Annotated in this window: 199 protein-coding genes (1 of these 199 running past the window's edge); 103 read left to right on the top strand and 96 right to left on the bottom strand. The window is 57.8% G+C overall.

The genetic code is table 11. From position 1 onward, the window contains the following. The first annotated feature begins 145 nt into the window (after positions 1-145). Positions 146-277 (top strand): hypothetical protein, encoded by a 132-nt coding sequence (locus ACOYXJ_RS24450; protein WP_086936038.1) that lies wholly within the window; start codon positions 146-148, stop codon positions 275-277. 97 nt (positions 278-374) lie between these two features. Here ACOYXJ_RS24450 and ACOYXJ_RS24445 read toward each other — a convergent pair whose 3' ends face one another. The 4 genes from ACOYXJ_RS24445 to ACOYXJ_RS24430 all read right to left on the bottom strand — a co-directional run bounded on the left by ACOYXJ_RS24445 (position 375) and on the right by ACOYXJ_RS24430 (position 5,075). Continuing rightward, on the bottom strand, positions 375-770 hold the full coding sequence (locus ACOYXJ_RS24445) for a hypothetical protein (protein WP_095048993.1): 396 nt from the start codon (positions 768-770) through the stop codon (positions 375-377). Between the two features lie 215 nt (positions 771-985). Next, positions 986-3,454: a fimbria/pilus outer membrane usher protein gene (locus tag ACOYXJ_RS24440; protein WP_460373029.1), complete on the bottom strand. Its 2,469-nt coding sequence runs from the start codon at positions 3,452-3,454 to the stop codon at positions 986-988. 197 nt (positions 3,455-3,651) lie between these two features. After that, complete coding sequence (locus ACOYXJ_RS24435; RefSeq protein WP_460373027.1) at positions 3,652-4,401, bottom strand: fimbrial biogenesis chaperone; 750 nt, start codon at positions 4,399-4,401, stop codon at positions 3,652-3,654. Positions 4,402-4,469: 68 nt separating this feature from the next. Continuing rightward, a complete protein-coding gene (locus ACOYXJ_RS24430) occupies positions 4,470-5,075 on the bottom strand; it encodes a fimbrial protein (RefSeq protein WP_034154082.1) in 606 nt (201 codons plus the stop codon). A 321-nt stretch (positions 5,076-5,396) separates the two neighbouring features. Between ACOYXJ_RS24430 and ACOYXJ_RS24425 the strand changes: the two genes are divergently transcribed. The 6 genes from ACOYXJ_RS24425 (at position 5,397) to ACOYXJ_RS24400 (ending at position 14,156) form a co-directional block, all read left to right on the top strand. After that, a complete protein-coding gene (locus ACOYXJ_RS24425) occupies positions 5,397-6,617 on the top strand; it encodes an EAL domain-containing response regulator (protein ID WP_099759161.1) in 1,221 nt (406 codons plus the stop codon). Between the two features lie 174 nt (positions 6,618-6,791). Beyond that, positions 6,792-7,499, top strand: a complete 708-nt coding sequence (locus tag ACOYXJ_RS24420; RefSeq protein WP_460373025.1) for a response regulator — start codon at positions 6,792-6,794, stop codon at positions 7,497-7,499. A 7-nt stretch (positions 7,500-7,506) separates the two neighbouring features. Next, positions 7,507-11,139, top strand: a complete 3,633-nt coding sequence (locus tag ACOYXJ_RS24415) for a transporter substrate-binding domain-containing protein (protein WP_460371988.1) — start codon at positions 7,507-7,509, stop codon at positions 11,137-11,139. Positions 11,140-11,243: 104 nt separating this feature from the next. Continuing rightward, positions 11,244-11,621 (top strand): type 1 fimbrial protein, encoded by a 378-nt coding sequence (locus ACOYXJ_RS24410; RefSeq protein WP_150792840.1) that lies wholly within the window; start codon positions 11,244-11,246, stop codon positions 11,619-11,621. 329 nt (positions 11,622-11,950) lie between these two features. Beyond that, positions 11,951-12,412, top strand: coding sequence for a hypothetical protein (locus ACOYXJ_RS24405; protein WP_460371985.1), 462 nt, complete (start codon positions 11,951-11,953; stop codon positions 12,410-12,412). Positions 12,413-12,527: 115 nt separating this feature from the next. Then, a complete protein-coding gene (locus ACOYXJ_RS24400; protein WP_460371984.1) occupies positions 12,528-14,156 on the top strand; it encodes a methyl-accepting chemotaxis protein in 1,629 nt (542 codons plus the stop codon). Between the two features lie 74 nt (positions 14,157-14,230). On the opposite strand, the gene ACOYXJ_RS24395 is transcribed toward ACOYXJ_RS24400, so the two are convergent. Beyond that, a complete protein-coding gene (locus ACOYXJ_RS24395) occupies positions 14,231-14,770 on the bottom strand; it encodes a hypothetical protein (protein ID WP_460371982.1) in 540 nt (179 codons plus the stop codon). Between the two features lie 358 nt (positions 14,771-15,128). Between ACOYXJ_RS24395 and ACOYXJ_RS24390 the strand changes: the two genes are divergently transcribed. Then, on the top strand, positions 15,129-16,046 hold the full coding sequence (locus ACOYXJ_RS24390; RefSeq protein WP_460371980.1) for a fimbrial protein: 918 nt from the start codon (positions 15,129-15,131) through the stop codon (positions 16,044-16,046). On the opposite strand, the gene ACOYXJ_RS24385 is transcribed toward ACOYXJ_RS24390, so the two are convergent. The 5 genes from ACOYXJ_RS24385 to ACOYXJ_RS24365 all read right to left on the bottom strand — a co-directional run bounded on the left by ACOYXJ_RS24385 (position 16,041) and on the right by ACOYXJ_RS24365 (position 20,856). After that, the gene (locus ACOYXJ_RS24385; protein ID WP_016984513.1) at positions 16,041-16,403 is read right to left on the bottom strand and encodes a response regulator; all 363 of its coding nucleotides are present in this window, start codon (positions 16,401-16,403) and stop codon (positions 16,041-16,043) included. The genes ACOYXJ_RS24390 and ACOYXJ_RS24385 overlap by 6 nt on opposite strands. A 23-nt stretch (positions 16,404-16,426) precedes the next feature. After that, entirely contained in the window at positions 16,427-17,866 is a 1,440-nt protein-coding gene (locus tag ACOYXJ_RS24380) for an ATPase domain-containing protein (RefSeq protein WP_150792836.1), read from the bottom strand. Between the two features lie 207 nt (positions 17,867-18,073). Continuing rightward, positions 18,074-19,075, bottom strand: coding sequence for an NAD(P)H-quinone oxidoreductase (locus tag ACOYXJ_RS24375; protein WP_460371978.1), 1,002 nt, complete (start codon positions 19,073-19,075; stop codon positions 18,074-18,076). Continuing rightward, positions 19,076-19,408, bottom strand: coding sequence for a carboxymuconolactone decarboxylase family protein (locus ACOYXJ_RS24370; RefSeq protein ID WP_123375272.1), 333 nt, complete (start codon positions 19,406-19,408; stop codon positions 19,076-19,078). A gap of 11 nt (positions 19,409-19,419) precedes the next feature. Continuing rightward, positions 19,420-20,856, bottom strand: coding sequence for an NAD-dependent succinate-semialdehyde dehydrogenase (locus tag ACOYXJ_RS24365; protein WP_460371975.1), 1,437 nt, complete (start codon positions 20,854-20,856; stop codon positions 19,420-19,422). A 221-nt stretch (positions 20,857-21,077) separates the two neighbouring features. Here ACOYXJ_RS24365 and ACOYXJ_RS24360 point away from each other — a divergent pair, with 221 nt between their 5' ends. Next, entirely contained in the window at positions 21,078-22,004 is a 927-nt protein-coding gene (locus tag ACOYXJ_RS24360) for a LysR family transcriptional regulator (protein WP_460371973.1), read from the top strand. Positions 22,005-22,080: 76 nt separating this feature from the next. Here ACOYXJ_RS24360 and ACOYXJ_RS24355 read toward each other — a convergent pair whose 3' ends face one another. After that, on the bottom strand, positions 22,081-22,332 hold the full coding sequence (locus ACOYXJ_RS24355; protein WP_460371971.1) for a DUF2790 domain-containing protein: 252 nt from the start codon (positions 22,330-22,332) through the stop codon (positions 22,081-22,083). A 539-nt stretch (positions 22,333-22,871) separates the two neighbouring features. Here ACOYXJ_RS24355 and ACOYXJ_RS24350 point away from each other — a divergent pair. The 4 genes from ACOYXJ_RS24350 (at position 22,872) to ACOYXJ_RS24335 (ending at position 27,643) form a co-directional block, all read left to right on the top strand. Continuing rightward, positions 22,872-24,272, top strand: coding sequence for an amino acid permease (locus tag ACOYXJ_RS24350; RefSeq protein WP_150792831.1), 1,401 nt, complete (start codon positions 22,872-22,874; stop codon positions 24,270-24,272). A 51-nt stretch (positions 24,273-24,323) separates the two neighbouring features. Beyond that, positions 24,324-25,706: an NAD(P)/FAD-dependent oxidoreductase gene (locus tag ACOYXJ_RS24345; RefSeq protein ID WP_460371969.1), complete on the top strand. Its 1,383-nt coding sequence runs from the start codon at positions 24,324-24,326 to the stop codon at positions 25,704-25,706. A gap of 13 nt (positions 25,707-25,719) precedes the next feature. Then, positions 25,720-26,070 carry a cupin domain-containing protein gene (locus ACOYXJ_RS24340; protein WP_150792829.1) on the top strand — a complete coding sequence of 117 codons (351 nt, stop codon included), beginning with the start codon at positions 25,720-25,722 and terminating at the stop codon, positions 26,068-26,070. 61 nt (positions 26,071-26,131) lie between these two features. Further along, positions 26,132-27,643 carry a CoA-acylating methylmalonate-semialdehyde dehydrogenase gene (locus tag ACOYXJ_RS24335; protein ID WP_150792828.1) on the top strand — a complete coding sequence of 504 codons (1,512 nt, stop codon included), beginning with the start codon at positions 26,132-26,134 and terminating at the stop codon, positions 27,641-27,643. A gap of 57 nt (positions 27,644-27,700) precedes the next feature. Here ACOYXJ_RS24335 and ACOYXJ_RS24330 read toward each other — a convergent pair whose 3' ends face one another. The 6 genes from ACOYXJ_RS24330 to ACOYXJ_RS24305 form a co-directional block, all read right to left on the bottom strand. Next, entirely contained in the window at positions 27,701-29,149 is a 1,449-nt protein-coding gene (locus ACOYXJ_RS24330) for a PucR family transcriptional regulator (RefSeq protein ID WP_150792827.1), read from the bottom strand. Between the two features lie 361 nt (positions 29,150-29,510). Beyond that, positions 29,511-30,632: an SMP-30/gluconolactonase/LRE family protein gene (locus tag ACOYXJ_RS24325; protein WP_460371966.1), complete on the bottom strand. Its 1,122-nt coding sequence runs from the start codon at positions 30,630-30,632 to the stop codon at positions 29,511-29,513. Between the two features lie 123 nt (positions 30,633-30,755). After that, positions 30,756-31,784 (bottom strand): transketolase family protein, encoded by a 1,029-nt coding sequence (locus ACOYXJ_RS24320; RefSeq protein WP_460371964.1) that lies wholly within the window; start codon positions 31,782-31,784, stop codon positions 30,756-30,758. Beyond that, positions 31,781-32,629 (bottom strand): transketolase, encoded by an 849-nt coding sequence (locus ACOYXJ_RS24315; protein WP_460371962.1) that lies wholly within the window; start codon positions 32,627-32,629, stop codon positions 31,781-31,783. Before ACOYXJ_RS24315 ends, ACOYXJ_RS24320 begins: the two co-directional genes overlap by 4 nt. Before the next feature lie 17 nt (positions 32,630-32,646). Beyond that, complete coding sequence (locus ACOYXJ_RS24310; protein WP_460371960.1) at positions 32,647-33,945, bottom strand: MFS transporter; 1,299 nt, start codon at positions 33,943-33,945, stop codon at positions 32,647-32,649. Positions 33,946-34,045: 100 nt separating this feature from the next. Further along, the gene (locus ACOYXJ_RS24305; RefSeq protein WP_460371958.1) at positions 34,046-34,795 is read right to left on the bottom strand and encodes an SDR family NAD(P)-dependent oxidoreductase; all 750 of its coding nucleotides are present in this window, start codon (positions 34,793-34,795) and stop codon (positions 34,046-34,048) included. A gap of 199 nt (positions 34,796-34,994) precedes the next feature. Between ACOYXJ_RS24305 and ACOYXJ_RS24300 the strand changes: the two genes are divergently transcribed. After that, positions 34,995-35,909, top strand: coding sequence for a LysR substrate-binding domain-containing protein (locus ACOYXJ_RS24300; protein ID WP_460371956.1), 915 nt, complete (start codon positions 34,995-34,997; stop codon positions 35,907-35,909). Between the two features lie 38 nt (positions 35,910-35,947). Here the strand turns inward: ACOYXJ_RS24300 and ACOYXJ_RS24295 are convergent, their stop codons facing one another. Next, the gene (locus ACOYXJ_RS24295; RefSeq protein ID WP_460371955.1) at positions 35,948-36,550 is read right to left on the bottom strand and encodes an XRE family transcriptional regulator; all 603 of its coding nucleotides are present in this window, start codon (positions 36,548-36,550) and stop codon (positions 35,948-35,950) included. Between the two features lie 158 nt (positions 36,551-36,708). Here ACOYXJ_RS24295 and ACOYXJ_RS24290 point away from each other — a divergent pair, with 158 nt between their 5' ends. Then, on the top strand, positions 36,709-37,404 hold the full coding sequence (locus ACOYXJ_RS24290) for a B3/B4 domain-containing protein (RefSeq protein ID WP_460371953.1): 696 nt from the start codon (positions 36,709-36,711) through the stop codon (positions 37,402-37,404). Positions 37,405-37,505: 101 nt separating this feature from the next. On the opposite strand, the gene ACOYXJ_RS24285 is transcribed toward ACOYXJ_RS24290, so the two are convergent. Next, positions 37,506-38,639 carry an aminotransferase class V-fold PLP-dependent enzyme gene (locus tag ACOYXJ_RS24285; protein ID WP_460371951.1) on the bottom strand — a complete coding sequence of 378 codons (1,134 nt, stop codon included), beginning with the start codon at positions 38,637-38,639 and terminating at the stop codon, positions 37,506-37,508. A 127-nt stretch (positions 38,640-38,766) separates the two neighbouring features. Here ACOYXJ_RS24285 and ACOYXJ_RS24280 point away from each other — a divergent pair, with 127 nt between their 5' ends. Together ACOYXJ_RS24280 and ACOYXJ_RS24275 are read left to right on the top strand one after the other, a co-directional pair. Next, entirely contained in the window at positions 38,767-39,378 is a 612-nt protein-coding gene (locus tag ACOYXJ_RS24280) for a dTMP kinase (protein ID WP_460371949.1), read from the top strand. A gap of 142 nt (positions 39,379-39,520) precedes the next feature. After that, positions 39,521-40,579 carry an aromatic ring-hydroxylating dioxygenase subunit alpha gene (locus ACOYXJ_RS24275; protein WP_460380849.1) on the top strand — a complete coding sequence of 353 codons (1,059 nt, stop codon included), beginning with the start codon at positions 39,521-39,523 and terminating at the stop codon, positions 40,577-40,579. 42 nt (positions 40,580-40,621) lie between these two features. On the opposite strand, the gene ACOYXJ_RS24270 is transcribed toward ACOYXJ_RS24275, so the two are convergent. Beyond that, positions 40,622-41,920 (bottom strand): MFS transporter, encoded by a 1,299-nt coding sequence (locus ACOYXJ_RS24270; protein ID WP_460380847.1) that lies wholly within the window; start codon positions 41,918-41,920, stop codon positions 40,622-40,624. Positions 41,921-42,247: 327 nt separating this feature from the next. Between ACOYXJ_RS24270 and yddG the strand changes: the two genes are divergently transcribed. From yddG to ACOYXJ_RS24255, 3 genes are all read left to right on the top strand, one after another. Beyond that, on the top strand, positions 42,248-43,186 hold the full coding sequence (gene yddG, locus ACOYXJ_RS24265) for an aromatic amino acid DMT transporter YddG (protein ID WP_150792815.1): 939 nt from the start codon (positions 42,248-42,250) through the stop codon (positions 43,184-43,186). A 91-nt stretch (positions 43,187-43,277) separates the two neighbouring features. Beyond that, on the top strand, positions 43,278-44,210 hold the full coding sequence (locus tag ACOYXJ_RS24260) for a hypothetical protein (protein ID WP_460371944.1): 933 nt from the start codon (positions 43,278-43,280) through the stop codon (positions 44,208-44,210). 18 nt (positions 44,211-44,228) lie between these two features. Beyond that, positions 44,229-44,792 carry a hypothetical protein gene (locus tag ACOYXJ_RS24255; protein WP_095112144.1) on the top strand — a complete coding sequence of 188 codons (564 nt, stop codon included), beginning with the start codon at positions 44,229-44,231 and terminating at the stop codon, positions 44,790-44,792. Positions 44,793-44,800: 8 nt separating this feature from the next. Here ACOYXJ_RS24255 and ACOYXJ_RS24250 read toward each other — a convergent pair whose 3' ends face one another. The 4 genes from ACOYXJ_RS24250 to ACOYXJ_RS24235 form a co-directional block, all read right to left on the bottom strand. Continuing rightward, positions 44,801-45,952: an MFS transporter gene (locus tag ACOYXJ_RS24250; protein WP_460371942.1), complete on the bottom strand. Its 1,152-nt coding sequence runs from the start codon at positions 45,950-45,952 to the stop codon at positions 44,801-44,803. 143 nt (positions 45,953-46,095) lie between these two features. Further along, entirely contained in the window at positions 46,096-47,331 is a 1,236-nt protein-coding gene (locus tag ACOYXJ_RS24245) for an aromatic ring-hydroxylating oxygenase subunit alpha (protein WP_460371940.1), read from the bottom strand. Between the two features lie 109 nt (positions 47,332-47,440). Then, positions 47,441-48,787, bottom strand: a complete 1,347-nt coding sequence (locus tag ACOYXJ_RS24240; protein WP_460371938.1) for an MmgE/PrpD family protein — start codon at positions 48,785-48,787, stop codon at positions 47,441-47,443. 141 nt (positions 48,788-48,928) lie between these two features. Then, positions 48,929-49,888 (bottom strand): LysR family transcriptional regulator, encoded by a 960-nt coding sequence (locus ACOYXJ_RS24235; RefSeq protein ID WP_007913217.1) that lies wholly within the window; start codon positions 49,886-49,888, stop codon positions 48,929-48,931. Positions 49,889-50,255: 367 nt separating this feature from the next. On the opposite strand from ACOYXJ_RS24235, the gene ACOYXJ_RS24230 reads away from it, so the two are divergent. The 9 genes from ACOYXJ_RS24230 (at position 50,256) to ACOYXJ_RS24190 (ending at position 59,909) form a co-directional block, all read left to right on the top strand. Next, a complete protein-coding gene (locus ACOYXJ_RS24230) occupies positions 50,256-51,290 on the top strand; it encodes a quaternary amine ABC transporter ATP-binding protein (RefSeq protein ID WP_150792809.1) in 1,035 nt (344 codons plus the stop codon). Between the two features lie 50 nt (positions 51,291-51,340). Continuing rightward, a complete protein-coding gene (proW, locus tag ACOYXJ_RS24225) occupies positions 51,341-52,294 on the top strand; it encodes a glycine betaine/L-proline ABC transporter permease ProW (protein WP_150792808.1) in 954 nt (317 codons plus the stop codon). A 43-nt stretch (positions 52,295-52,337) separates the two neighbouring features. Then, the gene (gene proX / locus ACOYXJ_RS24220; protein ID WP_177413126.1) at positions 52,338-53,360 is read left to right on the top strand and encodes a glycine betaine/L-proline ABC transporter substrate-binding protein ProX; all 1,023 of its coding nucleotides are present in this window, start codon (positions 52,338-52,340) and stop codon (positions 53,358-53,360) included. An 87-nt stretch (positions 53,361-53,447) separates the two neighbouring features. After that, a complete protein-coding gene (locus ACOYXJ_RS24215; protein WP_460371935.1) occupies positions 53,448-54,506 on the top strand; it encodes a GlxA family transcriptional regulator in 1,059 nt (352 codons plus the stop codon). Between the two features lie 126 nt (positions 54,507-54,632). Then, positions 54,633-55,949: an NAD(P)/FAD-dependent oxidoreductase gene (locus tag ACOYXJ_RS24210; protein ID WP_460371933.1), complete on the top strand. Its 1,317-nt coding sequence runs from the start codon at positions 54,633-54,635 to the stop codon at positions 55,947-55,949. A gap of 120 nt (positions 55,950-56,069) precedes the next feature. Further along, on the top strand, positions 56,070-56,972 hold the full coding sequence (locus ACOYXJ_RS24205) for a dihydrodipicolinate synthase family protein (protein WP_460371931.1): 903 nt from the start codon (positions 56,070-56,072) through the stop codon (positions 56,970-56,972). Position 56,973: 1 nt separating this feature from the next. Then, entirely contained in the window at positions 56,974-58,464 is a 1,491-nt protein-coding gene (locus tag ACOYXJ_RS24200) for an aldehyde dehydrogenase (RefSeq protein ID WP_460371929.1), read from the top strand. Between the two features lie 203 nt (positions 58,465-58,667). Beyond that, on the top strand, positions 58,668-58,916 hold the full coding sequence (locus tag ACOYXJ_RS24195) for a hypothetical protein (RefSeq protein ID WP_460371927.1): 249 nt from the start codon (positions 58,668-58,670) through the stop codon (positions 58,914-58,916). Positions 58,917-58,979: 63 nt separating this feature from the next. After that, complete coding sequence (locus ACOYXJ_RS24190; RefSeq protein WP_460371925.1) at positions 58,980-59,909, top strand: ZIP family metal transporter; 930 nt, start codon at positions 58,980-58,982, stop codon at positions 59,907-59,909. Positions 59,910-59,938: 29 nt separating this feature from the next. Here ACOYXJ_RS24190 and ACOYXJ_RS24185 read toward each other — a convergent pair whose 3' ends face one another. From ACOYXJ_RS24185 to ACOYXJ_RS24165, 5 genes are all read right to left on the bottom strand, one after another. Further along, the gene (locus tag ACOYXJ_RS24185) at positions 59,939-60,898 is read right to left on the bottom strand and encodes an EamA family transporter (RefSeq protein WP_460371924.1); all 960 of its coding nucleotides are present in this window, start codon (positions 60,896-60,898) and stop codon (positions 59,939-59,941) included. Positions 60,899-61,149: 251 nt separating this feature from the next. Next, positions 61,150-62,262, bottom strand: a complete 1,113-nt coding sequence (locus tag ACOYXJ_RS24180) for an alkene reductase (protein ID WP_460371922.1) — start codon at positions 62,260-62,262, stop codon at positions 61,150-61,152. 170 nt (positions 62,263-62,432) lie between these two features. Further along, positions 62,433-64,667 carry a xanthine dehydrogenase family protein molybdopterin-binding subunit gene (locus ACOYXJ_RS24175; protein ID WP_460371920.1) on the bottom strand — a complete coding sequence of 745 codons (2,235 nt, stop codon included), beginning with the start codon at positions 64,665-64,667 and terminating at the stop codon, positions 62,433-62,435. Beyond that, positions 64,664-65,137: a (2Fe-2S)-binding protein gene (locus ACOYXJ_RS24170; protein ID WP_460371918.1), complete on the bottom strand. Its 474-nt coding sequence runs from the start codon at positions 65,135-65,137 to the stop codon at positions 64,664-64,666. Before ACOYXJ_RS24170 ends, ACOYXJ_RS24175 begins: the two co-directional genes overlap by 4 nt. Next, positions 65,134-66,414, bottom strand: a complete 1,281-nt coding sequence (locus tag ACOYXJ_RS24165; protein WP_460371916.1) for a c-type cytochrome — start codon at positions 66,412-66,414, stop codon at positions 65,134-65,136. The genes ACOYXJ_RS24170 and ACOYXJ_RS24165 overlap by 4 nt, the downstream gene beginning before the upstream one ends. 295 nt (positions 66,415-66,709) lie before the next feature. On the opposite strand from ACOYXJ_RS24165, the gene ACOYXJ_RS24160 reads away from it, so the two are divergent. Together ACOYXJ_RS24160 and ACOYXJ_RS24155 are read left to right on the top strand one after the other, a co-directional pair. Next, positions 66,710-67,909, top strand: coding sequence for an MFS transporter (locus tag ACOYXJ_RS24160; RefSeq protein ID WP_460371914.1), 1,200 nt, complete (start codon positions 66,710-66,712; stop codon positions 67,907-67,909). Between the two features lie 94 nt (positions 67,910-68,003). Next, positions 68,004-68,927 (top strand): LysR family transcriptional regulator, encoded by a 924-nt coding sequence (locus ACOYXJ_RS24155; protein ID WP_223026790.1) that lies wholly within the window; start codon positions 68,004-68,006, stop codon positions 68,925-68,927. A 10-nt stretch (positions 68,928-68,937) separates the two neighbouring features. Here the strand turns inward: ACOYXJ_RS24155 and ACOYXJ_RS24150 are convergent, their stop codons facing one another. The 4 genes from ACOYXJ_RS24150 to xylA all read right to left on the bottom strand — a co-directional run bounded on the left by ACOYXJ_RS24150 (position 68,938) and on the right by xylA (position 74,265). Beyond that, entirely contained in the window at positions 68,938-70,074 is a 1,137-nt protein-coding gene (locus tag ACOYXJ_RS24150) for a sugar ABC transporter permease (RefSeq protein ID WP_110718360.1), read from the bottom strand. Beyond that, positions 70,075-71,631 carry a D-xylose ABC transporter ATP-binding protein gene (gene xylG, locus ACOYXJ_RS24145; protein ID WP_460371911.1) on the bottom strand — a complete coding sequence of 519 codons (1,557 nt, stop codon included), beginning with the start codon at positions 71,629-71,631 and terminating at the stop codon, positions 70,075-70,077. 166 nt (positions 71,632-71,797) lie between these two features. Continuing rightward, complete coding sequence (xylF, locus tag ACOYXJ_RS24140; RefSeq protein ID WP_102899781.1) at positions 71,798-72,799, bottom strand: D-xylose ABC transporter substrate-binding protein; 1,002 nt, start codon at positions 72,797-72,799, stop codon at positions 71,798-71,800. 149 nt (positions 72,800-72,948) lie between these two features. Continuing rightward, positions 72,949-74,265, bottom strand: coding sequence for a xylose isomerase (gene xylA, locus ACOYXJ_RS24135; protein ID WP_460371909.1), 1,317 nt, complete (start codon positions 74,263-74,265; stop codon positions 72,949-72,951). Between the two features lie 175 nt (positions 74,266-74,440). Between xylA and ACOYXJ_RS24130 the strand changes: the two genes are divergently transcribed. The 5 genes from ACOYXJ_RS24130 (at position 74,441) to ACOYXJ_RS24110 (ending at position 81,388) form a co-directional block, all read left to right on the top strand. Next, complete coding sequence (locus tag ACOYXJ_RS24130; RefSeq protein WP_460371907.1) at positions 74,441-75,643, top strand: XylR family transcriptional regulator; 1,203 nt, start codon at positions 74,441-74,443, stop codon at positions 75,641-75,643. 195 nt (positions 75,644-75,838) lie between these two features. Beyond that, the gene (locus ACOYXJ_RS24125) at positions 75,839-77,047 is read left to right on the top strand and encodes a tyrosine-type recombinase/integrase (protein WP_460371905.1); all 1,209 of its coding nucleotides are present in this window, start codon (positions 75,839-75,841) and stop codon (positions 77,045-77,047) included. Between the two features lie 24 nt (positions 77,048-77,071). Then, positions 77,072-78,604, top strand: coding sequence for a tyrosine-type recombinase/integrase (locus ACOYXJ_RS24120; RefSeq protein WP_460371903.1), 1,533 nt, complete (start codon positions 77,072-77,074; stop codon positions 78,602-78,604). Continuing rightward, positions 78,597-80,882: a hypothetical protein gene (locus ACOYXJ_RS24115; RefSeq protein WP_460371901.1), complete on the top strand. Its 2,286-nt coding sequence runs from the start codon at positions 78,597-78,599 to the stop codon at positions 80,880-80,882. Before ACOYXJ_RS24120 ends, ACOYXJ_RS24115 begins: the two co-directional genes overlap by 8 nt. A gap of 125 nt (positions 80,883-81,007) precedes the next feature. Beyond that, the gene (locus tag ACOYXJ_RS24110; protein ID WP_460373023.1) at positions 81,008-81,388 is read left to right on the top strand and encodes a hypothetical protein; all 381 of its coding nucleotides are present in this window, start codon (positions 81,008-81,010) and stop codon (positions 81,386-81,388) included. Between the two features lie 100 nt (positions 81,389-81,488). Here the strand turns inward: ACOYXJ_RS24110 and ACOYXJ_RS24105 are convergent, their stop codons facing one another. Further along, positions 81,489-81,725, bottom strand: coding sequence for a helix-turn-helix domain-containing protein (locus tag ACOYXJ_RS24105; RefSeq protein WP_415760757.1), 237 nt, complete (start codon positions 81,723-81,725; stop codon positions 81,489-81,491). Positions 81,726-82,416: 691 nt separating this feature from the next. Beyond that, positions 82,417-82,611: a hypothetical protein gene (locus ACOYXJ_RS24100; RefSeq protein WP_460371899.1), complete on the bottom strand. Its 195-nt coding sequence runs from the start codon at positions 82,609-82,611 to the stop codon at positions 82,417-82,419. A gap of 479 nt (positions 82,612-83,090) precedes the next feature. Here ACOYXJ_RS24100 and ACOYXJ_RS24095 point away from each other — a divergent pair, with 479 nt between their 5' ends. Further along, a complete protein-coding gene (locus tag ACOYXJ_RS24095; protein WP_460371897.1) occupies positions 83,091-83,813 on the top strand; it encodes a class I SAM-dependent methyltransferase in 723 nt (240 codons plus the stop codon). A 357-nt stretch (positions 83,814-84,170) separates the two neighbouring features. On the opposite strand, the gene ACOYXJ_RS24090 is transcribed toward ACOYXJ_RS24095, so the two are convergent. The 4 genes from ACOYXJ_RS24090 to ACOYXJ_RS24075 form a co-directional block, all read right to left on the bottom strand. Then, positions 84,171-85,385, bottom strand: a complete 1,215-nt coding sequence (locus ACOYXJ_RS24090) for a hypothetical protein (protein ID WP_460371895.1) — start codon at positions 85,383-85,385, stop codon at positions 84,171-84,173. Continuing rightward, a complete protein-coding gene (locus ACOYXJ_RS24085; RefSeq protein WP_460371893.1) occupies positions 85,382-86,374 on the bottom strand; it encodes a S1 family serine peptidase in 993 nt (330 codons plus the stop codon). The genes ACOYXJ_RS24090 and ACOYXJ_RS24085 overlap by 4 nt, the downstream gene beginning before the upstream one ends. Further along, positions 86,371-88,044 carry a caspase family protein gene (locus tag ACOYXJ_RS24080; protein ID WP_460371891.1) on the bottom strand — a complete coding sequence of 558 codons (1,674 nt, stop codon included), beginning with the start codon at positions 88,042-88,044 and terminating at the stop codon, positions 86,371-86,373. The genes ACOYXJ_RS24085 and ACOYXJ_RS24080 overlap by 4 nt, the downstream gene beginning before the upstream one ends. Positions 88,045-88,943: 899 nt before the next feature. Continuing rightward, positions 88,944-89,333 carry a hypothetical protein gene (locus ACOYXJ_RS24075; protein ID WP_460371889.1) on the bottom strand — a complete coding sequence of 130 codons (390 nt, stop codon included), beginning with the start codon at positions 89,331-89,333 and terminating at the stop codon, positions 88,944-88,946. A gap of 253 nt (positions 89,334-89,586) precedes the next feature. Here ACOYXJ_RS24075 and ACOYXJ_RS24070 point away from each other — a divergent pair, with 253 nt between their 5' ends. The 7 genes from ACOYXJ_RS24070 to ACOYXJ_RS24040 all read left to right on the top strand — a co-directional run bounded on the left by ACOYXJ_RS24070 (position 89,587) and on the right by ACOYXJ_RS24040 (position 98,139). Further along, positions 89,587-90,375 carry an RNA polymerase sigma factor gene (locus ACOYXJ_RS24070; RefSeq protein WP_460371887.1) on the top strand — a complete coding sequence of 263 codons (789 nt, stop codon included), beginning with the start codon at positions 89,587-89,589 and terminating at the stop codon, positions 90,373-90,375. Next, the gene (locus ACOYXJ_RS24065) at positions 90,372-90,968 is read left to right on the top strand and encodes a hypothetical protein (protein WP_460371885.1); all 597 of its coding nucleotides are present in this window, start codon (positions 90,372-90,374) and stop codon (positions 90,966-90,968) included. Before ACOYXJ_RS24070 ends, ACOYXJ_RS24065 begins: the two co-directional genes overlap by 4 nt. Positions 90,969-90,970: 2 nt before the next feature. Next, positions 90,971-94,396 carry a UvrD-helicase domain-containing protein gene (locus ACOYXJ_RS24060; protein WP_460371883.1) on the top strand — a complete coding sequence of 1,142 codons (3,426 nt, stop codon included), beginning with the start codon at positions 90,971-90,973 and terminating at the stop codon, positions 94,394-94,396. Between the two features lie 91 nt (positions 94,397-94,487). Next, positions 94,488-95,414, top strand: a complete 927-nt coding sequence (locus tag ACOYXJ_RS24055; protein WP_460371881.1) for a multiubiquitin domain-containing protein — start codon at positions 94,488-94,490, stop codon at positions 95,412-95,414. Continuing rightward, positions 95,414-96,820: a ThiF family adenylyltransferase gene (locus ACOYXJ_RS24050; protein WP_460371879.1), complete on the top strand. Its 1,407-nt coding sequence runs from the start codon at positions 95,414-95,416 to the stop codon at positions 96,818-96,820. The genes ACOYXJ_RS24055 and ACOYXJ_RS24050 overlap by 1 nt, the downstream gene beginning before the upstream one ends. 4 nt (positions 96,821-96,824) lie before the next feature. Further along, positions 96,825-97,163, top strand: a complete 339-nt coding sequence (locus tag ACOYXJ_RS24045) for a DUF6527 family protein (RefSeq protein ID WP_460371877.1) — start codon at positions 96,825-96,827, stop codon at positions 97,161-97,163. Positions 97,164-97,209: 46 nt separating this feature from the next. Further along, positions 97,210-98,139 (top strand): hypothetical protein, encoded by a 930-nt coding sequence (locus tag ACOYXJ_RS24040; RefSeq protein ID WP_460371875.1) that lies wholly within the window; start codon positions 97,210-97,212, stop codon positions 98,137-98,139. 612 nt (positions 98,140-98,751) lie between these two features. Here ACOYXJ_RS24040 and ACOYXJ_RS24035 read toward each other — a convergent pair. The 3 genes from ACOYXJ_RS24035 to ACOYXJ_RS24025 form a co-directional block, all read right to left on the bottom strand. Then, a complete protein-coding gene (locus tag ACOYXJ_RS24035) occupies positions 98,752-100,878 on the bottom strand; it encodes a hypothetical protein (protein ID WP_460371873.1) in 2,127 nt (708 codons plus the stop codon). A 257-nt stretch (positions 100,879-101,135) separates the two neighbouring features. Next, on the bottom strand, positions 101,136-102,377 hold the full coding sequence (locus tag ACOYXJ_RS24030; RefSeq protein ID WP_460371871.1) for a hypothetical protein: 1,242 nt from the start codon (positions 102,375-102,377) through the stop codon (positions 101,136-101,138). Between the two features lie 248 nt (positions 102,378-102,625). Beyond that, positions 102,626-105,865, bottom strand: coding sequence for a DEAD/DEAH box helicase (locus ACOYXJ_RS24025; protein ID WP_460371869.1), 3,240 nt, complete (start codon positions 105,863-105,865; stop codon positions 102,626-102,628). Positions 105,866-106,346: 481 nt separating this feature from the next. Here ACOYXJ_RS24025 and ACOYXJ_RS24020 point away from each other — a divergent pair, with 481 nt between their 5' ends. Next, the gene (locus ACOYXJ_RS24020) at positions 106,347-106,580 is read left to right on the top strand and encodes a hypothetical protein (protein ID WP_460371867.1); all 234 of its coding nucleotides are present in this window, start codon (positions 106,347-106,349) and stop codon (positions 106,578-106,580) included. A gap of 716 nt (positions 106,581-107,296) precedes the next feature. Here ACOYXJ_RS24020 and ACOYXJ_RS24015 read toward each other — a convergent pair. The 6 genes from ACOYXJ_RS24015 to ACOYXJ_RS23990 form a co-directional block, all read right to left on the bottom strand. Next, a complete protein-coding gene (locus ACOYXJ_RS24015; RefSeq protein ID WP_460371865.1) occupies positions 107,297-107,812 on the bottom strand; it encodes a cupin domain-containing protein in 516 nt (171 codons plus the stop codon). A 127-nt stretch (positions 107,813-107,939) separates the two neighbouring features. Next, complete coding sequence (locus tag ACOYXJ_RS24010) at positions 107,940-108,413, bottom strand: putative quinol monooxygenase (protein ID WP_460380846.1); 474 nt, start codon at positions 108,411-108,413, stop codon at positions 107,940-107,942. 145 nt (positions 108,414-108,558) lie between these two features. Then, complete coding sequence (locus tag ACOYXJ_RS24005; RefSeq protein WP_460371862.1) at positions 108,559-109,275, bottom strand: SDR family oxidoreductase; 717 nt, start codon at positions 109,273-109,275, stop codon at positions 108,559-108,561. Positions 109,276-109,357: 82 nt separating this feature from the next. Further along, positions 109,358-109,843, bottom strand: coding sequence for an AAA family ATPase (locus tag ACOYXJ_RS24000; RefSeq protein ID WP_460371860.1), 486 nt, complete (start codon positions 109,841-109,843; stop codon positions 109,358-109,360). 180 nt (positions 109,844-110,023) lie between these two features. Next, positions 110,024-110,923, bottom strand: a complete 900-nt coding sequence (locus ACOYXJ_RS23995; RefSeq protein ID WP_150792736.1) for a DMT family transporter — start codon at positions 110,921-110,923, stop codon at positions 110,024-110,026. Between the two features lie 128 nt (positions 110,924-111,051). Further along, positions 111,052-112,131 (bottom strand): SDR family oxidoreductase, encoded by a 1,080-nt coding sequence (locus ACOYXJ_RS23990; protein ID WP_460371858.1) that lies wholly within the window; start codon positions 112,129-112,131, stop codon positions 111,052-111,054. A 74-nt stretch (positions 112,132-112,205) separates the two neighbouring features. Between ACOYXJ_RS23990 and ACOYXJ_RS23985 the strand changes: the two genes are divergently transcribed. Then, positions 112,206-112,598, top strand: a complete 393-nt coding sequence (locus ACOYXJ_RS23985; RefSeq protein WP_150751392.1) for a MerR family transcriptional regulator — start codon at positions 112,206-112,208, stop codon at positions 112,596-112,598. 381 nt (positions 112,599-112,979) lie between these two features. On the opposite strand, the gene ACOYXJ_RS23980 is transcribed toward ACOYXJ_RS23985, so the two are convergent. Beyond that, on the bottom strand, positions 112,980-113,450 hold the full coding sequence (locus tag ACOYXJ_RS23980; RefSeq protein WP_460371856.1) for a MarR family winged helix-turn-helix transcriptional regulator: 471 nt from the start codon (positions 113,448-113,450) through the stop codon (positions 112,980-112,982). Positions 113,451-113,734: 284 nt separating this feature from the next. Between ACOYXJ_RS23980 and ACOYXJ_RS23975 the strand changes: the two genes are divergently transcribed. Further along, complete coding sequence (locus ACOYXJ_RS23975; protein WP_460373021.1) at positions 113,735-114,688, top strand: PDR/VanB family oxidoreductase; 954 nt, start codon at positions 113,735-113,737, stop codon at positions 114,686-114,688. 36 nt (positions 114,689-114,724) lie between these two features. Further along, positions 114,725-115,798: a Rieske 2Fe-2S domain-containing protein gene (locus tag ACOYXJ_RS23970; RefSeq protein ID WP_460371854.1), complete on the top strand. Its 1,074-nt coding sequence runs from the start codon at positions 114,725-114,727 to the stop codon at positions 115,796-115,798. A 59-nt stretch (positions 115,799-115,857) separates the two neighbouring features. Here the strand turns inward: ACOYXJ_RS23970 and ACOYXJ_RS23965 are convergent, their stop codons facing one another. The 13 genes from ACOYXJ_RS23965 to ACOYXJ_RS23905 all read right to left on the bottom strand — a co-directional run bounded on the left by ACOYXJ_RS23965 (position 115,858) and on the right by ACOYXJ_RS23905 (position 131,510). Next, positions 115,858-117,489 (bottom strand): arylsulfatase, encoded by a 1,632-nt coding sequence (locus ACOYXJ_RS23965; protein WP_460371852.1) that lies wholly within the window; start codon positions 117,487-117,489, stop codon positions 115,858-115,860. Positions 117,490-117,527: 38 nt separating this feature from the next. Next, positions 117,528-118,322: a cyclase family protein gene (locus tag ACOYXJ_RS23960; protein ID WP_110718488.1), complete on the bottom strand. Its 795-nt coding sequence runs from the start codon at positions 118,320-118,322 to the stop codon at positions 117,528-117,530. Then, entirely contained in the window at positions 118,300-119,301 is a 1,002-nt protein-coding gene (locus tag ACOYXJ_RS23955) for an NAD-dependent epimerase/dehydratase family protein (RefSeq protein WP_460371850.1), read from the bottom strand. The genes ACOYXJ_RS23960 and ACOYXJ_RS23955 overlap by 23 nt, the downstream gene beginning before the upstream one ends. Positions 119,302-119,310: 9 nt before the next feature. Further along, positions 119,311-120,294: a fumarylacetoacetate hydrolase family protein gene (locus tag ACOYXJ_RS23950; RefSeq protein ID WP_460371849.1), complete on the bottom strand. Its 984-nt coding sequence runs from the start codon at positions 120,292-120,294 to the stop codon at positions 119,311-119,313. Continuing rightward, positions 120,291-120,872, bottom strand: a complete 582-nt coding sequence (locus tag ACOYXJ_RS23945; RefSeq protein WP_460371848.1) for a cupin domain-containing protein — start codon at positions 120,870-120,872, stop codon at positions 120,291-120,293. The genes ACOYXJ_RS23950 and ACOYXJ_RS23945 overlap by 4 nt, the downstream gene beginning before the upstream one ends. Before the next feature lie 13 nt (positions 120,873-120,885). Next, positions 120,886-122,133, bottom strand: a complete 1,248-nt coding sequence (locus tag ACOYXJ_RS23940; RefSeq protein WP_460371846.1) for an MFS transporter — start codon at positions 122,131-122,133, stop codon at positions 120,886-120,888. Then, a complete protein-coding gene (locus ACOYXJ_RS23935; RefSeq protein ID WP_460371844.1) occupies positions 122,123-124,597 on the bottom strand; it encodes an efflux RND transporter permease subunit in 2,475 nt (824 codons plus the stop codon). Before ACOYXJ_RS23935 ends, ACOYXJ_RS23940 begins: the two co-directional genes overlap by 11 nt. Before the next feature lie 4 nt (positions 124,598-124,601). Then, positions 124,602-125,705, bottom strand: coding sequence for a WD40/YVTN/BNR-like repeat-containing protein (locus ACOYXJ_RS23930; RefSeq protein ID WP_460371842.1), 1,104 nt, complete (start codon positions 125,703-125,705; stop codon positions 124,602-124,604). A 59-nt stretch (positions 125,706-125,764) separates the two neighbouring features. After that, positions 125,765-127,153, bottom strand: coding sequence for a DUF1329 domain-containing protein (locus ACOYXJ_RS23925; RefSeq protein ID WP_460371840.1), 1,389 nt, complete (start codon positions 127,151-127,153; stop codon positions 125,765-125,767). A 12-nt stretch (positions 127,154-127,165) separates the two neighbouring features. Continuing rightward, positions 127,166-128,863, bottom strand: coding sequence for a DUF1302 domain-containing protein (locus ACOYXJ_RS23920; protein ID WP_460371838.1), 1,698 nt, complete (start codon positions 128,861-128,863; stop codon positions 127,166-127,168). Positions 128,864-128,920: 57 nt separating this feature from the next. Beyond that, the gene (locus ACOYXJ_RS23915) at positions 128,921-130,057 is read right to left on the bottom strand and encodes an FAD-dependent oxidoreductase (RefSeq protein WP_007910244.1); all 1,137 of its coding nucleotides are present in this window, start codon (positions 130,055-130,057) and stop codon (positions 128,921-128,923) included. A gap of 134 nt (positions 130,058-130,191) precedes the next feature. Beyond that, a complete protein-coding gene (locus ACOYXJ_RS23910; protein WP_460371836.1) occupies positions 130,192-130,554 on the bottom strand; it encodes a Rieske (2Fe-2S) protein in 363 nt (120 codons plus the stop codon). Between the two features lie 14 nt (positions 130,555-130,568). Continuing rightward, on the bottom strand, positions 130,569-131,510 hold the full coding sequence (locus ACOYXJ_RS23905) for a VOC family protein (protein ID WP_460371834.1): 942 nt from the start codon (positions 131,508-131,510) through the stop codon (positions 130,569-130,571). Positions 131,511-131,767: 257 nt separating this feature from the next. Between ACOYXJ_RS23905 and ACOYXJ_RS23900 the strand changes: the two genes are divergently transcribed. The 4 genes from ACOYXJ_RS23900 to ACOYXJ_RS23885 all read left to right on the top strand — a co-directional run bounded on the left by ACOYXJ_RS23900 (position 131,768) and on the right by ACOYXJ_RS23885 (position 135,943). Beyond that, positions 131,768-132,730: a LysR family transcriptional regulator gene (locus tag ACOYXJ_RS23900; RefSeq protein WP_007910238.1), complete on the top strand. Its 963-nt coding sequence runs from the start codon at positions 131,768-131,770 to the stop codon at positions 132,728-132,730. A gap of 59 nt (positions 132,731-132,789) precedes the next feature. Further along, positions 132,790-133,947, top strand: a complete 1,158-nt coding sequence (locus ACOYXJ_RS23895) for an alpha/beta hydrolase family protein (RefSeq protein WP_460371832.1) — start codon at positions 132,790-132,792, stop codon at positions 133,945-133,947. Positions 133,948-134,135: 188 nt separating this feature from the next. Then, positions 134,136-135,485: a metal-dependent hydrolase family protein gene (locus ACOYXJ_RS23890; RefSeq protein ID WP_460371830.1), complete on the top strand. Its 1,350-nt coding sequence runs from the start codon at positions 134,136-134,138 to the stop codon at positions 135,483-135,485. A gap of 11 nt (positions 135,486-135,496) precedes the next feature. Continuing rightward, the gene (locus ACOYXJ_RS23885; RefSeq protein ID WP_460371828.1) at positions 135,497-135,943 is read left to right on the top strand and encodes a GlcG/HbpS family heme-binding protein; all 447 of its coding nucleotides are present in this window, start codon (positions 135,497-135,499) and stop codon (positions 135,941-135,943) included. On the opposite strand, the gene ACOYXJ_RS23880 is transcribed toward ACOYXJ_RS23885, so the two are convergent. The 7 genes from ACOYXJ_RS23880 to ACOYXJ_RS23850 form a co-directional block, all read right to left on the bottom strand. Beyond that, positions 135,928-136,863: a LysR family transcriptional regulator gene (locus ACOYXJ_RS23880; RefSeq protein WP_460373019.1), complete on the bottom strand. Its 936-nt coding sequence runs from the start codon at positions 136,861-136,863 to the stop codon at positions 135,928-135,930. The two genes, ACOYXJ_RS23885 and ACOYXJ_RS23880, sit on opposite strands and share 16 nt — an antisense overlap. Before the next feature lie 431 nt (positions 136,864-137,294). Beyond that, positions 137,295-137,723, bottom strand: a complete 429-nt coding sequence (locus tag ACOYXJ_RS23875; protein WP_150776153.1) for a hypothetical protein — start codon at positions 137,721-137,723, stop codon at positions 137,295-137,297. 149 nt (positions 137,724-137,872) lie between these two features. Then, positions 137,873-138,394, bottom strand: a complete 522-nt coding sequence (locus ACOYXJ_RS23870; protein ID WP_460371826.1) for a hypothetical protein — start codon at positions 138,392-138,394, stop codon at positions 137,873-137,875. A 552-nt stretch (positions 138,395-138,946) separates the two neighbouring features. After that, positions 138,947-139,261, bottom strand: coding sequence for a DUF6966 domain-containing protein (locus ACOYXJ_RS23865; RefSeq protein ID WP_150776685.1), 315 nt, complete (start codon positions 139,259-139,261; stop codon positions 138,947-138,949). A 240-nt stretch (positions 139,262-139,501) separates the two neighbouring features. Beyond that, complete coding sequence (locus ACOYXJ_RS23860; RefSeq protein ID WP_460371824.1) at positions 139,502-139,906, bottom strand: acyl-CoA thioesterase; 405 nt, start codon at positions 139,904-139,906, stop codon at positions 139,502-139,504. A gap of 129 nt (positions 139,907-140,035) precedes the next feature. Further along, positions 140,036-140,785: a hydroxypyruvate isomerase family protein gene (locus ACOYXJ_RS23855; protein ID WP_460371822.1), complete on the bottom strand. Its 750-nt coding sequence runs from the start codon at positions 140,783-140,785 to the stop codon at positions 140,036-140,038. A gap of 93 nt (positions 140,786-140,878) precedes the next feature. Continuing rightward, complete coding sequence (locus ACOYXJ_RS23850) at positions 140,879-142,444, bottom strand: carbohydrate porin (protein WP_460371820.1); 1,566 nt, start codon at positions 142,442-142,444, stop codon at positions 140,879-140,881. 166 nt (positions 142,445-142,610) lie between these two features. On the opposite strand from ACOYXJ_RS23850, the gene ACOYXJ_RS23845 reads away from it, so the two are divergent. The 6 genes from ACOYXJ_RS23845 (at position 142,611) to ACOYXJ_RS23820 (ending at position 149,448) form a co-directional block, all read left to right on the top strand. Next, entirely contained in the window at positions 142,611-143,885 is a 1,275-nt protein-coding gene (locus tag ACOYXJ_RS23845) for an ABC transporter substrate-binding protein (protein WP_460371818.1), read from the top strand. 21 nt (positions 143,886-143,906) lie between these two features. Beyond that, complete coding sequence (locus ACOYXJ_RS23840) at positions 143,907-144,869, top strand: carbohydrate ABC transporter permease (RefSeq protein ID WP_460371816.1); 963 nt, start codon at positions 143,907-143,909, stop codon at positions 144,867-144,869. Further along, on the top strand, positions 144,866-145,708 hold the full coding sequence (locus tag ACOYXJ_RS23835) for a carbohydrate ABC transporter permease (RefSeq protein WP_160040144.1): 843 nt from the start codon (positions 144,866-144,868) through the stop codon (positions 145,706-145,708). The genes ACOYXJ_RS23840 and ACOYXJ_RS23835 overlap by 4 nt, the downstream gene beginning before the upstream one ends. Positions 145,709-145,735: 27 nt before the next feature. Beyond that, positions 145,736-146,881, top strand: coding sequence for an ABC transporter ATP-binding protein (locus ACOYXJ_RS23830; RefSeq protein WP_460371814.1), 1,146 nt, complete (start codon positions 145,736-145,738; stop codon positions 146,879-146,881). After that, on the top strand, positions 146,878-148,380 hold the full coding sequence (locus tag ACOYXJ_RS23825) for a glycoside hydrolase family 32 protein (RefSeq protein WP_460371812.1): 1,503 nt from the start codon (positions 146,878-146,880) through the stop codon (positions 148,378-148,380). Before ACOYXJ_RS23830 ends, ACOYXJ_RS23825 begins: the two co-directional genes overlap by 4 nt. A 75-nt stretch (positions 148,381-148,455) precedes the next feature. Then, positions 148,456-149,448, top strand: coding sequence for a LacI family DNA-binding transcriptional regulator (locus ACOYXJ_RS23820; protein ID WP_460371810.1), 993 nt, complete (start codon positions 148,456-148,458; stop codon positions 149,446-149,448). A gap of 55 nt (positions 149,449-149,503) precedes the next feature. On the opposite strand, the gene ACOYXJ_RS23815 is transcribed toward ACOYXJ_RS23820, so the two are convergent. The 4 genes from ACOYXJ_RS23815 to ACOYXJ_RS23800 all read right to left on the bottom strand — a co-directional run bounded on the left by ACOYXJ_RS23815 (position 149,504) and on the right by ACOYXJ_RS23800 (position 154,423). Then, positions 149,504-151,912 (bottom strand): TonB-dependent receptor, encoded by a 2,409-nt coding sequence (locus tag ACOYXJ_RS23815; RefSeq protein WP_460371808.1) that lies wholly within the window; start codon positions 151,910-151,912, stop codon positions 149,504-149,506. 67 nt (positions 151,913-151,979) lie between these two features. After that, positions 151,980-152,927 carry a FecR domain-containing protein gene (locus ACOYXJ_RS23810; protein ID WP_460371806.1) on the bottom strand — a complete coding sequence of 316 codons (948 nt, stop codon included), beginning with the start codon at positions 152,925-152,927 and terminating at the stop codon, positions 151,980-151,982. Next, positions 152,927-153,436, bottom strand: a complete 510-nt coding sequence (locus ACOYXJ_RS23805) for a sigma-70 family RNA polymerase sigma factor (RefSeq protein WP_038361341.1) — start codon at positions 153,434-153,436, stop codon at positions 152,927-152,929. Before ACOYXJ_RS23805 ends, ACOYXJ_RS23810 begins: the two co-directional genes overlap by 1 nt. 87 nt (positions 153,437-153,523) lie before the next feature. After that, positions 153,524-154,423 (bottom strand): helix-turn-helix domain-containing protein, encoded by a 900-nt coding sequence (locus tag ACOYXJ_RS23800; RefSeq protein WP_460371804.1) that lies wholly within the window; start codon positions 154,421-154,423, stop codon positions 153,524-153,526. A 162-nt stretch (positions 154,424-154,585) separates the two neighbouring features. Here ACOYXJ_RS23800 and ACOYXJ_RS23795 point away from each other — a divergent pair, with 162 nt between their 5' ends. The 5 genes from ACOYXJ_RS23795 to ACOYXJ_RS23775 all read left to right on the top strand — a co-directional run bounded on the left by ACOYXJ_RS23795 (position 154,586) and on the right by ACOYXJ_RS23775 (position 160,973). Further along, positions 154,586-155,944: a glutamine synthetase family protein gene (locus tag ACOYXJ_RS23795; protein WP_150792703.1), complete on the top strand. Its 1,359-nt coding sequence runs from the start codon at positions 154,586-154,588 to the stop codon at positions 155,942-155,944. Between the two features lie 156 nt (positions 155,945-156,100). After that, positions 156,101-157,189: a polyamine ABC transporter substrate-binding protein gene (locus ACOYXJ_RS23790; RefSeq protein ID WP_460371802.1), complete on the top strand. Its 1,089-nt coding sequence runs from the start codon at positions 156,101-156,103 to the stop codon at positions 157,187-157,189. Then, complete coding sequence (locus ACOYXJ_RS23785; RefSeq protein ID WP_460371800.1) at positions 157,186-158,487, top strand: NAD(P)/FAD-dependent oxidoreductase; 1,302 nt, start codon at positions 157,186-157,188, stop codon at positions 158,485-158,487. Before ACOYXJ_RS23790 ends, ACOYXJ_RS23785 begins: the two co-directional genes overlap by 4 nt. Before the next feature lie 259 nt (positions 158,488-158,746). After that, positions 158,747-160,402, top strand: a complete 1,656-nt coding sequence (locus ACOYXJ_RS23780; protein WP_460371798.1) for a PqiB family protein — start codon at positions 158,747-158,749, stop codon at positions 160,400-160,402. A gap of 16 nt (positions 160,403-160,418) precedes the next feature. Next, entirely contained in the window at positions 160,419-160,973 is a 555-nt protein-coding gene (locus ACOYXJ_RS23775) for a PqiC family protein (RefSeq protein ID WP_150792699.1), read from the top strand. Between the two features lie 6 nt (positions 160,974-160,979). On the opposite strand, the gene ACOYXJ_RS23770 is transcribed toward ACOYXJ_RS23775, so the two are convergent. Further along, positions 160,980-161,825, bottom strand: coding sequence for a site-specific integrase (locus ACOYXJ_RS23770; protein ID WP_224793216.1), 846 nt, complete (start codon positions 161,823-161,825; stop codon positions 160,980-160,982). Positions 161,826-162,272: 447 nt separating this feature from the next. Between ACOYXJ_RS23770 and arnB the strand changes: the two genes are divergently transcribed. From arnB to ACOYXJ_RS23705, 13 genes are all read left to right on the top strand, one after another. After that, positions 162,273-163,421, top strand: coding sequence for a UDP-4-amino-4-deoxy-L-arabinose aminotransferase (gene arnB / locus ACOYXJ_RS23765; protein ID WP_460371795.1), 1,149 nt, complete (start codon positions 162,273-162,275; stop codon positions 163,419-163,421). Next, a complete protein-coding gene (gene arnC, locus ACOYXJ_RS23760; protein WP_460371793.1) occupies positions 163,418-164,434 on the top strand; it encodes an undecaprenyl-phosphate 4-deoxy-4-formamido-L-arabinose transferase in 1,017 nt (338 codons plus the stop codon). The genes arnB and arnC overlap by 4 nt, the downstream gene beginning before the upstream one ends. Further along, entirely contained in the window at positions 164,431-166,422 is a 1,992-nt protein-coding gene (gene arnA / locus ACOYXJ_RS23755) for a bifunctional UDP-4-amino-4-deoxy-L-arabinose formyltransferase/UDP-glucuronic acid oxidase ArnA (protein WP_460371791.1), read from the top strand. Before arnC ends, arnA begins: the two co-directional genes overlap by 4 nt. Then, positions 166,422-167,306 carry a 4-deoxy-4-formamido-L-arabinose-phosphoundecaprenol deformylase gene (gene arnD / locus ACOYXJ_RS23750; protein WP_150792695.1) on the top strand — a complete coding sequence of 295 codons (885 nt, stop codon included), beginning with the start codon at positions 166,422-166,424 and terminating at the stop codon, positions 167,304-167,306. Before arnA ends, arnD begins: the two co-directional genes overlap by 1 nt. After that, on the top strand, positions 167,303-168,955 hold the full coding sequence (gene arnT / locus ACOYXJ_RS23745; RefSeq protein WP_460371789.1) for a lipid IV(A) 4-amino-4-deoxy-L-arabinosyltransferase: 1,653 nt from the start codon (positions 167,303-167,305) through the stop codon (positions 168,953-168,955). The genes arnD and arnT overlap by 4 nt, the downstream gene beginning before the upstream one ends. Next, complete coding sequence (arnE, locus tag ACOYXJ_RS23740) at positions 168,952-169,296, top strand: 4-amino-4-deoxy-L-arabinose-phosphoundecaprenol flippase subunit ArnE (protein ID WP_150792693.1); 345 nt, start codon at positions 168,952-168,954, stop codon at positions 169,294-169,296. Before arnT ends, arnE begins: the two co-directional genes overlap by 4 nt. Further along, on the top strand, positions 169,293-169,697 hold the full coding sequence (arnF, locus tag ACOYXJ_RS23735) for a 4-amino-4-deoxy-L-arabinose-phosphoundecaprenol flippase subunit ArnF (RefSeq protein WP_460371787.1): 405 nt from the start codon (positions 169,293-169,295) through the stop codon (positions 169,695-169,697). Before arnE ends, arnF begins: the two co-directional genes overlap by 4 nt. Continuing rightward, a complete protein-coding gene (locus tag ACOYXJ_RS23730) occupies positions 169,694-171,073 on the top strand; it encodes a UDP-glucose dehydrogenase family protein (protein WP_460371785.1) in 1,380 nt (459 codons plus the stop codon). Before arnF ends, ACOYXJ_RS23730 begins: the two co-directional genes overlap by 4 nt. Positions 171,074-171,187: 114 nt before the next feature. After that, positions 171,188-171,700: a GNAT family N-acetyltransferase gene (locus tag ACOYXJ_RS23725; protein ID WP_460371783.1), complete on the top strand. Its 513-nt coding sequence runs from the start codon at positions 171,188-171,190 to the stop codon at positions 171,698-171,700. Between the two features lie 199 nt (positions 171,701-171,899). Further along, a complete protein-coding gene (locus ACOYXJ_RS23720) occupies positions 171,900-173,078 on the top strand; it encodes an MFS transporter (protein ID WP_460371781.1) in 1,179 nt (392 codons plus the stop codon). A gap of 157 nt (positions 173,079-173,235) precedes the next feature. Next, positions 173,236-173,922 (top strand): HPP family protein, encoded by a 687-nt coding sequence (locus ACOYXJ_RS23715; protein WP_460371779.1) that lies wholly within the window; start codon positions 173,236-173,238, stop codon positions 173,920-173,922. Positions 173,923-174,111: 189 nt separating this feature from the next. Beyond that, the gene (locus ACOYXJ_RS23710) at positions 174,112-175,218 is read left to right on the top strand and encodes an enoyl-CoA hydratase/isomerase family protein (protein WP_460371777.1); all 1,107 of its coding nucleotides are present in this window, start codon (positions 174,112-174,114) and stop codon (positions 175,216-175,218) included. A gap of 3 nt (positions 175,219-175,221) precedes the next feature. Further along, entirely contained in the window at positions 175,222-176,373 is a 1,152-nt protein-coding gene (locus tag ACOYXJ_RS23705) for an acyl-CoA dehydrogenase family protein (protein ID WP_123586293.1), read from the top strand. A gap of 365 nt (positions 176,374-176,738) precedes the next feature. Here the strand turns inward: ACOYXJ_RS23705 and ACOYXJ_RS23700 are convergent, their stop codons facing one another. The 5 genes from ACOYXJ_RS23700 to ACOYXJ_RS23680 form a co-directional block, all read right to left on the bottom strand. Further along, a complete protein-coding gene (locus ACOYXJ_RS23700) occupies positions 176,739-177,512 on the bottom strand; it encodes an enoyl-CoA hydratase (protein WP_007918876.1) in 774 nt (257 codons plus the stop codon). A 16-nt stretch (positions 177,513-177,528) separates the two neighbouring features. Beyond that, the gene (locus ACOYXJ_RS23695; RefSeq protein WP_460371774.1) at positions 177,529-178,656 is read right to left on the bottom strand and encodes an acyl-CoA dehydrogenase; all 1,128 of its coding nucleotides are present in this window, start codon (positions 178,654-178,656) and stop codon (positions 177,529-177,531) included. Between the two features lie 142 nt (positions 178,657-178,798). Then, positions 178,799-179,992 (bottom strand): acetyl-CoA C-acyltransferase, encoded by a 1,194-nt coding sequence (locus ACOYXJ_RS23690; RefSeq protein ID WP_460371772.1) that lies wholly within the window; start codon positions 179,990-179,992, stop codon positions 178,799-178,801. A 12-nt stretch (positions 179,993-180,004) separates the two neighbouring features. Then, positions 180,005-180,766 carry an SDR family NAD(P)-dependent oxidoreductase gene (locus ACOYXJ_RS23685; protein ID WP_460371770.1) on the bottom strand — a complete coding sequence of 254 codons (762 nt, stop codon included), beginning with the start codon at positions 180,764-180,766 and terminating at the stop codon, positions 180,005-180,007. A 16-nt stretch (positions 180,767-180,782) separates the two neighbouring features. Continuing rightward, positions 180,783-182,447 carry an AMP-binding protein gene (locus ACOYXJ_RS23680; RefSeq protein WP_460371768.1) on the bottom strand — a complete coding sequence of 555 codons (1,665 nt, stop codon included), beginning with the start codon at positions 182,445-182,447 and terminating at the stop codon, positions 180,783-180,785. A gap of 245 nt (positions 182,448-182,692) precedes the next feature. Here ACOYXJ_RS23680 and ACOYXJ_RS23675 point away from each other — a divergent pair, with 245 nt between their 5' ends. Further along, complete coding sequence (locus ACOYXJ_RS23675; RefSeq protein ID WP_460371766.1) at positions 182,693-185,890, top strand: dermonecrotic toxin domain-containing protein; 3,198 nt, start codon at positions 182,693-182,695, stop codon at positions 185,888-185,890. On the opposite strand, the gene ACOYXJ_RS23670 is transcribed toward ACOYXJ_RS23675, so the two are convergent. Next, on the bottom strand, positions 185,871-186,929 hold the full coding sequence (locus ACOYXJ_RS23670; RefSeq protein WP_460371764.1) for an AraC family transcriptional regulator: 1,059 nt from the start codon (positions 186,927-186,929) through the stop codon (positions 185,871-185,873). The genes ACOYXJ_RS23675 and ACOYXJ_RS23670 overlap by 20 nt on opposite strands. 289 nt (positions 186,930-187,218) lie before the next feature. On the opposite strand from ACOYXJ_RS23670, the gene efeU reads away from it, so the two are divergent. Genes efeU through efeO (ACOYXJ_RS23650) form a run of 4 tightly spaced genes read left to right on the top strand, consistent with a single transcriptional unit; the run spans position 187,219 to position 191,441 of the window. Then, positions 187,219-188,064 carry an iron uptake transporter permease EfeU gene (efeU, locus tag ACOYXJ_RS23665; RefSeq protein ID WP_460371762.1) on the top strand — a complete coding sequence of 282 codons (846 nt, stop codon included), beginning with the start codon at positions 187,219-187,221 and terminating at the stop codon, positions 188,062-188,064. A gap of 8 nt (positions 188,065-188,072) precedes the next feature. Next, complete coding sequence (gene efeO, locus ACOYXJ_RS23660) at positions 188,073-189,272, top strand: iron uptake system protein EfeO (protein ID WP_460371760.1); 1,200 nt, start codon at positions 188,073-188,075, stop codon at positions 189,270-189,272. An 18-nt stretch (positions 189,273-189,290) separates the two neighbouring features. Next, positions 189,291-190,589, top strand: a complete 1,299-nt coding sequence (gene efeB / locus ACOYXJ_RS23655; protein ID WP_460371758.1) for an iron uptake transporter deferrochelatase/peroxidase subunit — start codon at positions 189,291-189,293, stop codon at positions 190,587-190,589. 27 nt (positions 190,590-190,616) lie between these two features. Beyond that, positions 190,617-191,441, top strand: a complete 825-nt coding sequence (gene efeO / locus ACOYXJ_RS23650; RefSeq protein WP_460371756.1) for an iron uptake system protein EfeO — start codon at positions 190,617-190,619, stop codon at positions 191,439-191,441. A 122-nt stretch (positions 191,442-191,563) separates the two neighbouring features. On the opposite strand, the gene pssA is transcribed toward efeO (ACOYXJ_RS23650), so the two are convergent. Further along, positions 191,564-192,907, bottom strand: a complete 1,344-nt coding sequence (gene pssA, locus ACOYXJ_RS23645) for a CDP-diacylglycerol--serine O-phosphatidyltransferase (protein ID WP_150792675.1) — start codon at positions 192,905-192,907, stop codon at positions 191,564-191,566. A gap of 236 nt (positions 192,908-193,143) precedes the next feature. On the opposite strand from pssA, the gene ACOYXJ_RS23640 reads away from it, so the two are divergent. Both ACOYXJ_RS23640 and ACOYXJ_RS23635 read left to right on the top strand, forming a co-directional pair. After that, the gene (locus ACOYXJ_RS23640; protein WP_150792674.1) at positions 193,144-193,707 is read left to right on the top strand and encodes a TetR/AcrR family transcriptional regulator; all 564 of its coding nucleotides are present in this window, start codon (positions 193,144-193,146) and stop codon (positions 193,705-193,707) included. A 55-nt stretch (positions 193,708-193,762) separates the two neighbouring features. Then, complete coding sequence (locus tag ACOYXJ_RS23635) at positions 193,763-194,242, top strand: nuclear transport factor 2 family protein (protein WP_150751338.1); 480 nt, start codon at positions 193,763-193,765, stop codon at positions 194,240-194,242. Between the two features lie 122 nt (positions 194,243-194,364). On the opposite strand, the gene sfnG is transcribed toward ACOYXJ_RS23635, so the two are convergent. Further along, a complete protein-coding gene (sfnG, locus tag ACOYXJ_RS23630) occupies positions 194,365-195,447 on the bottom strand; it encodes a dimethylsulfone monooxygenase SfnG (protein WP_150792672.1) in 1,083 nt (360 codons plus the stop codon). A gap of 331 nt (positions 195,448-195,778) precedes the next feature. Here sfnG and ACOYXJ_RS23625 point away from each other — a divergent pair, with 331 nt between their 5' ends. Beyond that, positions 195,779-196,558: a TSUP family transporter gene (locus tag ACOYXJ_RS23625; protein WP_102899826.1), complete on the top strand. Its 780-nt coding sequence runs from the start codon at positions 195,779-195,781 to the stop codon at positions 196,556-196,558. On the opposite strand, the gene nudC is transcribed toward ACOYXJ_RS23625, so the two are convergent. From nudC to ACOYXJ_RS23605, 4 genes are all read right to left on the bottom strand, one after another. Then, positions 196,526-197,356 (bottom strand): NAD(+) diphosphatase, encoded by an 831-nt coding sequence (nudC, locus tag ACOYXJ_RS23620; protein ID WP_150776608.1) that lies wholly within the window; start codon positions 197,354-197,356, stop codon positions 196,526-196,528. The two genes, ACOYXJ_RS23625 and nudC, sit on opposite strands and share 33 nt — an antisense overlap. Positions 197,357-197,362: 6 nt before the next feature. Continuing rightward, positions 197,363-198,175 carry a crotonase/enoyl-CoA hydratase family protein gene (locus ACOYXJ_RS23615; RefSeq protein ID WP_460371754.1) on the bottom strand — a complete coding sequence of 271 codons (813 nt, stop codon included), beginning with the start codon at positions 198,173-198,175 and terminating at the stop codon, positions 197,363-197,365. A gap of 206 nt (positions 198,176-198,381) precedes the next feature. Continuing rightward, complete coding sequence (locus tag ACOYXJ_RS23610; protein WP_460371752.1) at positions 198,382-199,305, bottom strand: magnesium transporter CorA family protein; 924 nt, start codon at positions 199,303-199,305, stop codon at positions 198,382-198,384. Between the two features lie 7 nt (positions 199,306-199,312). Beyond that, complete coding sequence (locus ACOYXJ_RS23605) at positions 199,313-200,887, bottom strand: RimK family protein (protein WP_034153949.1); 1,575 nt, start codon at positions 200,885-200,887, stop codon at positions 199,313-199,315. A 92-nt stretch (positions 200,888-200,979) separates the two neighbouring features. Between ACOYXJ_RS23605 and ACOYXJ_RS23600 the strand changes: the two genes are divergently transcribed. Next, positions 200,980-202,080, top strand: a complete 1,101-nt coding sequence (locus ACOYXJ_RS23600; protein WP_460371750.1) for a peptidase C39 family protein — start codon at positions 200,980-200,982, stop codon at positions 202,078-202,080. 114 nt (positions 202,081-202,194) lie between these two features. Here the strand turns inward: ACOYXJ_RS23600 and ACOYXJ_RS23595 are convergent, their stop codons facing one another. Further along, complete coding sequence (locus ACOYXJ_RS23595; RefSeq protein ID WP_150792667.1) at positions 202,195-203,349, bottom strand: PQQ-dependent sugar dehydrogenase; 1,155 nt, start codon at positions 203,347-203,349, stop codon at positions 202,195-202,197. Between the two features lie 52 nt (positions 203,350-203,401). Beyond that, positions 203,402-203,722, bottom strand: coding sequence for a hypothetical protein (locus ACOYXJ_RS23590; protein WP_016984635.1), 321 nt, complete (start codon positions 203,720-203,722; stop codon positions 203,402-203,404). Between the two features lie 190 nt (positions 203,723-203,912). On the opposite strand from ACOYXJ_RS23590, the gene ku reads away from it, so the two are divergent. Further along, the gene (ku, locus tag ACOYXJ_RS23585; RefSeq protein WP_460371747.1) at positions 203,913-204,779 is read left to right on the top strand and encodes a non-homologous end joining protein Ku; all 867 of its coding nucleotides are present in this window, start codon (positions 203,913-203,915) and stop codon (positions 204,777-204,779) included. A 117-nt stretch (positions 204,780-204,896) separates the two neighbouring features. Here the strand turns inward: ku and lpxO are convergent, their stop codons facing one another. Continuing rightward, the gene (lpxO, locus tag ACOYXJ_RS23580; RefSeq protein ID WP_460371745.1) at positions 204,897-205,796 is read right to left on the bottom strand and encodes a lipid A hydroxylase LpxO; all 900 of its coding nucleotides are present in this window, start codon (positions 205,794-205,796) and stop codon (positions 204,897-204,899) included. 378 nt (positions 205,797-206,174) lie between these two features. Between lpxO and ACOYXJ_RS23575 the strand changes: the two genes are divergently transcribed. Both ACOYXJ_RS23575 and ACOYXJ_RS23570 read left to right on the top strand, forming a co-directional pair. After that, the gene (locus ACOYXJ_RS23575; protein WP_077572769.1) at positions 206,175-207,761 is read left to right on the top strand and encodes an ABC-F family ATPase; all 1,587 of its coding nucleotides are present in this window, start codon (positions 206,175-206,177) and stop codon (positions 207,759-207,761) included. A 258-nt stretch (positions 207,762-208,019) separates the two neighbouring features. Further along, positions 208,020-209,207 (top strand): MFS transporter, encoded by a 1,188-nt coding sequence (locus tag ACOYXJ_RS23570; RefSeq protein ID WP_460371743.1) that lies wholly within the window; start codon positions 208,020-208,022, stop codon positions 209,205-209,207. 120 nt (positions 209,208-209,327) lie between these two features. Here the strand turns inward: ACOYXJ_RS23570 and ACOYXJ_RS23565 are convergent, their stop codons facing one another. Together ACOYXJ_RS23565 and ACOYXJ_RS23560 are read right to left on the bottom strand one after the other, a co-directional pair. Then, on the bottom strand, positions 209,328-210,365 hold the full coding sequence (locus ACOYXJ_RS23565) for an alpha/beta hydrolase family protein (protein ID WP_460371741.1): 1,038 nt from the start codon (positions 210,363-210,365) through the stop codon (positions 209,328-209,330). Positions 210,366-210,601: 236 nt separating this feature from the next. Further along, on the bottom strand, positions 210,602-211,213 hold the full coding sequence (locus tag ACOYXJ_RS23560) for an FMN-dependent NADH-azoreductase (protein WP_034153941.1): 612 nt from the start codon (positions 211,211-211,213) through the stop codon (positions 210,602-210,604). Positions 211,214-211,340: 127 nt separating this feature from the next. Here ACOYXJ_RS23560 and ACOYXJ_RS23555 point away from each other — a divergent pair, with 127 nt between their 5' ends. Beyond that, entirely contained in the window at positions 211,341-212,249 is a 909-nt protein-coding gene (locus ACOYXJ_RS23555) for a LysR substrate-binding domain-containing protein (RefSeq protein WP_150792665.1), read from the top strand. Next, positions 212,246-212,605, top strand: a complete 360-nt coding sequence (locus ACOYXJ_RS23550) for an MmcQ/YjbR family DNA-binding protein (protein ID WP_095118795.1) — start codon at positions 212,246-212,248, stop codon at positions 212,603-212,605. The genes ACOYXJ_RS23555 and ACOYXJ_RS23550 overlap by 4 nt, the downstream gene beginning before the upstream one ends. A gap of 117 nt (positions 212,606-212,722) precedes the next feature. On the opposite strand, the gene ACOYXJ_RS23545 is transcribed toward ACOYXJ_RS23550, so the two are convergent. Together ACOYXJ_RS23545 and ACOYXJ_RS23540 are read right to left on the bottom strand one after the other, a co-directional pair. Continuing rightward, positions 212,723-213,154 (bottom strand): DUF1294 domain-containing protein, encoded by a 432-nt coding sequence (locus ACOYXJ_RS23545; RefSeq protein ID WP_460371738.1) that lies wholly within the window; start codon positions 213,152-213,154, stop codon positions 212,723-212,725. After that, positions 213,151-213,981: an undecaprenyl-diphosphate phosphatase gene (locus tag ACOYXJ_RS23540; RefSeq protein ID WP_460371736.1), complete on the bottom strand. Its 831-nt coding sequence runs from the start codon at positions 213,979-213,981 to the stop codon at positions 213,151-213,153. The genes ACOYXJ_RS23545 and ACOYXJ_RS23540 overlap by 4 nt, the downstream gene beginning before the upstream one ends. Before the next feature lie 304 nt (positions 213,982-214,285). Between ACOYXJ_RS23540 and ACOYXJ_RS23535 the strand changes: the two genes are divergently transcribed. The 9 genes from ACOYXJ_RS23535 to ACOYXJ_RS23495 all read left to right on the top strand — a co-directional run bounded on the left by ACOYXJ_RS23535 (position 214,286) and on the right by ACOYXJ_RS23495 (position 222,612). Continuing rightward, positions 214,286-215,920 (top strand): methyl-accepting chemotaxis protein, encoded by a 1,635-nt coding sequence (locus tag ACOYXJ_RS23535; RefSeq protein ID WP_460371734.1) that lies wholly within the window; start codon positions 214,286-214,288, stop codon positions 215,918-215,920. A gap of 254 nt (positions 215,921-216,174) precedes the next feature. Further along, the gene (gene pnuC, locus ACOYXJ_RS23530; protein WP_186615008.1) at positions 216,175-216,738 is read left to right on the top strand and encodes a nicotinamide riboside transporter PnuC; all 564 of its coding nucleotides are present in this window, start codon (positions 216,175-216,177) and stop codon (positions 216,736-216,738) included. Then, positions 216,735-217,259, top strand: a complete 525-nt coding sequence (locus ACOYXJ_RS23525) for an AAA family ATPase (RefSeq protein WP_460371732.1) — start codon at positions 216,735-216,737, stop codon at positions 217,257-217,259. Before pnuC ends, ACOYXJ_RS23525 begins: the two co-directional genes overlap by 4 nt. Positions 217,260-217,616: 357 nt before the next feature. Next, positions 217,617-218,069, top strand: a complete 453-nt coding sequence (locus tag ACOYXJ_RS23520; protein ID WP_095118789.1) for a hypothetical protein — start codon at positions 217,617-217,619, stop codon at positions 218,067-218,069. A 1-nt stretch (position 218,070) separates the two neighbouring features. Beyond that, entirely contained in the window at positions 218,071-218,646 is a 576-nt protein-coding gene (locus ACOYXJ_RS23515) for an adhesin (RefSeq protein ID WP_102900995.1), read from the top strand. A gap of 73 nt (positions 218,647-218,719) precedes the next feature. Continuing rightward, on the top strand, positions 218,720-219,724 hold the full coding sequence (locus tag ACOYXJ_RS23510) for a heme utilization protein (RefSeq protein ID WP_460371729.1): 1,005 nt from the start codon (positions 218,720-218,722) through the stop codon (positions 219,722-219,724). A gap of 63 nt (positions 219,725-219,787) precedes the next feature. Beyond that, positions 219,788-220,468 carry a C39 family peptidase gene (locus tag ACOYXJ_RS23505; RefSeq protein WP_102900992.1) on the top strand — a complete coding sequence of 227 codons (681 nt, stop codon included), beginning with the start codon at positions 219,788-219,790 and terminating at the stop codon, positions 220,466-220,468. A gap of 44 nt (positions 220,469-220,512) precedes the next feature. Then, positions 220,513-221,262, top strand: a complete 750-nt coding sequence (locus tag ACOYXJ_RS23500; protein ID WP_460371727.1) for a hypothetical protein — start codon at positions 220,513-220,515, stop codon at positions 221,260-221,262. A 45-nt stretch (positions 221,263-221,307) separates the two neighbouring features. After that, positions 221,308-222,612: a transporter gene (locus ACOYXJ_RS23495; RefSeq protein ID WP_150708582.1), complete on the top strand. Its 1,305-nt coding sequence runs from the start codon at positions 221,308-221,310 to the stop codon at positions 222,610-222,612. Positions 222,613-222,711: 99 nt separating this feature from the next. Here the strand turns inward: ACOYXJ_RS23495 and ACOYXJ_RS23490 are convergent, their stop codons facing one another. Then, complete coding sequence (locus tag ACOYXJ_RS23490) at positions 222,712-224,037, bottom strand: sigma-54 dependent transcriptional regulator (RefSeq protein WP_016983762.1); 1,326 nt, start codon at positions 224,035-224,037, stop codon at positions 222,712-222,714. A gap of 354 nt (positions 224,038-224,391) precedes the next feature. Between ACOYXJ_RS23490 and ACOYXJ_RS23485 the strand changes: the two genes are divergently transcribed. From ACOYXJ_RS23485 to nhaB, 4 genes are all read left to right on the top strand, one after another. Continuing rightward, on the top strand, positions 224,392-224,658 hold the full coding sequence (locus ACOYXJ_RS23485) for a hypothetical protein (RefSeq protein ID WP_095118783.1): 267 nt from the start codon (positions 224,392-224,394) through the stop codon (positions 224,656-224,658). A 276-nt stretch (positions 224,659-224,934) separates the two neighbouring features. Then, positions 224,935-226,236: an NHL repeat-containing protein gene (locus ACOYXJ_RS23480; protein WP_150792660.1), complete on the top strand. Its 1,302-nt coding sequence runs from the start codon at positions 224,935-224,937 to the stop codon at positions 226,234-226,236. Positions 226,237-226,380: 144 nt separating this feature from the next. Beyond that, positions 226,381-227,316 (top strand): hypothetical protein, encoded by a 936-nt coding sequence (locus ACOYXJ_RS23475; protein ID WP_460371724.1) that lies wholly within the window; start codon positions 226,381-226,383, stop codon positions 227,314-227,316. Between the two features lie 180 nt (positions 227,317-227,496). Beyond that, a complete protein-coding gene (gene nhaB / locus ACOYXJ_RS23470) occupies positions 227,497-228,999 on the top strand; it encodes a sodium/proton antiporter NhaB (RefSeq protein ID WP_150792658.1) in 1,503 nt (500 codons plus the stop codon). A 124-nt stretch (positions 229,000-229,123) separates the two neighbouring features. Here the strand turns inward: nhaB and ACOYXJ_RS23465 are convergent, their stop codons facing one another. Both ACOYXJ_RS23465 and zwf read right to left on the bottom strand, forming a co-directional pair. After that, the gene (locus ACOYXJ_RS23465; RefSeq protein ID WP_110718578.1) at positions 229,124-229,945 is read right to left on the bottom strand and encodes an HAD family hydrolase; all 822 of its coding nucleotides are present in this window, start codon (positions 229,943-229,945) and stop codon (positions 229,124-229,126) included. Then, positions 229,942-230,686: the final stretch of a glucose-6-phosphate dehydrogenase gene (gene zwf, locus ACOYXJ_RS23460; RefSeq protein ID WP_150792657.1), read on the bottom strand. 779 nt of this gene lie beyond the right edge of the window; the window shows 745 of its 1,524 coding nt (coding positions 780-1,524); the start codon falls outside the window, past its right edge — the gene reads right to left on this strand; the stop codon is at positions 229,942-229,944. Before zwf ends, ACOYXJ_RS23465 begins: the two co-directional genes overlap by 4 nt.

The following is a 230,686-nucleotide window of genomic DNA, read 5'->3' as shown; positions in this document are numbered from 1 at the left end:
GCTTTGCAACGAAGCTCGAATGGGGTGAGGTTGCGCTATCCAGAGACTTGAGAGCACTTGCTCGCCGAGAGGGAGAAGGTGCGAAGTTTTGGAACTGCCAGCCCTCGGCCGATGCCGAATGAGTAACCAGAACGAGGGCAAAGCAATGACTGAAGAAACAGCACAATTTCCAGAGGAAGAAGTACCGGATCAATCGACGCCGGCGCATTCCACAGAGGAAGAGCAAAAGCGCCTTAAAGATTTTAACAAGGAAGGCATCCCGCCCGGCAGCTGCTGATCGGTAGGCACTGGCTCGGGCCACGTACCTTCGGCGCGTCGCTTTGCGACGCGCCATGAGGCGTTGGCCCGTGCCTGTGCGGCCATCGGCGGGGATTTCAAGCGTGTGTGTCAACGCTGAGTGTCATTTGGATCAATGTTGCCTGCAGCGCGTGGAGGTTGCCAGCGCATACAGAAATCTGATTTTGAATCTCGATTGTTCTTTGAGCCTTCTCTTCTTCTGGCATATTCATTCTTTCGGTTTTAGCCAGCTCTGCTTTGCGAGTTGCAAGTTGTTGCTGTATCTCGGCAATTTGTTTTTTTATGAGCTCGACTGCACTAATAGGCTGTTTGACCGTATTAACTCCTTTTTCGCTGGAATCAGTCCTAATCTTGTCGTCGCTTGTGGTTTTCTTCGTAAGCGATAGATGATTTTGCGAATCTGATTTTATGTGTTGGTTGTTCTCTGGTTTTTTCTTATAGGTGGTTGCTCTAATTGCGCTGATTTTTGGCATGGTTAATTCTCTTGGCTTTCTCGCCTATAGGGCGGTGGGGCTATTGATCTCACACGGTTGCGCGTGAGTGCTCACTGCGCCTTTTATGGTAATGAGCCTTTTGCGTGTGGATATAGGAATTGTCTTGTTTTTGTGCGCCATGGCTAGACGCGCAGAAACGACAAGGCTCTGAATAAATCAGAGCCTTGATGTTGAAGATTGAAGAATTGAACGTGTTATTTCGATGTGTCTACGCTGGTAGAGCAAGAAAGCCGGTAATGCTCATAGTTCAAATCCTTCAGTCGTTCTGGAAGCTTGTAGGGGGCGGGGCAACTCTTGCCCTGCCACTTGATTGTGATGATGCCTTGATCTTTGGTAACAAGCGCTAACGCCTTGCCGGTGGGGTCGGAAAGCGCCAGTTGTTTACCTTCGGCGTCCATCAATACGGCTCCGAAGGGGAGGGGTTTGCCCTCGGCATCGTAGAGTTCGAACTGGATCCGTCTCCCTTTACTGCCTTCGAAGCGCGCGAGCACTACTGAACCTCGTCTCGGTACGAGTTGTTGAGTGGCGTTGTCCAGCTCTATGTCACCGCCGAGATTTCGTGTGTCCAGTGTCACCCAATTCACGCGATAGGGCTGTGCGTTTGGAAGGACGGCATAGCCGTTGAGGCCGGTTTTCACGCCGGAGTAGCTGCTGACTTCTACCCCAGACATGCCAGGCACTTCCACCATTGCGAATGTTTCGCCGACGGTCTGGCCCATGTTGATTCCCCCCGCGTGGGCCACGATCGATCCGGCCGCGCTCAGGTTCTGTGATTCATAACCGCTGCCTCGGCTGTAGCCCAATCCCAGATCACCCATCGCTGTACGGGTACTCAGGCTAAGCGAGCCGGAGCGATCACCTTGCACACTGCGGCCGGTCTGTACGGAATAGTAGGTGTCACTGTCTTCAGTCAGATAACCATTGATCCCGGCTTGTGTACTGGTGCCGGTATTCTGATGATTGCTGGAAATATAGGCGCGAGGCGCGCGAGGTGTCGATCCGAGCGGGAATGAGATCGAAACGCTCAATTGGGTGTCGTGAGTGGTGTCACCGCGTGCGCCGAACTCCTCGGTTTTACTCAAGCTGATGTTGTAGTTCAGGTCGCGCCAATTGTTGTTGTAACCGGCGGAGAAGCTGCGCGAGCCGCCGCGATCCCAATAGCGCTGATCACTGGCATTCAAGTACAGCGAGCCGTACTGGCGCGCTTCGCCCAGGGTCTGGTTGACCGTGAGGTCGGTACGGGTTTTGGCGTTACCTGCGCGCCGTGTAGCGCCGGTGCTGGTGTCCTGAACGTGGTCGGTCAGCGTGCGGTAACCCTCGGTCGAATAACGATAGGCGGCGAGGGTGAAGCTGGTATCGGTACCGGTGAAGGTCTTTGCATAGAGCGCGCGTACGCTGCTGCCCTGGGTCGTTTTGCCAAATGCCTTGCTGGACGATTGCGTCACGTCCAGCGACATCGCGCCAATCGAAGTGTTCTTCGCCGCACCGACGGAAAGCGCCTTGAAACCATTGCTGGCCTGAATGCCGGCAATGCCTGTCAGGTTGCTGGTCAAGCCGTAGGCGAAAGTGCCGCCGAGGAAGGCCGGCTTGTCATAGCCCTCGCTGTTGTTATTGAATTTGCCGCTCGACAGGCTGTACTTCAACTGTCCCTCACGCACCATCGTCGGCAGGGCGGAGAACGCCTGCCGGGTGACCTTGCGCCGACCATCCGCCTCTACAATGGTGATCTCCAGATCGCCATTGGAACCCGATGGATAGATATCACTGATCTCGAACGGCCCCGGCGGCACGTTGGTGGTGTAAAGAATGTAGTTATCCTGGCGGACCTCGATCTTCGCATTGGTTTCAGCCACGCCACGAATGATCGGCGCATAGCCGCGCTCGCTGTCTGCGCGCATGCCCTCATCAGAGGCCACCTTGACGCCTTGATAGCGCACGCTGTCGAACAGATCCGAATCGGAAAATATTTCACCCGCACTCAGTTGCCCCTTGATCGCCGTGAGGTCGCGCTGGATGAACGTGCGATTGCTGACAAACCGATTGGGCCGGCCGGTGGCACTGCTCAGATTGGACTCGTTGCGCAAACGCCAGGCACCGAAGTTGATGCCGTTGCGCAGACCCAGATTATTGGAGATCTGCGTCGAGTAATCGGTTTTACTGCGGGTGCTGCTCAACTGATAGTTGATGAACCCGGCGGTCACGCCATCGTCCCAAAGTTCTGGGTCAACATAGCCGCGCATGCCACGCGCCATCGCAACCTGCGGCACGCTGATATTGAGGCGCAGGCGGTTGGCGTCAAAACTGATACTGGCTTGCTCGATCATCGACGCAAGATCGTAGTGATCGGCAGGCCGTTGCTCATCAACCAGACCTTGCTCACGCAGTTTGCGCATGTCCACACCCAGCTGCTGTAACAATCCCAGGGTGATACGTGGCTCGACTTTGCCGTTGAGCGGGTTGGCCGCGAAATCAACGTCGCGACGACCGACCAGCGTGCCGTTGCTGTACACGTCAACGCGATATCGGCCTGGCAGAACGCTGTTGGCATTCAACAAGGGTTGCAGATCGACCGCCGATGAACCTTCCAGAAACAAGGTATTGAACGCTTCACCCGCTACCGCGGCCGGGGCTTCGGCACCCATGGCGAATCCACAAATGGCCATATTGATGGCAAAGCACAATGGATGCAGGCAGCCCAACGCCGTTTTGTTTTTATGGCGCGCAACGTGATGCTTTACACAACTTGAAGATGTGTGGTGTTGGGAGGAAAACATGCAATTTGCCTTATCAGTCCGTGTTGCTTCAACCGGAGTCCGGAACTCGTAAATAGCTTGTGAATTGGCGGGGCGGGGCGAGGAAGTTACTGGGCGGATGCATCTTTCACGCGCTCGGCATGACTTTCGATAGCGCTGAGTGGTGCATCGAATCGTTGTTGTGCGCCGTAATCATTAATGGCTGAAAAAGTCAGGCGTGGAGATCCAGGTGGCAACTCTTTCAAGTTGAATGAACGAACTTCGCCGGGAACGATCATCGTCGAATCAATCACCAACTCTGCTTTTTTTCCTGCAGCGACTTTCAGGTCGGCTAGCGATACGTGGTAATTGCTTTGATTTTTAACTTTCAGTACCGACTTGCCAGCTTGCGTGACCAGTTGCCATACCAGTTGCTCCGGCGCTTGCGCGGCGTCACCGGCGAGTCCGTCCGGACGGAAGAAAACCTTGATGCGCTGACGTACCGCCAGTTGCAGCGTATTGACATCGGCAGCACTGGCCTGAGGGATTTCCTGCACGTTCAGCCACACCACCGACTCTTTGTCCGCAGGCATGCCGCGGCCTTCATACAGAATCCTCAACAGTTGCTGTTGATTGGGTTCGAGTCGGGCCAGCGGTGGAGTCACCGCGAACGGCGGCGCGCTGCCAGCCGCGTCACCGGCATCCAGCCACGATTGCGCCAGGATGGTTTGCCCGCCGTTGCGCACGGTGACGTTTGCCTCTTTGTGCGCGCCATCGAAAATGATCCGGGTGGAACTCAAGGAGATGCTGGCGAATGCCGAGTGCGTCATCAACACCCCGGCAAGCCCCAGGCACAGCGGAAAATAGCGACTTAACATAGTTTTCACCGATTGATCTGGTGGGGAAGGACGAGGCACAGCGGCCCCGTCCAGGTATTGCGTGCTGCTTATTCGTATTCGAGAACGAACGGCAGAGTGGCGTTACCGGTACCTGCAGTAGCGGTGGTCTTGTCGCCGGTGGTGACGTAAGCGGCTGCGAACGACAGGGTGCCGTCGCCGCCAGTGGTGCCGTCGCCGGTCAGACTGGTCTGTACTTTGGCAGTGGCTTCAGAGCTCAGGTCGATCAACTGGCCGTTGCTGTCCAGCAGCGCGATACCTACGCCTTTGGCCGCATCAGTACCTTGCAGCTTGAGAACTTTCTTGCCATCAACCAGGCCCGAACCGCCGTTTACGGTTGGTTTGAACAGCATCGACACTTTGGTGCCGGCGTTGCAGTTCACTTTCAGGTTGAAATCGTTGGCAGCCACGCGACCAGCACCCGGGGCAGAATCGGTGCCCATGTCTTTGATCGATACGCTGCCCATGTCCACAGCGATCATCTTGTCGTTACCCGAAGCGCCATCTACCGAGCACGCGTCGTTGTTGATGACGCCGGTGAAACTGATTTGACCGCTGCCGCCCTTGACGGCTTTAGCGGCTTCTTCTTCAGCCAGTGCGCCAGTGGAGGCAGCCAGTACGGAAAGAGTGAGTACTGCGAAAGCGAACTTTTTCATGTTTATATCCGAAGTTATTGTGAAGTGCTGCATTGAAATGCCAGGCCATGTTAGGCCGGTGATAGCGATGGGTCTTTGAGATTTGTCTTAAAGCGTGGCAAGTGCGAACAAAGCGGCAATATCGGAAGTGCGTATTTATATTCTCAGTAAAGTACAGCCGACTAAATGAGACAATTCTCAAAGTCGCGCGAGCTCTATCTGATTAGTATTCGCGGACGCAGAAATTCTCAGTCAATGCAAAGTTTGTGAACGGTCTTTCTGCTTGAAAGATAATTCAGACGTTTTTGCTATTAATGGCTGATAGAAAGAGGTTCCCGGTTTGTGAACACGCTTCGTATATTGGTATTGGAAGATCACGCCTTCCAGCGCACGGCTGCGGTCAGCGCGCTTAATAGCCTGGGTTACAAAAATATCTTTCAGGCGGCTGATGGCAAAGATGCGCTGGCTGTGATCTCTCAGGCAGGGGGCGTGGACGTTGCGTTGTGTGACTTGAGCATGGCCGGGATGGATGGTTTGACCTTTTTGCGCCTGGCGAGAGAGGCCGGATTGATTCGCGCAGTGATCATCTGCAGTTCATTGCCTGAAGACTTGTTGCGCACGGTCGATCGAATTGTCACGTTGCAGGGCCTGGAATTGCTTGGCAGTGTCGCAAAGCCGTTGATGGTCGATGTACTGGCGCCATTGCTGGCGCGCTATCGGCCGCACAGCCAGGTCGATGCCAAACTGGCGGAAAGTCATCTCGATCAGCCTACGGAGAACGAAGTACTGGAAGCGATACGCCGGCAGGAATTTCGCGCGTACTTCCAGCCCAAGTTTCATCTGCGCAGTGGTGAGGTGGATGGCGCCGAGGTGCTGGTGCGCTGGCAAAGCCCCAGTCGCGGGTTGCTTTCACCGGGTATGTTTCTGCCAACGATCGAGCGTTGCGGGCTGCTCGACGAAATGTTTTTCAGCCTGCTCACGCAAGGACTGAGTCTGCAGCGTTTCGTGCAGTCCCACGGCAAGCCGTTCAAGCTCGCGTTCAATCTCGACGTGACGCAGATGGCCAACCCGAATCTCGTCGACCGGATCAAGGCGCTGTTGCGCATTCACGGCGCCTCGCCAGCCGGGCTCATATTCGAGCTGACGGAAACCGGTCTGCTGCAGATGCCCGAGATCAGCATGGAAAACATGGTGCGTCTGCGCATGCTCGGCTTCAGCCTGGCGATCGATGATTTCGGTGTCGGCTATTCTTCGCTGGAGCGACTGTGTCAGATGCCGTTCAACGAAATCAAACTCGACGCCGGTTTTGTGCAGAATTTCCAGCAGGCTCGCTACAGTGCAGTCATACACGGCGCCCTGGCCCTGGCGCGCGAGCTGGACATGCGAGTGGTCGCAGAAGGCATTGAAACCGCAGATCAGGTCCATCACCTGGCTCGACTCGGTTGCCAGTGGGGGCAGGGTTTCTTCTATGCTCGACCCATGAATTGGGCGCATCTGGTCGATTGGCGTTTTGAGGGGCAAAAATCGTCCTGGCGCCGGGCAATAGGCACGTCCGACCTTTGATCCGCACGCACGGTCTGACTTTTGGGACAAAGCCCTATTTCGTCACGTCTTCAAAACAATCATCATGTGCCGAGAAATCAATCAGATGCACCTGAATGCTTCGGTGATGCCCGGGATCTGCTGCGGTTGCCAAGTGCTGATGATCCTTCAACCCTCCTCATCATGGAGCTGCTCATGCATTGGTCAGTCGTGAATCCGTTACGCGTTGCCATCCTTGATGATCACTCGCTCATACGTCTGGCGATGAAATCGCGGCTGACGCGCGAAGCCGAGTTCAGTGTCGTGGGCGTGTACGCGAGCAGTGCGCAGTTGCTCGCTGGATTGCGCGAGGTCGAAATCGACCTGCTGATACTCGACTACAAGCTGCACGATGGCGAGTTGGACGGGCTTAATCTGATTCGTCTGCTGCGCAAGCAATATCCAGACATGCGCATCCTCGTCTCATCCTCCGAAGAGCGCCCGGCAGTAGTAAACATGGCGATCGGAGCGGGCGTCAGCGGATTCTTCGGCAAGTCCCAGCCAGTCGATGACCTGATCACGGGCATCCGCTGCGCAGCGTCCGGCCAGTTGTACCTGTCGCCGGCAATGGCCTTCGAACTTGATGTGCTGCCTGTATCGGTCGATGAGCCTGCTGGTGGCAATGATGACGGCGCGGTGCACAGCGACGATTTTCTGAGCAATCCTTTGTTGTCGCCGAAGGAGAAAGAAGTCTTGCGCTGCTGCCTCGAGGGCATGGGGGTGACGCAGATCGCTTTGAAGTTCTCGCGCAGTCGCAAAACCATCAGTGGGCAAAAACAGGCCGCTTTCAAAAAGCTTGGCATTCGTGGTGATGCAGAGCTGTTCAAGTTGCAGCACAGCCTGACAGCCGACAACCAGGGATAACTCGCTTATGTTTCATCTGTTGCGCGGTGTTTTGCTCGTCAGTGTGCTTTTCGTATTCGGTAGCGGGTCGTTGTGGGCAGCAGAGCCGCGCACTCTGCAGGTGTTCGGTCGATCGGACTGCAAGGAGGTGCAAGTCGATCTGGGCAATGAAGACTGGAGTTGGCTACGGCAGAAACGCAGCCTCGTATTGGGATCGGCGCTTCCGGATTTTCCGCCCTATGTGATGACCGCAAGCGGTACGCGTTATGAGGGGATTGCCGCCGACATTGCCTGCATTATCGGTCAGGCCCTGCATGTCGAAGTTACCGTCAAGGCATATCCCGACCGTCGCGACGCCATGGCGGCGCTTGAACGCGGCGACATCGATATGTTGGGCAGCTCCAACAGTTTCGAGTTGATCGACGGCCTCGTCACGCTCAGTAAACCTTATGTCGAAGACGTGCCGGCAATGTTCATGCGCGGCGATGATCGGCGACCGATGCCGGCCAATCTGGCCGGTTTGCGTATTGCGGTTGCCGACGATTACCTGCCATCCAGTCAGTTGCATGGGCTGTATCCCAACGCCGAATTCGTGCTTTTTCCGTCGAACGAGTTGGCACTGGCTGCGCTGGCGTTTGGCAAAGTCGATCTGTTTCTGGGCGACACGGTGTCCAGCAATTATCTGATCAACCTCAACTACTTCAACTATGTGCGCCTGCACTCTTTCGTCAAAACGCAAACCAGCGGTTTCAGCTTTGCCCTGCGCCGAGGTAATGATCAATTGTTGCGTCTGATCGACTCGGTCATCGAGTCGATGGGAGAGGGGAAGATTGCCGAAATCTCCAAGCGCTGGTCCGGTGGTGGCGGGGCACTGACACCCAAACGTATCGATCTGACACCCGGCGAAGCACGCTGGCTTGAGCAGCACCCGGTCGCGCGGTTCGTGATCAATGACGACCAGGCGCCCTTTGCGTTCTTTGATGGCGATGGCAATTTTGGCGGGATCGGCGCCGATCTGCTGGAGCTGATTCAGCGGCGCACTGGTTTGCAGATCGATGTAGAGCGCACCGACAGTTTTTCCAGCTTGAGCACGCGCCTGCTTGATGGCAGCGCCGATATCTCGTTGCTGACGCCAACCGTCTCCCGTGAAGTCGGTATGCGTTTCACCCACCCGTTCCTCGCCAGTCCCTTTGTGATCGTCACCGCCAAGGACGCAGGCGCGCCGTCAAGCCTGCAGGAGCTACGCGGCAAGCGTGTCGCCGTCCCCGAGAGTTCGGCGGAGCGTGAGCTGCTCAAGGATTATCCCGACATCGAGATTGTCGACAGTGAGACAGTGCTGGGCGCTCTGGCTGAAGTGAAGGACGGGCGAGCAGACGCGATGATTACCACGTTGCATAGTGCGCGTTACTACATCGCTCACATCTACAGCGACAGTTTGCGTATCTCCAACATCGTCGGCATGAACAAGGGTTTCCTCGCCTTCGCCGCCCGGCGTGCCGATACCGAACTGGTCAGCATTCTGAACAAGGCCCTGCTGAGCATTCCACCAGACGAGCTGGACGTGATTCTCAACCGTTGGCGCCCCATCGCTGCGTTCTCGGGCCTGTCATGGCGCGATTACAAGACGTTGATCTACCAGATCAGCGCTGGCGCATTCCTGATTATCCTCGGATCGCTGGCGTGGAATTTCTATATTCGCCGGCAGATCCGCGAACGCAGTCGGGCAGAGCGCTTGCTCGGCGATCAACTGAAGTTCATGGGGGCGCTGATCAACGGCACGCCGCATCCCATTTACGTTCGCGATCGGGAAGGTCGGCTTGTCACCTGCAATAACAATTACCTGCAGACGTTTGGCCTGTTGGAAAAGGACGTGATCGGCAAGACCGTGCTCGAAAGCGGCAAGCGCAATCGCCAGGAGGCGTTGCAATTTCACGATGACTATCTGCGCGTCATCGAGCGGGACGAACCTTACGAGGTGGATCGCACGCTGCATGTCGGTGATACGCGGCTGATCATTTATCACTGGATTCAGCCTTATCACGACACGACGGGCGAAGTCAGAGGCGTGATCTGCGGCTGGATCGACATCAGCGAACGCCGCGAACTGATCGAAGAGTTGCGTTCGGCGAAAGAGCTGGCCGATGAGTCGAGCCGCGCCAAAACCACATTCCTGGCGACCATGAGCCACGAAATCCGTACGCCGATGAGCGCCGTGATCGGCATGCTTGAACTCACACTCAAGCGCGCCGAGCAGGGCCACTTCGATCGACCGGCGATTGAAGTGGCCTACGACTCGGCCAAAGGCCTGCTGGAGCTGATCGGCGACATTCTTGATGTGGTTCGCATCGAGTCTGGGCATGTCAGTCTTTCGCCGAAACGTGCCAACCTGCGCGAACTGGTCGAATCCGTAGCGCGGGTCTTCGACGGCTTGGCCAGGCAGAAGAGTCTGGTATTGAAGCTCGATATCGACGCCACTGTCGGCTGTGACGTACTGGTTGATCCGATGCGCTTCCAGCAGGTGCTCTCGAACCTGGTGGGCAATGCCATCAAGTTTACCGATACCGGGCATGTCAGCGTCTCGATTCGCGGCCAACGCCTTGCTGACGAACGTTTGCAGGTCGACCTGAAAGTCGAGGACACCGGCATCGGCATTTCCAGTGCCGATCTGCAGAACCTGTTCCAGCCGTTTTCTCAAGCCAATCACGGCCCGTCGAACAGGGGCGGTACCGGTCTGGGATTGGCGATTTCACGTTCGCTGTGCGAGTTGATGGGCGGGCGACTGAATATAACCAGCACCTTGGGCAAGGGCACCTGCCTTGAAGTGTCGCTGTTCTTCAATATCCTCAGTCCGCTCGGCGGCAAGGTGCTGCCTGTTTCGGTTGTCCAGGACAAGCCAGTGCCGACGCTGCGGATTCTGGTAGTGGATGACCAGAGCGCCAACCGTCTGCTGCTGACGCAGCAGCTCAGCTTTCTTGGCCAGGCGGTGCGTGATGCTGCCGATGGAGCGCAGGCATTGGCGTTGTGGCGCTCGGAGCCGTTCGACATTGTGATCACGGACTGCAACATGCCGGTGATGAACGGCTATGAACTGGCCCGCACCATTCGCCAGGACGAACGCGACAGTGGTGGAGCGCCGTGTATCGTCATGGGCTTCACAGCCAACGCACAGCCGGAAGAAAAAGTGAAATGCCGAGAGGCGGGGATGGACGACTGTCTGTTCAAACCGATCAGCCTCAGCACCTTGTCGACCATGCTTGCCGGCTGGGAAAAGAATATCGAAACCGAGCCAGTTGAAAGCCCGCCTGCGGCGGGTATCAAGGAGCTGGGATCGATTCGCGAGCGTCTGACCGAGCTCACCGGAGGCGATCTCGACATGATGAAAGAACTGCTGCGCGAGGCGCTGTCGAGTTGCGAGAAGGATCTGGAGGAGCTGCATTCGCTGATACCCGAAAGCGATCCCGGTTTGTTGGCTGACCTGGCACATCGGATCAAGGGCGCAGCGCGCATCGTCGCCGAGCATCAGGTCATCGAGGCGTGTAACGACCTTGAGGCCGAGTGCGAAGCGCCGGTCATCGATCCACTGGATATCAATCGCAGCGCGTTGAAGCTTGAGCATGCACAGGCTGATCTGATCAAGAAAATCAAACGGGTCGAGCTGTAACCGTATTGGCGCAGGGCCCTGCTGACTGGCCTTGTATTGGAGGAGGACGTTAAAGATCATTTTGCAACGGGCGATACCTTGGTTAATAACCATGGAGTTTCGCGATGATCATTCGACGTCCTTTATTGATTGCCTGTCTTTGCCTGCTGGGTTTTGACACCGTCAGCGCGGCCCAGTCTGCACCGGTGAGCGGAGTGATTCGCTTCAGTGGACGGATTGTCGAGGCAAGTTGCGCGGCGAGTGGCACCCGCCATGCTTCTGTCGAGCTGCGTGATTGTCCGCAGGCGAGCACCGGTCAGATGTTCTCGGTGACCAGCGTCAGTGCGGCAGGGCGGAGTGAGCCGCCCCAGCAAGTGTTTGTGAAGATGATTGCCGATACCCACGAGCAGGAAAAATATTACGACCAGCGCCTGCTGCTCACGGACAACAAGGGCCACCCGATAATGACTGGCAATTACGTCGTGACGCTGACGCTGCCTTGATGGACTGAGAAAGAATGAGTTTGCGCCCCTTGTTTCAAGGTTACTGACAACAAGGGGCGTTAATAATGAGAATTGTCTGGTTCGTACACAACCGTCCCGCGCTTCTGGCATTGCGCCGCTCTCCACCGTTGCAAAATCCCTCCTTCCAATAACCTTGAACCAAGCCAAGCCAAGCCAAGCCAAGCCACGCCGCGCTAGCGCAGGCTTGTCGTCAAGGTGTGCTTTTCGTTCAGCGAATCCTGTGGTCATTTTGAGACAAGTCTCATATCGGACAGGTTGGCCCTTGGTTATTTTCTTGAAAGGAAGAATGGAGCTGCCAAAGGTGTCCGATGTTTCTTGAAAATAACCGAAGTCGATCCTTGCGAATACTGATCGCCGATAACGACGTGCGAAGAGGCCAGTCGATTGAACAGCAGTTCAACAAGCTGGGCTGTCTCAGCGTCGTGAACGTATGCACTTATCGTGACCTGAGAATACTGACGTATTACTGCCCCCAACGGCTCAGCCTGGTCGTCGTCAATGCCGAATTGCTCAACGAGATGGCGATGGATCCGCTCGATTTTTTTGGGGAAAACCCGCTGATTCGTCACCTGCTGATTTTCAACCCCAGTGATGATCATCAGTGGTCGAAGACCTTCTTCAACCCGCATCCGCAACGCTGGATGCGTCTGGTCTCGAAAATCAATCTGCCGCGATTGGCGGATTTTCTGATGCTGGCCGACCCGACGCTCAAGGAACTGGCGGAGCCGGCCTCATCCGATTCCACGCTTCCTTCAGGTGCAAACCGCTAGCTGTTGCGCCTTTCCGCGGTAATCCGCTTGTGCTTTGAGGTGCTATTTCCCAGCGCCTGCTGTGCTGCCCACTCGTTTGCCCCATTGTCTTGAACACACTCTAAGGTAAGGCATCATGCTGCTTCGTAAACTCAATCTCGCGCCGCGTTCGGCGCTGTGTTTTGGCTTGTTCTGTCTCATGATTATCGCGATCGGATTGATCGCCTTGCAGCAAGTCGACTTGCTCAACAAGGCAGAAACCTATGTCGAGACGACCATCGTGCCAAGCATCAAGCTGCTCGGCCAACTGGATCGCGAGTTCATCGAAATCAAGGGCAATAACGCCCGTTTGCGTAACCCTATCGAAACCCCTGAGCGCAAGGCTCAGGCCCTGGTGGACATTCAGCAATCGCGTCAGCTGATCAAAAATCATCAGCGTGCGCTCATTGATCTGCTGGCAACTGACGCTGGGCGTGAGGCCTTCGAGGCGTTCGCCAAAGCACAACAGGTCAATGATCAGGCGCAGGACCAATACCTTGAAACCGTGGCGAAAGGGCAGCTTGAAGCGGCCATTGCGCTGTCGAAGAATCAGATGCGTGCCGCCTCGGACGGCGTGCAGGTCGCGCTCAAGAAGCTGATTGCTCTCAACGAGATCGAAGCTTATGAAGCGGGCAAGCAGGCCGACAATGTCTACGAACACACGCTGTTGATCGTCAGTGTGTTCATTATCATTGCCATCGGTGCTTCCTTGGCCCTGGCAGTGTTGTACACGCGCAGCCTGACGGTGCCGATTGCAGGCTCGCTGAGGGTGGCGGAATGCATCGCCGCCAACGATTTGAGCGAAACCATCGCGCTGGATGGTTCCGATGAGGCGGCGCAGATGCTGTCGTCACTGGCGGCGATGCAAACCAGTTTGCGTGATGCGCTGATCATGATCCGTGACTCGTCCACGCAGTTGGCCGAAACCTCGGAAGCCATGCACGGCGTTACCGAAGATATTTCGCGTATCACTCAGCGTCAGAGTCATGAAATCGAAATGGCCGCCACCGCCGTGACTGAAATGAGTGCAGCGGTGGAACAGGTTGCGGACAACGCCGCATCGACCTCGCAACTGACGTCGGAATCAAGCGCCGCAGCCATTGCCGGCAAAACCCAGGTCAGCGAAACGGTCGCGGCAATCAATCTGATGGTTTCCAGCGTGCATAGCACCTCGGCAGAAGTGCAGGCGCTTTCTACGATGGCGAGCGATATCAGCAGCGTGCTGGACGTGATCCGAGAAGTCGCCGAACAAACCAATCTGCTCGCTTTGAACGCGGCCATCGAAGCAGCGCGGGCGGGGGAGGCGGGCCGTGGCTTTGCCGTGGTTGCAGATGAGGTGAGAGGGCTGGCGCAGCGTACTCAGAAATCTACCGAGGACATCGAGTCCATGGTCAGCTCCATTCAGTCGGGCACCAGCAGGGCAGTTACGTCCATGAGCCACACCCGCTCTCAGGCGGAGAGAACACTTGAGATGGCCAATATCGCCGGCGAAGTGCTGACCGACATCACTGGCTCTCTGAATCTTATCAATGAACGAAACCTGCTGATGGCGACCGCTGCCGAAGAGCAGGCTCAGGTTGCGCGTGAAGTGGATCGCAGCCTGATCAGCATTCGCGACTTGTCCTGTGAAACCGCAGAAGGTTCGAAACAGACGGCAGTTGCATCGGCGGAGCTTTCGCAATTGGCGGCCTCGCTGAATAAGTTGACCAAGGAATTCAAGCTTTAAAAAGTTAACGGGAAGCCCTGATTGCCAGGGCTTTTTCGGTCCGCGATCAATCGTATTGCGCAACGAGTGCAGGCTCATTTCTGTGTTGGCAATGCGGTTTGTGCCGTCAGCTGTTCAATGCAGTGGGCGAGTTGTTTTTCATAGCTTTCCAGCACGGCTTCAGCATCAGCTTCGCGCTCATCACGCAAGCGGAAGAAATCGTCGCGATTGAGCTGGTCCGCGACGAGCCGGATATTTTGCTCAATGATCGCGCACAGTGAGTCTTCGTCCTCTAACGCGGTGCTGGTTTGCGCCGCGCGTTGATTGTTTTCCAGTTCGGTCTTTGCCGCCTCGGCGGCCTTCGCTTGTTCCTTCGCAGTCACAAGGTCGGTTTCCAGGGCCTGCTTTTGTTCTGCCAGACGCTTGAGTTCTGCGCTCATTGACTGGATAGCATCGGCACGCTGCGTGAGCTGGACCTCCTGTTGTTGCACCACGGCCTTGAGTGGAAACAGATTGTTGAGCTCATGACCGGCGACGACAGTCATGGCGATCAGCGCCAGTGCCAGAATCGTCAGGCAGTAGATGGCGGCGTTGCTCTGGGGTCTTGCGCTATTGAGGGTATCGAGGGCTCTCACGGAATCATTTCTCCTATCAAGAGAAGTCAGTCTAATGGCAGAGTTTCGTTGTGCCTTTAAGACGAGTCTTAAATCGGTTGTTGGTTATTTGCGCTGGTAAAGGTGTTCAACTTGGCCTTTTATAGATATTCCGAATTTAGCTAGTTGGCTATAAGTCTATGAGAATTGTCTGGTTGTTGAATAAATAAACCTTTTGCTCAAGTGTTATTTATTCATTATCTTTTCGCTCCGTTTATGGTGATTTTGCTGCCGGTTAAATATTCGCGCCAACGTCGATTATTCAGTTGTTTGCATGCAACGCAGAGTCAGGGGGAGTGTTATGAAGTTATGCCATATATCAATTGTCGGGCTCTTGTACATGCTGTCGTCAAACGCAACGGCGGCGGTATGCGAATTTTATCCCGACAATTCCATGGGCAACCTCCGAGTTGTCCTTCCGGCCACGATCTCGGTGCCGCGGGACACGCCGACCGGCACGGTTATCTATGAAAGCCCAATCGTGACCCTGGGAGCCATTCCCAGTTCGTTCAGGTGCTCTGCGGTACACAATGAAGGTGTGCGCAATTCTGTGGGCACCACCCAGGCGGGCGCGCAGACTTTTCCCATTGGAAATACCGGCATCGGCTGGCAATGGGTTCGACCGCCATCGGGCAAAGCATGGAAAGGCTTTCCGGGTGACTCCGACGTCGCTGGCGGTTGGGGGTGGAATGGCACTGAGCACATCTTGCGGCTTGTAAAGACGGGTGAGATTTCCGGTAGTGCGACGATACCCTCAGGCCAATTGGGGAAATTTGTCGCTGCTGAAATCGAGCCTCTTGCATTGAATACAAGTGGCACGCGGGTGGTCTCACAGTCTTGCGAAACACCCGATGTAAAAGTTGATATGGGTAGCTATAACTTGAGCGATTTCCCGAAAAACGGTGCCTATGCCAAGGAGCAATACTTTTTTCTCAGTATGAAAAACTGTCCTGCCGGAATAAACAACTTCCGCTACTCCTTTTCGCCCACTGCGGGCAGCCCTGCGTGGGACGCTAATACTGGCATGGTAAATCTGAACAGTAGCTCCACTGCCAAAGGTTTGGCATTGCAGATGCGCTTCAGAGACGGGAAGCCACTCAAGCTGAATCAGAACTACATAACAAAAGCGCCTACATCGGAAGGCGGGAATGCATCTGTAGACTTGCAAGCGCGCTTCGTGCGCATCGAACCTTCCAATGCGCAAATGAAGGCGGGCGATGCCAATGCCGAAATTGCCTTTGTCGTTGAGTATCTATGAGGAGGCCAACAGCTTTTTCACCTCAGCCACAATCACCGCAATGTCGAAAGGCTTGGGCAGCACCACGTCAAACAGATCCGAGCGCTGCATGCCAATGTGCGCCTGCGCTCCACTCATGAGAATGATCGGCAGGTGTTTGACGGAAGGCTGGGCACGCACGGCTTCGGCGAATTCGAGGCCGTCCATGACCGGCATCATGAAGTCCGTGATGATCAGTGCTGGCCGTTCTCTCTCCAGCACTTCGAGGGCTTTCTTGCCATTGCTGGCCGTCACCGTCATGAAGCCTTCATCCTCCAGCGCAAAGCCAAGAATGTCAGCAATCAGATACTCGTCGTCGACTACCAGGATGGTGGTCATGTTATTTCAACCCGCTCGAAGACTTACGATATTGAACCAGGCAATGACTCAGATGAGACGGAAGGTTCATTTCTCAAAGCCTTTTCCAGGAACACATCTTGATCACGGATGACTACCTCGAACCGCGAAGGGTTATAGGAGCTATCACGTATCTTGAGAATGGAAAGCGTCCTGCGAAGTTCAGCGTGATTTTCAAAGAAACGCATGAGAATCAGGTTGTCGGCAATACTGGACAGGTCGGAATTCGGTGCGCTGACCTCGGAGCCGAACAGATCGCGCATTTCCCAGGAGGCGAAGACCGTAACGCCTCGGGATCGCAGCTCGTTCATCAGTGCACTGAAAAAGTCGGTGATGCGTTCCGGTGTGGTTGAAACCCGAGTCATGCCGCTGAGGCTGTCGATGAATAGGCGTTTGATACCTTTTTCATCGACCAGGCTCAGCAGGCGCGCACCGAGGGCGTCGAGCAAGCCCTCGGTGGTCGGCTGCCAGGCAATGCTCAGCGCACCGCTGTGTTCCATTTCTTCAATATCGATGCCCAGCGAATGGCCTTTGAGTCGCAGCCGTTGCGGGCTCTCATAGAAACCGAAATGCAGGCCCGGCGCTTCGGTCGTCGACTGCGCGAGAAACTTCAGACCCAGCGTGGTTTTGCCGATCCCGGAAGGCCCCATGACGAGCGTGACGCTGGAGCTGTGCAAGCCGCCACCGAGGATGTCGTCCAGCGAAACAATGCCGCTGGGAATGCGTGTCATGTCTGCGCTGTCGGGGGCCGAAGGGCGTTTGTACAGACTTTCCAGGCGCGGATAGACCACCAGGCCGTTTTCGGTGATCTCACACTCGTGAACACCGGTCAAGGCGCCGCTGCCGCGGGTCTTGCGCAGGTGAATGCGTCGCACCGATCGCGTGCCGAACAGCTCTTCGCCCATTTCGATGACGCCGTCGACCATCGTGTGTTCCGGGCTGCCGTCGTCCAGGCGCGAACTGGTGAGAAACAGCACGGTGCAACCGGCGAATGCCGCATGGCCTTGCAGTTCGGAGATGAATTTTTTCGTGTCGATCGGTGAGTCGGCCTTGGAGCGCGCGTTGAGCAAACCGTCGACGACCATGACCGTCGCTTTCTGCCGGCTGATTTCGCGCCGCAGCAATTTCACCACTTCATCGAGGCCTTCGTTTTCCAGCGTATCGAAAGCGCTGACAAACTGTATTTCGGCGCCCACTCGGGATGCGTCGAAAAAACTCATGGTCGACAGAAACTGAAACAGCCGGTCGTGGGACTCGGCCAGCAACGTGGCGACCAGAACGCGACCGCCATTGCGGGCATGATTGAAGCCGAGCTGATTGGCGAGGATGGTCTTGCCGGAACCGGGGCGGCCCTGAACGATGTACGAAGCACCCGCGACCAGACCACCCTGAAGCAGCGCGTCGAGCCCTTCGATTCCGCTTTGAAGGCGTTTTAGCTTTTCCACTTTGCGACCCTGATCTGAAAAAACAGGCTTGTTAAGCCGAATGGGTGAAATGCTAACGCCATTTCCATTTTTGGGCCATGCCGGTGGAGGGAAAGTAGCGTTGGAACATATCGTTTTGGCGTGTTCCATGCCCCCGTGACTTCTGCCAAGCCTTTCGAAAACGGTGCCCATCCAGGGCACCGTCATTAATCGAGAACTCAACCCGTTTCAAATCAAATCTTCTGGCTGCATCGTCAAAATGATTTTCCCGACGTTCCCGGAAGACTCCATCCGGCGATGCGCATCGGCCGCCCGCGCTAGCGCAAACGTGCTATCGACCACCGGCTCAAGGCTGCCGGCACCCTCGAAGCGATCAAGCCAGTGCTCGCGAAAGCGCTTGATCATGGCGTGCTTCTCCGGTTGCGTGCGCGACTTCATCACCGTGCCGATGATTTGCAGGTGGCGGTAAAGAATGTCCTCCAGCGCCACCGTGACGTTGCCGCCACCGCCGAGAATTCCCACCTGAACCAAGCGACCGCCGCGTGCAAGGGACGCGATGTTGCGGGCGAAGTAGGGCTCACCGATAAAATCGATGATCACATCGACGCCGCGACCCTGGGTTTTATCAGCGATCACCTCAGCGAAATCCTGGGTCTTGTAGTCGATCGCCACGTCTGCGCCCAAATGCTCGACACGCGCCAACTTGCTGCCTTCGGTGGTCGCATACACCGTGGCGCCGGTGGCGTAAGCCAACTGCACCGCAGCAGACCCGACGCCGCCGGCGGCCGCGTGAATCAACACCGAATCGCCAGCCTTGAGCCGAGCCAGGTGCATCATCGCTTCATGGGCCGTGACGAAGACCTCGGGAATGGCTGCCGCGTGTACATAGTCCAGCTTCGCGGGGATGTGCATGGCCATGCGGTAATCGATGCGTGCCAGCTCGGCGTAGGCACCGCCGCCGACCACGCCCATGACGCGATCTCCGACCTCGAACCCTGTCACCGCGTTACCTTTGCCGATCACTTCGCCGGCGATTTCCAGGCCGATGATCAGTGAGTCGCCGAAATTCGGATGGCCGTACCCACCGGTTCGATGCGTCAGATCCGCACGGTTCACCCCGGCGGCATAGACACGCACCAGCAGGTCGTCAGGCCGCACTTCAGGATTGGCGACTTCGACGAGTTCGAGGACGTCTGGCCCACCGAATTCTCTGATGTTGATGGCTTTCATTCAGTTGTTCTCCGTTTCGCTGAACGTGGCGTTGGCGATAGCAGACGCAGTGATGGCGCCAGGGAAGCCCACATAGAAAGCCAGGTGCGTGATCGCTGCCGCCAGTTCGTCGTGGGTCACACCGTTGCCAGCCGCCCGGCGCAAGTGAGCAGGCAACTCTTCCGAGTGACCAGCGGCAATCAATGCCGCCACGGTGATCAGGCTACGGTCGCGCGGGGACAGCGCGGGATCGCTCCAGATTTGCGGATAAAGCGTCGAGTCGACGAATTGCGACAGCTTTGGCGTGAACGCGCGCGCGGCTTCGCGAGGACTGCTGAAATTTAGCTTGGACATGGGCGAGTTCCTTAAACCTGGCTGATGAATTTGTGGGTCAGATAGTGCTCGATGCCTTCAATGCCACCTTCGGAGCCGTGACCGCTTTCTTTCATGCCGCCGAACGGGAGCTCGGTTGCGACGATGCGGTATTGGTTGATGCCGATCATCCCGGCCTCCAATCCGTCGGCGACATCAATGGCCGTGCGCGCGCTGGAGGTGAACGCGTAGGCCGAGAGTCCGTAGGGCAGGCGGTTGGCTTCTCGCAGTCCATCGGCCAGTTCATCGAACGGCATCAGTACGGCGATGGGGCCAAAGGGTTCTTCGTGCATGACGCGGGCGTTCATCGGCACATCTGCCAGAACCGTGGGTTGGAAGAAGTAGCCTTCGCCAGACAAGGCTTCACCACCGGCCAATACCCGAGCGCCTTTTTCAACGGCATCGGCGACCAGTTCTTCCATCTTTGCCAATTGCCTTGGGTTGGCCAAAGGTCCGACCTGAGTATCCGGATGCAGGCCGTCACCGATTCTCAGGGCTTGGGTCGCCGCGACAAAGTGATCGACAAAGGCTTGATAGGCACCACGCTGGATCAGAAAACGAGTGGATGAAATGCACACCTGCCCGGTGCCGCGAAAGCGGTTAGCGACGCCCTCAATGGCGGCTTTTTCAATGTCGGCATCTTCGAACACCAGCACCGGTCCGTGTCCACCCAGCTCAAGGGTGATGGGCTTCACGCCTTCGGCAGCGCGTGCAGACAGCAGGCGACCGATAGGCACCGAGCCGGTGAAGGTCACTTTGCGAATGATCGGCGAGGCGATCAGATGGCTGGACACTTGATCCGGTACGCCGAAGACCACTTGCAAAACCCCCTTGGGCAATCCTGCATCGTCGAGTGCACGCGCCAGGGCCAACGCTGTGGAGGGGCTTTCCTCACCCGGTTTGAGAATGACGCTGCAACCGGCGGCCAGTGCTGCCGAGAGTTTGCGTGCCGGGGTGATGGCCGGGAAATTCCACGGTGTGAATGCGGCCACTGGGCCGATGGCCTGGCGTTTGACCAGTTGCAGCACGCCTGGCCGGTTGGCCGGGACCACACGGCCATCGATACGCCGGGCGCTTTCGGCGAACCATTCAAAGTACTCCGCCGCACGGGTCACTTCATCCAGGCTTTCACCCAGCGGTTTGCCTTCCTCCAGGGTCATCTGCGCGGCGATCTGCGGCGCACGTTCGAGGATCAGGTCGGCGGCACGCTTGAGGATCTTGGCGCGTTGGTCAGGCACGGTCTGGCGCCATTGCTCGAAGCTCAGGCGAGTCACTTCCAAGGCGTGATCAAGATCGCCTGCGGTGGCAAGCGGGACGCGGCCGATTTCCCGGCCGGTCGCCGGGTTGACGACAGCAGCGGTATCGCGCCCTTCGGCACTGATCCATTCACCACCGATGAAAAGATAAAGCGGGTCGTAGGAGGTTTTCATGATGTGCCCTTCAGTTGGTTGTCAGAAATTCGTAAGAAACCCGGCGCCGGTTCAGGCAGCCTGTGCAACCAAGTCTATGGAAGGAGGGGGCATTGATTTAGACGGGCCAGAGGGAATCATTGTTGTCGCCAGAGGTAATATCGAGCCGCGGGCCGAACGTGTAGCATCCGGAAAAAGTGCGCGCTATCACGGGAGAGCGTCAGATCTACAGGAAGGTCGCGATGGATAAACTTTCGAACATGTCGGTGTACATAAAGGTTGTCGAGATGGGCAGTTTCACGGCCGTGGCCAATCATCTGGATTCCACCGTCGGTAACGTCTCGCGTGCTGTATCGGCGCTGGAAAACGTGCTCGACGCACGTCTGTTGCAACGCTCGACCCGACGCCTCTCGGTCACCGATGCGGGCCGACGCTTCTATGAGCGCTGCACGAAAATTCTCGCTGATCTGGAGAGTGCGGAAGCCGAAGCCAGCAATGCCGCGCTGGAACCACGAGGTACATTGCGGGTGCATTGCGTTCCTGGGCTGGCTCGACATCTGGTTACGGGGGCCGTGCTGGAGTACCGTCAGCAATTCCCGGAAGTGACCGTGGATTTATTGCTCTCGCAACGCATGCCAAACCTGTTGGAAGATCAACTGGACGTCTCGATTCTGATCGCCCGCGCGCTACCCGATTCGGCGTATGTCAGCCAGAAGATCGGTGTCAGCCATTGTGTGCTGGTGGCGTCGCCAGACTACCTGACTAGGCATGCGGCCCCGGAAACACCTGAAGATCTGCGCGATCACCAGTGTCTGTTGCTGGGCACCGTGGACTACGTGCGGGACGAGTGGCAGCTCAAGAGCAAGGCGGGGGACGCGACATTTGTCCCGACAGGGGCAAGTTTCAGCGTTAACGATATGGATGCGATGGCGCTGGCCATTCGAGAGGGCGCGGGGATTGGCTTGCTGGCCGGGTTCACGGCCATCGATGATTTGCGTTCCGGCAGGCTCGTGCGGGTTTTGCCTGACTACCATACCTATGAGCGCAACGTGTATGCCGTCTATACCTCTCGGCAGTTCGTCGATGCAAAAATCACCCGGTTTATTGAAACGCTGAAAGATCGGGTTGGCAGTCAGCTGGCAGCCACGGCCAAAGAACTTATCGATTGAAACGCTGCGGAGCAAAAAGGTATTTGCGCCTCGATGAGACCACTCTCCGAGGCGCAATGATCGGCGAACAGCTGACTTAACCCTGGCTGCAACGGCCCATGACGTTATAGGCCAGTACGTGGCGTTTGCCTTGCGAATCCTGGTAGGTCATGTGCGTCGGTACCACTGCGCAAACATCCGGCACCGGGTCTTCAGAGATGACCTTGGCGACGTCCAGGTGGGTGCCGTAGCGATATTGCTCGACCTGTTTAGTCGTTGCAGTCCCGTCCTGCGCTGCTCCCACAGAGCTGAAGCCCAAGAGTGCGACGATGATCATTGCCGTTTTCATGATGAGATTTCCTAAAGTAAGTGTGATGTTGCTGGCAGGACGAACTTTAGGCTTGAGGGTTTTGCGCAAACAGGCGTGAATCCGGGAAAGACTTTTATCAATTCCGAACACAATCGGGAGGTGTCTGACGTTAGGACGTGTTTATCTGTGAACGTCCGCTTTTCGGCCGAAAGCAGCAGCTCGCAGTGGATAGTTCGGCCAACTTGCTCCTTATTGACAGAGAAGACGCTCGTCTCGAGAGCCTGGCCGCGGAAATAGTGCCGAGTGCTCAATCCTCCAAAGCAGATAACTCAGCGTTAAATACGCCACTGCAAAATTCAATCTTCCCTCCGGCCCTTACATTTTTGCCATCCCGGCTTTTGATATCGACAGTTGCCCGTTCGATGAAATAAAGCAGTCCTCTTAGCTTAAAAATTGCTCCTCATACATTTGTATAGTCGAACGTTGAGTGGTGTGGAATATGACGATTTTCACCCTCGTCTAACGTGCATACCCTTTGAATAGGCAGTGTCGATTACTAAAACAAAAGGAGACGAGCAATGCCTATTCAGTCAGAACACGATCCGCGCTTGAAGCGTGCACTCAAGACGCGGCACATAAGCATGTTGGCGCTCGGTGGAGTCATTGGCGCAGGGTTATTTGTAGGCTCCAGCGCGGTAATCGCGTCAACGGGGCCGGGCGCTTTTATCACTTATGCCATCACCGGTCTGATCGTTGCCCTCGTGATGCGGATGCTCGGTGAAATGGCTGCTGCGCATCCATCGAAAGGCTCGTTCGTTGACTACGCTCGTATGGCTTTTGGCCGGTCGGCGGGCTACATGACGGGTTGGCTGTACTGGTATTTCTGGGTCATCGTCGTCGGCTTCGAGGCCGTTGTCGGCGGGCAGATCATCAATGGCTGGTTCCCTGACCTGCCGGTCTGGGTGATTGCCCTTGGTCTGATGGTTAGCATGACCTTGCTGAATCTGATGTCTGTGCACTCTTTCGGGGAAGCCGAATACTGGTTCGCCGGCATCAAGGTCGTGGCCATTGTGGTGTTCCTGGCAGTGGCGGGTGCCTATGTTTTCAATCTTTGGCCGGGCTCGACAGCTAGTTTCAGCAACCTTACGGATCATGGCGGTTTCCTCCCCCACGGCGTAGGGTCCTTGTTCACCGGGGTCGTGGTGGTCATCTTCTCGATGACCGGCGTGGAAGTGGCCACGCTCGCCGCGGCCGAGTCCGAAGACCCTTCGCGCAACATCCGCAAGGCCGTCAATACCGTGATGGTGCGAATCTTGGTGTTCTTCGTGCTGGCGACGTTCTTCATCGTCGTCGCACAGCCGTGGACCGACATCGTTCCAGGCAAATCCCCCTTCGTGACCACCCTTGAACACATCGGCATTCCAGGTGCGGGCGACATGCTCACCGTGGTGATTTTGGTGGCAGTTCTGTCGGTACTTAACGCCGGGCTGTACACCTCGTCACGCCTGCTGTTTGTGCTTGCTTCAAATGATGAGGCGCCGCGCTGGATCGCTGCCGTCAGCAAAAGGGGCGTGCCGGTACGTGGCGTGCTCGCCTCGACATTGGTGGGGTATGGCTGTGTGGTCATCGCAGCACTCTGGCCCGACACCGTCTTCCAGTTCCTCATCAACTCCTCCGGCACGGTGTTCCTGTTCGTCTACCTGGTTATCTGCCTGTCGCAAATCAAGCTTCGCCCCAAATGGGTGGCAGAGGGGACGCTGAAATTCGCCATGTGGGGCCATCCTTGGCTGCCGCTCTTGGTCACTGCCGCCATTATCGCCGTACTGGTCAGCATGGCTTTTGACCCGACGATGCGGATCAGCCTTGTGCAATGCCTGCTGGCGATTGCTGCGATAGCCGCCTCCTACGCTTTGTTGCGTATGTCTCGCGCACGTCGTAGCAACGCCACCGCCAAGGCCGGTCCGGCGAGCAATCTTTAACGCACACAGCTGTTTCAGATAGGCCCCATGTTCAGGGTAGGAAGCCAATAAATGTCAGCGAAATTTGATTTGACCCAGTTACCCAATCAGCCCCTCTGGTTCGAGGCCAGCGAGCATCGCGAGCGCTTGGAAAACGCAGAGCAGGCCGATGTCGTCATCATCGGCGCGGGGTACACCGGGCTGTGGACGGCGTATTACCTGCTCAAGAGTGATCCGTCCCTGCGCGTGGTGCTGTTGGAAAAACACCAGGTCGGCTTCGGCGCCTCCGGACGTAATGGCGGCTGGGCATCGGCGATTTTCCCGATTTCCCTCGACCGGGTGGCGCAGATGTACTCCCACCAGGCTGCGCTGAATCTGCAGTTCGCCATGAACGATACGGTCGATGAAATCGGTCGAGTGCTCAAGCTGGAAGGCGTCGAGGCGGACTATGCCAAGCAGGGCTTTCTCTCACTGGCCCGGAGTGCACCGCAGCTTGATCGGGTGCGGGCAACGGTCGACGCGTCGACGCGCTTTGGTCTGCCGGACCAGTGGCAGGCTCTGGATGCTGCGCAAGCCAGCGCCAGGCTCGGCGCCCAGGGTGTGTTGGGCGGTCTGTACACCGAACATTGCGCGCTGATTCACCCAGGCAAACTGGTGCGTGGTCTGGCGAAGCTGGTTGAGCGGATGGGGGCGAAGATCTATGAGGGCTCAGCCGTCACAGAGCATGCGCCAGGAATGGTGCACACAGCGAAGGGTTCGGTGAGGGCAGGATTTACCGTGCGCGCCACGGAAGCCTTCACCTCGCAACAACCCGGTTACTCGCGTTTCGTCATCCCGCTGTACTCACTGGTATTGGCTACAGAGCCCTTACCACGTGACCTGCTTGCCAGGTTAAACCTCGATCATCGCCAGGCTTTCAATGACATGCGCCACCTGCGCGTATACGCACAGGTGACGACAGAAGGGCGACTGGTGTTCGGTGGTCGCGGTGCTCCCTATCAATGGGGCTCACGGATCAGCGAGCAGGCTGATTTGGTGGACAACGTGCATAGCAAAATCCACGAGACGCTGATCGAGTTTTTCCCGGCGCTGGCGGACGCACGCATCACCCATCGTTGGGGTGGCGCACTCGGTGTTTCTCGTGACTGGTGTCCGACCGTGAGCATGGATCGCAAGAACCGCATTGCATGGGCCGGCAACTACGTTGGCGACGGCGTCGCCACCAGCAATCTGGCCGGGCGTGTCTTGCGCAATCTGATTCTGGAACAAGACGAAGACATTAACGCATTGCCTTTCGTCAATCATCGCTCGCCATCGTGGGAGCCTGAGCCACTGCGCTGGATCGGCATCAACGGTGGTCTCGCCGCCGCCTCACTGAGCGATTTCGAAGAACGCATCACCCACCGTCCATCCCGTACTGCGAAGTTGCTAGAAAAGCTGACCGGTGCGCATTAACAGGAGAAATGCTGTGACAACTTTCACGATTATCAAGGCTGCCGCCATCGAGTCGCTGCCGTTGAAACCGGCGGGCCAGCGTGCCGGAGCGGACAAAGGCGACCCACAGATAGCACTCCAGCAACTGGCACCCGAGGCAGTCGGAAACCTCGGTGTCTGGGAGTGCCAGCCAGGCGGTTGGCCGGTGGTCGATCGCCCTGACACCGAATTCACTTACATCATCTCTGGCCGCGCGGTGCTAACCGATGACGCTTCCGGTGAAGAGGTGCTGGTGACCAGCGGCGACCTGATCATCCTGCCACCTGGATGGACCGGGCGCTGGGATGTGATCGAGACGGTCAGGAAGGTCTACGCGATCTATTGATCTCCCGTTTCGCCGACGACACAAATCACTCTGCGCATTATCCAAGATTGAGAGAAAATCCATGACAAACACCATTACAAACTGGATCTCCGGCACGCTTACGCAAGCTACCAGCGGCCTGCAACAGCCGGTCTACAATCCCGCGACCGGTGTTGTAACCGGCACGGTGCAACTGGCCAGCCATGCCGACGTGGACTCCGCCGTCGCTAGCGCCCAGGCGGCGTTCCCGGCCTGGAGCAATCTGTCGCCTTTGCGTCGTTCACGAGTACTCAACAAATTCCTGGCGCTGCTCAACGAACACCGTGACGACCTGGCCCGGTTGATCACCGCCGAACACGGCAAGGTGTTTACCGACGCCCAAGGCGAAGTGATGCGCGGCATCGAGATCGTCGAGTTCGCCTGCGGCGCGCCACAATTGCTCAAGACCGACTTCACCGATCAGGTCAGTACCAATATCGACAACTGGACGCTGCGCCAACCGCTCGGCGTAGTGGCAGGTGTCACACCGTTCAACTTCCCGGTCATGGTGCCGATGTGGATGTTCCCGGTGGCATTGGCGACCGGTAACACCTTCGTGCTCAAGCCCAGTCCGATCGACCCGAGCCCGAGCCTGTTCATTGCCGAACTGCTCAAAAAAGCCGGCCTGCCGGACGGCGTCTTCAACGTTGTGCAAGGTGACAAGGAAGCGGTAAACGCGCTGCTCGAACACCCCGACGTGCAGGCGATTTCCTTCGTCGGTTCCACACCCATTGCCAACCACATCTATGAGGTCGGCGCCCGCCACGGCAAACGTGTTCAGGCTTTGGGCGGGGCCAAGAATCACTTGGTGGTGATGCCCGACGCGGATATCGACCAAGTCGTCGACGCGCTGATTGGCGCGGCCTACGGTTCAGCAGGCGAGCGCTGCATGGCAATCAGCGTTGCGGTGTTCGTGGGCGACGAAACAGCCGACAAGGTCATGCCCAAACTGATCGAACGCACCCGCACGCTGAAGGTGCTTGACGGTACCAATCTGGAAGCCGAGATGGGGCCGATCGTTACTCGCGCTGCCCACGAACGCATCACCGGCTATATCGAGCAGGGCATCAAGGAAGGCGCGACGCTATTGGTCGATGGCCGGGGTTTTAATGGTGAGGCTGCTGGCGAAGGCTGCGGCGACGGCTTCTGGATGGGCGGTACGTTGTTCGATGATGTCACCCCCTCCATGCGCATATACAAGGAGGAGATCTTTGGTCCGGTACTCGCGTGCATGCGGGTCAAGGATTTCGCTGAGGCGGTGCAACTGATCAACGACCACGAGTTCGGTAATGGTGTGAGCTGCTACACCCGTGACGGTCACATTGCCCGCGAGTTCGGCCGGCGGATCCAGGTGGGTATGGTCGGCATCAATGTGCCGATCCCGGTGCCTATGGCATGGCACGGTTTCGGCGGCTGGAAGAAGAGCCTGTTCGGCGATATGCATGCCTACGGAGAGGAGGGGGTACGCTTCTACACCCGCCAGAAGAGCATCATGCAACGCTGGCCACAGTCGATTGCCAAAGGCGCGGAGTTCGCAATGCCGACCAGCAACTGACGCATTGCGCTAGTTGAACGTCAACGGCCCCGCCCACGCAGCGGGGCCGTTTGCATTTCAGCGATTGTCCTCGAACAGTTCGGTGTTCTTGCCAGCCTGGATTGCAATCCAGAAGCGCGCGATGCCTTGGGTTGTGGTGGGTTTGATGCCGGTCAGTTGTTCCACCAGCTTGAGCCGGTAGACGAGCGTCTGGCGGTGCACCTCTAGGTCGATGGCGGTGGCTTTCCAGTTGCCGTCGTTTTCAAGAAAGGTGATGAGCGTCTTCAACAGCGCTGCACTCTGGATGCGGTCGTGCTCGATGAGCGGACCAAGGTAGCGACCCACCAGTGCCCGGGCTTCTTCCAGGGATTTGGGCGCCATGATCAGCCCGGTTTCGGCTTCACCATAACGCAATGTCGGTGCACCCAGCTCTTGTGCCTGAGTCAATGCCAGGCGCGCTTGACGGATGCTTTCACGAAAACCAGTGGCCATTGCAATGGCCCCGCTAATGCCGATTACAGTGTCTGTACCGAGACTCGCCCGCAGCGTATCAATAGCGTTCATATCGTCCCGGCAGAGCGCCAACAGCAGACCTTTATCCGCTAACAGCAATGGCGTCGAGTGGTGTAACGCAGGGGCATGGTGCAGTTCATCCGCAGACCAGGGACCATTGACGCCAGGTTGTATCGCGAGGCTTACCAGCGTGCCGTTAAGGCTTCGACGTTCCAGAAGTGGGCGAGCGAGGGTCAATTCGGTCTCGTTCTCCAGCAGGCTGCGCAGTAAGGCCGAGCCTTCCTCCCGTTGTTGATCGCGGTGGATCATCAGTCGCTCCAGCTCCACGCCCAGCAGGCCGACCAGCGACCGCATCAGAATGGAGTCACCCTGCGTGCGTTTGCCGGGGTGGGCCATCCTCAAGGCTGCGCGCGTGCGGCCACCGATCGGGATGCGCTCGACCTGTTCTGGCACCTGCGTTGTGGTCCATCCGGTGTCGAGAATGGTGTTGCCGCTTTGGACGTCCTCAATCGCCAGTGTCAGATTGAGTGAGTGGGCCAGGATAGACAGGCGGCCGGCCATGTCAGGCGCTTTGTGCAGCGCTTCGGCGTAAGTCTGGAACAGACGCTCACTGGCATTGAAGCGTTCGCGCTGGGCCTGGAGAACACTTTCAATCACGTAGTGGGAGAGTTTCACGAACTCGAGTTCGAAACTGGCTTGCAGCATGGGGAACAATAGACGGTCTGCGGCCTCCAGGATCTGTGGCGAGAGCTGTGGCGCATCCGCGCGGGGAGCGACAACCAATGCGCTGGCGTTGCTCTGCACCAGTTGCTCCAGCCACTTAACCTGATCCTGCGCGCCGCTGGGCATTCCCATTCCAGTGGTCATGACCAGATCGCCGGGTGAAATCCAGCGCCACGGGTCGGGCAGTTCAACGGCATGGGCCCAGGTGATGTGCCTGCCAGTGCCAGCCAGACCGGCGACGGGTACGAGTCTCAACAGTTCGATATTGATCAGATCCTGAACCGTGAGCATAGGCATACCAGTGTGTGTATTCGGATGCGGCATGTTACCGGTTGGCAACGGGTGGGGCCATGTATAGGGGGGAATTCCTCGAGACGAACCTGGCCCAGGAGGGCTGCGACTGGTTCTGATGATGCAGGGGTGAACATTTCTGGTCGCCAGCCCCCGATCACGACCACCCGTGTTACGACATTAAGCGCAAAGCGCCTGTTGATCTTGACCATGCAGAATCGACCGTTGGCGTTATAAGCCCAACGGCCTGACTTCTTGGATGAACTTAATTAACAAACGCAACCCGGTTGGCAGTTGCTACCGCCTCGAACAGTAAATTTGTTCCGATACTCACGAATCTATCGCGAGACGAACCTCGCTTTTACAACGCAAACGTAGTCCCACGGGTATTCACAAACAGCGAATAGATCGAGTGACTGCTGGCCATGAACAATCGATTCCCTTCGCGTCCCCCAAAGCACAAATTCGGGCAGCGCTCAGGCAGGGAAATGTGCCCGATGGCCTTGCCTTGCGGATTGAAAACGCGCACGCCGTCGAGTTTTTCCAGGTCGGCCTTGGGGTCACCATTGCCGCCCCAGCCGCACCACAGGTTGCCTGCTTCGTCGCATTTAATGCCGTCGATGGCGGCGTATTCCAGCCCTTCGATGTGCTTGCGGCGTTCGCCGAGTGTGCCATCGTCCTTCACCGCGATCGCCCAGATCAGGCGATTGGGCTTGGCGCGACCTTCAACGACGTACAGGGTCTTCTCATCGGGCGAAAAGCACAGGCCGTTGGGGCCGTTGAGATCATCGATGACCCGAGTGACTTTTTTGCTCTCGCCGTCGATGCGGTACACGGCGTGGGGTTGGCTCGGGGTGATTTTGTGACCTTCGTAGTTGTTGCTGGTCTGGAAGGGCGGGTCGGTGAACCAGATCGATCCGTCACTTTTGCAGACGATGTCGTTGGGCGAGTTGAAGGGCTTGCCGTCGAAACTGTCGGCCAAAACAGTGAGAGTGCCATTGGCTTCGGTGCGCGTGATGCGCCGGCCTTCGCTGGTGGTGGTGGAGCCTTCGCAAACAATCAAACGCCCTTGGCGATCCCGGCACATGCCGTTGGAGAAGTTGGAGTGTTCGCGGTAAACGGAGAAGGTATCGGTGATTTCGTCCCAGCGCATGATGCGATTATTGGGGATGTCGCTGACCAGCAAATAGCGGCCATCACCGACCCACACCGGCCCTTCAGCCCAGCGCATACCGGTGGCAAGTTTTTCAACACTGGCGTTGAAAATGCGCAGCTCAAGGAAGCTGTCGTCGAGGATGTGAATCAGCGGATCAGGGTAGCGCTGACTCAAGGGTTCGGCGGCCTCGGCGATCCGCATCAGTGCGGTGCTGCCGACGGTGGCGAGCGTGGCGGAAACAGCGAGCGATTTTTTCAGGAAGCTGCGGCGGGTATTGCCTTGCGCTCGGTCAGGGCTTTCAGGTCGAGCGGACAGGGATGAGTCCATGTAGCGATCTCCGTGGTTTTATTTTTTTTGTGGGAGACGTAGTAATACCTTGTGATAGGACATCGTACAAGTTGTTCGTTGTCCGCGAGTTGTAGGGCGCTTGTCCATAAGCGCCCTGATCGGTCAGCGGTCCAGCCAGAGCTTGATCTGCGCACAGACGGCCTGGGTAGAAATGCCGTAACGATCGTGCAATGTCGGCAGTGCCCCCGCGTCCAGAAACGCATCCGGCAATGCGATCTGCCTGAACGCTGGCGTGACTCCGTTACGCAACAGCACCCCGGCAACGGCCTCGCCGAGTCCGCCAATAATCGAGCTGTTTTCTGCGGTAACCACCAGACGACCGGATTTGCGTGCCTCGGCAAGAATGGTTTGTTCATCCAGCGGCTTTATCGTCGGTACGTGCAACACGGCGACATCCACGCCATCGGCTTGCAGTTCCTTGGCGGCTTCCAGTGCACGCATGGTCATCAGGCCGGTGGAGATGATTAGCACATCGTTACCGGTGCGCAGGGTTTTGGCTTTGCCGATCTCGAACTGATAGCCGTACTCGTCGAGCACCAGCGGTACGTTGCCGCGCAGCAAACGCATGTACACAGGCCCTTGATGCGCGGCGATCGCGGGTACGGCCTGTTCGATTTCCAGGGCATCGCAGGGGTCGACAATCATCAGGTTGGGCATGGCACGGAAGATGGCCAGGTCATCGGTGGCCTGGTGGCTGGGGCCGTATCCGGTGGTGAGACCGGGCAGGCCGCAGACGATTTTGACGTTGAGGTTTTCCTCGGCGATGGCCATGCAGATGAAGTCATAGGCACGCCGCGAAGCAAACACCGCATAGGTCGTGGCAAAGGGGACGAAGCCTTCACGGGCCATGCCCGCGGCTGCACTCATCAGCAGTTGTTCGGCCATGCCCATTTGATAGAACCGGTCCGGGTGGGCCTTGGCAAAGATGTGCAGGTCGGTGTATTTGGACAGGTCGGCGGACAGGCCGACGATGTCCTGGCGCTGATCGGCCAGCGCCGCCAGCGCATGACCGAAGGGTGCGGCTTTGGTGGCTTGGCCCTCCGAAGCAATGGACGCAATCATCGCCGATGTAGTCAGGCGTTTCTTGCCCGGTTCGGCAGTCGTCATGGGTGTTTTGACGGCGTTGTTCATTGGTTTTTTCCTTCTTCAAGATTGCGCAGCGCCAGGTCCCATTCGTGCTCTTCCACACGGATGAAGTGGGTTTTCTCGCGGGTTTCCAGGAAGGGCACGCCTTTGCCCATTTTGGTGTCGCAGATGATCACTCTTGGTTGGCTGCCAGAATGATTGCGCGCGGCATCGAATGCGCTGACCAGCGCCTCCAGATCATTGCCGTCGACGCGCTGGGTGAACCAGCCAAACGCCTGCCAGCGATCGACGATGGGTTCGAACGAAAGGATTTCACTGGAGTGACCGTCAGCTTGCTGGTTGTTGACGTCGACGATGGCGATCAGGTTGTCGAGCTGCCAGTGCGAAGCCGACATCACCGCTTCCCAGGTCGAGCCTTCGTTCAACTCGCCATCGGACAGCAGGTTGTAGACGAAGGAGGGCGAATCTTTGCGCTTGAGGCCCAGGCAGGCACCGACAGCGATGCCCAGCCCCTGACCCAACGAGCCGCCGGTGATTTCCATGCCCGGGGTGTAGGCGGCCATGCCCGACATCGGCAGGCGACTGTCGTCCGAGCCGTAGGTTTCCAGCTCTTCGAGCGGGATGATTTCGGCTTCGATCAGCGCTGCGTACAGCGCAATGGCGTAGTGACCGATGGAGAGGTAGAAGCGATCGCGCTGCTCCCATTCAGGATCTGCGGGGCGATGATTCATCGCATGAAAGTAAGACACCGCCAGCAGATCGGCAGCGCCGAGTGCCTGGCCGACGTAGCCCTGACCCTGGACCTGGCCCATGCGCAGCGCGTGGCGGCGAATGTTGTGCGCGCGCTCCGTCAGGCTCAGGGATGAAGCGTGTGAAAGATTAGTCGTCATGATGAAACTCCGTTAACTCAACGATTGACCAGGGCGGCGGGAATGCGCAGGACCAGACTGGCGCCGAGGAACAGCACGCCCGTAATCAGGTACATGCCGATGGCGCTGGAGCCGGTCAGGGTGGTGATCCAGCCGATCAGATAAGGCGAGCAGAACCCGGCGAGATTGGCGAAGCTGTTGACCGCGGCGATGCCAGCGGCGGCAGACACCCCGCCGAGCAGCGTGGTGGGCAGCATCCAGAACAGCGACGTCGCCGACAAAATGCCGGAAGCGGCCAGGCACAGATTGAGGATCGACAGCGTTGAGTTGCCGCCCATCATCGCCGCCAGGCTCAAGCCGATCGCACCGGCAATCATCGGCACGATGAGGTGCCAGCGGCGTTCGCGATGTTTGTCACCACTGCGGCCCACCAACAACATCGCGACGATGGCGCACAGGTAGGGCAGGCTGGTCATGAAACCGATGTGCAGCGGGTCGGAAACCCCTGCATTGCGCACCAGTGTGGGCAGCCAGAAGGTGATTGCGTACTGGCCCATGACCACGCAGAAGTAGATGGCCGCCAGCAGCCACAGACGGCGATCGCGAATGAATTCGCCAACCGAGGCGTGGGTGACTTTTTGCTGATCGTCTTCGGCCAGTTCGCGAGTGATCAGGGCTTTTTCTTCGTCATTCAGCCAGGTGGCCTGATGCACGCCGTCTTTCAGATAGCTCAGCACCAGCAGCCCGACGATGACGGTCGGTACCGCCTCCAGAACGAACATCCACTGCCAGCCGGCCCAACCGTGCACGCCGGCGAAGTGGTTCATGATCCAGCCGGAAAGCGGACCACCGACCATGCCTGACAGCGGAATGGCGATGAACCACAACACGGTCATGCGTGCCCGACGGTAGGACGGAAACCAGTAGGTGAGGTAGAGCAACAGGCCCGGCGCCAGACCGGCTTCGGCAATCCCCAGCAGAAAGCGCAACGCATAGAATTGCCACGCGGTTTCGACGAAGGCGAACAGCGCCGAAACGATGCCCCAGGTGATCATGATCCGCGCGATCCACACACGCGCACCGACCTTGTGCAGAATGATGTTGCTCGGCACTTCGCAGAGGAAATAGCCGATGAAGAACACGCCGGCGCCCAGTCCGTAGACCGTTTCGCTGAGGGCCAGATCGTTCATCATTTGCAGCTTGGCGAAGCCGACGTTGACCCGATCCAGATAGGCGCACAAATAGCACAGCATCAGAAAGGGCATCAGACGCCAGGCGGTTTTGCGATAGGCAGAGGAGCGCACGGTCGAAACCGCTTCGAGCGACAGGGTAGTCATGATGGTCTGATCTCTTGTTTTTATTGACCGCCAGACCATCAGGCCCGGCTGCATCATCGATCCAGAACCGCACGGGCCGCACAGGCCCGCCCAGAAGTACTCAGTGAATCAGCATGCCGCCGTTCACATCCAAAGTGATGCCAGTCAGATAAGAGGATAAGTCGCTGGCGAGAAACAGCGCAGCGTTGGCGACGTCCTGCGCCTCACCTAGGCGACCCAGCGGAATGCCTTCGATGATGGCGTGACGGCGCTCGTCCTGCATCAGGCCGCCGGTGATGTCGGTGTGAATCAGGCCCGGCGCGATGGAGTTGACGCGAATGTTGTCGGGGCCCAGCTCCCGCGCCATGGCTTTGCCCAGCCCCAGCACACCGGCCTTGGCCGCGCTGTAATGCGGGCCGCCGAAAATGCCGCCACCGCGTTGGGCAGACACGGAGGACATGCAGACGATGCTGCCGCAGGCTTGTTGACGCATGAGCGGAATCACCGCTTGGGACATGAGCAGGGTGCCGCGCAGGCTGACGTCCAGCACCTTGTCATAGTCCGAAGGACGAATGTCGAGGGTCTTGAGTGGCTGGGTGATGCCGGCGTTATTGACGAGGATATCAATGCGCCCGAAGTGCTCGATGATGGTGGCGACGGCTTGCTGAACCTGCGCCTCGTCGGCCACGTTAGCCGCCAGTCCCAGGTGACCTTCGCCCAACGACGCAGCGGCGTCGCGTGCTGCGGAGGCATCCAGATCGAGAATGACGACACGTGCGCCTTGTTGTGCGAACGTCGTCGCGGTAGCGCGACCGATGCCACGGGCAGATGCGGCACCGGTGATGATTGCGACTTTGCCTTGGAGAAGCATGGAGGTGTTCCTCTAATTGTTTTTATGGGTTCGGTCCGCAAAGAACCGATGACTCAGCTTGTCCTCCAGACCGGCCCTGAGCAATAACGCAAACTTCACTGAGTGCTGAAAAAAAATTCAGCACTCGCCAGCGCTGTCTGCCGATGCTTGAATAGCCACAAGCCCGGCCCAAGCCACTTGCAGCGGAAAAACAATCATCATGAGTTCATCTGGCGAAGCACCTGCGACCCTGCCACCCCTGAAAGCCATTCAGGCCTTTGAACAAACGGCACGCTTCGGCAACGTTGCCCGCGCCGCCGAGTTGCTGGATTTGACCCCGTCAGCGGTCAGTCACCAATTGGCCAAACTGGAGGCGATGATCGGGCGTCAGTTATTTCTCAGAACAGCCAGGGGCGTGACCTTGACGCCGGTGGGCGAGCAATACCTGACCGAAGTGTCCGGCATTCTGCACAGCCTCGCGGTGGCGACAGAGCGTGCCGCCAGCGATGTCAGCCTCGATTGCCTACGGTTGCACTCGTCGCCCAGCTTCGGGCTGCTCTGGCTGATGCCGCGGCTGGAACAGTTTCGCCAGAGTCATCCTGACATCCAGCTCAATCTGTCGTGTTCTTACGAATCACTGCATTTCAGTCGCGACAAGATCGATGTCGACATCCGTCACGGCATGCCCAATTGGCCAAGTTTCGAAGTCCGTACGGTGCGCAATGAAAAAATTGCCGTGCTGGCGTCGCCGAAATTGCTGCAGCAACGCCCGATCCGCACAGTCGCGGATTTGCTCGACTGCAATCTGATCCTGTCGGAAGCGACGCTGATCAAGTGGCCGCAACTGTTTGCTCAACATGGCCTGTCGCGTCCTGAAAAACCCTATTCACTCAGCTTTGACCGCTCCTACATGACATTGGAGGCGGCCAGTCACGGGCTTGGGTTCGCGTTGGAAAGCACGCTGCTTGCTCAGGATTATCTGGCGCGCGGCGCTTTAGTCGAAGTGACGCCAGGCTTGAGTGCGCCGATCACCGCGCACCACCTGGTGTTCCCGAGAGCGCATGCCGGCTTTCCTCGGGTCAGGAGATTTCTGGAGTGGATGCAGAGTGAGCTGGGGCACGACTTCAACTACTGACGGTTATGTCATGAAGACTGCACCCGAATGTCGGGTATCTACTGATGTATCTCGGTCACGGACATGGTGAACACCAATTTGGATCTGCCCGCGTTGGAGTAGGAGTGAGGCACATCGGTTTTCGCCACTGCCGAACTCCCGGCAGGAATGATCAGCTCTGTTTCCCCGATCATGCATTTCAACGTGCCTTTCTCTACATGGAACAGTTCAAGCGTGCCTTGAGGGTGCCCCGGTGAAGCGAACGATTCACCTGGATGCATTTCCCAGCGCCATAACTCGATCATGTTCGGGCCGGACGTTCCTGCAAGGAGTCGCGCGGTGCCTCCAAGGTCACCGGTCCAGAGCGTTGGGATATCCTGGCTGTCGATGATATGGGCAGAGGGTGCCTCGGTCACATTGACGATGTCGGCAACCGACAGGCCCAGCGCGGCGGCGATTTTGCAAAGAATGCCGATACTGGGATTCGCGGTGCATTTTTCTATTTCGACGACCATTCCTTTGCTCACGCCTGAGCGCCGAGAAAGCTCGTCCAGCGTGATTTTCTGTGCCTTGCGGGCTTGTTTGAGTGTCCGCGCAACGGCCAGGCTGACGGCTTGAGCATCAGCACCCGGGGTAGTCGACAAGCTGGCATTCATGGTCATTGATCAGGTTCATGAAAAAAAGTGCCGGAATTTTCGGCCCTTAACGATCGTGGCGTCAATCGACTCAGCCACTGAAGTGGATCATGGTGGTCATTATATTGACTAAATCGGTCATCGATAGATAGCATGAAACACCATTTGAATCCTCGAGGTTTTTTATGCAGTCCGTACTGCCGTTGATCGATCCAGCCGTTGCAGAACTGGCTCCGGAGTTCCGGGCCCTGAGCATTGTGGTGGAAGCTGCACCACTCACCCGTCCTGAAGTTGCCCGGGCCGCCCTGGATCATGCTTGCAAGGCTGTGCAGGCGGGTGGTCCAAGCTGGGGCGAAGCTCACCTTGCCGCCTGGGCTGACGCCTTCAGAAAGTTCGGGGCCAAGCCGCAGCGCACGCCTTGTTCAGCCGAAGCGTTGCGTAAAAGGGTCTTACGTGACGGGACCTTGCCGAGCCTCGATCCCATCGTCGATCTCTACAACGCCATCAGCATCGAGTACGCCATTCCGGTGGGTGGGGAAAACATAGAGGCTTATGCAGGCGCTCCGCATCTTGTCGTCGCCAAAGGCAGCGAGCCGTTTGACACGATGAAAGAGGGCGTTCCTGCTGTCGAGTATCCGGATGCCGGCGAAGTGGTCTGGCGTGATGACAAAGGCGTGACCTGCCGCCGCTGGAATTGGCGGCAAGGTGTCAGAACGCGCCTCGGTGCCGATGCGCAGAACATGTGGTTCATTCTGGAGAGTTTGCCAGCGATGCCGCTTGAAGCCTTGACTGAAGCAGGGGACAAGCTGATCGCTGGTTTGCAGCAAATGATGCCCGGCGTGCAGATTGAAAGCTCGCTGATTGGCCCTGGGGCCAACTAGCCGACAGACCACTGAAAAGAGCCTCGATGAAAGAAGGGCGCTCGCCGTGATGCCCTTCTCGAGTTCAAACGTTCGGAATCTGCTGCGGGCACCATTGGGTATCAGTCAACCATCACCTCATTTAGTGCCTGCTCAAGCAGGCTGACCGTGCGCTCGATATTCTGCAGCTTCTCCAGCCCGAACAGCCCGAGGCGAAAGGTCTGGAAGTCGGCCGGTTCGTCGCATTGCAGCGGCACGCCGGCAGCGATCTGCAGACCGTGCTGGGCAAATTTCTTGCCGTTCTTGATATTGGCATCATCGGTGTAGCTCACAACGACGCCCGGGGCCTGAAAGCCGACTGCGGCGACGCTTTTGATGCCTTTGCCGGTCAACAACGCCCGCACCCGATTACCCAGCGCCTGTTGTTCATCGCGAACCTTGTCGAACCCGTAAGCTTGCGTCTCTTTCATCACCTCGTTGAACCGCGCGAGGGAATCGCTGGGCATGGTCGCGTGATAGGCATGTCCGCCCTGTTCGTAGGCTTGCATGATCTGCAGCCACTTTTTCAGGTCGCAGGCGAAGCTGCTGCTTTGCGTTTGTTCGATGCGCGCAAGCGGCGCAGCACTGAACATCACCAGGGCGCAGCAAGGGGAGGCGCTCCAGCCTTTCTGTGGTGCGCTGATCAGCAGGTCGACGGCGCATTTCTGCATATCCACCCAAATGGTGCCGGAGGCGATGCAGTCCAGCACGAACAGACCACCCACCGCATGCACGGCGTCGCCGACTGCCCGCAGGTAGTCGTCGGGCAGGAGGATCCCGGATGAAGTTTCAACGTGGGGCGCGAAGACCACCTGCGGTTTCTGTGCGGCGATGGCGGCCAGTACTTCGTCCAGCGGCGGCGGGGCGTAGGCTGCTTGGTGACCTGCTTCGACCGGCCGGGCTTTCAGCACCGTGGTGGCCGCCGGGATGTTGCCCATGTCCAGAATCTGGCTCCAGCGGTAACTGAACCAGCCGTTGCGTATCACCAGGCACTGCTGGCCGGTGGCGAACTGTCGCGCTACCGCTTCCATGCCGAAAGTGCCGCTGCCCGGAACCACCGCCACCGCCTCGGCGTTGTAGACCTGTTTCAGGGCCGTGGAAATGTTCTTCATCACGCCTTGAAAAGACTGCGACATGTGATTGAGCGAGCGGTCGGTGTAGACCACGGAATACTCGACCAATCCCTCGGGATCGATGCTCGGATAGAGCTTGGACATGGTGACTCCTTTGGCAGAGGGGTAAACATCTTTGGCAAGCAAGTGTAGGCAAAGGGCAGGGAACAGCTCATTGATTTGCGCAAATGAGGTTAGAGTGCTCAGCAATGTCTCGATCGTTGCGTGAACCATGAAGCTGCCGCTGTTTATTTCTCTGGATGGGCCCAAGGGCACCGGCAAAACCACATTGCTGGAGGCCGTTACCGCTGCGCTGCGAGCAGACAAGCACAAAGTCATTCGGCTGTGCGAGAGAAAAAGCGATCCATACCGCGGCGAAACCATGGCCCTGGTCAACCAACTCGCCAGGCATCCCTCGCGGGATTTGGAGTGGGCGGTGTGTCAGCGCCTTGCGGATAGCCGTCGCTGGATTTCCCAAGAAGTGCTGCCCAAACAGCCATTGAACAGCATCATCCTGATCGATCGCTGGTATCCGTCGGATGCCGCATTTCGCCATAGCGTGCCGTTTGCCGAGATTCTGCAGTTGAACATCGAGCGAGGCGTGCGCGTGCCGGATCTGCATGTCGGCGTTGTCACCGCACCGGATATTTCATGGGCGCGGGCAACGGCCCGATCAAGAGGACTGGGCGGCACGGTGATTCAGAAACACGCAGAGCACGTCGTGTGTAGCGAGATGTTCGAGCAGGCGGTTGCCGATCATGGCTGGGTGCTGTGCCGTAACGAAGGAACTATCGAAGCCGCAACGACTCAGGTCGTTGCAGAGATCTATAAAGTGCTTGGCTGATTGTCGAATCAGCGCCGCCTGATCTAGTTTGAATGTCAGGTTTCTCTGACCTGAACTCACCGTACTGACGGATCACACGCCCCCCATGCTCACAAACCTCTGGTATGTCGTTCTCCCATCGTCACAGTTGACTGATGGACTGATGCCGGTTCAATTGCTCGGACAACCGTTCGTGGCGTTTCGCGATGACGCGGGTGTCGCTCATGTGCTTTCGGATATCTGCGTGCATCGCGGCGGCTCACTGTCAGCCGGCAGCAAGGTCGGTAACAGCGTGCAGTGCCCCTATCACGGCTGGCGGTTTGGCGGTGATGGCGTGTGCACGCTGATACCGGCGCAGCCCGACGTGCGGATTCCCGCCAAGGCCCGCGTCGATGCCTACCCGACGCTGGAGCGCTACGGTTGGATCTGGGCGTTTTTAGGTGATCTGCCGGAGTCTGAGCGTCCACCGTTGCCCGCGCTCGACTGGATCGACGATCCCGCCATCCGTGTGGTCTCGGGTCACTTTGACTGGCGGGCCAGTTGGGACCGGATTATCGAAAATGGCCTGGACTTCGCGCACGCACCGTTTGTCCATGGCTCAACCTTCGGCGACCCGGATCATCCCGAGATTGAATCATTCGAGGTCGACAGCGATGCGTGGAGCGGCAGCGCGCAAATGCTTATGCGCAGGCCGGCACGCAAAGGGTTGCTGAGACGCAAATCCTCCACCGAGTTTGTCAGTGTGGTGACTGTTCCGGGGTTTCATCTGTCGGGTCCGTGCACCACGCTTGAGCTTGAGTTGCCCAACGACTGGCGAATCTACATCGTCTCGGCGCATGTCCCGATTGACGCCAATCGCACGCGCACCTGGTGGATGATGGGCAGAACGTTCTTGCGCTCGCGACTGCTGGATCGCCGGTTTATTGCGAGCAACATCCGTATCTTTGAACAAGATCACGCTGTGCTGAAAAATGTGCGGCCGGAACGTGTGCCGGACTCTTTTCAGCAGGAGGTTTCGTTGAAATCCGATGCGCTGCAGATTGCTTTTCGCAAAGATGTGCAGGCACTGGAGTTGCGCGGCTGGCGCATCGATGAAGAGCGTCTTGCGCGAACCTTCACCGGACGCAAGGCCTGCGCAATACCCAGCCCCGAACGTCGTCAGATTCGCGCGTGGGCCATTGAGCCGATTCCGCTCGTGGACATCACCCACGAATCCCAATAGTGGCGCGAGCCAGCCTGCGCTTGGCGCAGACTGGCGCAACCCTTAGCGCGTCTCGCACTGCGGCGAAGGCTCGCCGCTCAATGCATCCACCATCGGCGGATGCTCCTGCACCGCCTGACGCAAGTCTTCGGTCACCCGCAGTTCCGCACCTGTCGGCGAGAACGTCGCTGCCGCTGCAAAAGGCGCGGGATTGGCCGGAACCGGGCGTTTGCCACGGCGCCACAGGAAGAAGGTGACCATGCACAGATTGACCAGCGCAAATACCCAGAACAAACCATTGGCACCGAACGAGTTCATCACCGGCGAGATCATCATCGGGCTGATCGCCGAGCCCAGCGAATTGATCAGCAGCAAGCCCTGAATCATCGGCACCAAGGCTTCGGCCGGGGCGCGGTCGGCGGCGTGGCTGACGGCAACCGGGTACAGCGCGAATACGCCGCCACCGAGCAGAAACAACATTACCGCGAGCATTGTCGCGGACAACGGCAGCAAGACGATCACCAGCGACAACACCGTGCACGCCACCGTCAGAATCGTCAGCACCTGCAAACGATCCTTGCGATCAGACCAGCGTCCCACCGGGTATTGCAGGAGCATCGCACCGAGGATCGTCCAGGCCATCATGCTGCCGACTTCACCGACATTCAGACCACTGCGCTGCAGATACAGCGGCAGCAAGGTGTAAATCGCCGCGATGGTCACACCTGAACCGAAACAGCCGACCAGCCCGGTCGGCGTCACGCCCAGCAGTTGCCGTGGTTTGAGCGGCTCGACCTGATCAAGCAGCGGCGACACGCGCGGCAGGATCACGATCGGCAACACCGACAACGAAGCGAGCATGCCGGCGACCATGAACGGTGCGCTGTCGCTGAGCCCGGTGATCTTGCCCAACGTTGCCTGCCCAAGCACACCGGCGCCGTACAAGACGATCATGTACAACGCGAGCAAGCGCCCGCGAATCTTCGCGTCGCCCGCCAGCAGCAGCCAGCTTTCGATCACCAGAAACACACCGACCGTGGCCCAGCCGTTGATCAGACGCAGGGCGAACCAGCCCCAGGTGTCATAGAACAATCCCTGCAGCAGAATGGTCACGGCGATCAGCGAGGCAAAACTGCCGTAGGCGCGGATATGGCCGATGCGCAGAATCAAGCGGTCATTGAACACGGCACCCAAAGTCAGGCCGATGAAGTAGGCCGATGAAACGATGCCGATCATCGTGGTCGAGGCACCGGCAGCGTCCAGTCGAAGGGTGGTCAGCGACGACATGAAACCGTTGCCCAGCGCAACAATGAACAGCCCGAGCAGGGGCGCCAGCGCCATGGCCAGCAAACGCGGAGACATAAAAACCTCTAAAGATCGAACAGCGCAACGTGCGCCGCTGCGCATGCGATTGCCAAGCCGAAGTGTGTTGGGGTGCAAGTGCCCGCCAGATGGGCAGGGCGGTTGGAGACGTTTCGGTCGCCAGATCCGGCGACTGCAAGAGCGCGCGGATTCTAAGGCTTGTGCGGAATTTTCCAATGGCTGTTTGCTGCGACAGTTGGACGCAGGTCAATCAAGGCTGAGTCATAACGACAGCTCATCCTTTGCAGGGCAAAAATGTTCCTTTATTGATCCTCTTGCGCTGGTTAGCCTGTGCGGTCGGTTTGCCATTTTGTGCCAGGAGTCATGATGCTGATCAAAGGTGAGCGGGCCGCCACGGCGTGTGGTTTGGTGGCGATCGTTTTGTGGAGTACCGCTGCCGGATTGATCAGGGGCGTCAGCGAGCATTTCGGCCCGTTGGGGGGCGCTGCGCTGATCTATTCGCTGGGCGCCATGCTCTTGCTGGTATTTCTCGGCCGCCCGCGGATTCGTTCGACATCCAGGCTCTATCTGCTGCTCGGCAGCGCATTGTTCGTTGCTTATGAGGTGTGCCTGTCGTTGGCATTGGGTTTCGCCAGTGATCGCCATCAAGCCATCGAACTGGGCGTGGTCAATTATCTGTGGCCGTGCCTGACCGTGGTGCTGGCGATTGTCATGAACGGGCAGAAAACCCGCTGGTTCATCATCCCAGGCTCCGCGCTGGCGATTTTCGGCATCTTGTGGGTAGTCAGTGGCGAGGGGTTATCGTTGCCGGGGATTGTGCGCAATGTTCAGTCCAACCCGTTGAGCTACAGCCTGGCATTGACCTGTGCGATCACCTTTGCGCTGTATTGCAATGTCACGCGTCGCTATGCAGGTGGGCAGAATCTGGTGGTGCTGTTTTTCGTATTGACGTCCGTCGTGCTGTGGGTGAAGTGGTACGTGAGCCAGGAACAGATTCCGCCATTCACTTGGGAAAATTCCCTGGAGCTGCTGGCAGCCGGAATCGCCATGGCCGGCGGTTACGCGCTGTGGAACATCGGCATTCTGCGCGGAAACCTGACCTTGCTGGCGACCGCGTCCTACTCCGCGCCGGTGCTGTCGTCGGCGTTCGCCGCGCTGTGGCTGGGCGTGAGTTTGCAGATGCAATTCTGGCAGGGCGCCGTGCTGGTGACGGTGGGGTCGCTACTGTGTTGGCAGGCGACCCGGCAGCACAAGGTTTCCCAAGCAACTCCGATGAAGGTCAGCGTGGGCGAAAACCCTCACTGAAAGAGGTCTTAGTGGCCTCCCTTACCGGATGCTAAATTAGCGTCGCAACGCAAGTCTCCCGCAATCACGCGGGTTTATGGAGAGCAACAGCATGGAAGCCACCCCGGTAGACCGTTCAGCCCCGAGCCGTTACTTGGCAGTGCTGGGCTTGTCACTGCTGTTCAACCCCTCAACCCCGGCCATGGCCTTTACCCCCGAGCTGCATTCGGCTTACGCGCTGAAAGCGGCGCAGGCGTTTCAGCGCTGCCCGGGAGTAAAGCTTCCTGCGCAGTTGGGCGAGGCCTTGGCTGATGGAACGGACGCAGAAGACTCAAGCCCGCTGACGATCCTTCAGCGCATCACCCACTGGCATTTCTACAACCGCAACGAAAAGCTTGAGCCATTCTGGTTCGTCGAGCGCAATCTGGACGCGATTTTCAACAAACGCATCAAGAGGCTGAACGAGCTGCTGGTGAAGCCTGACGCCGACCCGGTTGAAGTATACGAGCAGGCAGGAAGAGTCTTGCATTACATACAGGACATGAGCGTCCCCGGCCATGTAGTGCCGGCCTACCACGCCAAGTTGCCGGGCAATCATTCCGATCCATTTGATGAGTTCGAGAGCATTGAAGCGCTGCCAGTGTTCGACTTGTCTGACGCGCAGTGTCAGGCACTTCGTGATGAGGCGGATAAAGCCGATGCCAACCCTCGACGTTTTCTGGATGCCGCTGCCACAGCAACCTTGCAAGCGATAGAGCAGATAGACGCGGCCGGTAAACCTGTCGTCGACGGCGCATGGAAATCGTATTGGGTGTATCCCGCCCGAGATACCGATGAAGCCCGCAAAGGCTGGGGCCAATACGGTACCTGCGAATTTGCAAAGGGCAATGTCAATGCTGGGTGCAAGCGTGAAGAAGAGCTTGTGGCGTTGTTCGAACAACAGTCTCGGCAGGCTCAGAGAAACTCGGTGCTGATGCTTTTTTATGTGCAAAAGAAGCTGGCCGAAGCAGGCCAGAAAAACTCCAGTGCAATGGCTGATCAATAGTGGGGACTGAAATTTAGAATGCGCCGCTTAATAACTCATGGATGTGTTGTCGTCAGTGTTGCGATGCTGTGTTCAGGATGTACCTCCTATGCGACCGTGCCGACAATCAACGAACACGCTGGAACCGCAACCCAGGAAATCATCTCCAGCTTCAGCTACGAAATAGACTCTCCCTGGAAAAACAGTCGCCTTGGCAAAGACGCCTACGCGCAGACAAAAAGCATGTTTCCACATGCACAGGATCACAGCTCCAGCCCTGTAGCCTCGAGCCTCCCTGCACTGGAAATCAAAGTCTCGGAATTTTCATTGGGTGGCGCTTGCACACAAGAGTATTTGACGGGGTTGAGTTTTGGTTTGATTCCGAGCTGGTGCACAAGGCCAGACCTGTACAAGTTTGATTTCACCCTGAATAAAGATAACGGCTTTTGCAGGCAGAGAACTTACTCAGTAAGCGCCACAACGGTTTCACACCTCGTGATGATTCCGTTTGCGCTGTTTGAGCCCGAGAAACGACCACTGGCCATTTATCAGGCTTCGCTAAAAGATTTCCTTCAAGCCGATCAATGTTCCAAAGGCTTGTGAACAGCGCATCAGGCCTTGAGAAATCTCGCGGCGTAGCTGACAAACAACAACAGGAAAACCAAGCCACCCAAAGCGACCACCAGCGTACTGAGATGCGCAACCATGCCGATAAACGCCGGGCCCATGAGAATGCCGGCGTAGCCCATGGAAATGATCGCCGGAATCGCGGTGCGCTGCGGCATGCGCTGTTGTCGACCCGCCGCGGTAAACAGCACCGGGACAATGTTCGAGCAGCCGATGCCGACCAAGGCATAGCCCAGCAATGCCGCCTGCCAGCTCTCGAACACAAGCGACACCAGCATGCCAGCGGCGGCGCAGATCCCGCCTAGCGCCACCACGCGAACGCCACCCAGTCGGCTGACGATGGCATCTCCGGTCAGGCGCCCGAGCGTCATCGCCGCCGCGAAGCTGGCATAACCCAAGCCGACGTAGCTGGGTTCCATTGCGCGTTGCGAGGCGAGAAAAACCGCGCTCCAGTCAAGCATGGCGCCTTCCGTCAGGAAAACAATGAAACACAGGCTGCCCAACAGCAGCACGATCCCCCGTGGCAGCGCCAACAACGGGCCGTCTCTCTCCGTGCCATAGGGCAACAAACTTGGCGCAGCCTTGTACAGCGCGGCGAGGATAATCGCCACCAGGCAAAGCACGGACAGCAGTGGATTCAGCCCCAGGCTGAGCATCGCCGTCATGGCCCCGGCACCGGCGATACCGCCGACACTGTAGAGCCCGTGGAAACCGGACTGCAGGGTTTCGCCGCTGTTCTTTTCAACAATGATCGACTGGATATTGATCGCGCAATCGAGCATGCCCATGCTGGCGCCGAATCCCAGCACGGCAAGCGCCAGCCCCGGCAGCCATGTCAGATGGCTGAGCATCGGCAGCACCGAACACAACGCGAGAGTTGAGCAGATGATCACTGGTCGACAGCCAAACCGTGCAGTCAGGTAACCGGCAAACGGCATGGCGACGATCGAGCCGATACCAAATCCCAGCAACAACAGGCCCAGTCCGCCGTCGTCAAGTCCCGTGCGCGCTTTCACCAACGGCACGAGCGGCGCCCAGGCCGACATGACAATACCGGTGATCAAAAACACGATGCGTGTCGACACGCGTTCGCCGTAGTTTGCATAAGCTGCCAGGGATGACGTCGAAGCGTTCATTGATGCGGACATCCTTATCGGTGTCTCCCGGCTTTTTTTGGCGACGAACCGGAACAACAGCTTTTCGAGACGAAAGAGCCCCTGCCAGCATCCGTCGGGATGCTGGCAGGGAGCAGGGTTAACATGAGTGAACAGAGCGCAGATCAGCCAACAGACTTCAACGGGATAGGGCCTTTGAGCCGATCCATCATGGTCGCGCAATACCAGTCATCGAACTGACAAACGCCGGTCTCGGCGGTTTCCGAATAAGGCCCCGGCTCGTACGACGGCGAGGTCACGCCACGTTGGGTGCCCTCGACCAGCGTGCGGTCCTGATCGTTGGTGGCAATCCAGACTTTGGTCAGGCGCTCGATATCGTAATCAACGCCTTCCACTGCGCTGTCAGGTACCAGCCATTTGGTGGTGACCAAGGTTTCAGTGGCGCTGATCGGCAGCACGCGGAAGCTCAGCGCGTGGTCACCGAGGAAGTGATTCCAGGTGGAGGGATAGTGGAAGTACAGCAGCGCACCGATGTCCGTTTCAGCCGTCTTGTCCAGGCGACCGGCAACGGCCGGTTTGCCGTCCATGGTGTAGCTGACGGCACCGGATGACAGCGGAATACGGGTCATGCGGAACTGGCCGTTGATATCCATCACCAAACGGCTTGGCAATCCGGCGCTCTCACACTTGGACCAGTAAGCCGACAGCTCTGGATCATCTTCGCCACTGACGCCGCCCACCGAAAGGTTATCGACGAACGAATGCAGCAGCTCCGGATGGGAGCCGTCGCAGTGATAGCACTCGCGATTGTTTTCGAAGACCAGTTTCCAGTTGCCTTTCTCGATGATGCTCGACTCGAACGCCACTTTGCAGTTTTCAAGGTAGTGCGGCGCGATGAAAGGGCTGACGGCTTTGCGGAAACCCTCGAAATCAGGAGCCTTGGCGGCCACGCAGACGTAAATGTAGGTGTCGACGATCTCGCAGTGAACGCTTTTCAGACTGTATTGGGATTTGTCGAAATCCTGGCCCATGTTGCCGGCGAACAACAGGTTGCCATCCAGCTCGTACGTCCACTTGTGATACGGGCAAACCATCTTCGCCACTTTGCCGTGATCGGCCTCGCAGATTTTCGCGCCACGGTGACGGCAGGCGTTATGGAATGCCCGGACCTCGCCGTCTTTGCCGCGTACCACTGCGACGGGATAGTCACCGATCTGTAGAGTGAAATACTGCCCCGGCTTGGTGATTTCAAAGGTGTGGCCGGCAAAGATCCAGTCCTTGTGCCAGATCTGCTCAAGGTCCTGGCGGTAAACGCTTTCACTGCTGTAAAGAGCGCCGGGCAGCGAGTGCCAGGCTTTACGCTGTGCAATCAGGTCAAAAACGCTTTCTTTATTGTTCATTGTTATCCTCCCATAGGCGACATGGGTCTCAGCCTATATGGCCGAAGACAGACGTCACAAACGACATTTGCTGTGGGCAATTCATGCGTTGGCGTTATCGATGAGGGCCTCACTGGTGTGGCGGAACGGCGTGAAAAATCCCTTCCAGGGCAGTAATGGCACAGGGCGACTGCGCAATGTGTTGGATCGCGGCTTTCACCGCAGCGCTGCGCTCTACACCGAGACCGCTGGCGAACAGATCAAATTTCTGGCTCAGCTCTTCAGCGCTGAGGGGCGTTTCGGGGTCGCCCCGCGCGGCAGTGACCGGACTCACCAGCACCGCACCGTTCTTCAGGGTGATGGTCAGTCGGGAGAGGATTTCGTCGGGGAATCGGGCGGAAATATCGGCGGCTTCGACGATTTCGATACGGCGGCTCAACGCCAGAATATCTTCAGCAAAAATCGCCGCCCCGGTGACTTCTTCCGGACCGACCTTGCCCCGCACAATCAGTGCGGCCAACGGAAAGGCGAGGGCGTACTGCGCCTGGTCGGCGTCACTCGGCGTATGCCCCTGCAAACACATCGACTCGTAGAACGTTTCGACGCGAACGGTTTCAATCGAGTCGGCATCGAGCTGAGGGTTTTCCCGCTGCAGTTCGAGCATGGCGGTCAGCGCCGGTTGCGCCCAGCGGCAGACCGGCCAGGGTTTGAAGTACTGACTGTCGATCTCCCAGCGTGTACCAATGTCGCTCCAGTATTCGGTGACGGTGATGTCTTCAACGGTTTCTGCCGGTGCACCGGTGATGCCTTCCCGGGACATGAGCAGCGCATTCAATCCCGCAAATGCCCCTGCACCGTGGGCATCGCGCAGCATGGTCGGCGCTTGCACCACGCGCATCATCGGACAGCGTGCGCTGAAGTATTCGGCGATGCCCAAGGCGTGGCGAAAGGTCGGCTCATCGAAGCCCAGCAAGCGCGCTCCGGCACAGACCACACCCAGCGCGGAAAAACCGCCGGATGCGTGATAAGTCGGCGAGGTCGCCATCAAGGCAGAGCCGGCCCGCAGTGCCGTTTCATAACCGATGCACAAGGCGGTCAGCAGTTCATGGCCACTGATTGACTGGCCTTGATGATGCAGCGCATCGGCGAGGGCAAGCACCGCAGGAACAACCGTGGCACCGGCATGCCCCTTGGATTTGAAGTGGCCTTCGTGAGCGTCGAGGCTGTCAGCGCTGAAACCTCCGGCCCAAGCCGCACCGAGCACATTGACACGCTGCCCGGCAAAGAGCAGGCGACTGCTGTAAGCGCCCGCCGGGTAATGCTGTTCGGCAAAACGCCGCATCGCGATACTGGTGTCATTGCTGGCCGCGCCGGCCATGACGCCGACGATATCCAGCAGACTGTCCTGCACGATTGCACGGGTCTTGAACGGGGCATCGAGGAAATCAAAGTCGCGACAGAATTCGAAGAGTGACATTCAACAATCCCTTCCTGTGAGTTGAGCCGAACCGATCATGGCCGGCGCAGCTCAACAATGAGCCACGGGGAGGGTGCCGCTCTAGCAACATTTTCGGCGGGCTATTGATAACCAAATCAGCCGACGCCCGTGCGGACTGGATTAGCGGCGGGGAAACTTCGCCAGAATCCATTCGCGAAAACGCCGCAACTCGTCTTCGTTTTCGGAGCTTTCGCGACAGCTCAGGTAGTGCCAGCTGTTGCGCAATTGCACCTGCTGCTCGATCGGTCGCACCAGCAACCCTTGCTGCACCAACCCCGTGACCAAGTGATTCCAGCCCAGCGCAATGCCCTGATGCGTCAGGACCATGCTGATGAGCAGGTTGTAGTCGTTGGCATTGAAGATTTGCGGGCTGTTCGGCGGGCGGTCATCGATATCGATGGCCTGAAACGCCAGCCACACGCCCCAGTCGACATGCTCGGCGACTTGCGAACGACCGTAAGGGCTGAGGTTGAGCAGGGCCGAATCGCGCACGCCTTCGATCGTCGAAATTTCCGGGTGTTTCTCCAGATACTGCGGGGTGCACACCGGGTAAATCACGTCGTGACACAACGGGTAGCTTCTATAACCGTCGCGGATGCGCGAAATCTTAGTGATGAAGATGTCCGGCTGCACACCGGGTTCCATGGTCAGAAAGTTCTGCGTGGTGATCAGGTTGAGTTCGATATCCGGGCACTGCGCAAAGAACTCTTGCAGATGATTCGACAGCCACAGTGCGGAAAAGGCCGGCGAGCAACAGACGGTGAGGACCTTCTTGGTCGACTGGCTGCTGCGGATGCGTTCGGCGGCCTGGGCGATATTGACGAACGACAGCTGCGCGGCATCGAAGAACACCGCACCGGCGGCCGTCAGTTCCACCGCACGACCGACCCGGGTAAACAGTTGCGCGCCCAAATAGCTTTCCAGCTCACGGATCTGCCGGCTGATCGCGGCTTGAGAAACGCACAATGCCTCCGCCGCACGGGTGAAGCTTTCGTATTTGGCCGCGGCGACAAATGCCTTCACAGCCCTCAAGGACGGCATTTTCAACAGGATGGTGTCAGGGTCGACATGCTTGCTCATTCGTACACTCTCCTAACCATACAGCTCCCCAACGAAGCGCGAGGAGGGTAACGGAACCGTGCGGGGAGGGCTACGCGAGCGTCGCTGTGGGGATAGACCCGGTCGCTCATGGTGCTGACCCAGCACTTGGCAATGGCAATCGTCGCAACCGATAACCCGACGTTATCGAATTGTCCCTGTAAATGTAGTTGGATTAAGCGGGGTGATGCTAATAGATTTGAAACATCCCTTTTTCCTGGGACCTCAAAAATAATAAAAGGAAGCCCGTCGTGAAGACATTTATTCATTACCGCTGCCGCTTACAATTATTTTTGCTCGTTTGCCTGTCGCTTAATGCGAAAGATGCACGATGCGAAGGAGGCAAGGTATGACAAGTTCCGACGAGATCATCTGCGTAAAGAATGTTTTCAAAGTCTTCGGTACGCAGCCAGCACTTGCCATGAAAATGGTTAAAGAAGGCGCATCAAAAGCTGAAGTATTCAAAAAGACCGGTCAGGCGATTGGTGTTTTTGATGCCAACTTCTCTGTTCGCCGTGGTGAGATTTTCGTGATCATGGGTTTGTCCGGTTCGGGCAAATCGACCATGGTCCGATTGTTCAACCGGTTGATCGAACCAACCTCCGGGCAGATCTTTCTCAATGGCAAGGAAATCACTGGCTTAGGCGACAAGGACTTGTTGCAGGTTCGCCGCAAAGACATGGGCATGGTCTTCCAGTCGTTTGCATTAATGCCGCACATGAGCGTCATCGACAACGTCAGCTTTGGTCTGGAAATCAGCGGCGTCAGCGAAAAGGAACGCTATTGCCGCGCGATGGGCGCACTGGAGCAGGTCGGGCTTTCAGGGCAGGAACTCAGCTTTCCTCACCAACTCTCCGGCGGCATGCAACAACGTGTCGGTCTGGCCCGCGCGCTGGCCAACGATCCCGCCATTCTGCTGATGGACGAAGCGTTCTCGGCACTCGATCCGATGATTCGCAGCGAAATGCAGGGCGAGCTGATCAAGCTGCAGGCCGAGCAGGATCGCACGATCATTTTCATCTCCCACGATATAGAAGAAGCGGTTCGCATCGGTCACCGCATTGCGATCATGGAAGGCGGGCGCGTGGTGCAAATCGGCACGCCGCGTGAACTTCTGTGCAACCCGGTGAATAAATATGTTCGTGATTTCTTTAACGGCTTCGACACCAGTCGCATTCTGAAAGCGGGTGATATCGCGCAACAGGATTGCAATGTCGCTTATATACCGGGCGGGCAAACGCCGATTAAAGCGGAAGCGTCTCTTCGCGACATCTTTCATCTGGTTGCGGCCTCATCAACTCCCATGCCGGTGGTGGATGAAGTTGGGCTTTATAAAGGTTCGATTTCGCAAGGCCATCTTCTGAGCTGTCTGTGTAACAGCTGAACTGCGAATAATCAGAATTGATTTACCGCTTCTGAGGGCGAGGTAGCACCATGTCAGACTTCAACTTTCTAGATCCTTTCCAAAGTTTAAATATCCCCTTGGGCTCGTGGGTAGAGACCGCCCTTAAATATCTGGTGCATAACTTCAGGGAAGTGTTTCGCTCGATCCGCTGGCCGGTCGATCAAGTGCTCGACGGTGTGCAGTGGGGACTGCTGTCGGTTCCGCCGACGGTGTTCATCATCATCGCCGGACTGATCAGTTGGCAGATTGGCGGCAAGCGCATCGCCATTTTCAGCATCGCCACGCTCACCGGGCTTGGACTGATCGGTGTGTGGAGCGATGCGATGGTCACGCTGGCCCTGGTACTGACATCGCTGTTGTTCTGCGCAGTGATCGGCATACCGCTGGGCATCCTGTGTGCACGCAGTGATCGCACGGAAATGATCATCCGCCCGGTGCTGGATGCGATGCAAACACTGCCGGCGTTCGTCTACCTGGTACCGGTGGTGATGCTCTTTGGTATCGGCAACGTCCCCGGTGTGATCGTCACCATCATCTTTTCCGTCGCGCCGCTGGTGCGGCTGACCAACCTTGGTATTCGCCAAGTCCCTGCGGACAAGGTCGAAGCCGCCCGAGCGTTCGGTTGCACGGCTACGCAAATGCTGATGAAGGTGCAGTTGCCGTTGGCGGCGCCGACGATGATGGCCGGTCTCAACCAGACACTGATGTTGTCGCTGTCGATGGTGGTCGTCGCCTCGATGATCTCGGTGGGCGGTCTGGGGTTGATGGTGTTGAGCGGCATCGGCCGCCTCGACATGGGCCTGGCCAGCGTCGGCGGCGCCGGGCTGGTGCTGCTCGCGGTATTCCTTGACCGACTGACCCAGGCAATGGGTGAGCGCAGCAGCGACCTGGCCACCGGTCAGCGCTGGTATGAAAGCGGCCCGGTGGGGCTGGTCATGAAACTGAAGAAAAAGAAGAACGTTGCACGTCCAGTGACGAATTGAGTTGGCCTGCTCACCCCATTAAAAATTCCAAGCGTGGTGAAACATGAAACTGACAAATCTCAAGAAAAGCGTGGTTGCGAGCCTCGTGGCTTCAGTGTTTGGCACCTTGTTGTGCTCGGCGGTCTACGCGGCCGACGCCAACAAACCCGGTGCCGGTGTTTCGATTACGCCGATCTTCCCGACCATCGCCGAAGAGCGCTTTCGCGGTGAAGTAGTGATCGCAGGCCTCAAGGAGTTGGGCTACGACGTCAAACAGCCAAAAGAAGTCGACTACCCGGCGATGTTCCTCGCGCTGTCTTACGGCGATGCGGACTTCACCGTGCATGAATGGGAACACCTGCACCAAGCGTTTTATGAAAAGGCCGGCGGCGATGACGTGATGGTCAAAGTCGGGCAAATCATGAAGGGCGTGCTGCAGGGCTACATGATCGACAAGAAGACCGCCGAGGCTTATCAGATCAAGGATCTATCGGACCTGAAGAAACCCGAAATCGCCAAACTCTTCGACAGCAACGGTGACGGCAAGGCTGACCTGACCGGCTGCAACCCGGGTTGGGGCTGCGAGATCATGGTTGAACACCACATGAAAGCCTATGGCTTGGGCCCAACCGTGGTCGACAACCGCGGTTCGTACTTCGCGTTGATGGCAGACACCATTGCGCGCTTCCAGCAAGGCAAACCCGTGCTGTTTTTCACTTGGGTTCCGCAATGGATCGCCAGTGTTCTGGTGGAAGGGCGTGACGTGGTCTGGTTGCCGGTGCCGTTCACCTCGCTGCCAGATGGCCAGGAAAGCAAGGACACCTTCCATGATGGCAAGAACCTCGGCTTCCCGGTGGACACGATCAATGCCGTTATGAGCAAAGAGTTCGCCGAGAAGAACCCGGTGGCGCGCAAGTTTCTCTCTGAAGTCAGCATCCCGACCGCCGCTGAAAGTGCGCAAAACCTGCGCATGCAGAACGGTGAAAAGTCGCTGGCCGACATCAAGCGTCATGCCGCGGAATGGATCAAGGCCAACCAGCAAGCCTATGACGGTTGGTTGAGTGACGCCCGGGCGGCAGCGAAGTAATCGGTTCGACCACGGTTTGGCGGCGGGCCGTGCCAGTCGCCACACCCCAAAGTTGTCGTTTCAGTGAAGGTGAGCGGGTGACGCAAGATGGAAACGTTCCAGAGTCCGTTGAAACAACAGAACATCGGCTTTCGCCCATCCACCGTGATGTCGGGCCATGAACGTGAGGTGCGGGTGGCGTTTATCCTGCTCGATCATTTTTCGTTGACGACCCTTTCAACGGCGATGGATGCCTTGGCCACTGGAAACCTGATCAACGCTGAGACGATTTACACGGTATCGACCTACTCACTTCAGGGCGGGTTGGTTGAAAGTGATATCGGCGTGTCGCTGGCCTCGCAAAGGCTGGTGGCGGAAGGCTTCAATCATGATGCGGTGATTGTGGTCGGTGGCCAGCGCGTGCGGCTTGCCGCGCAGCCGTTGCTGCGCCGAGTGCTGAAGAAGTCTGCGAGCAAGGGGATCGTTGCCGGTTGCTGGAATGCCGCGTTTTATCTCGCCGATGCCGGTTTGCTCGAGACTGGGGACGTTGCGTGTCACAGCGACAGCTGCGGTCTGCTCCATGAATATTTTCCGCAGTTGAAGGTATCGACTCGCGAGTTTATTTGCGCACAGCGCCGGGCCACTTGCGCCAACGCTCATTCGGCGCTGGATATGACCCTGGCGATCATGCAGCAACTGGGTGCGCACAACGATGCGCCATTGGTTGATGAAATAAAAAGGGTTCACCAGTCTGGACACCTTCAACCGAAGACTGCCGACAGTCTCCGCTGTTCAGCCATTCCAAAGCCTTTGAACATCGCGCTCGACTTGATGGAACAAAACATTGAGGAGCCGTTGGAAATTGACGCAATCGCCAGTCAGGTCGGCGTGTCACGCCGGCAACTGGAAAGAAGGTTTGCCCGCTATCTGAATGCGGCACCAAATCGTTACTACCTGGAACTGCGTTTGACTCGGGCCCGACAATTGATTGTGCAAAGTGATCGTTCATTGACGGATGTGGCACTGGCCACCGGGTTTGTAAGCTATCCGCACTTCTATAAACGCTTCAAGGACCTGTTCGGCTTACCGCCCATGACCTTCAGGGATTATTACTACGCCAACGACTGTGCCAGTAGCGGACGTTACGCCGTGGCGGCCGGTTTTTAAAAAAAACAGTCAGTCGTCACTGTTTGCGCAAGTGCCAGTTTTGCAAGTTTCCGGATCAATGCCATTGCGTGCGTTTGCTTTGTGCCGCGTGCGTTTTGCAACTTCAACGATTAACGGTTTAACACTATGAAAGTCAGTTCATTACCCGCCGATGATGATAGTTGTGGCTGGTTTCATTTGAGCAAGCCACGCAGTCCGGAGCCGGCGCACCGTGGGCACCGTTCCGCCCGCTGGGTGATCATCGGTGCCGGCTTCACGGGACTGGCGTGCGCGCGACAACTGGCGTTGAATTTTCCCGACGCCGAAGTGGTGCTGATCGAAGCGCAGGAAGTCGGATTGGGGCCATCGGGGCGTAATGCCGGTTTTGCCATTGATCTTCCCCATGACATTGGCGCTGAGGATTACATCGGTGACATCGCGCTTGCCCGGACCAGTTTGAAACTCAATCTGGCCGGCCAATCGATACTTCGCGAGCTGGTTGATCAATACCGCATCGAATGCCAGATGAAAGCCTGCGGCAAATATCAGGCAGCGGTAGAGAACCGCGGTATCGCCGTACTCGATGCCTATCGCCGGGGCCTGGAAAAACTCGATCAGCCTTTTCAAATGATTGATGCCGATGAGTTGCCCGAACATTTGGGCACGCGGTTTTACCGCAAGGCGTTGTTCACCCCGGGCGCAGTGTTATTGCAACCGTCCGGACTGGTGAAAGGCCTCGCCGACAACTTGCCATCGAACGTCACGCTGTATGAGCGCACGCCGATTCTGGAAGTGGAGTACGGCGCGAAGACAATCCTCAAACACGCCCACGGCAGTATCACCGCCGACAAGCTGATTCTGGCGAACAACTCGTTCGGCATGCGTTTCGGTTTCCTGCAAGGGCGCATGTTGCCGATCTACACCTACGCGAGCATCACCCGGCCACTGACCGAAGAAGAACAGGCACGGCTGGGCGGCAAACCGTTCTGGGGCGCCATTCCGGCGGATCCGTTCGGCACCACGGTGCGGCGTACCCCGGACAACCGTCTGCTCATCCGCAACAGTTTCACCTTCAACCCGGATGGTCGCAGCAACAGCAAATACAACGAACGTTTCGTGCGCCGGCACAAGGCTTCATTCGATCAGCGTTTTCCGATGTTGCCGGACGTTACGTTCGACTACACCTGGGGCGGCGCCTTGGCCATGTCGCGCAACCACAACGGCTTCTTTGGCGAACTGGCGCCCAATGTTTACGGCGCGCTGGGCTGCAACGGTCTGGGTGTCACGCGTGGAACCGTCACCGGCAAGTTGCTTGCGGACTGGCTGGCGGGGCAGCGTGACCCGCTGATTGATTTCCTGTTGCAGGCGCCCGGGCCCAACAGCAACCCGCCAGAACCGTTCCTTTCGCTTGGGGTGAACATGAACCTCAAGTGGGGGCAGTACCGCGCTGGGAGAGAAAGTTGAGGGTCGCTGAAGCCTCGTCGTTCTGCTGCCGTCCTGAAGGCTTGCGCCGCCCATAACCACGATCAGCCCGGCATGCCGTCGGGCGCACGGATTGAACATTGAACCACTGGAGAAAACGCTATGAACTTTGACGGAATTTTTACCCCTGCCATTACCCCGTTGTCCGCTGATGGCCAGATCGACTATTCGGCGTTCTCCGACGTGCTCGAATACCTGATCGAGTCCAAGGTTCACGGCATCGTTATTGGCGGCTCCACCGGCGAGTATTACGCGCACACCGCCGAGGAGCGCGTGGCCGTCGCCGAGCGAGCCAAAGAGGTTATTCGCGGACGTTTGCCACTGGTGATCGGCACCGGCGGCATTCGTACTGAAGACTCGGTGTACTTCGCCGAAAAGGCCAAGTCACTCGAAGCAGATGCCATTCTGGTCGGTTCGCCACCGTATGCCTTGCCGACGCAAAAGGAAATTGCCGCCCATGTGCTCGCCGTGGACAAGGCCGCCGGGCTGCCGATCATGCTTTACAACTACCCGTCGCGGATGGGCGTGGCGATGGGCGACGAGTTTTTCGAAGCCATCGCTGGCTGCAAGAACATCGCCGCCATCAAGGAAAGTTCGGGCGAGATGAGTCGCCTGCACCGTCTGGCTCATGCCCATCCGTCAATTCAGCTGTCCTGTGGCTGGGATGATCAGGCGCTGGAGTTTTTCGCCTGGGGCGCGCGTAGCTGGGTATGCGCCGGCTCGAACTTCATCCCGCGTGAACACATCGCGCTTTACGAAGCCTGCGTGCTCGAAAAGAACTTCGATAAAGGCCGGCGGATCATGTCGGCGATGCTGCCACTGATGGATTTCCTCGAAAGCGGCAAGTTCGTGCAGTCGATCAAATACGGTAGCGAACTCAGTGGCCTGCGTGCCGGCGGTGTGCGGGCGCCACTGCAAGCGCTGGAGCCTTCCGAGAAGCAAGCGCTGGAAAGCGTGATCAAAACCCTGCAGAAAAACGTCGCGCGTATCGTCGAGGAGGCTTGAAATGGCAGACCTGCTGAGTAAAGAACAATACCTCGAGCTGGCTGCGAAACTCGAATTTCGCAACCAAGCGTTCATCAACGGCCAGTTTTGCGCCTCGCGCTCAGGCAAGACATTCACCACGACCAACCCGGCCACCGAACAGGTATTGACCGAGATTGCCGCGTGCAATGCCGAGGACGTCGATGCCGCCGTTGCAGCGGCCAAGGAAGCCTTTGACGACGCACGCTGGCATTCACTGGCGCCGTCCGCTCGCAAGTCCGTGTTGCTGCGCTTTGCCCAATTGCTGGAAGACAACGCCCATGAACTGGCGGTGCTGGAAAGCCTGGACAGTGGCAAGCCGATTCGTGAATGCCAGAACATCGACGTGCCGGAAACGATTCATACGTTGCGTTGGCATGCCGAGCTGATCGACAAGATCTACGACGCTACGGCGCCGGTCGGCTCTGGTGCGGTGACCATGGTCGTGCGCGAACCGATCGGGGTTGTCGGCCTGGTGTTGCCGTGGAACTTCCCGCTGCTGATGCTCGCCTGGAAAATCGGCCCATCGCTGGCCGCAGGCTGTTCGATCGTGGTCAAACCGGCCAAGGAAACTACGCTGAGCACGTTGCGCGTCGCTGAACTGGCGCATCAGGCGGGGATTCCCGCCGGCGTGTTCAACGTCGTGCCCGGGGGAGGGAAGGAGGCCGGTGAGCCGCTGGGTCGTCATCCGGATGTGGCCATGGTCAGCTTCACCGGTTCAACAGATACCGGGCGGCTGTTCCTGAAATATTCCAGCGAATCGAACCTGAAACGCATCGTGCTGGAATGTGGCGGCAAGAACCCGGCCGTGGTGATGAATGATGTCGAAGACATCGACCTCGTCGCTCAGCACGTGGTAAATGGCGCGTTCTGGAACATGGGTGAAAACTGCTCGGCCTCATCGCGGCTGATCGTGCACGCCGACGTCAAGGATGAACTGTTGCAGCGTGTGCAGGTGCATTTGGGTGACTGGAAAATGGGTGATCCACTGGATCCTGAGAACCGCCTCGGCTCGATGATCAGCAAGGCGCATTTCGACAAGGTGCGCTCCTACCTTGATGTGGCCCGCGACGAAAACCTCAGCGTGTTGGTGGGCGGAAACACCCGCGACGACATCTTCGTCGAGCCCACCATCGTTGACGGTGTGAGTCGCGATAGCCGTCTGTTCCAGGAAGAAATCTTTGGCCCGGTGCTAAGCGTCACCACCTTCCAGAGCGTTGACGAAGCCATTGAGTTGGCCAACGACACGGCCTACGGCCTGGCAGCATCGGCTTACACCGGCAACTTGCGCCATGCCCTGAAACTCTCGCGTGGCATCCGTGCCGGGATTGTCACGGTGAACTGCTTCGGAGAGGGCGACGCCTCTACGCCATTCGGCGGCTACAAGGAGTCGGGGTTCGGCGGGCGCGACAAGTCGATCTGGGCGCACGACCAATACACTGAAATCAAAACCATCTGGATTGATGCTTCCTGATAGTGCTTTGATGCAAGAAACCACATCGCCCCGACCACTGGATTGAGTGGCGGGGCGATTGCCGCATACCGTTACCCAATCCATGAAATGGATGGGTTGGTGGCCACGTCAGCAGAAAGCTTTCAGCCATCCGTTTTTCGTCAGACATTTTGAACCTAACTCGAAATCGGCCGCTCAACCGGGAAATATTCAGGGTGGGCGAAATGAACGCGTTCAAGAATCAACTGACATTCGCACAAGAAACCAAATTACTCGCCTTGGCGGCCTGGCGACGTGCACTGGAAAACCTTGAATTGCGAATGGACTGCCCAGACGCCTATCACGATGAACTGCTGCGCCAATCGGATGAAATGGATCGCTTGGGCATGCTCAGTTGGGACGAGTGGCGCGACCTGCGCAGAGAAGCAGACGTCGCGTACCTGCGCGCAGTCGCTGGAGACGATTACCATTGAGGTCATGTACGTTGGTTATCCGCATCCGCTGAAAAGATCGAATCAAGCAAAAAGGAGGTTTCCATGCCCGAGCCGTTGACCTCATCAGCCGCACCAGCACGCTCCTGGTTCGCTCGTTTCTCAGGGTCTGGATGGGGCGGGCGCGTCTTCTGGTCAATTCTGATCGGCGTGACAGTCTTCCTGCTGATCAGCGGGTATGGCGCCTTCGTCGGGGCCAACAAACAAAACCTGCACTTCGCCTTTCTCGGTGGCATGACCGGCTTCGCTGCCACGGCAATGGGCGCTGTCGTAGCGATCGCGTTGCGAGACATCGCCGCCCGAACCCAAGACATCATGCTCGGCTTCGCCGCCGGGATGATGCTCGCCGCCAGTTCGTTTTCGCTGATTCTGCCGGGCATAGAAGCGGCTCAGGCGCTTTGCGGTAATCAGTTGCTCGCAGCCTGCGTCGTCGTTGCAGGATTGGGACTGGGCGTTGCGCTGATGGTCGGCCTTGATCGTTTCGTGCCTCACGAACACGAGAAAAGCGGACGCCGGGGGCCGGACGCGCAGCGCATCAATCGTGTCTGGTTGTTCGTGCTGGCAATCACACTGCATAACCTGCCGGAAGGCATGGCCATTGGCGTGAGCTTCGCCAACGGCGATATGAAGGTGGGACTGCCGCTGACTACCGCCATCGCCATTCAAGATATTCCAGAAGGTCTGGCAGTCGCCCTGGCATTACGCGTGACAGGCATCTCCGCACTGCGCGCCGCGCTTATTGCAGTGGGTTCGGGGTTGATGGAACCGATTGGCGCGATTGTCGGACTGGGTATTTCCAGCAGCTTTGCCTTGGGATATCCCATTGCGCTCGGTCTGGCCGCCGGGGCGATGATTTTTGTGGTGTCCCATGAGGTCATTCCCGAAACCCATCGCAACGGTCATGAGACCCCGGCCACCTTGGGACTGATGCTCGGCTTTGGGGTGATGATGTTTCTCGACACTGCTTTGGGTTAATCACGAACCTGACCACTGGAGAGAAACCCTCACGCACTGGCTTTAACTTCAGCCTTGACCACTGATTTACGATAAGTCAGCAAAACGATGCCCATGACCACAATCACTCCCCCGAAGATCTGTCCTGTACTGAGCATCTGATCCAGCACGATCCAGCCCATCAGCAGCGTTGCCAATGGCTCGATGTTCATGACCGGCGCATTGCGCGGCATGTCGAGGCGAGGTACCGACATGAACAGGACGATAAAACCTGTGCCGTACAGCACCACCAAAGTGGCGAGGGCCAGCCATCCGGTCGAGGTGGCGGGCAGGTTCAATCCGCCGGGAAGGGCGCCCGTCAGCCCCGCCAGATTGACGCTGCTGAACACGGTGAAAATGGTCAGCAGACTGCGCACCGAGCCGCGTACCTGAGACAGTTTGTGGTCGGTGATCCACAGCGCGCAGGCGAACACGCTGGCGGCGCAGAATGCGAGCGCGACGCCGGTCAGCCATTGCGCACTGACGTCCGTCGTGGTCGAGAGACGCCCGGGGACATCCAGCACAAACACCAGGCCCAATAGAATCAAACCCATTAACGTCGCAGTGCGTGCGCTTGGTCGCGGGCCACCCAGCGCCCAGGTGAGCAATGCCAGCAGAATAGGGAATACGTTCGCCACCAGCAGGGCCAGCGCCACCGGCACCCGTGCGACAGCAGAGTAAAGGCACAGACTCTGAGCAGTGATCAGCAACCCCAGCAACAGTTGCCAGCGCCAGGCACCCGCCGGCAAGCGCAGGCTTTGTCTTTGCCACAGGACCAGGATGGCGAGCACCAGCAAAGTCCCGCCGGAACGCATCAAAATCGCCAGCAGCACTCCCGCACCATCATCAAAGGCGACTCGCGCCGCCACATGATTGCCGGCAAACGCACAGCCCATGCACAACAGAATGATCACCGCCAGATAACGGGGGTAGGGCGGCGGTACGGTTTGCGTAGCGGTAGGGCGAGGCATGGCAGATCTCAGGATTGTTAGCCGTTCGAACGACTTGGTTTTTATTTGGTTGTCGTACAACCAGATCGTTTTATCGCATTCAGCGACGTCGGGCAATAGACCTGAAAGCGCACAGCTACGCATATGTTCGGGGTTATGGTGAATTTTTACTTATTTGATTAAGCACAGAGATCGTATGACTTGATAGGGCAGGGGCGCATAGGCCCCTGCTTCCAGGGATTTACACATTCATGAGAGGCGGGTCGTCTGCCTCAGGCATGAAATGGATAATCGATGTACCCACGCTGATCCCCACCGAAAAAGCTGCTCGGATCCGGCGCGTTGAGCGCCAGGCCATCGTGCAGCCGACGCGGCAAGTCAGGGTTGGCCAGGAACGGCCGGCCAAACGCAATGATGTCGGCACGATCGGCAATCAGCGCCTGTTCGGCAGATTGCGCGTCATAGCCGCCCGCCAGGATCAGCACGCCGTTCCAGATTTTGCGCAACTGGGCAATGATCGCGTCCCAACGCGGGTCGAAGTTCTCGTCTTTGACTGTGCCGACCATCGCCGGCTCAACCAGGTGCAGGTAGGCCAGATTCCATTGGTTGAGCGCTTCGACGAGGTGGCCGAAGGTCGCCTCCGGAGTGTCGTCACCCATGCCCATGAAACGCCCCATCGGCGTCAGTCTTACGCCGACCCGCTCGGCACCGACTTCTTCAGCCACGGCCGCAACCACTTCCAGCAGAAACCGCGCGCGATTCTCCACGCTGCCGCCGTAGGCATCGTCACGCTGATTACTGTTGCTGTTAAGAAACTGATCGAGCAGGTAACCGTTACCGGCATGAATCTCTACACCGTCCATGCCCGCCTGCAGCGCGTTGCGCGCGGCCACGCGGTAGTCCTCGACGATGCCGGCGATTTCCGCGGTTTCCAGCGCACGTGGCACCGGCACATCACCCCAGACGCCGTTACCGTTTTCATCGACGATAAACGTCTTGCCAGGCACCGGCAGCGCGCTCGGCGCAACGGGCAGCCCGGCATCGGGTTGAAAGCTCGGATGGGACACCCGGCCGACGTGCCACAGTTGCATGAAGATCAACCCGCCGGCCTCATGCACCGCGGCGCTGACGTCACGCCACGCCTCAACTTGCTCAGGACTGTAGATGCCCGGCGTCCAGGCGTAACCCTGAGCCTGCCGGGAGATTTGTGTGGCCTCGGTGATGATCAGCGCGGCACTGGCCCGCTGGCGGTAGTACTCGGCGTTCATTGGCGTGGGCACATCGCCCGGTTGCCCGGCGCGTGAGCGCGTCAACGGCGCCATCGCCACGCGGTGGGCGAGGGTGTAAGGGCCGAGTGCGAGGGGTTGGAACAGACGACGAGTCATGGGTAGCTCCAGATTTCAATAAAGGAAATTCAAACGCGGCAGCGGGGCCGCGAACCAGTGCCGCTAACTTAACCGCGCTCAGCGGGGCTGATAATCGGTGACCGGCGCTACGCAGTTTTGCGCAGGGCGCAACGGCGCCCGTGCTCATCAGCGATGAACACGGGCGTGGTTCAGGCGGGTGGGTTTGAGCGCGTCAGCGGCAGGTTCAGCCAGCGCCGGCCCGTAGCGTTGGCGACGGCGTTGCCAAGGGCAGCGGCCATCGGCCCCTGGACGATTTCAGCGGCACCGAGGAACGGTTCTCCCGGCTGATCGAGCAAATGCACATCGACTTTTTTCGGTAGCTGCGTGAAACGCAAAATCGGATAACCGCTCCAGTCGTAACTGCGAACGCCCCCGGCGTCGTAGGCGACTTTTTCATACAGGGTCCAGCTCGCGGACTGCACGATGCCGCCCTCGACCTGATTGCGCAGGCCATCGGGGCTGACGATCTGGCCGACGTCCACTGCCGTCACCACGTGATCGATGCGAATCTCGCCGGTCTGCGGATGCACTCGAAGTTTCACCGCGATGGCGCAGTAACCCATGATGTTTTTGTAGCGGGCAAAGGCGAAACCGATACCGGCGCCGGGCTCGTTGCTTTTTTGCGGCCAACCGATCTCATCACGCACACGTTCTACCACCGCGCGAGCACGCGGGTCGCTGAGATGGGCTAGACGCAAGGCGACCGCGTCGATGCCGGCCCTGATCGCCAGCTCGTCGATACTCGCCTCGATGGCGAAGATATTGATGTGCGCACCCAGCGAACGCATGGCCGAGGTGCGAAAGGGCATTTCGGTGACGAAGGTCATGTTGATGCGCTTCGAATTCAACTCGTACAGCGGCACCGCGTTGCGATCACCATCGCCTTCGGGCTGGGCGATCGGCACGGATGGCGCCGAGGCGAAGGGCCGCGCGAGCAAGCGTGCCGGCAACAGGCGCCCGGCGTTGACGATGCGTTCGTTGTGCGGCGTGGTCCAGAGTTCGTAGGCCCAATCCTGCAGGCGGCCGTGGCTAAGGCCAGCGTCGACTTCGGTGACCATCGCCGAGCTATACGGCTCCCAAAGATTTTCCTGTTCGCGCATCCATTGCACGCGCACTGGCGTCCCGGGCACGCGCAGGGCAATCAATGCCGCATCGGCGGCGGCATCATCGGCGCCGTTATGTCCGTAGCACCCTGAGCCTTCGGTATGAATACAGCGCACCCGCTCAGGCGGCAGATCGAGCATTTCGGCAATGCCGGCACGCAGCGGGTAAACGCCTTGGGTGTGGGTCCAGACGGTGAGCGTGCCGTCCTTGAACCAGGCCACCGCGCAAGACGGGCCGATCGAGCCATGCATCAGATATTGCTTGGTGACCCGCGCCTGAAAACGCGTGTCGGCCGCGCCGCTCGGCGTGCCGTTGTGGCTGATCGGATAGCGCCGTGAGGGCAGGCGTTTGAGCAAGCCATGAATCTCGGCCGCCTCGGGGATCGCTTCGCCCTCGCTCCATTGCGCCACCTCGTTGGCACGGCGCATGGCTTTGATTGCTTGCCACTCATCACCGGCGACCACCGCCAGGTAGTTGCCGTCGCGGATCACCTTGACCACCCCAGCCAGCGTTTCGATGGACGCCGCGTCGAATGCTTGCAACGTGCAGCCCGGACGAGGCGGGCGGATCACCCGCGCATGCAGCATGCCCGGCAGGCGCATGTCCTGGACGAATGCTGCGCCACCGCTGACCTTCGCCGGGATGTCGAGGCGCGGCAACGAATGGCCGATGAGTTTGAAGTCAGCGGCGGCCATCGTCGGTGACTGCGCCTTGGCATATTGATGCACATCGACATGTTTGACCGCGTCGGCGTAACTCATCCGCTGAGCGGCCGGGCCTTCGATCACCCCGTCGCGGGTGCCGAGCAGCGCCGCATCGACCTGCCAACTACGCGCGGCGGCATCGACGAGCATTTCGCGCACCTGCGCGGCGGCGTTATACAACGCGGTACCGCTGTCGAAAATGCTGTGGCTGCCGGCGGTGTAGCCTTCGTTGGGCGTCAGCGCGGTGTCGGCGGTGAGCAGGTTGATGGAGGTCGCCGGCACCTGCAAACGCTCGGCGGCGATTTGCAGCAGCGCGGTTTTCACCCCGGTACCCAATTCGACCTTGCCGGTGTAGACGGTAATGCCGTCGGCGCCGATGCGGATCCAGGCGTCGAGAAACGGGTTGGTGCGCAGGCTTCCGGGGAGATCGGGCGCGAGGACCACGGTGCCGAGCGTATCGACTTCCGTATCCGCCAACACCCGTCGTGCCACCGGCATCAGGGTGAACGCCATCAGCAACGCACCGCCGCGCAGGAAGGCGCGTCGGCTCGGGTTCAATTCATTCGACTCGCTCATGTCAGGCTCCCGTTGTGCCCGGCCACCTGTTTGATCGCCTCGATGATCCGCAAATGCGTACCGCAGCGGCACAGATTACCGGCCATGTGCTCGCGAATGGTTGCCTCATCCGGGTGTCGATTACGCTCAAGCAACGCCTGCGCGCGCATCAGCATGCCGGCAATGCAGTAACCGCATTGCGCAGCCTGTTTCTCGATGAACGCAGCTTGCAGAGCGCCGGGTTGTTCCGCGCTGCCGAGGCTTTCCACGGTGCGGATTTTTTTGCCTTCGAGACCGGCGCAGGGCGTCAGGCAGGCGAACACCGGTCGATCATCGACGATCACTGTGCAGGCGCCGCACTGACCGAGACCGCAACCGTATTTGGCGCCGTTGAGGTTCAAGTGATTGCGCAGCGCATACAACAGCGGCATGTCCGGCTCCAGCTCAAGCGGTTGCGCGGCTCCGTTGACGTTGAGAGTGATCTGGCTCATTTCGTCTCCTGACGTAACGCTTCAATAGTGGAAGAGAGGTCGGCCCACGGCTGATCGGGGCGGGTTTGCTGACGCAGATACGCGGCCAGTGCGCCGAGTTGCGCGTTGTCGAGGCTGGCGGCGAACGCAGGCATCAGCGGGCCGGGCGATCCGGGTGTGGCGGGCAACCCTTCAAGCACGGTTTTGAGGAAGTTGCGCGAACTGGTCGCTTGCAGCGCCGAGGTGTTTTGCAGGCCCGGGCGACCATCAATGGTGCGCATCGGTGCCGCCGGGCCATGGCAGCCGGCGCAGGCGCTGCTGAAGAGCAGGGCGCCGGTCGAGTGGTCTGCCGATTCACTGGCAGGCGTCTTCGCCGTCGTCTCTGTCACCGAACGCGGGTTTTCCAGACTGAGCAGATACTCGGCAATCGCCTCGGCTTCACTGGCGGGCAAGCGCGCCAGACTCAAGCTGACCGGACGCATCGGCCCGGCGGGTGTGCCGTGGCCATCGACGATCTCGGCGCGCAGATAGCTCACCAGTTGCGCGCGACTCCACGGGTTGCTGCGTTGGCCCATACCGACCAGCATCGGCGCTTGCCAGCCGTCAACGCTGCCGCCCTGTAGATATTCCGAAGATTTTTCCGCGCCGATCAGGTTCAGCGGCGAATGGCAGCCGGCGCAATGGCCCGGACCGTCGACCAGATAGCGCCCGCGATTCCACGCCTCGCTGCGCCCCGCCATCGGCGTCAGTGGTTCACCGTGCAGGAACAGCAGGTTCCAGAACGACACCAACGGGCGAATGTTCATCGGGAAATTCATCTGGTTCTGCTCGGCCGGCGCGTGCACGGCGGGGCCGCTCATCAAGTAGGCGTAGGCGTCGGCGATGTCTGCTGCGCTCATGCGCCGGTAGTGCACGTAGGGGAACGCCGGATAAAGCAAGTGACCATCGCGAGCAACGCCCTGACGCATCGCCCGCTCGAAGGCCGGCAGCGACCATTGGCCGATGCCGGTTTCTACATCCGGGGTGATGTTGGTGCTGTACAGCGTGCCGAACGGCGTTACCAGCGGCAGCCCGCCGGCCAGATGTTCGCCACCGGGACGGGTATGGCACACCGCACAATCGCCGGCCTCCACCACCCGCGCCCCGCGTTGCAACTGCGCAGTCTCGAACAGCGTCGGGCGCTCGATCGGCGCAATTGCCGGGCGCCACATCAGCCAAACGGCGCCGATCAGGCCGAGCACGGCGACGACTGCCACGCTGATCCATAGCGTTCTGGACTTCAGAAATGAACTGTTCATGGGACGGAGAAAAACGCGGCAGGCAATCGCAGAATGGATGGGATACGGGTCATGACAACGCTCCTTGTAACAGCCAGGGAAGGGCGCCGCTGGGAACGACAGCGCCAGGGGCCAAAGCGTAGAGAAACCACCAGCGTCGGAGAATCAGCGGCGCACGCAACAGCGCGTTGCGCGAGAAGCAACACCTGCGCCGTTGCGCCGGACGCATCAGTGCATTGCCCGCCGCGTGGATTCTGTGGATCACCACAGGGCCGTAGCCTTGGCAGCACTTTCCTGAACTCAATGAGGTGTCATCATGCTTACGGGCAATCCGGCCGTTGCGGCGAATGCCGAACAGCCAACTTCACTTTCCGGCCTGATGGTCGCGTTCCTGGCATTCTGCTGTGGCGCGGTCGTGGCCAATCTTTATTACGCGCAGCCAATCGTCGAACTGATTGCACCGCAGATCGGTCTGTCCAGCGCCAATGCCAGCCTGATCGTTTCGCTCACGCAGTTTGGTTACGCGCTGGGCCTGTTGCTGTTGGTACCGCTGGCCGACCTGATGGAAAACCGCCGGCTGGTGGTCGGTTTCACCCTGGCGGCGAGCGTCACGCTGTTGTGCGCCGGGCTGACCCATTCACCGTCGATGTTCCTGGTGTTGTCTTTGCTCATCGGTCTGACGTCGGTGGCTGTGCAGATCCTTGTGCCGCTGGCGGCGCACCTGGCGCCCGAGGCCAGCCGTGGCCGCGTTGTCGGCAATATCATGAGCGGTCTGCTGCTGGGGATTCTGTTGTCGCGGCCACTGTCGAGCCTGTTGGTTGAAGTGTTCGGCTGGCGCGGAGTGTTTTACAGCGCATCAGCCCTGATGGCCGTCATCGCTCTGATTACCGCTGTGGCACTGCCGCGTCGACTGCCGATGCATAAGGCCTCTTACGCTGCGCTGATCGGTTCGGTGTTTGCCTTGGCCCGGCGCTATCCGCTGTTGCGTCAGCGCTCGCTGTATCAGGGTTTGCTGTTTGCCAGTTTCAGTCTGTTCTGGACCCTCGCGCCGATTGAACTGATGCGTCACCACGGCTTCACTCAGGCCCACGTGGCGATCTTCGCGCTGGTCGGTGCGGTGGGTGCCATTGCAGCGCCGATTGCCGGGCGTCTGGCGGATGCCGGGCATGGTCGTCGCGGCACGCTGGTCGCGTTGTTGCTGGCGCCGGTTTCGCTGTTGATCGCCGCACTCCCGGGCAGTGGCTATGTCTGGCTGGTGGTGTGCGCGGTGCTGCTGGATTTCGCCGTGCAATTGAACATGGTGCTCGGCCAGCGTGAGGTGTACGCCCTCGATCCCCACAGCCGTGCGCGTCTGAATGCCGTGTACATGACCAGCATTTTCGTCGGCGGCGCCGTGGGTTCGCTGGTCGCCAGTCCCCTGTACGAGCACTTCGGCTGGAACCTGTCCGCCGTCGCGGTGGCGCTGCTGCCAGCGCTGGCGCTCGGGCTGTTCCTGAGCCGCAAGGCCGATGTCTGAACATCCAGCAGGTGCGGGCGAGCACGGCGGCACAAGACGAAGGGCGAACAGTGATGCACAATCATCCGCGTTCCCTCTCGACCGGACCCCGCTTATGGACAAGTTGCTGGCACTGAAGATGTTTGTGGAAACCGTGCGCTGCGGGGGCTATTCCTCGGCAGCGCGCAAACTCGGGATATCCACGTCGTCAGTGACACGGCAAGTGGCCGGGCTGGAACACGAGCTGGGCGCGAGCCTGCTCAATCGCACCACGCGCAATACCAGCGTGACCGTTGCCGGCCAGACCTATTTCGAAAAAGCCGTGGCGATTCTCGACGCGATCGACGAAGCCGATGCCGTTGTCGCCGATCGTGGCGCCGAAGCGCAGGGCCGTCTGCGCATCAGCGTGCCGGTGGAGTTCGGCCGACGCCTGATCGCGCCGCACCTGAGCCGCTTGCTTGAGCGGCATCCGGGCCTGGAGATCAGTCTGTCGCTGAGCGATCAAGTCAGCGACCTGCTCAGCGAGCAGATCGATGTTTCCGTGCGGCTCGGATCGTCGGTGGTCAGTGAAGACATTGTCAGCAAACGCGTGGGGCAGTTTGAACGCTGGGTGGTAGCCAGTCCGGCGTATCTGGCGCGTAGCGCGGCGCTCTGTCATCCACGGGATTTGCTTGAGCATCAGTGCCTGCGTTTCGATTACGGCGGCACCCACCAGCACTGGACCTTTCAGAATGAAGACGCGCCCATTCAGCTCAATGTCCATGGGCGCCTGCAAAGCAATAACGCCGACATCCTGCGCGAAGCCGCCATCGGCGGCGGCGGGGTAACGCTGCTGGCTGACTGGCTGGTGCGCGACGACGTCGCAGCCGGCCGGTTGACCCGATTGCTTGAGCAGTACGAGGTCAATCCCGGCAGTGCCAGCACGTGCATCAACGCGTTGTATTTACCCAATCACCGTGGGTCGAGCCGGATCAATGTGTTTATCGATTTCCTGATGGAAATTCTCAGCCCGGCGCCCGCAACCACGCCCGCCGCGTGATGCCGGCAGCTCAACGGCGCCCGGTGCGCGTACTGACATCCACCCAAACCGCCAACACCAGAATGCTGCCCTTGACGATCATCTGCCAGTAACTGTCGACGTCGAGCATCGACATGCCGTTGTCCAGGCTGGTGATGACCAGCGCGCCGAGGAGGGCGCCGTACACCGTGCCGGAACCGCCGCGCATGGAGGTGCCGCCGATAAAGCACGCGGCGATGGCGTCGAGTTCACCCATGCTCCCGGCCGAAGGCGAACCGGCGGCCAGGCGCGCGGTATTGACCACGCCGGCGAGGGCGCACATCACGCCCATGATCCCGAAGATCCATAGCTTCACCGCCTGCACATTGATCCCGGACAGGCGTGTCGCTTCCATATTGCTGCCCACGGCATACACGCGGCGGCCGAACACGGTCTGACTGGTGACGTAGCTGAACACGCCCAGCAAAATCAGCAGCAACAGGACCGGCACGGGAATGCCGTCGTAGCTGTTGAGCGTCTGTACAAAACCGGCGAGCACGGCGCCGATCACCAACACGCGGATAACATCACGCACCAACGAATGCGCCGCAAGGCCGTGCAGGGCGCGATTACGCCGTTGTTTCCAGGTCAGGAATACCGTCAGCGCAAACAGCAGAACGCCAAGGCCGGTGCCAATCGCATGGGGCAAGTAACCCTGGCCAATGTAGACCAGCTCCGGCGACACCGGCGCGATGGTCGTGCCGCCGGTAATCCCCAGCAAAATCCCGCGGAACGCCAACATGCCGCCCAGACCGACGATGAACGAGGGTATGCGCAGATAAGCCGTCATGTAGCCGTTGGCGAGGCCGATCATCAGGCCGCACAGGGCGACCAGGCTCAGATTCGCCAGCAACGGAATGTGATAGACCACATCGAGAATCGCCGCGAGGCCACCGAGCAGACCGAGCAATGAGCCGACTGACAAATCGATCTCGCCGCTGATGATCACCAGCACCATGCCGCAGGCGAGAATGCCGGTAATCGACATCTGCCGTAGCAGATTGGAAAGGTTGCGCGGGGTCAGAAATCCGCCCTCGGTCTGCCAGCTGAAGAACAGCCAGATCAACACCACGGCAAACACCAGCGCGAGCATTTTGTAGCGAGTGAACAGTTGTTTGACCTGATTCATTTACGCAGATTTCCGATCATTATTGTTATGGCTGCCAGACTGGCTGAGGGCGGCGGCGAGCACCTGTTCCTGCGTCAATTCATGGTTGACGAAGTCGCCACGCAACTGACCTTCGCCGATCACTAGCACGCGGTCGGACACGCCGAGCACTTCGGCCAGTTCCGACGAGACCATGATGATCGACACGCCGGCGGCGGCCAGCGCGCCCATCAATTTATAGATTTCGTATTTGGCGCCGACGTCCACGCCTCGGGTCGGCTCATCGAGAATCAGCACTCGGGGTTTGGCCAGCAGCATCTTTGCCAGGACGGCTTTTTGTTGATTGCCACCCGACAGGCTGGTGATCGGCAGAAAAGGGCTGGCGGTCTTGAGGTGCAGGCGCGAAATTTCCTTATCGATGCTGCCCAGTTCGGCTTCGGCATCGATGCGGGTCAGTTTTGAGTAGTTGTCCAGCACGGCGAGGGTGATGTTCTGGCCGACGCCCAGATCGGGAATGATGCCTTGGCGCTTGCGGTCCTCGGGCACCAGGCACAGGCCGGCGCGGATGGACTTGAGCGGCGTGCGGGTGTCGATGGGCTGCCCGTCCAGCCAGACTTCGCCCTCATAGCGGCCGGGGTAAGCGCCGAACAGTGCGGTCACCAGTTCGGTGCGGCCAGCGCCGACCAGCCCAGCGATGCCGAGGATTTCCCCGCGTTTGAGCACGAAGGAAATGTCGTCGACCCGTTTGCGCTTGGGGTTGTCGACGTCGTAGCAGGTGATGTGCCGGGCCTCGAAAATCACCTCGCCAATATCGTGTGGCTCGCTGGGGTAGAGGTTGCTCATTTCCCGTCCGACCATCTGCGTGATGATCTGCGCAATGTCCATGTCGGCCATGGCGGTGGTGGCGATGTGTTTGCCGTCGCGGATCACCGAAATGGTGTCGCACACGGCGGCCACTTCATCGAGCTTGTGCGAGATGTAGACGCAGGCAACGCCTTTGGCTTTGAGGTCGCGGATGATATCGAGCAACACCTCGATTTCCGAACGGCTCAAGGCTGATGACGGCTCGTCGAGGATCAGCAGCCGGGCTTTTTTATTCAGAGCCTTGGCGATTTCCACCAGTTGCTGATAGCCGCCGCCGTACTGCGAAACCGGCAGCGAGACGTTCATGTCGGGGACTTTCAATTCACGCATCAGGGCTTCGGCGCGGTGGATCATCGCCGGGTAATTCATGCGTCCGCCGGGCAGCGTCAATTCATGGCCCATGAAAATGTTTTCGGCCACCGACAGATCGGGCACCAGCGTCAGCTCCTGGTGAATGATGACGATACCGGCGGCTTCCGTTTCACTGATCGATTGCGCCCTGAGCGGTTGCCCGTCCCAGAGGATTTCACCGTCCCAGGTGCCGTGGGGGTAAACCGCCGAAAGGATTTTCATCAGCGTGGATTTGCCGGCGCCATTCTCGCCGCACAGGCCAACGCACTCGCCGGGTCGGACCTTGATGTCGATGCCGTTGAGTGCTTTGACACCGCCGAAGGTTTTGACGATGCCGTTCATTTGCAGCAGATAGTCGGACATGGACAGGGCTCGTATATCAAAGACTCACACACCACTGAACCTGTGTGGCAGCGAGCCTGCTCGCGAAAGCGTCAGTTCAGACAATGCTTAGTTGACTGACACACCGCCTTCGCGAGCAAGCTCGCTCCCACAAGGGTTTTCGCATCACCGGAGATTTGTGATGTCATCACTTCCCGGCAATTTGCGCCTTGGTGTAGAAGCCGTCCTGTTCGAGCAGGTCTATGTTGTCCTTGGTCAACGGGGTTGGTGTGAGCAGGATGGTGTCGACTTTTTTGCTGCCGTTGTCGTACTGCGAACTGAAGGCGGGTTTTTCGTTGCGCGCCAGTTGCACCGAGAGCTTGGCCGCTTCGCTGGCGATCAGTTTCAGCGGTTTGTACACGGTCATGGTTTGCGTGCCGGCGATAACGCGTTTGACCGCTGCGAGGTCAGCATCCTGCCCGGAAATCGGCACTTTTCCGGCCAGTTGCTGCGCCGCCAGTGCCTGGATCGCGCCACCGGCCGTGGCGTCGTTGGAGGCGACGATGCCGTCGATTTTGTTGTCGTTGCGGGTCAGGGCGTTTTCAACAATGCTCAGCGCTTCGGTCGGGTTCCATTCCTTCACCCACTGTTGGCCGACAATCTTGATATCGCCCTTGTCGATGGCCGGTTGCAGCACTTTCATCTGGCCTTCACGCAGGATCTTGGCGTTGTTGTCGGTGGGCGCACCACCTAGCAAAAAGTAATTGCCCTTGGGCGCAGCCTTCAGTACGCCGCTGGCCTGCATCTCGCCGACCTTTTCGTTATCGAAGGAAATGTAGGCGTCGACATCGGCGTTGAGAATCAGCCGATCATAGGACACGACTTTGATCCCGGCTTTCTTCGCTTCGGCCACCGCGTTGGTCAGCACCGTGGCGTTGAACGGCACGATGACGATGACATCGACACCCCGGGAAATCAGGTTTTCGATCTGCGAAATCTGCTTCTGCTCGTTGGCATCGGCCGACTGTACGAAGACCTTGGCGTCCATTTTTTCAGCCGCCGCGACGAAGTAGTCACGGTCACGCGACCAGCGTTCCAGACGCAGGTCATCAATGGAGAAACCGATTTTCGGGTGGGCAGCGTCAGCCATCACCGGCAGTGACAGCAGCGCCAGGGCAGTGGCCAATAGCGTACGTTTTACGTTCTTCATAGTGGGGCGTCCTTTTATTGTTGTTGGAAAGACACGGCCTGACGATGAGTATCGGGCTGGTAAAACTGTAGAGAATCCGCAGACGCCGCAGGCACAGATTTGTCGTAGAAATGTCACCGCGTGGATACGCCCGCAGACTCCCTGTGTGATCAGCGGTAGATGAACCGATTGACGATGTTCTCGAGCCTTTCCTGGCGGCCGCTGACGGCTTGCGGGTTCAACTCGTTGGTGAACGCGTGCTCGGCCAGCGATTCAAGGTTGAAGTCACCGGCCATCACCGCCTGCCCGAACGGCTGCTGCCAACCGGCGTAGCGTTGATCCTTGAGCCGTTGCAGCTCGTCGTTCTGCACCATGGCCGCTGCGCGCTCCAGAGACAGGGCAAGAACGTCCATGGCACCGACGTGGCCATGGAACAGATCGATCTGATCAAGGCTTTGCCGGCGAACCTTGGAGTCGAAGTTGAAACCGCCGTTCTTGAACCCGCCAGCCTTGAGGATTTCATAGGTGGCCAGGGTCATTTCTTCGACGCTGTTGGGGAACTGATCGGTGTCCCAACCGTTTTGCGGATCACCCCGATTGGCGTCGATGCTGCCGAAAATCCCCAGCGAGACGGCCGTCGCGATCTCGTGATGGAAGCTGTGCCCGGCCAGGGTCGCGTGGTTGGCCTCGATGTTGACCTTGATTTCGTGCTCCAGTCCGAACTGCTGGAGAAAGCCGAATACGGTGGCGCTGTCGTAATCGTATTGGTGCTTGGTTGGCTCTTGGGGCTTGGGTTCGATCAACAAGTCGCCGGTGAAACCGATCTTGTGCTTGTGCTCGACCACCATGCGCATGAAGCGGCCCAGCTGTTCGCGTTCATGCTTCAAGTCCGTATTGAGCAGGGTTTCGTAGCCTTCGCGACCGCCCCATAACACGTAGTTGGCGCCTTTCAGGCGATGGGTCGCGTTCATGGCGCTGAACACCTGAGCAGCGGCGCAGGCGAATACTTCGGGGTCCGGATTGCTCGCGGCGCCGGCAGCGAAACGCGGATTGCTGAAGCAGTTGGCGGTGCCCCACAGCAGCTTGATCCCGCTTTGTTCCTGATGTCGCTCGAGGTGATCGACCATTTGCGCGAAGTGGTTGCGGTACTCCTTCAGTGACTGGCCTTCTGGGGCGACGTCCGTGTCATGGAAGCAGTAATAGTCGATACCCAGTTTGGAGAAGAATTCGAAGGCCGCTGCCGCCTTGCCGATGGCCAGTTCCATCGGGTCGCCCGCGTGTTGCCATGGGCGCTTGAACGTCCCCGCGCCGAACACATCGGAACCCGGCCAGACAAACGTGTGCCAGTAACAGGCAGCCATGCGCAGGTGTTCGCGCATGGGTTTGCCGAGGATGAGTTTGTCGGCGTCGTAGTGACGAAAGGAGAGGGGAGAATCGCTATCCGGGCCTTCGTAGCGAATCGCATCGACATCGGGGAAATACTGCATGGACCTTGTCCTTGTTGTTCTTGGCGGTGTCTCGATACTAGCAACGGCCCTGTACCCCCTGATTATGAAAAACATCAACACAGGGTGCGATTTTGCGTATTGAGCTTCTTCTGCCAGGCGCCTAGTCTGTGCCAATCGCCTCCGTGACCAGAGGCCCGGAACAAGCATAAAAACAATGAAAACCATACCGCCTGTTCACCGCATCGCCCTGTTGTTCAACGGCAGCAAGATCTACGACCGTGGCATCATCAGCGGCATCGGCAACTACCTGAGCAGCACCCGCGCCTCTTGGGACCTGTTTCTCGAGGAGGACTTTCTCTGTCGCTTGAAGGGCATCGAGCGCTGGCAAGGCGACGGGATCATCGCCGACTTCGACGATCCGCTGATTGGCGAGGCGTTAGCCGATATCCAGATGCCGGTGGTAGCGGTAGGGGGCTCGTACGAGGATAAACGCGCCTATCCAAAAGCGATTCCCTACGTCGCCACCGATAACAATGCGCTGATGACACTGGCCTATACGCATTTGATCGAGGCGGGACTGCAGCGCTTTGCCTGCTTCAGCCTACCGGAAGCGCAAGCCAATCGCTGGGCACAGGAGCGGGAAAAAGCCTTTCGCAAACTGATGAAACGCGACGGCTTGCACGCTGAAATCTATCGCGGCATGGGCACCAGCGCACCGCTGTGGGACAGCGCCGTCGAACAACTGATCGCCTGGCTGCAAAGCCTGCCCAAGCCCATCGGCATCATCGCCGTCAGCGACGCCCGGGCGCGGCAGTTGCTGCAGGCCTGCCTGACCGCCGGGATTGCCGTGCCGGAGCAGGTGGCATTGATCGGCATCGACAATGATCCGCTGACCCGCAGCCTGACCCGGGTGCCGCTGAGCTCAGTCATTCAGGGCACCGAAACCATGGGCCGTACCGCCGCGCAATTGCTCCACCAGATGCTGCACGGCATGCCATCGACCGGCACGCAGATCCTGATTCCTCCTGATGCGGTCAATGTGCAGGTGTCGAGTTTGCACCAGCCATTGGGCAATCCGTACGTCATGCAGGCGCTGCTGTTCATTCGCCAATATGCTTGCCAAGGCATTAAAACGGCGCAGGTGGCGGCTTATGTTGGTGTTTCGCGTTCGTCACTTGAAGCGCATTTTCGCAGCGAGCGTGGTTGCAGCGTGCATGACGAGATTCTGCGTTTCAAACTGGCAGCGGCCACCAGCGGATTGAAAAATACTGACTCGGTGATCGCCGACGTTGCGCGCAGTTGCGGGTTTAAATCTGCGCAGTATCTGCACACGGTGTTTCGCCGGGAGTTGGGTTGTACGCCTCGGGAGTATCAGATGGGAACGGGGAATGCGTTAAACGGTGCAGGTGGTTGTTGAGATCTATAAGGTGGTGACTGGTTGTCGAAATGGCGGCAGGCGTTGTTGCAAGGGCGCGTAGCGTAATACATGATTTAACATAATATACATTACACGTATGACGAGCATGTTCGTGAGTGTTGCGTTACACAGGAAATTACCTAGGCTCAACTGCAACGCGTCCTACCATAAGGAGCAGCTTCAGCTGTTGCGCTTATGCCCATTGTTCGTTTGAAAGACAATTCCGTGCCATCCGGGCTAATTGGTTGGTTGCTGACCGATGACCGTGGACGACCGCGCTATTGGTCGACGGTCTGGTCTTCACTGGACGGTGCCAGCTTGGCCCCGTCCACACTACGAACCCAGCTGTCCGTCATCGAACAGCTGTACCAGTCTGCCAAACGGCTGTACCAAACTGACTGCCTTGATCGCTTGATTGCGGAGCTCAAATTCGATGAGCTTGAAGCCTGTCTTGAGACGTTTTTCATCACGGCAAGGAATCATGGCGCCCAGACTGCGGCCAACTACCATCCCAACTGGCGTGTGGCCTACGTTTTCGTCAAAAGTTGTGTTCAACGCCTGGTGAAGAGTCATGCCGATCCCGACATGCTTTGGCGGCTGAGCATGCGTCTGGAGCGCCTGGAGAAGCTGTTTGACTCGCTGGGGATGGCGCCCGCACCGCCGGCTGAGATTGTCCGAGCCTTGCCAAGCCCGGTACTGGACGAGTTTTACCAGATCATTGATCCGTACTCGGCGCGTAATCCTTTTAGAAACAGCACGTTACGCTGGCGTAATTACGTATTGTGCCTACTAATGTTGCATCTTGGATTACGTCGCGGTGAAACCCTGGTGCTGCCGATGGATGCATTAAAAAGTGAAAAGCGCTTCACCCCAACTGTGGGAACCGTGAACTGGTTGAATGTCGGCGACAATCCGTATCAGCGAGATCCACGCCCGGAACAACCTAGCCTAAAAAACAACAATGCCGCCCGGCAGCTACCCGTACCGCCAGCGTTGGCCAGCCTGATCAGGACCTTTGTCGAAAGCTACCGACCCTCGACCCGACACAGTTACTTATTTTCCTCGCTGGAAGGCAATCCACTATCATTACGCCAGGTCAATGGTATTTTTGTCACGGTCACACGTCAGCTCACCGCCGAGGCACGCCAAGCACTTCAGCAGTATCGCGGGGCCGGTTGTATTACACCGCACGACATGCGGCATACGTGTGCGACCATTAGGCTTCATCAATTTGTAGAAAATGGCGATGACCTTGAGATGGCAATCCAGAGACTGCGAGCTTTTTTTGGCTGGGCCCGCACCTCGGATATGCCACGACGGTACGCACGAGCTTTTTTTGAGGATCGCTTAGCCACCGTTTGGAATCATGCATTTGACGTCCATGTCAGCCATCTGCGCTCCTAAAAAGGGCAGATGAAGGAGCAGCGCATGCAGCGGAGTCAGTCGGGCTTTCCTGGACACGCGAGACTGTTAGAGGCGTTGGCCTCCCTGCCTCCCCTGCCCTCCGTAATCCGTTATTGGGATGATTTTGCAGACTGCTGGAAAACCATCAGAAATCCCGAGGAAAACGCATGGTCCTTTGAAGTTAATGGTGAGTTCCTAGAGTTTGATTTCAATTCCTTTGACGTAGAATTGATACACCTAATGAAACTGTGGCTAGCTCGTTCCGTTTCTGAATTGGCATGCGCAACCTTTAAAATGTATTTCCAGGCACTTCAAAGGCTCGAAAAAAGCCTTATATATACGACGTTAGACCTCTCACTTACACCGTCCCTGAGTATCGATGATAAGTGGCGGTGCGAAATAATGACGGCGTGTAATAATCATCCTTTGCGCGCGCTAAAGTCGTTGCTGTTATTTTGTTGCGGTCAATCAGTGGGACTTCTAAATAATGATTCCAGACCCCGAATTGCAGCGCTCCCTCAACACTCCGTGGATAAATATGCCAGTGTTCGGAACGGTGATGTATTTCTTGATTTATATGAGGATCGGAAAATCATTGATTTTCTGGACTCGCTCAATGACGCCTCAAGCCATGATCTGACTCACGCCAAAACACCTCTTTTAATTAGTGCTTGTATCTTGTGTATTTGCTATCAGTTTGCGATGCGCCCCAAGCAGATCGCCAAACTTAAAGTGGAACATCTGAAGATATTTAATTTTGAAAAGACCGCCAGTGTGCAGTTGCGATTTTTTCGAGGGAAACAACGCAAGAGCACGGCCCCTATACCGATGTTAAGAAAGATAAAACGCGAGTGGACCAATCTCTTTGTAGAGTTGCATCGCCGGCGAACCACGGGCCAAGCGTTCCCTCAATCACCCGGTGCTCTAGCCGATTCCTTGTTTGGCCTGACGCCAGCAGGTGTCGTCACATCGCTGGCAAGACTCACCGCAGAACTGGGGTTGGATGGTCGTAGTAGCACGGATTTCAGGCACAGCGCTGCGCAGCGTATGGTGGACGCAGGTGCCACCCAGGAAGAACTCGCTGAATACATGGGGCACAGCTGGTCAATGACCGGGCTGGTTTATTTTGAATCATCACCGACGCAGGCCGAGCGGGTGAATCGCGCTCTGGCCATTTCCCCGATATATAGCAAAATTGAGCGTATTGCCAGAACCCGAACGATCAGTACGGAGGACTTATCGAACGCACTACCCGCGCACCAAATAGGCGGTATGCCACACGGAATACCCATAGCGGGAATTGGCATGTGTACCCTTGGCCAAGGGTTATGTGCAAAGAATCCGGTATTGTCATGTTATGGCTGTGATCGTTTCCTGGCGGTCCAGAATTCTAAGATTCATGAAGAGGTTCGTGACGGTTTGCGCCCTGTTGTGCTGCAATTTTACAACGCATCAAGAGGCGAGAACTACTCCCCCGCTTATTCGCAATTGCAAGATGTCCTGGAGCGGGTGGAACATGTCATTGATGAGCTAAATGGCGCCTTTGATAATGAATAATAACTTTAGAGATTTTATTGAAAAAAATAAAATGCTCGCCATCTCCAAAGGCGTCAACTGGGACATCCCCACTGCACCTGATGGAACCGTAAAAAAAGGTGAAGGATGGCCGCTGTTCCGTATGGCGGGCAATCCCCGAATCCCTTATTGGCTTGCGGACTTAGGGACCGATATAAAAACCCTGGCGTTGATCAACGCGGAGCGCAGCACACAAGGGATGCCCTCCATCACAAGGACGATGCTGTCGAACGCGTGGCAAGACTTAATCAAAGCATGCGCTATTCATTATATTTATGTGAAAGGTGCATCCGCAGCGCATGCCAGCCAGTACATCGTGCGAACCATTCGTGTCATTGCATCTTGTTGCGGTAACGCTGAGCCGTGGGAGCTGAGCGTTGATCACATTGCGTCTGCACTTAAATTCGCATCACTGTTACAGCCTTCCGGCCAACTGGCCAGAGGAATTAGCAATTCAGTACAAAATGTTTTGGACTTTAATTGTCTGACTGACCGCACTCCTTTGCTGCCTGCAGTGAGCGTTAAACACCGTAACAATCGCGACGACACGTCTAACTTTCGACAAAGCCTTTCGGAGCGCAAACGCTCTGAGCGTCTTCCCGATTACAATGCATTCTGGGAATTGATCCGGATTGTTTTTACCGAAGAGCCACAGACATTTTATGACGAGTTGAGGTTTGCGCAAGCCAAGATTCTGGTGCTCTGTGGTCTGCGGATGGGCGAAACACCACTCATGCCAGCCGATTGGTGCCAGGAGTTTTCTTATCTGAGTAAAAAGGGCATTTCCGCAGGTGAGCATGGTGGTATTTCCTCATCGATCGCTCTTAAATATTTTGTGGAAAAAAGAAGTATTTCGGATAAAGACGGCAAGCTTTTGTATCCAGATATTCAGCACATTCCCGAGATGTTCAGAGAGATTATTACTCAGTTTCTGGGGCGGGTGCTTTTGCTTACCCAACCGCTCCGCAGCACTCTTAAGAAACAGTATGAATCCAATCGGATTTTTGCTGACTTTCAACCGGACGAACTGGTGGCTGCTGCGGACCTCTATCCGTGTTTGACCGGCAACCCGTTTGTTTTTGAAGATGACCAGGAAGCTCGACTGATTGCCCAGTACAGGAAAAATTACGATATTGGTGTCCTGGATGAAATTGAAAGTCGGCAGTTGTTATTAAAAGAACAGGGTGGAAAACTGAAGAATGTTGTTCGTCAGTATTTCGCTGTGCTGCGTAAAGGCTATGAATCGCTAACCCCTTTTCGCACAGTATCCGGCGCGCCTTGTAAGGTAAACTTTAGGACTGGGTACTTTAATATTTCGGAGATGGAGCAACTGGTGAGATTAAAAATGCCGTCCAAGCTCTCCCCCCTAAAACCGTTGCGCACCACTGCAGGTTCGATACCGCCGTATGACCTGTTATTTCTTGCGCCCATACGCGCGCTATCAGAGGGGCGAAATGACGGGCTGTGCGATATTCGTAAATACTGTTTTATTGGCATTCTCGATACGGTCGATTTGCGAAACCACTATTATAAAAGTCAGAGTGCAAACACCACATTTTTTCAACGGTATGGTCGTAACGAAGAGAACCAAGGCCTTACCATCAATAGTCATTCTCTGCGACACGTTCAAAACAGTGAACTCTTTAGGATGGGGGTGGCTGACACGATCATAACTAAACGTTATGGCCGTCGTAGCGTTGAGCAGTCGTACCAGTACGATCATCGCAGTTTGCTCGAGGAACTTGCCTCGATGGATTTACCCCAGGCTGCGCAAGACTTATTGTCGGCAGGCAGCTCGCAGGTGCTAGCGATGGTTCTGAGTGGAAAGGTTTCCGGTCCAGTTGTTGATGAGTTTCGAGAGATTCAGAAAACAATGGGCGATGAGGCAGCATTTCTCTATCTGGCGGGAGAAGCTGATGGATTTCACGTTACGCCTTATGGGTTTTGCATCAACAGTTTCGTAACCAATCCGTGTCCAAAACACTTAGAGTGTTACGGCGGGTGCCGTCATCTTTGTGTTACCGACTTGCAAACACATCAGCAAAATTTGGTGGTGCTTCGTGAAAAAATTGCATTAGCCGTTAACAAAATTGAGGCTCGCGTGAGCGACAGTATTGGTAGAACAAACCAATTGAATCATGCCAAGAAAACCTTAGAGAATATTGATCGAGCATTGGCGTGCCGACCGGGTGAAAAACCTTTTCCAGATGGTCCAGATTTGTCGGTACAGGTCCATCAAGTAGACTTGTTCGAAGGCTAGTTACCTTCACGCTGCTGCCCTGTTACCTAGCTAGCGGAGAAATTATGTCAGCGCTGAGCAAACCTGTCCGCCGCACCGTCAGTGCTAGTCAGCTTGATGATAATCTCGTTCGCGTTCTCGAAGCCATGCTGGACAGCGGTGAGAAAATAACCGCCCATGCCATTGTGCGTAAAATCGAGAATCTAGGTGCCGTTTCCAGCCTCACCCGGGACACCTATCGCAGCGACTTGATTGCGCAGTACCAGCAATTGCAAGTGGTCCGAAACCAGTGGGTCGAACGAGCGAAAAAAAACTCTCAAAAACACTTGTTAACCACTCTTGCGATGAAAGACGAGCGTATAGCGGACTTAGAGCGGCAAGTCGCTTTGCTGACAGCCTCCCACAAAGCAATAATCTTGGCCGTAGGTGAATTGGGTGGCCTTCGTGCATGGCAGCTGTTTTTTCCTCGTTACGATGAACATACGCTGATGGTCCTACCGGAGCTTAGAGCGCAAGAGCCTGACTAACCCCCCTCCTCCGGTCAATTGCGCCGCGATTACGGCTAGGATTAGACAGCCTATGAAGAGTGTTTCTCAGGTCGTGAATCATTGATCATCAGATGATGTATCAGCGTGCTTCGGTCAATTGCGCTCGAATCGTCTCAAAAAGCTCGTCCAGCGTATCGCCTGACTGCACCCTAAAGCATTCTACAAGCAGGCTGAGTGGATGCACTTCCATTCTATCTGCAAGCTGAGTCACTTTTTCCAGGGTGACTCCCTTCATGCCCCGCTCCAGGCTACTGATGTAGGTTCGGCTACTGACCAGACCAAAATCCTCTTGTGTGAGCCCCTTGCGCAATCTCATATTCCGTAGGGCCTCTGCAAACGCTTCCTTCAATTCCATTTTGCTCACCATGCAAAAGGAACGATGAAGCCTTTTTGAATCCTATAGCACTACAATCTATAGGGCTCATTGAGGGTTGATTATGGTTAAGCCAACAAAAACGAAAAGCGCTTTGCCCGAGACGGCTCGTGTCTACGTGGCAGTGCTGGATGAGTTGGATCGCGAGGCCTGTGTCCAGATAAAGGGTTTTGATTGCAGCACTGAATTGGTGAGATTCTTAGACGATCGCAACTACGACGGCTCTCCGTCTTGCATTGTGGATGTTCAGATGGCGTTACCGCCTTGGCTCAATGCTACAGACCGTTGGGTCGTCCAACCTCTCATAGCCATAGCCCACGGGCGGTTCCAAGCGCCAGGTGGGCGCGTACGAACGAAATACATTTTCCAGGTCGCCTCCGGATTCATGTATACCGACGATGCGCTAGTTTTCCCCTTAAATATCCAGGAGTGCACAATCTTATACAAAATGGGCGACCCCCCTGGATTTGGTCATCAACCGCACCTTGAACCCCATCAGGTTCAGTTATCGGCACTTATCGAAAGGGTATTGAATAGTGTTACGGGTGCTCAATAGGTACCCACTGCTCTGCTGCCTCCTTCCTTGCGTAAGGTCAAGCAGATATGTCCCTGGGGTAATGTCGGCGGAGAATAGTCACTGGGGCGCGGTTGTTGGAATCCTCTCAACGGCATCGCCGATCTGTACCAGCAGATCGATCACGCGACCCTGCATCCTGGGGTCCTTTGGAGCAATGGTTAGAGCGATGCTTTTCGGATCCGCGATCAGTTGTGTCAGCGCATCAAAATCATTTTCGTTCAGATCAAGTTCCAGGATCACCTTGCGAGTCATAGGTAGCTCCAGCAAATTGCGATGGACAGGTGTTTCAGGTTAACACTCCAAGGTACTGACGCGGCATGAATAGAGGTACCTCCGCCCCTCGTCACGTTTATGGTGTTGGGCTTACGCGAACGCCTTCCAATACCGTCACATATACTGACTCACGCATGACGGCCGCAAGCGCGCTAGGTCACCGCCGTGACTCGGACGAGCATCCACTGTTACCGCATCAATTGATTGCATTCCACTTGACCACCTGTTTGCATCGAATTTGACCAGCGCAGGGGGCGCCTTGACCGGCAGAAGTAGCTATGCAGCCGGTGAGCAAAGGCAAAAACCGGTCGTAATGCAGTAAATTGTTCCCGAGCGGCGCCACGAAGGACATTGGCACATGCCACCCGATCGTTAAAGCTTTCGTGCCCGATGGCCGTTAACACCTATACCGCTTAGTTATACAGCGGAAAAATATGGCATGTTTAAAGGAGAGGGCAATGCTTCAAAGGATGACACCAAAAGACTATTCGGAGTTTTGGGAGCGTGAATCAGCTCAATTCGCCAGTGAAGATATCTACAATCACCTAAGCCAGATTGCTCCCGCTGAAGCGACCTTAGAAGTGGGATGCGGATCTGGGTGGAGCACGTTAAGCCTAGCTAAAAGCCGATCTGTCCTGGCGATTGACAACAACGTCCATTTGATCGATCTCGCTCGGTCTCGGTTGAAGGACCACGGAGTTACTGCGGAAGTCGTCAACTCTGACTTGTTCGAGCCGTCCGACGAACTGCTAAAGGCGATCAAGGCGTTCCAGCCAAAGGTCGTCGTCGGATGGTTCATCGGTTCTCATCCAGACGACAATGACAAACGCACTCCGGCCAACTTGCGCATCGATGAAAAGCCCAAAGTTTACCGAGAAAATGTTGAAGATCGATTGGTTGATCTGCCTCTCTGCCCAGCATCCGTCGAGTGGGTACACACTGTGCAACGCGGTGCAGTTCCACCCGGCGTTAGCGAGGATCAGATCAAAGCCGGATTGGCGGAGGAATACAACGAGTACATGCTCAAGAATTCAGGATTTAGCGTGACCGCAGTGCATGTGCTGGCTTGGAATCAAGGGGCAACATTTCCATATGTTCAGACGCCGAACCCGAACTTGCCCCCGGGAAAGCCCACGCCCGTGATCATCTCCATACTGGCTCGACGTACCTCAAACACGTAAATGGTTCGAGTCCGCCTTGACCACGTAAGAGAGCTTAACGGCACGCCGTGGATTTCCTCTAAGGCGAAGCCTTGACTGGGCGCTTCATGCCTGCCAGCAGCAAGCCACAGCGGACGTCTCGATGTCCGCTCTGGGTCGAATTCTACCGATCAAGGTGCACCCCGTGCGCTGGTCAAATTCGATGCAAACCAATGGTCAAGTCCAATGCAAATGGGTGGTCAAGTCCATGCAATTACGCATCATGACGCTCATTCCTATGATTGCAAGCCCGTAAATTGTGCTCTGGCGCTGCATTTGTGCTTACTACGTTGCTTCGTTATGAGCAGAGTGGCTTGAAGTACTCGCGATCGGAAAGTATCAATCGTCCGGTAGCCCCTTGAGCACAGACTGACAACTGCTTTTCAAGCTGCTCGCCGCTCCTTCCACATCGATCCTGGCAATCAGGCTTTTACTGATATTACCTTTTGGTGAGCGCGTTGCGGTGTCTGTAACGAAGTATTGGCGCATCGCACTCACGGCTTCTTTGGCCGCCTTGCGCATGGCAGCGGGATCCTTCGCGTCGGCGCAGTCCAGCAGCTTCTCGCGTGCTGTCAGATAGAAGCCTTCTCGCTTGCTATCGGACTCGTACTGCCTGGTATCTGCCGCCAGCTCATTAGCCTGCCGTATGGGAGGCACTAACTGATTGGCAAGATCCGCATTAGCTGCAGCAATCACCTTCGGATCGCTGAGCAACGCCCCCATGAATGCCAGAAATGCCTGTTCACCCTGTGTTTCGCTCATCAGTACAGACAGGGTCAGTGGCTTGTAGGCATCCTTGAGCGTCAGGGTGAACCAGGGCGACTCATAAGGGCTTGTCACTGGGCCATTAACTGAGTAGCGGCGAGTGCTCGCCGGTTGAAGCGTGCCAAGCACCAGGGTGGCCCCCGGATTGCTGTCCAGCGTCGGCTTGGTACCCGGCGAGGTGATCGCAAAGAATAGGGCGATATTGCGCTCCTTACCCAGGCGCAGGAATCGGGTGTCGATTGGTGTCAGGTAGGTGGCGATGGCAGGTCGAATGGCAAACGAAGTCAGGTCTTGCGAGGGCACAATTTGCGCTTCGAAAAGAAAGTCCGGCATACCGGTAAGGAATAGTCCACGCGCATCGAGTTCGGCCTTGGTATTGCTCGGCCAGCCGGAGTTGCCTGGCGGGCTCCATTTCGTCTGCCCCGGTCCCTCGGTGAAGAACCGACCGCGCACTACTTGTATGCATTGCGGAAATGCACTTGCGGTGGCCTGGAAGTTTCGTGCGCCCTGTGTAGTCCAAGTCTTGGCCTCCCCGGCCGCGGTCGCCGCCCGTCCTAGGTAGTTGACACCCTGACTGATTAGGGCTGAGGCCAGAGCGGTCATCAGTTCCTTGTTGCCCTCTTCTGTTGTCTTTGCTGTTGGCGCCGGTCTGACAACCATGCAATCGCCGATCGCCACCTGCAGCCCGGCTACTGGGCCGGCCGGTGTGAACTCCTGCTCCGCTTGGTGCGAGCAACCTGCCAGTAACAGCACGCCGCCGAGCAGCGTTACAGCGTTTTTTGCCTTCATTGTCCTGCTCCTTGTTGTTCTGAGAACGACACTGTTCTTTCTTCTCCTGCATGCTCGATCACGCTGAAGGTCGGTGAGGTGCAGGACGCCTTGCCTTGCTGGCAATCGGCGACCCACGCGCTGTAACGCGGGACTCTCGTGTACACACCCGGCCGCTCCTGTATCGCGCAGCCATCTCCCCAGCTGACAATGCCAGCTAGGTAGCGCTTGCCAGCCAGCCTCACGGTCAAAGGTCCCCCGCTATCACCTTGGCAAGAGTCCTTGGGTTCGAGCCTATCGGCGAAACCGGCACAAAACATGTAGTCGGTGATTCGCCCCTTGTAGGCGACACGATCATTGCAAGTACGGTTGGAGACTATCTTCAGGTCGACGAAACGTAGCTGGCGCACCCCGTATTCGTCGCCAGCGCCAAGTACCCCCCACCCCGTCACCCTTGCGGTCGCCTGACCAGCCAAGGCTTTCGCCTCGTCCTCCAGCGGAAGCGTGGCAATAGCCGCAGTGAATCTGCCTGCGGCTGACGAGGCCAGCTGCAGCAAGGCCAGGTCATGGCGCGGCGGTTTACCTGAAAGGTAGAGGGGATGCAGAATGATCCGGCTTACTTCGACGCGCTTGGCGCCGCCGTCCGGTCCGACATCTGTCGCGCCGACCAGTACACTGATCTGAGATGGCCGGGTGTTGTCGTCGACACAATGAGCAGCCGTCAGCACCCAGGTATCTGCGACCAGCACACCGCCGCAGAACGGGCGGCGATCCGGACCGAAGTTGTCGCCGCCAATCAACGCGACCTGCCACGGATCATCACCGAGCCTGGCTTTCTCGCCACCGACTATTTTCGGCTCTAGCAACTGGACCCCGTAGCGATCGAGTAGATAAAGGTTGCGTAGCGGTTCAGAGCCAGTGACCTGTGCCGGCCAGGTCCACGGATCGGCTCGCGACGCGCTGCTGGCGCACAGCAGTAGGAATGCTGCAAGCAACAATCGAGCATTCATAGCGCGCCCTCCTTCATCAGGCTGATAGTCACGGTGTCCATCGGCACATCGGGGCTGGCCAGACGCAGCGCCAGGTGCGAACGGGCCACCCCTTGCGCCTCGATCAGCGCACGAATGCGCAGCCCCTGCAGCAATGCGATCCGCGAAGCCTGGGTAGGGTTTGGGTCGGTGATCGAGCCCACCTTGATCTCGACGCTGGAACGGCCTTGTTCTAGAGACCCACGCCAGCGCTCAAGCATTGCCAGATCGCCCGAAGCCGGCAGCTCACTGGCAGCAAGACTGATGACCTCGACAGGTTTGTTCTGCGCCGAGACGCTACCGACATAGCCAATCTGGCCGTCTTCCAGCATGACCTGCGCCCAGCCGCGAGGTGTCTTGCCATGCAGGACCTCGACCTGCTGCCCCCGCTTGAGACCGCCAAGCACCCGGGAATTACCGCCTCTGGGCAGGTCCCTGACATTGACGTCGTAACTGGCGAAGGCCTTGGTGTTGAAGCGGTCTTTCACTGCGGGGGTCTTGAGAGATCCATTTAATAGTCCGACATCTCGCTCGCTACTGATCATGGAACGCGAGAACGCCTCGTGAGTGGCCTTCAACAGCGATAGGCGTTTGCGCGCAGCTGCGGTAAATGGCCCAGCCGGGTAGTAGTCGACAAATTCATTGAGGAAATAGATCAGCTCGTCGTCGGATGTACTGGCGACAGCACGAATCCAGGTTTCCAGCTCTTCCTTGGCCAGGTTCTGATTGTCCATGAACATGATTTCGCCGGCGTTGGAGCTGGCGATCAGCGGCTCCTGTCGATTCGCGGTCAAACGTATAACAACACCGCTGGTTCGATTGAACACTGAAGATGCAGGCTTGTTCTCTGTGGTAAGCACTTGCAGCAGGCTGCGTGTGAAGATACTGCCAATTTTCGGCTCATCGCCGATGAGCAAGCTGTACGATGGTCGGCCAGCCTGCGCGGCAAACACCACCAGGAACCCTTTTGGGGTCTGCTGTGGCGGCGTCTTTAGCGGCAGGTACTGATTGCTGGCAATGGCTTGCATAGGCGGCGCAGGTATTGGCTTTTTGGGATCGAGGTATTCCTCATCGGCTACCGGCGCGGAAAACGGATTGCTCCGGCAAGCATCGAGGATGATCACCGTGATGCCTGCACCCGTGCCCTGAATCTCGTTTATCAGGTAGGGCAAGCTGATATAGGTCGAGGTCTCGTCGCCCGGCCGGCTGAGCTCAGCATCTGCCGGTACCAGGTAATTGATGCCACCGAGTTCGATGCCATGACCGCTGTAGTACACAAGGGCGATGTCTCCAGGGCGCAGGCTATCCCTGAAATTTTCGAATCGCTCCAGAAGCTCATCTCGACTCAGATCGTTACCCGATAGTTGCGTCACCGCCATTTGCGGATCAAGCCGCTTCAGAGCATTGGACACGAGTTCGGCATCGTACAGCGGCGTGCTCAGCGGGTTGGCATGCTTGTAGACGCTGATGCCCACCACCAGCGCGCGCTTGACCGGCGCCACCCGCTCCTGGGCCCAGGCCGGTAGGCTTGCCAATTCCGGAGCAGCGGGGATCTGCAGATCGGCAAGCGCAGCACTCCCATACAGGGCCACGCCCACAAGCCATAGAAAAGGCCCCGCGTGTTTCCTTGCGCAATGAAAAAAGGTTGTCATTTCACCCCTCCGTCGCCCAACCCAGCTCTGACTCAAAGCAAGATTAGCCACTAAATAGCCAGCAACCAGGAATGAATAGAATATTTAGCACTTGAATCAATTGCGTACTCAGCAGCGCTCGCCCGCGAATGGCTAAACTCTCAAATGGAGGCTGAAATACCCTCGAGTAAAGCTGGTTGGCTGAAGTCGAAGCGAGGTAAGGAGCAATTCAGTCTAGGGAGGCGGCCAATACCCGAACGGCCTGAGCAATTCCAACCGGAACCGAAAAATACCACTCAGTGTGTCATTTCGCCCTCACCCTAAACCGCCTGTTGGACGGCAGAACCGACTTCCAATGTTGGACTAAAAATTCCCGTCACCTTAGAGGTTGATCGGCAGACGGTTGGGCGCTATTGCATTATTTTAGACTGCGAAAGAATGGTTTTTGTAAGCATCCAGCGTGCACAATGTCATGGTTAAAAGGCTTGAATGTGTAGGAGCTGGGGATGATGTCCAGATCATGAGCATAGCTGGGGGCGATACGAAGCCGCGCTATGCCACGCGGTTGCTGCAGCAGCGTCGTCCGCGTCTATTTCCGCGCACGGCCTGCGCCGTCGCGGGTAACGCGACACAAACGGTCAAACAACAGGTCCTCTTGGCCGGCACCATCTTCAACCAACATCTCCTGTAGCTGTGTCACCAGTCCGGCACGGGTCACCCCGCCTTCGTCCAATCCATCGATCTTTCGCGCCACCAAGTAACGATAAAAATCTGCTTCGGCGTCTTCGGTTGTGGCTCCAGTTAAGGGGTAGAGTGTTCGCCGGAGCCGACATTTCGCGGTCGCGGCCTTACTCCCCGCTTCAAAGCGCCTGGCAAAATCGGCCCGCACGGACCCGCCCGATCCCATTCAATGAGACGGCTTAGGGCCCTGAAAGGCGCCACGGCCACGTGCTCGGTGATGACCCCGTACGCATTTCTGCCTGGCTGAAATTGTGGACTCTTACGCGTGGCGACATCACTTCAAGAAAATCGGTATTGCTCGCCGCGGCACAGATACGCAATGAACGTTTAACCTGCAACGGCAGGACTCGTCGTCCCTCCACATCATTTATTTCAACTATGATGTCGTCCATCGGCTGATCCGCAGCCTGCTGCACCGCCACGGACTGAACCATGCCCGGGAGCCCAGCGGCATGCCCTTCAAGTAAAAGAGCCGTCAGGTTGTAGGCAACCACCATGTCTTCGTAACTGAAGCGCGCACCGCCGGTGAGTTCTGTTGAGGTCGCTTGACTGTCCGTGTTTGGAGTCATGAGTTCAATTGCCTGCCAAAAGGATTGTAAATGACGTTGTTGAGGCCTCTTCGTTACCTTGGTCGACGGCGTCCACTGTAAAAATGGACTAATGATCTGCGTCGAGCCTCGCCAATTTGGCAGCTCAATCGGGCATCCTTAGATTCAATCTGAACTGATGATCCGCATGTTGATGCGTCGACTACTGTTAAATTAAGGTTGGTTTTCCTTCATACCGTCACCGCTCTACCCCTCATGCAACCTGGAGGCAGCGATGTCAGCACAGTTAAAGCGCAAGGATCAGCAAGGTGTTCCCTACCAGCGTCCAGCTGAAATTGAGGTATGGATTTCAAAACTGGAAACGGTGGATGCTGGTGAACGGCTTTCGCAGTTCGCTCTACCGAAAAAAAGCTTGAGCTACGTACCTTCTGAGGTTTTGGTCTACTTCCTCCGTAGGGCCTGGGGAGCGACTGACCATGAGGTGTTCGAGAAAACCTTTCGACTGCTCTTGGCGCGAGTTGACCGGTCGCTGCGCTCAAGGCTTTGGGATTCAGATATTGGAAATGCTTCAGACATTTGCGATGAAATTATCAGCCGCTTTGTTCTGCTGATAACTAATGACTGTCACTCTCATAATGGGCTTTTAGATTTTTACGAAATCCGTTTTGACAGGGCTATTTGTACCATTCGGGCTTCTGTTCTACGCAAATTCTACACCGAGGTTGGCGACGCGATTTTGGTCCCATTTGATCACCAGGACATAGACGGAGCGCCACTCTCCGCTGAGGTAGAAGCCACTTTAGACAATTACCTCGGCGATGAATCAAGCAAAATTGATGATCCAGCTTTCCGGATCGCTTTATTTTCAGCGATTGACCAACTGCCACAGGATCAGAGGCAGGTTATTGGGCTCCGACTGAAGGGTATTCCCGTACAGTCCAATGACCCTTCCGTCATGACAATCGCACGAATGCTTCAGTGCGACGACCGTACGGTGCGAAACAGAAGCGCCCGTGCGCTTAAATCTCTCAAGGCCGCTCTTGAAGAGGAGGTTGAAAAATGAGTACTGACAAGTCAATATCTACTGAAGAGGAAGTCTTATTAGCTTTCGCAGTGGAAGAACAGCATAACCATTTAATGTTGGAGCGGTACATTAAACAGTATCCGCAATACACAACTGCACTAGTGGATTGTTCTATCGAATTTTTTCTCGACTCCGAACATTCCGAATCAGATAACAAACTTTCATCTGACACCGCAGCAGATCGAGCCTGGAAGCAATTCGAGGCCGCTATGCCTTGCGACACAAGAGAAAAATCCATTATGAATCCTTTCGTGCAGCTAAGCTCTACTGCCTTTCGAGAGGTTGCAAAAAAATTAAATGTAAATAGTTTATTTCTGGGAAGAGTAAGGGATCGCACGATTAAATCTAGTACTTATCCGATTAAATTTGTTCAGAAAATTGCGTGCGAGCTTGGAACTTCAGTTGATACTATGCTTGAGTACTTAGCGAGACCTCCGACTATAGTTTCCAGCCAAAGTTTTAGATCTAGTGTGAAGCCAACGGTAAGCGAGCAAATATCATTTGATCATGCAGTGGAAACTTCACAACTATCTGGTGCTCAAGAGGAGGCGCTAGCAGCGCTTCGTGACTAAACATGGACGCAACGGACGCGGCACGATTAGAAGCTGAAAAAATTCATCTGGCGGCAGTCGCTGAAGGCAGCGATCCATGGCGCCCCCTTGAATTTGCGATTAAAGAAGCGGATAGACGCCAACTTGATGTTTATGCTCTGCCCAAGGGTGATCCCGCGCTGAAAGGAGGCCAGGCGGTATTCGACAGCCAAGCAGGAGCAATTCTATACCAGGATCTCGGGACCGAGTTTGATCGCGCATTTCTTGTCGCCCACGAACTCGGACACTTAGTGCTGGAAAGAGGCCAAGATGATGTTGTAACGGTCGATGCGCAACCCGGACGGTCGATTGAGGATGCTCCAGTCGGTGCCGAAAGCTTGATGGATTATGGGGCCCGAGAACGCCGTGAAATTAAAATGGACTTATTTGCACGCGAGTTCCTGTTACCGCGTTCAGTAGCGCGTGCTCTTCATGTCGAAAATGGCTGTTCTTCTACAGAAATTGCTCAGCGCACAGGCGCGCCTCTCCCAATCGTTCAACAGCAACTGCTAGACGCTCTATTGCTGCCAAGTCATTCGGCGGTTGGCAACGATCGTTTTACTGAGCAGGCTGTTTTTAGCTCCGATCCTTCACAGCATGTAGCCGCATCGCATCGCGATACGCCTTTTCAGTTACAGGCCGGCCCTGGTACCGGGAAAACTAGGACCTTGGTGCAGCGCGTTGAAAGTCTCATCCAGGATGGCGTAGACCCTACCTCAATTTTAGTGTTGACGTTTTCGAACAAAGCAGCAAATGAGTTGAGTGAGCGTATCGCAGCTACTAACCCATTGGCCGCAGCAGCAATGTGGATCGGGACGTTCCATGCCTTTGGTCTCGATATTATTCGGCGTTTCCATCAAAAGCTGGAGTTACCGCCAGACCCCCGCCTCATTGACCGGGTCGAAGGCATTGAGTTACTCGAAATCGAGGTACCTCGACTTTCACTTCATCACTACCGAAACTTGTGGGACCCGACGCTCGATCTGAATGACATTCTGAACGCTATTTCGCGAGCGAAGGATGAGGCAATAGACTCAGCCGGATACCGCGCATTGGCCGAGTCAATGGTAATCAACACTTCAGGCGATACAGATGCATCACTCCGAGCCGAAAAATGCCTCGAAGTCGCGCTCGTTTATGGGACCTATGAGCGTTTGATGAGAGACGGCCAAGTCGTTGATTTTGGCGATCTTGTTTCACTTCCCGTGCGCTTGGCTGAAGCTGACTCAGAGGTTCGGGATGCCTTAAAGACGCGGCATAAGCACGTACTGGTCGACGAGTACCAGGATGTCAATCGATCGTCGGTAAGGCTCTTAAAAGCCATCGTGGGAAAAGGCGAAAATCTCTGGGTAGTTGGTGACGCTCGACAATCCATATATCGCTTCCGCGGTGCCTCGACTTCTAATATGGCACAGTTTGGTACAGATTTCCCGGGTGCAGTAGCCGAACAATTAGGCGTCAACTATCGTTCGAGGCAAGAGATAGTCGATACCTTCTCAACTTTTTCTACGACGATGAAAGCGTCGATGGGCGCGATACCTTTGGCGCTAACTGCTAACCGAGGAAGTGCCGGGGCCAAGCCTGAATATAGAGTTGTAGGATCAGCCGAGGATGAGATTGCTGCGGTCGCCGCATCAATCCGGGAGCAGCGTGAGTCAGGTACTGCGTATCGCGAGCAAGCACTTTTATGTGCGTCAAATACACGGTTGAGCGAAATTGCCGAAGGTCTGGAGGCAAGGGGGATTCCTGTGCTTCACCTTGGAAGCATCTTTGAGCGGCCTGAGATAAAAACCTTGTTGGCAATGCTTTCCGTACTCAATGACGCTTCAGCCACTGGTCTGATCCGAGTATCGGCGATGGCGGGTTATGAGATGCCGATGCCGGAAACCGTCAACCTAATCCGGCATCTTCGCGCAAGTAAATCTGCACCTTTAGATTGGCTGAGTGAGGAGAGTTGGCCTTCCCTATACTCCGAGGACAGCAAGGTAAAACTGTCATCTATCGCTCAGCTCTTTGAGGGGCTAAATCCAAGGGGGAACCCGTGGAATATCCTGGCCTCTTGGGTTATTGACCGTCTAGGCCTCGCAAAAAATCTTCATTTGGCAGCAGACGCGCAAAGCAAAATGAGAGGGCTGGCTCTTTGGCAATTCCTTAATTTTTGCCTCAAACAACCCTCTGGCTCTGGGCTACCTTGCATTCGTCTACTCGACCGGATTCGCCGATTGGTTTTGATTTCTGGTGATCGTGGCCTTCGGCATCTACCAAAGGCGGCTGGCGGAATCGATGCTGTGCGTCTGATGACCATTCACGGCAGTAAAGGGCTAGAGTTCCCGACTGTTCATCTGCCAGGGATGGTGGCCGCAAGCTTACCCCGCAACAATAGGCCACCACGATGCGTACCTCCAGACGGCCTAATCTATGGTTCTGAAGGGCTTTCAGGTCTTGAGGCAGTGAAATCCGGGCACGAGGAAGAGGAAGAGTGTCTTTTCTTCGTTGCCCTTTCCCGATCCCGTGACAAGTTGTTCCTATACGCATCGTCATTTCAAGCTGATGGTAAAAAACGTAATCAATCTAAATTTATAGACCCAATCCGCCAACATTTAACGCAACCAATCAACCCACCGCTTTTGGCGGCGGATGTTCATCCTAAACCTCGACTGGATATCTTATGGGAGGAAAAGCCCATTTGGGACGACAGTCAGATTGCGCAGTTCGAGCGTTGTCCGCGTAGATTTCTTTACTCACACGTCCTGGGGCTTGGGGGGCGCCGCACTGAAACGGCTTTCCTCAAAATGCACAATGCTGTCAGGACCGTCTCGAATTGGTTGAAAACCGACTGTGAATGTATAACTCCGAGTCAGAGCCAGATTGACGCAGCCTTCGATACAGCATGGTTGGCTGAAGGTGCAGTCGATCATGGTTACGCTGAGGACTACCGAGTCATTGCTAGGCGGCTCGTAGACTACCTCGTCAAAAGCCGAAGCGAGGGCGCGCTGATCCACGCAGTCCCGATTTCAATCGAAGGCGTGCATGGTGACATCGTCGTTAAGCCAGACAGCGTTGCGCGTAGCGATAGTGGTCAGATCATCGTAAGGCGAGTGAAAACAGGGAAGCCAAAATCCAATGAATTTGACGACATTGAGTACACCCTACTCCACATGGCCGTCACTCAAAACTATGGCAGTTCGGCCAAAGTTGAGGTCACTTACCTCACAAGCGAGACTACCGATCTGATGTCCATCACGGACCGAAAGCTAAACACTCGAAGGGAAAACACCACCCGAATGCTGAGCGAAATCAGGTCGGGAGCCTTTGCCCCAAGGCGTGAAGCGAGGGTTTGCCCCTCTTGCCCCAATTTTTTCATCTGTGGTGATTTACCAGATGGGACTGTCGTTGGAAAAAATAATTAAATCGGCTTTCCGGTTTCTTCCAATGCTGCGATTGACCTAGTGAAGGCCAAGAACACTCGCAAAATGCGGGCGGCTATCCGAGGTAATCCATATGCAATCTCAACACCCAGACAGTGAAAATCGTGTTCCCGTAGAAGACGTCGCCGCTGCAATCCGTGAGGGGCGCCCCCTCAAACCTGCCCACCTTTACAGTATTCTTGTTGCTGATGACCAGCTCAACGAGCGCTATTTGGAGCTGAGTGACCCAGTGCCAACAGGCCGCCAAATCCTCACCGCCGCAGGTATCCGTCAGGTAAACGAATACAGTATTTACGCGATTCTTCCGTCCGGTGAATTCGAGGATTTGCGGCTTGACGAAACCTATGACCTGCGCGAGCGAGGCGCTGAGAAATTCATCATTTTTCAGACAGATCGCTCGTTCAAGTTCAGCATCGACGAGAAGTCGATGGAGTGGGGCAAACCCTCAATCAGTGGAAAGGTTTTGAAGGCTTTGGCCGGCGTCCCAGCCGAAACATATGATGTTTACCTTGAGGTACGCGGCGGGCAAGATTTGCTGATTCGTGATTCTGACCTGGTTGACTTGAGTAAGCCCGGCATTGAGCGATTCATTACTCTTATCCGCGACACCACCGAGGGCCTGACTTCTCTGCCGGAAGTTGACCAACGCTATCTCCAACGCCATGGAATTTCTGCGCAAGTAGTCTGCGAGGGACCCCATACAGGAGTAGTGCTGCAACGGGTACAGCTTCCAGAGAATAAATTCGACCACCCTACTGCAGACATCCTTGTGATCTTGCCACCCGGCTACCCTGACGTTGCGCCTGACATGTTCTTCTGCGACCCGTGGTTGAAGTTGACGACAGTTGGTCGTTACGCGACGTGTGCAGATCAGCCACACGCATTCTCTGGGCGCAATTGGCAGCGGTGGTCCCGGCACAATAGTGCTTGGCGGCCTGGCGTCGATGGCCTACATACCATGATCAAACGTATCGAGCATGCGTTAATGGAGGCCAAGTGATGTCCAACATAGCGCTAGATATTACGTTGCTTACTTCTCACGAAGCGACGCTTCGCGCGCTGCTTTACCGAGAGGACGGATCAGAGGCTGCCGCCTACGTCCTTTTCGGTAAGGCAGAAATCAAGGAGGATCCTTGGTCAAAACAACCTCGCATCCGTTTGATCTCACACGAAGTAGTTCCTATCCTTCCAGACGAGGTGATTTCCTCCTCTTCTGTCCATGTGACGTGGTCCACTAAGGGATTTATGCGGCTATTAGGTATCGCACAAGAGCGTAATCTGATCCCCGCTTTGGTCCACACCCATCCTCGCGCAGGCGCCTTTTTTTCTGACCAAGATGATCGCAATGAGGCTGAGTTGGCACGCACGGCCTTTAACAAGCGGAGCGCGGGTCTCGCAAGCTTGGTGTTCGGGGAGAACGAAGCCATCGCTGGACGCCTTTGGACATCAACAACTACAACTACAGACGCGTCGTCTATCTCCATCATTGGCAGTAAAATCGAAATTCTGCAGCGTCAGGAACACGATGAAAAGTCTGAGATCCTTGATCGGCAAGCGGCACTTTTTGGTACGAGCTTCAACCCCATCGTTCGAGCACTACGTATTGGCGTAATAGGCTGCGGGGGCACAGGCAGTGCGGCGGTTTCACTTTTGGCGCGCTTGGGTGTCGGGTTTCTCGCGCTAATCGACAATGACACTATCGACACAACCAATCTCAATCGCGTTCATGGATCACGAGCAGACGACGTATCGGCGAAGTTGGCCAAGGTGGACATTCTCGCTCGTGAAATTGAAATGTGGGGGCTGGGTACGCACGTGATTACCCGGAAAGCATGGGTAGGCGATCCATCGCTGCGTGATGTATTGAGATCCTGTGACGTGCTCTTCGGATGCACAGACGACAATCAAGGCCGGCTCACAATGAACCGCATCGCTCATTTTTACGGTATTCCACTCGTTGATTTGGGGTTGCGTATGCGGTCAGCAAAAAGTGGGGCCGATTATGAAATGACAGGACGGGTTACCACAGTTAGGCCTGGCGTCCCCTGCCTAATGTGTCTTGGGGTCGTGAATGTACAACGAGCAGCCGCAGAAGGGCTGCAGCGTAATGATTCTTCCGAGTATGAGCGTCGTAAGACCGAAGCATACGTTGACGGTGGGGGGGATCCAGCCCCAGCTGTTGTGACATTTACCACAAGTATCGCGTGCGCCGCTGTGGATGAACTTATCCAGGGACTTACAGGATTTCGGGGTGGTGACGGTATGGTTCACAACCGGATTCGCCGGTTTGATCGCGTGGAGGATCGCTCCATGACCTGTGAACCTATTCAAGGATGCCCGGTGTGCTCAACCAGTGCCATCTGGGGGCGCGGCGACGTCAATCCGTTTTTGGGCGTTATAGGGTGATAATATGCGGCGCTTTTTTACTACAACATTGCGTCGGCTTGGGTGGTTAAAGTCCGACTTCTTGATAAGGCTTGTTCCTCGCCATCCCGGCAAGACCGCGATCCCCGTCGGCGAGCTTTGGTTGGTGATCGATGAAGGGGTGAGGAAATGGGCTTGCTTCACATGTCCAGGAGGATGTAATTCCAGCATCTCACTCTCTTTGAGTCCTGACCGGAGACCTCGCTGGGCTGTAGAGCAGGACTTCTGGGGGCGCCCAACGATTGCACCGTCAGTTCACCAACATAATGCCTGCAAATGCCACTTTTGGATAACCAAAGGCGCCGTAATCTGGTGCAAGTCCTGAATCCGTTATCGGACACTTTCTAGCATTTTAGGAGCACGTCACAGACATGATATCGCCCATTACCTTCGACTACCTGACGGGACCTCCGAGCGATCTAGTGCTGTTAGACGAGCTCGAAAGTCACTTGGCAAAAAGCGCCGAAAAGTTCATAGACGAAGTGGTGAAGAAGGGTTTTGCCATTGAGTCGTTAGACTTCGAATGTTCATACAGCCCCATACTTGCTCGAGCAACTATCACGGGGAAGAGCACCTATAAAATCACATTCGGCCGTACTCTCACCGGGGCGATCTTCAATTTAGCCACGTCGATTGCCCCATGCCTTCAAAAAGACATGACGGATTGCAGTGAATCGGAAACGATTGGATACGCCTTCAACTACATAAGCTGGCTGATCCTGCTCCATGAGGTCGCGCATGTCACCCATGGACATCTAGAATACATCCAGAGCAATGGCAGCAATGATTATTATGAAGTGAGCAATCAACGAACGCCCTTAATCCATTTGCATACCGACCAAGAAGAGTCGAAGCGCTTTTGGAGGGCATTGGAGAGCGAAGCGGACGCCTATGCGATCAACGCTTCAGTGGTAACATTTCGCTATATCAATACCAACGCTTGGTGGAATCAACTCAAGCCCCGGGCAATCATGCACCACCATGGAGCTATGGCTTCCGCGGCTTTTCATTTGATGCACATGCTGGCGAATGGGCACGACGACTTCCGCCACCCTCCTGCCAATATTCGGCTTGGTATTTCTCTGGCAAGCGTCGAGACACTTGCCAAGAAGATGAAGTGGACGGTGGCTGGAACAGTAGAAGAAGCTGTCAAAGGCCATTATCTTATGGCGTCAGATATCTTGGGGCTTCATGCGAGTATCACCCCTAAACTGGAGGCCGCATGTTATATGCTCACACTCGACGATGTAATCAACCGAGCCGGTTTTTCCCAATTTAGAATACCCATTCAACTGAACTAGCGTCCACGCCTCTCTTCGAGATTGATCAAATACAGCGGTCATCGTTCTGGAAAAGAGGGGGCGAAAACGGTCAGTCAAAAATAAGCCGTTTCATTAGATAGCGACCCTTTAAGAGAGATATCAATCGGCCAAAAGTGGGCGTTCGATCACACCAGACCGTCATTGCCAACATTAAGCCTGCGTCGCATATCCAATCACAGAACATCTGTGCTGCCTCTCCAGTCCAGGCAGTGACTTTTGCTAGTCCACAATGAGCGGGAACCGACCTTGCAGGCAAGCCAAAAAACTCAGTCTCGAGAACGCTACATTAACCTCAATTACTCATCCGACTCTTGGGCAGGGTTAAACTGAATGTCGCGCATATATGAGTAGATTTGTGCATTAAAACCGGCATTAGACATATCGCAACACGAAAAATGAACAGCGCTCGCCGTCCGAACCATTCTATTTTCAGCGAGCCTACCTCTAGCGCGACTATTAGCGCAGTTTGACCGCATCGCTAAGCAAAATAGTCCTCTGACTTTATAACGGGTAGCTTGGTTCCAGCTAGCACACGCTTCGTGCCTTTCCTGGTGGCAATTGCCCCCTCATTGGATTGTCAGATGGAAACCTCTATTGCGGGGGAGCCGTATGGCGTTCCACCAACAATGCATCGTCGTACACCCTCGCTAACGGCAGTAATAGGTGTTTAACGGACGCTAACTGAGTCTCGGTCAGCCAATCATCTGTATCATTCAACAACTCGAGCATGGCACGTAGCGCGTAGTCAGCCTCACTAGCGCTCGACCCTACAAGGCCAGAATCCAACCGCTGATTTACCATTCCAATAAGTTGAGCATGATTTTTAGGGGTATCTTCCAAGCTGAGTGATCCGGCTATATAGCCTAAATAACCGCGGCTACCCGATGCTAACACCACGATAGCTCTGTACAAATTTTCGACATCGCCCTGCCGAAGATAGGGGGCTTGTGAGCGACTGCCTACAAAGAAAGACTGTAGATCCTTCACAGCACTTATTATGTCCTTTGAGATCAAGCCATGTTGGACTAGAGACTGCTTCCGAACATCCTTGGCGACAAAAATGTAATCAAGATAGCTGGAGAACTCATGATATTTTCTTAGGTTAAGCAATCGCTTAAAACGTCCGCCATATTCTCTCGAAAGAATGAAGCGCTTCACCTCGGGTAACAGCTCGTTGTTTAACCAGTCGAAAGCGTACTGGCAAGACCACCATCCACTTGGAGAGAGCGCTCGATTTGAAACCAGATCATCAGGCTGCCAGAGCAACGTCACTTCGTCATCAGATGAGAAACTATAACGTTTTGAAGAGCTGATCACCGCATGGTAGCCCTCCTTGAATTGATCATTGGCTTGGCCATGCCAAGGCCTCAAAAGGCTAGGATGGCCATCAAACATATTCCATTGAGAGCTACCTTTTTCGTAATCGTGCACCTCTGCAAAGGAGCAGACCTCGGCCCAGACGTCTTTGCGCAGGCACGCCAACGCGACCTTACGCGTTCCGCTCCAATCGACGAAGGGAAAATCGATGGCCGACCAATTGTTCTCTAAGGCTTTTAGTTCGTCGCGCATGACCTCAGTTAAGAGGTCTGCAACATCGGCCAGCTCCTGCACGACGTCCTCTCCGAGATTCAGGCGGCAACTTGGAAGATCAATCAGGTATTCGCTCTTTTCTCCTATCATAGAGCCGACGATGAAAGCGCGACCTGTACTCGTCAGCGGCGCTCCTATCGAAAAGAGGAAGCTCTTCAAAAGCCAGTCGTTGCCAACTGTGATCGTGACTCCTTTTAGGTCACCTTGATTGAAATCAAACGCTGCGGAGGTGCCGGTAGAATGTTGATCGGGGAGCATTACGCTGAATGAAAACCACGGACCACGGTAGAGCCAGTGCCGCCCATTATTGCTGACGCGCCGGAAAACACCGTCGATTGCGAAAGCGGAGGGATGACCTGTCCCTCCTTCCTCGACGGTACGTGGGCAGCCTTGGTTATCTGCTACGGCGACAGAAGCACCGGATTCAGCGATGAACGCCTTCGCGGCCTCGGCAACTGCTGGTCGGGGGTCGAACACCGCCTTGCTTACCGTTTCGAAGAAATTAACCCGCTGCATCCAAATGTTACCGAACGCCTCGACGTGTGCTCCAGGAAAGAATTTTGAAATGATGTCTGGATGCGCCTGAACCTGCTGCGTTAGGCGATCTGAAACCCAAAGTTCCCCTTCGATTCCTACAGCCTTGAGCCGCTGCTTTTCGCTATGCCATCGACGGGCCAAGGGAGTTCCGATCTCCTGCTGCGCCAGTATCAACGTAAACGCCCGGGTACTCTGCGCCCAATCCTTGTTGAGAAAGTTTGATACGGCCTCAGAGAGACTAGGTACGTCGAAATTTTTCCAAGCCTTGCATTCGTAGACGTTTAGCCTTCCTGGAAATTGGTCGTCATACGCAAAAAGGTCAATGCCACCCTGCCCCGAACCGCTAACGCCAAGGCGCTGACACCCGTGCAGTACTTGATCTTTGGTAAGCAACCACCAGCAAAGCTGTTCGAACGTCACCGCCGGCATCGCTGCAAAGTCCAGCAATACTTCGCCGGCCGGAGAGACTTTAGTGATAGATTCAACTACAGCTTGCTTGGAAAGGTGTCCCGGCCAATCCTGCGGCAGACCATTACTATCTACTGACGAGCCAGAGTTGCAAGTGGCGATGCTTTCATTCTGAACGTTCAAATTCAGGTCTCCAGTGACATTCCCAGCCGAACCTTAGCCCGTTGGTGATTTTGAAAAATACGCGCTAGAAGTGGAGGCGGCGATGCAAGTGTACCGCGTAGAAAAGGGAGAGGAATAAACTAAAGAAACCGTATAAGGGCCGACTGAGGAGCAGGATAAGCTTTGGACTTCAGGATTCACTCAGCGCTCTACGAAATCGTTGATTGCCGCCCATTAACAGACGGGCAATCGACCCCGGCCCACTCGAAAACGACTGCTTATTTGACGCCTTGCCCAATAAGCACGTCAATTGTTGTAAGTGAATCGTAAATCTTTTCGAAAAGTTTATCATAGATGACTTCGTGAGACGTATTTGATGTTTCGATTGAAAGCCTTTCGTTGATTGAATGGGTCTTTGTCATGACTGTTTCTAGAGACTGCAAATGACAAACATTCACCCTATAATCATACAGCACAAAGAATGGGGACATTGTAGTGTGCGCCGCCGAAGAGTCTGACAACGCTTCAATAAACTTTTCCATCAACTTTAGTCCGCGCGCTCCAGATTTAATCTCAATACCGCGCGTTTTTATAAATTCTTTTAGAATGCTTTCGTTCAATGATTCAATAAAAATTCGATTGAGCGATTCGATGACTGGCGCAACATGCCTATCCTCCCAGAAAATAGGCTTCTGCAACCCAGCGATAGTTAGCCCGATTTCGTTGGGTAGCTTGTATAGGCTATCCCCATGCAAGCTTTTTACTTTGTCAGAAATTTCGCTCCTCAGATTCAAGCATTTGTTTTCTATAGCGCCTTCTGACCACTGGTTGTCAATTTGTGCATCGTAAAAGTCAGAATGAATATCAAAAGAGGAAGGGATGTTCTCCGAGAGCAAATATTGTTGCTCTTTGAGCGGGAGATGATTGATATCCCCAAGCCACATGAATACTTGCTTTTTACTATTGACACCAAATGAGATATGCCATTCATCACCCCGGCAGATATTTCCATAAGTTCCTGAAAAGATGTCAATGGTGTATTTTGGGTTTTGGGTATATTTATTTAGAACCTCTAGATCAAAATATACAGGAACAAGAAAGCCGTCGTGACTGTAATCGCTGGTGAGCCCTGGTATCGAAAAATATTCCATACTGGAATATTCAAAATTCACGGAGGGGCAAAGGCCATCGAACCGTTTGGTCTGCATGCGCGTTGGCGGCGCTAAGCCGGCTATGGAAGTCATTCCATTCTCAGCACTCACTTGTATCACGACGTCTGTAAAAGGAGTCCTATAAAGCGTATTGTCTCGCGGATCACGCAAGTATGGCAGTCCGTTTGTTCTAATAGGAGTGCCACTTATACTGTCTTCTACTTCCTCAAACGTCAATTCCAGCTTTTGACCGTCTTCGGTCTTATAAGAGTTGATTCGATTTATCATGCTATCTTTAAATCCGGTCACTAAAACTATTTCTGGGCGGGCGTTTCGCTCATCAACCAATAAAAATACAGCGACCTCCAAGCTTGGTCAAGCAAATGGAAGCTTCTATTTTGAGTTAAGCGATTAACATTGGATGCAACACTTTTTTTGCCAAACTTCTACTTTGAAGACTTCTGGCTTCCATGTGATTACCCATGCTCATGGCGGTATATATCGGGCATGGGGGCGCACCTACATAGCCTGTTTAAGATGTGTTCTCAACATAGATGCCTCATGTGTTGCCATTCAACTTAATCTGGTCAATTTTTATTAAAAACATAACCAAATGCTTAGCTAGACGCGGACACTGAAGCCGCTGCCGGTACAGCACTAGGTTGATGTCGAGCAAAAATATCATTAAAAGTCGCAGATTTAACAACCTTTCCAGGCTTACGAGGCACTGTCTCTCTGCCAACCAAAATGAGGCGTACACCTCGTTGCTGGAAGGTAGAATGCAACCAAGCAAATGCAAACGGAATAGTTGTCTTTGGACCGAGAGCGCCAACAGTCGTAGAGTTGAGTCTATCTATCGCTAATCCCGGCTGAACAAGAATAATCTCGAACTCTATGGTTTTTGCCTTTTCAACAAGCTCGAAAAGCGACTTCTTAGCCGTTGGTATATCGTCGGCCATTTTTATGCGGCTCATATGCCTGCGACCAATATGCTTTAACACATCTGTCTTCGTTAACAACTGGCTTGTTCTGAGCGCCTGCGCCCAAAGTTCTTCCACATCTTTAGTTCTGAAGCCCGGAGAATCTGAACCTGCCGCCTTGCACAGATATAGCTCAATGATTACTAAACCATTCGATAGCTCTCTTGCGGCAATGAAGTCTGCAAGTTCACCTGCGTCATCGTCGCATAATGCAACCTTGAGAATGCCGCTTTTCACTCGAGCGATTAGCTGGGTTGCCACCAATCGGAATATGGATCTATCTTGGGAAGGCGCGTTTCCGATGTCATAGTTTACAGCTTTGAGCTGCGGGGCCGCTCCAGGTGCCCGCTTTGTTTTTTCAGGCTCAAATCCTGGCGGTTTCTCCATGCCTACATCACAATTTGACCAGTCTGTTGAAAACAAAAAATCCTGTAGATAGGATAAATCGCTTCCGCCATTAGAAAGCGATACAACCTGTTGGCCGAAGACGCATGTACCGTCTTCAAGAAAAATCAAGGGGGGATCTTTTGCTAACCACCGATCAAGAGTCATAGTCTCGCTTGACGCTTCGATCATTACGTTTGGGTCGCACTCAAAATGTACGCCATAATTTTTCACCAATACAGAAATGATGGGAAAGGAACCTTGGACTATGTCTCCTTGGGCGCCTACCTTAAAGCTAATTTGTTCCTTTTGTGGATCAGATTCTATTTCATATATTGTGAAATCTGATAAAGGAATGCTTGTTGAACCAACAATTAGCCTTACAGAGTCAGTCCATGTCTTGGCCCCCCAGAATGCTCCCACACCCTCCCCCTTCGGCAACTTTGCGAAATTGAGCTCTGTGGGGATTGGTATACTTTCTAGTGCGCTATTAGTAACCTCTGCACTTCCATTTATCTTCACGGCAGTATTATTCATCCAGCGTGCCAAGTCATTAATCGCAATAGACTTGACGCCCCAAACCGCTCCGTTTGAACTTACACCTAGCAGTTCTTGATTCAGCAGATTAGGAAGTCCACTCTCTTTCGAGTAATCATAGAGCCGTCCCATCACATGCCCTTGGCTAAAACCAAAGGACGCTGAGGCATCGAGTGTCTTTTCCACATCGGGCCCTGATGCAATCCGGTAGCGCTCGATTAATGGAGATGGAAGCCTAGAGCGTAACCCCACGTTATAATAGTTGACTCCAGGTCGTCCCGAAAAAACACTCTTGAGCCTGTTTAGTGATAGTGGTCTAAATTGCTCTGCATCCTCGTCTAGATTATCAATGAGCAGCCGAACATATCTCTTCGCTTCAGGGCTGGCGGTTACAAAGAGGAGTCTTGTTTTCTGTTTTTCGACCTTGGGCTCATAGGTAAGGATTAGCCCAGGAATGAGTGTAGGAACGGCCAATTGGTTGAGCCATGTTGCCTTCTGTTGGATCGCTAGAAACGCTACCTGAATTCGGCCTCCAAAGGCGATGTAAGTTCGATAACCAACGATGTTTGCATTTCCAATGTTATCCACCTTATCCCAATCAGTTTTTGCGCCTGCTGTGCAAGCAAAAACCTTCGCGTGCTCTCTTAACAATACGGCGTCTAACAATTCTGAAAGCGCTGCCTTTGGTATCTCGCCATCGTGGAGGTAATCGATGAATTCGGACTTCAGTTCTTCATGCTCGATCTTTTGTTGTAGTTTTTCTGCGAGGTCTTGGAGCGATTTCGGCGGTTTATCTTGGAGATGTTTAGGTAGCGCACTTTTCAGGATAATCAAATGACTATCTACATCTTCCCCATCTTGTACAAGCGTCCTGCTCACACGCCCGGCAATCTGAACGAAATGACCTAAATCAGGCAGCCGGGTGTGCACAGCTAAGACACGGAGAAAAGGAATATCGATGCCTTCAGCAAGCATGTCCACTGCCACAACAATGCGGTAGTTCCCTGACTCTAGGCATTGAAGGGCTAATTTTAGGTTCGTCGTAGTCAACTTTGAATGAAGTAGCAAAACTTCCTTGCCCTGATACACCGTTCCAGCCTTCAGGACATATAGAGCCGCCACTTCTACTGCCTGGTCGACGTCACGACACTTTGCCAGAATTTTCGCCTGCGGGAACGTCGTTACTAGATTCTCAAGTTGCTCGATAGCGGTGTCTGCAATAAGCTCGTCCGCTGTTTCCACGGGGGTAGTCTGATTCTTTTTTTCAGTGCCTTCTTCTAGTACCTTTATGCTTGCATCGGAAACCGACTTCTCACAGATTGCCTCTGCAAGGGAGTATGAGAATACGAGTTTCCCAGGAATTCCGCGAGCGTCTCCCCGAAACGGAGTCGCCGTGAAAAGGACAACCTTCGCTTCTGGATTATTGGCAACAATCTTTAACCACGTTGTGGCTGATAGATGATGTCCTTCGTCGATCAGGATTAAACCGATTAGAGGCGCACCTTTGTCTGATTCTTGGACGGGTTCTTGGTAATATTTGGGAGCATATGATTGAAGGGAGTTCGGGTGCCCAACCACGACTTCGACACCGCTGGGTATTGCGGCATCACTTGTTTGACCAACCCCCACCTTAGTTGACACCCGCTGCTTAGGACCGACTCCCAAGGCGGGTTTTAGAATTTCGCGAGCGCAGGTCGACGTATACGGAATCAAACGCCCCTCCTCTCCCGTATCGAAATAACCTGCAAAGCATCGCGCAAGTTGCTCACGCAAAACCTCAGAACCACAAACGACAAGTGTTTGCCTTCCCCTGTTGAGCAACTGGGAGGCCAACAACATTACTAAGGTCTTACCATAGCCTGTCGGCAGTTGTATCTGGGCTATATGGCCGCGACCTGCGCCTAGAAAATGTCCACGCAGCGCAAATAGAGCACCAAGTTGCCCCGGGCGCAGCATCGATTCGTTCGTTAAGAGCTCTTTCCACATAATGCCTGCTTAAAATGCGCAATCCTTCGCAAGGAGAACGTCTTCTGAATCATGAATGAATGTCTTGCATTTCTTTGACGAGGTACTGAGCAGCGGACAATTCGAACGCGACGATTCCACAGTTTGATGCGCCCCTTTACGGTCACAAACATGAAACGTATCCAGGCGAATCCCAACCACCGCGCGATGCATATAAGAAGCCCAGCACCTATGTGCGCAAAGGTAGCGCCGGAGGTAGGGATAAGCGGCGACCAAAAGGGTAGAGAGTTTTATCCGGGCTTGCTCCATGCTTATGTTTCTTATATCCGTGTGATCTCCCACACTCCGTAGCGTATGGCCAATTGCCTTCGGTGAGCAAGTGGCTTCCTTCATTTCTTACTGACATCAGCTATTTATTGAGCTGTCCCTGCCTCTAATTTAGGGACTCCTTGTATGCCACCAGGGAGGATGTGTGTACTGGCCCAATAATTTTGGACACATCAATCGGGCGCTGTGGATGACGCCGGTGCTGGACGAAGAGCCGTCTGTTCTCGAGGTCTGTTCCAGTTTGGATATTGGCCCTACAGCCTTGAGTCGTAGTATCGACCAGGTTTGTCAGGAGCGTCAGGGTTCAACACCGGCAGGTGCCAAAACGATTACCTCCGATAAGCTTGAGATCCAGGAACTCAAAGCTCTGCTCAGGTAAAAGAATCGGGATATCGAAATCCTAAAAAAAAAGCGCTCTCCTGCTTTTGGGCGCAAAAGACCACTCTCACTGATCTGTGAGGATAGGCTGCGGCAAAGCATGAGCTTTAAAGGCGAATGCTGGACAACACTCCGATGGAGCGTTTCTTGGCAGCTTGAAATCAAAGTGGGTGCCCGAAACAGGCTATGAATCGGAACGCGAGGCCCGAGCGGATGTGCAGCGCCACGCAGGTCGCTGCCGCTTTTGGAAAACTTGCAGCCGGGCGCGGGCTTGAAGGCTAACCAGTTCCTCGTCCGGCACCTGGCGCTGCCGGGCAAGCGATTGCTCTGCCACGCCCTGAGCCAAATGCGTAGTCTGCTGCCATACCGTGACAACTTCTTGGGCCACCGCTTCGAAGTCTGCCGGTAAACGCAACGGATCGAACAGCAACATTAGTCCCAATTCTTCATCCAATTGTGAGCTGAATTAAGCCAAGAATGTTGCGCATTAAAAAATTTCCGACGCAACACAACTCACTTTATGCTTACCGCAACATAGTGAATGCTTTCTTACTAAGAAAGCATAATGAATTCAATAAGTAATAAACCACCCCACCACCCTACTATGCCTATTTTCAGCGACAAGATGTTACGAGATCAGCCCGGTTGCACAGTGGATTTCAACCTACAGAATCGCCCTGAATCCGACCCACAGTTTTTCCTTGAATCCGACGGCGCTCAACCCTCATCACGCGTCAGCTTTTCAATCAGCGTTCGATGCTGTGGGAATTGCTGCGTGAGTTTCTGCCGATCACCCAGTTCCATATCGGCAAAATCAAATCCTGGAGAAACGGCTTCGCTGATCAGCCCAAATCCGTTTTCGCCTTCGAGCAACCGCGAAGCTTTCCATAGTCCACCCGGTACGTGTAATTGCAAAAGTTGTCCTGCCAGAATGTCGCTGCCCATCACCAATGTCTGCAATGAGCCGTCAGCATGAATCAGGCTGTACTCAATGGCGTCGCCCAAGTGGAAATAATGCAGGATGTCGGATCGATTGAAATGAAACTGGCCCACCGGTGATTGCTGATCCAGCAGATAGTAAATCGAGGTCATCAGATACCGTGGGCCGCTGGGGGTTTCGAGTGGGTCGCGATGATCGGCCTGATAGGTTCTACGGAAATAGCCACCTTCGAGGTGAGGCTGCAGATCCAATGTACTAATAATGTCTCCAGCTTTGGCTTCACGCATGATCATGGTCTCTTCTCCGTCAAATATGCCGCCAATTTACGTTAACTCGACTAAACGACCATTTAGTGTAGTTAAACGTGAGCCGCAAGCTTTCTGGTAAATATAGGGCCACGCTCGCGCCACTGCTTTTGAATTACGGGCCAGGTCGGGGGCTTAGCTCGATTGGCGTGGTTTCAATCAAGCGCTTTGAAACAATCATCGACTTGGTTGTGGCAGCGTACTTTTTGAAGTGCGGCGATTCGATATGGCTTCGGTATGCCGAGTCGCTGGCGTAGATTTCGAAGAAATGAAACCAGTTTGGGCGGTCGACTTCGGCGACGGCATAGATTGATATGACGCCCGGCTCTGTTCGAGTCGACTCTGAGATTTCTTCTTTGACTGCGGCTTGATAGGCCGCAACCTGTGCAGGATCGATTTCGAGTTGCGCGATGCGCACCACTAAGCCATTTTCTTCGGCGGCCAGCGCTTGTCCTGCCAGTAATCCAGCCAATGCGAGCACTCCTAACAAACGTTTCCCCATCAGGTTTCCCCCTCCTTCACTTCGGCAGCGCATAGGCCACCACGTAGTCACCCTTCCGATCGTGCCGTATTGAAGGTCTTTGTCCACTGGCCGCTCCTGGCCGCTTTTGCCTGTCGCGAAAGACAGAAACCCAACTCTCGGAGTCAGTGAACATCGGCTGAAATTGGCCCGGACGGTTTGAGAGCGCGGGCTGACAGATTAACAACGCAGGCTGGAAATCTGCTTCGTATCGCTACTTTCCACCCAGGCTCCCTCCCCCATCGACGCTGATCACTTGGCCGGTAACGAAGGATGCCCCCTCGCTGAGCAGGAAGGTAATCAGCGAGGCCACTTCTGATGGCGTGCCCAATCTTTGCATCGGAATCGTGGCCAGTATCTGACGCTCACCCTCACTTCCCACGGGTCGGCTTTTTCGGAAAAGCTCGGTGTCTATAGGGCCAGGTGCGACTGCATTGACCGTAATGCCAATGGGCGCCAACTCAAGTGCCCACGTACGAGTGACACCCACCAATGCGCTTTTTGCGGCAGCGTAAGCTGTTCTGTCACGGGCTCCAAAGATGGCACGGCTGCATACGTTCACTATGCGTCCTGCAGAAGATCGCTTGAGAGACGGCAGGCAAGCCTGGGCGATTTGTACCGAGGCCCTGACATTCAGGTCAAAAACTTTCTGGAGTGTTTCAAGTTCAAGCGTTTCCAGGCTTTGTGGGGACGCAACGCCTGCGTTATTGACGACGGCATCAATAGAGGTCCGCTCCAGGAGTTTCTCGAGCATTTCACCCGTTTGCTGAGCATCGGATAAATCACAGAGCAACAGCGTCCCGGGAAAATCATCAACCGGATGTCTGGCGATGCCGACCACATTCCAGCCTGCCTGATTCAACTGAGTACTGAGTGCAAAACCGATCCCTTTGGTTGCACCAGTGACCAGTGCAGTTCGGCTGTTGTTCATGGTTACCCCTCTCATCAACGATCACCTGCGACGCCAGAAGCAGACGTTCCAGATAACTCACTCCAAGCAATATGACCGCCCTTCAGTATCGGTGAATTTCAATCCGTATCCCCTCATTCGTATCTGGAGCACGAAAGTAGCTCGTTATCAAGTCGAACTCAGCGTCGCTTGCTGTAAACTCATGCTCGGCGCGGCCATTGCGCCGATGTAGCCTGCCCCGACAGGTCTCATCATCCACTTCGATGTAGTGGAAACAGTGGGGAATTTCGGCAGCGTCAGCCAGACCGCGTAACCACAGCCGATCCTCTGGCGTGTTGGCCGGGAAATCCAGAACCACAGTCACGCCAGCCTTCAGCACATCGATGACAAGCGGGCCCACCAGTGCCCGAATCTGACGCGCAAGCCTCACGTAATCGGCCACTGATTGGATCTGATCAGGGTAAAGCCTTGAGAGCCAATAATCCTCACTCATCAAAATAGCCGACCGTTCAAACGCCAAGGACGTGGCCAACGTCGATTTACCGGATGCAATCTTGCCTGACATCAAATGAAGCATTGGTTTGGTCATGGGGGACGTCTCCTTGTCGAGTTCTGATGATGTTCATTGAAAAGCATCGAAGCAACCGCATACCCACCACTGTCAGCTTTGGACTGGGCCCCGGTTTTTCCAGCCAGAACTTCAGCCTTTCTTGCTTTTCTCTTCATCGTATTCTTCTTGGACCGCACGTAATAAGGATCCGAAATAGCCTCACTCGGTCGAAGGGACGGAAGCTTTGCTGCCCAAGCGTACGAGTTCATTGGAGAAACACAGGCCGACTATGATCAGCACCGCTCCTGCGTAGAGGCTTTCGCGCGGTACTTCATTGAGTGCCACAAACGCCAGCAGCGCGGCAAACAGTGGCTCGGTCAATTCCAGCGCTTGTACTTGGGATGGCTTGAGATATTCGATGGCCTTGGTCGTGCAGAAGAAGCCCAGGATTGTCGGCAGCGTGGCCAACGCCAGCAGCGCGGCGATCGCCATCGGCGACAACTCGCCTATTACAAAACCATCGGCGGCAGCCGGCATCAGCAAGTACAGGCTACCAAAGAACAGCAATTGTCGGGTGAAGTGCAGTCCTCCCGACACCGCCATACGCTTCATGGCCACCGAAAAGGCTCCATAGCCGGAACCGGCCACGGCGGCGAGCGCAGCACCTTGCAGTGTAAAGCCCTGCTGCAGGTCGCCGCCGAAGATTACCGAGATTCCGCCGATAGCCAGTGTGGCGCCAACAGTAGCGTTCGCGGTGATCGCGTCCTTGAGGAAAATGCGCCCCAGAATGATCGAGGAAATTGAGGCGCTGGCCATCAGCACCACCACCACACCTGCCGCAGCGTAGTGTCGATAGGCGGACGTTTCGAAATGGAACAGCACAAAGATGCCAAGAAACGCGCAGACAGCCGCCTGCGTCCATTTGGTCGATGTCGCCGGGCGCTTGAGGAAAAACAACAGAATCGAGAGAAGCACGCAACCCAGTACGGTCTTGATGACAGCAACACTGGTAGAGGTGAAACCATTACTCATGAGTATTTTGCTGAGTACACCGATCGTTGCGTTCAGTGCCGCAGCGGAGAGTGCAAATATGACGCCTTTCCTGAAAGTCGATTGCATGGATGACGATCCCTGTCGCTGAATGGTCGTTCGATAGAAAGCCGCCCTGTATCGACGGCGCAAAGTTTGAGGACACGAACAGCCGACTAATACCGATAGAGTGCTATTCGCCGTCATGTCGCCAACGGTCAGAGGGCCTGGCCTTTGGCGATGCAATACGAGTTGACGAACATGGCAGTGTGCTGCAGAGACTGACGTATATCCGGTTTGGCTATTCCGTGCCTGTTGGCAAATTGCTCAACCGCCGCCGTATTAAAACGAGTGGTCTGGATAAAATCCAGGGCTTCGGGTTTTGAATTCAAGAACCTCGCTACGGGAGGAATACTCAGTAGCAGCTTCAGTAATCGTAGTGAAATGTGATGCTTGGGAGACTTTAATCCCAACGGTTGTGCAGCCTGTGCCAGGAGCTCTCGCAGGTTTGGCGTCTGGTCATCAAGCGCCAGCAGTTCCTGACCCGCCATGGCAGGATCAAACGCACAAACTGCCACCAGTTCAGCCAGGTAATCCACGGTCACCAGTGGCAGCCAGTGCCTGGCGGTGCCGGGCACCGCAGTCAACTTGCCCTGCACAAGGTTGCGTATCAGCTCCACCAGCGGCTGACCGTCAAGGATATGCCCCGTGCGGCTGTGGCCACAGACCGTCGCAGGGTGGACAACAGTAATCTCCCCGCCCTTGGCTGACATGACCTCCAAGGTCGCAAAATGCGCCTCCAGCTTGCTTCCCTCGTAACCACCGACACGCCGGTAGACGGCAGGCCAATTCGTCCGCTCCGGATAACGAGGGTCAATGCCGATGCGTTGTAGATGTTCATGATTTTTCAGCATGTAGCCGCCGATCATCACTAAACGGCTTTTTTGCTCAGCCGCCAACAGCGCCACGCGCTTTGCCCCTTCTACGTTTACCGCACGAGAGTGCTCCACTGAAAGCCCCCATGCGAAGTGCGCGCCCAAGTGGAACATGACGCTGGCGCGCCTCAGCACTTGTCGGTCAGCAACGCTCAGCCCGAGGTTGTCTTGCTCCAGATCGCCAGCGACGGCGAATACCCGGTTTGCGCACCCGCCCAAATGATCGACTTGCTCGCGCAAGGCAGCCAGTCGCTCCGGGCGACGCATCAACACCCGAACGGTGTGACCTTTTGCACTCAGGTTCGCCACTAAATGTTGACCGACGAAACCAGTCCCACCTGTGACAAAGCACTCCACGCTCATTTCCCTGTTCCTTGTTGAAGGTGAGAAATCAAGCGTAAAGTATCGACCCCACTCTACAGTCAAGCGGTGTTTTCATGAAAATCGGCGAACTCGAAGCGCGCAGCGGCGCCAGCCGTCATACGTTGCGCTACTACGAGCAAATCGGCCTGATCTCCCCCCTACGGCAAACCAACAACTATCGCGTTTACAACGAGCAAACTCTGCAGGATCTGGACTTTATCCAGCGCGCGCAAAGCATGGGATTTTCTCTGGGGGAAATCGGCGAGATTCTGGATGCGCAGCGGAACAAGCTGATCGATTGTGCTGAAGGCGCGAAGCTGATTGAAAAGAAGATGGCCGACATCAAACAGAAAATCGCCAACCTCCAAGGCGTTTATCGGTATCTGGATGAAGAGCGCGCCACTCTGGAAGCCAGTGCCGCCAGGCAACTTGAGCTTCAGCAACAGAGCAACGCTTCCAATCATTAAACCAGCACGTTTTCCCGGCACATCACGGTGACCTTCTCAGAGGAAGTTTGCGTTCAATCAGATTGAGCGCCTCCTTCCAAAATCTCAAACCCATCATCAATGGGAGCATATCCGACAATTTTTCTACTCTGATCAATAGAGAGGCGCTTATAGCGGTTATCTGAGACCCCATGAATAACGTGGAATCCCTTTAGCTCGGCTTCAACGCAATTGAGGATTTTTCCTGAGCTCAGTCGGCATGTCCTTACGGTAAATGTCACGCTAGCCTCCCAGCCTTTTGGGCGGTCTACAACCTCGGATCCAATGACCAAATATCAGCAGCCCGCCAACTCGCGTCGGGCAGCAGCCTTCAACGCCGATTTCACGCTAGTCTGCCGAGACTCACTCCTCACTCGGGTCATAACTGTTCACATTGGGCACTTGCAGATGCAGGCGCCCAAGCAAGTCGACCAACGTGTCGACCTCAGTCGGGGTCAGTCCGCTGAGCAGACGCGCTTCTCGCTCGAGTGCAACTTTGAGCACGCGGTCATGCAGTTCTTTACCGCTGGCCGTCAATCGCACGGTGTAACGCCGTGCATCCTTGGGATCCAGCTGACTGGTGATCCGCCCCGCTGCTTCCAGTGTCTGCAACGAACGGCTGACAGCGCTCTTGTCGAGACCGATGGCCTGACAGATTCGATTGGCGGTGATGTCGGATTCAACGGCGAGCATTGAAAGCATCCGCCATTCAACCACGCCGATGCCGAAGTGTTTGCGGTAGCACTGGGAAGCCCCGGTGGCGAGTTTGTTCGCCAGGAATGTCACCAGGCCAGGTACATAACGCGACAGGTTCAGTTGTGTATCGGTAGCCATCAAGAAACACCGTAGATCGAAGATCTTGCAATTTGGTTGACACCGCAACTAAATTATCTGAGGATTCACTCAGCCTGGCATTGCGGACAATGCGCCGCATGATACGCCGTAGCACAACCTCAAAAAAATAATTAACAGGTCTTGCTTATGAACGCTCCCCAACTGTGCCCTTCCCTGGCGCCCATGATTACCCACCCTTTCTACTTCTTCTTGCCTGGCTGATTCGTCACCCGCAAGCCCCCCTTTCGTATTTCAGCAGCCACTTCAATGTGGAGGGAGAAGTCATGCTTCAAGTCAACGTCACTCGCAAAGTCGTCGAGGCCGAGGGTATTTGCAGTTTCGAGCTGTGCGCAGCGGACGATCAGCCGTTGCCACCGTTCAATGCCGGTGCCCATATCGACATCCACATTGCCGACGGCCTCACCCGGCAATACTCGCTGTGCAATGACTCCCGAGAGCGTCATCGCTACGTAATCAGTGTGCTGAAGGATCCCGCCTCTCGGGGTGGTTCCACTGCTATGCACAACACCATCAGCCAGGGACAAATTCTCAGCATCAGCGAACCCCGCAACCTCTTCCCACTCGCCGATTCAGCGAAGCGTCACCTGCTGTTTGGCGGTGGTATTGGCATTACGCCGATGCTGGCAATGGCCCATGAACTTCATCATCAAGGTGCGGATTTCGAGCTGCATTACTGCTTTCGATCCAGCGAGCGTGCCGCGTTTATCCAATACCTGCGACAAGCGCCGTTCGCCAGCCACGTGCACTTGCATGACGACAGCGGATCGCCCGAACAGAAACTCGATGCAACCGCCCTCTTCGCCGCGCCAGATACCACGACTCACCTTTACGTATGCGGCCCGGTCGGTTTCATGAATTTCATCCTCGACACCGCGCAGGCCGCTGGCTGGCCGGAAGATCGCGTGCACAGAGAGTTCTTCGCCGCCGCACCTGTCGATGCAAGCGCTGATTCGCCTTTCGAAGTTCAGCTGGCAAGCACAGGACAGATTTTTTACATCCCCGCCGATCGCACTGTTTTCGAAGTGCTCGATGAGGCCGGGATCGCCATCGAATCATCGTGCGAGCAAGGCGTCTGCGGCACCTGTGTCACGGGCTTGCTCGAAGGCATTGGCGATCATCGTGACCAGTTCATGACGGCTGCAGAACACGCTGCCAATGACCGTTTCACGCCGTGCTGCTCACGTGCCAAATCGCCCCGCCTGGTATTGGATCTTTGACCTGAACCGAGCATCGACCGCTCGCCGGAGAACATCATGACTACCGCTGCCCAACCCCTCGCACATGAAATTGCCCCGGCCACTGTGCCGAGCTTCCCCCTCGATCAATGGTACGTCGCAGCCTTGAGCCGCGAGCTGAAAGCCCAACCCCTTGGCCGCACGTTGCTGAATAAACCGGTGGTGCTTTTTCGCACGGCGGATAACCAGGTCGCCGCGCTGGAAGACCGCTGCTGCCATCGTGCATTGCCGCTGTCCGGTGGCACGGTGGAAGCACGCGGTTTGCGCTGCGGTTACCACGGGTTGCTATTCAATGAAGGCGGGAAATGCATCGAAATTCCGGGCCAGGACAAGATCCCGAGCAAGGCCAAAGTCCCTGCTTACCCTGTCCGGGAGCAGGATCAGATCATCTGGATCTGGTTCGGCAGCGCCGAGCATCCTGAGCCGACATTCGCACCACCGGTCTACGACGTGCACAGCAGCGGCAAATACCTGTTCGACGGTGATGTCTATCACTACGACGCGCCTTATCAACTCATCCACGACAACCTTATGGATCTCAGCCACTTGGGCTACGTCCATTTGCATACCATTGGCGGCAACGCCAGCATTCACATGAACGCGCAGATGAGCGTGGACGGGGATGACTCGATGGTTCGCGTGGTTCGCCACATGCCCGATTCCGTTCCGCCGCCGACCTACACCGCGGCCTACCCGTTCAAAGGCAACATCGACCGCTGGCAGGAGATCGAATTTCACTTCAATCACCTGCGCATCTGGACCGGCGCGATCGATGCTGGCACGGACGACCTGAACAACCCGGATCGGGGTGGTTTTCATATGCGCGGCTTTCACGGCGTAACGCCGGAAACAGACACCACAAGCCACTATTTCTGGACCATGGCCACCAACCCTGAACATGATCCCGAGGCCGTCACAGCCAAAGTTCTGCATCAGACGCGATTGACCTTCGACGAAGACAAAGTGGTGATCGAAGCGCAGTACCAGAACATGTGCCGGTTCGGTACGCGCCCGATGATTGATATTCACGTCGACGTCGGAGCCAATCGTGCCCGCAGGATCATCGAGCGACTGCGCAATCCGACGGTTTGATGGCCGCAAAACAGTGGCGGCGGCAAACGCCGTCCACTGTGTGCAAAGCCTCTGCCGTGCTAGCGCGGCGGAAACGCTACGCCGACCCGCTCGGCATACTTGAGCCACGCGGCCTTGAGCCGTTCGACCGTCTGCGGCTGAGCAGCCGCGAGATCATGGGTTTCACCACGGTCCTGTGCAATATCAAACAACTGCCATTGCGGCGGCTGCGCATGGTCGCCGAACCCCGTTTGCGGGCGCATGCCCAACAATTTGAGATTGCCCTCACGATAATAAGCATTGCCGAACAACTCTCCGGCCAGACTTTCAGCGTCGTGAGGGCTGCCCTTGCCTTCGAGCATGGGCAGGATGGATCGGCCGGTGATCGGGTGTTTGTCCGCTTCGCTCGGCAAGGCGATGCCCGCCAAATCAAGGAACGTCGGCGCCAGATCATCCACTCGCGCCATGCCCCGTTCTACGCCCTGACGACGCAGTGTCTTGGGCAGTTGAATGATCGCCGGCACACTGATACCGCCTTCGGCCGTGGTGCCCTTGAACAAGTGAAAAGGCGCGGCACTGACTTCCGCCCAGCGCAAACCATAGTCGATCTGCGAGCCGCGCTGGCCCAGATTGGCCAGGCTGTTATCGGTGTTCACCCCGGGCGGATAGAACTGCGCATGATTTTCCGCCGCTGCGCCGTTGTCGGACATGAACACGATCACCGTGTTGTCGTACTGGCCGCTTTGGCGCAGGTAGTCGATAACCCGGCCAATGTTGTGATCGAGGTTGTCGACCATTGCCGCGTAGATTTCCATTTTCCGCGCTTCGACTTTCTGCTGCTCAGCCGTGAGTTGCTGCCAACCGGGCAGCCGTGGGTTCACGGGCAACGGTTGCGCTGGCTGGAAGTCCTTGTCCAGCAAGCCGAGCTTTTTCAGCCGATCAATGCGCGATGAGCGCACGCTGTCGTAGCCCTGATCGAAGCGGCCGCGGTATTTGTCCAGGTATTCCTTGGGCGCTTGCAACGGCCAGTGCGGTGACGTGTAGGCGGCATAGGCAAAAAACGGTTTGCCTTCACGTTGGCTGTTTTGCAGATAGCCAATCAGCTTGTCGGTGTAAAAGTCTGTGGAATAGAACGTCTCGGGAACCTCTACCGGCTGGCCGTTTTCACGGTAATGCACTTGCTCCAATGGCGTCGGTGCAACGCTGGCGGGTTTGAAGTGCGTCGCCCCGCCTTCCAGCAGCGCGAACGACTGTTCAAAACCGCGCCGATCCGGGCCTTGATCGGTTTCCAACCCCAAGTGCCATTTGCCGACCATCAGCGTGTTGTAGCCGCCCGTTTTGAGCAACTCGGCAACCGAGTACGCGCGCCCGTTCAGGTACCCTTCATACCCCGGTTTACCCCGTTGAAACGGTTGCATTGCTTCGGCCATGGTGCCTAGCCCGACGAGATGATTGTCAGTGCCGGACAGCAACATCGAGCGGGTGATGGAACAGGTCGGCGCCGCGTACATGCTGGTGAATTGCACGCCCTGCTGGGCCAGTTCATCCAGCCTGGGGGTGTAAATTTCGCCGCCATAGCTGCCCAGATCCGAGTACCCGAGATCGTCCGCCACAATCAGCAGAATATTCGGTTGGCTGGCCGCCATGGCCACGCCGCCGCCCATTGCCAGGGCGCAAAAAAGTGCCGTCAGCGGTAATCGCGATAGAGCCATCGTTTTTCTCTTATTGTTGTTGAAGGAGTGTCCGGAACTCACTCTTCGAAAATAGCCACCGCGCGCACGAAACCTGCAGACGCATGCCGGATCTTGTAAGGAAAGCACGACACCGTGAAGCCACTTGCTGGCAGGGATTCGAGGTTGGCCAGTTTTTCCATTTGCCCGTAGCCGATATCGCGCCCGGCCTTATGCCCTTCCCAGATGATCGAGGCATCGCCGCTGGCGGCAAAACGTTCACGGGTGTATTTGAAGGGTGCGTCCCAGCTCCAGGCATCAGTGCCGACCACGCGCACGCCGCGTTCCAGCAGATACATCGTCGCTTCGCGTCCCATGCCAATGCCGGCGTCGAGATACCCGGGCTGACCGAACAGCGCGCCGGCGCGTGTGTTGATCAGCACGATATCCAGTGGTTGCAACGTGTGCTCGATACGCGCCAGTTCCGCTTCGACTTCTTCTGCCGTGACCACGTGCCCGTCGGGCAAATGGCGGAAATCCAGTTTGACCCCCGGCTGCAAGCACCAGTCCAGCGGCAACTCGTCAATGCCAAACGCCGGCTCGCCGCCATCGGTGGTCGAGGCGTAATGCCACGGCGCGTCCATGTGGGTGCCGCTGTGGGTGGTGATCTGCAAGCGCTCGGCGGCCCACGACTCATTGCCGGGCATCTGCTCAAGCTGTAAGCCCGGAAACATCGCGGCCATCTCGGGCCAGCCTTGCTGGTGATCCATGTAATCGATCTTCGGCAACAGCGGCGGCGGGTCTGTGTACGGGTTGTTATCGAGGGTCACCGAAAGGTCGACCAGACGACGTTTACGCTGGATGGGCTGTGACATGAGGCGTATCTCCGTTCAACGGCAGAGGCCGATATGGGGCTGGGTTGAGGGCGTTGCGAATAAGCGTGACGACGTTGCCGTCATGGCTGAAGCCGGCAGCGCGGGCCTGCGGGGTTTTCAAGGGCGGCATGCGCCCGAACAGGGTTTCGAGGTCAAGGTCAGCGGCGAAACTGATCAGCGCACGGCGTTGCTCGCCATAAGTTGCCGCCAGTGCATCAATGACCTGGGCGATGGACAAATGCAGCACCGGCAGTTGCCAGACCCGCTGTTGCGCGACGGCGTCATCCAGCTCGGCGGCGTGGATCAGGTTGTTTACGCAACAGCGCGCCGACATCCACCACGCCGTTGCTTGCGGTGATACCGGGCAGCAATACTCAGCGCCCTCGGCAAAGGCACGCATCAAGTCGCTCATAAAGGCCGAGCGCAAACCGTTGGGTTCACGCGGGCGTGCGACTATGCCCGGCAGGCGCACCGCGCGGCTGTCGACTTCAGCGCGCCGACCCAGATCGATCAGCGCACGCTCGACCATCACCTTGTGTGTGCCGTACGACAGTTGCGGATGCAGTTCAGCCTGCTCGTTCATCTTTGCCGGCAGATCAGCGCCGTACACCGCAACGCTGCTGGCGTACACCAGCACCGGTGGACGTGCCTTGTTGCGCAGTTGATCAAGCAGTTCGAGGCTCGCCAGCAGGTTGACCTGATAACCCAATTCGTAATGCGCCTCCGCCGCTCCGCCGGGGACGCTGACCAAGTGGAATACCACATCGATGCCATCGGCCAGGACACGGCGCATCAACGGCGCATCCGTCACGCTGCCGCTGTGCCGACGCAGGCGGGGATCGTCTGGCAGGCCTTGGACATCGGTGTCCAGCACCAGCAACGAACGAATGACTTGCCCGCGCAAACTGCCGCGCGCGAGCAGACAACGCAGCAGTTCGCGACCGACAAAGCCATTGGCTCCGGTAATCAGTACACGCATGGGCGTTCCTTAGCCGTGGGCCTTGACGACGCGTTGATCGATCGCACCGAACAGTGACCGGCCATCGCTGCCGGTGACGTCCATGCGCACGCGATCTCCGAAACGCATGAAGCCTGTCACCGGCGCACCCTGCTCGATCATCTCAATGGCCCGACGTTCGGCGATGCACGCCGAGCCGACGTCGCGCTCGGCATTCGACACCGTGCCGGAACCGATCAGCGTGCCGGCACGCAGGCGACGGGTCAGGGCCGCGTGGGCGATCAGCTCGCCAAAGTGAAAGTTCATCTGCGCGCCGTGCGGCTGGCCAAACCATTCGCCGTTCCACTGCACTTGCAAGGGTAAATTGACGCGGCCATCGCGCCAGGCTTCGCCGAGTTCATCCGGGGTAATCGCCAGCGGGGCAAAACTGGAGGACGGTTTGGCTTGCAGGAAACCGAACCCGGTGCGCATTTCCCGCGGTGCCAGCGCACGCAGGCTGACATCGTTGATCTGCAGGATCAGTTTGATGTGCTGCAACGCGCTCTCGGCCGAACAGCCCATCGGCACATCATCGACCAGCACGACAAATTCGCCTTCGAAATCGATGCCCTGGCTTTCGCTCGGCAGTTCGATGTCATCGTGTGCGCCGATGAAGTCATCACCGGCGCCCTGGTACATCAACGGCGTACGGTCGGCGCCTTCGATCGGGTCGAGGTTGAACGCCTTCTGCATCAGTGCGCCGTGGCTGAGAAACGCCGAGCCATCGCACCATTGATAAGCACGCGGCAACGGCGCCATTGCCTGCGCGGGGTCGAAGGCAAAGGCCTCGCGGCAATCGTGGTTTTCAAGCTCAAGCGCCAAGGCTTGCAAACGCGGCTCGGCTTCAGCCCAATTTTCGATGGCGTGCTGCAAGGTCGGCGCTACCGAACGGGCGTCAAAAGCCCGGGCCATGTCGCGCGAAACCACCACCAATTGGCCGTCACGGCTGCCGTTTTTCAAGGTTGCGAGCTTCATGATTTTTCTCCCGCGCAGTTTTGCAGTTCAGCGGCAAAACGCCCGTCCAGCAGGATAAACACCATGCGCGCCATGGCTTCGGTACGGTTGCTCCACGCGTGATTGGTGCCGCGCTGAACCACCACGTCGCCGCGTTTGAGGTGGACCTCTTCATCGTCGAGCACCAGCCAGACTTCGCCTTCGGTGACGATGCCGTAATCGAGAGTTTCGGTGCGGTGCATCAGTTTGTGCCGCGAGTTCGCCTGGCCGGTGCCGGCATGCGCCTGACCAATTTCGGCAAATGCGGCCGCAGCAGCGGCAGCGCTGACCTGGTTCTGCACGCTGTCTGGCGGGATATCGACGACGCGAATCACACTGCCCAGCGGGCCGGGGCTCAGTTGTAAGGGTTTGCTGGTTGGATCATCGGCATTGTCGAGCAGTGCCGGACTGCCGCTGCTGTTCCATATTTCATGAAACACCGTGCCCGGCACCGCTTGCAGTGCGAAGACGTTGGCAGTAGCTCCGTGACTGGCGACGACCGCGCGGCCCTGGGCATCATGCCCGGTGACCACGCGTTTGAAAGGGGGAAGCGCTTGCATGGAAAATCCTCGTTCAGTGGCCGTTGCCGATGGAGTCGTGACCGCCGACATGGCTGCGGGTCAACAGTCCACCGAGCCTCGGCACGGACAGACAAAACAGCGCCACGACCAGTTGCAGCCAACCGATCATGGCCAACGCTTGGGGCAACGCCGTGGAAGCCCCGGCGGTGATGGCGAGCACCACCAGCGGGCTGATGAACTCGCCAGCGAAAATCGCTGCGGTGAAGCACCCCGCCGCTCGGCCACGCTGATCAAAGCCGACTTGCGCCATGATCCAGGTGATCAACGTCGGCAACATCAGGCCGATGCCCAGACCGTTGACCAGCACCGCGACCACGACTTGCGCGTGACTGCCGGCGGCGGCCATCAACAGCCCGCCGATGCCGGCCAGGCCATAGGCAATCAGCAACACATGCTGGCTGCGCAGACCGTTCAACAAACGGAAACTCAAGGCCCCGACGAGCACACCGAGTTGATTGGCACCCATGGTCATGCCGATCTGCTGCGGCGCATCCACGTGCAGCAGATTGAGCAAGTAGCCGGCCTGCACCGGCACGATGAACAGGCTCAGGCCCGCGAGCAGCGACAACGCATACAGGGGCGTCAGTGCGCGCCACGGAAACAGGCGCGGGACTGGCACCGGCAATGTTGCTGCCGGTTGCACACGGGGTTGCGGTTCCCAGAGTTTCCACGCCATCAGCGGCAGGAAAATCAGCCCGACCGCGTACAGCGCAAACGGCGTGCGCCAGTCGTCCTGACCGAGAAAACCACCCAGCGCGATAAACACCGCAGCGGACAGCGACGTCGCGACCATTTGCAGTGCAAACAGGCGTTCACGGCGAGCGCCGCTGTAGTAGTCGCCCATCAGCGTGGTGCAGCAGGTCATGATCCCCGCCTCCGCCAGACCGATCCCGGCGCGGCTGGCAACAATCGCCGGCAGCGAATCCAGCCACAGCGGCAACACACCGCAGAGCGTGTACAGCGCCATGCTCGCCAACAACAGCGGTTTGCGCCCGAGCCGGTCGGCGATGACCCCGGCAAACGGCGCCAGCAATGCAATCATCAATGCCGGCAAGGTCAGCACGATCGGCACCAGCACCGTGCTGCCCGCGACATCGGCAAAATGGGCCTGCATGCGCGGCAATACCGGTGCGAGCAATACCGCGCCGAGCACGGGCAGACAGCTGCCGAGCAGCAACAGCAACGATTGCGTCAAACCGGCGCGGCGGCCGCTGTTTTCAAATGAAGACTCAACGGCCATGACAGGTCTCCCGATGACGCGATTGAACAACATCTACCGCCACGGCTCGCGACGGCACGGCCACATCGACTGCCTCCGCCGGCGTTTCTGCGTCGGTGTTCGTGCGCCGTGCAGGCAGCAGAAAGTACGCCAGCGCTGGCAACAGCAGCAGCGCGCCGACCATGTTCCAGACGAACATGAACGCCAGCAGCACGCCCATGTCAGCCTGGAATTTGATCGGCGAGAAGATCCACGTGGCCACGCCAATGGCGAGCGTGATGCCGGTGAGCATCACCACTTTGCCGGTGGACACCAATGCGCGGTAATAGGCTTCTGACAGGCTCGCGCCCTGGCGCAGATGACCGAGCAGGATGCTCATCACATACAACGCATAGTCGACGCCAATGCCGACACCCAACGCGATCACCGGCAACGTCGCGACCTTCACGCCGATGTTCAGCCAGACCATCAACGCTTCGCAGAGGATCGAGGTGACCATCAGTGGAATCACCGCGCACAGCGTGGCGCGCCACGAGCGGAAGGTGATCAGGCACAGAACGATCACCGCCCCGTAGACCCAGAACAACATCTCGCGATTGGCCTGCTTGACCACGATATTGGTCGCCGCTTCGATGCCGGCATTGCCCGCTGCCAGCAGGAACTGCACATCATCGTTGTTATTGGCGGCGGCGAATTGCTCAACGTGCTCGACCAGTCGCGTCAGCGTTTCAGCCTTGTGGTCAGTGAGGTAGGCGTACAGCGTGAGCAGGCTGCAATCTTCGTTGTACAAACCGCGTGGCGCACTGGCGGTGATCATGTTGAGCATCGCCTGATTGTTCTGCAGCTCGTACCACTTGGCGCTGCCTTCGCTGAGGCCAACCAGCATGCGCCGGTTGAGCAAGGCCAGCGAGTTGGTCGAATCCACCCCCGGCAATGCACGCAGTTGCCAGTCCAGCGCATCGACTTTGGCAAGGATGTCGTAACGCGCACATTGCCCGGCCGGGGTCTTGACCATCACTGCGAACAAATCACTGCTGGCGCCGTAATGCCGAGTCAGAAACGCATCGTCCTGGTTGTAGCGTGAGTCGGCCCGCAGCTCCGGTGCGCCGGCATCCAGATCACCGATCTTCAATTGCAGGCTGACCACAAAGCCCAATGCCGCCAACGCCAGGCTGATGGCAATGCACAGGCTGGCCCAGCGACGTCGGGTAAACAGATCGAGAAAACGCCAGAAGCCATGACGCCGCGCGCCGGCCTGATCGTTCTGCTCGCTCTTCAGGCTCAATTGCGCCGCACGCGGCGTTACGCCGACATAGGACAGCAACACCGGCAGCAGAATCAGATTGGTGAAAATCAGCACCGCCACACCGATACTGGCGATCACCGCCAGATCCTGAATCACCTGGATCTTGATCAGCATCAGCACGGCAAAACCCACTGCGTCGCAGAGCAATGCCGTCAGCCCGGCCAGAAACAGCCGTCGAAAGGTGAAGCGCGCGGCCACCACCCGGTGCATGCCGCGACCGATGTCCTGCATGATGCCGTTCATTTTCTGCGCGCCGTGGCTCATGCCGATGGCGAACACCAGAAACGGCACCAGCACCGAATACGGATCCAGTTGATAGTCGAGCAACGGCAACAGACCCAGTTGCCAGACCACCGCCACCAGCGAACAGAACACCACGAGCAACGTGCTGCGCAGGCAGCGTGTGTACCAGAACAGCACGGCGGTGGTGATCAGAATCGCTACGGCGAAGAACAGCAGGATCTGCTTGAGCCCGGCAATCAGGTCGCCGACCTTTTTCGCGAAACCGGTGATGTGAATGTCGATCCTGTCGTTCTGGTATTCGCTGCGCAGCGCCTCCAGTTGCTCCGACAGCACCGAGTAATTCAGCGCCTGGCCGTCAGCAGTCGTGGCCAGCAACGGCACGTAAATGATGCTCGAGGTTTGATCGAACGCTACCAGTTGGCCGAGCTCGTTGGAGCGCTGCACGTTGCGGCGCAAGGCCTCGAGACTGGCCGGGGTGCCCGCGTAATCGTCCGGAATCACCGGGCCGCCATCCAGTCCGTCTTCAGTCACTGCGACCCAACGGGTTGCGGGCGTCCACAGCGACTTCATGTAGGCGCGATCGACGCCAGGCAGCAGGTACAGCTTGTCGCTCAAGGCCTGTAGGCTTTTCAGATACTCAGCGTCGTAGATATCGCCTTGGCGATTGGCGACGACAATGCGCAAGGAGTTGCCCAGACCGCTGAGCTGCTTTTGATGTTGCAGATAATTGGCGATGTAGGGTTGTTGCGTGGGAATCATTTTTTCGAAACTGGCGTTCAGCTCGACGCGCGTGGCCTGATAGCCCAAGAAAAGCGTGGTCACCAGGCACACCAGCAACACCCACAACCGGTGATTGAACAAAGTGCGTTCCACGACCGAGCCGGAGCGCGGGTCGAAACTCGCCAGGCTGGCCGTGGCGTTGTCGAATGGTTTCATAACCTCACTCCGAAGCTGTAGCAGTGGGCGACGCCATGCGCGTCAACCCGGTGAAACCGGCCAGCACCAGGCTGCCATCGGCGGCCTGCACGACACTGGAAATCGGTTTGCCCAGCGGTTTGCCGAAAGGCTGCAGGGTTAGTGCGTCGCCCGTGGTGCGAAACATTGCGCCCGCCTGATTGACCACCAACAGCTGGCCGTCAGCGCTGCGGATCGCTTCACTGAAGGACACTGGCATCGGTACGGGCGCGGGCACGAAGCTGTTGCCGTCGTCGGTGGAAATGAACGCGTTGCCTTTCAGTCCTGCCGCCAGCAGCGCGCCGTCATCGCGCACTTGCAGGGCGAAAAAGCTGCCGCTGTACGGGCTGTCGAGCGCGACGAAAGATTGTCCACCGTCCTCAGAACGGGCCACATAGCCTTGCTCGCCGGCGATGAACCACCGCTCGCCGTGTTGCGCGATGGCATACAGATGCGCCCCCATCGGATTGTCGATATGCCCCATCAGCGACTGCCAGCTCACGCCGCCATCCTCCGTGGTAAACGCGAGGCCGTAGGCGCCGACGATCAGGCCGTGACGCGCATCGGTGAACTTGAGGCTCAGAAACGGTTTGTCCGCGCCTTCGCTAACCATCCGTTCGGCGGTTTGCACGCGTGCCGCCGCTGCATCGGGGTCAGTGGCTGTCGGCAGTTGCTCGCGTGCGGCGTGCAACTCCAGTTGCGCCGCGCGGTTGCCGTCCAGCTGCAACGCCCAGTTTTCGCCACCGTCGTGGCTGACCAGCACCGCACCGGCATGGCCGACCGCCCAACCCGTGTTGGCATCGACAAATTGCACCGCCGTAAGGCTGACGGAGACCGGCACCTGCGCCTGCCGCCAATTGATCCCGTTGTCATCGGAGAGCAAGACGATGCCGCGTTCGCCGACCGCCACCAACCGCGCACCTGCCCGCGCCAGATCAAGCAAGACCGCTTGCCGGGCCTGCGGCGCGCGCATCGCCGGGGTGTGCAATACATCCCCAACGGCAGCGGCCTGAGCCTGGCTCACGGGTAATACGCAAGGCAGCGCCAGCAGCGCTAACAACCGCCCGAGCACCTGACAGATTCTGTTCATACCGACCTCGAAACCACCTGTGAAACCGGATCGCCACACCTGTCGCGATCCGGCCCGATTCAACGAACCCCGGCACCCGCCATCGCCGCCGGCGAGAATTCAGACGCCTTGTAGCGATCGACCACACCGTATTGCTCAGGCAGGCCGGTGTAGACGTTCTGGATAAACCAGGCGCCGGAGGTCAGGTCGTAGAAACCCGAAGACAGCTGCGCTTGCGCTGGCAGATCCGGCAGCACGGCGGGCAGCGACCACAAGGTTTTGGCGAGTTGACCGTTGGCGTCCCAGCGATCGCCGAGCATGGCTTGCCAGGTGTCTTCGTCGAGGTAGTAGCGGCCCTTCGGCAATTGGTGACGCTTGCCCGGCGCGAGTTCGGCGTCTACCACCCACACGCGGTGCAACTCCCAGCGCACGTAATCGGGATTCATGTGGTGAGCCAGAAACAGGTCTTCCGGTTTGCCGGCCGTCAGGACTTTGTTGGTGTTGTAGGGGATATACATTTCCTGCTTGCCGACCAGTTTCCAGTCGAAGCGATCGATGCGCCCCTGGAACACGCTCAACTCATCGAACGACATCACCCCGGCGGTGGCCGGCGTCGGTGTGTCGCAGCAGGCATTCGGCAACTTGCGCACGCGGCGCTGGCCGGTCAGATAGACGTGAGCCTGGGACTTGTCGCCGTTGATATTGGTGCGCCCCATGATTTGCTCACCCGCACGCAATGGCGGGCCGACATTAAGCAGGCGGAACAGCCAGTAATCACCGGCGAAGCTTTCCGGCGTGCCGTCCTGGTAGTAATACGGCATGTCCTGGATCGCCTGGCCGTCGGTGGTCATCACCTGCTTGCCGTCAGCGGTCATCAGGTAATGCCGAAAGTGCATGGCCAGTGACGTGCCGCGCCAATTCAGGATGTGGTTCCACATGGCTTCGGCGCCGTTATGCGGAATCGGGAATGGAATCCCGCCAAACGCACCTTCGGGCACCGGTCCGGCGCTGCTGTCGACGAGTTTGGCGCGGGTGGCATTTTTCAGGGTGTTGTCATACACCCATTGCGGCGCAGCGGCCGTGCGACGGGTCGGATAGACATCGATGCGATAGGTGTCGGGAAAACGCTTGAACATCTCCTTGGTGCCATCGCTGAGCTTGCCGGCGTATTGCGCGAGGTTTTTCGAGGTGATGCTGAACAGCGGCTTGTCGGCCGCAAACGGATCGCTGCGTTTGCCGCCCGGTTTATACGTCGGGTCAACTTTGGTGTAACCGCCCTGCCAGGCCGGAATGCTGCCGTCGGCATTGCCTGCGCGCTCGGCACCCATTGGCGTGAGACTACTCGACAGTTTGGCGGCCTCTTCTGCGGTGGCCGCAGTCGCAACCTGGCTCAGGACGGTCAGCGTTCCGAGCAAGGCAAAGCACAGGGCCGTAAGGCGCGGGACACGATTGTGGTGGTGAGAAGTCATGCGCAAGTCCTCTTAAAACGTGGTCTTGACGGAGAAGGCGAGGTAATCCCGATCCTTCAGCGATTGCTTGTAATTGAACTGGCTGAGGCCGTTGAGGTTGGTGTCCTCGGCGCCGTAGTAATGCGTGTAGGTCAGGCCGGCCGTGACGCGATCGAGGTAAGTGGCGGTGATGCCGATGTTGATGTCGCCACCGTTGTCCGGGCCGAACGAACTGACCACCGCTGATTTGCCCAGCGGGAAATAACTGACGCCGACCGGAATGCTGATATCGATGCCGGAAAAGAACTGGCGGTAGGTCGGCGTGTAGACGACTTTGAAACCGAGGCCATCATCGGTGGCGTTCGGGTCCAGCGCGGCGCGATTTTTGCTGACGCTGAGCAGGCGGTTCCACGCCACTTCGCCGACCAGTCCGGACTCGCGGGCGATGAAGTTGGGGCCAAACGAAGCCAACACGTTCAGGTTGACGTGAGCAGTGCGACCGACCGCGTAGAGCGCGTCATCATCGTTGTCGGCGATGACGCCGGGCAGCACGGTCTGACCGTTTGAAACCAGCGGCATGTTCCAGCGCATCGACGCTTCACCGGCGAAGCTGTATTCGTCCACGGTGGTGGAAAAACTCGCGCCCAGCGCGCGAATATCTTCGGGGTAAACCCAGTAGTACTCGCCGATCTGGCCGGTGCTGAAGTTCGGCGCCGCCGTCGACGGTTTCAGATACAGCTTCGGCGTCTTGTCGTGGTACTGGATGGCGTAGAGGCCGTACTCGACGGTCTCAGCGCTGTATTTCAGTTGCAGACCGCCCTGCCCCGAACTGCGCGCTTCCTTGTCATTACCGTGGAAAAACGCCGCGGGACTGGCTGGGTTACCGCCAAGGAATGCCGGAAACGGCGCACCGACGATCAGACGTTCATTGCCTTCGCCGATGGTGTCGCTGGTGGAGAAATAGCTGCCAGCGGCGGGCAGTCGGGTTTCTTCCCACTCGAGTTGGTAGTAAGCGCCGAGCGATACGTCGTCAGTCAGTTGGAACGTGCCAGACAGTTGATTGACCGGACGGGTGATTTCCTTGAACTGCGTGTTAGGCACCGACTGCGCCTTGACCACGTCAACCGGGGCCATGCCACCGGCAATACCGTTGGCGCCGAAGAACAGGCTTTCACCCCAGATCAGGCCATGACGGCCGGCGCGCACCGACGTTGCGCGGTCGGCCACTTCACCGTTCCAGTAGACGAAGGCGTCGAGGATTTCGCCATCACCACCGTGCAAATGACGGGTGTCATCGGTGAACTCGTCGTAGCCGACCGACCGTGCGTTGGCACGGGACGGATCGTTATTGTCGTTGTTGCCTTGGTACTCGCTGTCGTACCACGCTGCGCCGCTCAAACGTGCGCCGAAATCCTGAAACGACAGATCCAGCTCCGAGAGGATGTCGGTGCGATTGGAGATCAGGCCTTTCTTGAACGCACGATCACCATCGTCCTGATTGAGCGCCACCTGACCCTCGGTCAACTTGCTGCTCGGATTCTGCGTGCGCCAGGCAGCGCTGTACTTGATCGTGTTATCCCAGCGCAGCTTGAAATCCGGGTTGCCGGTATCGATGTCGAAAGCGTGAGCGGCCTGGCTGCACAGCACCAGCAGCGCAGCAACGCTCAAACCAAAGGGTGCAGACGAGCAGACCGGGCGACGCGCGAGCGCCGCAGTCGTAGAACTAACCATCGCGTTAACCTCTTGTTTTTATAGTGGTAACTGCTGTGGATGAGTCGCAGGTGGGGATTAGATTGGCTCGGCAGTGCGCGCGAGCATTTGCTTGACCAGGCCAATGCGATCGAAGGCCCGGTCGTGTTGCATTTCCTTGTCGCCGGCCAGCACCGAGCTTTCGCTGATGTACTTGCAACGTTCGAAGCGCCGCGCCATGAAGCGCTGCAGCTGCTGCTCAACGCTGGTGGCGGCGGACTGCTCGCGAGTCAGTTCTTCGCTGAGCACAATTGCGTCTTCGATGGCCATGCCGGCGCCTTGACCGAGGTGCGGCGTGGTCGCATGGGCCGCATCGCCGATCAGCAGGACGCGTCCGCGATGCCACGGCTCATCGACGAACACCACTTCCATCGGCTTGTAGACGACCTGGCTGTTGTCGGTGATTTGCTCGCGCAGTTCGCCAATCAGCCCGGTAAAACCTTGCAGGCGCTGGCGCATCTGCGCAGCCAGATCGGCAGGATCCATCCACGGATTGGACGGCTCGTGGGACGTCAGAAACAGGTACATCAAGTTACCGGCCAGCGGCACCAGGCCGGCGTTGCCGTCGGCGCTTTGATAGTTGGCCAGATGATCGATCTGGGGCGCGCGGGGAAAGTTGTAGCGCCACACCGACTGACCAGTGAAACGCGGGGTGTAGGCATCGCCGAAGACCAGGCTGCGCACTTTCGAGAACAGTCCGTCGGCACCGACCACCAGGTCGTAGTGGCCGCGATTGCCGTCGGTAAACAACACGTCGACCTCTGTGCCGTTGTCGTCCAGCGCTTCCACACTCAGGCCCAAACGCACGTTGGCACCGAGTTGCAGGGCGGTTTCGCTGAGGACTTTGTGCAGTGCCAGGCGGGAAATACCGACGTTGGCGGGATACTGCGGGCCGGCCAGTCGCTGACCCGGAATGCGCGCCAGTTGCTGTCCGCCGGGGCCGTAGATGGCGACGTCTTCGAAGGCATACGCGGCGTCCAGATAACCATCGAGAACGCCGAGCTTGGCCATTTCACGGACGACGTTGCTCTGTTGAATAATCCCGACGCCATAGACTGTCCATTCGGACTTGAGCTCGATCAGATCGACCTCGATACCTTTACGCCGCAAGGCGATGGCCGCACACAAGCCGCCGATACCACCGCCCACGATCAGAACGTTGTTCACTGCACTCATGGTGTTCTCTCTTTTTATTCTTGTGATCGATGCTGCGTCGGGCACGGCATCGTTGGGTGAAGCTTCCCGGCAAAGCAGGGATTTGACTAATCGCGAGTAAGGATGCGATGTATCGCCGTACGCGATACCTCGATTTATCCCGGCAGCGGCAACTCTTCAGGCATTTGCACCAGCAGCCAGCCATCCTTCTCGCTGAACGGCAGCGCCTCCAGTCTCTGGCCCAGGCACGGGCCGTAGATGCACTCGCCCGTCGCCGGCAGAAATTGCGCGCCGTGGGCGTAGCAGACGATCAGTTGGCCATCGGCGGACAGGAAGCGGTCCTTGCGGTACTCCAGGCGCACGTCCAGATGCGGACAACGGTTGCGATAGACCCGCACCTGATCGTCATGACGCAGGGCAAACACGCTGTCGCGCCCCTGCGCCAACGGATCGAATCCGCGCGCCCGGCCCTCCTCCAGTTCGTCCAGCCGACACAATGGCTGCGCAATAGCGCTCATGATCAGCGCGGCCCTCAACCGAGCTTCGGCGGCGGACCGCCTGGGGCCCATTTTTCTTTCGCGCTGAACAGGAACAACTGCGAGTTATCCGCCGAAAGAGGAGCGCAACGAGCCTCCCAGGCGTCATCGTGCTTGTCCATGTCAGCGTCGTATTCAATGTGGCAGCCCAGTGGACTGTTGAAGTACCAGAACCAGTTGGAGCCAAACAGGTGACGGCCCGGGCCCCAGAAACTGGTCCAGCCTTTTTGCTCGAATCGCGTCCCGGCCAGCAGCACTTCGGTGCCACTGCCCATGTGGAAGGTGAAGTGTTCGCAGCCTTTCATGTGCGGCGGGGTCTGGATCATGAACAGGCAATGGTGATCGTCAGAGCCTGCCGGGCGCATGAACGGCCCGGCGCCAATGAAGGTGTCGGTGGTGCGAAAACCCAGGCGCTCGGCGTAGAAAGCTTCTGCTTTCGCTGCGTCGGGCACGAAATACACCACGTGCGACAAAGTGCGCGGAGCAGCGCCCATATCGAGGCTAATGCCGGGCTGGTTAAGCGGCCGCTGTGGCGCATGGCCGGCGGCGTTGGTCAGGTCATCCGGCGCGCTGTAAGGCTTGCGTACGCTGACCTGAAAAGCGATGGCGAAACCCATGTCGTCAACGCTGTGCAGCACGCCGTGCTGATCACGACGGACGCTACGATCACGGGCCAGTTCATCTTCGATGGCATCCAGATCGCTGATCGCGCCGACCCCGTAGACCGTCTCGCGAATCGACGGCGCCGGGCCGATTGCCGCCGGCAAATCAGGATCGTCGGCTCGACGGATAATCACCGCGGTGCCATCCAGCGCTTCGAAACGCCCGCCGTTGCTGTCAACGCCGACCGGCGCAAGGCCGTAGTCGCGCAGGCAATCGGTGCAGGCTTGAATGTCATCGACGCCAAAGATAAGGGCATCAAGGCCAATGATGTTCATGGCTTACCACTCCATTGAAATTATGATCCGGTGACTGTCGCCATGGACGCCTTGCAGCGCGCCGGGCCTGACTGGAAACCGGTGGTGGTGTCGGCTGCAGGGCCGACTGCGGCGAAGATTGGCGTACGGGCTGAGCGCTGACTAATCGCGAGTCGGGATGCGACCTATCGGCAAACGCGATACCTGCGACGAAGGTTGACGTGCCGATGGATTCGTTCGAATGTATTGCGAAAATAAATACAAGAACGGACCTGCCCATGCGTTTCAACCATCTGGATCTGAACCTGCTGGTCGCGCTCGATGTATTGCTCGAAGAGCAGAACATCACCCGCGCTGCCGAACGCCTGCACATGACCCAATCCGCCACCAGCGGCGTGCTCGCGCGATTGCGCACCTACTTTGAGGATGAGCTGTTGGTCCAGGTCGGACGCAAGATGCAGCCCACGCCCTACGCCACGGAACTGGCCAAACCGGTGCGTGAAGTCCTGCTGACGATCCAGTCCTCGATTACCGCCAAACCGGTGTTCGACCCGGCCACCAGCAAGCGTCATTTTCGCTTGGTGACCTCGGACTATCTGATCAGCGTGCTGTTCGCCCAGGTGATCCAGAACATTCATCAGCAAGCGCCCAACATCACTTTCGAAATGCTTGGCCCCAGCGACAATTCCGGCGAGTTGCTGGTACGTGGTGAGGTCGATCTGATGATTGTTCCCGAGCGCTACATCATCGAAGGCCACCCTTCACGCCTGCTGTTCGAGGAAGAACACGTGTGCGTGGTGTGGCAAGGCAATACGCAAGTCGGCGACACCCTGACCCTTGAGCAGTACATGGAGATGGGCCATGTCTCGGTGGGCTTCGGCCGTACCCGGCACATGAGCATCGAAGAATGGTTCATGAATCAATACGGCTTCAATCGGCGCATTGAAGTGATCACCAGCGACTTCAATACCCTGCCGCAACTGATTGTCGGCACGCAGCGCATCGCCACGATGCACCAGCGTCTGGCGAACCTCTACGCGCACTATCTGCCACTGCGCATCCTGCCGCCACCGGTGAAAATCCCGGTCATGCGCGAGTACATGTTGTGGCATCGCAGCGTTGACGGCGACCCGATGCACCGCTGGCTGCGCGAACGCATCAGCGAATCCATCCAGCATCTGCAACACGTGCCCATCGTATCTCGCGATACCTCGTATCCGCCGTCACGATTGGCCAATTAGTCGGGTGATCCTTAACGTGCCTTGGGAATGCCAAGGCAACCATAAGGACAACAATAATCATGTTTCGCTATTTCCCGACCAACTACGTTTGGAATCTCTCTGTCGACCTGGCCATTGAAATGGGCGCGCGCATGGGCGAAATCGAAGAGATGTGCGCCCCGCTGCAGGAGGCGGCCAAGCAGCCGGACGCGTCCGGCACCCGCGCCTTTCGCGAAACCTGGGCGAAAATGGCTGACAAGCTCTGCGGTCTGGCCGAGGAAGACGAAGGCAATGGCCGGATGCTCTCGGCTGGCGAAAAATACAACCGCGCCGCCACCTATTATCTGACCTGCGAGCGCCTGCAAGCGCACGGTGCGCCGGGCCGTACCGAGCTCTATCAACGCTTCCTGCAAACCTTCAAGCGCGGCATCGAACTGTCGCGTGAAAACTGTGAGCGGGTAGAAATCCCCTACGAGGGCAAACATCTTTCCGGCTTGCTCGTGCGCGCCGAAGGCGTCGAAGGGCCGGCGCCGATACTGGTGCAGGTCAACGGTCTGGACTCGACCAAGGAAATGAAATACCGCGTTGGCCTGCCAGCCTGGCTGGCGAAACGCGGCATCTCTTCGCTGATCATCGACCAGCCCGGCACCGGCGAAGCGCTGCGCCTGCATGGCCTGACCGCACGATTCGACAGTGAACACTGGGCCAGTCGCGTGGTGGACTGGCTGGAAACCCGAAGCGATGTTGACGCTGCACGCATTGGACTCGAAGGCGTCTCGTTGGGCGGTTATTACTGCCCGCGCGCGGTTGCGTTCGAACCACGCTTCGCCTGCGGCGTCGTGTGGGGCGCCAACCATGACTGGCGTGATGTGCAAAAGCGTCGACTGGAAAAGGAAGGCAGCTTCCCGGTGCCGCACTACTGGGCGCATGTCTGCTGGGTATGGGGCGCCAAGGACGTCGAAGAGTTCATGACCATCGCCGAAAACGTCCACCTCGATGGCGTGCTCGATCGGATCAAGGTGCCATTCCTGGTGACCCATGGTGAGCAGGATTCGCAGATTCCGTTGAAATGGGCGCATCGCACCTACGAACAACTGGTCAACAGTCCAAAATGCGAACTGAAAATCTTCACCGAGCGTGAAGGCGGTGTGCAGCATTCGAGCTTCGACAACAGCATCAATGCAGGGCAATACATTGCTGACTGGGTTGCCGAAACCCTCGGCGGTCGCACCGCTTGATCTACTGAAAAACACGCCATAAAAAACGCCGGATAATCTTTCGATTCTCCGGCGTTTTGCATTAACGGATTCAAGCGCTGGCGCAGCTATTGATGCCGTCAATACGCAGCCATCGATGCAATCTGCTGGTCGTCCCCTCGCCTGCTCTCTAGCCTCTCTTTGCATAACAATCACATAGCGAAGACGCCATGACTGCCCTGCACCTGAAATGCCAGACCCTGTTTGACGGCACCGGACTGCAAACCCGCCAACAACAGACATTGATCGTCGAAAACGGCCTGCTCAGTTACGTCGGCGCTACCGCGTTGGCACCCGCTCCCCAGCCAGGCGATACACAGGTGGATGCGGGGGATGATTTCGTGATGCCGGGGCTGGTGGATGTGCACACGCATCTGGCCTTCGGCAACGCGCAAAGCGAAGAAGACATTGACCTGTGGACCAGTGACGAGTTTCGCGCATTGCGCGGGATGTTCTTCGCGCAACACGTACTGGCCGCCGGCGTCACCAGCATGGTCTGCCCCGGCGACAGCGGCCAGCTCAGTATCGCCGTGCGCAATGCGGTGACCGCTGGTTTATTTGAAGGTCCGAGGATCGCGGCCAGCAGCCGCGTCATCACCAATCGGCAGAGTCTGAATGACTGGTTCCCGAGTCGGGTGGGCGCCCCGGAATACTTCACCGCGCAGTTGGTCACCAGCCGTAGCGATGCGCTCTCAGAAATTCGCAAGCAGGCCAAGGATGGCGTTGATCTGATCAAGATTGCCATGGACGGCACGCACCGCCGCCCCAACGGCGAAATCATTGCGGCCTTCACTGCCGACGAAACCTTCGAAATGGTCGAGGAAGCGCATCGTCTGGGCTGCAAAGTCGCCACCCATGCCTACGGTCGCGAAGCCGTAATGTACGCGGCGCGTGCGGGCGTTGATCTGGTTTTCCATGCCTTTTACATGGACGACGCGTGCATCGAAGCGTTGCTTGAGGCCGGCAGCATCCTTGCCCCTACCATGACGTTCCCGCAGAACACCGTGGATTTCTGTCAGCCCCATGATCCGGCCATCAGCACGGGTTATGCCGGTTATTGTGCTCGCACATTGGAGGTAGGTTCGGCGGTACTCAAACGGGCCAAAGCGGCTGGCGTACCCTTTGCCTGCGGCAGTGACAGCGGCTTCGCGGTGACGCCTTACGGAGAGTGGCATGCTCGTGAGCTGGAGTTGCTGGTGACTCGGCTTGGATTCACACCGGCCGAAGCCTTATACGCCGCGACCGCTGTCGGTGCGCGCTGTATGCCGCGCGGTGAAACTCTCGGCTCGCTGCAAGTGGGCAAGCAGGCAGACTTCCTCGTGCTTGATGGCTCACCACTGGATGACATCCGCATCCTCCAGGATCGTTCGCGCCTGAAGGCCGTTTACAAGGCCGGCCAACCGGTGCGTATGGATCGCAGCCCCTACAACCCCAAGCAGGTGTCCGATTTCAACTCACTGAAATGGACCGATCTTTACACCCGCGACCGCGTTACTCAACTGGGCAAGTGGGCTGTATGAGGACTGAGATCATGCAACGACTCGACTTGCTGACCGCCACGAACATGGCGAGCGATGCCATCCGCATCGCTCGGGAAACCGGGATCAAGCCCTTGGGCGTCGCAGTACTGGATGCCGCCGCCCATCCCTTGGCGATTTTGCGCGACGAACACGCCACTTTCCTGCGCACGCAAATCGCCACCGGCAAGGCGCGTGGCTGCCTGGGCATGGGTTTTGGCGGACGTGAGCTGGCGCGGCGCGCGCAGGCCATGCCGGCGTTTTTCGATGCGATCAACAGTTTGACCGGCGGCGAGGTGATTCCAGTAGCGGGCGGCGTGCTGATTCGTAATGTCGAGGGCATGGTGCTCGGGGCCATCGGCATCAGCGGCGATACCTCGGACAACGACGAGCGTTGCGCATTGCTGGCCATCGCTAAAGCCGGATTAGTCGCCGACAGCGGCGATCAGACAGAGGGTTGATCGAGCAACGCGGCCTGTTCCAGAAGCAGGCCGCGAAACCATTGCATGGCCGGGTCATGCTCTTGATAGGGATGCCATTGCAAGACTTGAACGGCCTCTGGGAAAGCCAGCGGCGCCGGGTGGACGCGTAATGGATAACACTGGGCGAAGCGTTGCGCCTGTCGTCGAAACACCGTGGCAATGCGTGCGGTACCGACAATGAATTGCGGCATCAGCACAAAGCTTTCAACGGTCACGGCCACTTGTCGCTCAATCCCGAGTTCATGCAGGTGCATGGCATCCATCGCCAGGTTGTGCCCGTCGGCAAACTCGCGCACCACATGCGCTGCGGCGCGATAGTCGGCCATGCTCAGTTGCTCGGCAAACTGTGGCTGTTGCGCGCAGACGATGCAACACAGCTGGTCAGTCATGAGCCGCACATGGGGATAGGCCGGATTCAGCCGTCGCTGCGGCACGATCACGCAATCACTGCGCCGATAATCGAGCGCTTCGCTGACGACATCACCGTCGCGTGGCACCGGCATGTCGCGCAGGCTCAAGCGAATATTCGGAGCGACACGCGCCAAAACACGGCTGACAGCCGGAAGCAGCACGTCGGCGACGTAATCGGAGGCTACGAGGGTGATGTGCCGGTCGCAGTTCGCCGGGTCAAAATTCAGGGGTGCATCGACGATCTCCCGGGTCAGTGCCAACGCAGCACGTACCTTTGGCAGCAACTCCAGACCCAGCGCAGTGGGTTCCAGGCGGCGCCCCACTTGCACCAGTAACGGGTCGTTGAAATGTTCACGCAAGCGGCCCAGTGCCGAACTGGCAGCTGACTGCCCCAGGCACAGGCGCTCGGCCGCTCTGCTGACGCTGCATTCGCTCAACAAGGCGTCCAGCGCAACCAACAGATTAAGGTCGAGGCGTCGATATCGCATGTGGGTTTCGCTGAAGGTGATGGTGACGTTTTTGCCACTGTTTACGGGCAGGATCAAAAACGAATCATGACCTTAGCGAGCTGTGTACCCATGCGCCAATCGCATGCGTCGTTGGGAGGTATCGCTAACGAAGATACCAAGCGCCAATGCGCGTAATTAGTTACTCATGGGAAGCCACTAATAGAAGGGGCAACACACACCATCGATTATCTAGTAGGTAAGCAAAAGCGCTGCGATCACTTTTGATCGAGAGCAACTTATAGGTTGCTCGAAAATTGATGCTCGTGGATGACGGTAGTCGGTCAGAAGCAACCGCTCGGGAATGGGGTCTTTTGACCAGACGCTCACGCACCCGAACGGTTGCATGGACTGATAGAGAAAATCTGCTTTAACGCCTCCACCCTCTGCAAAGGGCCGACACTTTGATGAACTCATTCACTGAGCATGTCGCCAGTTTGACGTCTTTTTCTTACACAATTGATCGTCAAAAGCACACCGGCTGCAATGCCTTGTGTTCCGCACATAAGCCAGATTAGGCCTATGTGAAAAAGGACCCAGGCACTCAAACCTAGAATCAGTGTTAACAAAACCCCAAGTAAAAGTAGTGGCAGGTGTTGCACAGAGGGGCTGTCCTCCAGCGAGTCGGAAAAAATGCTCCAGCATGCCCATTGCGAAAACAGCGACACCAGAAGCCACAACATGATCACGCCCCAACCTGAAAAGGATTGTGAGGTGAACAGGTTGATCGTCGAGGTGATGGTGATCCAAAGAGTGAAGACGAATGTAGTGCTTGAAGGTACGGTATAGGCTGGAAGGGCAATGGCTATCTGAATCAACTTGAGTGTTTGCAATCGAGTCATTCATACGCTCCCTGCGAGTTGAATTTTACCGCGCCCTTTGGACTCTTCAGTGACTATAGATCAGGAGTTCTTTGAGGGGAGTATGCTGACGGTCAGCTCTTGGCCGATTGCTGTCTTTGGGAAGGTCCGCAGTCGACCCATAGCTGTCATTAAATTGAGGTAACGAAGCGGGTTTCGAGGCCTACACTTACTGACGGTAGCGCATTAATCAATACGACGGCATCGTCGCCCTGGTTAAGGTAGATCAACGAGTCACCGGTCTCGAACGTAACTCTGAATCCGGCCAGCCAAGGCTCTTGTCCGTTGAAAGAGTCAAGAATTCCCTCAACTGCGCAAATTTTTGTGTTCTCAAGGTGGGTTGCTGACAGATCCGCAAGCAGGTTTTCCCTCTTCCAGGAGCAGGTCACGTTTGGCTCTATCTCGAAGGGAGTCGGCGTATCAGAAGGAAACAAGTCCGCACCGACTCTCTCGCCATCACTCAAGAGATACATGGATAGAACTTCTCCTTCGCCAAAACGCCACTCTAGAGAACCTGTGTCTCCCAGATCTTTCTCGTCGTTGAAATAGTACTGGTCGTGCAGCAGCACCCTCAGCCGTTTTCCCAAAAGCGAACGTGCGTTTTGCAGGTCTAGGACAGCTCTTGTAGGGGATGGGGAGTGTCGGCTAGACATCGGCATCTCATATAGGATGGAAGAGAGGCAGATACTACACAAACGCTATTACGTCCGCTTCTGGCCGATTGCTGCTGGTCGCGACCGTAGGTGATTGGTGCTAGATACGAAGAACCGCGTGAACTTGTATTAATTTCTTAGCCAGTTCAGCCAGAGCATTTCAGGGACTTCGGATCGAATGACACATTGGCCATACTTCGAATGTCAGGTACTGGTTGCCATTCAGCAGTGGTGGAGTCGATTTCGCGCAGAGTCCATTGCTGGGGGCCGGACCAGGACAGTTCTATGTAGGGGCCTTCAAGTACTTCGTTCGCTATTAACATGTCGACTTCGTCGGCAGGTCCCGGGAGCATGCCTCCGACAGCAATGGGCACGCGCTGATGCAAAAGGCTGTTGAGCATGCACAACAACTCGGCACGTGATGTGTAATGCACTCTGTAATCCCCGACTTCTGTGTAGGCAAACACCAGGCTGCCGGAAACGGAGTCGACGGAGCTGATCCGGTGGCAGGCCTAACCCCTTTGAATACCGTAGTTTGATAACTGCGCCCCTTTATGTAGTTCGCTTTATGAGCTCGACGAGCTTCGCGGCTTCATTGCGCAATTCATCGAATCTTTCGTTTAGCACAACATGACCCAGCTTCCAGCAAAGGACGCCATTCTCATCACTTTGGCCAAGAATGAGATCATTGAATGAGCCCATTCCACCATAGGCTGACTGTAGGTACTCAATTCCGGAGTAATCAGAATCCATTAAGCGTGCTCTTGCCTTACGCATCCACAGGCTCCAGTGAGTATCTCCATCGCTCTCAAGCATTGCTGCAAGCTGATCAAGAACGCAGATCAGCTCTTCGGTTTTAGGTCCCATTTCTTGACATCGTCCAAGGTGAATCACGGTATGGGAAGGAACCCCACCGCCGAGTATTTTTCGTCAGTCTCGCTACATAAGCTACTGTTTTGCAATCAGGTTGTCCAAGGGCCGCTTTTGGCCGATTGCTGCCGGTCACCAAGGCCGCAATCGCCCATAGCTCCCGGTGAGGAACGGTAGATTTTGGCCACAACCGGACACTTGCCCCCCCCCGAAACTTTGTTGAGTCCGTCTGATCGTCTACGAAAGAAGCGCTCGCAACGGAGCTGGAATGGGTACAACTTCCTTACTTTCCGGTGAGACACAAACGTGTGTGACATTCGCGGTAAATGCCAGCACGCCTTCGCCTATAAACCCCTCAACAAAAAAAGTAAAAGAGTGCTCGCCCAACCTGGCCACGCCAACTTTAATAGTCATTTCGTCATCCCACGTCAGCGGAGCCAGCAACTCGATCGACATCGCACGCACCGGCGGCAATATATTAAAACTCATCACCGCTCTAAGCCCCGGCCCCCCTACCCATCTGTCGAGTGCTACACCAATGGCCTCTACAGCAAAATGTGAGAATCGCGGGGTGTAAACCACCCCTGCCGGATCACAATCTCCGAACAAAATAGTTCGACTTATAAAAACCGCGTCAGGCATTAACTCCCCCCTACTCGCCAGCGTCAGGCCGATATCGATGAGTTCTTTTCACTCGGCCATCAAGGGCTTCTGCCTTTGATGGCCGGCGATTGTCCCCACATCAGCGACTCAAAGATGTTCGTCTAGCACCTAAGCACTTAGCTGCTTGAACCAGTCAAGACTCGCAACGGTAGTTCCAGAAGGACGGTATTCACACCCGATCCATCCCGCGTAGCCGCGCTGCTCCAGCGCCGCGAACAACGCGGCAAAGTCGAGGCTCCCGGTTCCCGGCTCGTGACGCCCCGGGCAATCGGCGATTTGCACATGCACGGTTCTGTCATAAAACCGCGCCAGCACATCCGCTGCGTCTCCAGTCAAAAGCTGCGCATGATAAAGATCAAGAATCAGCCCGACACTCGGGAAGGTCTCCAGTACCTGTTGCGCCTTGCTGAAGTCAGACATGTAATAGCCCGGCATCGCCTCCGCGCTGATCACTTCGATAAGCGGCCGCAGCCCCTGGTCTTCCAAGTACTTGACCGCATATTCCAGGTTGCCCGCGTAGGTTCGCTCAGCGTCATTCTGCGTGGTAACGCCCGACATGATATGCACATCCGCACACGCCAAGGTCTTTGCGTAGCGGGCGGCCTGGAGCAACCCGTCACGAAATTCCTCTCTCCTGCCCGGTAACGCGGCGATGCCTTTGGTCACGCCAGCCGGGGCGGCGAACTGAATCAACGGCAAACTGTGTTGGGCTAGATGGTCGGCAAGCAGACTGGCGTCGAATTCGTACGGTGACGGGAACTCTACTGCCCGGAAACCGGCGGTTGCGGCGGCTTCGATGCGTTGCAGAAAAGGCAATTCATTGAATTGGAAACCGAGATGAGCATTGAACTTGAGCATTGGGTAATCATCCATCCTGGGAATAAACGACATCATTAGCCTGGAACATCCTTAGCCGCTCCAGCACTGCACTATGGCAAGTGCGTTCAACGATTAAAACCAGGTTTCCATCTGGATGCCGTATTGCCACACGCCTCCCGCCTGGAAGTCGGACATGCCAAAGGAGTCGTTAGTACTGAACCTGTCCAGATCCGAAGACCAGTTCATGTAGCTGGCGAACACTCGCAACTCCGGACGCGTGAGTAGATCGCCAACGTCAAGCTTGAATGTCGGGGCGACCGTGAATTTCCAGAAGTTACCATCGACCGCATTACGTTGTAGATAGCCCTTGGGGTCGAGGTTCATGGTTTGCCAGCTCATTTCGTAGGCCATTTCGAAGTTGCTGTTGATTTTGTTGGCCAAGCGCACGTTGAGGGTCAGCCAGCGGTAGTCGTCACCTTTGACGTATCGATCCTTGCTCTGTTCGGCCAGCAAGCTGGGCCCGATGCGCCAGTCAGAGGTCAGCGGGGTCTCACCGTAAAGCGCCAGACGCAACGCGCGGGCGTCGTCGATCAGTTCACCGTCCGAGCCAACGTTCTTGACCTCGGCCCCCAGACCTTGCCCATAGAGCAGCGCCGTTTTGAAGAAGCCTTCCCTGCCGAAAAAGGTTTTCTGATGGTTGGCCAACATGCTGTGCAAACCGGAATCCGCAGGCGTCAAACCGGCTTTGTTGGTGTGGGTGCCGAAATCGTTTTTCTTGGCGCCGATGGCGTTGTACATCCACTGCCACTGGCCATCCTCGAAGAACTGGTTGGAGGTCAGGACGTAGCTTTCCACGTCGGCATTAATTCCACCTTGACTGAAATCCCCGTAGCTACGCCCTATCAACGAGTAATTGGAGCGCCAATGCTTGTTCATCTGCACATCGTAAATTCCACCGCCGGTGCCGGCCAGGTAAACGACGTCCGAGTCCAGCCAGTGGATATCGAAATTATCTCTATCGAAGCGCTTGCCCGCCCACAGCGTAGCGTTCTCAAAGACTGAATTGCCTTTGAACGCAGCGACATGGTCGAGCGTGGCGAACACCTGGCGTACGTTGAGGTTGCTTTCGTCGGCCGTCCAGTCATTGGAGCTTTCCACGCCGTCGGCGATGGAGACCGTGAATTTGGAACGGGTGCCGTTTTGCGCATAGATCTCTTTCGACAGGTCGATGCGCATGTAGGTGTCGTCCTCGTTACCGAGTCGCCCGACTGCCCCGCCCACCGAGCCGGCCGGCGTTGTATAAGGGCCGCCACGCCCGCCACCCAGCCCCTCGTCGACCAGCAACCCGGAGCGCGCATAGCCGTTGAAGCTGAATCCATCGGCGAGGTTCCCGGTACTGCCCTCCTTCTCCAGGCTTTGCTGACGGGCTTCGAGTTTTGCCAGTCGGGTATCCAGAGCCGGCGCCGAAATGGCTGTTGCGTTAGCCGCGACGGACTGCGAGGAAGGCGTCGCGAATTTGATCTGCTGCAATTCCCGGGCGAGTGCCTGAGTCTGCTGTTCGGCCGTGGCCGCACGCTTTTCCGCTGCGCTGGCACGCGCTTCAAGTGCGGCCATGCGCTCTTCCAGCGTCGCGCCCTGAGAAGCCGCTGCCGATGTGCCGAGCACGCCGACAAGTAGCCAGCTTGATCCTTTCTGCATGTTGATTCCCTGTTTTGTTTTTATTTTTTGGTTGCCGCGATTGCCTTTTTTGCGTGAGTCGCGAGTTGTCACAAACGACAAAAAAAGGATGCCTCCTCGCAAATACGCTGCTACATTTGGCGATGTTAACGTTAACTTTTCTAAAAACAAAAATAAAGGACGCTCGATGAAACACCTGAAATCGCTCCTGCCCGTTGCACTGATCACCCTGTCTGCCGCACTGCCATCCGTCTCGAGCGCAACCGATCTGACGATCTCCTGCGGTGCGGTGGGTGCGGAGTTGCAGCTGTGCAAAGAGGCTGTCGAAACATGGTCGAAACAGACTGGCAACAACGTCGAGGTGGTCTCCACGCCTAATTCGGCGACCGAGAGGTTGTCGTTCTACCAGCAGATCCTCAGTGCGCAGTCCACCGACATCGACATCATTCAAATCGATATGGTCTGGCCGGGGATGCTGGCCAAACACCTGATGGATCTGCGTGAAGTGCTTCCCGCCAACGCGACCCAAGGCTACTTCCAGGCGCAGATCGATAACGCCACGGTCAACGGACGGCTGGTGACGATGCCGTGGTTCACCGACTCTGGGCTGCTCTATTACCGCAAAGACCTGCTTGAGAAATACAACAAACAGGTTCCTCAGACGTGGGAGGAAATGACCGCTACCGCCAGGGATGTGCAACAGGCTGAGCGCAACGCCGGCAACGCCAATCTCTGGGGTTATATCTTTCAGGGACGTGCCTACGAGGGGCTGACGTGTAATGCGCTGGAGTGGATCAGCAGCCAGCCGCAAGGCGGCCTGATCAATCAACGCGGCGACATCGTGGTCAACAGTCAGGCCTCAAGAGCGGCGTTGACCCTGGCGAAAAGCTGGGTCGGCGACATCTCCCCGCGGGGCGTGCTCAATTACACCGAGGAAGAAGGACGTGGCGTATTCCAGTCGGGCAATGCGCTGTTCATGCGTAACTGGCCTTATGTCTGGGCCCTGGTGCAAAGCCAGGACAGCGCCGTAAAAGACCAGGTCGGCGTCGCTCCCCTGCCCCGCGGCGGCGAGACCGGCGAGCATGCCTCCACCCTCGGTGGCTGGGGCCTGGCGGTCTCGCGTTACAGCGCGCATCCCCAACTTGCCGCCGAACTGGTGAGCTACCTGAGCAATGCCCAAGAGCAAAAACGTCGAGCGCTGAAAGGCGGCTATAACCCGGTGATCGAGTCGCTGTATCAAGATCCCGAGTTGCTCGCGGCCATGCCTTATTACGCTCAGTTGCACAGCATTCTCAATGCTGGGGTCATGCGCCCCGCCGCCATCACCGCCGATCGCTATCCACGGGTCTCCAATGCCTTCTTCGATCGGGTGCATGGCGTGCTGGCGGGCGAGTTGCCCGTCGATCAGGCACTGGCCGAACTGGAAAGCGAACTCACGCGCATCAAACGCCGGAACTGGTAAGCCACAAGGAAGGAAATCACCATGTCTGTCTCTACGACCCATGCCCCTTTTGACGAGTTTCTGCTCACGAGGGAAACGCCTGTACAACGTCGCCGGGTGCGCGCTGCCTGGCTGTTTCTGACGCCCATGCTGGTCTGCCTGGCCCTGGTGGCTGCGTGGCCGCTGCTGCGCACATTCTGGTTCAGCCTGACCGACGCCAGCCTGGCGGACACCGGTGGCGCAACCTTCATTGGCCTGAGCAATTATCTGCTGTTCAGCGGTTCCGGCTGGTCGGGCATCCTCGTCGATCCACATTGGTGGAATGCGGTGCGCAACACGTTGTATTTCACGGTGGTCTCGGTGGGGCTGGAGGTCGTGCTGGGACTGTTGGTGGCGTTGCTGCTGAACATCAAGTTCACCGGCCGTTCTCTGGTGCGAGCGTTGATTCTGATTCCGTGGGCGATTCCGACGATTGTCTCGGCGAAGATCTGGTCATGGATGCTCAACGACCAGTTCGGCATCATCAATCACCTGATGCTCAGCCTCGGCCTGATTGACGCGCCTCTGGCCTGGACGGCAGATGCCGACCTGTCGATGTGGGCGGTGATCATCGTTGACGTCTGGAAGACCGTGCCCTTTGTCACGTTGCTGATGCTCGCTGCCTTGCAGATGTTGCCGAGCGATTGCTACGAAGCGGCCAGGGTCGATGGCATTCATCCACTTAACGTTTTCTGGCGTGTCACGCTGCCACTGCTGATGCCTGCACTGCTGGTGGCGGCGATCTTCCGCATCCTCGATTCGCTGCGGGTATTCGACGTCATCTATGTGCTGACCTCGAACTCGTCGAGCACCATGAGCATGTCGGTGTATGCCCGCCAGCACCTGGTGGAGTTCCAGGACGTCGGTTACGGCAGCGCGGCATCGACGCTGCTGTTTCTGGTGGTCGCGGTGATCGCCATGCTTTACCTCTACCTCGGACGCCGTCAACTGGAGGTCCGCGCATGAGCCCGCGCCTGCTGAAAAAAGCGCTGTTGCGCCTCGGATTCTGGTGCCTGATCGGGGTGTTGCTGCTGTATGCGGTTTTCCCGTTCTACTACGCCATCGTGACGTCGCTGAAGCCCTCCAGCGCCTTGTTCGAGGTGAGTTACTGGATCGAACATCCCGACTTCTCCAATTACGCGGCGATCCTCCACCAGGCTTCATTCCTGCGAGCGATCGGTAATTCGCTGGTGGTTGCGCTGTGCGTGGTCACCCTGGCGCTGTTCCTCAGCCTGACCGCTGCCTATGCCTTGGGCCGGGTGAAATTTCGCGGGCGTGGCACGGTGTTGATGATGGTCCTTGGCGTGTCGATGTTTCCCCAAGTCGCGGTGCTGTCGGGACTGTTCGAAGTGATCCGCGCCTTGGGTCTTTACAACACCTCGTGGGCGTTGATCCTCAGCTATACGATTTTCACCCTGCCCTTCACCGTCTGGGTGCTGACCACGTTCATGGGGCAACTGCCCCATGAACTGGAGGAAGCGGCAATCATGGATGGTGCGTCGCCCTGGGTGACGCTGACCCGCGTGTTGTTGCCGCTACTCTGGCCCGCCCTGGTCACCACGGGCTTGTTGGCCTTCATCGCGGCATGGAACGAGTTCCTGTTTGCCCTGACTTTTACCCTCACCGACAGCCAACGCACCGTGCCGGTTGCCATCGCCTTGATTTCCGGCGGCAGCCCCCATGAGTTGCCTTGGGGCTTGTTGATGGCCGCCTCGGTGCTGGTCACCGTCCCACTGGTGATTCTGGTGCTGATCTTCCAGCGCCGAATCGTTTCCGGTCTCACTGCCGGCGCGTTAAAGGGTTGATGCCCAACAAAGACAAGGAACAGCATCGTGATCAAATTGAAACTGGACAACGTCAACAAACAATTGGGCGGCGCGCGGATTCTTCGCGACATCAACCTGGAGATTGCGGCGGGTGAATTCGTAGTCTTCGTCGGCCCTTCGGGTTGCGGAAAGTCGACACTGCTGCGACTGATCGCCGGACTGGATTCGATCTGTGCCGGCGACCTGCTGATCGACGGGCGGCGGGTCAACGACCTGGAACCGCGCGAACGTGGCGTCGGCATGGTCTTTCAGTCCTATGCGCTGTACCCGCACATGAGCGTCTACGACAACATCAGTTTCGGTCTCAAACTGGCCAGGACGGAAAAGAGCAGCCTGCGCGAGCGGGTGCTGAAAACTGCGCAAATCCTGCAATTGGACAAACTGCTGCAACGCAAACCGAAAGAACTGTCTGGCGGGCAACGTCAGCGTGTGGCCATGGGCAGGGCCATGGCGCGGGAGCCGGACATTCTGTTGTTCGATGAGCCGCTGTCCAACCTGGATGCCTCCTTGCGGGTGCAGATGCGCAACGAAATCGCCCGACTGCATGCCCGATTGCGCTCAACCATGATCTACGTCACCCACGATCAGGTGGAAGCGATGACCCTGGCCGACAAAATTGTCGTGCTCAATGGCGGCCATATTGAGCAGGTCGGCTCACCGCGCGAACTCTATGAGCGCCCGGCCAGCCGATTTGTCGCCGGTTTTCTCGGTTCGCCGAAAATGAATTTCCTGCCTGCACGCCTGCATGCGCCGGGCGAAACCAGCCTGGTTGATGCTGCCGTTTTGGGCATGACCACCCTGCCCTTCGACAGCTCGAACCTGGCGGCAGACGCCTCGCTGAGCCTGGGCGTTCGTCCGGAACACCTGTCGCTCAAAGCGGCGCAGGGAACGGCTGGCGTCGTCGTGACCGGGGTCGAATACCTGGGCAGTGAAACCTATGTGCACCTCGATACCGGGCAGGACGAGCCATTGATCTGTCGTTGTGAAGTCAACGCCGGATGGCAGGCAGGCGATCGGGTCGAGCTGCAACTGGACATCGACAAGATCCACCTGTTCGACGCCGACGGCACGGCATTGAAGCGCCACCCGCACGCCATTGAATCCGTGGCGGATGACCTCTCTTTGCGCTCAATCCGAGCACACGCCCTATGACTTTGTCTTTGAATACCCCGAGCGATCCCATGTCTTCGACCCTTGAGCTTGCGCAGCGCGCATTGGCTGACAGCCAGTCCCGCGTCATTGAGGATTATCGACCCGGTTATCATATTGCCCCGCCGGCCGGCTGGATGAACGACCCGAACGGCGTCGTGTACTTTGGTGGCGAGTACCACGTGTTCTATCAGCATCACCCCTTCGACGCGAAATGGGGGCCGATGTATTGGGGCCATGCCAAGAGTGCCGATCTGGTGCACTGGCAACACCTGCCCATTGCGCTGGCCCCCGGCGATGACTGCGACCGCGACGGCTGTTTTTCCGGTAGCGCCGTGGTCTGTGGCGATACCCTGGCCCTGATCTACACCGGGCACACCTGGCTGGGCGAAGTGGGTGATGAACGCTTGATCCGACAGGTCCAGTGCCTGGCAACCAGCAACGACGGCATCCACTTCGTCAAACACGGCGCGGTGATCGACAGCGCGCCGCAAGACACCATCATGCACTTTCGTGACCCCAAGGTCTGGCAGGACGATGGCTATTGGTACCTGATTGCCGGCGCACGTCTGGGCGACAGGCCGCTGCTGCCGCTGTACCGCTCCACGGATCTGCACGTCTGGGAATTCCTCGACTATGTGTCCGCCGGCAGCGAGGGCGATGGCTATATGTGGGAATGCCCGGACCTGTTTCGCCTGAATGGACGCGATGTGCTGCTGTACTCTCCGCAAGGCATGCAAGCCGACGGTTATGACCGGCTCAACAAGTACCAGACCGGTTATCGAGTGGGCCAGCTCGACAACCAGTGGCGCTTCACCGGTGGGCCTTTTATCGAGTTGGATAACGGCCACGATTTCTATGCGGCGCAGACGCTGTTGGCCGCCGATGGTCGGCGCCTCGTCTGGGCATGGCTGGACATGTGGGAAAGCCCGATGCCGAGCCAGGCCCATCACTGGTGCGGCATGCTCGGATTACCACGCGAACTTGAACTGCGCGCCGAGCGCCTTTGCGTGTATCCGGCACGGGAGCTCAGCGCGCTACGTATGACGCAATTGCCGGGGACGCCGTGGTGGGAAGCGTCGGGAACCCGCCGGGTGCCGGAGGTAAACGGCGACATGCTGGAAATCCATGTGCATCTGGATCTGCTCGGCTGCACTGACGGCCACCTGGGAGTCGCTTTGCGTTGCAGCGACGATGGCCGTGAAGAAACCCTGCTCTATTACGATGCGTCACTGCAGCGCCTGGTGCTTGATCGCAGCCGCTCGGGTGCGCAAGTCACCGGCCAGCGCAGCGTCTCGATAGACCCGACACAAGAGCGACTTGAGCTGCGCGTGTTCCTCGATCGCTCATCCATCGAGGTGTTCGACGAAAACGGCCGCTTCAGCCTCAGCAGTCGCCTCTATCCGCGCTCCGACAGTCTGGGTGTGAAGCTGGTGGCAAGCGGGAGTGGCGGGCGCGTCTCGATTGCCAAGGCATGGCCGCTCGGTTCGGGATGGTCATGAGCGGCGTCATACGGGTCGCGAGAAGCCCGGGCCCTGTGTCATGATTCTGCGTCAACCTGACCGGCCGCACTTCGCATGACTTCAGTGAAAGACGTTGCACAACTGGCCGGCGTGTCCCTGATGACGGTGTCTCGAGCGCTCAATACTCCGGAAAAACTGAGCCCCGAAACCCTTCTACGGGTGCGTCGTGCCATTGATGAACTGCAATTCGTACCCAGCCTGTCAGCGCGCAAGATGCGCGGTGACAACCTGCAGTCGCGCACCATCGGTGTGTTCGCGCTGGACACTGCGACCACGCCCTTCGCGGTCGAGCTGCTGCTGTCCATTGAACAGACCGCGCAGCAGGCCGGCTGGAATGTCTTTATCCTCAACCTGCTAAGCAACCCGCCCACCGACCAGAACATCGACCTGATGCTGTCGCACCGTCCGGACGGTCTGATCTTCAGCGCCATGGGGTTTCGCCAGGTCAGCATTCCCGAGCGCTTGAAGAGCAAGCCTCTGGTGCTGGCCAATTGTCTGGCAGATGACAGCAGCCTCGTCAGTTATGTGCCCGACGACGAAATGGGCCAGTATCGCGCCGTACACCACGCGTTGAGCCTCGGCTACAAGCGTCCTCTGTGTATCAATCTGCCGAAACAGAGTCTGGCATGGGGGCTGCGACAAAAGGGTCTGCAGCGTGCCTGTCAGGCATTCGGACTGGCGCCTGAAACACTCCTGCAATACGACCTTTCCGATCATGATGCCTACAGTGAAACAGCCGCTATCCTCGACCGGCATGTCATTGATGGTCGCCCCCAATTCGATATTCTGATCTGTGGCAACGACCGCATTGCCTTTTGTGCCTATCAACTGTTGTTGGGGCGTGGCCTGAAAATTCCCGACGATGTCGCCGTGCTCGGCTACGACAACATGATCGGCATTGCCGAGTTGTTCATCCCGCCGCTGACCACCGTGCAACTGCCGTACTACGAAGTTGGGCGCCAGGCTGCACGGCATCTGATCGAGACCCTGGAGCTATCGGGAGCTCAGCGAGTTGACTGTCCATTGGTGGTCAGGACATCACTCTGAGAGTGGGTCAGCTCGCTGATAGCACTCCCGATTGCTTTGGATTTGCCGAGTGGAATCAGAAATCCACTGTCGCCGAAAGCAGATAGGTTCTCGGTGTCGACAACGTCAATCCTGGCTCACTGTCATCGGACGCCCCTGCCGAACTCCAATAACGCTTATCCAGCACGTTCTCGACATTGGCGCGCAGGGTGATGGTTTTCTCATCAACTTTGAAGGCGTACCGCGTGCCCACATCGAAGCGCTCCCAGGAATCGATTTCCTTCTCGTTGGACTGATCCAGATACTGCGAACTCGAATAGATGCCACGGCTTGTCAGCGTCAGCCCCTGCACACTCGGCACGTCCCACTCTGCGCCCAGATTGACGTTGTATTTCGGCGTCGCCGGCGCGCGATTGCCGTCGAAGGTGCCATTGGTGGTCTGGGTCAATTCGCTGTCGATGTACATCACGCCGCCAAGCAAACGGAAGCCTTTGAGCGGTTCGCCGAATACGCTCAACTCCACGCCATTGCTCTCGCGCTTGCCATTGGGCCCGAAGACTCGCGTGGTGGCGTTGGTTTCGTAGGCCGGTTGCTTGATGCGAAACACCGCAGCGGTCAACGCGTAGGCGCCGGCGTCGTATTTGGCCCCCACTTCAACCTGGCGGCTGATAAATGGCGGGAAGATTTCGTCCTCGTTGATGGAGGTCGACGGCGCGATTTTGCCTTGGCTCAAGCCTTCCATGTAGTTGGCGTACAACGACAGCTTGTCAGTTGCCTTGAACAGAATCCCACCCGAAGGCGAAACCTTTTCCTCGTCGTAAGCGGTGTCGCCTTTAACGTCATCGCTCCAGTCATCAACTTTCACCCGCTGCCAGCGCGCACCGAGGGTCAGCAGCAATCGATCGTCGAAAAAGCCCAGGGTGTCGGACAGCGCTACGCCGCTGAAGCGGTTTTCCGTGTAGACCTTGGCGTCATTACGTGTCGGCGTACCGGGTTTGGCGGTTTCCACCGGGTCATACAGGTTGCTGCGCCCTGCCGCGTAACGCGCGCCGCCGTTCTCGAAATCCATGTAGAAGTAGCTGGCCGCGAGGTTGACCTCGTGGCTCACCGGCCCGGTATGGAACCAGTTGCGCACGCCGGCGGTGGCGGTACGGACATTCTCGTCGCGGGTGAAATCACGCGGCAGTACGCTGAAATCACCGGCATCGTTGGTGACGGAAACGGCGTGGCGCAAGAAGTCATGATTACTTTTGCGCGCGCCGACGCCGCCGTACAGCATCACCGAATCATTGACGTCGAACTCGGCGTTGAACGTACCGAAGGTGTCCTCGGTTTTCGCCTGAGTCCAGGGTTGCGCGTAGTTGCGATGCACCTTGTTCGCGCTCGGAACCTTGGCATTGGCCGCGACCTGCACGCGCTCCTGCGGCGCGTCGGTGTCGCGTTCGGTGTGGCCGATATCGGTGGAAAGTCGCAAGCGCTCACCGCGAAAATCGAGGCCGAGCACGGCCATGTCACGGTCGACGCTCTGGTGATCCCATTCCGTGTCACCGGATTGCTTCACGCCGTTGAAACGCAGGCCAAACTGATTGTCTTCACCGAACCGCCGGCCGACATCCACCGCGCCGCCGACCTGATTGTTCGACGCATAATTGGCCGTCAGCGAGGTGATCGGTTTGTCGGTGGCTCGCTTGGGCACCACATTGATCCCCCCGCCTACGCTGCCCCGCGGCGAAATGCCGTTGATGAGCTGGCTCGGGCCTTTGATGATATCCACACGATCGGCCATTTCCATATCAATGGTGTACGTCGGCAGCACACCATAGAGGCCGTTATAGGCGACGTCGCTGTTGAACAGACTGAAACCACGGATGGTGAACTGCTCGTAGCGGCCACCGGCCGGGTTGGTTGCACGCACCGATGGATCGCTGGAAATCAGATCGCCCAGGGTGCGCGCCTGCTGATTCTTCACCGCCTCGCTGGTGTAGGTGGTCATGCTGAACGGGGTCTCCATGAAGTCCTTGGACCCCAGCAAACCCTGCGAACCGCGTCGCGCCACCTGCCCTCCGGCAAATACATCGGCACCTGTCGAATCACTGGCGCCGAGGATCGACGTCGGCGCCAGTTGCAGGCTGCTGCCCTCGGTGGCGGGAATCAATGTGTAAGCATGATCGCCCAGCGGTTGCGGTTGCAGTTGCAGACCGGAACCCAGCAACAAGCGAGCGAACCCCTCCTCCACAGCGAATTCGCCGGACAAACCGTTGCTGTTGCGGCCACTCACCAGTGCCGGATCGACCGACAGATTGACCCCTGCCAACCCGGCAAATCGGGTCAGTGCTGCACTCAAACTACCGGCTGGCACCTGGTAACTGCGCCGAGCGGCGTCTTCGGCCCAACTGGACTGGATCAACACAGGGCTGGCACTCAGGCTCAGCAGGAGGCTCAACTGCAACAACGGACGCAAACGACTTGGGAATACTGCGGGCATTGGAAGAAGCTCTCGATTTTGTTCACTTACCTGCAATGACCGGTGAGGCGAAAAAAAGGGACAGGCTTCAGACGATATTTTTTCGCGGCGCCAGCGTTACCCAGAAACGCGTGCGCGAATGCACCTCCAACGGCAGGCTCGCCGCCAGCAGGGCCAGCACTTTATCGGTGTCGTCGAGACGGAAACTGCCGGTGACCCGCAGACGTTCAAGTGCCGGCTCCCAGCGCAGCAGTCCCGAGCGATAACGGCTCAACTCGCGCAGGAAATCCCCCAACGGTTGGTTTTGCGCCATCAACACACCGTCACGCCAACCCGGCATTTTGGCGTCGAACAGCGCGATCGGTCCGGCGCCGGAGGCCTGCAAATTGACCTGTTGCCCGGCGCTCAACTGCAGCGCCGGCCCGTGCAACGGCTGCAATTGCACCGAGCCGCTGACCACCGACACGTTGCACTCACGCTCGTTGAGGCGCACGCAGACTTCGCTGCGGCTGACAATGATCCGACCGTACGGCGCGTTGACCGTCAATGCCGTGCCACCCGGAACGTTGAGCGCCATTTCGCCGCGCACCAACGTCAACTGACGGCTGGCCAGATCGACGTTCACCGCACTGGCGGTGTTCAGTTGCAAGGTGCTGCCGTCGGCCAGCCGTGTACGCGTGTGCTCTCCGGTGGAAGTCTGCAAATCCGCGCGCCAGACGTCGAGCGGCAACTGGCGACTGATCAGCCACGCCGCAGGCACCAAAGCCGCCAGCCCCAGCGCCCTTTTCAATGCTGCACGCCGCGCCAGATCCGGGCGATCGAGTGTGGCCATGGCCAATTCTGTCGGCAGACTGGCAAAGCGCTGACGCAACGATTGAATCTTCTGCCAGGCGTTTTCATGGCGGCTATCGCTGTCGCGCCAGTGCTTCAGTCGCATGTGATCGGCTTCACTGGCCTCGCCGGATTCGAGCAATGCCAACCACTGTGCGGCGGCTCGCGCCACTTCACGCGCTTCGGTGTTGGGTGCCACGCGCATCATAGATCCAACATCAAACAATGCTCGTAAGCCATTGCCATATAACGTTTTATGCTGCGCTCCGAAACTTGCAAACGTTCGGCGATTTCACGGTAACCGAGGCCTTCGAGCTGACTCAGGAGAAAGGCCCGACGCACCGCTCGCGGCAAACCATCGAGCAGCTCATCCAGCGCTTGCAGGGTTTCCAGCAGCAGCCAACGCTGCTCGGGCGACGGCACGCATTCTTCGGGCAACTGCGCGAGGGCTTCGAGGTAGGCTTTTTCCAGGCTGCGGCGGGTGTAGAAGTTGCTCAGCAAGCGTTTGCCCACGGTCAGCAAATACGCGCGCGGTTCACGCATGTCGGCAATCGGCTGAGCGCTGCACAGCACACGCAAGAAGGTGTCCTGGCTCAGGTCCGCCGCATCCCAGGCATTGCCCATGCGCCGCCGCAGCCAGGTTTCCAGCCAGCCCCGGTGATCGCGATACAGTTCGTGCAGGTGCTGCGGCGATGGCGTCGCTGCTTCAGTCATCTCAAGAGTCCTGCGCGAAGTCAGTTTCAAATGAGAGTGATTCTATTTAACTTGCGCGCCGACACAAAGCCTTTTTATCCTCGGCATTCATGAGCGCTTCAAGGTCTCGCTCGGCAACTCCTTGAACAACGCCCGGTAACTGCTTGAAAACCTTCCCAAATGCCAGAACGACCAGTGCATCGCCACCTCGGCAACCGTCGTTTCCGTTGGCCGGCGCTTGAGCAATTCACGGTGTGCGCTGTTCAACCGGCGCAGGCGCAGCCAGTGACTCGGCGTCATCCCGGTGTAGGCCTTGAAGGCTTGTTGCAATTGGCGCAGTGGCACCCCTGCCACGTGGGAAAGTTCGAGCAGATTGACGGTGTCTTCCGGCGAATCCGCTGCCCACTCCCCTACGCGTTTCATGATCATCCGCTCTTCGGTACGACGCTGTAAGCCGCCGCGATCGAGACTTGTGTGAGCGTTGTCGAGGATGAACAAACAGTCTTCAAGCAGCTGTTTTGTCAGCGCATCTTTATCAAGCGGATCAATAGCTTGCGACAACTTCGTGAGAGTCGAGCTTAACCAGCGACTGAACAAGGCGTTCTGCCCGCAATTGAGTTGCGTCATGAACAACCCTTCGAGTTTCGCCACATTCAGACCGTGCTGACGGACAAACTCCGGACCGAACACCACGGCGATTTCCTGGTAGTTCTCCGGGGTGATCCAGATGTTGCGGCTCTCTTCATTGAGCAGGTACAGCGCGTTGTCGCTGCGATCAAAACAGAACGCTAGAGCACCCGATGGAGCGCTGAAATTCTGCTCGACGCGGGTGTTCATCTGCTCTTCATAGACCTCGACACCTTGCAGATCCAGATAGCGGATATGCCCGGCGAAATGGCCCGGCGACATCTGTTGGTAATGCTGGACCCAGCCCGGTGTGGCGCGGACTTGCTCGGCCACATCGGCGGTGTTGAACGCTTGGACTTGTAGCGGATTGCACGTCGTCATGGGGTGACCTTGCGCACTCTTTTGGTGCGCTTTGGTGCTGCTTAAAGTGGATAGATGGAACTGCAAGGCTCGCCCAAGATAGTCGTCAACGCGCCACAGGGGAAGGGGCGGAAGATGAAACCCGCCCTCCCCGGCGTCTATAAAACCAATAACGAGGTCTTTATGAATGCCCCTTTCGATCAGCTGTTCACATGGCTGAAAGATCACAAGATTACCGAAGTCGAATGTGTGGTCAGCGACTTGACCGGCATTGCCCGCGGCAAGATCGCACCGACCAACAAGTTCCTGCATGAGCGAGGCATGCGCCTGCCGGAAAGTGTGCTGCTGCAAACGGTAACCGGGGATTTTGTCGACGACGACATCTACTACGACCTGCTCGATCCTGCCGATATCGACATGGTCTGCAAGCCTGTGGCTGACGCGGTCTACGTGATTCCGTGGGCGATCGAACCTACCGCCATCGTCATCCACGATACCTTCGACAAGTTCGGCAACCCGATCGAACTGTCGCCGCGCAACGTGCTGAAGAAAGTCTTGCAGCTGTACACCGACAAAGGCTGGAAGCCGATTGTGGCGCCGGAAATGGAGTTCTACCTGACCCAGCGCTGCGAAGACCCGGACTTGCCGCTCAAGGCACCATTGGGCCGCTCGGGCCGTGCAGAAAGCGGTCGGCAGTCGTTCTCCATCGATGCTGCCAACGAATTCGATCCGCTGTTCGAAGACGTCTACGACTGGTGCGAATTGCAAGGCCTGGACCTCGATACGCTGATCCACGAAGACGGCCCGGCGCAGATGGAAATCAACTTCCGTCATGGCGACGCACTGGATCTTGCCGACCAGATCACCGTGTTCAAACGCACCATGCGTGAGGCAGCGCTCAAGCACAACGTTGCCGCGACGTTCATGGCCAAGCCGATCGGCGACGAGCCGGGCAGCGCCATGCACATCCACCAGAGCGTGGTGGACATCGCCACCGGCAAACCGATATTCGCCAACGCTGACGGGCAGATGAGCGAACTGTTCCTGCACTACATCGGTGGTTTGCAGAAGTACATTCCGAAAGTGCTGCCGATGTTCGCGCCGAACGTCAACTCGTTCCGCCGCTTCCTGCCGGACACCTCGGCACCGGTCAACGTCGAATGGGGCGAAGAAAACCGCACCGTGGGTTTGCGTGTGCCGACTTCCAGCCCGGAAGCCATGCGCGTGGAAAACCGCCTGCCGGGTGCCGATGCCAACCCGTATCTGGCGATTGCCGCCAGTTTGCTCTGCGGTTACATCGGCATGGTCGAAGCCATCGCGCCGAGCGCCGCGGTCCAGGGCCGCGCTTACGAGCGTCGCAACCTGCGCCTGCCGATCACCATCGAGGAAGCGCTGACGCAGATGGAAGAATGCGAAACCGTGGCGCAATACCTTGGCGACAAGTTCGTCCGTGGCTATGTCGCGGTGAAGCGTGCCGAGCATGAAAACTTCAAGCGCGTGATCAGCTCGTGGGAGCGTGAGTTCCTGATGCTGAGCGTTTAACCCAACCCAAAAGTCCCCTGTGTCGATCGTTCCCACGCTCTGCGTGGGAATGCAGCCCGGGACGCTCCGCGTCCCATCCAAAGCCGAACGCGGAGCGTCCGTTGAGGCATTCCCACGCAGAGCGTGGGAACGATCATTATAAGAAGAGGTGTCGAAATGCGTCTGTTGAAATCCGTACTCCCGGTCGCCCTGAGCTTGCTGTTCAGCGCGGTAGCCCAAGCCCAACCCCAGGTCAGCGTCTACAACTGGACCGACTACATCGGCGAAACCACCCTCGCCGACTTCCAGAGTAAAACCGGGATCAAGGTGATCTACGACGTTTTCGATTCCAACGAAACCCTGGAAGGCAAGCTCCTCGCCGGGCGCACAGGTTACGACGTGGTGGTGCCGTCCAACCACTTCCTCGCGCGTCAGGTGAAGGCCGGCGCATTCCTCAAACTTGATCGCTCGCAACTGCCGAACTTCAAGAACCTCGACCCGAAACTGCTCGAACTGCTGGAGAAAAACGACCCGGGCAACGAGCACTCGGTGCCGTACCTGTGGGGCACTAACGGCATCGGTTACAACGTCGACAAGGTCAAGCAAGTGCTGGGCATCGATCACATCGATTCCTGGGCCGTGCTGTTCGAGCCTGAGAACCTGAAAAAACTCAGCCAGTGCGGCGTGTCGATGATGGACTCCGCCGACGAAGTCTTCCCCGCTGTGCTCAATTACATGGGCCTGGACCCGCGCAGCGAAAACCCGGAAGACTATAAAAAGGCTGAAGCGAAACTGCTGAGCATCCGCCCGTACATCACCTATTTCCATTCTTCGAAGTACGTGTCGGACCTGGCCAACGGCGATATCTGCGTAGCCTTCGGTTATTCCGGCGACGTGTTCCAGGCCGCCAACCGCGCCAAGGAAGCCAAGAATGGCGTGAACATCGCTTACGCCATTCCGAAGGAAGGCGCCAACCTCTGGTTCGATCTGTTGGCCATTCCGGCCGACGCCAGCAACACCAAAGAAGCCCACGCCTTCATCAATTACCTGCTCGATCCGCAAGTGATCGCCAAGGTCAGCGCCTCGGTCGGTTATGCCAACCCGAACCCGGCGGCCAAGCAATACATGGATCAGGAGCTGGTCAACAACCCTGAGGTTTACCCATCCCAGGCAGTGCTCGACAAGCTCTACATCTCCTCTACCCCGCCCCAGGCGATCATGCGTCTGATGACCCGCTCCTGGAGCAAAGTGAAGTCGAACAAATGAATCAGTACACCCAGGAACACGCCCGCTCTTACTACGCCGCGTCGGCTCGGGCGACTACACCTTATCCGCAACTGGAAGGTGATCTGAGCGCCGATGTCTGCGTGATCGGCGGCGGGTTCACCGGGGTCAACACCGCCATCGAACTGGCCCAGCGCGGGTTGTCGGTGGTGTTGATCGAAGCCCGGCGTATCGGCTGGGGCGCCAGCGGGCGCAATGGCGGTCAGTTGATTCGCGGGATCGGCCATGACGTTGAAGGCTTCGCCAAGTATGTCGGTCAGGAAGGCGTGCGTTACTTGCAGCGTGCCGGCATCGATTCGGTGGAACTGGTACGCCAGCGCATCGGCGACAACGGCATCGAGTGCGATCTGCGCTGGGGCTTCTGCGATCTAGCCAACACCACGGCGCAGTTCGCTGCCTTCAAGGATGAACTGGTCGATCTCGCCGAACTCGGCTATGCCCACGAAACCCGGCTGATCGGCCCCGAGCAGGTGCGCCAGCAGGTGGTCAACTCTGACATCTATGCCGGTGGCCTGGTGGACATGGGTTCCGGTCACCTGCACCCGCTGGACTTGGTGCAAGGCGAAGCGCGATTGGCAGCGTCGCTCGGCGTGAGGATTTTCGAGCAGAGTGAAGTGCTGGAGATCATCCACGGCCCGACCGTGCAGGTGCGCTGCGCAAGCGGCACGGTACGCGCCGGCAGTCTGGTGCTCGGCTGCAATGCGCATCTGGACGAACTCGAACAACAACTCAGTGGCAAGGTGCTGCCGGCCGGCAGTTACATCATCGCCACCGAACCGTTGTCCGAGGCGCGCGCGGCGCAACTGATTCCGCAGAATCTGGCGGTGTGCGACCAGAAAGTCGGCCTCGATTACTACCGGCTCTCCGCCGATCGGCGCTTGCTGTTCGGCGGTGCCTGCCACTATTCCGGGCGCGATCCGGCGGACATCGCCGCTTATATGCGGCCGAAGATGCTCAAGGTCTTCCCGCAACTGGCGGACGTGCGCATCGATTACCAATGGGGCGGCAAGATTGGCATCACCGCCAACCGCTTTCCGCAGGTCGGCCGCCTCAAGCAACACCCGAACGTGTTCTATGCGCAGGGCTATTCCGGCCACGGTCTGAACGTCACGCACTGGTGCGCAAAACTGCTCGGCGAGGCGATTCATGCCGGCCACAGCCAAGGCATGGACGTGTTCAGCGGCGTCCCGCACATGACCTTCCCCGGCGGCACGGCCCTGCGCTCGCCACTACTGGCACTGGGGATGTTCTGGTATCGCTTGCGGGAAATGCTCGGCTGACAGCGCAGACCGCGCTGACACGATCTGATCGTTCCCGGCTGCGCTTGATCGTTCCCACGCTCTGCGTGGGAATGCAGCCCGTGACGCTCCGCGTCACTGGACGCAGAGCGTCCCTTGAGGCATTCCCACGCAGAGCATGGGAACGATCATCAAGCACAGGTGAGCTATACACATTTGCTCTATCGCCAAGCACTTCTATATTGATGAGGTGCTTTTGCGTTCCTGACGCTCAGTGCCCAATCAATCGAGGAGGACATGGATGAAGTCGTCAGCCACCGACGAGCCGCGAGCACCAGGCCAAGCCCCAGTCAAAACCCGCCGTTTCGGCATTTCGCTCGTCTGGATTGTGCCGATCGTGGCGGTGCTCGTTGGCATTTCGCTGGTGGTGCACAACGTGATGCAGGAAGGGCCGACGATCATTGTCAACTTCAAGACAGGCAGCGGCCTGACGGCGAACAAGACCGAGGTCAAGTACCGCAACGTGGTCATCGGTCAGGTGACGGACGTCGAGTTGAGTGGCGACCAGAAAAGCGTCGACGCCACCATCAAACTGTCCAAACAAGCGGAAACCTTCACGCGCGAAGATTCACAGTTCTGGGTGGTGCGCCCGCGCATTGGCGCTGGCGGCGTTTCGGGCATCGACACCCTGCTTTCCGGTGACTACATCGGCGCCGACGTCGGCCAGTCCGATGGCCGCGCAAAGAACTTCAAGGGTCTGGAAAATCCGCCGCCGATCACCTATGGCGAACCCGGCAAGCGCTTCATGCTGCATGCGCCGGACCTAGGTTCACTGGACATTGGTTCACCGGTCTATTACCGCAAGATTCCGGTCGGCCAGGTCGTCACTTACGCCCTCAACCCCGAAGGCAAAGGGGTCGATATCGAGGTGTTCATTCACGCGCCGAACGACGCGTTCGTCACCGAAAACACCCGTTTCTGGAATGCCAGCGGCATCGACATCAATGTCGGTGCCAACGGCTTTGCCGTGAAGACCGAATCGCTGTCGACCCTGCTGGTGGGCGGTATTGCGTTCCGTGCTCCGGATTACAGTCCCAACGATGTGGCCGCCGCCGACGACAAGGATTTCGAACTGTTCGCCGACCAGCAGAGCGCCCTCGCCCCACCGAATGGCAAGGCGCAATACATGGTGCTGCGTTTCGAACAGTCACTGCGCGGACTCAAGGTCGATGCGCCGGTCGAGTTCCTCGGTATGGAGATCGGCCGGGTCGTGGGCATCAACCTGGATTTCGATGCGAAAAAACGCACCTTCCCACTCAACGTCGGCATCGTCATTTACCCGCAGCGTCTCGGTCAGGCCTACAAAAAGATGCTCACCGAATTCAAGCACGACCCCAACGACGAAGCCGCTGGCATCCGCCTGCTGGGCACCTTCGTCGATAATGGCCTGCGTGCTCAGGCGCGCAGTGGCAACCTGCTGACCGGCCAGTTGTACGTGGCACTGGATTTCTTCCCGAAAGCGGAAAAAGTCGCGTTCGACCCGACTGCTCGCCCGGTCGTTCTACCGACCGTTCCCGGCAGCCTCGAACAGCTGCAGGAGAAACTCGAAGCCGTGGTCGACAAGCTCAACAAGCTGCCGGTTGATCGCATCGCCAACAACCTCGACAGCAATCTGATCGAGCTACGCAAAGGCCTGACCCAGTTCAACGCCAAGACCCTGCCGGGCGTGCAAAGCACCCTCGCTGATGTCAGCAAGACCTTGCAGTCCGCCAGTTCCACGTTGGCCGAGGATTCGCCGCAACGCGAGAAACTCACGGAAACCCTCGACGAACTCGGGCGCATGTCGCGTTCGCTGCGTGAGCTGTCGGATTACCTTGGACGGCATCCGGAATCGCTGATTCGTGGTCGCCCCGATAACGCCGCGCCTATCGACCTGAAAGGCCCGCCACGCAACTGAGCACAGGAGCTGAACCATGGCTGTACCGCTGAAAATCACCGTGCTCGCTGCGTTCATGCTGCTGGGCGCGTGCCGCAGCGACCCGATCAGCTTTCACACGCTGACGCCAGTGCAGATCGCCAACACCCGGACCGGCGCGCAGATTCCGATCGAAGCGCTGAGCGTGCCGCCGCAGGTCGACCGGGCGCAAATCGTTATCCGCCAAGGCAACAGCGGCCTGGCGATTCTGGAAACCGATTGGTGGGGGGCGACACTGGCGGATGAGTTGCGCGGTGCGTTGGCCGATCAATTGAGCAATACCAGTGGGCAAGGCAATGTTTCGGTGCGCATCGAAGTGCAACGCTTCGACTCGATCCCCGGTCAGTACGGCCTGATCGACGCCAAATGGCGCTTGCGTCCCGACGGCGCCACTGACAATGGTTTGCTGACCTGCCGTTCGACCCTGCAAACACCGTCCGGCCCGACCATCGATGATCTGGTGGGCGCCCAGCAGCACAACGTCAAACGGCTGGCCGAGCAGATCAGTCGGGCGGCCACCGGCAACGCGCGCACCTGCCCTTCCTCGTCGTGACGGGGCCTACAGATCGAAGCGATCCACCGCACGCCGCCGCTCGTTGTCATCACGCACATCGTAGTTGGCGGTGGTCTGGATGTTGCTGTGGTGCGCGAGCTTCTGCGCAATCGACAGATCATGTTCCTCGATCACCCGTGTGATAAACGAACGGCGGAAATCGTGCGGCATGATCTTCACCCCGACCTGCGTGCCACGCTGACGGGCGATGTAATAGATCGCGTGTTTGGTGATGCGCTCGCGGGTGATATGACTGCCGCGACGGATACGGTTGAACAGAAAGGCATCGTCGCTCTCACCCTCCTTCAGCTCTGAACGTCGCAGCTCCAGCCATGCATCGAGTTTGGCGAACGCCCAGGCCGGTGCGTACTTGATCAGTTGTTTATTGCCTTTGCCGGTAACGGTGAGGCTGCGCTCGGTGAAGTCGACCTGATTCAAGTCCAGGTCCACCGACTCCGATTTACGCATGCCGGTGCCGTACAACAACGCAATCACTGCCGCATCGCGCAGCCCTTGAGGGCGCGGATCAGCGGCACAGACTTCCATCAATTCGTGGATCAAGGTGCGCTTCAAGTTGCGCCCCTGAGATAACCGCGTGCCGGCAATACCTTTGACTGAACGCATCTTCAGCAGGTGATCCTGAGAGATCAGGCTCATGCGCCACGCTTCGTTCATCACCCCGCGCACGGCATTCACATACAGCGACGAGGTATTCGGCGCATAACCGTCGGCGCGCAAAGCGGCGACCAGCGCCACGACGTCTTCCGGTTGCAACCCGTGCCAGGGGATTTCTTCGATATCCACGTCTTCGAAACCGAGGCGGTCCGCAGCATCCTGCAAGACATAGCGCATGGTCAGTTGGCTGGAAGGCGCCAGGCGCGCCAGATAAAGCGTCAGCGGATTAGTGTTGGACGGGGTGGATTCAGTACTCGACAAGTCAATCAAACGAAACGGCCTTGAATAGAAAACAGTTCAACAAAACAACTTAAAAGTGCAAACAAACTTATATAAAGAGCGACTCTTTCGTAAGACTTTTCGACTAAAACAGCCGATGAACGGAAGAAGTCTGAACGGTGGCTGTATGGCTTACAGATAGACGAATCGCCGACCGTTTTTTCATGTTCCTTTGACAAAAACACGCATAACCTTAGTTACAACAGGTTGCCCCGAAAGGCCTGCAACCCTGCCGGCCGCGGACTGGAAAGTCAATCAGGTATTCCCCGACCGGTAACTCAACCCTTTGAAATTCCGTGTTTTTCAGACAATCGGCTGAAGGATGGCTGTCGCCCCGAGGTTCTTATGAGTCAAGCGTTTCTGCCGTTTTCCCGGCCGAGTATCGGCGATGAAGAAATAGCCGCGGTTGAACAAGTATTGCGTTCGGGCTGGATTACTACCGGCCCTAAAAGCCAGGTGCTGGAAGAGCAGTTCGCACACTATGTCGGTTGCAAACACGCCGTGGCACTTTCCTCGGCCACCGGTGGCATGCACATCACCTTGTTGGCTTTGGGCATCGGCCCGGGCGACGAAGTCATCACCCCGTCGCAGACCTGGGTGTCGACGGCCAACATGATCTCGCTGCTCGGCGCCAAACCTGTATTCGTCGATGTGGATCGCGACACCTTGATGACCGACGCCGCGCGCATCGAAGCGGCAATCACCCCACGCACCAAAGCAATCATCCCGGTGCATTACGCCGGCGCCGCGTTTGATCTCGATCCGCTGTACGCGCTGGCCGACCAGCACGGCATCGCCGTCATCGAAGACGCCGCCCACGCTGCTGGCTGCCGTTACAAGGGCCGCCACGTAGGCGCGCAGGGCACGGCGATTTTCTCCTTCCACGCGATCAAGAACATGACCTGTGCCGAAGGCGCGATGTTCGTCACCGACGACGAAGCCCTGGCCAGCCGTGTACGCATGCTCAAGTTCCATGGTCTGGGCGTTGACGCCTACGATCGCCTGACCGGTGGCCGCAAGCCGCAGGCACAAGTGATGGAGCCGGGGTTCAAATACAACCTCGCTGACATCAACGCCGCGATTGCCCTGGTGCAACTGCAGCGTCTGGACGCGATCAACGCCCGCCGCACGGAACTGGCCGCCGCCTACCGGCAAAAACTCGAAGGCTTGCCGGTGCAACCACTGGCCCTGCCCGCCTACGCACAAACCCACACCTGGCACCTGTTCATCCTGCGCATCGACAGCGAGCGCTGCGGCATGGACCGCGAAGCCTTCATGCAAGGTTTGCAGGACCAGGGCATCGGCACCGGCATCCATTTCATCGCCACCCACCTGCACACCTGGTATCGCCAGCGTGACCCCGACCTCTACCTGCCCGACACCGAGTGGAACTCGGCGCGGCTGTGCTCGATTCCGTTATTCCCCGACATGAGCGATCAAGACCTTGATCGCGTGGTCGCTGCCATTGCCACTCTTATGGACAAACGCCCGTGAAACCTTATCCGATCCGCTGTGTGTCGATCGTCATCCCGGTCTACAACGAACAGGACAGCCTGCCGGAACTGCTACGCCGCACCGAAGCGGCCTGCCGGATGCTGCGTCACGACTATGAAATCGTCTTGGTCGACGACGGCAGCCGTGACCAGTCCGCCCTGCTTCTTGAAGAAGCCGCGAGCCGCGAAGACAGCCCGTTCGTGGCGGTCATCCTCAACCGCAACTACGGCCAGCACGCGGCGATCATGGCCGGTTTCGAGCAATGCAAAGGCGATGTGGTCATCACCCTCGACGCCGACTTGCAGAACCCACCGGAAGAAATTCCCCGGCTCGTTGCTGAAGCGGAAAAGGGTTACGACGTCGTCGGCACCGTGCGCGGCAACCGTCAGGATTCGGCTCTGCGCCGCTATCCATCGAAACTGATCAACCTCGCCGTGCAACGCTCCACCGGTGTCGCCATGAGCGACTACGGCTGCATGCTTCGCGCCTACCGCCGGACGATCATCGACGCGATGCTCGCCTGCCGCGAACGCAGCACCTTCATTCCGATTCTGGCCAACAGCTTCGCCCGCCACACCACGGAAATCGTCGTCGCCCATGCCGAGCGCGAACACGGCGACTCGAAATACAGCCCGATGCGCTTGATCAATCTGATGTTCGACCTGATCACCTGCATGACCACCACACCGTTGCGCCTGCTGAGCATCGTCGGTTTCGCCATGGCTGGCCTCGGCGTGTTGTTTGCCGCTGCACTGATCGTGTTGCGTCTGGTGTTCGGTGCCGGCTGGGCCGGTGACGGCATGTTCGTGCTGTTCGCGGTGTTGTTCGTGTTCACCGGTGGCCAGTTCATCGGCATGGGCCTGCTCGGCGAATACCTGGGGCGCATGTACAGCGACGTGCGCGCCCGCCCGCGTTTCTTCGTGGAAAAAGTCTTGCGCGGCCAACCCGCCATGCTGCCGCGCGCCATCACCGTCGACGGTCTCTCCTCCTCCAATGATCAGGTTCTCTCATGAGCGCAAAAACGGTTGTCTTCGCTTATCACGATATCGGCTGCGCCGGCATTCAAACCCTGCTCGACAGCGGCTATGAGATTGCGGCGGTATTCACTCACGCCGATGACCCGAAAGAGAACGCGTTCTACGGATCGGTTGCGCAACTGTGCGCCGCCAAGGGCATCCCGGTGCACGCCCCGGAAGACGTCAATCACCCACTGTGGATCGAGCGGATTGCCAAGCTCAATCCGGACTACCTGTTCTCGTTCTACTACCGCCACCTGCTGAGCGAATCGTTGCTGGCCACCGCGAAAAAAGGCGCGTTCAATCTGCACGGTTCATTGCTGCCGAACTACCGTGGCCGCGCGCCGGCCAACTGGGTGCTGGTTAACGGTGAAACCGAAACCGGCGTGACCCTGCACCGCATGGTCAAACGTGCCGATGCCGGCGCCATCGTTGCCCAGCAGCGCGTGGCCATAGAGCGCAGCGACACCGCGCTGAGCCTGCACGGCAAATTGCGCGTGGCAGCCGTTGACCTGCTGCGCGACACCTTGCCAGCGATGCTGCAAGGCAAGATCAGCGAAACCGCGCAGGACGAATCGAAAGCCACTGTATTCGGTCGTCGCACCCCCGCGGACGGCAAACTGCTCTGGGCGAAACCTGCCGAGCAACTGTTCAATCTGGTGCGCGCCGTGACCCAGCCGTATCCGGGCGCTTTCTGCGCGGTTGGCGAGCACAAACTCATCGTCTGGAGCGCCGAAGTCGTTAAAGGCAACGACGGTCAGGCGCCGGGCCGGGTGATCAGCGTCGATCCGCTGCGCATTGCTTGCGGTGAAGATTCGCTGGTGATCCTCTCCGGTCAGCGCAACGACAACGGTCTGTTCCTCAGCGGCCCGCAACTGGCCAGTGAACTGGGGCTGGTCGACGGCTCGCTGTTGCGCGGGGCTGAATCCGGCCGTGCACCGCGCCGCACTCGCGTGCTGATCCTCGGTGTCAACGGTTTTATCGGCAATCACTTGTCCGAGCGTCTGCTGCGTGACGACCGCTACGAAGTCTATGGCCTGGACATCGGTTCCGACGCCATCGACCGTCTGCGCAGTCATCCGCACTTCCACTACGTCGAAGGCGATATCAGCATTCACTCCGAGTGGATCGAGTACCACATCAAGAAGTGCGACGTGGTCCTGCCGCTGGTGGCCATTGCCACACCGATCGAATACACCCGCAACCCGCTGCGCGTGTTCGAACTCGACTTCGAAGAAAACCTGAAACTGGTGCGCTACTGCGTCAAGTACAACAAGCGCGTGATCTTCCCGTCGACCTCGGAAGTCTATGGCATGTGCCAGGACAAGCACTTCGACGAAGACACCTCCAACCTGGTGGTCGGCCCGATCAACAAGCAGCGCTGGATCTACTCGGTGTCCAAGCAACTGCTGGATCGGGTGATCTGGGCGTACGGCGCCAAGGGTCTGAATTTCACCCTGTTCCGTCCTTTCAACTGGATGGGCCCGCGCCTCGACCGTCTGGATTCGGCGCGCATCGGCAGCTCCCGTGCAATCACCCAACTGATCCTCAACCTGGTCGAAGGCACGCCGATTCGCCTGTTCGACGGCGGCGAGCAAAAGCGCTGCTTCACTGACATCGCCGACGGTGTCGAGGCCCTGGCGCGGATCATCGATAACGACAACGACGTCTGCAACGGCCAGATCATCAACATCGGCAACCCGGACAACGAAGCCAGCATCCGTCAGTTGGGCGAAGAGTTGCTGCGTCAGTTCGAAGCGCATCCGCTGCGCAACAACTTCCCACCGTTCGCCGGTTTCCGCGACGTGGAAAGCAAGGCGTTCTACGGTGCCGGTTATCAGGATGTCGAGCATCGCAAGCCAAGCATCGCCAACGCCAAACGTCTGCTCGACTGGACGCCGACCGTGGAAATGCGCGAGACCATCGGCAACACGCTCGACTTCTTCTTGCGTGAAGCCATGCTCGAAATCGCGGACAAGCGTTGATGCAGGCCGGTCTACGCATCGACGTCGACACCTTTCGCGGCACCCGTGAAGGTGTGCCGCGCTTGCTGGAAATGCTCGACGAAGCGCAGATCAAGGCGACGTTCTTCTTCAGTGTCGGCCCCGACAACATGGGCCGGCATCTGTGGCGCCTGATCCGCCCGCAGTTCCTCTGGAAAATGCTCCGCTCCAATGCGGCCGGCCTGTACGGCTGGGACATTCTGCTGGCCGGCACCGCGTGGCCGGGCAAACCGATTGGCCGCGAACTCGGGCACCTGATGCGTCAGGCCCGCGATGCCGGTCATGAAGTGGGCCTGCATGCGTGGGATCACCACGGCTGGCAGGCCAATGCCGGACGCTGGAGCAACGCGCAACTGATCGAGCAGATCCGTCAGGGCGTCGACACCTTGAGCGACATTCTCGGCGAAAAAGTCGAGTGTTCCGCCGCAGCCGGTTGGCGTGCCGACGAGCGCGTGATCGAGGCCAAGCAAGCCTTCGGCTTTCGCTACAACAGCGATTGCCGAGGTACGCGGCTGTTTCGCCCGCTGCTGGCCGACGGTACGCCGGGTACGCCACAGATTCCGGTGGACCTGCCGACCTTCGACGAAATCGTTGGCCCCATCGTCGCAGCGCGGGACTTCAACGGTTTCATCCTTGACCACTTCCGCCCGCAACAGCTCAACGTCTACACCATTCATGCCGAAGTCGAAGGGATTCTGATGGCGGAGGCCTTTCGTCAATTGCTGGCCGATGCACGCCAGCGAAATATCGATTTCAAACCGCTGGGCGACTTGTTGCCCGCGTTCTTCAACACCTTGCCCGTGGGTCGCGTACAACGTGGCGCCCTCGACGGCCGTGAAGGCTGGCTGGGAGTGCAAGGCGCATGATCAAACGCTGGACGCTGCCACTGCTGTTGCTGGGCATTTGTCTGCTGGCCTATCTGCTGCCGCTGGGCACGCACGGTTTGTGGATTCCTGATGAGACCCGTTACGCGCAGATCAGTCAGGACATGCTGCTGAGTGGCAACTGGGTGTCGCCGCACTTCATGAGCCTGCGCTATTTCGAGAAGCCGATTGCCGGTTACTGGATGATCGCGCTGGGTCAGCAACTGTTCGGGCAGAACCTGTTCGGTGTGCGCTTTGTGTCGGCGCTGAGCACCGGCCTGAGCGTGCTGCTGTGCTATCTGCTCGCCCGACGTTTATGGAACGAGCCGCGCAAAAGCTTCGTCTGCGCCCTGCTCTACATGAGTTTCACGATTGTTGCCGGTCAGGCTGGGTACGCCAACCTCGATCCGCAGTTCACTTTTTGGGTCAACCTGAGTCTGCTGGCGCTGTGGTTTGCCTTCGACAGCCACACCAGCGGCAAGCGCATGGCGGCCTGGGCGTTATTGGGGCTGGCGTGTGGCATGGGCTTCATGACCAAGGGATTTCTCGCCTGGCTGCTGCCGGTGTTGATCGCCCTGCCGTGGCTGCTCTGGCAAAAACGCTGGCGTGAACTGCTGATGTTTGGCCCCGTGGCGATTGCCGTGGCGATCCTCATCAGCCTGCCGTGGGTGCTCTCGGTGCATGCGCAGGAGCCGGACTACTGGCGGTTCTTCTTCTGGCATGAGCACATTCGCCGCTTTGCCGGGGATGACGCGCAACACGATGCGCCGTGGTGGTTCTATCTGCCATTGCTGGTGGCGTTCAGTTTGCCGTGGGCGGGATTGTTGCCGACGGCGTTCAAGCAAGCCTGGCAAAGCCGCACTCAGCCCAAAATCGTGTTCCTGCTGCTGTGGCTGCTGATGCCGCTGCTGTTTTTCAGCCTGAGCAACGGCAAATTGCCGACTTACATCCTGCCGTGCCTGCTGCCGCTGGCGTTGTTGCTGGGCAATGCGCTGGCCGACCGCTTGCGTCTGGAGCAAGGTCGGGCGCTGAGCATCAATGGGTTGCTGAATCTGTTGCTGGGCGTCGTCACGCTGATCGCGCTGGTGTATCTGCAACTGACCAAACCGGTGTACGACCACGAACTGCACAGTCTGGTGCTGGTGTTTATCGCGCTGATCGGCTGGATCATCGCCAACCTGCTGCAAGCCTTGCTGCCGCTGCAATGCTGGGCAGCACCGGCACTCGGCAGCCTGTTGCTGATCGCGGTGTTGCCGGCGGCGCTGCCGAAATCGGTGGTCGCCAACAAGATGCCGGACCAGTTCATCAAGCATCACGTCACGGAGCTAGCGCAGACCGAGCATTTGCTGAGCAACGACCTGGGCGCTGCTTCAGCACTGGCCTGGCGCCTGAAAACGCCGCAAGTGGCGTTGTACAACACGATAGGCGAATTGAAATATGGCCTTGCCTATCCTGACGGCATTCAACAGCGGGTCGATCCCGATCACGTGCAACAGTGGATGCGCGAGGCACGCCGCAGCGGTGCGGTCGGCGTGGTGATGCGCGTCAAGGGGCAGGACGAACTGGACGAAATCGACAGATTGCCAAAGGACGGTGTCCGTTACGAGCAGGGCAACCTGGTGATCATGATCTTGCCCAAGGAGGCGTCATGAGCCTGTTGCTGCTGTTGGCCGCGTGCCTGCTGACCTGCCTCGGCCAGATCGCGCAGAAGTACGCCGTGGAGAGCTGGCGCGGGAGCGATTCTTCGCTGACCGGCAAACTGCGCTCGCCGTGGTTATGGCTGGCCCTGTTCGCCCTCGGTTGCGGTCTGTTGGTCTGGTTGCTGGTGCTGCAGCGGCTGGAAGTCGGCGTCGCTTATCCGATGCTCAGCCTCAACTTTGTCCTGATCACCCTGATCGCGCGCTTCGTCTTCCGCGAACCCATCGACCGCCAGCATTGGCTTGGCGTGGCGTTGGTGATCGGCGGCGTGGTTTTGTTGGGGCAACAATCATGAACCCGCGCCGTGGCATCACCTTCGCGTTGGGCAGCGTGTTTCTCGTCAGCGCTGCGCAACTGGGCATGCGCTGGAGCATGACCCGCCTGCCCGTGCCGGAACAATGGCTGCACATCGACAGCCTTGATTGGCGCGCCTTGACCGTGGTCATCGCGGCGATTTTCGCCTACGCGCTGTCGATGCTCTGCTGGCTCGCGGCTCTACGCGATCTGCCGCTGGGCCGCGCTTATTCGCTGCTGAGCATCAGCTATGCGCTGGTGTATCTGCTGGCGGCCAGTCTGCCGCTGTTCAACGAATCCTTCAGTTTCACTCAATCACTGGGCGTGGCGCTGGTCATGCTCGGGGTCATCACCATCAACACTCGTCCGGCTCGTGCGCCCGCATTCAGGAGTGCTCCATGAAAATCACAGTGTTTGGCAGCGGTTACGTCGGTCTGGTGCAAGCGGCTGTGTTGGCCGAAGTCGGCCATGATGTCGTGTGCATGGACGTCGATCAGAAGAAAGTCGAGCTGTTGCGCCAGGGTCACGTGAGCATTTTCGAACCGGGGCTGGCCAGCCTGGTGCGCGAAGGTCTGGACTCGAAACGCCTGCAATTCACCACCGATGAAAAGCTCGCCGTGCAGCACGCGCGGGTGGCGTTTATTGCCGTGGGTACGCCGTCGCGTGAGGACGGTTCGGCCGATCTGCGCTACGTGCTTTCCGTGGGCGACGCGATTGCCCGCCATCGTGAACAGCCGTTGATCATCGTCGAGAAATCCACGGTGCCGGTGGGCACGGGCGACACCCTGCGCACGCACATTGAAAAAGCCTTGATCAAGGTCGGTCGCCTGCTGCAGTTCGATATCGTCTCCAACCCGGAATTTCTTAAGGAAGGCTCGGCGGTTGCCGACTGCCGCCGTCCGGACCGTATCGTTATCGGTTGCGAAGGCGATGACGTACGCGATGTGATGCGTGATCTGTACTCGCCGTTCAACCGCAACCACGACCGCATCATGTTCATGGACCTGCGCAGCGCCGAGCTGACCAAATACGCCGCCAACTGCATGCTGGCGACCAAGATCAGCTTCATCAACCAGATCGCCGAACTCGCCGAACACCTGGGCGCCGACATCGAATCGGTACGCCAGGGCATCGGTGCCGACAGCCGCATCGGTTACCACTTCATCTACCCCGGCTGCGGCTATGGCGGGTCGTGCTTCCCGAAAGACATGCGCGCGCTGATCCACAGCGCCGAAGAAGCGCATTGCTCCAGCGACTTGCTGCAAGCGGTCGAGGCGATCAACCAACGGCAGAAACACAAGTTGTTCGAGCGTATCAACGCGTTCTACCGCGGTGATCTGCGTGGCAAGACCTTTGCTCTGTGGGGCCTGGCGTTCAAACCCAACACCGATGACATGCGCGACGCGCCGAGCCGCGTGTTGCTGGAAGAACTGTGGGCCGCCGGTGCCAGCGTGCGCGCCTTCGACCCGGAAGCCATGCAGGAAACCCAGAACCTCTACCCGGACGAGTCGAAGCTGATGCTGATGGGCACGCCGGAATCGGTCTTGCCCGGCGCCGATGCGCTGATCATCTGCACCGAATGGCAGCAATTCAAGGCACCGGATTTCGACCTGATCAAGCAGCGCCTCAACACCCCGGTGATCTTCGACGGCCGCAACCTGTACGACGCCGAGCGTCTGGCGCGCAACGGTTTCCATTACTTCCCGATGGGTCGTGGCGAGTCGCGCAAATTGCCGATCCCGCTGCAACAGTGGCCGAACGCGTCCGACGTGGCTTGATGCCGCCGTCACTCTGTACACCGCTCCCCTTGTAGGAGCTGCCGAAGGCTGCGATCGTTTGATCTTGTTTTTTACAATCCAGATCAAAAGATCGCAGCCTTCGGCAGCTCCTACATGAATATGATCCTTCGCCTCGCAAGGCCCACTGACGCAGTGGCCCTCCCTGCCATCGAACGCTCGGCTGCCGAGCTGTTTCGTCTTGACCCGCAATTGGCCTGGCTGGCGGACGCCGAGGTGGCGGATGTTGCGCAACATTTGCGGGCTACCGAGGAGGCGTATGTATGGGTCGCCGAAAGTACCGAACTGGCAGGATTTCTCCGCGCAGTCGAAATCGACCAGCACCTGCACATCGAAGAGTTGTCCGTCAGTCAGGTCTTTCAGGGCCAGGGCATCGGTCGACGGTTGGTTTCGGCGGCGATTGAACAAGCGCGCGCGTTGCGGTTGAACGCAGTGACACTGACCACGTTTCGCGACCTGCCGTGGAATGCGCCGTTCTATCAGCGCATGGGGTTTATCGAGTTGACGCCTGCACCCACAATTGGCTATTTGCACGACACACTGCTGGTTGAAATCGCCCTCGGTTTTCCAGCAGAGCGACGCTGCGCCATGGCCCTGCACCTCTCCTGAAATCACTACGAATCCCCTGTAGGAGTGAGCCTGCTCGCGATAGCGGAGTGTCAGTCAATATTTGTATATCTGACGGGACGCTATCGCGAGCAGGCTCACTCCTACAGGGGATAGTATTGTGGCAGCTTGACCGGTGCTGACTGGCCGGTGAGGATGACGCACGCCCGCCAAGCATTTGAAATAAGGACATTGCCCCTCCGTGGCCACCTACTCGCGCCTCATCCGCCGGTTGATGATCAGCTCGCTGACCGTCGTCATCAGCCGCGCCCTGATCAGCCCGCTGCTGACGCTGTTCCTCAGCAACAAGCTCGGCCTCAACCCGCAGGACGTCGGTCTGCTGCTGGGCATTGCGGTGTTCAGCGCCACGTTGTTGTCGCTGTACGGCGGCTACATCATCGATCGGCTCGACAAGCGCCGGTTGCTGATCCTGACGATGCTCTCCAGTGGTATCGGTCTGATCCTGCTGACCTTCGCGCAGAATCTGTATCTGGTCACGCTGGTGCTGATCATCAGCGAAACGGCGTCGGCGCTGTTCCTGATCTGCTCCAAAGCCATCCTCAGTGAAAACCTTCCAGTGGGTCAGCGGGTCAAGGCGTTTTCCCTTAATTACACGCTGACCAACATCGGTTACGCCGTCGGCCCGATGATCGGTGTGGTGATCGCTGGGGTTCAGCCGTCAGCGCCGTTTATCGTCGCGGGGGTGATTGCCATCGGCAGCCTCTTTCTGCTGCTCGGTGCCGGGCGCGAAGTGAATCCGGTCGCCGCGGTCGCTCAGCCACAAAGTTTTCTGAAAACCCTGATCATCCTGAAAAACGACCGCACGATGATCCTGTTTACCCTGGGCTGTCTGCTCAGCACGCTGGTGCACGGGCGTTTCACCCTGTACCTGTCGCAATACCTGCTGGTCACCCACACCCAGCAACAGACGCTGGACACCATGGCCGCCCTGCTCGCCTGCAACGCAATCACGGTGATTGTGTTGCAGTACCAGATCGGTCGTTTACTGACCCGCGAACACCTGCGCCAGTGGATTGCCGGCGGCACCGCGTTGTTCATCATTGGCCTGATCGGCTTCAGTCTGGCTGACAGCCTGGTTGGCTGGTGCGTGGCGATGTTCATCTTCACCTTGGGCGAGATGATCATCTATCCGGCAGACTTCCTGTTTGTCGACACCCTCGCGCCTGAAGAACTGCGCGGCAGCTATTACGGCGCGCAGAACCTGGCAGCGCTGGGCGGTGCGGCGAGTCCAGTCATGTGCGGGTTTCTGCTGATGCATACGTCGGCGCCGAGCATGTTCTATGCCTTGAGCGCACTGGCAGCCGTGGGTGGCTATTTGTGCTTCGTCAGTGGCCGTCGAGTCGCTTCAATTCAAAAATAATGCACTAAAGCTGCATTAATATGAATTTGTCAGCATCGAGATTGATCGGCAAACTGTGCACGTTCCTCCCCCAATGTTGGAACGCTTCGAGGGCTTTCCGGATATGCCGGACAAGTCCTTTTTTTTGCCTCGAATTTGCTGCAAGGATTGGATTCACATGCTCGCTCGCTGGTTGCCCGCCGCCATCAACACCCGCCCGACCGAATGGAGCCGCGCCGCCATCGGCATGGCCCTGGGCACTTTGTTCAGTGTGTGGTTGTGCGCGCAAGTATTTGGCCATGACGTCGCCTATCACCTGATCGGGCCGCTGGGCGCATCGGCAGTGTTGCTGTTTGCCGTGTCATCCGGCGCCCTCGCCCAACCGTGGTCGATTCTCGGTGGCTATTTGTGTGCCGGCGTCGTCGCGTTGCTGGTCGCCCATGTGCTCGGCCGAACTTTGGGCAGCGCCTGTCTGGCGGCGGGCATGGCGTTGATTCTGATGTGCTGGCTGCGTTGTCTGCATCCGCCGGCCGGGGCGTTGGCACTGACGCTGGTGCTGGCCGATCCTGCGACCATCGCGATGGACTGGAAAGCCATGGAACCGGTGATGCTCGGTGCGGCGTGCATGCTGCTCAGTGCCCTCGCCTACAACAACCTCACGCGCATTCGCTATCCAAAACGTCCCGCCGAACCGGCGCCCGTTGTTGCCCCGGTCGACAGCCAGGCGATTACTGCTGAAGACCTGAAACTGGCGCTGGCCGACATGGAGGCGTTCATCGACATTACGCCTGAAGATCTTGAGCAACTGATTCAAGCCAGTGAACTGCATGCCAAACGGCGCAGTATCGGTCAGGTTTTCCGCTAACCTCGTCATTACGCTGAACCCGCATCTGACGCCTATCCCGTGTAGGAGCTGCATTCCATCGCCTGATGTAAAAACGCAGACAGCCCCTGCACATATCCCCGTTGTACACGGCAAATTTGCACTGTTACGATCCGGTAACGCTCGCGCGCGAGCTTCTCGAATAAAGACAATAAAAGCAGGGAGTTACTGATGACAGCTCAGGCTTCATCCCCGCGGACCCAGTCCATGGATGCCACGCAAAACGAAGTGCTGGCCGAGGTACGCAATCACATCGGTCACCTGACCCTCAACCGCCCCGCCGGTCTCAACGCCATCACCGTCGACATGGTGCGTTTGCTGCAACAGCAACTCGACGCCTGGGCGACTGACGCCAATGTTCACGCCGTAGTCCTGCGCGGTGCCGGTGAAAAAGCCTTCTGTGCCGGCGGCGACATTCGTTCGCTGTACGACAGCTTCAAAAGCGGCGACACGCTGCACGAAGATTTCTTTGTCGAGGAATACGCCCTCGACCTGACGATTCATCACTACCGCAAACCCGTGCTGGCGCTGATGGACGGTTTCGTCCTCGGCGGCGGCATGGGCCTGGTGCAAGGCGCCGATCTGCGCGTGGTCACCGAGAAGAGCCGTCTGGCGATGCCGGAAGTGGCCATCGGTTATTTCCCGGATGTCGGTGGCAGTTATTTCCTGCCGCGCATTCCCGGTGAGCTGGGGATTTATCTGGGGGTCAGCGGCGTGCAGATTCGTGCGGCCGATGCGCTGTATTGCGGCCTCGCCGACTGGTACCTGGACAGCAGCAAACTGGCGCTGCTCGACGAAAAACTCGATCAGATGGAATGGCAGGACACGCCACTCAAGGCCCTGCAAAACCTGCTGGCCAAGCACGCCGTGCAAACCTTGCCCGATGCGCCGCTCGAAGCCTTGCGCCCGGCCATCGATCACTTTTTTGCTCTACCGGATGTGCCGAGCATGGTTGAGCAATTGCGCGCGGTAACCGTCGCCGACAGCCACGAATGGGCGACCACCACGGCTGATCTGCTGGAAACCCGCTCGCCGCTGGCAATGGCCGTTACCCTGGAAATGCTGCGTCGCGGCCGCCACTTGAGTCTGGAACATTGCTTTGCGCTGGAGCTGCATCTGGATCGCCAGTGGTTCGCCCGCGGCGACCTGATCGAAGGCGTACGCGCCCTGCTGATCGATAAAGACAAGACACCTCGCTGGAACCCGCCGACGCTTGCTGCACTGGACGCTGCGCATGTCGCGAGTTTCTTCCACGGATTTGCTGAGAGCGGGAGCTGAGCCATGCACGATCTCGAACTGACTGAAGAACAAGTGATGATCCGCGACATGGCCCGGGACTTTGCCCGTGGCGAAATCGCGCCGCACGCGCAGGCCTGGGAAAAGGCTGGCTGGATCGACGATGCACTCGTCGCGAAGATGGGTGAGTTGGGTTTGCTCGGCATGGTCGTTCCCGAGGAATGGGGTGGCACCTACGTCGATTACGTCGCTTATGCCCTGGCCGTGGAAGAGATTTCCGCCGGTGACGGCGCGACCGGCGCGTTCATGAGCATCCACAACTCGGTGGGCTGCGGGCCGGTGCTAAATTACGGCAGCGAAGCGCAGAAACAGACCTGGCTGGCGGATCTGGCCAGTGGGCAAACCATCGGCTGTTTCTGCCTGACCGAACCGCAGGCCGGTTCCGAAGCGCACAACCTGCGCACCCGTGCCGAACTGCGTGACGGCCAATGGGTGATCAACGGCGCCAAGCAATTTGTCAGCAACGGCAAACGGGCGAAACTGGCGATCGTGTTTGCGGTGACTGATCCGGATCTGGGCAAGAAAGGGATTTCGGCGTTTCTGGTGCCGACCGATACGCCAGGATTCATCGTTGATCGCACCGAGCACAAGATGGGCATTCGCGCCTCCGACACCTGTGCCGTGACACTAAATAACTGCAGCATTCCCGAGGCCAATCTGCTTGGCGAGCGTGGTAAAGGTCTGGCAATTGCACTGTCCAACCTTGAAGGCGGACGCATTGGCATCGCCGCTCAGGCGCTGGGTATTGCTCGGGCTGCGTTTGAAGCGGCGCTGGTGTATTCGCGTGATCGTATCCAGTTCGGCAAACCGATCAATGAACACCAGAGCATCGCCAACCTGCTGGCGGACATGCACATGCAGATCAACGCGGCGCGGCTGATGATCCTGCATGCGGCGCGTCTGCGGACGGCGGGCAAACCGTGTTTGTCCGAAGCCTCACAGGCCAAACTGTTTGCGTCAGAAATGGCCGAGAAGGTCTGCTCGTCGGCGATTCAGATTCATGGCGGGTATGGGTATCTGGAAGATTATCCGGTCGAGAAGTATTACCGCGATGCGCGGATTACCCAGATATATGAAGGCTCGAGCGAGATTCAGCGGATGGTGATTGCGCGGGAGTTGAAGAACTATCAGTTGTGATGGTGTTGGCCCCTTTCCCTCACCCCAGCCCTCTCCCAGAGGGAGAGGGAGCCGACCGAGATGTCTGGCGTCATACATCGACCTGAAAGACCGAGGCGATTATAGATTGGGTAAACCAGGTCGATCAGGGATTCAGTAAAGTTCTTTCAGGTCGGCGCAGATCATCAATATCCCCCAATCAGTCCCCTCTCCCTCCGGGAGAGGGTTAGGGTGAGGGGCTTTTGATTTTGATGTACATCAAGCCGTAAAAGCTTCGCGAGCAGGCTCGCTCCCACAGAGATCTCCAGCGAACACAGATTGGGTGAACGCCGAGAACCTCATGTGGGAGCGAGCCTGCTCGCGAAGACGCCCTTGCAGACGCTGTATTACTTGCCTTTGAAGTCGGCCTCACGCTTGGCAATAAACGCCGCCATCCCTTCCTTCTGATCCTGCGTGGCAAACGCCGCATGGAACACCCGACGCTCGAAACGCACGCCTTCCGTCAGGTTCACTTCAAAGGCACGATTGACGCTCTCTTTGATCATCATCGCAATCGGCAGCGACTTGCTGGCAATCACGGCAGCAACCTTCAACGCTTCATCGAGCAACTCATCACTCGGCACGATCCGCGCAACGATGCCGCAACGCTCGGCCTCAACCGCATCGATCAAGCGCCCGCTCAGGCACATCTCCATGGCTTTCGCTTTGCCGACGGCACGCGTCAGGCGCTGGGTGCCGCCCATGCCCGGCAACACGCCAAGGTTGATTTCCGGTTGACCGAATTTGGCGTTGTCGCCAGCCAGAATAAAGTCGCACATCAACGCCAGTTCACAACCACCGCCGAGGGCGAAACCGTTGACGGCGGCAATGATCGGTTTACGCCGGTTGGCCACGCGATCGCTGTCACTGAACAAGTCGTCCATGTAGATCTGCGGGTAGGTCAGTTCGGCCATTTCCTTGATGTCGGCGCCGGCGGCGAAGGCCTTTTTTGAACCGGTGAGGACGATGCAACCAATGTTCGCATCCGCCTCCAACGCATCGAGGGCCTGGTTCACTTCGCTGACCAGTTGCGCGTTCAGGGCATTCAGCGCCTGCGGGCGGTTGAGGGTGATCAGGCCAACGCGGCCGTGGGTTTCGAGCAGAATGGTTTCGTACGTCATGAATAAAAATTCCTTCTTAAAGATTGCGCGAAATGACCATGCGCTGAATATCGCTGGTGCCTTCGTAGATCTGGCAGACGCGCACGTCGCGGTAGATGCGCTCCAGCGGGAAGTCGTTGAGGTAACCGTAACCACCGAGCGTTTGCAATGCCATCGAACAGACCTTCTCGGCAATCTCCGAGGCGAACAGTTTGGCCATCGACGCCTCAACCAGTGCCGGTTGACCGCTGTCGCGCAGAGCAGCGGCGTAATGCACCATCTGCCGGGCGACGGCGATCTGCGTGGCCATGTCAGCCAAGCGGAAAGCCACGGCTTGATGCTCGATGATCGGTTTGCCGAAGGTGTCGCGCTCACGGGCGTAATCACGCGCCGCTTCGAATGCGGCGCGGGCCATGCCTACCGATTGCGACGCGATACCGACGCGGCCACCTTCAAGGTTGGCCAGGGCGATTTTGTAGCCTTCGCCCTCTTCACCCAAACGGTTAGCCACCGGCACTTTGACGTCTTCGAAGAGAATCTGGCAGGTGTCGGAAGCATGCTGGCCAAGCTTGTCTTCGACGCGAGCGACTTTGTAGCCCGGCGAATCGGTCGGCACGATAAACGCCGTGATGCCGCGCTTGCCAGCGCTCGGATCGGTCACCGCAAACACAATCACGATCCCGGCGTTTTGCCCGGAGGTGATGAACTGTTTGCAGCCGTTCAGCACGTAGTGATCGCCGTCCAGCCGTGCACGGGTTTTCAGGCTGCTGGCGTCGGAGCCGGCCTGCGGTTCGGTCAATGCGAAGGCGCCGAGCATGTCGCCGCTGGCCAATGGTTTGAGAAAACGTTCACGTTGATCATCGTTGCCGAACTTGAGGATCGGCACGCAGCCGACCGAGTTGTGCACGCTCATGATCGTCGAGCAGGCACCATCGCCGGCGGCGATTTCTTCCAGGGCCATGGCGTAGGCCAGATAACCGGTGTCGCAACCGCCCCACTGCTCCGGCACGAGCATGCCGAAGAAGCCCAGCTCAGCCATTTGGCCGATGGCTTCCTTGGGGAAACGGTGCTCGCGATCCCACTCGGCGGCGAACGGTTTCAAGCGTTCCTCGGCAAACTGCCGGGCCATGTCGCGGATCTGGGTTTGGTCTTCGTTGGGAATCATGGTGAATCCTTAAATCCGGGTTACCACACAGAACCCCTGTGGGAGCGAGCCTGCTCGCGAAAGCGGTGTGTCAGTTAAGCAAACATTGACTGACATGACGCCTTCGCGAGCAGGCTCGCTCCCACAGGTATTGGCGTTTGCTTCAATACACGCATTCCACGGCCATGGCCGTGGCTTCGCCGCCGCCGATGCAGATCGCCGCGATACCGCGTTTCTGCTTTCTCTGGCGCAGGGCCGAAAGCAACGTCACCAGAATCCGCGCCCCCGACGCGCCGATCGGATGGCCCAGCGCACAGGCACCGCCATGCACATTCAGCTTGTCATGCGGGATTTCCAGGTGGGTCATCGCCGCCATGCCAACCACGGCAAACGCCTCGTTGACCTCAAACAGATCGACATCACCCAGCGACCAACCGGTTTTCTTGATCAGCTTCTTGATCGCACCAATCGGCGCCACCGGGAACAGGCCCGGGGTATCGGCGAACGCGGCGTGGCCATGGATCACGGCCAGCGGTTTCAGCCCCAGTTTCTGCGCCTGCGACTGACGCATCAACACCAGCGCCGCCGCGCCGTCAGAGATCGAACTGGAGTTCGCCGCCGTCACCGTGCCGCCTTCGCGGAACGCCGGTTTCAGCGAGGCGATCTTGTCGAGTTTGGCTTTTGGCGGTTGTTCGTCGTTGCTGATCAGCACCTGTTCCTTGCCGACGGTGACGGTCAGCGGGACGATTTCGTCCTTGAAGCTGCCGTCCTTGATCGCCTGCTGCGCACGGGTGGTCGAGGCGATGGCAAAGGCGTCCTGCGCCTCACGGCTGAAGCCATTGGTTTCGGCGCAGTCTTCGGCGAAGGTGCCCATCAGGCGGCCCTTGTCGTAAGCGTCTTCGAGGCCGTCGAGGAACATCGAGTCAAGCACGCGACCATGGCCCATGCGGTAACCGGCGCGTGCACGATCCAGCAAGTACGGCGAGTTGGACATGCTCTCCATGCCGCCCGCGATGACCACATCGGCGCTGCCGGCGATCAGCATGTCGTGGGCGAGAATGGTGGTCTCCATGCCCGAACCGCACATCTTGTTGACGGTGGTGCAACGGGTCGATTTATCCAGGCCGGCGCCCAAAGCGGCCTGACGCGCAGGCGCCTGACCGAGGCCCGCAGGCAATACGCAACCAAAAAGCACTTCATCGACTGCATCGCTGGCGACACCGGCGCGTTCAACCGCAGCCTTGATCGCCGCAGCACCGAGTTGCGGCGCGGTGAGGCTTTTCAGTTCGCCCTGAAATCCACCCATTGGCGTGCGCACAGCGCTGACGATAACAATCGGATCGTTGGAAATAGTCATGACAATTCCTCCTTACTTGGCGGCCATGCGCAAGGCACCGTCGAGACGGATCACCTCGCCGTTGAGCATGCTGTTTTCGATGATATGCCGAACCAGCGCGGCGTACTCGGCAGGCTTGCCCAGACGCGGCGGGAACGGCACGCCGGCGGCCAGCGAATCGCGGACTTCCGGGGTCATGCCGGCCATCATCGGCGTTTCGAAAATGCCCGGGGCGATGGTCATCACGCGGATGCCAAAGCGTGCCAGTTCGCGGGCGGCTGGCAGCGTCAGGCTGGCGATCGCGCCTTTGGAGGCCGAGTACGCCGCTTGGCCGATCTGGCCGTCGAACGCCGCGACAGATGCAGTGTTGATGATCACACCGCGCTCGCCGTCCGCGTTGGCTTCGGATTCGGCAATCGCCGCAGCGGCCAGACGCAGCATGTTGAAACTGCCGATCAGGTTGACGTTGATCACCTGAGCAAAACTGCTCAGCGCGTGCGGGCCGTTCTTGCCGAGGATCTTCTCGCCACGGACGATACCGGCGCAGTTGACCAGACTGTTGAGGCTGCCGAAGGCTTTGACGGTGGCCTGCACGGCGGCTTCGGCAGCGGCTTCGTTGCTGATGTCGGCAACGACGCTTTGCGCGCCCAAACGCTGCGCCTGAGCGGCCACGGCTTCGGCGTTCATGTCCACCAGCATCACTTTGGCGCCGGCACTGACCAGCAATTCAGCGGTGGCAGCACCCAGGCCAGATGCGCCGCCGGTGACGATAAAAACCTTGTTCTCGATCTGCATGACTGTAATTCCTGATTCAAGCTGAAACGTTATGCGCCGCAGCCTCTTGAGCTTTGGCGATTTCCTGGTTGCGCAAGATAAAGCGCTGCAATTTGCCACTTGGGGTCTTGGGCAATTCGCTGACAAATTCGATTTCACGCGGGTACGAATGCGCGGCCAGACGTTTGCGCACATGTTGGCGCAGCTCTTCGGCCAACTCCGGAGCCGCACGGTATTGCGCACTCAGCACCACGAAAGCTTTGACCAGTTCGGTGCGCTCCGGATCGGGTTTGCCGACCACCGCCGCTTCGACCACGGCCGGGTGTTCGATCAGCGCACTTTCCACATCGAACGGGCCGACGCGGTAGCCGGACGTGGTGATCACGTCATCGCTGCGGCCGACGAAGCTGATGCTGCCGTCCGGGTTCCATTCCACGGTGTCGCCGCTCAAGTAGTAATCGCCGATGAACGCCTTGGTCGGCGCGCCTTCGTAGCCGCCGAACCAGCACATCGGCGATTGCGGGCGGTCGATGGCGAGAATGCCGGGCTGGCCGACGCCGAGTTCGTTGTACTGATCGTCGAGCACGACGATGCGATGGCCCGGCGAGGCGAAACCGGCGGCGCCGACGTGTACCGGATGGTCGAGGCCGTGGTGATTGCACAGGACCATGCCCAGTTCGGTCTGGCCGTAATGGTCGTGGATGACCACGTCGAGGTTGTCGGCGAACCAGCGGATCACTTCCGGATTCAGTGGCTCGCCAGCGCTGCTGACGATGCGCAGCTTGCCTTTGATCGACTTGGCGAACGCGTCCCCGCCGGCAATCAGCAAACGATAAGCCGTCGGTGAACCGGTGAGGTTGGTGATGCCGTACTTGTTGATCACCCGGCAGGTGCTTTCGAGGGTGAACGGGCCATCGTAGAAGGTGATCGGGTGGCCCATCGACAACGGCCCGGTGACGCCGAAATAGATGCCGTAGGCCCAGCCCGGATCGGCGACGTTCCAGAACGCATCTTCCGGGCGCAGATCGACGGCATCGCGGGTGTAGCTCTGGAACGCAACGATGGCTTTTAGCGGTACTGACAGGGCTTTCGACGGGCCGGTGGTGCCGGACGTGAACATCAACAGGAACGGATCTTCGCCGGTCAGCATGACCGGCTCGCAGACGTTGGAATAGTTGGCCAGTTCGGCCCAGAAGCTGAAATCACCTCGGACAATGCCTTGGCCTTTGGCGCCGCCGACGGTAACGAGCGTCGGGCAATCGGCGACTTCAGCGAGTTTCGGCCGATTGACCGCATCGGTGACCACGACTTTGGCCCCGGAACTGTTCAGGCGATGTTCGAGGGCTTTGGGGCCGAATGCGGTGAACAACGGCTGATACACCGCGCCGATGCGCCAAGTGGCCAATACGGTGATGAGTAATTCGATGTTGCGCGGCAGCAGGCCGGCGACTTTGTCGCCCTTTTGCACGCCTTCGGCGAGAAGGAAATTGGCGAAACGCGCGGCTTTATCCTGTAGCTCGCTGAAGGTGTACGTCGCACTGGCGCCATCACGGCCCTCCCAGAACAGCGCGATGCGCCCCGGCAAGGCGTGACGGTCGCAGCATTCGACACAGGCGTTGAGCGCCTCAAGCGTACCGCTCAGCGCGGCATCCACGGTGTGCTGATAGTTGAACTGTGCGGTGGCAGACAAGTAATCGCGCATTGCCAGAATCCCTCTGCTTTTTATTAGGTTGGGAACCGTAAACAACAGAAAGATAGTCGCGCTGTGGGGCGGCGGCGGCAATGGTCAAAGCCATCAATGTGGCTGACTGGTTTGGCCAACCCTGGCAGGCACACAACCGTTTTCTTACAAGTTGATAATTATATGTAGTGGTCGCAAAAAAGCTGGCCTGATAGCTTCAAACAACAAACACCCCCTATCTTTCTTTATCAAAAAAGGAACACACCGTGTCGCCTGAGCAAAACTTATTTAATGACAAAGATTTTATTTTCAAACAATCGGTACATGCTCAATTCAACGACCACCCTACATTACGCAGTGTTGCCAGATCGCAACTGGAAGATTATTTACATTACTGTTTGCAACCAGGCTCACTGTCCCTTGATACGTTGTTCTATCGTGATACCCGATTTGACCCGGAAGCCGAGCCCGTGCCTTATCTCGATGCATTTATTCGGGCCTTCACCGAAGGGCGCAGTATTGTTTTAACCGAAGAAAACCTGATTATTCCGGTGCAAACCGACGGCCGCGCTGGAATCGATCTTGTTGAATTCCAATCGGCTCAAAACGAAATATGCCAAACACTGGTCGCCACGTTACAGCAACAGTTGCTGGATTACTGGCAGCAACCAGCCGATAACGGCATGAGTCGTTGGCAGTGGCTGTCGGAGGTAATAAAAGATGCCTGCGCATTGAACATCAATGAATCGCTTCACCAGACAGATCCAGACTTGCATTTCGCTTTCACTGGATTGGTCGTCACATCAGAAAAACAACATCGACAACTATTTAACGAGCATTTAAGGCCGCCGGTTTATCTTTTGCAACTCACCTTGAATAACGGGACGGATAATCTCTCGCTGATCTATCCTGCCTTGCTCGTCACTGACAAGTCAGGAACAGTATTGATTCAACCCTCGGGGGCCTGGGAACGATTCAGCTCCGAAGCAGACTGCCTGCAGAATGTTGCGCGGCAATTGCAGCACCAATGGGAGTTTACCGAGCTGAGCGTCGATCGCTATGAACCTGATGCGAACATCTTTGACGAACTGGTGCGGGTCCTGATCGATCAGCAACTGGTGGAGCTTGAAAGCATCCGGATTCCGGCCGACGGCGTGTTCGAGGACGCTGAGCAGTTGTTCGATCAGATCTGCGATCCGCTTCGACTGTTGGCCGGCCAACAGCCGCATGTTTACCAAGCGGAACATGTCGACAAGCATTTGCCGCAATGGCTCAAGGACGCCGACCCTGACGATCGCCGGACTTATCGGCGTTATGTCTCGGCCATGGCCGTCACTCATTTACAGTATGACGGCGCGACGTTTTTCACCCATCTCGATTCCATTCGCGATTTTGCCTATCAAGCCCTCGTCGCTCAGATGAGCCGTGACGGACATGAGCCGGTAAATCCTGATGACATGGAACTCCACATCAAGGTTGCGCGAGGCGTACCGGGTGGATGGGGAACCGTGGAAACGACTCGCTTGGGCATCATCGATTTTGCCCTGGAAAATCTCGCCGGCCTGCCTTGGGGCACGATGACCGTCAAAGGCCTGCATCAGCGCACTGTACCCGCGTGGATGACCTCCGATTACGTCAAGGGTCTGATCCAGTCGGTGGACATTGGCCGTACCTACCCGGCGTATCTGAAACAGCATCTGCTTGAAAATCGTCCCGAGGCGTCGTCCCGACAAAATCTGTTTACGGTTCACCTGCGCAATCAATTGCCGCTCCAGGCACTAGAGGCCAAACTGACCGGCGCCCATGGTTTTGACGATGACGGTGTACGCCTGATCGTTGCGCTGGCGGATGGCAGCGAGACCTCTCAAGACATCGTCGTCAGCCCTTTGCAACTGCGGCTCGGGCCGGTTTTGAATATGTTCGTCATTGCTGCCGGCAACCGCAGTGATGCCCCCGTCGTCCTCTATCGCCCCTTCTATTCCCCTTCGTTGACCCAATACCGTTCGCGCAGCCATCTGGAACAGGCGATTCAGTCCGACGCCGCGCTGCAGAAGAGCATCCATGAATGGTACAAAACCGTGGTCAGGCACACCGGACTGCTGGGCGCTAACGAAATACGCCTGCGTTGGGAACTGAAAAACGTGTCCCCACTGCAGGGCGATGTATTTCAGCACTTGTATGAGGCGAACAGCCGGGCGCTTGTTGAGTTGGCAGACCGGCAATCAGTGTCCAACGCAGAGAGTCGCTGGGCCCATTTCAAGACGTTGAGCTGGTTGATTTTCGAGTCGTTGTTGCCGCTGGTGACCGGGCCGGCAGCCACCGCCGGATGGTTAGTGCAATTGGCGGTAAGTCTCAAAGGCGACCTGGAGGCACTGTCGCAATCGGACGGTCAGGACAAGTCATTTGCCGTGGCCGACCTGCTGCTGAATCTGGCGGCAGTCCTCATGCACGCCGGGCGCATCTCGACAGGGGCAAAAAACGCAGAAAATCTCCCGCACCTGTCGATCGAACCGGAAGTATTCGACTATTCCGTCGAAAGTCCCGCCACCGCTACGCCTGATGTGCCGGTTGTCGAAAACCGTGGTTTGCCGAGTGAGCGGCACCCGCAGGTGGACCTGTCGCTCACTGAAAACGCTTTGGCTACACCACGTTCGTCCTATTCCGGAGCGCAGAAAGCGATACTCGACAGTTTCGCGATGGAGAAGCCGGCAGATCTCGGAGAACCCGTGGCGCAAGGACGCAACAAAGGGCTATATCGATACAACGACAAATGGCACGCGCTGGTTGAAGATCAGTTTTTTCGGGTTTCGATTGAAGAAGGGCCGGTGCTTATCATTGATCCGGCGGATAACCTGCGACCCGGTCCCTTCCTGATCTCCGACGGTCAGGGGCGATGGACAGTCGATAACAAGATGTATCTCAAGGGAGGCACGCCGAACAAGCGCGGCCATGACGACTCCAACACCGAGGCGCCGGGTCCGTCACGACGGGCAGTCGCTGACAGTAGCGGTTTTCCGACGGTTGTCGAAACTGAAATCACGCCATTGCCCAAGCGCCTGTACCACTACGTGAACAGGGATAAACTGGCGACGATCAAAGCCACGAAAAGCGCGTTCATCGCCAATTCGTCCAACGATGCTTACGGCAGGCCGCAGCGCGATATCGTCGGACTGTACGTGACCGATCTCGCGCCGGACTCAATGCCGCTGCAGCAGCTTTCGGAAACCCTGTTTGGTAAAAACCGGTACAACGTCTCATCCCGTGCCAACAAGATCCACGCGGTACTGGAACTTGATCCCACGCTTTATCCAGAGGGCAGCGTAAAGCTGTTCAAGCTCGAGAGCCCGAAGCTGAAGGATCATATCTATGTCCTGCGCGGCTCGAAGAACGATTTGCAACTGCGCATCAAGGCTTCGGCGTTCGGTACCGGCACAACCACGTTGGTCAGCGTGAAGGAACTGTAACTGACGCCTCGGTCGAGCCAGCTTCGGCTGGCTGGCTGAGGATCAGGTTACGGTAGTGCCCAGGGTTGGAGCCTGCCCATTTGCGGAACGCTTTATAAAATGAGCTGACATCGGCAAACCCCAAGCGGCTGGCGATCTCGACAAAACTGATCGACGGCTCCGCCAGCCAGATAATCGCCAGCTCTTTGCGCACGCTGTCCTTGAGGCCTTGATAAGTCTGCCCTTCCTCGGCCAGGCGCCGGCGCAGCGTCGAAGCGGACATGCACAGTTGCTGGGCCAACGTCTCGGTTTCCGGCCATCGTTCGGCAGACAATTGGCGCAAGTCCTGTTTGATCCGACTGGCCAGACTTTCCGGGTCGCGGTACTTGACCAGAATGTTGGCCGGGGCGTGGGCGAGAAAGCGCTTCAGCTCTTCGGCACTGCGCTTGATCGGCAGGTCGAGGCAATCGGCGGAGAAGATCATCCGTGTCCGTGGCCGCTCGAAACGCAGGTTTTCCGAGAACATCACCCGGTAGTCATCGGTGAAGTCCGGCGCCGCACAGCGCAATTCAATCGCCAGAATCGGTATCCGCCGCCCGGCCAGCCAGCAGGCCACACCGTGGACGATCATCCAGTAGGTGAAATAGCTGAAGGCGCGGCGTGGTTCGGGATCATCTTCCATCAACACGATTTCCGCGAGACTTTGCTGGTGCAGCAGTTGCGCCGGCATGCGCTCAAGCATCAGCGACAGAAAGCTCAAACCTGTGCTCAACCCCGCTGCCAGCGTCGGTTGCGCCATCGCGCTGCGGCACAAGAACTCAAGGCTGCCGGACTTGAGCTTGCGCGGGTCCATGCCGAAAAACTCGTCATCACCGCGACGGGCCAATAACCGCCAGAGTTTCGCGTACTGCGAGGCCGGTACCCGGCCGTGCTCGGTTTGCAGCAACGCCGGATCAATCCCGACCTTGCTCAAGACTTCTGCCGTGGCCACGCCCGGGGCACAACTTTGCAGCAGCGCTTCACGCACCAGTTGAACGGCGATGGTGTCTTTTTCCGACATGGAACGCGGTGAACCTTGTTGTTTTGGGTGGCAGGCATATTACCGCAGGTGGCAAATTCAACACGAACCCCTGTAGGAGTGAGCCTGCTCGCGATGGCGTCGTGTCAGTCAGCGCTGAGTGGGCTGACCCACCGCTATCGCGAGCAGGCTCACTCCTACAGGGATCAATGCGAGGCAAAAATTGAGGTTGTTCAGCTTGCGTTCAGGTTTATGCCAATCATTGTCATGTGAGAATGCTTGTCATTATGTTACAACTTGTAACCTCTTCGAATGACTTGTTGGACACCGAATGCTCGTTCCCTTTCTGATCATGCTGCGCGAAGGCATTGAAGCCGCGCTGATCGTTGGCATTATCGCTAGCTACCTGCAACAGACCGGCCGTGGCCAATGGATGCCTGCCGTATGGATCGGGGTTTTCCTCGCTGCGGCCCTCGCCCTGCTGGTCGGCGGTGGTCTGGAACTGGTCAGCGCCGAATTCCCGCAGAAGCAGCAAGAGCTGTTCGAAGGCATTGTCGGGCTGGTCGCCGTGGCCATTCTCAGTTCGATGGTGTTCTGGATGCGCAAAGTGGCGCGTTCGATCAAGCATTCGCTGCAAGCCTCGCTGGATGAGGCGCTGACGTCCTCGAAACACCAAGTGATCGCACTGATCGCCATGGTCTTCTTCGCCGTGGCCCGTGAGGGTCTGGAGACCGTGTTCTTCCTGCTCGCGGTGTTCCAGCAAAGCGAAGGCCCGGGCGCGCCGATCGGTGCCCTGCTCGGGTTGATTCTGGCGATCATCGTCGGGTTCCTCATCTACAGCGGCAGCATGCGCCTCAATCTTTCCGCGTTCTTCAAGTGGACCGGCCTGTTCATTCTGGTGGTCGCCGCCGGGATTCTCGCCAACTCGGTGCAGGCGCTGCATGAAGCCGGGCTGTGGAATCACCTGCAGACCGTATTGTTCGACTTCAGCGCGACGCTGCCGATGGACGGGCCGCTGGGTTCGGTGCTGGCCGGCATGTTCGGTTATCAGGATGCGCCGACTGTCAGCACCCTTGGGGCCTATCTGATCTATCTGCTGGTGGCGCTGGTGATGTTCTTTTACCCGGCGCCCCCGGCCAAGCCTTCCGCGCAATCGTCTTCCGTTTCCAGCCAATAAGGGCATTCATGTCAAAGCCTAACTCTCCTCAGGCCTCCCCTCCCCGCGCCTTGCGCTGGGCGGTGGCCGGCTCGGTGGTGGTGATGATCGCCGCCGGTGGTCTGTTTTATTACGCCTCGAAAATGGCTGCGGCCAAGCGTCAGCACAACCACGATGAAGTGGTGGTGAATATCCATCCGGGCAGTTGCGAGCCGAACGCGCTGACGGTGCCGGCCGGCCGCGCCAGTTTCCGCATCGTCAACCGCTCCGACCGTGCGGTGGAATGGGAGATTCTCGACGGCGTACTCGTCGTTGAAGAACGCGAAAACATCGCGCCGGGCCTGAGCCAAGTGATCAACGCCAACCTGCAACCGGGCGATTACGCGATCACCTGCGGCCTGCTGAGCAACCCGCGCGGCACCTTGCACGTGAAGCCAACCGCCGCCTCCGACGCTGCCGCCAAAGCCAAACCATCAATAGTCGCTTTCATCGGGCCGCTGTCGGAATTCCGCGTGTATCTGGCCAGCCAGAGCAGCGCGCTGATCAAAGCCGTCACGGCGCTTAATCAAGCCATCGAAAGCGGCGACTTGAGTCAGGCGCAGGCGCTGTACCTGCCGGCACGAGCGGCTTATCAACGTCTGGCTCCAGCCGCGCAGCGCCTGGCCGAATTGGACAACAGCATCAACGCCCGCGCCGATTACTTCGAAAAACGCGAGCAGGATCCGGCCTTCGTCGGCTTCCACCGCGTCGAATACGCGCTGTTCCAGCAACGCAAACTCGATGATCTGGCCCCCGTTGCCCAGCGTCTGCTCAGCGACGTCACCACGCTTAAACAGCAACTGCTCGCGCAGAGCCTGCCACCGGAGCAACTGGTCAACATCATCGTGCGCAACCTCAACACCCTCGCCGACGTCCGCGCCGCCAGCGGTGAAGAGGAGCGCTACAGCCACAGCGACCTCAACGGTTTCGCCGCCAATGCGCAAACCGCACACAAAGTCGTCGATCTGCTGCGGCCGATGCTGACCAAGTCCGCTGCCGACCTGTTGCCGAAAATCGACCGGGCACTGGCCGACTTCGACACAGAACTCGACACCTACAAGATCAAGGACGGCTACGCCAGCTACGACTCCGTCAGTGGCGAACAACGCAAGCAGATCGCCGACAAGGCTCAGGCTCTGGCCGACGCACTGGATGGCATCGATCCCGCCCTCGGCCTCTCCGGCCTGTAAGCAGAAGACCCATTCCCGATGAAAGATCCAGAAACGCTCAACCTGCAACGTCGCCGTGTCCTGATGGGCATGGGCGCCGCCGGTGTCGCCCTCGCCGGGTCCGCCCTGAGCTGCCCGGCCATGGCTGCCGCGCCAGCACAGGTCACTGAAGCACCGAGCAGCGACAAGACCGAAGACCGCCACGATTTCCACGGTGTGCATCAGACCGGCATCGTCACCCCGCGCCCGGCGTCGGGCATGCTGGTTTCATTCGACGTGCTGGCCGGTGATCGCGAAGACCTCGAGCGGCTGTTCCGCACGCTCAACGAGCGCATTGCCTTCCTGATGAAGGGCGGCCCGGTCGCTCAAATCGACCCAAAACTGCCGCCACCGGACTCCGGCATCCTCGGCCCGAACGTCACGCCGGACAACCTGACCATCACCGTTTCCGTCGGTGAATCGCTGTTCGACGAGCGCTTCGGTCTGGCCGAGGCCAAGCCCAAACGGTTGATCCGTATGGTCGGTTTCCCCAACGATGCGCTGGATGCCGATTGCTGTCATGGCGACCTGAGCCTGCAGTTCTGCTCGAACACCGCCGACACCAACATCCACGCCCTGCGCGATATCGTCAAAAACCTGCCCGACCTGCTGCTGGTACGCTGGAAACAGGAAGGCAGCGTGCCGCCGCAAGCCCCGGCGAAACCCGGTGTGCCAGCGCAATCGGCACGCAATTTTCTCGGGTTCCGTGATGGCTCGGCCAACCCCGACTCTAACGACAGCAAGGCCATGGATCGCCTGGTCTGGGTGCAACCGGGCAGCGACGAGCCGGCCTGGGCGGCGCACGGCAGCTATCAAGCGGTGCGGATCATCCGCAACTTCGTCGAGCGCTGGGATCGCACGCCGTTGCAGGAACAGGAAAGCATCATCGGCCGGGTCAAAACCACCGGTGCACCGATGGGCGCGCAGCATGAAAGCGAAGTCCCGGATTACAGCAAAGACCCGGCCGGCAAGCTGACCAAACTCGACGCGCACATTCGTCTGGCCAACCCGCGCACTGCCGCGACTCAGGCCAACCTGATCCTGCGCCGGCCGTTCAACTATTCCAACGGCGTGAACAAGAACGGTCAGCTCGACATGGGCCTGCTGTTCATCTGTTACCAGGCTGATCTGGAAAAAGGCTTCATCACCGTGCAGACCCGCCTCAACGGCGAGCCGCTTGAGGAATACCTCAAACCGGTCGGCGGCGGCTACTTCTTCACCCTGCCGGGTGTCACGGGCGACCAGGACTTCATCGGCCGCTCGCTGCTCAACGCCACACAACCGAAAACAGCCGCATAAAACAATCTCGACACTGGAGCCGCCCCCATGAAAAAAACGCCACTCGCGTTATTGCTGACCCTTGGTTTGCTCAACACCCCGCTGTCGGCATTCGCTGCCACAGCACCGCTGGATCTGGTGGGGCCGGTTTCGGACTACAAGATCTACGTCACCGAACAACTCGATGAACTGGGTAGCCACACCCAGCAGTTCACCGATGCCGTGAAAAAAGGCGACCTCGCCACCGCGCAAAAGCTCTATGCACCGACCCGCGTTTACTACGAGTCGATCGAGCCGATTGCCGAACTGTTCAGTGACCTCGATGCGTCCATCGACTCCCGCGTCGACGATCACGAGAAAGGCGTGAAGGCTGAAGACTTCACTGGTTTCCACCGCATCGAGTACACGCTGTTCTCGGAAAAAAGCACCCAAGGCCTGAACGAACTGGCGGACAAGCTCAACAGCGACGTCAAAGACCTGCAGACTCGCGTGGCTGGCCTGACTTTCCCGCCGGAGAAAGTCGTCGGTGGTGCCGCTGCGCTGTTGGAAGAAGTCGCCGCGACCAAGATCTCCGGCGAAGAAGATCGCTACAGCCACACGGACCTGTATGACTTCCAGGGCAACATCGACGGCGCGAAGAAAATCGTTGATCTGTTCCGTCCGCAGATCCAGCAGCAGGACAAGGCGTTTGCAGCAAAGGTCGACAAGAACTTTGCCACCGTCGACAAGATTCTGGCCAAGTACAAGACCAAGGATGGTGGTTTCGAGACGTATGACAAGGTGAAGGATAACGACCGTAAAGCGCTGGTCGGGCCGGTGAATACACTGGCGGAAGATCTGTCCACGTTGCGTGGCAAGTTGGGTCTGAATTAAGTTTTTTAGCGTCTGTTGAGGCCCTATCGCGAGCAGGCTCACTCCTACATTTGGAATGCGTTCCCCTGTAGGAGTGAGCCTGCTCGCGATAGCGGTTGTATGACCGCTACAAATTTAAAGCCTTACAAAATCCGGTAAAGCAACCGCTCAATCCGCACCCGACTCACGCGCTTGAGAAACTTGGCCACCCCGGCCGGGTATTCCGGCAACGTCTCCAGATTCTGAAAGCTGTCGATCCGCGTGGTATGGCGGAAAATCTCTTGCAGCTCCTTCGCCCGCGGCTCCAGCCATTCCCCTTTCGGATCATCGATCAACAACGCATTTTCCAGGTCGAGGCGGAACGCCCGAGGATTGAGGTTGTTGCCGGTCAGCAGCGTATAGCGCTGATCAACCCACATGCCCTTGAGGTGATAGGTGTTGTCGCCATCACGCCACAAATGCAGGTTCAACTGACCGCTGTCGATGTTGCGCTGATGCCGTTTGGCGAAGCGGCGCAGGCTGATCTCGTACAGATACGGCAGCGCTGCGATCACCTTGAACGGCTCGCTCGGTGGGATATAGAAGTCGTTGGCGGTCTTGTCGCCAACGACGATGTCGATCTTCACCCCACGGGCCAGCGCGCGGTTGATCTCGCGGATCACACCCAGCGGCAGATTGAAGTATGGCGTGCAAATGGTCAGCTGTTTTTGCGCGCTGGCGATCAACTCGAGAATCGCACGGTTCAACGGGTTGTTCTTGCCGACGCCCAGCAACGGAGTGACTGACAGGCCTTCTCTTGCCGTACTGCCGGTGGCCGTGTCGTACGTTGCATATTTGAGGCGACTACGCAGATCGCCGATATCGTTGCGCAGGCTACGCGTGGTCGGCAGGTTGGGCAGATCGAGGCGATGCACCGCTTTCGATTCGATCAGACCGTGTTTGACCAGATGATGCATCGAGTCCGCCAGTTCGTGGCTTTGCAGCACGTGATAGCGGTCGAAGCGGTACTTGTCGAATTTGTGCAGGTAAACGTTGTTCAGGCTCGCGCCGCTGTAGACCACGCAGTCGTCGATCACGAAGCCCTTCAAATGCAGCACGCCGAACAGCTCGCGAGTCTGCACCGGCACGCCGTACACAGGCACTTCGCTTTGGTGCGTGCGGGTCATTTCCTGGTACCACGCCGAGTTGCCCGGCTGCTTGCCGGCACCGATCAGTCCACGCTGGGCGCGCAACCAGTCGACCACCACGGCGATTTCCAGCTCGGGACGCTTGAGCTTGGCGGCGTGCAAGGCATCGAGGATTTCCTGACCGGCTTCGTCTTGCTGCAGATACAGCGCAACGATGTAGATGCGCTGGGTCGCTGCGGCGATTTTCTCGAGCAGGCAACGACGAAATTCAGCGGCGCCGGACAGAATGGTCACGGCCTCGGCGGTCAGCGGGAAGCTGCGCAATTTGGGCAGCAAGGAGCGTTTGAAAAGCAACGGCATAGGGCTCGCAATGGGTCGAATCCGAAGAACCCGAGAGCTTACACCATCGCATCCTTCGGGTCTGCCCGCCGAAGACTCGTTCCCACGCTCTGCGTGGGGATGCCTCAACGGACGCTCTGCGTTCGGCTTTTTAGGAACGCAGAGCGTTCTTGGCTGCATTCCCACGCGGAGCGTGGGAACGGTCAAATAAAATTACTCGCTTGACCAAGGAGAACATTCGTTCTACTGTTCATCGCATGAACGAAATCACTAGCAATGACACACGCGACATCATTCTGGATGTCACCGAAAAGTTGATCTACAAAAGTGGCATCGCTGCCACCAGCATGGATCTTCTGGTGAAAACCGCCGGCGTCTCCAGAAAAAGCATCTACCGCTACTTTGCCGACAAGGACGCCTTGACCGTCGCCGCCCTGCAACGTCGAGACGTGCGCTGGATGCACTGGTACAGAAGCGCTGTCGATCAGGCCGAAACCCCGGCCGATCGCCTGCTCAACCTGTTTACGGTGCTTAAAAGCTGGTTCGCCTCGGAAGGTTTTCGCGGCTGCGCCTTCATCAATACCAGCGGCGAAACCGGTGACCCGCAAGACCCGGTGCGGCTGGTCGCCAAAGAACACAAACAGAAGCTGCTCGACTACGTGTGCGAGCTGTGTACCGAACATGGTGCCGAGGACCCGCAACTGCTGGCCAGACAGCTGCTGATCCTGATTGACGGTGCCATTACCGTAGCGCTTGTGATGGGTGATCACAGTGCCGCCGATAATGCGCAATGCATGGCGCGAAAGTTATTGGACCTGTAACGCCTTAATAAGCCCGACAAGTTGTTTTAACCGTTAACTATTTCGGGAGACTGATATGTCTACTGCAGCCCAGGTACGTCCGCCATTACCGCCCTTCAACCGTGAATCTGCCATCGAGAAAGTTCGACTGGCCGAGGATGGCTGGAACTCTCGCGACCCGGAACGGGTTTCGCTGGCTTACACCCTTGATACCAAGTGGCGCAATCGCGCCGAATTCGCCAACAGCCGTGAAGAGGCCAAAGCGTTTTTGACCCGTAAATGGGCGAAGGAACTGGATTACCGTTTGATCAAGGAACTGTGGGCCTACTCCGATACGCGCATCGCCGTGCGTTATGCGTATGAATGGCACGATGATTCGGGCAACTGGTTCCGCTCTTATGGCAATGAAAACTGGGAATTCGATGAGCAGGGACTGATGTTCCAGCGCTATGCCTGCATCAACGACATGCCGATCAAGGAAAGCGAACGCAAGTTCCACTGGCCGCTGGGCCGTCGCCCGGATGATCACCCGAGCTTGTCTGACCTGGGTCTCTAAGCCAACACAGATCCAATTGTAGGAGTGAGCCTGCTCGCGATAGCGGTGTGTCAGTCAACATATAAGTTGAATGTTCAGACGCCATCGCGAGCAGGCTCACTCCTACAGGGGATGTGTGGGGTTCAAGCTACGGCGGCAGTCTTCTCGGCCTCCAGCTCGCGCACCAGCGGCAATACGCGCCGCCCGAAATATTCGACCTCTTCCTGAAAATGCAGAAACCCCGCCAACACCAGATCCACACCCACCGCTTTCAACGCGACAATCCGCTCGGCAATCTGCAACGGCGTGCCAATCAAATTGGTCTTGAAACCATCGTTGTACTGCACCAGATCCTCAAACGTTGATTTCGCCCAGTTGCCCTCGCCCTCCGGTGAAGCCCGGCCCGCCTGCTTCGCCGCATCGCCAAAAGCGTTTACCGCTTCCGGATCAGCCTGATCGATGATCTGCGCAAGTACCGCCCGCGCCTCCTCTTCGGTATCGCGGGCAATGACAAACGCGTTCACGCCAATCTTCACCGAATGCTTGTTGGCTGCAGCTTTCTGACGAATATCGTCGACCTGCGCCTTGATCCCTTCAACGCTGTTGCCATTGGTGAAATACCAGTCCGAAACCCGCGCCGCCATGTCACGTGCCGCACGCGAACTGCCGCCCTGGAAGATCTCAGGACGACCCAGCGGTTTCGGTTTCAGGCTGTAATTGTCGAAGCGGTAGAAGTCGCCGCGAAAGGTGAAGTTGTCCTGACTCCACACGCCGCGCAATGAACGAATGAACTCTTCGGAACGACGATAACGCTCGTCGTGCTCCAGCCAATGTTCGCCGATGGCCTGGAACTCGCCCTTGAACCAGCCACTGACGATGTTCACCGCGATGCGGCCGTTGGTGAGTTGGTCGATGGTCGCCAGCTGTTTTGCAGCCAACGCTGGTTGCCACGGGCCGGGTAGGATCGCTGCGATCACCTTGAGTTTACTGGTGGCCGCGAGTAACGCGTGGCTGAACGCGACTGACTCATGCTGGAACTCCGCACCGTAACCGGCGGTGAAGCGGATTTGCGTCAGCGCATATTCGAACCCTGCGGCTTCGGCGAGTTGCGCCAGTTTGCGGTTGTAATCGATGCCCCAATCGGTGCGCTGTTCGATCTTGCTGACCACCAGCCCACCACTGACGTTCGGCACCCAGTAGGCAAATTTTACGGCTTGCTGACTCATTGGCGTGTCCTCGGGATGTTTGCGGAGATGAGAGTGGTAGAGCAGCAAGCGTGCCAGCCTGGAAATGCCCGGTTTTGTTGGTTTTTTCGATTGTGCAGATGTTTTGCACAAGGAGATTTGTTGTCTGGGTGTCGGTTGGGCAACAGTGGGTGATGGAGTGGCCGGACTGGCGTCATCGCGAGCAGGCTCACTCCTACATTTGGAATGCGCTCCCCTGTAGGAGTGAGCCTGCTCGCGATTGGGCTTTACAGGTCGCCGCAACACTTGGAAATGAGTAACATGACCGCCCTCCCCGCAGCCAAATCTGCGCCCTGCCGAATAAGCCGATTCCATGCCCTTCGAACTCAGCGTTGACCTCACCACCCTCGCCATCCTGGCCGTTGTCGCTTTCATTGCCGGTTTCATCGATGCCATCGCCGGCGGTGGCGGTCTGTTGACCACGCCTGCACTGCTGACGGCCGGCCTGCCACCGCATCTGGTACTCGGCACCAACAAGTTGAGCTCGACCTTCGGTTCGGCCACCGCCAGTTTCACCTTCTACAAACGCAAGCTGTTCCACCCTCGACAGTGGACGCATGCGATTGTCGGCACTTTGATCGGCGCACTGACCGGCGCCATCGTCGCCCATTACCTGCCGGCCGAATGGTTGAACAAGATGCTTCCGGTAATCGTCTTCGCCTGCGGCCTGTATCTGTTGTTCGGCGGCACGCCAAAAGCACCGCTGGACAGCGATGCGCCGATCAAAAAGAAATGGCAGTCGACCCAGGGCTTCAGCCTCGGTTTCTACGACGGCGTGGCGGGTCCGGGCACAGGCGCGTTCTGGACAGTCAGCAGTCTGCTGCTTTACCCGATCGACCTGGTCAAGGCCAGCGGTGTGGCGCGCAGCATGAACTTCGTCAGCAACATTGCGGCGCTGTCGGTGTTCGTGTTTTCCGGGCAGGTGGACTGGATCATCGGCCTGAGCATGGGCCTGTCGGTGATGGTCGGCGCGTTCTTTGGCGCGCGCACCGCGATCAGCGGTGGCGCCAAGTTCATTCGCCCGGTGTTCATCACCGTAGTGCTCGGTTTGACCGTGCGCCTAGCCTGGCAGCACTGGTTCAGCGTGGCCTAAGCGCCGCGCGACGTAGACGTCGATCAGGTAACGGGCAATCGACTTGGACGCCGGCAACGGCGGCAGGTCGTGCACGTTGAACCACTGGGCATCTTCGATCTCGTCTTCCTGACAGACAATCTCGCCACCGGCGTACTCGGCATGGAAGCCGAGCATCATCGAATGCGGGAACGGCCAGCACTGGCTGCCCATGTACTGAATGTTCTGCACCTCGATCTGCACTTCTTCGCGCACTTCACGAATCAGGCAATCCTCGGCCGACTCGCCAGGTTCAGCGAACCCGGCCAGCGTGCTGTAAACCCCGGTGACGAAGCGCGGTGAACGCGCCAGCAGAATCTCGTCGCCACGGGTAATCAGCACGATCATGCTCGGCGAAATCCGCGGATAACTACGCAGATCGCACGGCTGGCAATACATCGCCCGCTCGCGCGGCACCTGCGTCATCGCCTGGCCGCAATTGCCGCAGAAGCGATGTTCGCGGGCCCACGTGCCGATCTGTGCGGCGTAACCGAGCACTTTGTAGATGGTGTGATCGCCATCAAGCATGAACGCCCGCAGGCCTTTCCAGTTACAACCCGACACTTCGCTGGCACTGCGCAGTTCCAGCAAGTACACCGGCTCGCCATCGAGATGGCCGATGCCGTGCTCGGCGAGGATCGACAAGTCCTGACGCTTGAGCCATTCACGTGGGAACAGCGCGCCGTTGTCGTCGAACAAAAAGCCTTCCGGGCTGCGCGCCACGGCCCAGCCGCCGGGTTGATCGGTGTCCAGTACTGCAGTGGTCCAGCGAGATGTCATGGTTTCTCAGTCCAGAAATTCGGGTTTCTGTTTGCTCATATGGGCGGCCATGGCCACGCGCAAGTCGGTGGATTGCAGCATGGCGGCGTTCCAGGTGGCAACGTATTCGAGGCCGTCGTCAATGCGATGGTCGCGCATGTAGCTGATCATTTCCTTGGTACCGGTGACCGCAATCGGCGACTTCGAAGCGATATCGCGGGCGATGTCCAGCACGCCTTCGAGTAGCGCGTCCTTGTCGCTGTAAACGCGGTTGACCAGGCCGATGCTGCGCGCCTCGTCAGCGCCGAAAGTGCGACCGGTGTAAGCCAGCTCACGCAGCATGCCGTCACCGATGATCCGTGGCAACCGTTGCAAAGTGCCAACATCGGCGGCCATACCGATATCGATTTCCTTGATCGAGAATTGCGCGTCCTCGGCGGCGTAACGCATATCGCACGCGGCGATCAGATCGATGGCGCCCCCCAGGCAGTAACCTTGAATGGCCGCCAGCACGGGTTTGCGGCAGCTGTCGACGGCGGTGAACGAGGCTTGCAGGGTGAGAATCTTGCGACGCAGCAGGCGCGCATTGCGACCGACGTCCTTGCCCAGTTCATTGGCGACGCCGGCGAGCATCATCAGGTCGATGCCCGAGGAAAAATGTTTACCGTTGCCGCTGAGCACCACCACGCGCACTTCGTCGGTGTCGTCGATCCACTGGAAGATCTCGACGATCTCGCTCCAGAACGCCGCGTTCATCGAGTTGATCTTTTCCGGACGATTGATCTGCACATGGGCGATGTTGTCGGCCAGTTCGACGCTGAAAGCGGAGTATTGAGTCATGGCAGTGATCCTTTACCGGGCTGAAAATGAGGCCCGAACTATAACAAGGCATCACGGTGGCGGTTCGGCCAAATGCGGGACTGTCTAGAGTTTTACTTCGCCTGTGCCGGCCTCTTCGCGAGCAGGCTCGCTCCCACCCTGTTGAAATGCATTTTCCCCTGTGGGAGCGAGCCTGCTCGCGAAAGCGTTCGATCAGTCACTACAAATCATCTGGCCAAACGCCGCAACCCAAACAACATCCCCCCCGCCCCCAGCAACATCGCCGCCAAAAACAGCGGATAGGAAATCCACCACGGTGTCCCCGCCGTCATCATGCTGAACTCCGACATGCCGCCAATACTGGCAATCAGGTTCAACGGCAGAAACACCACGTTGATCAACGTCAGTTTGCGCAGCAGGTTGTTCATGCTGTTGTTCATCAGATTGCCACGCGCATCGATCAGCCCGGAAAACACCGTTGAGTAGATCTCCGCCTGCTTGTAGCACTGGTTGTTTTCGATGATCAGGTCGTCGATCAGGCCAAGTGCTTCACTGCCGAAATGCTGCTTCTCGGCATGATTGCGCAGGCGCGTGAGGACCGCGCCGTTGCTGTGCAGCGCGTTGATGTAATAGATCAGGCTTTCGCTGAGATTGAACATCTGCACCAAGTGCTGGTTCTGCATCGAGGCGTTGAATTTCTGCTGCAACTCACGGGCGACCAGTTTGATCACCTTCAGGTGCCCGAGGTAGTGATGGATGTTGTTGAACAGCAAGTCGAGCAAGACATCCAGCGGCGTATTCAGCGGCTGGCGGGTGCTGAGGCCGTGCAGCGGCGTGTCATCGGTGGCGATCACCAGCAATTGCCCGGGCGCGAACAACAGCCCGCAGGACGACACCTCAAATGCCAGCGTGCCACCGCCGGAATAGTTTTCCGGGCGCTTCCAGATCAGGAACAGATGGTCGGGATGGAACTCAATGCGCGACACCTCGTCCGGGTCCAGCGCTGACGCCAGTGCATGCTCGTCGACTTTGAAATGACTGTGCAGCAAGTCGCGCTCGGCGGCATCGGGGTTGCTGAACAGCATCACCTCGGCGTCCAGTCGCTCGACCCGCTGCAGGGCGCCATGGCTGAGTGCAAAGCTGTTGATCATCGGCGCCTCACCACGCCTGGCCGCGACGCTTGAGTTCCAGGCGGCGCACGAACTCTTCCAGCACCAGTGAATACAGATCGTCGTGCAAATAGGCGTCTTCAATACCGGCGTCGAGGTTGGGGTTGTCGTTGACTTCGATCACCACCACTTTGTCGCCGGCCTGCTTCAGATCGACGCCGTAGAGGCCGTCGCCGATCAGATTGGCGGTCTTCACCGCCAGTTCGACCACCGCGCGCGGTGCTTCGTGGATCGCCATCGTACGGCATTCGCCATTGACGTCCTGGCCTTTGGCCTTGTGGTTGTAGATCTGCCAATGGCCTTTGGACATGAAGTACTGGCAGGCGAAGATCGGTTTGCGGTTAAGCACGCCAATGCGCCAGTCGTACTCGGTGTAGAAAAACTCCTGAGCCAGCAGCAACACCGAGTGTTCGAACAGTTCGGCGGTCGCTTCGAGCAGCGCCTGCTGGCTTTCGACCTTGATCACTCCACGGGAAAAACAGCCATCGGGAATCTTCAGCACCAGCGGAAAGCCAAGCCGCTCGCCCACGCGCTCGAAGTCTTCGGGTCGCTCCTTGTAGAGAATTTCGGTGGCGGGCATGCCCAGTTGATGGCTGTTGAGCAGATCGGTCAGGTACACCTTGTTGGTGCAGCGCAGTATCGACGTCGGGTCATCCATCACCACCAGCCCTTCGCTCTCAGCCTTCTTGGCGAATCGGTAAGTGTGATTGTCGACGCTGGTGGTTTCGCGAATCAGCAAACCGTCGTACTCGGCCAGGCGTGCGTAATCCTTACGTTCAATCAGTTCGACGTCGATGCCCATGCCTTTGCCTACCCGGACGAAATTCGCCAGTGCCTTGGCGTTGGACGGCGGCAGGGCCTCTTGCGGATCGTGCAGTATCGCCAGGTCGTAACGCGCTACTTGCGGCGAGCGCGGTACACGCCAGACTTTACGGCTGAAACCGTCCAGCGCGTTGGCAAACTGATCTTCCTGATCATCGCGCAACTTGTGCAAGGCGCCGGATTTTATACCTTCGATGTGCCAGCCGTTAGTTCGACGAAACTCAACTAACAGAATCGGACAGGGAAATACTTCAAACAACTGGCGGGCCAGATCCTGTAACGGCTCGATATGTGTCCGACCGAAATACAGGGTCAGGGTGAAACCTTCGGTATCACTGTAGAGATGATGACTAAGGGCTTTCTCGAGGGTTTTATCGAGATCATCCAGCGCCAGGCCGTACAGTGACTTCTTCGTCAGTTCGCTGATGGTGCGAACCGACGGAATCACCTTGTGTCCCCGAGCCTCAGCCAGCAGCGAGCAGTAGTAGCCATGGCCCAGGTACTTGTAGCTGCGGCACAGATTGATCACCTGTACACGTTTGCCCGGCTCGCTATCACAGCTGTGCTCGAGATATTCCTGCGCCGTCAGGATGTCCTCACTGGGGAAGTATGACGCCCAGTCTTCCTTGCGTTCGACAATAATCAACACTTGGCTGGATGCCTTAATCGCCGAACTTAAATAAGTTGCCGCCGGCAAACTTTGCTCGGATACTTCGCGCCAATGACCCTGTACCGCTGACATAGAGATTGATCCGTTGGAGAACAAGACCTTTTCTATTAAGCACGAAGTTTTTTGAAAGTCTCGTTTCGTTACGCAACTTTTACGGTGGTCATATGAAGGCTGTTTTTCGTTTGGCGGTAGTTGAAGACTTGCCGGCGCTGCTGGCACTGGAAATGCAATGTTTCACCACGGACCGGCTCACCAGCCGCAGCTTTCAATGGATGATCACCCGCGCTCACGGACAGTTGCTGGTGGCGGAGTGCGATGGCCAACTGCTGGGTTACGCACTGGTGTTGTTCCATCGCGGCACTTCACTCGCGCGGCTCTATTCCATCGCACTCGCCGTCGAGGCGCGAGGGACCGGCCTGAGCAAGCAACTGCTGCAACGTATTGAAGCGATGGCGCTGGAGCACGACTGTGCGTATCTGCGGCTGGAGGTGCGCATCGACAACCCTGCGGCGATCGCGTTGTACGAGCGCAATGGCTACCGGCGTTTTGCGCTGATTCACGATTACTACGAAGACCACGCCGATGCGCTGCGGCTGGAGAAACGCATCCTTCAGCACCGTGATTCACGCAGCATAAAAGTGCCCTACTACCGGCAAACCACCGATTTCACCTGTGGGCCGGCGTGTCTGTTGATGGCCATGGGCGCACTGCAATCTGAACGCTTGCTGGAGCGGCGCGAAGAATTGCAGATCTGGCGTGAGGCGACCACGGTGTTCATGACCTCCGGCCACGGCGGGTGCAGCCCGCAGGGATTGGCGTTGGCGGCGTGGCGTCGGGGTTACAGGGTGGGTTTGCAACTGAGCCTGGCCGGGCCATTGTTCCTCGACGGTGTGCGGGATGCGCATAAAAAAGACGTCATGCGTTTGGTGCATGATGAGTTCACCGCGCAATTGCAGGAAACCGATGTCGAGTGTGTGATCGGTGCGTCTCTGGATCTACCACGCTTGCTCGATGCCGGTGGGCAACCGCTGGTATTGATCAGCAGCTATCGACTGACGCGCTCCAAGTCGCCGCACTGGGTGGTCGTGACCGATTGCGACGAAGATTTCGTTTACCTGCATGACCCGGATGTCGATCATAGCCAGCATCGACAGCCCATGGATTGCCAGCATGTGCCGGTCAGCCATGGCGAATTCGAGAAAATGTGCCGGTTTGGCCGGGGTAAATTGCGTGCGGCGGTGGTGCTGTATTCCCGCGAAAAGTAAGCCTCCACATGTAGGAGCTGCCAAAGGCTGCGATCTTTTGATCTTGATTCTCAGAAACAGGATCAAAAGATCGCAGCCTCGTTGCACTCGACAGCTCCTACAGGGGGATACGCGTCAAGGTGTGGGCTTCAGGCCGATCTTGTACAGCGAGCCGTTCTCTTCATCCGTCAGCACGTACAAGTAACCATCCGGCCCTTGCCGCACATCGCGAATCCGCTGATTCAGTTCACCTAGCAAACGCTCCTCGTGCACAACCTTGTCGCCATCGAACTGCAAACGAATCAGTTCCTGAGTCACCAAGGCACCGACAAACGCATTGTGTTGCCACGGTTTAAAGCGATCGGCATCGTAAAACGCCATGCCGGTGACGCCCGGCGACTTCTCCCAGACATGGTGCGGCGCGACAGTACCTTCCGCCGTTTTACCCTGGGCTTCCGGGATCGGCTGCATCGAATAATTGATGCCGTGGGTCGCCAGCGGCCAGCCGTAGTTCTTGCCGCGTTCAATGATGTTCACCTCATCGCCACCGCGCGGGCCGTGTTCGTTCTCCCACAGCGTGCCGGTCCACGGATTGAGCGCTGCGCCCTGTGGATTGCGCAGGCCGTAGGCCCAGATCTCTGGCCGTACGCCAGACTGACCGACAAAGGGATTGTCATCCGGCACCTTGCCGTCCGGGTAGATGCGCACGACCTTGCCTTGCAGCTTGTCAAGATCCTGTGCGGTCGGCCGGTCGTTGTTCTCGCCCAAAGTAATGAACAAATAACCGTCGCGATCAAACACCAGCCGCGAGCCGAAATGGTTGCCAACCGAAAGCTTCGGTTCCTGACGGAAGATCACTTTGAAATCCTTCAGTGTCTTCAAGTCATCCGAGAGCCGTCCACGCCCCACAGCGGTGCCGGCCTTGTCGCCGGCACCGCCACCTTCGGCATAGGACAGATAGACCAGACGATCCTGTTTGAAGTCCGGCGACAGCACGACATCCAGCAACCCGCCCTGCCCCTTGGCCCAGACCTGCGGCACGCCGGAGATCGGCGCCGACAGTGTGCCGTCGGCCGCGACTACACGCAGATTGCCCGGACGCTCGGTGACCAGCATGCCTTGGCGGTCCGGCAGAAACGCCAGCGCCCATGGATGTTCAAGGCCTGCGGTGATGGTCGTGACTTCGAGAGTGCCCTGTTCGCTTGGCAGCTCTTTGGGCGCGGCGGCAAAGGCCGGAGCACTGAGCAGCGCACCGGCACACAGTGTGGCTAGAAGGGTTTTACGCAACATGCACGATTCCTTTTGTTCGTTTGTGGGGCCGGCAAAACTTCAGTTCTGCCGCTCAACGGTTGCTGCCTCCGCTGCGCGAAGGTGGATTGGGAATGAACGTGGGTGGTGTGCTCGGCACCGAGCGGATCGGCTGGCCATTGCCGATACCACGGTTCTCGACGGTCGGTTGACGCGGTGTCGGTACCGTGTTCGGCCCTCGAATGGGCGGAGCGCTGGGCTGAGTGCCCTGCATGCTGTTGGGGTTGGCCCGGCGGATCGGGCTGTTGTAAGGGTTGTTGCTGTTACCCGTCGGGCTTTGCGCCAACAGGACGTCGGCATGAACCAGACCGCCACTGAGGGTCAGGACGACGATGCCAAGCAGAATTCGGTTCATGACGCTGCCTCTCGATGGGGCCGGGGATAGAGCCTTCGAGTCCACGCTACGCCGAGGGTTCGGATTTGTTAACCCGCATGCCTTAAACAACATGTAACACGGCTTGACCAAGTCCCTGGAAACCCGCGCATTCCGGGGAAACTTTCAGTCACAGCCGCAGGTCATCCGATCATCACTCGGAGAACTCACCATGGCTCGGGCAATCTGGAAAGGCGCGATCAGTTTCGGACTGGTGCACATCCCTGTCGCACTGGTCTCGGCGACGTCGTCGCAGGGCGTAGATTTCGATTGGCTCGACAGCCGCAGCATGGATCCCGTCGGTTATAAACGGGTCAACAAGGTCACCGGCAAGGAAGTCACCAAGGAGCACATCGTCAAAGGCGTGGCCTATGAAAAAGGCCGCTATGTGGTGCTCAGCGAAGAGGAAATCCGTTCGGCGCACCCTGTTTCAACGCAGACCATCGACATCTTTTCCTTTGTCGACGCCGAACAGATTCCCCTGCAAAACATCGACACGCCCTACTATCTGGCACCCGACAAACGCGGTGGCAAGGTCTATGCGCTACTGCGCGAAACCCTGAGCAAAACCAATAAAGTCGCCCTCGCCCGCGTGGTGCTGCATACGCGCCAGTACCTGGCGGCGTTGATGCCGCTGGAGTCTGCGCTGGTGCTGGTGAAGCTGCGTTGGCCGCAGGAGGTGCGTGGCCTCGACGAGCTGGAACTGGGCAGCGAAGTGACCAAACCGCAGTTGGCCAAGGGTGAACTGGACATGGCCAAACGGCTTGTTCAGGACATGAGCGCGGATTGGAAGCCCGAAGACTACAAGGATGAGTTCGAAGACAAGATCATGGCCCTGGTCGAGAAAAAGGCCCATGAAGGCAAGATCGAGGATGTTGAGTCGGTGGGTGGCGAGGAAGAACGCAAGACCGCCGATGTTATCGATTTGACCGAGTTGCTGAAGCGCAGCCTGGGCGGGAAAGCTGCAGCCAAGCCGAAGGCGAAAGTAGAGAAAACGGCGAAATCTGCGCCAGCGAAAAAAACCAAGAAGGCTTCCTGATAGTGATTGGTTGTCCTTGAGATTGTCATCGCGAGCAGGCTCACTCCTACAGGGGAACGCATTTCAAATGTAGGAGTGAGCCTGCTCGCGATGGCGTCAGCAGCGTCTGCTTTGAATTCAGATCAGAATGAAGATCGCCAGCAAACCACCAAAGATCGCCCACTTTTCCATGTAGTAGCGCTTACGATTACGCTTCTTCAGCTCTTTACCACGCAGACGAATCTTGTAGATCCGGGTAAACAAGCGGTTGATCCCGCCAGTACGATCACCGGCATCATTCGGCGCACCTGCCGCCGACATCACGGTACGGCTGAACCAGCTGTTGAACGCCGCCGCCCAGCGGTACTTCATCGGTCGTTCAATGTCGCAGAACAGGATGATGCGGTTCTTGTCGGTGGTGTTTTCGGCGTAATGGATAAACGTCTCGTCGAACATCACCGCTTCGCCGTCACGCCAGTGGTAGCTCTCACCATCGACGTTGATATAGCAGCCAGCGTCGTTCGGTGTGTCCAGGCCCAGGTGATAGCGATAGGAACCGGCATACGGGTCACGGTGACGCACCAGTTTCGAACCCGGTGGCAGCTCGGCAAACATCGCGGCCTTGATCGAACCGATGCTCTGCACCAGTTCGGTGGTGCGCGGGCACAGCTTCATCGCCGACGGATGGCTCTCGCCGTACCACTTAAGGTAGAAACGCTTCCAGCCACTCTTGAAGAAGGAGTTGAAGCCTACATCGTCATACTGGTTGGAGCGCTTGATCTCGCCGGCACGCAGCAGGTTTTGCCCTTCCTCGCGGATTTCCTCCCAGTGCGCCTGTAGCGGGCTCAAGTCGGGAAAGTCAGTCGGGTCGAGGTAAGGCTTGTTCGGCTTTTTCGAGAACAGATACAAGAAGCAGTTGATCGGCGCGAGAAACGTCGAATGGTCACTCAATTGACGACCGAGTTTGTGGCGCACACGCCCACGCAAATGAACGTATGCAATGGAAATGACATAAATAGCAGCAATGATGAGTTTCACGGAAATCGTCACACGTCAGAAGTGAACAAACTGCGCGCCGGCGGCCTGAAGCCCCGCGTCTTATGCAGTGGTCTGAATACACATGGCACGTCCTTGGCCCGCGCCGTAACCGGACGCTCGGTGAAAGGTGGCATTTTAGCCACAGTTTGTAACCGATAGTGAACCTTCATCTGTGAAAAACTGTCCCGCGATCATGCCAATCGGCGATCGTGGCGTGATCGCCCTATCGTTTAAAGAGCCAGACCAGTACAATCGCCGCCAAACTTTACGCGCCCCCCTTGGTTGATGACGGGACTCTCCCGCTTCAGCGCACTTTGACTCGGGCCAAGCGCTGCAGCCGCACCCTCGCTTTTTAAGAATGCTTCGCAGGAATAACTCTTGATTTCTACAGCTAACATCACGATGCAGTTCGGCGCCAAGCCGCTCTTCGAAAACGTTTCGGTCAAATTCGGCGCGGGCAACCGCTACGGCCTGATCGGCGCCAACGGTTGCGGCAAGTCGACCTTCATGAAAATCCTCGGCGGCGACCTTGATCCGTCCGGCGGTCAGGTCATGCTCGAGCCGAACGTGCGTCTGGGTAAATTGCGCCAGGACCAGTTCGCCTACGAAGAATTCACCGTGATCGACACCGTGATCATGGGTCACGAAGAGCTGTGGAAGGTCAAGGCCGAGCGCGACCGCATCTACTCGCTGCCGGAAATGAGCGAAGAAGACGGCATGGCTGTCGCCGAGCTGGAAACCGAATTCGCCGAAATGGACGGCTACACCGCCGAATCCCGCGCCGGTGAGCTGTTGCTGGGCCTGGGTATCGGCATCGAGCAGCACTTCGGCCCGATGAGCGAAGTGTCGCCGGGCTGGAAACTGCGCGTTTTGCTGGCGCAGGCACTGTTCTCCGATCCGGAAGTGCTGTTGCTCGACGAACCGACCAACCACCTGGACATCAACACCATTCGCTGGCTGGAAAACGTGCTGACCCAGCGCAACAGCCTGATGATCATCATCTCCCACGACCGTCACTTCCTGAACAGCGTGTGCACGCACATGGCTGACCTGGATTACGGCGAGCTGCGTCTGTTCCCGGGCAACTACGACGAGTACATGACCGTGGCGACCCAGTCGCGCGAGCAACTGCTGTCGGACAACGCCAAGAAGAAAGCACAGATTTCCGAGCTGCAATCGTTCGTCAGCCGCTTCTCGGCCAACGCCTCGAAAGCCAAACAGGCTACTTCCCGTGCCAAGGCGATCGACAAGATCCAGCTGGCCGAGGTCAAGCCTTCGAGCCGCGTGAGCCCGTTCATCCGCTTCGATCAGAACAAGAAGCTGCACCGCCAGGCGGTCATCGTCGAAAAAATGGCCAAAGGCTTCGACGGCAAACCACTGTTCAAAGACTTCAGCTTCCAGGTTGAAGCCGGCGAGCGCGTGGCGATCATCGGCCCGAACGGTATCGGCAAAACCACCCTGTTGCGTACCCTGGTCAACGAACTGACCCCGGACGCCGGCGCCATCAAGTGGACCGACGCCGCGGAACTGGGCTACTACGCTCAGGACCACGCGCACGACTTCGAAGACGACGTTACCCTGTTCGACTGGATGGGTCAGTGGACTCAGGGCGAGCAGATGATTCGCGGTACTCTGGGCCGCATGCTGTTCTCCAACGACGAGATCCTCAAGTCGGTCAAAGTGATTTCCGGTGGTGAGCAAGGTCGCATGCTGTTCGGCAAGCTGATCCTGCAAAAGCCGAACGTGCTGATCATGGACGAACCGACCAACCACCTGGACATGGAATCGATCGAGGCGCTGAACCTGGCGCTGGAAAACTACCCGGGCACGCTGATCTTCGTCAGCCACGACCGTGAGTTCGTATCGTCCCTGGCCACGCGCATCATCGAGCTGAGCCCGGATGGCGTGACCGACTTCAGCGGCACTTACGATGACTACCTGCGTAGTCAGGGTGTGGTGTTCTAAACAGCTGCTGCAATCTAAAAAGCCCTGTCCATGTGACAGGGCTTTTTGCATTCAGGACGCTGATCGTTCCCACGCTCTGCGTGGGAACGCATCCCGTGACGCTCCGCGTCACACGAGCGGGACGCGGAGCGTCCGTGGCGGCGTTACCACGCAGAGCGTGGGAACGATCAGTCTGGAAAGATAGTTAGCCTGCTTTCTTTTATCTGACACCCAAGCCATGATGCGAACTCTCCCACCGCCGCCCGCGAACGAGTCCTCATGTCTGCGCAGCAACTGCCACCGCAAAGCTCCATGGCGATCACCCTGCAGATCGTTTCCATCGTGTTCTACACCTTTATTGCGTTCCTCTGCATCGGTCTGCCGATCGCCGTGTTGCCCGGCTACGTCCACGAGCAACTGGGTTTCAGCGCGTTGATTGCCGGGCTGGTGATCGGTTCACAATACTTGGCCACCCTGCTCAGCCGGCCGATGGCCGGGCGCATGTCGGATACGATCGGGACTAAACGGGCGATCATTTATGGCTTGTGGGGGATTGTCCTCAGCGGTTTGCTGACGCTGCTCTCCACGCTGTTGCAGGACTGGCCGCTGGCGAGCCTGATCATTCTGATTATCGGCCGTTTGCTGCTCGGTATCGCGCAGGGTTTGATCGGCGTCGGGACCATCAGTTGGTGCATGGGCCAGGTCGGCGTCGAACACACGGCGAAATCGATTGGCTGGAACGGCATCGCTTCCTATGGCGCGATTGCCATTGGTGCGCCGTTGGGCGTGGTGATGGTCGCCGATTACGGCTTCACCAGCCTCGGCATCGCGCTGGCCGTGCTGGCGGCCGGCGCACTACTGCTGATCCGCAATAAGCCTTCGGTGCCGGTGATACGCGGAGAACGGCTGCCGTTCTGGGCAGTGTTCGGGCGAATCGCCCCGTATGGCGCCAGCCTGACCCTGGCTTCAATAGGCTACGGCACGCTAACGACGTTCATCACCCTCTATTACCTCAACCGTGGCTGGACCGGCGCGGCGTATTGCCTGACGGTGTTTGGGGTGTGCTTCATCCTGTCACGGCTGATGTTTATCTCTGCGATCAGTCGCTTCGGCGGGTTCAGGTCCGCTATCGCCTGCATGACCATCGAAACCTTGGGGCTGGTGATGCTGTGGCTGGCGCCGTCGACCGCGTTCGCCTTGATCGGCGCGGGGCTGGCGGGGTTTGGCTTGTCGCTGGTGTATCCGGCGCTGGGCGTTGAGGCGATCAAACAAGTGCCAAGTTCCAGTCGCGGTTCAGGTCTCGGCGCCTACGCGGTGTTCTTCGATCTGGCGCTGGCGATTGCCGGACCGTTGATGGGCGCGGTGGCGTTGAATCTGGGGTATTCGTGGATATTCTTCAGTGCGGCGCTGTTGTCGGTGATCGGGCTGGGGTTGACCCTGCTGCTCCAGCGCCGGGCAACGACCTGAAGTCCGACGCGGCCCCCTGTAGGAGTGAGCCTGCTCGCGATAGCGGTGTGTCAGTCGACATAATCTTTTCTGATGAACCGCTATCGCGAGCAGGCTCACTCCTACAGGGGATTTGCGGGGTTATTGATCCGCGGTCTGCATACCGGCCCGGGTCGGTTTACCCAGCGTGTGCGAGAAGAACCGCCCCGCCTCTGAAATGAGGTTGCGATGAATATCCTCGCGATCCACCCCATCAGCATCGGTACACAACGCCGGCATCGCGCGAATCTGCTCTTCGTTGCACGGCGCCATAAAGACGAAGTGCCCTGCCCCGGCCAGTAATTTGAAATCCGGCGCCGTCGGCAGTTTGCGCGCCAGCGCCGCCGCGTTCTTGTCGAAGGCGACCAGTTTGTCGCCATCGCCGCTGTAAAGCAGCACCGGCACATGCACATCGGCCAAGGTGTGACGGCCGAACTTCAGGCTCAACGGCGCCATCAGCAGCAACGCGTGAACACGCGGATCGGCCACCGGTTGCAGATCATCCCGATCAACAATCAATTCACCCTGCGTGTTGCACGCATCACGATCATCCGGACGCTCCTGGCAATAACGCCGCAGGCGATCCAGATCCGGTTGCGCCCCGGACAGGATCAACGCCGTCTCGCCGCCCGCCGAATAACCGATCACCCCGACCTGATCGGCGTTGACGTACGGCGCGAGCATGCGGTCGCCAAGCGTCGCGGTGATCGCTTCGGAAATCTGGATCGGACGTCCGTAAAGATTGCTCAGGGTGCCCAGTCGGCTGTGGTCTTTGGAGTTGTCGCCGGGGTGAATCACCGCCACCACGACAAAGCCTTTGCGCGCCAGCGATGTCGCGAGATCGTGCAACGCCAGCGGCGTGCCGGTGTTGCCGTGGGAGAGCATCAGCATCGGAAAACGGCCGATGGCGACTTTTGTGTCTTCGCCAGCCTCGACGGAGTAACCCTCGAGCAGGCTCATGTGTTCACGGTCGCTGGAAGGATAGAAGGCAATCGCGCGCATCGGTTGCAGATCCAGCGGATCGAGGAACGTCATCTCGTGATAACCGACGCTCCACACCGGGTGTCGCCCAGGCGCAGCCTGCACTGAATTCAGGCCGCCGAGCAGGCAAATCAGTAACGCTGCACAAAGACGCATCATGGGATGCCCCACCCTGTTGTTACTCAATCGAAAGTTCCGTGGCGTTGCGGGCCAGAAACGCCGGGGATTGGGTGTTCCGGTACGACAATGCACTCAGACGCTGATTGTGTGACTGCATAACCTGGGCCAGATTATGTAACAGCCAGAAACAAAAAACTCCGTATTCGCCCCTTGCGGAACCAGAATACAGAGTTTTTTGGGGGTTACCTGAACATCAGCTGTTCTTTATGCAAGCCTTACGCGGCGGCGAACAATTGCTCGCTGATCTTCGCCTGCGCAGCAGTCATGGCGTTGTTGCGCACTTCTTCGCCATACGCCAGGCCTTCGGCACGGACGATTTCGATGTCGGTGATGCCGAGGAAGCCCAGTACCAGCTTCAGGTATTCTTCGTGAGCGATGCCGCTGGCCTGACCGGCATGGATACCGCCGGAAGTGGACACGATCACCACTTTCTTGCCACCGCACAGGCCTTCAGGGCCGGCTTCGGTGTAACGGAACGTTTGACCGGCGACGGCAACGCGGTCGATCCACGCTTTGAGCTGGGTCGGAACGGTGAAGTTGTACATCGGAGCCGCGATAACAACGGCGTCGGCGGCGATGAACTCGGCTAGGGTCGAAGCGCTCAGTTCGGCTTCGTGCTGTTGTGCGGCGTTACGCAGCTCAGCGGTGGTACCGGCGGCAACCAGGGTGGTCGACGAGAAGTGGCTGATGGCATCGGCGGCCAGGTCGCGATAGGTCACCACGGCGCTTGGCTCGGCGGCTTGCCAAGCTTTGACGACTTCGCCGCTCAACTGACGGGAAGCCGAGTTGTCGCCCAGAATGCTCGAATCGATATGCAGCAGTTTCATGTGGAATCTCCTGGAAGGAATCGCCGGTGGCGACGGAATGGAGACAATCCTACGCAAGAAACCAATGGATGATTAGCCGCCTGAAATGCGATAGTTTGTCCCACTGATAGAACAGTTGGATCTCCCTATGCAAGACCTCAACGATCTTTACTATTTCGCCAAAGTCGTCGAGGCCGGCGGTTTTGCCGCGGCCGGGCGTTTGCTGGGCATTCCCAAGTCACGGCTGTCGCGGCGCATTGCCGAACTGGAAGAACGCCTCGGCGCGCGTTTGCTGCAACGCACCACCCGGCAGTTGAACCTTACGGCGGTGGGCGAGCGTTATTTGCGTCACTGCCAGGCGATGTTGCTGGAAGCGGAGATGGCCGATGAGGCGGTGGCGAGCATGTCCAGCGAGCCGCGTGGACGTTTGCGGGTGTCATGCCCGACCGGTTTGGCGCATGAGATGCTGCCGTGGGTGATCAGCGAATTTCTCGGTAAATTCCCGCAGGTGCAACTTGAAGTCGTCTTGCTCAATCGCCGCGTCGATCTGGTCGGCGAAGGCTTTGATGTGGCGCTGCGCGTGCGTGAACACGGTGATGAGGATCCGTTGCTGGTCACCCGGCGCTTGCGTCAGGCGCAAATGGTCGTGGTGGCCAGTCCGGCGTTTTTGCAGGGCCACACGGTCAACCACCCGCAAGACCTGAAAAATCTGCCGGTGCTGGGTGCGCTGGAGGCGGATCGCATGGTGCATGTGCGTTTGCTCGATCAGCAGGGCCACAGTTTCGAACTGAACATGGAAGCCCGCCTGGGCATCGATGATTTTGTCGTACGCAAGGCCTGCGTTCTGGCCGGTCAGGGCTTTACCCTGTTGCCGATGATGTATTGCGAGGCGGAGCTGGAAAACGGCACGCTGGTGCAGATGCTGCCAGAGTGGTCATTGCCCGGCGGCTGGCTGCAAGCGGTGTATCCGCATCGACGCGGGGTGATGCCGGCGGTGCGCGCGTGGATCGATCATCTGGTCGAGTCGTTCAATGCCTGTGGGGAGCGGTTGTTATGAGCAAGGGAAAGATGAGCGAAGCCGATGTGGCAGCGTTCTGCCTGGCATTGCCGGGCGCTCGGGAAGATTACAAATGGGGTGGCGTGCGGGTGTTCTCGATTGCCGGCAACAAGATGTTTGCTTTGCAGGGGCTGCGCGGAGACTCGCTGGCGTTCAAGGTCGACAAGGATCTGTTTCTCGGCCATTGCGACCGCCCGGGGATTCATCCGGCGCCGTATCTGGCGCGGGCGCAGTGGATCATCATGCACCCGCCCTACCCGTTGGGTGCCGAGGAGTTGCAGGGGTTGTTGCAGCGTTCGCATCAACTGGTGGTGAGCAAGTTGCCGAAGAAAACCCAAATCGGTTTGTTGCTGTAACCCCAATCCCTGTAGGAGTGAGCCTGCTCGCGATAGCGGAGTGTCAGTTGGAATTTCTCTGACTGACACTCCGCTATCGCGAGCAGGCTCACTCCTACATAGGGAATTGCGGTGTATTCAGAACAGCGCCAGCAGATTCGAGCCAAGAAACAGCTGGTCGATCCAGAACACCTGATGCAACACCACAATCACCCAGAACAGAATCTGAAACGACACCTTGCGCGTCTTGTGCCGGAACACCTGCTGGGCGATCAACGCGCCCGGCCAGCCGCCGGCCAGTTCCACCGCATGCAGGATGTTCTCTGGCGTGCGCCAGGCATCCGTGCGCGCCTTGCGCTTGTCTGCCCAGTACATGAAGAACGCCAAGACGCTGACGACCCCGTAAGCCGCCAACGGCACCAGCGAAATCCCGCGCAGCCACATCGACACTGAGCCGAACAGCGGCAGCGCGCAGACGATCAGCAGAACCAGCAGTTTCAGCTTGAGGTTCTGGATGTGGTTGCCGCCCGAAGGTCGCCCTTCAGGCCGGCGTGCGCGGGAATCACTCATGGCCGGGCCGCCGCCCAGTCAACCCAGCCAAACTGCCAGGTCGCCAGAATCAGCAGACCGAAGACGATCCGATACCAGGCGAACGCCGCATAGCTGTGGCTGGCGATGAACTTGAGCAAACCGCGCACGGCGATCATGGCGAAGATGAATGCGGTGACAAACCCGATGGCGAACACCGGGAAGTCCGCCGGCACAAACAGGTGGCGATACTTGTAGCCCGAGTAGACCGCCGCACCGACCATGGTCGGCATGGCCAGAAAAAAAGAGAACTCGGTGGCGGTCTTGCGCGACAGGCCGAACAGCAAACCGCCAATGATCGTCGAGCCGGAACGCGAGGTGCCGGGGATCATCGCCAGACACTGGGCGAAGCCGACCTTCAAGGCATCTTTCCAGGTGATCTCGTCGACCGTTTCGGCGTGCACTTCATGCTGACGCTTTTCCGCCCACAACATGATGATGCCGCCCACCACCAGCGCGGCCGCGACGGTAATCGGGTTGAACAGGTATTCGTGGATCAGGTCGGCAAAGATCACGCCCAGCACCACCGCGGGCAGAAACGCGATCAGCAGGTTGGCGGTGAAACGCCGTGCACTGGGCTGCGTCGGCAAACCGATGACCACATCGAAGATCTTGCGTCGAAACTCCCAGACCACCGCGAGGATCGCGCCGAGCTGGATGATGATATTGAACGCCATGGCCCGTTCGCCGCCGAACTCGAGCAAGTCGGCAACAATGATCTGGTGTCCGGTACTGGAAATGGGCAAAAACTCCGTCAGCCCCTCTACAACTCCTAGTATCAGTGCCTGCAAGGCCGTCCAAAGATCCATCAATCCCCCAAAGAGCGATGCGCGTCGGCATGCCCCGATAGTATTTTTTTTCGTTCACTGCGATCAGCGTAGCTGGTTATGGCTGTACCGATTCCGCGCGCACAGGATCCACACGAAACGGTCAAAATTCCGTGAAATATCAATTTGGATTCAGGTTTTCACGCGCGGGGCCGAAATCCTAACAGACAAGCCTTAATAGCGCTGCCGCGTTATACGACTTGGGTCGCGTATGCCCGCTCACGAAATCGTGGTTGGATGCTGGCGGTCGTTTATTACAAGAAAAAGAATCCGGAGTGACAGCGTTATGAACAGCTTGCGCAGCGTGTCGATCAGCCGACGCTTGTGGCTCATCTTGATTGTGGCGGTGGTCATGTTGCTGACCTTGGGCGTGTTGATGCTCAAGCAGATCCACGACGATCTCTATCACGCCAAGGCCCAGAAAACCCAGCACGTGGTACAGACGGCCAGCGGCCTGCTGACCTATTACCACGACCTCGAAACCGCTGGCACCCTCAGCAAAGACGCCGCGCAGAAACAGGCCCTCACCGCCATTCGGGGTCTGCGCTACGACCAGAGCGATTATTTCTGGATCAACGACCTCACGCCCGTGATGGTCATGCACCCGACCAACCCCAAACTCGAAGGGCAGAACCTTTCGGCGATCCGCGATCCGGACGGTTTTGCGGTGTTCAACGAAATGGTTGCCATCGCCAAGGCCAAAGGCGCCGGCATGGTCGACTATCGTTGGCCAAAACCGGGCGCCAGCGAGCCGGTAGCCAAGACTTCCTACGTCAAACTGTTCGAACCGTGGGGCTGGGTGCTTGGCTCCGGGGTTTACGTCGATGACGTACAGGCGGAGTTCCAGGGTCAGGTGATCAAAGCCACGGTCATCGGCCTGGCGATTGCGCTGATCATGGCGTTGCTGGTGATCCTGATCGCGCGCAGCATCGTCCGTCCGCTACAGGAAACCGTGAACGCCATGGCCAACATTGCCAGCGGTGAAAGCGACCTGACCCGCAGCCTCGATACCCATGGCAAGGATGAAGTCACCGAGCTTGCGCATCACTTCAATGCCTTTACCGCCAAACTGCGTCGCGTGATCGGTGATCTGCAGGTGTCGGCCAGTGCGCTGGGCCAGTCGTCCAGCGAACTGGGCAACGACGCCTCGCAGGCCCAGCAACGCAGCCAGCAGCAATCGCAGCAGATGGAGCTGGTGGCCACGGCGATCAACGAAGTGACCTATGGCGTGCAAGATGTGGCGAAGAACGCCGAGCATGCCGCCGCCGAAATGCGTGACGCCGAAGCGCAGGCGCAACAGGGCCAGATCAACATCGATGGCAGCTTGCAGCAGATCGACAAACTGTCCGGCACCATTGATCAAGCCGTTGAAGTGATTCGCACCCTGGCTGCCGAAAGCACCCAGATTGGCAGCGTATTGGAAGTGATCCGCTCGATTGCCGAGCAGACCAACCTGCTCGCGCTCAACGCCGCGATCGAAGCAGCCCGGGCCGGTGAACAAGGTCGCGGCTTTGCCGTGGTGGCGGACGAAGTGCGCTTGTTGGCGCAGCGGACGCAGAAATCGACTGCGGAAATCCAGTCGATGATCGAACGCTTGCAGAACCATTCCGAAGCCGCCGTTAAGGTAATCGGCGACAGCAGCAAAGCGTCGCAATTGACCATCGAGCAAGCGGGACTGGCCGGGGCGAGTCTGAATGCCATTGGCCAGGCGTTGCGCAATCTCAACGGCCTGAATGCGTCGATTGCCAGCGCTACGTTGCAACAGGCGCATGTGGTCGAGGACATCAATCAGAACGTCACTCAAGCGGCCGGCCTCTCGCACAGTACTGCAATCGCGGCCGAGCAGTCGAGTGCGGCCAGCCTGCGCCTCGGCCAATTGAGCGAACAACTGAACGCCCTCCTGCGCCAGTTCCGCGTCTGACCCGTGTAACTCTGGTGAGCCCCCCCTCACTCCAGCCCTCTCCCCGAGGAGAGGGGGCCGACCGAGGTGTCTCAAGCTATACGTCGACCTGAAAAATCGAGTCGATTATGGATTCAACGCAGAAAGATCAGGTCGGCGTATCTCGAACATCCAACTCGGTCAGTCCCCTCTCCCCCTGGGAGAGGGTTAGGGTGAGGGGCTTGGCCCAATGCAGTACAATCCGCCCCCTCCTCAATTTCCCCCAAGGAACCGCCATGTCCGGGCTTGAACTGTTTGCCGCCGCGCTCGGTGTGATCGCCGTCTGGCTGACGGTCAAACAGAATCCGTGGTGCTGGCCGATCGGCCTGGTCATGGTCTTGCTCTATAGCTGGATCTTCTTTGAAGTGAAACTGTACTCGGACATGTTGCTGCAAGTGATCTACGCCGCGTTGCAAGTCTATGGCTGGTGGCAATGGACCCGCGCCGGGACGATGCATGACGGCCGCGAGGTCACTCGCCTCGATCAACGCTCTATCCTGATCGGCCTCGGTGCTGGCGCGGTCGGCAGCCTGCTGCTCGGCGCGGCCATGGCCCACTGGACCGACGCCGCGCAACCGTGGCTCGATGCGGCGCTCACCGGTTTCAGCCTGGTTGCGCAACTGTGGATGGCGCAAAAGCGGCTGCAATGCTGGGCGTTGTGGTTTGTGCTCGATGTGATCTTTGTCGGCTTGTTCATCTATAAGGGGCTGTACCTCACCGCCGCGCTGTACGGTCTGTTCACCTTGCTGGCGATTCAAGGCTTTCGCGAATGGCGCGCCGACCCGGCGTTGCGCCCATGAAGGTTGTGGTCCTGACCGGGCCCGAATCCACCGGCAAGAGCTGGCTGGCAGCGGGCCTGCAACAACGCTTTGGCGGCTTGCGCGTGGATGAATACGTGCGTCGGTTTATCGAACTCAATCCCCGCGATACGTGCCTTGCCGACATCCCTGATATCGCTCGGGGCCAACTGCAATGGGAAGATGAAGCGCGGGCGCAACAGCCTGCGCTGCTGATCCTCGACACCCATTTGCTGAGCAACATGCTGTGGAGCCATACCCTGTTTGCCGACTGTCCGGGCTGGCTGGAAACCGAGCTGTTGGCACGGCATTACGACCTGCACCTTCTTTTGTCCCCGGAACAGGTCGACTGGACCGATGACGGTCAGCGCTGCCAACCGGATCTGGGCGAGCGTCTGGCGTTTTACCAGTCCACGCAAAACTGGCTGGAAAACCACCATCAGCGCTTTCTGATCATTCAAGGCAATTGGGCCGAACGCCAACTGCAGGCCTTTGCCGCTGTCGAGCAATTACTGGCCGAGTGACCCGATCATTGGGTCACCTTCCCCGACACTTTCCCCTGTTTTGGGGACAAAGTGTCCGATTCTGAAACACTCGTTGACGTGCAGAGTGCCCGTTTCAACACTGTTCACGACTTTGTCATCCGAGTTGTTACGCGCTTGAAACACATCGTCGCAAACCCTTGTTCCAGAGCTTTGTTCAGCCAATAGACAGCTCAGCGCGCCGGTGGGTGTTTCAACGCTGAAACAGCTTGTGTTTCAGCTGCGCGTGTTTATTTGCCAACTCATTGAAATGCAAAAACATTTAAAAAGCGGCACAGCTTTCGCTCTCTCCTTCACAACGCTGACTCGGGCCAGCCCACTGAAGAAGGAATTGCAGCCGTGGGGAATATCCAAAAAGGTTTGACCTGCCTTCTGCTGATCGGATCAGCAGCCAGCACATTGCTCAGTTTGAACGTCCACGCAGAAGGTAATGGTGTCATCGTCCTCAACCGCGATGTTCAGCCTATTCCGATCGGTCGCAACGGTGGCAAAGACCCCTACCCGACCACTGTCAACGCCAACCCGTCCGCACGCATCAACTCCACCATGAACAGCACCGAATTGAGCGACGGCGACTTCGCCGGTGTCGCCAGCGGCAGCGCGTTCCGCACCGTCAACAATGTCCAGGCTGGCGCCAATCTGCCAGGCCTCAACACCGTCACCAATCCCAACGGCATGCCCGGTATGAGTGCAGGACACGGCGGCGGTTCCGGCGGTGCGATTTCCGGCACGATCAACCGCGCCATGAGTTCCGGCCTTGCCCCTCTGACCCGCATGGCCGGAGGCCAATGAAATGAATCGTTCACTCCTTCTGCTTGCCCTGCTCGGTTGCACCACTGCCATGGCTGCTGATCCTGGTTCAGTGAACAAGGCCAACATTCAAGATTCAGGGGTGCAGTACCGCGGCAACTTCAACGTCAACCAGGCGGCTGGCGATCAAATGCAACAAACCAACGTCAAGGCAGTGGCAATCGGCACCGAATCCCACGCCAGTACCAGCGTCATGCAGAAAATCGACACACCGGCCTCGCGCTCCATCGACGCCAGCGCATCCATTGGCGGCACCTCTTTCAGTAATGGCAACGGCATCCTCGGTGTGAACCAGGGCGCCGGGGCCAACAACCAGATGGCCAACGTCACGCGCGTCAGCATCAGTGCTGCCCCGCAGAGCGTTGACGACAGTGCCCTTTCGCAACAGAACGTGGCGCTTTTACCGAGCTCAGGAGCAACTGGTACCTCACCCGGCAGTCGCCAGGTCACGACAAGTGATCAGGCCTTCACCGGCAGCCGCGGGGTAATCCAGGTGAACCAGAGTGCCGGGGTGGGGAACCGAATGGCTAACACCCTGAGCATCCGGGTCGCTGACTGACCCAAACAACAAAAGCAGTGCAATTAGAAAGTACCAACACTTAACCAACTAATAAGCACGATGGAGAAACACCATGAAACCTACAATGGCTCTCAAACCACTGGTTTTCGCACTTGCAGCAGTGATGGCAATCGCAGCACAGGCAGGCGGTCGTGATGACGATCATGGTAATGGCCACGGCAACGGGCACGGTAACGGCCATGGTAATAACCAGCCTAAAGGCCCTTCCCTGGAACAACTTCTGCAAATCACCGCCGGCGCCGGGGCTGCAGTACTCGACGAACAAAACAGTGACGGCAACGTGGTGAAAAACCAGGGCACCCTCAACAACGCCAACGCCAGCGACTCGCTCAATGGCTCCAACGGCAACATGGGCGCCAACGTAGCAGCCGGCGACGGCAACCAACAAGACAACGCCGCCGCCCTGGCGACTGCCGACGAAAGTTTCATCTTCGGCACAGCTGTTGCTGCCTCGAGTGCAACTCAGGTCAACAACAACAACTACGTGAAAAACTCGTCCACCTTCAATAACGCTACGCTCAACAATGCAGGCAACAATGGTTCCGGCAACATCGGCATCAACGTCACTGCCGGCAACTTCAACCAGCAGAAAAACAACCTGGCGATCGCCGTATCCGGTGGCCGCGTAGCTCAGGCTGCTGCTTCTGCCAACCAGTCTTCCACTGGCCTGGTTGTAGAAAACAAAGGCGTGCAGACCTACAAAACCGACACCCTCACCGGCACCTACGCGGCCGCTGGCGTGTTCAAAGCCAAAGGCACTGCAACCATCGAAGATGATGACCACCACGGCGGTTATGGCAATCGTGGCGGCGGCCACGGTGGCAACGATGACCAGAAAGCCAAATTCGAAGCCGTCGGTACTTTTGGCCTCGCTGGCGTAACCACTCAACAAGTGATGACCAAAGATGGCTGGAAAGCCCCTGTCGTCAACAATGCCAACATGACCAACTCGATGAACAACTTCTCCGGCAACGGCGGAGCCAACGTCTCGTCTGGTGTGGGCAACCAACAAAGCAACTCGCTGTCCATCGCTGCTGGCTGCAGAGCCTGCCTGTAATCGCGATCGAAACGAAAGCCCCGGAAACGGGGCTTTTCCTCAGTCCGCAAAGGCGTATCGATCATGCGTAAGACTGCCCTCTTCACTCTGCTTTTCGTCTGTGGCCTGACTCAGGCCGGTCAGATGCCCGTCGCTGCCCTGCCGGGTGGCACGCTCGTCTACAAAAACGTGCAGAGCATCCGTGAGCGCAAGTTTGCCGACATCGTCGAACAGAAAACCGATTTCAGCTGCGGCGCCGCTGCACTGGCAACGGTATTACGCCAGGCCTATTGGCTCGACGTCGATGAGGAGCACATCATCAAAGGCATGCTGGTCAACGCTGACCAGGACCTTGTTCGTACTCAAGGTTTTTCCATGCTCGACATGAAGCGCTACATAGAAAGCATCGGCATGCGCGCCAGGGGTTACAAGATTCCACCGGAAAAGCTCGAAGCGGTAACCATCCCGGTGGTGGTACTGATGGAAATTCGCGGCTACAAGCATTTCGTCGTGTTGCAGCGTTCGGACAAGGATTGGGTTTACATCGGAGACCCGGTTCTCGGCCATAAACGCTACAAACATGATGACTTTGTCAAAGGTTGGAACGGCATTGTCTTCGCGATCGTCGGTCCCGGATATGACAAGGCCAACGCCTTGCGCAGCCCTCCGGTGCCCTTGACGGCCAAGAACACACTCGACGGTTTCAACCCGGTCAAAGATGCTGAATTGATGGATTTCGGGTTCATTCAGAGCGACTTCTTTTAATCGCCGATTATAGAAAATGGGACTGGATGTCCCGGGAGCAGCAGATGAAAACCTCATACTGGCTGGCCGCCGCCTGCCTGGCAGCGAGTGCGTCAGGCTATGCCAATGCAGGATTCAAACCCATAGAAATCAAGGACCAGGAGCTCGCCGAGCTGCGTGGTCGTTATGTCATGCCGGGGCGAATTATCAGCTTCGGCATTGTCATGAGCAGTACCTGGCGCAACGCCAGCGGAGACCTGATCGGAGCATCTGCATCCATGCAGGTGCAACAGGCCACAATCAAACCAGAATTCTACGTGTCGACCATCAAGGAGATGGGCAACGGCAATACGCCGGAACTGGGCACCGGATCGATTATCGGCGGTGCCGGCCTTAACTCATCGTCGGGCGTGACCCAGAGCGTACGCGCGGCGGGTGACGGCAACACGGCGAACAACAACGTCGCCATCAACGTCAAGGAAGCCAGTCAGGCGCCAGCACTCGCCCCCGTACAGGGCCAGGCCCTGATGGCCGGCCAGACCATTTCCGGCAGCAATGCCGCCGGCAATGTCGCGGTGTCGGCAACCGGTACGGGTGGCGTGCAAATGGCGATACAAGCCAGTGGCAATCAAGGTACGGCGCTGCAACAGGTCGCCTCCAGCGGCTTACTGCAGAACACCCGCCTGCTCGGCAGTGCCAACGTGGTCAACAACCTGACTCAACTTAACGTCGTACTCAATAACAACGGCAGAAGCGCCGGCGCACTGGATTGCAACCTGACTCAACTCGGGGCCCTACGCAGTATTGGATATTGAACTACGCTGAGTCTCGATCATTGGGCTTAAAGGGACGGCTTATTCATGTATCGATCAGTATCACTGCGTGCCGCAGTGTGTTTGAGCACTCTTCTCCCTGCGGCGATGCTGCAAGCAGCACCGGATGCAGATGTAGCGGCCCTGAAACAGGAACTTCTGGAGCTGAAACAACGATACGAAGTGCAACAAAAGGCCCTGGCGGTTCTCGAACAACGAGTCCGCCAGGTTGAAGAACAACCCGCCGCCCCACAACCAAAACGGCTGGCAAAATCGCCGTCGGACATGAAAGGCAACCGCGTCGCCACCGGCACCGGTGCGGCAGCAGCATCAGGAGGCGCCGCCGGGGGCAGTGGCGCTTCTTACGGGCAATCGCTGGCTGACGATTCACAACCGGCGCAGAGCGTTTCCAACCTGTACGACGAGGCCAGCGGCTTCTTCGGCGGCGGCAAGTTCAGCGTCGAAACCGGCATCACCTATTCGCGCTATGACACCCGTCAGCTGATTCTCAATGGCTTCCTGGCGCTCGACTCGATCTTTCTCGGCAACATCAACCTCGACCGGATCAAGGCCGACACCTGGACCCTCGACCTGACGGGCCGCTACAACTTCGACAACCGCTGGCAGTTCGACCTGAACGTGCCCGTGGTGTATCGCGAATCGACTTATCAGTCGGGCGGCGGCAATGAGGGCGCAGCGGGTGTCACTACAGAAGAAACCGTCACCAAGGATCCCACCATTGGCGACGTCAACTTCGGCATCGCTTACAAGTTCCTGGACGAGTCGGTCAATACGCCGGACGCGGTGGTCACCCTGCGGGTCAAGGCGCCAACCGGCAAGGATCCGTTCGGGATCAAACTGCGCCAGACCGATGCCAACTCCAATCTGTTTGTGCCTGACACCCTGCCCACCGGCAACGGCGTCTGGTCGATCACGCCGGGCATTTCGCTGGTCAAGACGTTCGACCCGGCGGTGCTGTTCGGCAGCTTGTCCTACACCCACAACCTGGAGGAGTCGTTCGACGACATCAGCTCGACGGTCAACCAGAAAAACCCGGGCAAGGTAAAGATCGGCGACAGCTTCCAGATCGGCGCCGGTATTGCGTTTGCGCTGAACGAGAAGATGAGTATGTCGTTCTCGGTGTCTGATCTGGTGCAACGCAAGAGCAAGTTGAAACAGGATGGCGGCGATTGGGAATCGGTAGTGTCCAGCGACGCCAACGCCGGTTACTTCAACGTCGGCATGACCATTGCGGCCACCGACAACCTGACCATCGTGCCCAACCTGTCCATCGGCATGACCGACGATGCCCCGGACTTTTCCTTCAGCCTGAAATTCCCGTACTACTTCTAAGCAAAAGCAAAAGATCGCAGCCTTCGGCAGCTCCTACAGGGATTACCCAAATCCGATGTAGGAGCTGCCGAAGGCTGCGATCTTTTGATCTTCAGGTATCTAACGAATCTGGTGTTTATGCAGCAGGCGATAAAACGTCGGCCGTGATACGCCGAGGACTTTAGCCGCCACACTGAGATTATCGCTGTGCCGATTCAACACATCGCACAACGCCTGGCGCTCGGCGCGGGTTTTGTAATCTTCCAGCGTGCCCATCGGTGTGGCGATCGAGTGCTGACTGATCAGCCCGAGATCGCGGGCCTCGATCTGCCGACCCTCGGCCAGCACCAGTCCGCGCCTTACACGGTTGGCCAGTTCCCGGACGTTGCCCGGCCAGTCATGTTTGCCCATGGCAATCAGCGCGTCCTCACTGAAGCTGCGCGGGCGGCGACCGGTTTCATGGCTGTAGAAGTGGGAAAAGTGGTTGGCCAGCATCGAGAGATCACCATGGCGTTCACGCAGCGGCGCGGTGACGACTTGCAGCACGTTGAGCCGGTAATACAGGTCTTCGCGAAAACGCTTCTTCTCGATGGCCGCCTCAAGGTCGACGTGGGTCGCCGCCAGCACACGCACATCCACCGGAATCGGCTGACTGCCGCCGACGCGCTCGATGTGTTTTTCCTGCAGAAAACGCAACAGATTGGCTTGCAGTTCCAGCGGCAGATCACCGATTTCATCGAGGAACAACGTGCCGCCATTGGCCGCCTCAATGCGCCCGACCTTGCGCTGATGCGCGCCGGTGAACGCACCCTTCTCGTGACCGAACAGCTCGGATTGAATCAAATGCTCGGGAATCGCCCCGCAGTTGATTGCCACAAACGGTTTGCTGTGGCGCTGGGATTGCCGGTGCAGCGTGCGCGCAACGAGTTCTTTACCGGTACCGCTCTCGCCGCGGATCAACACAGGCGATTCGGTCGGTGCCAGTTTGCTGAGTAGTTTGCGCAGTTCACGGATCGGTTTGCTGTCGCCGAGCAGTTCATGTTCCGGCTGATCGACGTGAATCGTGCCCTGCCCGCGCAAACGCGCCATGCCGAACGCCCGCCCGAGGGTGACCTGCACTCGCGAAACGTCGAACGGCAGGGTATGGAAATCGAAGAACCATTCGCAGACGAAATCGCCGACATTTTGTAGACGCAGGACTTCCTGATTGAGTACGGCGATCCATTCGGTGCCGCTACGGCTGATCAGTTCCTTGACGGCTTCGGGACGCTCGAGGTGAAACGGCTGCAATCGCAGCAAGCCGACATCACAACTTCGATCGGCGGCGTTTTCCAGGGTACAGCTATCAACATCCCAACCTACGGCGCGTAATCCGGGCAATAAGCGGTGGCAGTCGTCGCAAGGATCGACCACCAATAAACGTCGTAACGCAGGCGCTTCGCTCATGACTGTTCCTTGGCGCCAAATTATTAGAAATGATTGTAAAAACAGTCATTTGGCAGACCCGACTGTAACATTAGCAAGATTTTGACAGGGCCTTGTATCGATTGCTTATAGGCGTACAAGCAAACACGTTATAAGAAACCAGGTTGTTAGTTAGCTATCGACTAAATTGCTGTTTCAAGCTTTCAGTGAGCTTTCAAACCCTGCCTGCAAAACAACTTCATGAAAGAAAGTTGAAATTTCTTTGTTTCCTGTGTGACCTGCCTACGGGTTCGGTGCATCAGTACAAGTACCAGCCGAACGGTAAGCCCAACCGACGGCACATCACTTGATTGGGCACGACAGAGAGAAAACCCCATGACCGCCCCGCTCCGTATCAACGAAGCTGTTTTGATTGCCAACCATGCGTTCAAACCGTTCCAGTGCGTGGCCTGGGCGCCACAAGACGGCAATGGCGAGCTCAGCCTGACCGTGATCGACCGGACCAATTCGCACATCGGTCGCAAACAGATCCCGAGCAGCGCCTACTCCGATCCAGCGCAACTCGAGCAACTGCTGCAGCAGGCTCGCGCTGAACTCAGCGAAGAAGGCTACAGCCTGCAATCCTGGTCGATGCCACACTAACAGCCGGGCGATGCGGATGACGTTCAGGTCATCCGCCCTACTCTGTTAGTTCTAATCTTTTAACTCTCCGTACTTTTGTACAACTATTTGCAACTTGTTCAGGCTTAACTGCTTGGGCGGCTTGCTATTGGTTCAAAAAGACACTGTTCTGGCACAGTGCGACCCTCCACCTGTTAGTTCTTACAGTTGTACTTCTCCCGGTTCAGGGATTGAATGTTCCGCTCATGCAGTTACCTCCGGTTTCCGGTAAAGGTCAACTCGCAAGGAGATGCGTGCATGTCCACCCTGAACACTTTTGCGCTGCCGGCATTACCGACGACGTTGTCGAATCAGGCCGGTCAACTCGACAGAACGTTTGCCGCCACCGGCGTCGCCCAAGTGTATTTCGCGGGCAGCGTGTCCAGCCTGACGGAAGATATCGCGCTCGATGCTCAGGGGCGGATCCTCGTCGCCGCCAAAGTCGGCACCGCCGCCGGCAGCCGTTTCGGCCTGGCCCGCATGCTCGCCGATGGCTCAGCCGACCTGGCCTTTGGCGATCAAGGCAGCGTGATCGATACCTTTGCCCCGGGCTTCGAAGCCACCGCCGGCAAAGTCCAGGCACTGCCCGACGGGCGCATCCTGCTCGCCGGCCTGCATTATGAAAACACGCATCGCACCTTGCCGGCGCTGGCCTTGTTCGATGCACAGGGCAAACCGGACCAGAGCTTCGGTGACAACGGTCGTCAGGTGGTGCGCCTGCCCGGTGACCTGTCCATGGGCAGCCGTGATGCCTGGCTGCCGCCGGGCGTCCCGGGTGCTGAAGCCTGCGACTTTGTCGTCCAGGACGACGGCCATATTCTGTTGATCGCCAATCACCACTTCGAACTCGCCGACCATGCCGGCATGCTGATCCGCCTCAAGCCTGACGGCAGCCTCGATGAAACCTTCAACGGCCGCGGCTTCGTGATGATTCGCCACTTGCTGCTCAACACCTGGCTCAGCAGCCTGCTGCTGCAAAAGGATGGGCGGATTGTCGTGGCAGGCTCCATCGACTTTCCGCAGGAGGGTCTGTTAGCGCGCTACCTGCCCGACGGCCGCCTCGACGAGCGTTTTGCCGTGGACGGATTCATGGCGTTCAAGGCTCACAGCCAAAGCGCTCAGGTCAGTCAGGTCATTGAATCCACCGATGCGCTGCACTGTTTCGGCAGCAGTCGCGACCCGATTCGTTGCATGGCCTACAGCGTGCACACCAATGGCCGCCCGAACCTGCACAACCATGGCGGGCAACCACTGCTGCTGGAAATCGGCCCCAGCGGCTGTCAATGGAGCGCCGCCCAACGCATGGCGGACGGCCGCATCATCGCGGTCGGTGCAACCATTGGCGGGATCGAAGCGGATTTTATTGTTGCCCGCTACCTGAGTGACGGCAGCCTGGATCACAGCTTCGGCGATGGCAAAGGCTGGCTGCGCACGCGCCTGGGTCGCAGCCTGGATACGGCCAACTCGCTGGCCGTGCAAGCGGATGGCGCCATCCTCGTTGGCGGTTATTCGCTCGATGGCAACTACCGGGCAATGGTGGCGCGGTATTTCAATCACTAGTCAAGCGAAGGGCAGCAGCGCTGCCATTCATCGGATTTAGCCCTGCACCTGTAATTTCTGACAGTAGACACTGCCATTGATCGGCGCTCAGATAGCGACACGCGCAGATGGCTGCGCGTTGAACCTGAAAAAAGGAATTTTTGAATGACTGATCAAGAGAAACTATCTGGACAACTGACGCAAGTTGAAGCCTCGAGCACGCGTGCTAGCAAGATCGAACCGCGGATCCTCGAACTCACCGATCCAGAGGGGAATTACATCGAACCCGACAGTGTTGTCACGGTGAGCGACTTTTTTATCAAAGGCGTGGCCACTCCGGCGAGACCGGCGGATATTCTGGATAGAGGAACCCCGATTGCCCCTGTTCATGTAGACGCGACTGGCCACTTTACAACAGAACTTTTTAACCAGTCGCTGGGTACTCACGTATACACCGTGCTAGACGAGTATGGACAAGAATCATCGCCCTGGGTGGTTACCATTGCTGCACTAGATCAGCTATTAATCGAATCTATAAAAGGGCCAGACGACCAGCCCATCGGAAACGGTTCAAGTACAGTTCATACCGACCTGAGGTTTATCGGCAAGGGCGTACCTGGCCAGGTGGTGGATCTTCTGGATAACGGTATTGTGCTTCGCTTGCTCAATGTCGATAACAGCGGGCACTGGAGCGCCCACCTCACAGGCCTTAAGCCAGGCAAGCATAATTTCGTCGCTCGAGAGTTAAACGGCAAACAATCAGCCCCCTGGCATGTCGAGATCGAAAAACCGGCATTGCTGAGTATTCAATTTGGATACGGCCTGGGAAATTATCAGCCCATCAAAGATGGCGAAACCACAACGCAGACAGCAGTGGTTCTGATTGGCACGGCCAAGCCGAACGAATCTGGCCGGATCCTCAGTGATGCCCATGAAGGGGTTGTCTTCGACGCAAATGAATACGGGGTTTTCATTACCCCTATTAAGGACTTACTCCACGGCAATAGTTATACGTTCATCTGCCGATCTGAATCCGAACCGGATCGCCACTCGGAACCTTGGATGATCCATGTAGCGTCTGAGAAACTGCCGCAACGGTAGTTCTGTTTCATCGTCAACATGACCCGTCGAGCGATAACTCGGCGGGTCTTGTTGTTTGGCCCCGCGAATGGTCTAAAAAAACCTGCTTCAACGGCGACGACGGGGATTAAATCGACGAGCAGCTTGATCTTCCCCGACACATCCGGCAACTTTCGCGCTTCTTAATAAAAGGAGCTGCCGATGTCCGGTTCAATGGCCCAGGCGTTCGCGCATAATTTTCTCGGGCACTCGCCACGCTGGTACAAGGCGACCATTGTCGGTTTCCTCATCCTCAATGCGCTGGTGCTGTTCACCGTTGGCCCGGTCGCGGCCGGCTGGCTGCTGGTGATCGAATTCATCTTCACTCTGGCCATGGCGCTCAAGTGTTATCCGCTGATGCCCGGCGGCTTGCTGTTGATCGAAGCCTTGCTGTTGAAGATGACCACCCCGCAAGCACTTTACGATGAACTGGTGCACAACTTCCCGGTGATCCTGTTGCTGATGTTCATGGTGGCGGGCATCTATTTCATGAAAGACCTGCTGCTATTTCTATTCTCGCGCCTGTTGTTGGGCGTGCGCTCCAAAGCGGCGTTGGCCTTGATGTTCTGCTTCCTCTCGGCGTTTTTGTCGGCGTTTCTCGATGCATTGACAGTGACCGCTGTGATCATCAGTGCAGCGGTCGGTTTCTATTCCGTTTATCACCGCGTCGCTTCCGGCAATGATCCGCGCCAGGACAGCGAGTTTGCTGACGACGAGAACCTGCCGAAACTGCATCACGAGGACCTGGAACAATTCCGCGCTTTCCTGCGCAGCCTGTTGATGCACGGCGCTGTCGGTACGGCGTTGGGCGGCGTGTGCACACTGGTCGGTGAGCCGCAGAACCTGTTGATCGGCCACGAAATGGGCTGGCACTTCGGCGAGTTCTTCCAGAAAGTCGCTCCAGTGTCGATGCCAGTGCTGGCAGCGGGTCTGGTCACCTGCGTGCTGCTGGAGAAGCTGCGCTGGTTCGGCTACGGCACGCTGCTGCCGGACAATGTTCGCGCCGTGTTGGCTAACTACGCCGCTGAAGACAATGCTGAACGCACGGCGCGCCAACGCGCAGCACTGCTGGTGCAAGGCGCTGCGGCATTGATTCTGATTGGCTGCCTGGCTTTTCACATCGCCGAAGTCGGCCTGATCGGGTTGATGGTGATTGTGTTGATCACCGCGTTTACCGGCATCACTGACGAGCATCGTTTGGGCAGTGCATTCAAGGACGCCATGCCGTTCACGGCGTTGCTGGTGGTGTTTTTTGCCGTGGTGGCGGTGATTCACGATCAACAGCTGTTTGCGCCGTTGATTCAATGGGTGCTGGCCCTGCCGGTCGAGCAACAACCGGGCATGTTGTTTATCGCCAATGGCCTGCTGTCGGCGATCAGTGACAATGTGTTTGTCGCGACGATTTACATCACCGAAGTGAAACAGGCGTTCCTTGCCGGGCACATGAGCCGTGAGCATTTCGAGACATTGGCGATCGCGATCAATACAGGTACGAATTTGCCGAGTGTAGCGACGCCGAATGGCCAGGCCGCGTTCCTGTTCCTGTTGACCTCGGCGATCGCACCGCTGGTGCGTTTGTCGTATGGGCGAATGGTGTGGATGGCGCTGCCGTACACCTTCGTCATGGGCCTGCTGGGCTGGTACGCCGTGAGCTACTGGCTCTGACAAACACCGCGTAAAAACTGTAGGAGTGAGCCTGCTCGCGATAGCGGTGTGTCAGCCCAGGAAATGCTGACTGATACATTGCTATCGCGAGCAGGCTCACTCCTACATTTGGTCTTGGGTGGTGTCAGTGAGGAAGGATGTATTTCTCGATCGCTTGGGCCACGCCGTCTTCGGTGTTCGGCGCGGTGACCACGTCAGCCTGACGCTTTACAGCCTCCTCCGCCTGCCCCATGGCAATCGACAGCCCTGCGCAATGGAACATCGCTGGATCATTGCCGCCATCGCCGATGGCCGCTGTCTGCTCCAATGGAATACCGAGATGTTCGGCCAGAGTTGCCAGCGCCGTGCCTTTATTGGCCTCCAGCGCCGTGACGTCGAGATACACCGGTTGCGAGCGTGACACTTGTGCCATGCCATTGACCTTGGTCAACAGGCGCGCCTCAAGCTCGATCAACAGCTCAGTGTTGTTACTGGTCGCGACAATCTTGTCGATGCGCTGCAGATACGGCTCGAAACTCTCGACCACCACCGGCGGATAGCCGAGACCATGCTGCTCGCGCGGCACCATCGGTCCGTGCGGATCCTTGAGCAGCCAGTCACCGCCGCTGAACACCCAGATTTCCACATCAGGCTGATCGGCAAACGTGGCCAGCGCAATCAACGCGGTGCTCGCCGGCAGGTAATGCGCGACCAACAAACTGCCATCCGGATTGACGATGGTTCCACCGTTAAACGCCGCTGTCGGCAGATCAACGCCCAGGGCTTCGATCTGCTGCAGCATGGCCTTCGGCGGCCTGCCCGTGGCTAGGCTGAAGAGCACGCCGGCCTCACGCAGCGAACGCACCGCATCAATGGTGCGCTGACTCAGTGTGTGATCCGGCAGCAGCAACGTGCCGTCCATGTCGCTGAGCAGAAAACGTACAGGTTGTTTCGGCAAGTCACTCATCCGAGGCCATGCCAGACGCGACCATCGCGAGTGAGCAAATCTTCGGCGGCTTGTGGGCCATCTTCACCGGCAGCATAGGTCTGCACGCTCGCGTCCTGTTGCCAAGCGTCGAGGAACGGTTGCACCGCACGCCAGCCATTCTCGATATTGTCGGCGCGCTGAAACAGCGTCTGATCGCCGGTCAGGCAGTCATAGATCAGGGTTTCGTAACCGGTCGACGGCTGCATTTCGAAAAAGTCCTTGTAGGCAAAACCCAGCTCGATGTTGGCCATGTTCAACGCCGGCCCCGGCCGCTTGGCCAGCAGGTCGAACCACATGCCTTCGTTCGGCTGGATCTGGATGCGCAGATAAGTCGGCTGCAATTCATCGACTTCGGTGTCACGGAATTGCGCATACGGCGCCGGTTTGAAGCAGATAACGATCTCGGTGTCGCGCACGCTCATACGCTTGCCGGTGCGCAGATAGAACGGCACGCCGACCCAACGCCAGTTGTCGATCATTACCTTCAGCGCGACGTAGGTTTCGGTGCTGCTGTCAGGTGAAACGTTAGGCTCTTGGCGATAACCGTTCAGCGACTTGCCGTCGACTTCGCCGGCGCTGTACTGGCCGCGAACCGAGTTGGCCCGTGCCTCTTCAGTGGTCCACGGGCGGATCGCGCCGACCACCTTGGCCTTCTCGCCGCGCACCGCATCAGCGCCGAACGCCGCCGGCGGTTCCATCGCCACCATGGCGAGCAACTGG

The organism is Pseudomonas sp. Tul2A7 (assembly GCF_054790505.1).
This window is presented reverse-complemented; position numbering and strand designations above follow the sequence as displayed.

What these genes read in the sequence shown, in the direction of transcription:
- ACOYXJ_RS24450 (WP_086936038.1), top strand. Translation starts at nt 146, where the DNA reads ATGACTGAAGAAACAGCACAATTTCCAGAGGAAGAAGTACCGGATCAA.
- ACOYXJ_RS24445 (WP_095048993.1), bottom strand. Translation starts at nt 770, where the DNA reads ATGCCAAAAATCAGCGCAATTAGAGCAACCACCTATAAGAAAAAACCA.
- ACOYXJ_RS24440 (WP_460373029.1), bottom strand. Translation starts at nt 3,454, where the DNA reads ATGGCCATTTGTGGATTCGCCATGGGTGCCGAAGCCCCGGCCGCGGTA.
- ACOYXJ_RS24435 (WP_460373027.1), bottom strand. Translation starts at nt 4,401, where the DNA reads ATGTTAAGTCGCTATTTTCCGCTGTGCCTGGGGCTTGCCGGGGTGTTG.
- ACOYXJ_RS24430 (WP_034154082.1), bottom strand. Translation starts at nt 5,075, where the DNA reads ATGAAAAAGTTCGCTTTCGCAGTACTCACTCTTTCCGTACTGGCTGCC.
- ACOYXJ_RS24420 (WP_460373025.1), top strand. Translation starts at nt 6,792, where the DNA reads ATGCATTGGTCAGTCGTGAATCCGTTACGCGTTGCCATCCTTGATGAT.
- ACOYXJ_RS24415 (WP_460371988.1), top strand. Translation starts at nt 7,507, where the DNA reads ATGTTTCATCTGTTGCGCGGTGTTTTGCTCGTCAGTGTGCTTTTCGTA.
- ACOYXJ_RS24410 (WP_150792840.1), top strand. Translation starts at nt 11,244, where the DNA reads ATGATCATTCGACGTCCTTTATTGATTGCCTGTCTTTGCCTGCTGGGT.
- ACOYXJ_RS24405 (WP_460371985.1), top strand. Translation starts at nt 11,951, where the DNA reads ATGTTTCTTGAAAATAACCGAAGTCGATCCTTGCGAATACTGATCGCC.
- ACOYXJ_RS24400 (WP_460371984.1), top strand. Translation starts at nt 12,528, where the DNA reads ATGCTGCTTCGTAAACTCAATCTCGCGCCGCGTTCGGCGCTGTGTTTT.
- ACOYXJ_RS24390 (WP_460371980.1), top strand. Translation starts at nt 15,129, where the DNA reads ATGCTGTCGTCAAACGCAACGGCGGCGGTATGCGAATTTTATCCCGAC.
- ACOYXJ_RS24385 (WP_016984513.1), bottom strand. Translation starts at nt 16,403, where the DNA reads ATGACCACCATCCTGGTAGTCGACGACGAGTATCTGATTGCTGACATT.
- ACOYXJ_RS24375 (WP_460371978.1), bottom strand. Translation starts at nt 19,075, where the DNA reads ATGAAAGCCATCAACATCAGAGAATTCGGTGGGCCAGACGTCCTCGAA.
- ACOYXJ_RS24370 (WP_123375272.1), bottom strand. Translation starts at nt 19,408, where the DNA reads ATGTCCAAGCTAAATTTCAGCAGTCCTCGCGAAGCCGCGCGCGCGTTC.
- ACOYXJ_RS24365 (WP_460371975.1), bottom strand. Translation starts at nt 20,856, where the DNA reads ATGAAAACCTCCTACGACCCGCTTTATCTTTTCATCGGTGGTGAATGG.
- ACOYXJ_RS24360 (WP_460371973.1), top strand. Translation starts at nt 21,078, where the DNA reads ATGGATAAACTTTCGAACATGTCGGTGTACATAAAGGTTGTCGAGATG.
- ACOYXJ_RS24355 (WP_460371971.1), bottom strand. Translation starts at nt 22,332, where the DNA reads ATGAAAACGGCAATGATCATCGTCGCACTCTTGGGCTTCAGCTCTGTG.
- ACOYXJ_RS24350 (WP_150792831.1), top strand. Translation starts at nt 22,872, where the DNA reads ATGCCTATTCAGTCAGAACACGATCCGCGCTTGAAGCGTGCACTCAAG.
- ACOYXJ_RS24345 (WP_460371969.1), top strand. Translation starts at nt 24,324, where the DNA reads ATGTCAGCGAAATTTGATTTGACCCAGTTACCCAATCAGCCCCTCTGG.
- ACOYXJ_RS24335 (WP_150792828.1), top strand. Translation starts at nt 26,132, where the DNA reads ATGACAAACACCATTACAAACTGGATCTCCGGCACGCTTACGCAAGCT.
- ACOYXJ_RS24330 (WP_150792827.1), bottom strand. Translation starts at nt 29,149, where the DNA reads ATGCTCACGGTTCAGGATCTGATCAATATCGAACTGTTGAGACTCGTA.
- ACOYXJ_RS24325 (WP_460371966.1), bottom strand. Translation starts at nt 30,632, where the DNA reads ATGGACTCATCCCTGTCCGCTCGACCTGAAAGCCCTGACCGAGCGCAA.
- ACOYXJ_RS24320 (WP_460371964.1), bottom strand. Translation starts at nt 31,784, where the DNA reads ATGAACAACGCCGTCAAAACACCCATGACGACTGCCGAACCGGGCAAG.
- ACOYXJ_RS24315 (WP_460371962.1), bottom strand. Translation starts at nt 32,629, where the DNA reads ATGACGACTAATCTTTCACACGCTTCATCCCTGAGCCTGACGGAGCGC.
- ACOYXJ_RS24310 (WP_460371960.1), bottom strand. Translation starts at nt 33,945, where the DNA reads ATGACTACCCTGTCGCTCGAAGCGGTTTCGACCGTGCGCTCCTCTGCC.
- ACOYXJ_RS24305 (WP_460371958.1), bottom strand. Translation starts at nt 34,795, where the DNA reads ATGCTTCTCCAAGGCAAAGTCGCAATCATCACCGGTGCCGCATCTGCC.
- ACOYXJ_RS24300 (WP_460371956.1), top strand. Translation starts at nt 34,995, where the DNA reads ATGAGTTCATCTGGCGAAGCACCTGCGACCCTGCCACCCCTGAAAGCC.
- ACOYXJ_RS24295 (WP_460371955.1), bottom strand. Translation starts at nt 36,550, where the DNA reads ATGACCATGAATGCCAGCTTGTCGACTACCCCGGGTGCTGATGCTCAA.
- ACOYXJ_RS24290 (WP_460371953.1), top strand. Translation starts at nt 36,709, where the DNA reads ATGCAGTCCGTACTGCCGTTGATCGATCCAGCCGTTGCAGAACTGGCT.
- ACOYXJ_RS24285 (WP_460371951.1), bottom strand. Translation starts at nt 38,639, where the DNA reads ATGTCCAAGCTCTATCCGAGCATCGATCCCGAGGGATTGGTCGAGTAT.
- ACOYXJ_RS24280 (WP_460371949.1), top strand. Translation starts at nt 38,767, where the DNA reads ATGAAGCTGCCGCTGTTTATTTCTCTGGATGGGCCCAAGGGCACCGGC.
- ACOYXJ_RS24275 (WP_460380849.1), top strand. Translation starts at nt 39,521, where the DNA reads ATGCCGGTTCAATTGCTCGGACAACCGTTCGTGGCGTTTCGCGATGAC.
- ACOYXJ_RS24270 (WP_460380847.1), bottom strand. Translation starts at nt 41,920, where the DNA reads ATGTCTCCGCGTTTGCTGGCCATGGCGCTGGCGCCCCTGCTCGGGCTG.
- yddG (WP_150792815.1), top strand. Translation starts at nt 42,248, where the DNA reads ATGCTGATCAAAGGTGAGCGGGCCGCCACGGCGTGTGGTTTGGTGGCG.
- ACOYXJ_RS24260 (WP_460371944.1), top strand. Translation starts at nt 43,278, where the DNA reads ATGGAAGCCACCCCGGTAGACCGTTCAGCCCCGAGCCGTTACTTGGCA.
- ACOYXJ_RS24255 (WP_095112144.1), top strand. Translation starts at nt 44,229, where the DNA reads ATGCGCCGCTTAATAACTCATGGATGTGTTGTCGTCAGTGTTGCGATG.
- ACOYXJ_RS24250 (WP_460371942.1), bottom strand. Translation starts at nt 45,952, where the DNA reads ATGAACGCTTCGACGTCATCCCTGGCAGCTTATGCAAACTACGGCGAA.
- ACOYXJ_RS24245 (WP_460371940.1), bottom strand. Translation starts at nt 47,331, where the DNA reads ATGAACAATAAAGAAAGCGTTTTTGACCTGATTGCACAGCGTAAAGCC.
- ACOYXJ_RS24240 (WP_460371938.1), bottom strand. Translation starts at nt 48,787, where the DNA reads ATGTCACTCTTCGAATTCTGTCGCGACTTTGATTTCCTCGATGCCCCG.
- ACOYXJ_RS24235 (WP_007913217.1), bottom strand. Translation starts at nt 49,888, where the DNA reads ATGAGCAAGCATGTCGACCCTGACACCATCCTGTTGAAAATGCCGTCC.
- ACOYXJ_RS24230 (WP_150792809.1), top strand. Translation starts at nt 50,256, where the DNA reads ATGACAAGTTCCGACGAGATCATCTGCGTAAAGAATGTTTTCAAAGTC.
- proW (WP_150792808.1), top strand. Translation starts at nt 51,341, where the DNA reads ATGTCAGACTTCAACTTTCTAGATCCTTTCCAAAGTTTAAATATCCCC.
- proX (WP_177413126.1), top strand. Translation starts at nt 52,338, where the DNA reads ATGAAACTGACAAATCTCAAGAAAAGCGTGGTTGCGAGCCTCGTGGCT.
- ACOYXJ_RS24215 (WP_460371935.1), top strand. Translation starts at nt 53,448, where the DNA reads ATGGAAACGTTCCAGAGTCCGTTGAAACAACAGAACATCGGCTTTCGC.
- ACOYXJ_RS24210 (WP_460371933.1), top strand. Translation starts at nt 54,633, where the DNA reads ATGAAAGTCAGTTCATTACCCGCCGATGATGATAGTTGTGGCTGGTTT.
- ACOYXJ_RS24205 (WP_460371931.1), top strand. Translation starts at nt 56,070, where the DNA reads ATGAACTTTGACGGAATTTTTACCCCTGCCATTACCCCGTTGTCCGCT.
- ACOYXJ_RS24200 (WP_460371929.1), top strand. Translation starts at nt 56,974, where the DNA reads ATGGCAGACCTGCTGAGTAAAGAACAATACCTCGAGCTGGCTGCGAAA.
- ACOYXJ_RS24195 (WP_460371927.1), top strand. Translation starts at nt 58,668, where the DNA reads ATGAACGCGTTCAAGAATCAACTGACATTCGCACAAGAAACCAAATTA.
- ACOYXJ_RS24190 (WP_460371925.1), top strand. Translation starts at nt 58,980, where the DNA reads ATGCCCGAGCCGTTGACCTCATCAGCCGCACCAGCACGCTCCTGGTTC.
- ACOYXJ_RS24185 (WP_460371924.1), bottom strand. Translation starts at nt 60,898, where the DNA reads ATGCCTCGCCCTACCGCTACGCAAACCGTACCGCCGCCCTACCCCCGT.
- ACOYXJ_RS24180 (WP_460371922.1), bottom strand. Translation starts at nt 62,262, where the DNA reads ATGACTCGTCGTCTGTTCCAACCCCTCGCACTCGGCCCTTACACCCTC.
- ACOYXJ_RS24175 (WP_460371920.1), bottom strand. Translation starts at nt 64,667, where the DNA reads ATGAGCGAGTCGAATGAATTGAACCCGAGCCGACGCGCCTTCCTGCGC.
- ACOYXJ_RS24170 (WP_460371918.1), bottom strand. Translation starts at nt 65,137, where the DNA reads ATGAGCCAGATCACTCTCAACGTCAACGGAGCCGCGCAACCGCTTGAG.
- ACOYXJ_RS24165 (WP_460371916.1), bottom strand. Translation starts at nt 66,414, where the DNA reads ATGAACAGTTCATTTCTGAAGTCCAGAACGCTATGGATCAGCGTGGCA.
- ACOYXJ_RS24160 (WP_460371914.1), top strand. Translation starts at nt 66,710, where the DNA reads ATGCTTACGGGCAATCCGGCCGTTGCGGCGAATGCCGAACAGCCAACT.
- ACOYXJ_RS24155 (WP_223026790.1), top strand. Translation starts at nt 68,004, where the DNA reads ATGGACAAGTTGCTGGCACTGAAGATGTTTGTGGAAACCGTGCGCTGC.
- ACOYXJ_RS24150 (WP_110718360.1), bottom strand. Translation starts at nt 70,074, where the DNA reads ATGAATCAGGTCAAACAACTGTTCACTCGCTACAAAATGCTCGCGCTG.
- xylG (WP_460371911.1), bottom strand. Translation starts at nt 71,631, where the DNA reads ATGTCCGACTATCTGCTGCAAATGAACGGCATCGTCAAAACCTTCGGC.
- xylF (WP_102899781.1), bottom strand. Translation starts at nt 72,799, where the DNA reads ATGAAGAACGTAAAACGTACGCTATTGGCCACTGCCCTGGCGCTGCTG.
- xylA (WP_460371909.1), bottom strand. Translation starts at nt 74,265, where the DNA reads ATGCAGTATTTCCCCGATGTCGATGCGATTCGCTACGAAGGCCCGGAT.
- ACOYXJ_RS24130 (WP_460371907.1), top strand. Translation starts at nt 74,441, where the DNA reads ATGAAAACCATACCGCCTGTTCACCGCATCGCCCTGTTGTTCAACGGC.
- ACOYXJ_RS24125 (WP_460371905.1), top strand. Translation starts at nt 75,839, where the DNA reads ATGCCCATTGTTCGTTTGAAAGACAATTCCGTGCCATCCGGGCTAATT.
- ACOYXJ_RS24120 (WP_460371903.1), top strand. Translation starts at nt 77,072, where the DNA reads ATGCAGCGGAGTCAGTCGGGCTTTCCTGGACACGCGAGACTGTTAGAG.
- ACOYXJ_RS24115 (WP_460371901.1), top strand. Translation starts at nt 78,597, where the DNA reads ATGAATAATAACTTTAGAGATTTTATTGAAAAAAATAAAATGCTCGCC.
- ACOYXJ_RS24110 (WP_460373023.1), top strand. Translation starts at nt 81,008, where the DNA reads ATGCTGGACAGCGGTGAGAAAATAACCGCCCATGCCATTGTGCGTAAA.
- ACOYXJ_RS24105 (WP_415760757.1), bottom strand. Translation starts at nt 81,725, where the DNA reads ATGAGATTGCGCAAGGGGCTCACACAAGAGGATTTTGGTCTGGTCAGT.
- ACOYXJ_RS24100 (WP_460371899.1), bottom strand. Translation starts at nt 82,611, where the DNA reads ATGACTCGCAAGGTGATCCTGGAACTTGATCTGAACGAAAATGATTTT.
- ACOYXJ_RS24095 (WP_460371897.1), top strand. Translation starts at nt 83,091, where the DNA reads ATGCTTCAAAGGATGACACCAAAAGACTATTCGGAGTTTTGGGAGCGT.
- ACOYXJ_RS24090 (WP_460371895.1), bottom strand. Translation starts at nt 85,385, where the DNA reads ATGAAGGCAAAAAACGCTGTAACGCTGCTCGGCGGCGTGCTGTTACTG.
- ACOYXJ_RS24085 (WP_460371893.1), bottom strand. Translation starts at nt 86,374, where the DNA reads ATGAATGCTCGATTGTTGCTTGCAGCATTCCTACTGCTGTGCGCCAGC.
- ACOYXJ_RS24080 (WP_460371891.1), bottom strand. Translation starts at nt 88,044, where the DNA reads ATGACAACCTTTTTTCATTGCGCAAGGAAACACGCGGGGCCTTTTCTA.
- ACOYXJ_RS24075 (WP_460371889.1), bottom strand. Translation starts at nt 89,333, where the DNA reads ATGACTCCAAACACGGACAGTCAAGCGACCTCAACAGAACTCACCGGC.
- ACOYXJ_RS24070 (WP_460371887.1), top strand. Translation starts at nt 89,587, where the DNA reads ATGTCAGCACAGTTAAAGCGCAAGGATCAGCAAGGTGTTCCCTACCAG.
- ACOYXJ_RS24065 (WP_460371885.1), top strand. Translation starts at nt 90,372, where the DNA reads ATGAGTACTGACAAGTCAATATCTACTGAAGAGGAAGTCTTATTAGCT.
- ACOYXJ_RS24060 (WP_460371883.1), top strand. Translation starts at nt 90,971, where the DNA reads ATGGACGCAACGGACGCGGCACGATTAGAAGCTGAAAAAATTCATCTG.
- ACOYXJ_RS24055 (WP_460371881.1), top strand. Translation starts at nt 94,488, where the DNA reads ATGCAATCTCAACACCCAGACAGTGAAAATCGTGTTCCCGTAGAAGAC.
- ACOYXJ_RS24050 (WP_460371879.1), top strand. Translation starts at nt 95,414, where the DNA reads ATGTCCAACATAGCGCTAGATATTACGTTGCTTACTTCTCACGAAGCG.
- ACOYXJ_RS24045 (WP_460371877.1), top strand. Translation starts at nt 96,825, where the DNA reads ATGCGGCGCTTTTTTACTACAACATTGCGTCGGCTTGGGTGGTTAAAG.
- ACOYXJ_RS24040 (WP_460371875.1), top strand. Translation starts at nt 97,210, where the DNA reads ATGATATCGCCCATTACCTTCGACTACCTGACGGGACCTCCGAGCGAT.
- ACOYXJ_RS24025 (WP_460371869.1), bottom strand. Translation starts at nt 105,865, where the DNA reads ATGCTGCGCCCGGGGCAACTTGGTGCTCTATTTGCGCTGCGTGGACAT.
- ACOYXJ_RS24015 (WP_460371865.1), bottom strand. Translation starts at nt 107,812, where the DNA reads ATGATCATGCGTGAAGCCAAAGCTGGAGACATTATTAGTACATTGGAT.
- ACOYXJ_RS24005 (WP_460371862.1), bottom strand. Translation starts at nt 109,275, where the DNA reads ATGAACAACAGCCGAACTGCACTGGTCACTGGTGCAACCAAAGGGATC.
- ACOYXJ_RS24000 (WP_460371860.1), bottom strand. Translation starts at nt 109,843, where the DNA reads ATGACCAAACCAATGCTTCATTTGATGTCAGGCAAGATTGCATCCGGT.
- ACOYXJ_RS23995 (WP_150792736.1), bottom strand. Translation starts at nt 110,923, where the DNA reads ATGCAATCGACTTTCAGGAAAGGCGTCATATTTGCACTCTCCGCTGCG.
- ACOYXJ_RS23990 (WP_460371858.1), bottom strand. Translation starts at nt 112,131, where the DNA reads ATGAGCGTGGAGTGCTTTGTCACAGGTGGGACTGGTTTCGTCGGTCAA.
- ACOYXJ_RS23985 (WP_150751392.1), top strand. Translation starts at nt 112,206, where the DNA reads ATGAAAATCGGCGAACTCGAAGCGCGCAGCGGCGCCAGCCGTCATACG.
- ACOYXJ_RS23980 (WP_460371856.1), bottom strand. Translation starts at nt 113,450, where the DNA reads ATGGCTACCGATACACAACTGAACCTGTCGCGTTATGTACCTGGCCTG.
- ACOYXJ_RS23975 (WP_460373021.1), top strand. Translation starts at nt 113,735, where the DNA reads ATGCTTCAAGTCAACGTCACTCGCAAAGTCGTCGAGGCCGAGGGTATT.
- ACOYXJ_RS23970 (WP_460371854.1), top strand. Translation starts at nt 114,725, where the DNA reads ATGACTACCGCTGCCCAACCCCTCGCACATGAAATTGCCCCGGCCACT.
- ACOYXJ_RS23965 (WP_460371852.1), bottom strand. Translation starts at nt 117,489, where the DNA reads ATGGCTCTATCGCGATTACCGCTGACGGCACTTTTTTGCGCCCTGGCA.
- ACOYXJ_RS23960 (WP_110718488.1), bottom strand. Translation starts at nt 118,322, where the DNA reads ATGTCACAGCCCATCCAGCGTAAACGTCGTCTGGTCGACCTTTCGGTG.
- ACOYXJ_RS23955 (WP_460371850.1), bottom strand. Translation starts at nt 119,301, where the DNA reads ATGCGTGTACTGATTACCGGAGCCAATGGCTTTGTCGGTCGCGAACTG.
- ACOYXJ_RS23950 (WP_460371849.1), bottom strand. Translation starts at nt 120,294, where the DNA reads ATGAAGCTCGCAACCTTGAAAAACGGCAGCCGTGACGGCCAATTGGTG.
- ACOYXJ_RS23945 (WP_460371848.1), bottom strand. Translation starts at nt 120,872, where the DNA reads ATGCAAGCGCTTCCCCCTTTCAAACGCGTGGTCACCGGGCATGATGCC.
- ACOYXJ_RS23940 (WP_460371846.1), bottom strand. Translation starts at nt 122,133, where the DNA reads ATGGCCGTTGAGTCTTCATTTGAAAACAGCGGCCGCCGCGCCGGTTTG.
- ACOYXJ_RS23935 (WP_460371844.1), bottom strand. Translation starts at nt 124,597, where the DNA reads ATGAAACCATTCGACAACGCCACGGCCAGCCTGGCGAGTTTCGACCCG.
- ACOYXJ_RS23930 (WP_460371842.1), bottom strand. Translation starts at nt 125,705, where the DNA reads ATGAACAGAATCTGTCAGGTGCTCGGGCGGTTGTTAGCGCTGCTGGCG.
- ACOYXJ_RS23925 (WP_460371840.1), bottom strand. Translation starts at nt 127,153, where the DNA reads ATGACTTCTCACCACCACAATCGTGTCCCGCGCCTTACGGCCCTGTGC.
- ACOYXJ_RS23920 (WP_460371838.1), bottom strand. Translation starts at nt 128,863, where the DNA reads ATGGTTAGTTCTACGACTGCGGCGCTCGCGCGTCGCCCGGTCTGCTCG.
- ACOYXJ_RS23915 (WP_007910244.1), bottom strand. Translation starts at nt 130,057, where the DNA reads ATGAGTGCAGTGAACAACGTTCTGATCGTGGGCGGTGGTATCGGCGGC.
- ACOYXJ_RS23910 (WP_460371836.1), bottom strand. Translation starts at nt 130,554, where the DNA reads ATGAGCGCTATTGCGCAGCCATTGTGTCGGCTGGACGAACTGGAGGAG.
- ACOYXJ_RS23905 (WP_460371834.1), bottom strand. Translation starts at nt 131,510, where the DNA reads ATGAACATCATTGGCCTTGATGCCCTTATCTTTGGCGTCGATGACATT.
- ACOYXJ_RS23900 (WP_007910238.1), top strand. Translation starts at nt 131,768, where the DNA reads ATGCGTTTCAACCATCTGGATCTGAACCTGCTGGTCGCGCTCGATGTA.
- ACOYXJ_RS23895 (WP_460371832.1), top strand. Translation starts at nt 132,790, where the DNA reads ATGTTTCGCTATTTCCCGACCAACTACGTTTGGAATCTCTCTGTCGAC.
- ACOYXJ_RS23890 (WP_460371830.1), top strand. Translation starts at nt 134,136, where the DNA reads ATGACTGCCCTGCACCTGAAATGCCAGACCCTGTTTGACGGCACCGGA.
- ACOYXJ_RS23885 (WP_460371828.1), top strand. Translation starts at nt 135,497, where the DNA reads ATGCAACGACTCGACTTGCTGACCGCCACGAACATGGCGAGCGATGCC.
- ACOYXJ_RS23880 (WP_460373019.1), bottom strand. Translation starts at nt 136,863, where the DNA reads ATGCGATATCGACGCCTCGACCTTAATCTGTTGGTTGCGCTGGACGCC.
- ACOYXJ_RS23875 (WP_150776153.1), bottom strand. Translation starts at nt 137,723, where the DNA reads ATGACTCGATTGCAAACACTCAAGTTGATTCAGATAGCCATTGCCCTT.
- ACOYXJ_RS23870 (WP_460371826.1), bottom strand. Translation starts at nt 138,394, where the DNA reads ATGTCTAGCCGACACTCCCCATCCCCTACAAGAGCTGTCCTAGACCTG.
- ACOYXJ_RS23865 (WP_150776685.1), bottom strand. Translation starts at nt 139,261, where the DNA reads ATGGGACCTAAAACCGAAGAGCTGATCTGCGTTCTTGATCAGCTTGCA.
- ACOYXJ_RS23860 (WP_460371824.1), bottom strand. Translation starts at nt 139,906, where the DNA reads ATGCCTGACGCGGTTTTTATAAGTCGAACTATTTTGTTCGGAGATTGT.
- ACOYXJ_RS23855 (WP_460371822.1), bottom strand. Translation starts at nt 140,785, where the DNA reads ATGCTCAAGTTCAATGCTCATCTCGGTTTCCAATTCAATGAATTGCCT.
- ACOYXJ_RS23850 (WP_460371820.1), bottom strand. Translation starts at nt 142,444, where the DNA reads ATGCAGAAAGGATCAAGCTGGCTACTTGTCGGCGTGCTCGGCACATCG.
- ACOYXJ_RS23845 (WP_460371818.1), top strand. Translation starts at nt 142,611, where the DNA reads ATGAAACACCTGAAATCGCTCCTGCCCGTTGCACTGATCACCCTGTCT.
- ACOYXJ_RS23840 (WP_460371816.1), top strand. Translation starts at nt 143,907, where the DNA reads ATGTCTGTCTCTACGACCCATGCCCCTTTTGACGAGTTTCTGCTCACG.
- ACOYXJ_RS23835 (WP_160040144.1), top strand. Translation starts at nt 144,866, where the DNA reads ATGAGCCCGCGCCTGCTGAAAAAAGCGCTGTTGCGCCTCGGATTCTGG.
- ACOYXJ_RS23825 (WP_460371812.1), top strand. Translation starts at nt 146,878, where the DNA reads ATGACTTTGTCTTTGAATACCCCGAGCGATCCCATGTCTTCGACCCTT.
- ACOYXJ_RS23820 (WP_460371810.1), top strand. Translation starts at nt 148,456, where the DNA reads ATGACTTCAGTGAAAGACGTTGCACAACTGGCCGGCGTGTCCCTGATG.
- ACOYXJ_RS23815 (WP_460371808.1), bottom strand. Translation starts at nt 151,912, where the DNA reads ATGCCCGCAGTATTCCCAAGTCGTTTGCGTCCGTTGTTGCAGTTGAGC.
- ACOYXJ_RS23810 (WP_460371806.1), bottom strand. Translation starts at nt 152,927, where the DNA reads ATGCGCGTGGCACCCAACACCGAAGCGCGTGAAGTGGCGCGAGCCGCC.
- ACOYXJ_RS23805 (WP_038361341.1), bottom strand. Translation starts at nt 153,436, where the DNA reads ATGACTGAAGCAGCGACGCCATCGCCGCAGCACCTGCACGAACTGTAT.
- ACOYXJ_RS23800 (WP_460371804.1), bottom strand. Translation starts at nt 154,423, where the DNA reads ATGACGACGTGCAATCCGCTACAAGTCCAAGCGTTCAACACCGCCGAT.
- ACOYXJ_RS23795 (WP_150792703.1), top strand. Translation starts at nt 154,586, where the DNA reads ATGAATGCCCCTTTCGATCAGCTGTTCACATGGCTGAAAGATCACAAG.
- ACOYXJ_RS23790 (WP_460371802.1), top strand. Translation starts at nt 156,101, where the DNA reads ATGCGTCTGTTGAAATCCGTACTCCCGGTCGCCCTGAGCTTGCTGTTC.
- ACOYXJ_RS23785 (WP_460371800.1), top strand. Translation starts at nt 157,186, where the DNA reads ATGAATCAGTACACCCAGGAACACGCCCGCTCTTACTACGCCGCGTCG.
- ACOYXJ_RS23780 (WP_460371798.1), top strand. Translation starts at nt 158,747, where the DNA reads ATGAAGTCGTCAGCCACCGACGAGCCGCGAGCACCAGGCCAAGCCCCA.
- ACOYXJ_RS23775 (WP_150792699.1), top strand. Translation starts at nt 160,419, where the DNA reads ATGGCTGTACCGCTGAAAATCACCGTGCTCGCTGCGTTCATGCTGCTG.
- ACOYXJ_RS23770 (WP_224793216.1), bottom strand. Translation starts at nt 161,825, where the DNA reads ATGCGCTATGTCTTGCAGGATGCTGCGGACCGCCTCGGTTTCGAAGAC.
- arnB (WP_460371795.1), top strand. Translation starts at nt 162,273, where the DNA reads ATGAGTCAAGCGTTTCTGCCGTTTTCCCGGCCGAGTATCGGCGATGAA.
- arnA (WP_460371791.1), top strand. Translation starts at nt 164,431, where the DNA reads ATGAGCGCAAAAACGGTTGTCTTCGCTTATCACGATATCGGCTGCGCC.
- arnD (WP_150792695.1), top strand. Translation starts at nt 166,422, where the DNA reads ATGCAGGCCGGTCTACGCATCGACGTCGACACCTTTCGCGGCACCCGT.
- arnT (WP_460371789.1), top strand. Translation starts at nt 167,303, where the DNA reads ATGATCAAACGCTGGACGCTGCCACTGCTGTTGCTGGGCATTTGTCTG.
- arnE (WP_150792693.1), top strand. Translation starts at nt 168,952, where the DNA reads ATGAGCCTGTTGCTGCTGTTGGCCGCGTGCCTGCTGACCTGCCTCGGC.
- arnF (WP_460371787.1), top strand. Translation starts at nt 169,293, where the DNA reads ATGAACCCGCGCCGTGGCATCACCTTCGCGTTGGGCAGCGTGTTTCTC.
- ACOYXJ_RS23730 (WP_460371785.1), top strand. Translation starts at nt 169,694, where the DNA reads ATGAAAATCACAGTGTTTGGCAGCGGTTACGTCGGTCTGGTGCAAGCG.
- ACOYXJ_RS23725 (WP_460371783.1), top strand. Translation starts at nt 171,188, where the DNA reads ATGAATATGATCCTTCGCCTCGCAAGGCCCACTGACGCAGTGGCCCTC.
- ACOYXJ_RS23715 (WP_460371779.1), top strand. Translation starts at nt 173,236, where the DNA reads ATGCTCGCTCGCTGGTTGCCCGCCGCCATCAACACCCGCCCGACCGAA.
- ACOYXJ_RS23710 (WP_460371777.1), top strand. Translation starts at nt 174,112, where the DNA reads ATGACAGCTCAGGCTTCATCCCCGCGGACCCAGTCCATGGATGCCACG.
- ACOYXJ_RS23705 (WP_123586293.1), top strand. Translation starts at nt 175,222, where the DNA reads ATGCACGATCTCGAACTGACTGAAGAACAAGTGATGATCCGCGACATG.
- ACOYXJ_RS23700 (WP_007918876.1), bottom strand. Translation starts at nt 177,512, where the DNA reads ATGACGTACGAAACCATTCTGCTCGAAACCCACGGCCGCGTTGGCCTG.
- ACOYXJ_RS23695 (WP_460371774.1), bottom strand. Translation starts at nt 178,656, where the DNA reads ATGATTCCCAACGAAGACCAAACCCAGATCCGCGACATGGCCCGGCAG.
- ACOYXJ_RS23690 (WP_460371772.1), bottom strand. Translation starts at nt 179,992, where the DNA reads ATGACTATTTCCAACGATCCGATTGTTATCGTCAGCGCTGTGCGCACG.
- ACOYXJ_RS23685 (WP_460371770.1), bottom strand. Translation starts at nt 180,766, where the DNA reads ATGCAGATCGAGAACAAGGTTTTTATCGTCACCGGCGGCGCATCTGGC.
- ACOYXJ_RS23680 (WP_460371768.1), bottom strand. Translation starts at nt 182,447, where the DNA reads ATGCGCGATTACTTGTCTGCCACCGCACAGTTCAACTATCAGCACACC.
- ACOYXJ_RS23670 (WP_460371764.1), bottom strand. Translation starts at nt 186,929, where the DNA reads ATGTCGGAAAAAGACACCATCGCCGTTCAACTGGTGCGTGAAGCGCTG.
- efeU (WP_460371762.1), top strand. Translation starts at nt 187,219, where the DNA reads ATGCTCGTTCCCTTTCTGATCATGCTGCGCGAAGGCATTGAAGCCGCG.
- efeO (WP_460371760.1), top strand. Translation starts at nt 188,073, where the DNA reads ATGTCAAAGCCTAACTCTCCTCAGGCCTCCCCTCCCCGCGCCTTGCGC.
- efeB (WP_460371758.1), top strand. Translation starts at nt 189,291, where the DNA reads ATGAAAGATCCAGAAACGCTCAACCTGCAACGTCGCCGTGTCCTGATG.
- efeO (WP_460371756.1), top strand. Translation starts at nt 190,617, where the DNA reads ATGAAAAAAACGCCACTCGCGTTATTGCTGACCCTTGGTTTGCTCAAC.
- pssA (WP_150792675.1), bottom strand. Translation starts at nt 192,907, where the DNA reads ATGCCGTTGCTTTTCAAACGCTCCTTGCTGCCCAAATTGCGCAGCTTC.
- ACOYXJ_RS23640 (WP_150792674.1), top strand. Translation starts at nt 193,144, where the DNA reads ATGAACGAAATCACTAGCAATGACACACGCGACATCATTCTGGATGTC.
- ACOYXJ_RS23635 (WP_150751338.1), top strand. Translation starts at nt 193,763, where the DNA reads ATGTCTACTGCAGCCCAGGTACGTCCGCCATTACCGCCCTTCAACCGT.
- sfnG (WP_150792672.1), bottom strand. Translation starts at nt 195,447, where the DNA reads ATGAGTCAGCAAGCCGTAAAATTTGCCTACTGGGTGCCGAACGTCAGT.
- ACOYXJ_RS23625 (WP_102899826.1), top strand. Translation starts at nt 195,779, where the DNA reads ATGCCCTTCGAACTCAGCGTTGACCTCACCACCCTCGCCATCCTGGCC.
- nudC (WP_150776608.1), bottom strand. Translation starts at nt 197,356, where the DNA reads ATGACATCTCGCTGGACCACTGCAGTACTGGACACCGATCAACCCGGC.
- ACOYXJ_RS23615 (WP_460371754.1), bottom strand. Translation starts at nt 198,175, where the DNA reads ATGACTCAATACTCCGCTTTCAGCGTCGAACTGGCCGACAACATCGCC.
- ACOYXJ_RS23610 (WP_460371752.1), bottom strand. Translation starts at nt 199,305, where the DNA reads ATGATCAACAGCTTTGCACTCAGCCATGGCGCCCTGCAGCGGGTCGAG.
- ACOYXJ_RS23605 (WP_034153949.1), bottom strand. Translation starts at nt 200,887, where the DNA reads ATGTCAGCGGTACAGGGTCATTGGCGCGAAGTATCCGAGCAAAGTTTG.
- ACOYXJ_RS23600 (WP_460371750.1), top strand. Translation starts at nt 200,980, where the DNA reads ATGAAGGCTGTTTTTCGTTTGGCGGTAGTTGAAGACTTGCCGGCGCTG.
- ACOYXJ_RS23595 (WP_150792667.1), bottom strand. Translation starts at nt 203,349, where the DNA reads ATGTTGCGTAAAACCCTTCTAGCCACACTGTGTGCCGGTGCGCTGCTC.
- ACOYXJ_RS23590 (WP_016984635.1), bottom strand. Translation starts at nt 203,722, where the DNA reads ATGAACCGAATTCTGCTTGGCATCGTCGTCCTGACCCTCAGTGGCGGT.
- ku (WP_460371747.1), top strand. Translation starts at nt 203,913, where the DNA reads ATGGCTCGGGCAATCTGGAAAGGCGCGATCAGTTTCGGACTGGTGCAC.
- ACOYXJ_RS23570 (WP_460371743.1), top strand. Translation starts at nt 208,020, where the DNA reads ATGTCTGCGCAGCAACTGCCACCGCAAAGCTCCATGGCGATCACCCTG.
- ACOYXJ_RS23565 (WP_460371741.1), bottom strand. Translation starts at nt 210,365, where the DNA reads ATGATGCGTCTTTGTGCAGCGTTACTGATTTGCCTGCTCGGCGGCCTG.
- ACOYXJ_RS23560 (WP_034153941.1), bottom strand. Translation starts at nt 211,213, where the DNA reads ATGAAACTGCTGCATATCGATTCGAGCATTCTGGGCGACAACTCGGCT.
- ACOYXJ_RS23555 (WP_150792665.1), top strand. Translation starts at nt 211,341, where the DNA reads ATGCAAGACCTCAACGATCTTTACTATTTCGCCAAAGTCGTCGAGGCC.
- ACOYXJ_RS23550 (WP_095118795.1), top strand. Translation starts at nt 212,246, where the DNA reads ATGAGCAAGGGAAAGATGAGCGAAGCCGATGTGGCAGCGTTCTGCCTG.
- ACOYXJ_RS23545 (WP_460371738.1), bottom strand. Translation starts at nt 213,154, where the DNA reads ATGAGTGATTCCCGCGCACGCCGGCCTGAAGGGCGACCTTCGGGCGGC.
- ACOYXJ_RS23540 (WP_460371736.1), bottom strand. Translation starts at nt 213,981, where the DNA reads ATGGATCTTTGGACGGCCTTGCAGGCACTGATACTAGGAGTTGTAGAG.
- ACOYXJ_RS23535 (WP_460371734.1), top strand. Translation starts at nt 214,286, where the DNA reads ATGAACAGCTTGCGCAGCGTGTCGATCAGCCGACGCTTGTGGCTCATC.
- pnuC (WP_186615008.1), top strand. Translation starts at nt 216,175, where the DNA reads ATGTCCGGGCTTGAACTGTTTGCCGCCGCGCTCGGTGTGATCGCCGTC.
- ACOYXJ_RS23525 (WP_460371732.1), top strand. Translation starts at nt 216,735, where the DNA reads ATGAAGGTTGTGGTCCTGACCGGGCCCGAATCCACCGGCAAGAGCTGG.
- ACOYXJ_RS23515 (WP_102900995.1), top strand. Translation starts at nt 218,071, where the DNA reads ATGAATCGTTCACTCCTTCTGCTTGCCCTGCTCGGTTGCACCACTGCC.
- ACOYXJ_RS23510 (WP_460371729.1), top strand. Translation starts at nt 218,720, where the DNA reads ATGAAACCTACAATGGCTCTCAAACCACTGGTTTTCGCACTTGCAGCA.
- ACOYXJ_RS23505 (WP_102900992.1), top strand. Translation starts at nt 219,788, where the DNA reads ATGCGTAAGACTGCCCTCTTCACTCTGCTTTTCGTCTGTGGCCTGACT.
- ACOYXJ_RS23500 (WP_460371727.1), top strand. Translation starts at nt 220,513, where the DNA reads ATGAAAACCTCATACTGGCTGGCCGCCGCCTGCCTGGCAGCGAGTGCG.
- ACOYXJ_RS23495 (WP_150708582.1), top strand. Translation starts at nt 221,308, where the DNA reads ATGTATCGATCAGTATCACTGCGTGCCGCAGTGTGTTTGAGCACTCTT.
- ACOYXJ_RS23490 (WP_016983762.1), bottom strand. Translation starts at nt 224,037, where the DNA reads ATGAGCGAAGCGCCTGCGTTACGACGTTTATTGGTGGTCGATCCTTGC.
- ACOYXJ_RS23485 (WP_095118783.1), top strand. Translation starts at nt 224,392, where the DNA reads ATGACCGCCCCGCTCCGTATCAACGAAGCTGTTTTGATTGCCAACCAT.
- ACOYXJ_RS23480 (WP_150792660.1), top strand. Translation starts at nt 224,935, where the DNA reads ATGTCCACCCTGAACACTTTTGCGCTGCCGGCATTACCGACGACGTTG.
- ACOYXJ_RS23475 (WP_460371724.1), top strand. Translation starts at nt 226,381, where the DNA reads ATGACTGATCAAGAGAAACTATCTGGACAACTGACGCAAGTTGAAGCC.
- nhaB (WP_150792658.1), top strand. Translation starts at nt 227,497, where the DNA reads ATGTCCGGTTCAATGGCCCAGGCGTTCGCGCATAATTTTCTCGGGCAC.
- ACOYXJ_RS23465 (WP_110718578.1), bottom strand. Translation starts at nt 229,945, where the DNA reads ATGAGTGACTTGCCGAAACAACCTGTACGTTTTCTGCTCAGCGACATG.